The 230686-nt window shown below is 59.6% G+C and carries 205 protein-coding genes, 1 tRNA gene and 2 pseudogenes (1 of these 208 only partly in view); 109 read left to right on the top strand and 99 right to left on the bottom strand.

Going from position 1 to position 230686, the window contains the following annotated elements:
* The 3 genes from ACA065_RS14720 to ACA065_RS14710 form a co-directional block, all read left to right on the top strand.
* On the top strand, window positions 1-4415 hold the 3' portion of the coding sequence (locus ACA065_RS14720; protein ID WP_497695149.1) for a glycosyltransferase. The gene continues 589 nt to the left of window position 1, outside the view; the window shows 4415 of its 5004 coding nt (coding positions 590-5004); its start codon lies beyond the left edge, outside the window; it ends in the stop codon at window positions 4413-4415.
* A 71-nt stretch (window positions 4416-4486) separates the two neighbouring features.
* Window positions 4487-5824 carry a cation:proton antiporter gene (locus ACA065_RS14715; protein ID WP_497695148.1) on the top strand — a complete coding sequence of 446 codons (1338 nt, stop codon included), beginning with the start codon at window positions 4487-4489 and terminating at the stop codon, window positions 5822-5824.
* A gap of 164 nt (window positions 5825-5988) precedes the next feature.
* Entirely contained in the window at window positions 5989-9957 is a 3969-nt protein-coding gene (locus ACA065_RS14710) for a hypothetical protein (RefSeq protein ID WP_497695147.1), read from the top strand.
* 53 nt (window positions 9958-10010) lie between these two features.
* On the opposite strand, the gene ACA065_RS14705 is transcribed toward ACA065_RS14710, so the two are convergent.
* The 3 genes from ACA065_RS14705 to ACA065_RS14695 form a co-directional block, all read right to left on the bottom strand.
* Window positions 10011-10148: a hypothetical protein gene (locus ACA065_RS14705; protein WP_497695146.1), complete on the bottom strand. Its 138-nt coding sequence runs from the start codon at window positions 10146-10148 to the stop codon at window positions 10011-10013.
* Between the two features lie 11 nt (window positions 10149-10159).
* Entirely contained in the window at window positions 10160-10372 is a 213-nt protein-coding gene (locus ACA065_RS14700; RefSeq protein WP_497695145.1) for a hypothetical protein, read from the bottom strand.
* A gap of 80 nt (window positions 10373-10452) precedes the next feature.
* A complete protein-coding gene (locus tag ACA065_RS14695; protein WP_497695144.1) occupies window positions 10453-10998 on the bottom strand; it encodes a hypothetical protein in 546 nt (181 codons plus the stop codon).
* Window positions 10999-11426: 428 nt separating this feature from the next.
* Here ACA065_RS14695 and ACA065_RS14690 point away from each other — a divergent pair, with 428 nt between their 5' ends.
* The 3 genes from ACA065_RS14690 (at window position 11427) to ACA065_RS14680 (ending at window position 14322) form a co-directional block, all read left to right on the top strand.
* The gene (locus tag ACA065_RS14690) at window positions 11427-12836 is read left to right on the top strand and encodes a circularly permuted type 2 ATP-grasp protein (RefSeq protein WP_448651334.1); all 1410 of its coding nucleotides are present in this window, start codon (window positions 11427-11429) and stop codon (window positions 12834-12836) included.
* Window positions 12837-12838: 2 nt separating this feature from the next.
* On the top strand, window positions 12839-13789 hold the full coding sequence (locus ACA065_RS14685; protein ID WP_497695143.1) for an alpha-E domain-containing protein: 951 nt from the start codon (window positions 12839-12841) through the stop codon (window positions 13787-13789).
* A 104-nt stretch (window positions 13790-13893) separates the two neighbouring features.
* Window positions 13894-14322, top strand: a complete 429-nt coding sequence (locus ACA065_RS14680; protein ID WP_497695142.1) for a nuclear transport factor 2 family protein — start codon at window positions 13894-13896, stop codon at window positions 14320-14322.
* A gap of 130 nt (window positions 14323-14452) precedes the next feature.
* Here the strand turns inward: ACA065_RS14680 and msrA are convergent, their stop codons facing one another.
* The 3 genes from msrA to msrB all read right to left on the bottom strand — a co-directional run bounded on the left by msrA (window position 14453) and on the right by msrB (window position 17622).
* Window positions 14453-15148, bottom strand: a complete 696-nt coding sequence (msrA, locus tag ACA065_RS14675) for a peptide-methionine (S)-S-oxide reductase MsrA (RefSeq protein WP_497695141.1) — start codon at window positions 15146-15148, stop codon at window positions 14453-14455.
* 177 nt (window positions 15149-15325) lie between these two features.
* Entirely contained in the window at window positions 15326-17086 is a 1761-nt protein-coding gene (locus ACA065_RS14670) for a cytochrome c biogenesis protein DipZ (protein WP_497695140.1), read from the bottom strand.
* Between the two features lie 35 nt (window positions 17087-17121).
* Window positions 17122-17622, bottom strand: coding sequence for a peptide-methionine (R)-S-oxide reductase MsrB (gene msrB / locus ACA065_RS14665; RefSeq protein ID WP_497695139.1), 501 nt, complete (start codon window positions 17620-17622; stop codon window positions 17122-17124).
* A gap of 260 nt (window positions 17623-17882) precedes the next feature.
* On the opposite strand from msrB, the gene ACA065_RS14660 reads away from it, so the two are divergent.
* Together ACA065_RS14660 and ACA065_RS14655 are read left to right on the top strand one after the other, a co-directional pair.
* Entirely contained in the window at window positions 17883-18593 is a 711-nt protein-coding gene (locus ACA065_RS14660; protein WP_497695138.1) for a response regulator transcription factor, read from the top strand.
* Window positions 18590-20056, top strand: a complete 1467-nt coding sequence (locus tag ACA065_RS14655) for a sensor histidine kinase (protein WP_497695137.1) — start codon at window positions 18590-18592, stop codon at window positions 20054-20056. The genes ACA065_RS14660 and ACA065_RS14655 overlap by 4 nt, the downstream gene beginning before the upstream one ends.
* Here the strand turns inward: ACA065_RS14655 and ACA065_RS14650 are convergent.
* Window positions 20045-20992, bottom strand: coding sequence for an AraC family transcriptional regulator (locus tag ACA065_RS14650; RefSeq protein ID WP_497695136.1), 948 nt, complete (start codon window positions 20990-20992; stop codon window positions 20045-20047). The two genes, ACA065_RS14655 and ACA065_RS14650, sit on opposite strands and share 12 nt — an antisense overlap.
* Before the next feature lie 102 nt (window positions 20993-21094).
* Here ACA065_RS14650 and ACA065_RS14645 point away from each other — a divergent pair, with 102 nt between their 5' ends.
* Window positions 21095-21229 carry a hypothetical protein gene (locus tag ACA065_RS14645; RefSeq protein WP_497695451.1) on the top strand — a complete coding sequence of 45 codons (135 nt, stop codon included), beginning with the start codon at window positions 21095-21097 and terminating at the stop codon, window positions 21227-21229.
* Window positions 21230-21328: 99 nt separating this feature from the next.
* Here ACA065_RS14645 and ACA065_RS14640 read toward each other — a convergent pair.
* Window positions 21329-21439: pseudogene (locus ACA065_RS14640) on the bottom strand (AraC family transcriptional regulator); the annotation flags it as partial.
* 102 nt (window positions 21440-21541) lie between these two features.
* Between ACA065_RS14640 and ACA065_RS14635 the strand changes: the two are divergent.
* A complete protein-coding gene (locus ACA065_RS14635; RefSeq protein ID WP_497695135.1) occupies window positions 21542-21676 on the top strand; it encodes a hypothetical protein in 135 nt (44 codons plus the stop codon).
* On the opposite strand, the gene ACA065_RS14630 is transcribed toward ACA065_RS14635, so the two are convergent.
* Both ACA065_RS14630 and ACA065_RS14625 read right to left on the bottom strand, forming a co-directional pair.
* Entirely contained in the window at window positions 21663-23927 is a 2265-nt protein-coding gene (locus tag ACA065_RS14630; protein ID WP_497695134.1) for an ATP-dependent DNA helicase, read from the bottom strand. The two genes, ACA065_RS14635 and ACA065_RS14630, sit on opposite strands and share 14 nt — an antisense overlap.
* On the bottom strand, window positions 23924-25570 hold the full coding sequence (locus ACA065_RS14625) for a VRR-NUC domain-containing protein (protein WP_497695133.1): 1647 nt from the start codon (window positions 25568-25570) through the stop codon (window positions 23924-23926). The genes ACA065_RS14630 and ACA065_RS14625 overlap by 4 nt, the downstream gene beginning before the upstream one ends.
* Window positions 25571-25757: 187 nt before the next feature.
* On the opposite strand from ACA065_RS14625, the gene ACA065_RS14620 reads away from it, so the two are divergent.
* Entirely contained in the window at window positions 25758-25982 is a 225-nt protein-coding gene (locus ACA065_RS14620; protein WP_497695132.1) for a YgdI/YgdR family lipoprotein, read from the top strand.
* Window positions 25983-26115: 133 nt separating this feature from the next.
* Here ACA065_RS14620 and ACA065_RS14615 read toward each other — a convergent pair whose 3' ends face one another.
* From ACA065_RS14615 to ACA065_RS14570, 10 genes are all read right to left on the bottom strand, one after another.
* Window positions 26116-27546, bottom strand: coding sequence for a polyurethane esterase (locus ACA065_RS14615; RefSeq protein WP_497695131.1), 1431 nt, complete (start codon window positions 27544-27546; stop codon window positions 26116-26118).
* A gap of 235 nt (window positions 27547-27781) precedes the next feature.
* Window positions 27782-30892, bottom strand: a complete 3111-nt coding sequence (locus ACA065_RS14610; protein ID WP_497695130.1) for an autotransporter domain-containing protein — start codon at window positions 30890-30892, stop codon at window positions 27782-27784.
* A 163-nt stretch (window positions 30893-31055) separates the two neighbouring features.
* Window positions 31056-34013: an autotransporter serine peptidase EprS gene (gene eprS / locus ACA065_RS14605; protein WP_497695129.1), complete on the bottom strand. Its 2958-nt coding sequence runs from the start codon at window positions 34011-34013 to the stop codon at window positions 31056-31058.
* A gap of 30 nt (window positions 34014-34043) precedes the next feature.
* Complete coding sequence (locus ACA065_RS14600) at window positions 34044-35378, bottom strand: TolC family outer membrane protein (protein ID WP_497695128.1); 1335 nt, start codon at window positions 35376-35378, stop codon at window positions 34044-34046.
* A gap of 2 nt (window positions 35379-35380) precedes the next feature.
* The gene (locus ACA065_RS14595) at window positions 35381-36694 is read right to left on the bottom strand and encodes an HlyD family type I secretion periplasmic adaptor subunit (protein WP_497695127.1); all 1314 of its coding nucleotides are present in this window, start codon (window positions 36692-36694) and stop codon (window positions 35381-35383) included.
* Window positions 36691-38442: a type I secretion system permease/ATPase gene (locus ACA065_RS14590; protein WP_497695126.1), complete on the bottom strand. Its 1752-nt coding sequence runs from the start codon at window positions 38440-38442 to the stop codon at window positions 36691-36693. The genes ACA065_RS14595 and ACA065_RS14590 overlap by 4 nt, the downstream gene beginning before the upstream one ends.
* Window positions 38443-38545: 103 nt before the next feature.
* Complete coding sequence (locus ACA065_RS14585; protein WP_497695351.1) at window positions 38546-38914, bottom strand: protease inhibitor Inh/omp19 family protein; 369 nt, start codon at window positions 38912-38914, stop codon at window positions 38546-38548.
* 48 nt (window positions 38915-38962) lie between these two features.
* Window positions 38963-40396, bottom strand: coding sequence for a serralysin family metalloprotease (locus ACA065_RS14580; RefSeq protein ID WP_497695125.1), 1434 nt, complete (start codon window positions 40394-40396; stop codon window positions 38963-38965).
* A 367-nt stretch (window positions 40397-40763) separates the two neighbouring features.
* Window positions 40764-41867, bottom strand: a complete 1104-nt coding sequence (locus ACA065_RS14575; RefSeq protein ID WP_497695124.1) for a DmpA family aminopeptidase — start codon at window positions 41865-41867, stop codon at window positions 40764-40766.
* A gap of 9 nt (window positions 41868-41876) precedes the next feature.
* Window positions 41877-43241, bottom strand: coding sequence for an APC family permease (locus tag ACA065_RS14570; protein ID WP_497695123.1), 1365 nt, complete (start codon window positions 43239-43241; stop codon window positions 41877-41879).
* Window positions 43242-43440: 199 nt separating this feature from the next.
* On the opposite strand from ACA065_RS14570, the gene ACA065_RS14565 reads away from it, so the two are divergent.
* A complete protein-coding gene (locus ACA065_RS14565; protein ID WP_497695122.1) occupies window positions 43441-44226 on the top strand; it encodes a helix-turn-helix transcriptional regulator in 786 nt (261 codons plus the stop codon).
* Between the two features lie 63 nt (window positions 44227-44289).
* Window positions 44290-45021, top strand: a complete 732-nt coding sequence (locus tag ACA065_RS14560) for a PIG-L family deacetylase (RefSeq protein WP_497695121.1) — start codon at window positions 44290-44292, stop codon at window positions 45019-45021.
* Here ACA065_RS14560 and ACA065_RS14555 read toward each other — a convergent pair.
* From ACA065_RS14555 to ACA065_RS14460, 20 genes are all read right to left on the bottom strand, one after another.
* Window positions 45013-45930, bottom strand: a complete 918-nt coding sequence (locus ACA065_RS14555) for a GNAT family N-acetyltransferase (RefSeq protein ID WP_497695120.1) — start codon at window positions 45928-45930, stop codon at window positions 45013-45015. The genes ACA065_RS14560 and ACA065_RS14555 overlap by 9 nt on opposite strands.
* Window positions 45931-45950: 20 nt before the next feature.
* Window positions 45951-47105, bottom strand: a complete 1155-nt coding sequence (locus tag ACA065_RS14550; protein ID WP_497695119.1) for an aromatic ring-hydroxylating oxygenase subunit alpha — start codon at window positions 47103-47105, stop codon at window positions 45951-45953.
* 49 nt (window positions 47106-47154) lie between these two features.
* On the bottom strand, window positions 47155-47745 hold the full coding sequence (locus ACA065_RS14545; RefSeq protein ID WP_497695118.1) for a histidine phosphatase family protein: 591 nt from the start codon (window positions 47743-47745) through the stop codon (window positions 47155-47157).
* 10 nt (window positions 47746-47755) lie between these two features.
* Window positions 47756-49108, bottom strand: coding sequence for an MATE family efflux transporter (locus ACA065_RS14540; protein ID WP_497695117.1), 1353 nt, complete (start codon window positions 49106-49108; stop codon window positions 47756-47758).
* The gene (locus tag ACA065_RS14535) at window positions 49105-49959 is read right to left on the bottom strand and encodes a glycosyltransferase family 2 protein (RefSeq protein WP_497695116.1); all 855 of its coding nucleotides are present in this window, start codon (window positions 49957-49959) and stop codon (window positions 49105-49107) included. The genes ACA065_RS14540 and ACA065_RS14535 overlap by 4 nt, the downstream gene beginning before the upstream one ends.
* A 35-nt stretch (window positions 49960-49994) precedes the next feature.
* Entirely contained in the window at window positions 49995-51491 is a 1497-nt protein-coding gene (locus tag ACA065_RS14530; protein ID WP_497695115.1) for a class I adenylate-forming enzyme family protein, read from the bottom strand.
* Between the two features lie 67 nt (window positions 51492-51558).
* The gene (locus ACA065_RS14525; protein ID WP_497695114.1) at window positions 51559-52602 is read right to left on the bottom strand and encodes a nucleotidyltransferase family protein; all 1044 of its coding nucleotides are present in this window, start codon (window positions 52600-52602) and stop codon (window positions 51559-51561) included.
* Between the two features lie 30 nt (window positions 52603-52632).
* The gene (locus ACA065_RS14520; protein ID WP_497695113.1) at window positions 52633-53385 is read right to left on the bottom strand and encodes an SDR family NAD(P)-dependent oxidoreductase; all 753 of its coding nucleotides are present in this window, start codon (window positions 53383-53385) and stop codon (window positions 52633-52635) included.
* 3 nt (window positions 53386-53388) lie between these two features.
* Window positions 53389-54204 carry an SDR family NAD(P)-dependent oxidoreductase gene (locus ACA065_RS14515; protein WP_497695112.1) on the bottom strand — a complete coding sequence of 272 codons (816 nt, stop codon included), beginning with the start codon at window positions 54202-54204 and terminating at the stop codon, window positions 53389-53391.
* A gap of 10 nt (window positions 54205-54214) precedes the next feature.
* On the bottom strand, window positions 54215-55435 hold the full coding sequence (locus ACA065_RS14510; RefSeq protein ID WP_497695111.1) for a methionine adenosyltransferase: 1221 nt from the start codon (window positions 55433-55435) through the stop codon (window positions 54215-54217).
* A gap of 16 nt (window positions 55436-55451) precedes the next feature.
* Complete coding sequence (locus ACA065_RS14505; protein WP_497695110.1) at window positions 55452-56465, bottom strand: inositol-3-phosphate synthase; 1014 nt, start codon at window positions 56463-56465, stop codon at window positions 55452-55454.
* Window positions 56466-56581: 116 nt separating this feature from the next.
* Window positions 56582-58204 carry a condensation domain-containing protein gene (locus ACA065_RS14500; protein WP_497695109.1) on the bottom strand — a complete coding sequence of 541 codons (1623 nt, stop codon included), beginning with the start codon at window positions 58202-58204 and terminating at the stop codon, window positions 56582-56584.
* Window positions 58205-58231: 27 nt separating this feature from the next.
* Entirely contained in the window at window positions 58232-59038 is an 807-nt protein-coding gene (locus ACA065_RS14495) for a hypothetical protein (protein WP_497695108.1), read from the bottom strand.
* 56 nt (window positions 59039-59094) lie between these two features.
* Window positions 59095-59643 (bottom strand): P-loop NTPase family protein, encoded by a 549-nt coding sequence (locus ACA065_RS14490; RefSeq protein WP_497695107.1) that lies wholly within the window; start codon window positions 59641-59643, stop codon window positions 59095-59097.
* Window positions 59644-59693: 50 nt separating this feature from the next.
* On the bottom strand, window positions 59694-60845 hold the full coding sequence (locus tag ACA065_RS14485) for an acyl-CoA dehydrogenase family protein (protein WP_497695106.1): 1152 nt from the start codon (window positions 60843-60845) through the stop codon (window positions 59694-59696).
* Window positions 60846-60847: 2 nt separating this feature from the next.
* The gene (locus ACA065_RS14480) at window positions 60848-61105 is read right to left on the bottom strand and encodes a phosphopantetheine-binding protein (RefSeq protein ID WP_497695105.1); all 258 of its coding nucleotides are present in this window, start codon (window positions 61103-61105) and stop codon (window positions 60848-60850) included.
* Complete coding sequence (locus ACA065_RS14475; RefSeq protein WP_497695104.1) at window positions 61092-62315, bottom strand: type III PLP-dependent enzyme domain-containing protein; 1224 nt, start codon at window positions 62313-62315, stop codon at window positions 61092-61094. The genes ACA065_RS14480 and ACA065_RS14475 overlap by 14 nt, the downstream gene beginning before the upstream one ends.
* 84 nt (window positions 62316-62399) lie before the next feature.
* Complete coding sequence (locus tag ACA065_RS14470; protein WP_497695103.1) at window positions 62400-63428, bottom strand: DEAD/DEAH box helicase family protein; 1029 nt, start codon at window positions 63426-63428, stop codon at window positions 62400-62402.
* Complete coding sequence (locus ACA065_RS14465) at window positions 63421-64149, bottom strand: HAD family hydrolase (RefSeq protein ID WP_497695102.1); 729 nt, start codon at window positions 64147-64149, stop codon at window positions 63421-63423. The genes ACA065_RS14470 and ACA065_RS14465 overlap by 8 nt, the downstream gene beginning before the upstream one ends.
* A 37-nt stretch (window positions 64150-64186) precedes the next feature.
* Window positions 64187-65254: a hypothetical protein gene (locus ACA065_RS14460; protein ID WP_497695101.1), complete on the bottom strand. Its 1068-nt coding sequence runs from the start codon at window positions 65252-65254 to the stop codon at window positions 64187-64189.
* 784 nt (window positions 65255-66038) lie between these two features.
* Between ACA065_RS14460 and ACA065_RS14455 the strand changes: the two genes are divergently transcribed.
* Genes ACA065_RS14455 through ACA065_RS14430 form a run of 6 tightly spaced genes read left to right on the top strand, consistent with a single transcriptional unit; the run spans window position 66039 to window position 71625 of the window.
* Complete coding sequence (locus tag ACA065_RS14455; RefSeq protein WP_497695100.1) at window positions 66039-67148, top strand: aminoglycoside phosphotransferase family protein; 1110 nt, start codon at window positions 66039-66041, stop codon at window positions 67146-67148.
* Window positions 67135-67632, top strand: a complete 498-nt coding sequence (locus ACA065_RS14450; protein WP_497695099.1) for an NUDIX hydrolase — start codon at window positions 67135-67137, stop codon at window positions 67630-67632. Before ACA065_RS14455 ends, ACA065_RS14450 begins: the two co-directional genes overlap by 14 nt.
* Window positions 67629-68462: a transketolase gene (locus ACA065_RS14445; RefSeq protein ID WP_497695098.1), complete on the top strand. Its 834-nt coding sequence runs from the start codon at window positions 67629-67631 to the stop codon at window positions 68460-68462. The genes ACA065_RS14450 and ACA065_RS14445 overlap by 4 nt, the downstream gene beginning before the upstream one ends.
* Window positions 68443-69369 (top strand): transketolase family protein, encoded by a 927-nt coding sequence (locus ACA065_RS14440; RefSeq protein WP_497695097.1) that lies wholly within the window; start codon window positions 68443-68445, stop codon window positions 69367-69369. The genes ACA065_RS14445 and ACA065_RS14440 overlap by 20 nt, the downstream gene beginning before the upstream one ends.
* Before the next feature lie 16 nt (window positions 69370-69385).
* The gene (locus tag ACA065_RS14435) at window positions 69386-70876 is read left to right on the top strand and encodes a GMC family oxidoreductase (protein ID WP_497695096.1); all 1491 of its coding nucleotides are present in this window, start codon (window positions 69386-69388) and stop codon (window positions 70874-70876) included.
* A 2-nt stretch (window positions 70877-70878) separates the two neighbouring features.
* Window positions 70879-71625 (top strand): SDR family NAD(P)-dependent oxidoreductase, encoded by a 747-nt coding sequence (locus ACA065_RS14430; protein WP_497695095.1) that lies wholly within the window; start codon window positions 70879-70881, stop codon window positions 71623-71625.
* Between the two features lie 322 nt (window positions 71626-71947).
* On the opposite strand, the gene ACA065_RS14425 is transcribed toward ACA065_RS14430, so the two are convergent.
* The 4 genes from ACA065_RS14425 to ACA065_RS14410 are packed head-to-tail and all read right to left on the bottom strand — an operon-like array spanning window position 71948 to window position 75721.
* Window positions 71948-73027: a polyamine ABC transporter substrate-binding protein gene (locus tag ACA065_RS14425; protein WP_497695094.1), complete on the bottom strand. Its 1080-nt coding sequence runs from the start codon at window positions 73025-73027 to the stop codon at window positions 71948-71950.
* Window positions 73028-73087: 60 nt separating this feature from the next.
* Entirely contained in the window at window positions 73088-73429 is a 342-nt protein-coding gene (locus ACA065_RS14420) for a cupin domain-containing protein (RefSeq protein WP_497695093.1), read from the bottom strand.
* Between the two features lie 26 nt (window positions 73430-73455).
* Window positions 73456-74862 carry an NAD(P)/FAD-dependent oxidoreductase gene (locus ACA065_RS14415; RefSeq protein WP_497695092.1) on the bottom strand — a complete coding sequence of 469 codons (1407 nt, stop codon included), beginning with the start codon at window positions 74860-74862 and terminating at the stop codon, window positions 73456-73458.
* Between the two features lie 49 nt (window positions 74863-74911).
* On the bottom strand, window positions 74912-75721 hold the full coding sequence (locus tag ACA065_RS14410; RefSeq protein WP_497695091.1) for a helix-turn-helix transcriptional regulator: 810 nt from the start codon (window positions 75719-75721) through the stop codon (window positions 74912-74914).
* A gap of 258 nt (window positions 75722-75979) precedes the next feature.
* Here ACA065_RS14410 and ACA065_RS14405 point away from each other — a divergent pair, with 258 nt between their 5' ends.
* The gene (locus tag ACA065_RS14405) at window positions 75980-76252 is read left to right on the top strand and encodes a DUF1652 domain-containing protein (protein ID WP_026013572.1); all 273 of its coding nucleotides are present in this window, start codon (window positions 75980-75982) and stop codon (window positions 76250-76252) included.
* 1080 nt (window positions 76253-77332) lie between these two features.
* On the opposite strand, the gene ACA065_RS14400 is transcribed toward ACA065_RS14405, so the two are convergent.
* Complete coding sequence (locus tag ACA065_RS14400; protein WP_497695090.1) at window positions 77333-79780, bottom strand: UvrD-helicase domain-containing protein; 2448 nt, start codon at window positions 79778-79780, stop codon at window positions 77333-77335.
* A gap of 219 nt (window positions 79781-79999) precedes the next feature.
* Between ACA065_RS14400 and ACA065_RS14395 the strand changes: the two genes are divergently transcribed.
* Window positions 80000-80695 carry a pirin family protein gene (locus ACA065_RS14395; RefSeq protein WP_497695089.1) on the top strand — a complete coding sequence of 232 codons (696 nt, stop codon included), beginning with the start codon at window positions 80000-80002 and terminating at the stop codon, window positions 80693-80695.
* A 129-nt stretch (window positions 80696-80824) separates the two neighbouring features.
* On the opposite strand, the gene pgm is transcribed toward ACA065_RS14395, so the two are convergent.
* The 4 genes from pgm to ACA065_RS14375 all read right to left on the bottom strand — a co-directional run bounded on the left by pgm (window position 80825) and on the right by ACA065_RS14375 (window position 87149).
* Window positions 80825-82468, bottom strand: coding sequence for a phosphoglucomutase (alpha-D-glucose-1,6-bisphosphate-dependent) (gene pgm / locus ACA065_RS14390; RefSeq protein ID WP_497695088.1), 1644 nt, complete (start codon window positions 82466-82468; stop codon window positions 80825-80827).
* Window positions 82469-82575: 107 nt separating this feature from the next.
* Window positions 82576-83982 carry an aminotransferase-like domain-containing protein gene (locus ACA065_RS14385; protein WP_497695087.1) on the bottom strand — a complete coding sequence of 469 codons (1407 nt, stop codon included), beginning with the start codon at window positions 83980-83982 and terminating at the stop codon, window positions 82576-82578.
* Window positions 83979-85412, bottom strand: coding sequence for a hypothetical protein (locus ACA065_RS14380; protein ID WP_497695086.1), 1434 nt, complete (start codon window positions 85410-85412; stop codon window positions 83979-83981). The genes ACA065_RS14385 and ACA065_RS14380 overlap by 4 nt, the downstream gene beginning before the upstream one ends.
* Before the next feature lie 714 nt (window positions 85413-86126).
* Window positions 86127-87149, bottom strand: coding sequence for a zinc-dependent alcohol dehydrogenase family protein (locus tag ACA065_RS14375; protein ID WP_497695085.1), 1023 nt, complete (start codon window positions 87147-87149; stop codon window positions 86127-86129).
* Window positions 87150-87436: 287 nt separating this feature from the next.
* Between ACA065_RS14375 and ACA065_RS14370 the strand changes: the two genes are divergently transcribed.
* Window positions 87437-88351, top strand: a complete 915-nt coding sequence (locus ACA065_RS14370; RefSeq protein ID WP_028616088.1) for a LysR family transcriptional regulator — start codon at window positions 87437-87439, stop codon at window positions 88349-88351.
* A 124-nt stretch (window positions 88352-88475) separates the two neighbouring features.
* On the opposite strand, the gene ACA065_RS14365 is transcribed toward ACA065_RS14370, so the two are convergent.
* The 3 genes from ACA065_RS14365 to ACA065_RS14355 all read right to left on the bottom strand — a co-directional run bounded on the left by ACA065_RS14365 (window position 88476) and on the right by ACA065_RS14355 (window position 91737).
* On the bottom strand, window positions 88476-88883 hold the full coding sequence (locus tag ACA065_RS14365; RefSeq protein WP_497695084.1) for a hypothetical protein: 408 nt from the start codon (window positions 88881-88883) through the stop codon (window positions 88476-88478).
* Between the two features lie 125 nt (window positions 88884-89008).
* Window positions 89009-90727, bottom strand: coding sequence for a hydrogenase maturation protein (locus ACA065_RS14360; RefSeq protein ID WP_497695083.1), 1719 nt, complete (start codon window positions 90725-90727; stop codon window positions 89009-89011).
* Window positions 90728-90897: 170 nt separating this feature from the next.
* Window positions 90898-91737: an SDR family oxidoreductase gene (locus tag ACA065_RS14355; protein WP_497695082.1), complete on the bottom strand. Its 840-nt coding sequence runs from the start codon at window positions 91735-91737 to the stop codon at window positions 90898-90900.
* Between the two features lie 210 nt (window positions 91738-91947).
* Between ACA065_RS14355 and ACA065_RS14350 the strand changes: the two genes are divergently transcribed.
* Complete coding sequence (locus ACA065_RS14350; protein ID WP_497695081.1) at window positions 91948-92184, top strand: hypothetical protein; 237 nt, start codon at window positions 91948-91950, stop codon at window positions 92182-92184.
* A gap of 9 nt (window positions 92185-92193) precedes the next feature.
* Here ACA065_RS14350 and ACA065_RS14345 read toward each other — a convergent pair whose 3' ends face one another.
* Entirely contained in the window at window positions 92194-92439 is a 246-nt protein-coding gene (locus ACA065_RS14345; protein ID WP_497695080.1) for a hypothetical protein, read from the bottom strand.
* Window positions 92440-92442: 3 nt separating this feature from the next.
* Window positions 92443-93153 (bottom strand): glycosyltransferase family 2 protein, encoded by a 711-nt coding sequence (locus tag ACA065_RS14340; protein ID WP_497695079.1) that lies wholly within the window; start codon window positions 93151-93153, stop codon window positions 92443-92445.
* Between the two features lie 312 nt (window positions 93154-93465).
* On the opposite strand from ACA065_RS14340, the gene ACA065_RS14335 reads away from it, so the two are divergent.
* The 5 genes from ACA065_RS14335 to ACA065_RS14315 all read left to right on the top strand — a co-directional run bounded on the left by ACA065_RS14335 (window position 93466) and on the right by ACA065_RS14315 (window position 95974).
* The gene (locus ACA065_RS14335) at window positions 93466-93747 is read left to right on the top strand and encodes a hypothetical protein (RefSeq protein ID WP_497695078.1); all 282 of its coding nucleotides are present in this window, start codon (window positions 93466-93468) and stop codon (window positions 93745-93747) included.
* Between the two features lie 152 nt (window positions 93748-93899).
* Window positions 93900-94163 (top strand): hypothetical protein, encoded by a 264-nt coding sequence (locus ACA065_RS14330; RefSeq protein ID WP_497695077.1) that lies wholly within the window; start codon window positions 93900-93902, stop codon window positions 94161-94163.
* Window positions 94153-94416, top strand: coding sequence for an Ada metal-binding domain-containing protein (locus ACA065_RS14325; protein WP_497695076.1), 264 nt, complete (start codon window positions 94153-94155; stop codon window positions 94414-94416). The genes ACA065_RS14330 and ACA065_RS14325 overlap by 11 nt, the downstream gene beginning before the upstream one ends.
* Entirely contained in the window at window positions 94413-95120 is a 708-nt protein-coding gene (locus tag ACA065_RS14320; RefSeq protein ID WP_497695075.1) for a 2OG-Fe(II) oxygenase, read from the top strand. The genes ACA065_RS14325 and ACA065_RS14320 overlap by 4 nt, the downstream gene beginning before the upstream one ends.
* A 248-nt stretch (window positions 95121-95368) precedes the next feature.
* Window positions 95369-95974, top strand: coding sequence for a cysteine hydrolase family protein (locus ACA065_RS14315; RefSeq protein WP_497695074.1), 606 nt, complete (start codon window positions 95369-95371; stop codon window positions 95972-95974).
* 110 nt (window positions 95975-96084) lie between these two features.
* Here ACA065_RS14315 and ACA065_RS14310 read toward each other — a convergent pair whose 3' ends face one another.
* Window positions 96085-96762 carry a nitroreductase gene (locus ACA065_RS14310; protein WP_497695073.1) on the bottom strand — a complete coding sequence of 226 codons (678 nt, stop codon included), beginning with the start codon at window positions 96760-96762 and terminating at the stop codon, window positions 96085-96087.
* Between the two features lie 95 nt (window positions 96763-96857).
* On the opposite strand from ACA065_RS14310, the gene ACA065_RS14305 reads away from it, so the two are divergent.
* A complete protein-coding gene (locus ACA065_RS14305; protein WP_497695072.1) occupies window positions 96858-97757 on the top strand; it encodes a LysR family transcriptional regulator in 900 nt (299 codons plus the stop codon).
* Here ACA065_RS14305 and treS read toward each other — a convergent pair.
* Both treS and ACA065_RS14295 read right to left on the bottom strand, forming a co-directional pair.
* Window positions 97754-99820 carry a maltose alpha-D-glucosyltransferase gene (gene treS / locus ACA065_RS14300; RefSeq protein WP_497695071.1) on the bottom strand — a complete coding sequence of 689 codons (2067 nt, stop codon included), beginning with the start codon at window positions 99818-99820 and terminating at the stop codon, window positions 97754-97756. The genes ACA065_RS14305 and treS overlap by 4 nt on opposite strands.
* Window positions 99821-99906: 86 nt before the next feature.
* Window positions 99907-100665, bottom strand: a complete 759-nt coding sequence (locus tag ACA065_RS14295) for a PAS domain-containing protein (protein WP_497695070.1) — start codon at window positions 100663-100665, stop codon at window positions 99907-99909.
* Window positions 100666-100841: 176 nt separating this feature from the next.
* Here ACA065_RS14295 and ACA065_RS14290 point away from each other — a divergent pair, with 176 nt between their 5' ends.
* The 12 genes from ACA065_RS14290 to ACA065_RS14235 all read left to right on the top strand — a co-directional run bounded on the left by ACA065_RS14290 (window position 100842) and on the right by ACA065_RS14235 (window position 119588).
* Complete coding sequence (locus tag ACA065_RS14290) at window positions 100842-102467, top strand: APC family permease (protein ID WP_497695069.1); 1626 nt, start codon at window positions 100842-100844, stop codon at window positions 102465-102467.
* 12 nt (window positions 102468-102479) lie between these two features.
* On the top strand, window positions 102480-103406 hold the full coding sequence (locus tag ACA065_RS14285; protein ID WP_497695068.1) for a 4-hydroxyproline epimerase: 927 nt from the start codon (window positions 102480-102482) through the stop codon (window positions 103404-103406).
* 38 nt (window positions 103407-103444) lie between these two features.
* A complete protein-coding gene (locus tag ACA065_RS14280) occupies window positions 103445-104392 on the top strand; it encodes a dihydrodipicolinate synthase family protein (protein WP_497695067.1) in 948 nt (315 codons plus the stop codon).
* Between the two features lie 58 nt (window positions 104393-104450).
* Complete coding sequence (locus ACA065_RS14275) at window positions 104451-106022, top strand: aldehyde dehydrogenase (NADP(+)) (protein ID WP_497695066.1); 1572 nt, start codon at window positions 104451-104453, stop codon at window positions 106020-106022.
* 3 nt (window positions 106023-106025) lie between these two features.
* Window positions 106026-107285: an NAD(P)/FAD-dependent oxidoreductase gene (locus ACA065_RS14270; RefSeq protein ID WP_497695065.1), complete on the top strand. Its 1260-nt coding sequence runs from the start codon at window positions 106026-106028 to the stop codon at window positions 107283-107285.
* Window positions 107286-107752: 467 nt separating this feature from the next.
* Window positions 107753-110380: a winged helix-turn-helix domain-containing protein gene (locus tag ACA065_RS14265; RefSeq protein ID WP_497695064.1), complete on the top strand. Its 2628-nt coding sequence runs from the start codon at window positions 107753-107755 to the stop codon at window positions 110378-110380.
* A gap of 162 nt (window positions 110381-110542) precedes the next feature.
* On the top strand, window positions 110543-112627 hold the full coding sequence (locus ACA065_RS14260) for a hydantoinase/oxoprolinase family protein (protein WP_497695063.1): 2085 nt from the start codon (window positions 110543-110545) through the stop codon (window positions 112625-112627).
* Window positions 112628-112639: 12 nt separating this feature from the next.
* On the top strand, window positions 112640-114298 hold the full coding sequence (locus ACA065_RS14255) for a hydantoinase B/oxoprolinase family protein (RefSeq protein WP_497695062.1): 1659 nt from the start codon (window positions 112640-112642) through the stop codon (window positions 114296-114298).
* 66 nt (window positions 114299-114364) lie between these two features.
* Window positions 114365-115255, top strand: coding sequence for a hypothetical protein (locus ACA065_RS14250; protein WP_497695061.1), 891 nt, complete (start codon window positions 114365-114367; stop codon window positions 115253-115255).
* A gap of 31 nt (window positions 115256-115286) precedes the next feature.
* Entirely contained in the window at window positions 115287-116108 is an 822-nt protein-coding gene (locus ACA065_RS14245; RefSeq protein ID WP_497695060.1) for an aspartate/glutamate racemase family protein, read from the top strand.
* Between the two features lie 20 nt (window positions 116109-116128).
* Window positions 116129-117469, top strand: a complete 1341-nt coding sequence (locus ACA065_RS14240) for an MFS transporter (RefSeq protein WP_497695059.1) — start codon at window positions 116129-116131, stop codon at window positions 117467-117469.
* Window positions 117470-117614: 145 nt separating this feature from the next.
* Window positions 117615-119588, top strand: coding sequence for a pepsin-like aspartyl protease (locus ACA065_RS14235; protein WP_497695058.1), 1974 nt, complete (start codon window positions 117615-117617; stop codon window positions 119586-119588).
* Here ACA065_RS14235 and ACA065_RS14230 read toward each other — a convergent pair.
* The 4 genes from ACA065_RS14230 to ACA065_RS14215 all read right to left on the bottom strand — a co-directional run bounded on the left by ACA065_RS14230 (window position 119524) and on the right by ACA065_RS14215 (window position 122517).
* The gene (locus ACA065_RS14230) at window positions 119524-120507 is read right to left on the bottom strand and encodes a GlxA family transcriptional regulator (RefSeq protein ID WP_497695350.1); all 984 of its coding nucleotides are present in this window, start codon (window positions 120505-120507) and stop codon (window positions 119524-119526) included. The genes ACA065_RS14235 and ACA065_RS14230 overlap by 65 nt on opposite strands.
* 70 nt (window positions 120508-120577) lie before the next feature.
* Window positions 120578-121246, bottom strand: a complete 669-nt coding sequence (gene lepB / locus ACA065_RS14225; protein ID WP_497695057.1) for a signal peptidase I — start codon at window positions 121244-121246, stop codon at window positions 120578-120580.
* Window positions 121247-121670: 424 nt separating this feature from the next.
* Window positions 121671-122279 carry a LysE family translocator gene (locus tag ACA065_RS14220; RefSeq protein ID WP_497695056.1) on the bottom strand — a complete coding sequence of 203 codons (609 nt, stop codon included), beginning with the start codon at window positions 122277-122279 and terminating at the stop codon, window positions 121671-121673.
* 70 nt (window positions 122280-122349) lie between these two features.
* Entirely contained in the window at window positions 122350-122517 is a 168-nt protein-coding gene (locus ACA065_RS14215; protein WP_497695055.1) for a hypothetical protein, read from the bottom strand.
* Window positions 122518-122614: 97 nt separating this feature from the next.
* Between ACA065_RS14215 and ACA065_RS14210 the strand changes: the two genes are divergently transcribed.
* Window positions 122615-122782, top strand: a complete 168-nt coding sequence (locus tag ACA065_RS14210) for a hypothetical protein (protein ID WP_497695054.1) — start codon at window positions 122615-122617, stop codon at window positions 122780-122782.
* A gap of 74 nt (window positions 122783-122856) precedes the next feature.
* Here ACA065_RS14210 and ACA065_RS14205 read toward each other — a convergent pair whose 3' ends face one another.
* The 4 genes from ACA065_RS14205 to ACA065_RS14190 form a co-directional block, all read right to left on the bottom strand.
* On the bottom strand, window positions 122857-123321 hold the full coding sequence (locus ACA065_RS14205) for a hypothetical protein (protein WP_448654331.1): 465 nt from the start codon (window positions 123319-123321) through the stop codon (window positions 122857-122859).
* Window positions 123322-123612: 291 nt separating this feature from the next.
* A complete protein-coding gene (locus ACA065_RS14200) occupies window positions 123613-124221 on the bottom strand; it encodes a DUF6338 family protein (RefSeq protein ID WP_497695053.1) in 609 nt (202 codons plus the stop codon).
* A gap of 167 nt (window positions 124222-124388) precedes the next feature.
* On the bottom strand, window positions 124389-124910 hold the full coding sequence (locus ACA065_RS14195; RefSeq protein ID WP_497695052.1) for a DUF1993 domain-containing protein: 522 nt from the start codon (window positions 124908-124910) through the stop codon (window positions 124389-124391).
* Window positions 124911-124943: 33 nt separating this feature from the next.
* Window positions 124944-125654: a CerR family C-terminal domain-containing protein gene (locus ACA065_RS14190; RefSeq protein WP_497695051.1), complete on the bottom strand. Its 711-nt coding sequence runs from the start codon at window positions 125652-125654 to the stop codon at window positions 124944-124946.
* Between the two features lie 98 nt (window positions 125655-125752).
* Here ACA065_RS14190 and ACA065_RS14185 point away from each other — a divergent pair, with 98 nt between their 5' ends.
* From ACA065_RS14185 to ACA065_RS14155, 7 genes are all read left to right on the top strand, one after another.
* Window positions 125753-126862, top strand: coding sequence for an HlyD family secretion protein (locus ACA065_RS14185; protein ID WP_497695050.1), 1110 nt, complete (start codon window positions 125753-125755; stop codon window positions 126860-126862).
* Complete coding sequence (locus tag ACA065_RS14180) at window positions 126855-128423, top strand: DHA2 family efflux MFS transporter permease subunit (RefSeq protein ID WP_497695049.1); 1569 nt, start codon at window positions 126855-126857, stop codon at window positions 128421-128423. The genes ACA065_RS14185 and ACA065_RS14180 overlap by 8 nt, the downstream gene beginning before the upstream one ends.
* Complete coding sequence (locus ACA065_RS14175) at window positions 128420-129841, top strand: efflux transporter outer membrane subunit (RefSeq protein WP_497695048.1); 1422 nt, start codon at window positions 128420-128422, stop codon at window positions 129839-129841. Before ACA065_RS14180 ends, ACA065_RS14175 begins: the two co-directional genes overlap by 4 nt.
* 88 nt (window positions 129842-129929) lie before the next feature.
* Window positions 129930-130679 carry a glucose 1-dehydrogenase gene (locus ACA065_RS14170; protein WP_497695047.1) on the top strand — a complete coding sequence of 250 codons (750 nt, stop codon included), beginning with the start codon at window positions 129930-129932 and terminating at the stop codon, window positions 130677-130679.
* A gap of 15 nt (window positions 130680-130694) precedes the next feature.
* Entirely contained in the window at window positions 130695-131231 is a 537-nt protein-coding gene (locus tag ACA065_RS14165; protein ID WP_497695046.1) for a GNAT family N-acetyltransferase, read from the top strand.
* Window positions 131232-131522, top strand: a complete 291-nt coding sequence (locus ACA065_RS14160) for a hypothetical protein (protein ID WP_497695045.1) — start codon at window positions 131232-131234, stop codon at window positions 131520-131522.
* A gap of 745 nt (window positions 131523-132267) precedes the next feature.
* A complete protein-coding gene (locus tag ACA065_RS14155; RefSeq protein ID WP_159956263.1) occupies window positions 132268-132516 on the top strand; it encodes a DUF6124 family protein in 249 nt (82 codons plus the stop codon).
* Between the two features lie 105 nt (window positions 132517-132621).
* Here the strand turns inward: ACA065_RS14155 and ACA065_RS14150 are convergent.
* Window positions 132622-132695, bottom strand: a tRNA-Cys gene (locus tag ACA065_RS14150).
* A 212-nt stretch (window positions 132696-132907) separates the two neighbouring features.
* A complete protein-coding gene (gene pvdQ, locus ACA065_RS14145) occupies window positions 132908-135187 on the bottom strand; it encodes a bifunctional acylase PvdQ (protein WP_497695044.1) in 2280 nt (759 codons plus the stop codon).
* A 238-nt stretch (window positions 135188-135425) separates the two neighbouring features.
* Here pvdQ and ACA065_RS14140 point away from each other — a divergent pair, with 238 nt between their 5' ends.
* Window positions 135426-135806 (top strand): fe2+ zn2+ uptake regulation protein, encoded by a 381-nt coding sequence (locus ACA065_RS14140; protein WP_497695043.1) that lies wholly within the window; start codon window positions 135426-135428, stop codon window positions 135804-135806.
* Between the two features lie 7 nt (window positions 135807-135813).
* Here the strand turns inward: ACA065_RS14140 and ACA065_RS14135 are convergent, their stop codons facing one another.
* Window positions 135814-136008: a hypothetical protein gene (locus ACA065_RS14135; RefSeq protein WP_192300440.1), complete on the bottom strand. Its 195-nt coding sequence runs from the start codon at window positions 136006-136008 to the stop codon at window positions 135814-135816.
* A gap of 172 nt (window positions 136009-136180) precedes the next feature.
* Between ACA065_RS14135 and ACA065_RS14130 the strand changes: the two genes are divergently transcribed.
* Window positions 136181-136318: a hypothetical protein gene (locus ACA065_RS14130; protein WP_165447632.1), complete on the top strand. Its 138-nt coding sequence runs from the start codon at window positions 136181-136183 to the stop codon at window positions 136316-136318.
* A gap of 283 nt (window positions 136319-136601) precedes the next feature.
* Window positions 136602-140150 carry a membrane-targeted effector domain-containing toxin gene (locus ACA065_RS14125; protein WP_497695042.1) on the top strand — a complete coding sequence of 1183 codons (3549 nt, stop codon included), beginning with the start codon at window positions 136602-136604 and terminating at the stop codon, window positions 140148-140150.
* Window positions 140151-140200: 50 nt separating this feature from the next.
* Here the strand turns inward: ACA065_RS14125 and ACA065_RS14120 are convergent, their stop codons facing one another.
* Genes ACA065_RS14120 through ACA065_RS14100 form a run of 5 tightly spaced genes read right to left on the bottom strand, consistent with a single transcriptional unit; the run spans window position 140201 to window position 144605 of the window.
* Window positions 140201-140947 (bottom strand): ABC transporter permease, encoded by a 747-nt coding sequence (locus tag ACA065_RS14120; protein ID WP_497695349.1) that lies wholly within the window; start codon window positions 140945-140947, stop codon window positions 140201-140203.
* 11 nt (window positions 140948-140958) lie between these two features.
* Window positions 140959-142158 carry an ABC transporter substrate-binding protein gene (locus tag ACA065_RS14115; RefSeq protein WP_497695041.1) on the bottom strand — a complete coding sequence of 400 codons (1200 nt, stop codon included), beginning with the start codon at window positions 142156-142158 and terminating at the stop codon, window positions 140959-140961.
* Window positions 142145-142948 (bottom strand): ABC transporter ATP-binding protein, encoded by an 804-nt coding sequence (locus ACA065_RS14110; protein ID WP_497695040.1) that lies wholly within the window; start codon window positions 142946-142948, stop codon window positions 142145-142147. The genes ACA065_RS14115 and ACA065_RS14110 overlap by 14 nt, the downstream gene beginning before the upstream one ends.
* Window positions 142945-144006 carry an acyl-CoA dehydrogenase family protein gene (locus ACA065_RS14105; RefSeq protein WP_497695039.1) on the bottom strand — a complete coding sequence of 354 codons (1062 nt, stop codon included), beginning with the start codon at window positions 144004-144006 and terminating at the stop codon, window positions 142945-142947. The genes ACA065_RS14110 and ACA065_RS14105 overlap by 4 nt, the downstream gene beginning before the upstream one ends.
* 38 nt (window positions 144007-144044) lie before the next feature.
* Entirely contained in the window at window positions 144045-144605 is a 561-nt protein-coding gene (locus tag ACA065_RS14100) for a carboxymuconolactone decarboxylase family protein (protein ID WP_497695038.1), read from the bottom strand.
* Window positions 144606-144707: 102 nt separating this feature from the next.
* Between ACA065_RS14100 and ACA065_RS14095 the strand changes: the two genes are divergently transcribed.
* On the top strand, window positions 144708-145613 hold the full coding sequence (locus tag ACA065_RS14095) for an AraC family transcriptional regulator (RefSeq protein ID WP_497695037.1): 906 nt from the start codon (window positions 144708-144710) through the stop codon (window positions 145611-145613).
* Between the two features lie 204 nt (window positions 145614-145817).
* On the top strand, window positions 145818-147350 hold the full coding sequence (locus ACA065_RS14090; RefSeq protein ID WP_497695036.1) for a M91 family zinc metallopeptidase: 1533 nt from the start codon (window positions 145818-145820) through the stop codon (window positions 147348-147350).
* 14 nt (window positions 147351-147364) lie between these two features.
* Here the strand turns inward: ACA065_RS14090 and ACA065_RS14085 are convergent, their stop codons facing one another.
* On the bottom strand, window positions 147365-148282 hold the full coding sequence (locus tag ACA065_RS14085; RefSeq protein WP_497695035.1) for a LysR family transcriptional regulator: 918 nt from the start codon (window positions 148280-148282) through the stop codon (window positions 147365-147367).
* 118 nt (window positions 148283-148400) lie between these two features.
* Between ACA065_RS14085 and ACA065_RS14080 the strand changes: the two genes are divergently transcribed.
* The 22 genes from ACA065_RS14080 (at window position 148401) to ACA065_RS13975 (ending at window position 176255) form a co-directional block, all read left to right on the top strand.
* Window positions 148401-149396: an aldo/keto reductase gene (locus ACA065_RS14080; protein WP_497695034.1), complete on the top strand. Its 996-nt coding sequence runs from the start codon at window positions 148401-148403 to the stop codon at window positions 149394-149396.
* 199 nt (window positions 149397-149595) lie between these two features.
* Window positions 149596-151140 carry a M91 family zinc metallopeptidase gene (locus ACA065_RS14075; RefSeq protein ID WP_497695033.1) on the top strand — a complete coding sequence of 515 codons (1545 nt, stop codon included), beginning with the start codon at window positions 149596-149598 and terminating at the stop codon, window positions 151138-151140.
* 229 nt (window positions 151141-151369) lie between these two features.
* Window positions 151370-152908, top strand: a complete 1539-nt coding sequence (locus ACA065_RS14070; protein ID WP_497695032.1) for a M91 family zinc metallopeptidase — start codon at window positions 151370-151372, stop codon at window positions 152906-152908.
* A 190-nt stretch (window positions 152909-153098) separates the two neighbouring features.
* Window positions 153099-155093 carry a methyl-accepting chemotaxis protein gene (locus ACA065_RS14065; RefSeq protein ID WP_497695031.1) on the top strand — a complete coding sequence of 665 codons (1995 nt, stop codon included), beginning with the start codon at window positions 153099-153101 and terminating at the stop codon, window positions 155091-155093.
* A gap of 90 nt (window positions 155094-155183) precedes the next feature.
* Entirely contained in the window at window positions 155184-155642 is a 459-nt protein-coding gene (locus ACA065_RS14060) for an SRPBCC family protein (protein WP_497695030.1), read from the top strand.
* Window positions 155643-155752: 110 nt separating this feature from the next.
* Window positions 155753-156199, top strand: a complete 447-nt coding sequence (locus tag ACA065_RS14055; RefSeq protein ID WP_497695029.1) for a DUF411 domain-containing protein — start codon at window positions 155753-155755, stop codon at window positions 156197-156199.
* Window positions 156200-156202: 3 nt separating this feature from the next.
* Window positions 156203-156643 (top strand): YqaA family protein, encoded by a 441-nt coding sequence (locus ACA065_RS14050; protein ID WP_497695028.1) that lies wholly within the window; start codon window positions 156203-156205, stop codon window positions 156641-156643.
* Window positions 156644-156858: 215 nt separating this feature from the next.
* Complete coding sequence (locus ACA065_RS14045; protein WP_497695027.1) at window positions 156859-157872, top strand: alpha/beta fold hydrolase; 1014 nt, start codon at window positions 156859-156861, stop codon at window positions 157870-157872.
* A gap of 104 nt (window positions 157873-157976) precedes the next feature.
* A complete protein-coding gene (locus ACA065_RS14040) occupies window positions 157977-158990 on the top strand; it encodes an alpha/beta fold hydrolase (RefSeq protein WP_497695026.1) in 1014 nt (337 codons plus the stop codon).
* Between the two features lie 26 nt (window positions 158991-159016).
* Window positions 159017-159970: a D-2-hydroxyacid dehydrogenase family protein gene (locus ACA065_RS14035; RefSeq protein WP_497695025.1), complete on the top strand. Its 954-nt coding sequence runs from the start codon at window positions 159017-159019 to the stop codon at window positions 159968-159970.
* A 432-nt stretch (window positions 159971-160402) separates the two neighbouring features.
* The gene (gene glgA / locus ACA065_RS14030) at window positions 160403-161959 is read left to right on the top strand and encodes a glycogen synthase GlgA (RefSeq protein ID WP_497695024.1); all 1557 of its coding nucleotides are present in this window, start codon (window positions 160403-160405) and stop codon (window positions 161957-161959) included.
* 19 nt (window positions 161960-161978) lie between these two features.
* Window positions 161979-163724, top strand: a complete 1746-nt coding sequence (gene treZ, locus ACA065_RS14025; RefSeq protein ID WP_497695023.1) for a malto-oligosyltrehalose trehalohydrolase — start codon at window positions 161979-161981, stop codon at window positions 163722-163724.
* Complete coding sequence (malQ, locus tag ACA065_RS14020) at window positions 163721-165805, top strand: 4-alpha-glucanotransferase (protein ID WP_497695022.1); 2085 nt, start codon at window positions 163721-163723, stop codon at window positions 165803-165805. The genes treZ and malQ overlap by 4 nt, the downstream gene beginning before the upstream one ends.
* Window positions 165802-168558 (top strand): malto-oligosyltrehalose synthase, encoded by a 2757-nt coding sequence (locus ACA065_RS14015; RefSeq protein WP_497695021.1) that lies wholly within the window; start codon window positions 165802-165804, stop codon window positions 168556-168558. The genes malQ and ACA065_RS14015 overlap by 4 nt, the downstream gene beginning before the upstream one ends.
* Before the next feature lie 23 nt (window positions 168559-168581).
* Window positions 168582-168851 (top strand): DUF2934 domain-containing protein, encoded by a 270-nt coding sequence (locus ACA065_RS14010; protein ID WP_497695020.1) that lies wholly within the window; start codon window positions 168582-168584, stop codon window positions 168849-168851.
* 129 nt (window positions 168852-168980) lie between these two features.
* Entirely contained in the window at window positions 168981-171137 is a 2157-nt protein-coding gene (gene glgX, locus ACA065_RS14005) for a glycogen debranching protein GlgX (protein ID WP_497695019.1), read from the top strand.
* Between the two features lies 1 nt (window position 171138).
* Window positions 171139-172137 carry an acyl-CoA dehydrogenase family protein gene (locus ACA065_RS14000; RefSeq protein WP_497695018.1) on the top strand — a complete coding sequence of 333 codons (999 nt, stop codon included), beginning with the start codon at window positions 171139-171141 and terminating at the stop codon, window positions 172135-172137.
* Window positions 172134-172892 (top strand): PIG-L deacetylase family protein, encoded by a 759-nt coding sequence (locus ACA065_RS13995; RefSeq protein ID WP_497695017.1) that lies wholly within the window; start codon window positions 172134-172136, stop codon window positions 172890-172892. The genes ACA065_RS14000 and ACA065_RS13995 overlap by 4 nt, the downstream gene beginning before the upstream one ends.
* Window positions 172889-173488 (top strand): SAM-dependent methyltransferase, encoded by a 600-nt coding sequence (locus ACA065_RS13990; protein WP_497695016.1) that lies wholly within the window; start codon window positions 172889-172891, stop codon window positions 173486-173488. The genes ACA065_RS13995 and ACA065_RS13990 overlap by 4 nt, the downstream gene beginning before the upstream one ends.
* A complete protein-coding gene (locus ACA065_RS13985; RefSeq protein WP_497695015.1) occupies window positions 173485-174144 on the top strand; it encodes a glycosyltransferase family 2 protein in 660 nt (219 codons plus the stop codon). The genes ACA065_RS13990 and ACA065_RS13985 overlap by 4 nt, the downstream gene beginning before the upstream one ends.
* Before the next feature lie 176 nt (window positions 174145-174320).
* Window positions 174321-175082, top strand: coding sequence for a PIG-L deacetylase family protein (locus ACA065_RS13980; protein WP_497695014.1), 762 nt, complete (start codon window positions 174321-174323; stop codon window positions 175080-175082).
* A gap of 141 nt (window positions 175083-175223) precedes the next feature.
* Complete coding sequence (locus ACA065_RS13975; RefSeq protein ID WP_497695013.1) at window positions 175224-176255, top strand: alpha/beta fold hydrolase; 1032 nt, start codon at window positions 175224-175226, stop codon at window positions 176253-176255.
* A 32-nt stretch (window positions 176256-176287) separates the two neighbouring features.
* Here the strand turns inward: ACA065_RS13975 and ACA065_RS13970 are convergent, their stop codons facing one another.
* The gene (locus ACA065_RS13970; protein WP_497695450.1) at window positions 176288-176473 is read right to left on the bottom strand and encodes a hypothetical protein; all 186 of its coding nucleotides are present in this window, start codon (window positions 176471-176473) and stop codon (window positions 176288-176290) included.
* A 52-nt stretch (window positions 176474-176525) separates the two neighbouring features.
* Between ACA065_RS13970 and ACA065_RS13965 the strand changes: the two genes are divergently transcribed.
* From ACA065_RS13965 to ACA065_RS13950, 4 genes are all read left to right on the top strand, one after another.
* Window positions 176526-176900 (top strand): CPBP family intramembrane glutamic endopeptidase, encoded by a 375-nt coding sequence (locus ACA065_RS13965; RefSeq protein WP_497695012.1) that lies wholly within the window; start codon window positions 176526-176528, stop codon window positions 176898-176900.
* A 207-nt stretch (window positions 176901-177107) separates the two neighbouring features.
* The gene (locus ACA065_RS13960) at window positions 177108-179267 is read left to right on the top strand and encodes a TonB-dependent siderophore receptor (protein ID WP_497695011.1); all 2160 of its coding nucleotides are present in this window, start codon (window positions 177108-177110) and stop codon (window positions 179265-179267) included.
* Between the two features lie 184 nt (window positions 179268-179451).
* Window positions 179452-180945 carry a methyl-accepting chemotaxis protein gene (locus ACA065_RS13955; RefSeq protein WP_497695010.1) on the top strand — a complete coding sequence of 498 codons (1494 nt, stop codon included), beginning with the start codon at window positions 179452-179454 and terminating at the stop codon, window positions 180943-180945.
* 153 nt (window positions 180946-181098) lie between these two features.
* Complete coding sequence (locus tag ACA065_RS13950) at window positions 181099-182286, top strand: hypothetical protein (protein WP_497695009.1); 1188 nt, start codon at window positions 181099-181101, stop codon at window positions 182284-182286.
* Window positions 182287-182460: 174 nt separating this feature from the next.
* On the opposite strand, the gene ACA065_RS13945 is transcribed toward ACA065_RS13950, so the two are convergent.
* Window positions 182461-182937, bottom strand: coding sequence for a DUF2867 domain-containing protein (locus ACA065_RS13945; RefSeq protein ID WP_497695008.1), 477 nt, complete (start codon window positions 182935-182937; stop codon window positions 182461-182463).
* A gap of 122 nt (window positions 182938-183059) precedes the next feature.
* Between ACA065_RS13945 and ACA065_RS13940 the strand changes: the two genes are divergently transcribed.
* Entirely contained in the window at window positions 183060-183656 is a 597-nt protein-coding gene (locus ACA065_RS13940) for a class I SAM-dependent methyltransferase (RefSeq protein ID WP_497695007.1), read from the top strand.
* A gap of 206 nt (window positions 183657-183862) precedes the next feature.
* Here ACA065_RS13940 and ACA065_RS13935 read toward each other — a convergent pair whose 3' ends face one another.
* Both ACA065_RS13935 and ACA065_RS13930 read right to left on the bottom strand, forming a co-directional pair.
* A complete protein-coding gene (locus tag ACA065_RS13935) occupies window positions 183863-184804 on the bottom strand; it encodes a hypothetical protein (protein ID WP_497695006.1) in 942 nt (313 codons plus the stop codon).
* A gap of 391 nt (window positions 184805-185195) precedes the next feature.
* Entirely contained in the window at window positions 185196-186167 is a 972-nt protein-coding gene (locus ACA065_RS13930; protein WP_497695005.1) for a LysR family transcriptional regulator, read from the bottom strand.
* Between the two features lie 102 nt (window positions 186168-186269).
* Here ACA065_RS13930 and ACA065_RS13925 point away from each other — a divergent pair, with 102 nt between their 5' ends.
* The 4 genes from ACA065_RS13925 to ACA065_RS13910 all read left to right on the top strand — a co-directional run bounded on the left by ACA065_RS13925 (window position 186270) and on the right by ACA065_RS13910 (window position 189783).
* Entirely contained in the window at window positions 186270-187373 is a 1104-nt protein-coding gene (locus ACA065_RS13925; RefSeq protein ID WP_497695004.1) for an alkene reductase, read from the top strand.
* 128 nt (window positions 187374-187501) lie between these two features.
* Window positions 187502-187885, top strand: a complete 384-nt coding sequence (locus tag ACA065_RS13920) for a nuclear transport factor 2 family protein (RefSeq protein ID WP_497695003.1) — start codon at window positions 187502-187504, stop codon at window positions 187883-187885.
* 207 nt (window positions 187886-188092) lie between these two features.
* Entirely contained in the window at window positions 188093-189127 is a 1035-nt protein-coding gene (locus tag ACA065_RS13915) for an alpha/beta hydrolase (protein WP_497695002.1), read from the top strand.
* Window positions 189128-189399: 272 nt separating this feature from the next.
* Window positions 189400-189783: a nuclear transport factor 2 family protein gene (locus ACA065_RS13910; RefSeq protein ID WP_497695348.1), complete on the top strand. Its 384-nt coding sequence runs from the start codon at window positions 189400-189402 to the stop codon at window positions 189781-189783.
* A gap of 336 nt (window positions 189784-190119) precedes the next feature.
* Here ACA065_RS13910 and ACA065_RS13905 read toward each other — a convergent pair whose 3' ends face one another.
* Complete coding sequence (locus ACA065_RS13905) at window positions 190120-190575, bottom strand: methyltransferase family protein (RefSeq protein WP_497695001.1); 456 nt, start codon at window positions 190573-190575, stop codon at window positions 190120-190122.
* A gap of 409 nt (window positions 190576-190984) precedes the next feature.
* Between ACA065_RS13905 and ACA065_RS13900 the strand changes: the two genes are divergently transcribed.
* The 6 genes from ACA065_RS13900 (at window position 190985) to ACA065_RS13875 (ending at window position 196781) form a co-directional block, all read left to right on the top strand.
* A complete protein-coding gene (locus ACA065_RS13900; protein ID WP_497695000.1) occupies window positions 190985-191371 on the top strand; it encodes an ester cyclase in 387 nt (128 codons plus the stop codon).
* 25 nt (window positions 191372-191396) lie between these two features.
* Window positions 191397-191879 carry a VOC family protein gene (locus ACA065_RS13895; protein WP_497694999.1) on the top strand — a complete coding sequence of 161 codons (483 nt, stop codon included), beginning with the start codon at window positions 191397-191399 and terminating at the stop codon, window positions 191877-191879.
* 100 nt (window positions 191880-191979) lie between these two features.
* Entirely contained in the window at window positions 191980-192951 is a 972-nt protein-coding gene (locus tag ACA065_RS13890; RefSeq protein ID WP_497694998.1) for an alpha/beta hydrolase, read from the top strand.
* Between the two features lie 283 nt (window positions 192952-193234).
* Entirely contained in the window at window positions 193235-194098 is an 864-nt protein-coding gene (dapA, locus tag ACA065_RS13885; protein ID WP_497694997.1) for a 4-hydroxy-tetrahydrodipicolinate synthase, read from the top strand.
* A 143-nt stretch (window positions 194099-194241) separates the two neighbouring features.
* Window positions 194242-195618, top strand: a complete 1377-nt coding sequence (locus ACA065_RS13880) for a pyridoxal-phosphate dependent enzyme (RefSeq protein ID WP_497694996.1) — start codon at window positions 194242-194244, stop codon at window positions 195616-195618.
* Entirely contained in the window at window positions 195615-196781 is a 1167-nt protein-coding gene (locus ACA065_RS13875) for a cystathionine gamma-synthase (RefSeq protein ID WP_497694995.1), read from the top strand. The genes ACA065_RS13880 and ACA065_RS13875 overlap by 4 nt, the downstream gene beginning before the upstream one ends.
* Before the next feature lie 990 nt (window positions 196782-197771).
* On the opposite strand, the gene ACA065_RS13870 is transcribed toward ACA065_RS13875, so the two are convergent.
* Window positions 197772-199970, bottom strand: a complete 2199-nt coding sequence (locus ACA065_RS13870) for an OsmC domain/YcaO domain-containing protein (protein ID WP_497694994.1) — start codon at window positions 199968-199970, stop codon at window positions 197772-197774.
* Window positions 199971-200107: 137 nt separating this feature from the next.
* Here ACA065_RS13870 and ACA065_RS13865 point away from each other — a divergent pair, with 137 nt between their 5' ends.
* Complete coding sequence (locus ACA065_RS13865; RefSeq protein ID WP_497694993.1) at window positions 200108-200728, top strand: LysE family translocator; 621 nt, start codon at window positions 200108-200110, stop codon at window positions 200726-200728.
* Here the strand turns inward: ACA065_RS13865 and ACA065_RS13860 are convergent.
* Genes ACA065_RS13860 through ACA065_RS13850 form a run of 3 tightly spaced genes read right to left on the bottom strand, consistent with a single transcriptional unit; the run spans window position 200715 to window position 202729 of the window.
* Window positions 200715-201887 carry an arabinose transporter gene (locus ACA065_RS13860; RefSeq protein ID WP_497694992.1) on the bottom strand — a complete coding sequence of 391 codons (1173 nt, stop codon included), beginning with the start codon at window positions 201885-201887 and terminating at the stop codon, window positions 200715-200717. The two genes, ACA065_RS13865 and ACA065_RS13860, sit on opposite strands and share 14 nt — an antisense overlap.
* Before the next feature lie 12 nt (window positions 201888-201899).
* A complete protein-coding gene (locus tag ACA065_RS13855) occupies window positions 201900-202058 on the bottom strand; it encodes a hypothetical protein (RefSeq protein WP_497694991.1) in 159 nt (52 codons plus the stop codon).
* A 14-nt stretch (window positions 202059-202072) separates the two neighbouring features.
* Window positions 202073-202729 carry an O-methyltransferase gene (locus ACA065_RS13850; protein ID WP_497694990.1) on the bottom strand — a complete coding sequence of 219 codons (657 nt, stop codon included), beginning with the start codon at window positions 202727-202729 and terminating at the stop codon, window positions 202073-202075.
* Window positions 202730-202840: 111 nt separating this feature from the next.
* Here ACA065_RS13850 and ACA065_RS13845 point away from each other — a divergent pair, with 111 nt between their 5' ends.
* The 5 genes from ACA065_RS13845 (at window position 202841) to ACA065_RS13825 (ending at window position 207598) form a co-directional block, all read left to right on the top strand.
* Window positions 202841-203473 (top strand): TetR/AcrR family transcriptional regulator, encoded by a 633-nt coding sequence (locus ACA065_RS13845; protein WP_497694989.1) that lies wholly within the window; start codon window positions 202841-202843, stop codon window positions 203471-203473.
* Window positions 203474-203550: 77 nt separating this feature from the next.
* Window positions 203551-203706, top strand: coding sequence for a hypothetical protein (locus ACA065_RS13840; RefSeq protein WP_497694988.1), 156 nt, complete (start codon window positions 203551-203553; stop codon window positions 203704-203706).
* A gap of 49 nt (window positions 203707-203755) precedes the next feature.
* Window positions 203756-205069 (top strand): NAD(P)/FAD-dependent oxidoreductase, encoded by a 1314-nt coding sequence (locus ACA065_RS13835; RefSeq protein WP_497694987.1) that lies wholly within the window; start codon window positions 203756-203758, stop codon window positions 205067-205069.
* 193 nt (window positions 205070-205262) lie between these two features.
* Window positions 205263-206726, top strand: coding sequence for a hypothetical protein (locus ACA065_RS13830; protein WP_497694986.1), 1464 nt, complete (start codon window positions 205263-205265; stop codon window positions 206724-206726).
* Window positions 206726-207598, top strand: coding sequence for a serine protease (locus ACA065_RS13825; protein WP_497694985.1), 873 nt, complete (start codon window positions 206726-206728; stop codon window positions 207596-207598). The genes ACA065_RS13830 and ACA065_RS13825 overlap by 1 nt, the downstream gene beginning before the upstream one ends.
* On the opposite strand, the gene ACA065_RS13820 is transcribed toward ACA065_RS13825, so the two are convergent.
* Together ACA065_RS13820 and ACA065_RS13815 are read right to left on the bottom strand one after the other, a co-directional pair.
* A complete protein-coding gene (locus tag ACA065_RS13820) occupies window positions 207554-207820 on the bottom strand; it encodes a hypothetical protein (protein ID WP_497694984.1) in 267 nt (88 codons plus the stop codon). The genes ACA065_RS13825 and ACA065_RS13820 overlap by 45 nt on opposite strands.
* Entirely contained in the window at window positions 207817-207984 is a 168-nt protein-coding gene (locus ACA065_RS13815) for a hypothetical protein (RefSeq protein ID WP_497694983.1), read from the bottom strand. Before ACA065_RS13815 ends, ACA065_RS13820 begins: the two co-directional genes overlap by 4 nt.
* Window positions 207985-208126: 142 nt before the next feature.
* Here ACA065_RS13815 and ACA065_RS13810 point away from each other — a divergent pair, with 142 nt between their 5' ends.
* Complete coding sequence (locus ACA065_RS13810; RefSeq protein ID WP_497694982.1) at window positions 208127-208687, top strand: cysteine hydrolase family protein; 561 nt, start codon at window positions 208127-208129, stop codon at window positions 208685-208687.
* On the opposite strand, the gene ACA065_RS13805 is transcribed toward ACA065_RS13810, so the two are convergent.
* Both ACA065_RS13805 and ACA065_RS13800 read right to left on the bottom strand, forming a co-directional pair.
* Complete coding sequence (locus ACA065_RS13805) at window positions 208684-209139, bottom strand: NUDIX hydrolase (protein WP_497694981.1); 456 nt, start codon at window positions 209137-209139, stop codon at window positions 208684-208686. The two genes, ACA065_RS13810 and ACA065_RS13805, sit on opposite strands and share 4 nt — an antisense overlap.
* A gap of 5 nt (window positions 209140-209144) precedes the next feature.
* Window positions 209145-209777 (bottom strand): TetR/AcrR family transcriptional regulator, encoded by a 633-nt coding sequence (locus tag ACA065_RS13800; protein ID WP_497694980.1) that lies wholly within the window; start codon window positions 209775-209777, stop codon window positions 209145-209147.
* A 72-nt stretch (window positions 209778-209849) separates the two neighbouring features.
* Here ACA065_RS13800 and ACA065_RS13795 point away from each other — a divergent pair, with 72 nt between their 5' ends.
* Window positions 209850-210716, top strand: a complete 867-nt coding sequence (locus ACA065_RS13795; protein WP_497694979.1) for an aldo/keto reductase family oxidoreductase — start codon at window positions 209850-209852, stop codon at window positions 210714-210716.
* A gap of 8 nt (window positions 210717-210724) precedes the next feature.
* Here ACA065_RS13795 and ACA065_RS13790 read toward each other — a convergent pair whose 3' ends face one another.
* Both ACA065_RS13790 and ACA065_RS13785 read right to left on the bottom strand, forming a co-directional pair.
* Entirely contained in the window at window positions 210725-211171 is a 447-nt protein-coding gene (locus ACA065_RS13790; RefSeq protein WP_497694978.1) for a bleomycin resistance protein, read from the bottom strand.
* A complete protein-coding gene (locus tag ACA065_RS13785; RefSeq protein WP_497694977.1) occupies window positions 211168-211614 on the bottom strand; it encodes an HIT family protein in 447 nt (148 codons plus the stop codon). Before ACA065_RS13785 ends, ACA065_RS13790 begins: the two co-directional genes overlap by 4 nt.
* 109 nt (window positions 211615-211723) lie before the next feature.
* On the opposite strand from ACA065_RS13785, the gene ACA065_RS13780 reads away from it, so the two are divergent.
* Window positions 211724-212359, top strand: coding sequence for an aspartate/glutamate racemase family protein (locus tag ACA065_RS13780; RefSeq protein WP_497694976.1), 636 nt, complete (start codon window positions 211724-211726; stop codon window positions 212357-212359).
* A gap of 198 nt (window positions 212360-212557) precedes the next feature.
* Here ACA065_RS13780 and ACA065_RS13775 read toward each other — a convergent pair.
* Window positions 212558-212716: pseudogene (locus tag ACA065_RS13775) on the bottom strand (glutathione S-transferase); the annotation flags it as partial.
* A 17-nt stretch (window positions 212717-212733) separates the two neighbouring features.
* Entirely contained in the window at window positions 212734-214248 is a 1515-nt protein-coding gene (locus ACA065_RS13770; RefSeq protein WP_497694975.1) for an FAD-dependent oxidoreductase, read from the bottom strand.
* A 50-nt stretch (window positions 214249-214298) separates the two neighbouring features.
* On the opposite strand from ACA065_RS13770, the gene ACA065_RS13765 reads away from it, so the two are divergent.
* Window positions 214299-214796 (top strand): MarR family winged helix-turn-helix transcriptional regulator, encoded by a 498-nt coding sequence (locus ACA065_RS13765; protein ID WP_497694974.1) that lies wholly within the window; start codon window positions 214299-214301, stop codon window positions 214794-214796.
* An 85-nt stretch (window positions 214797-214881) separates the two neighbouring features.
* On the opposite strand, the gene ACA065_RS13760 is transcribed toward ACA065_RS13765, so the two are convergent.
* The 4 genes from ACA065_RS13760 to ACA065_RS13745 all read right to left on the bottom strand — a co-directional run bounded on the left by ACA065_RS13760 (window position 214882) and on the right by ACA065_RS13745 (window position 217967).
* Complete coding sequence (locus tag ACA065_RS13760) at window positions 214882-215418, bottom strand: LysR family transcriptional regulator (protein WP_497695347.1); 537 nt, start codon at window positions 215416-215418, stop codon at window positions 214882-214884.
* Between the two features lie 77 nt (window positions 215419-215495).
* Window positions 215496-216266 carry a nucleotidyltransferase domain-containing protein gene (locus ACA065_RS13755; protein ID WP_497694973.1) on the bottom strand — a complete coding sequence of 257 codons (771 nt, stop codon included), beginning with the start codon at window positions 216264-216266 and terminating at the stop codon, window positions 215496-215498.
* Window positions 216263-216742, bottom strand: coding sequence for a P-loop nucleotide/nucleoside kinase family protein (locus ACA065_RS13750; RefSeq protein ID WP_497694972.1), 480 nt, complete (start codon window positions 216740-216742; stop codon window positions 216263-216265). The genes ACA065_RS13755 and ACA065_RS13750 overlap by 4 nt, the downstream gene beginning before the upstream one ends.
* A 196-nt stretch (window positions 216743-216938) precedes the next feature.
* A complete protein-coding gene (locus tag ACA065_RS13745; RefSeq protein WP_497694971.1) occupies window positions 216939-217967 on the bottom strand; it encodes a UV damage endonuclease UvsE in 1029 nt (342 codons plus the stop codon).
* A 169-nt stretch (window positions 217968-218136) separates the two neighbouring features.
* Between ACA065_RS13745 and ACA065_RS13740 the strand changes: the two genes are divergently transcribed.
* From ACA065_RS13740 to ACA065_RS13730, 3 genes are all read left to right on the top strand, one after another.
* Window positions 218137-218559 (top strand): DUF2231 domain-containing protein, encoded by a 423-nt coding sequence (locus ACA065_RS13740; protein WP_497695346.1) that lies wholly within the window; start codon window positions 218137-218139, stop codon window positions 218557-218559.
* The gene (locus ACA065_RS13735; protein WP_497694970.1) at window positions 218556-219848 is read left to right on the top strand and encodes a PQQ-dependent sugar dehydrogenase; all 1293 of its coding nucleotides are present in this window, start codon (window positions 218556-218558) and stop codon (window positions 219846-219848) included. Before ACA065_RS13740 ends, ACA065_RS13735 begins: the two co-directional genes overlap by 4 nt.
* Window positions 219849-219916: 68 nt before the next feature.
* Window positions 219917-220834, top strand: coding sequence for a bifunctional helix-turn-helix transcriptional regulator/GNAT family N-acetyltransferase (locus ACA065_RS13730; protein WP_497694969.1), 918 nt, complete (start codon window positions 219917-219919; stop codon window positions 220832-220834).
* A gap of 130 nt (window positions 220835-220964) precedes the next feature.
* On the opposite strand, the gene ACA065_RS13725 is transcribed toward ACA065_RS13730, so the two are convergent.
* Both ACA065_RS13725 and ACA065_RS13720 read right to left on the bottom strand, forming a co-directional pair.
* A complete protein-coding gene (locus ACA065_RS13725; RefSeq protein ID WP_263273165.1) occupies window positions 220965-222368 on the bottom strand; it encodes an MFS transporter in 1404 nt (467 codons plus the stop codon).
* Between the two features lie 143 nt (window positions 222369-222511).
* A complete protein-coding gene (locus tag ACA065_RS13720) occupies window positions 222512-223042 on the bottom strand; it encodes a GNAT family N-acetyltransferase (protein WP_497694968.1) in 531 nt (176 codons plus the stop codon).
* 153 nt (window positions 223043-223195) lie between these two features.
* Here ACA065_RS13720 and proP point away from each other — a divergent pair, with 153 nt between their 5' ends.
* Together proP and ACA065_RS13710 are read left to right on the top strand one after the other, a co-directional pair.
* The gene (proP, locus tag ACA065_RS13715; protein ID WP_497694967.1) at window positions 223196-224698 is read left to right on the top strand and encodes a glycine betaine/L-proline transporter ProP; all 1503 of its coding nucleotides are present in this window, start codon (window positions 223196-223198) and stop codon (window positions 224696-224698) included.
* A gap of 52 nt (window positions 224699-224750) precedes the next feature.
* Complete coding sequence (locus ACA065_RS13710; RefSeq protein WP_497694966.1) at window positions 224751-225257, top strand: GAF domain-containing protein; 507 nt, start codon at window positions 224751-224753, stop codon at window positions 225255-225257.
* Here the strand turns inward: ACA065_RS13710 and ACA065_RS13705 are convergent.
* A complete protein-coding gene (locus ACA065_RS13705; protein WP_497694965.1) occupies window positions 225232-226164 on the bottom strand; it encodes an AraC family transcriptional regulator in 933 nt (310 codons plus the stop codon). The two genes, ACA065_RS13710 and ACA065_RS13705, sit on opposite strands and share 26 nt — an antisense overlap.
* A gap of 165 nt (window positions 226165-226329) precedes the next feature.
* Here ACA065_RS13705 and ACA065_RS13700 point away from each other — a divergent pair, with 165 nt between their 5' ends.
* Together ACA065_RS13700 and ACA065_RS13695 are read left to right on the top strand one after the other, a co-directional pair.
* Entirely contained in the window at window positions 226330-227352 is a 1023-nt protein-coding gene (locus ACA065_RS13700) for an alpha/beta hydrolase (protein ID WP_497694964.1), read from the top strand.
* Window positions 227352-228539 carry an MFS transporter gene (locus ACA065_RS13695; RefSeq protein ID WP_497694963.1) on the top strand — a complete coding sequence of 396 codons (1188 nt, stop codon included), beginning with the start codon at window positions 227352-227354 and terminating at the stop codon, window positions 228537-228539. The genes ACA065_RS13700 and ACA065_RS13695 overlap by 1 nt, the downstream gene beginning before the upstream one ends.
* Here ACA065_RS13695 and ACA065_RS13690 read toward each other — a convergent pair.
* On the bottom strand, window positions 228532-229353 hold the full coding sequence (locus tag ACA065_RS13690) for an AraC family transcriptional regulator (protein ID WP_497694962.1): 822 nt from the start codon (window positions 229351-229353) through the stop codon (window positions 228532-228534). The two genes, ACA065_RS13695 and ACA065_RS13690, sit on opposite strands and share 8 nt — an antisense overlap.
* A gap of 97 nt (window positions 229354-229450) precedes the next feature.
* On the opposite strand from ACA065_RS13690, the gene ACA065_RS13685 reads away from it, so the two are divergent.
* Window positions 229451-230662: an MFS transporter gene (locus tag ACA065_RS13685; protein ID WP_497694961.1), complete on the top strand. Its 1212-nt coding sequence runs from the start codon at window positions 229451-229453 to the stop codon at window positions 230660-230662.
* Window positions 230663-230686: the final 24 nt, after the last annotated feature.

Genomic DNA, 230686 nt, shown 5'->3' with positions numbered 1-230686 from the left:
GCGCTGACGAGCTTAGCCAGGGCCAGCACTTTAAAAGCCTTGATCCAACCCGCTTTGCCGGCTTGATCAAATCGCGCAGTGAGGACGCACTCCAAGACCAAAAAGCGCTTCTGGGTGACATTCGCAACCGGCACCTGGCTGGCGAAACGCTGGGGCGTCTCGCGAAGGCTTTGAACACTGGCAGCAAACAGGCCGGGCAAATCCAGTCCGAACTGCAGAACACCGTCCCGCTATCCGCCGACGGCACCTATTGGCCAACAGGTCCTGACACCCCCAACGAAGTCAGCCTGCAGCAACTGCTCCAGGATCATGGCTGGGACATCCCCACCACCCACGAACAGGTGGTGAACCTGGCAAACGCCCTGACCACCACGCCCCCCAAGGCTGCCACCCACGGCGACCTGGGTGGCGCGCTGAGTTGGCCTGTTCCGCTTGACCAGCAAAGCCAGGAACAACTGAGGGCAGACATACGCACGGGTACGCTCGGCGCAATCGCGTTGAGCCCCTTTAAAAACGTGCTCGATTACCTGCTCAACGGCAGGCCAATCTCTGCGCAGGAGCAAAACAACCCGCGACTGTTAATCGATGACTTGGTCAAATCGCCCAGAGGCAGTGCACTGGGCAAGGCCCTTGAGGCCACATTCGCGGCCCGCTCGGTTAAAGGCACCGCCACCGACTGGCTGCTGGCGGCCTTGAGCGTGGGAAGCAAAGGCGGCTCGGGTGGCGCAACCGAAATCGAGGGCTATAGGCTGGTGTCAGTTGCCAACCACAACAAATCTGCGTCGGCGGTCGTGGAGGCGTTGGCGGCTCATCTGGTGTCCAACAACAAGGCCTCCTCCGCGCAAACAGCACGGGTACAAGCTCACCTTATGCTCGCCAGCCGAGCGCCGGAATTCCTGGTCCAGGACATCCCCAAAGAGGTAGGTGCAGGCACCCACAGTTGGGTCAGTTTCACCACGGCGGTCGCGCGCATAGAAGCAAAAGCGCCCGGCGCGACAGCCGGTATGAGCTATGCGCACATCATGCTCGCCGCCAGCACTGCCCCGATCACCGATGAAGAACGCCAGGCTGAATATGCCGCTCAGAACCAGGCGATCAAGGAATGGGCGGCCCCCAATGGCATGGACTACCCGACGACCGATACCGCCTTGGCCGCTGTGCGCAAGGAGTTCGATACGCAGCTGCGTGAGCTGAGCGAGGCCGCTGCCACGCCAGACTTAGAGATGCCGACGACCGTCGCCATAGCGACCGAACACTTGAAAATAGCCTTGCCGGGCATGGACCCAAAGCTGTTCGAGAAAAAATGTATTACCTCAAAGCCCTCCAACCGCCACTTCCCCGGCCCTTACTCACTGTTGGACCTGTATATCGACGGCAGAGCGCTGGTAGGCGCACCACCCGACTCGAACAGTGACTGGGGCAGCACGGGGCGTACTATTTTCAAAATCCTGACGGGAGGCGGTATCAGCATTGCAGCTGACGGGACGCCTGGCGTGTGGGTCTCATCATCAGATGAGTTGAAGATCAACGAGGTGCTGCCAAAACTCAAAGACCTGCCACGCCCGACGGAGCAGTTTGATGAGGACTATTCGAAATATGCCAACGCCGTCAAAAAGACCACGTCGGCGCAGCTCAAATACCTGATTTCCAAAATGCCGCTTGAAGACAAGCAGAATCTGGAGTTCGGCAAAATAACCGTGCGCAGAGAGGTTGACTACGACAGGCCGGATTATCCCCTGCGTACTGAAGACGGCGTGCTGCTGGTCGAGACTGAACGCAACGTTAACGGCAACCTGCACGTGATGACGTATGCAATCGACCGGCTGAAGGGCACCGTCACCCGGCGGCCGGGCAAGACGTATGCTGAAAAAGCGCCAACCGAGGGTTGGTACCCGTCCAAAGGTAAAAGATACGACCGGATAAAGCCTGCGGGCCAGTACTCACCTGGGATCACGGACGAAAGCCAAAGTGCGCACGGTGTGCCCAAGAGCTTCACCAGTGCCCGAACCCAATACCTCGTTGATGCAGTGCTCGAGGATATGGATCTGCCTGCGGTACGCCGATACGCCAAGGGGGCAACAACCTATGAGACTGAAGTCCCAACCTACAAAATCGTTCAAGAGATTGCCCTGAACCTGATCCCGTTCAGGTCCGCCATTAACAATTTCAAAGAGGGCAAGGTTACCGACGGCCTTGTCGATCTGGCCTTCGATATCTTTGGTTTCGCGGTCGGCCTCGGCGCCGCCGCCAAGGGCGCGAAAGGCGTATTGGCCGGCGCGTCCGCGCTCTCCAAAGTCGGCCACGTGTCCAGGATTATCGGCCGGGCAGCGGTTGGCGCACTTAACCCCGTGGGCGGTATTGATGATCTGGCGCGGGGTGTTTTCAAGGCCGGGCGCTTTGTGGCCAATAAAACCTATAAGGGTGTCAAACAACTGCGCGCCTCGTATTCGGGTGTCAATCTGCTTGAGTTGGCAAAAAGAGGCGATGTTGCGCAGGGAACACTCCAAGCGGCCAATAGTGCGGGCAGCACTAAAGCCCTGGCCCAACTCGATGAGGCGACCCATCAGTGGTACGCCTTCGATCCACGCACGAAGCAAGCCTTCGGCAAACCGCGGGCGAACTTCATCCCCGACCCGCCCATGCGCGCCGACCCCAACAGTTTGCGCGCAATCGCAAGTGAAGACGCCGTGCAAAACGCCAGCCGGCATCACGGCCTGGTGGCAACCGGCAGGTTCAAGGTCGGACAAGAAACGGTCGAGGGACAGGCCGTGATGTTCCAGGGTAACTGGCATCAATACGATGCCTTGAACAAACGCGCCTTTGGCCCACCGCTGCGCGATTTCACCCCCAGCCGCGTTGCAGCCAATGGTGACGTCAGAACACTGGACCGCACTCTATTGGGCTATGAAGCCAAATACCTCGCCTCGCACGCATTATCGACCCAAGGTTTACAGAGCAACGTGTATGTGGGGCTGAGTAAAAAAGAATATATACGGGTCGATGGGTTGCTGTATGAATCGCGGTTAAAGGACGGCCAGCGCGTCATCCTCCACCCCAAAGGCGCGGGCCCGGATATACCGGTCAAAGACCTGGGCGCATCCGGATGGGTGCCCGCCGCAAGAGCCGAGCAGCTGCTGGGGGGCGCGGGCAGCGCCCCTGTACGCTGGAATTTGGGCAACGGTATTTTTGCGGTGCCGATGGATGATATTAAACTCACGAAACATTCCGCCTCGCCCTTCTCGCTCAACTATCAGGGGGTTGATCGTGACGTCACCTTCAACAGTACAGCCGGCGCCTGGACAGAAAGCCGACTCATTGAAGGGACCGATAAAATACACACTCACTATTACTGGAGAACGGGCAAAGGCAAATGGCAGCGCGGAACGATTGATGAGTTTTCAAACGCCAAGAAGCTGGAATCGAAAACGTACAAGCTGGCTGATATTGCGACGCCGCTGGTTGTAAACATTCCGAAAAACGTAAAACCTGTGCCGGCCCAGCTGCACTACTTTTGGGCAGGCCAGGAGATGCCTTCGCACTTGATCGACAACCTGGCCAAGAATGCCAATCAGGCCCCGGGGTACAAATCCATTCTTCATGTTGATGCCGACAGCCCGGCTATTTTCCAACAGATAAAGGCCAAACTGCAGAGCAAGGTCCCCGGCGTGACCGTCGTGAATCTGCATGAGGATGAGGCCTTCAAACAGGTGAAGAATAGCGAGATGTACACCTACTTCCGGCAAGGGCAAGGGAAAAACCTGGCCGCTGCTTCGGACGTGGCACGCTATCCGATCATGCATAAACATGGCGGGGTGTACCTCGATACCGATGATGTCATTCAAGGCAAGATCAGTGCCGATTCGCTGGTGGCCGGCGCGGACGACGTGCTGCTTGGCGCGCCGAGTGTGCATAGGGTCACCGACTATAAAACCTTCTACAACACGAGCAATTTTGCTACACGTTCGGGTAATCCTGTGCTTGAAAACATGATCACTGAGATGAACAAACGGTTCGCCGCGAACAAAGCCTACTTCGCGGCCAGTCGACCGACTGTTTCCCGAGGGGCTGATGGCGCGGTTATCTACACCCCTGAGTTCCTCGATTATGAGAAAAAAATCTTCGATACCGTGGGGCCTAATACGTTTAACGACGTCCTGAAGTCGAAAAGACCCGATATGTACGACCTGGGAATTGATGGACTCACCAAGGAAGCCGAGGTAACCGATCGAGTGCTCGTGGCGAAGGGCCCGATTGTCGACGTCACAACGGACGTACGTGAGGCCTACAACAGAAATGGTATTGCGCCTCCAGACCTTCTGCATAACCAGATACAGAAGATGAAGGAACATTACTTTCCGCTTCGCTATCAGTTCAACATCAAGGTGGGTGCCGAGCACTCCTGGATCGGAACCTGATCGAAGTACATTGAACCAGCACCCGGCCGTCGTCCTCCAACCTGGACAGACCACGGCCCGGTGCACGCTCGATGACATTTATTCTATGGTTGGCCGTACTGGGTGCGGTATTGCTGACCCTCGCCCTCACCTCCTCCTACCTGCGCTGGATGCCGGTGACCACCTCGGCGGTGTGCCTGTTGCTGGGCGTCGCCATCGGCCCGCTCGGCGTCGACCTGTTGCACCTTGATATCAAAGGCTCCGCACGCTGGATGGAGCACCTGACAGAAGTCGCGGTGCTGTTTTCCCTGTTTGTCAGCGGCTTGAAACTGCGGTTGCCACTGCGGCATCGCACCTGGCGCGTTGCGTATGGCATGGCAGGGCCGGTGATGCTGCTGACCATCCTCGGTGTATGCCTGGCGCTGCATTACCTGTTTGCGTTGCCATGGGGTGTTTCGCTGTTGGTCGGCGCCATTCTTGCGCCCACCGATCCGGTGCTGGCTGGGCTGGTTCAGGTCAACAATGCTCAAGACTATGACGCGCTGCGGTTTGGCTTGTCCGGCGAAGCCGGGTTGAACGATGGCACTGCGTTTCCCTTTGTGATCTTTGCACTGCTGTTCATGCAACACGGCGGGTTTGACGGCGACTGGCTCGGTGGCTGGGTGTTGAAAAACCTGCTGTGGGCCGTGCCGGTCGGGCTGTTGACCGGCTACTGGATGGGCCGCGGTATCGGTCGTATGACGTTGTGGATGCGCATTACCAATGAAGACAGCACCTTGTCGCCCAACGATTACCTGACCCTGGCATTGATTGCCCTGGCGTACGTGGTGGCTGAAGCGCTGGGCGGCTATGGCTTTCTGTCGGTATTTGCCGCCGGGCTGGGCCTGCGCCAGGCCGAATTCAAATCCACCGGCAACTCGCAAACCCCCTCGGAGCATTTGGCGCTGCCGGTGGTCGGCCACCTGGAGGTGGAGCCGGATAGAGCGTTAAAGGGGGATGTGAGTGAGCTGGCGGATACGCAAATCGCCGCCGGGGTGATGATGGGCGACATGCTGTCGTTCGGGAGCCTGGTGGAACGTTCGATGGAGGTATTTCTGGTCACCGTGCTGGGCATCGTGCTGATCAGCCATTGGGATTGGCGAGCACTGCCAGTGGCGGCGCTGCTGTTCTGCGTGATTCGACCCGTCAGTGTGCTGGCGATGCCGTGGGGCAAGTTGATCGATTACCGCCAGCGCGGCTTGATTGGCTGGTTCGGCATTCGCGGCATCGGCAGCATCTACTACCTGTTCTACGCGCTCAACCACGGGCTGATCGGCACCAGCAGCGCAGTGGCGGTGAACCTTACCGTGTCAGTGATCGCCTTGAGCATCGTCGTGCATGGCCTCAGTACCCAGCCGATGCTGGCGTGGTATGAGCGACGTGCCAAGTAACGCCACCATCACCCGGACATCAAGCCAGGACAGTGAGGCAATATGCGGTAAATGATTGACGGACACTTTCAGGGAATGACTTGGGAAGTTTCAGACACATAGAGGGGGTATTCAACAGATTAACCCTACCGATGCCCGTCTGATTTTCCCATACTGAGACCCGAATGATATCAGCCTCCTCCAGTGTTTCCACGTTGCAAAACGGCCCCAACCCTACGGCCAGTGCGCCAGCAGCAGCCAATGAACAGCCCGCCCCCACGCACCACGTTGGCCTGTCTTCCCCTCCGGTGTTACCCGCCGATGCTCACACCGAGGGCGATAACGAACTGGCGCCGCTCTACCGTGCGGCACTGCTTGAGATCAACGGCGATGCGACGCATGACGCCGCCATCCACGTCTATCCCATTCCCTCAACCTCAACGTTCGGGCAGTGGTGGTCGCAGATGGGCCTCGCGATGCAATCCCAGGAAATTCGCCAATGGATGACTGAAGTTGGCGTGGACCCTACAACAGTCGTGCTCAAACCCGGCTCGGGTGAGATTTCATTCAGACTCAAGCGTGAACGTGACCCGCAACGTGTGCTGCACACATTGAACCAGAGTGATGCACGCTGGGCAGCGATAAGCGGGCCGGTGCTGGCGGCAGCGGAGATTGTCGTGGTGGGCGATGACGCGGCCAGCGTAAACCCTCCCCAGAGTGCTGACAGCGAGCGCGCTCCGCTCGAAACAATCAGACAGTTTTATCAAGAACCCGCAACACCCACACGCGCTGCTGCCCAGGCGCGCGCCGTGGAGCTTCTGCGGGATAAGTCATTTGTTCAACTGCCCCCGGAGCAGGATCGGGCATTGAGTAAAAGCCGCAGTCAAACCGTGCTTGAGCGCCATAGGTCCGCTTTGGGCGATATCGATAGCCGATACCAGGCCAGCTACAACCTGCAGGATCTGTCCAGGCGTGTTCAGAACGGTGATGAAGACGAAGTCGGGATTGACGATGAACTGATCAAGCTGAAGGTCTATGTACCCCAAGACAGCAGTTACAAGCCGGCCAAGGCGGACAAGTCCAACGGCATAAGCCTCAGGCAGTATCTCGATGACCACGGGATGAACATCCCCAGCACCCTCGAACAATTGGACAACCTCGCTAAAGCGCTGATGACGCCCGAACCTCACGCGCCCGTGCACGGCGATTACTCGGGAGCCTTGGGGTGGCCTCAGCCTGTCGACCCCACGATTTACCAGGACTTGAAGGTCATGATCGCTCAAGGCAAGCCGGGGGGTATTGACCTGGGCGCCTTCAAGAACGTGCTGGAGTACCTGTTGGATAAATGGCCGATTTCCGCGCCTGAGGCACGTAACCCACGGCTTTTGATCGACAACCTGGTGGGGTCGCCCAAGGGCAAGGCGCTGGGTGCTGCCCTTCAAGCCGAGTTCGACGCGAAGTCAGTCAAAGGTAGCGCAGATGACTGGCTGCTGGCCGCTTTGAGCGTGGACAAGCACGCTGAGACGGCCGTTGAAAACGACGATTCCCCCCTGAATATCGAAGGGTATCGGTTGATGACAGCCGGCAACGCAGGCAAGACCGCCGCAACGGTCTTAAATGAGTTGCACGTGTCACTGGTGACGGGTGGCAAGGTGACGAGTCTTCAAACCGCCGGCCTTTACTCGACCTTGAGGCTCTCCACGCGAGCGCCGGAGTTTCTCGTAAAACAAATACCGGACGCGATCGTGCTGGGCTCGCATTCCTGGGTCAGTTTTGTGACCGCGGTGGGTCGTATCGAAGCAAAATCTCCCGGTGCGACAGCGGCGATGACGTATTGGGAGGTCATGCACTACGCAAGCATTGCCCCCGTCACCGTTGAAGAGCAGCGCCATGAATACCTCGCTCAAAGCCAAGCGCTCAAGGACTGGGCGGTGGCCCACGGGCTGGGATTCCCCCAGACCAGTGAAGCGATGGAAGCGGTACGTACGGCTTTCAATGCTCAGATCGGCGAGCTTAAAGCTGCCGCACTGACCTCTATTGAAACCGTCCCCACGATGAGCGACACGGCACTCCCCTTGCTGAAAAAGGCACTGCCGGGCATGAGTACCGAGCAGCTTGAAAAAAAGTGCATCACCCTGCAGCCCTCCAACAGGCATTTTCCTGGCCCTTACTCAGTGCTGGACCTGTGCAGGGATGGGCGCGCAGCGGTCTCTGCGCCCCCTGGTCCGAACGACGACCTTGGAGCGTTCGGCCGGCAAGCCCTGGCCCTACAACCAGGGGTGGGTTTAGCCATAGATCATGGCGCGGTAAAGCACCCGCCAACAGGCACATGGGTTTCTTCATCACCCGACGTTGATATTCAGAAGGCGCTCAATGCGATCAAGTCGATTGGGGACATTAGCCCGACATTCGATGCGGCATTCTCGAATTTCGCCACTGACCTGGAAAAAACCACAAAGGCCCAGATCAAGCACATGATTTCGGCACTGCCGCTGGAGGACCGTCAGAATCTGGAGTACGGAAAAATAACCGTCGTCAAACAAATGAACCTTTCCAGGAAAAATACCGGGCAGCCCAGACGCAAACGTGCCACTGAAGGCAGCGTGTTGGTCAAGACGGAACGCAACGGCAAGTTCAAGACGTATGATATCAATCGTTTGAAAAGCGAGATTATCCCGCGTCGTGACCTGGGAGACTTTGAGACGGGCGACCGTACGAACGTAGGTATCCGCCCTTACACACTGTTTGAAGTCATCACGCCCAGCGGTGAATACGCACCGGGGTTGACCGATGAGGCTACTGGCACCCCAGGTGTTCCACGCAGTTTCAGCAGTGACAGGACCGCTTATATAGTCGACGCTGTGCTCAAGGACATTGACCTGCCTGCTGCCAGGCAATCAGCCAAGGGCTTGACCACCTTCGACACCGAAGTACCCACACATGAAAGTGTTGGGGAGTTTGCCCTGAACCTGATCCCGTTTCGCTCGGCGATCGTCAACTTTCAAAAGGGCAACTTTAATGAGGCTGCCAACGATCTGATCGTGGATATCTTTGGTTTCGTGATAGGCGCAGGTGTCGCGGCCAGAGGTGCTAAAGCCCTGGCCGCCGGGGCTTCGGCCTTGGGCAAGGTCGCCCAGGTCGTGAAGATTGTCGGGCGAGCGGCCGTGGGCAGCCTCAATCCCTTGAGCGGTATTGATGATCTGGCCCGTAGCGCCTGGGCCGGAACGCGCAGGACATTAGCGGCGACGCAAAAGGGCATCAATTATTTACGTGGGACCACGCGCAGTGTGGACCTGCTGGATGTGATCAAACACCCAGACATCGCCCAGGGCACCTACAAGTCGGCGCAGGGTATCAATGAAGGCACGGCCCTGGCCAAGCTGGATGAACCAACCAGCACCTGGTACGCCTATGATCCACGCAAAAAGCACGTGTATGGAAAACCCCTGAAAGGCTTTATCGCCCAAAGGTCCGCACCCATCGACGGCAGCGTCGCAGGCAAGATCGATGACAGCCTGCTCAGCCGGGGTTTGAGGAGTGACAATGTCGTGCGCATGGGTGGCCCCATGCACAATCTGAAATTTATCGGCAGCCAGATGCACACCTTTGAGGACACCTACAAAGGCACTACGCGCCTGAACATCTCCGCCCATGGTGTCGCACCCGGGCCCTCTGATCCACTGCTGTTCAACGGCACCAAAGTCGTGGTTGACGGCGTCGCGTATGACGCAGAAGGCCTGCTGGAGTTATTGAAAAGTAAGAATGTTAACCCGATGCATTACGATAATGTGCGCTTGCTGGTCTGCCACGGCGCGGACGGTATCAGTACATCCTTCGCGCATGAGTTTCAAACCCTTATCGAACGTCCCGTCAAAGCCTTTGAAGGGCCAGTAACCATGAATTACGGCGCCACCGGTGTGACCGCTGACCGTAATCAACTGGCGGTGAAACTCAATCAACGGTATCGGGGGCTTACACCCGAGAAGGCCAAGGCGATGGCGAGCATTCTAATTCGAGATGAGGCCGCAAAAGGGACGGCGCATGAAGTCTTTAAACGCCACGGGCAAAAGATCATCGTCGACACCACGCCCCTGGACGGCTTGCCTTCGAGCCAAGAAACCTTCATCAACTACCGCCCACGTCATTTTTCTTGAGCACACGGCCGTGGCTACGCCGACGGGCGAGCCACGGCCGAGCACTGGCCAGGTTAGTCAGGCTGGTTCTCGGTGTGGCCGACATCCGCTGCGTCATCCAGATCGTTCAGCGGCACTTGCGCATCATCCATCAATGAGCCCGGGTCTTCGTTGCCCGGGTCATTGAGTTCTTCTTCGTCGACTTTTGACATGACCGTCTCCTCTAACCGCCTTGGGTGTCGATATCAGCATCGGTTTCAGGCTTGGGCTCAGGCGTTGGCTTGAAATCCGGGCTGTAGTCGTTGTCCTTGGCTTTGGGGTCTTTCGCCGGCGTTGGGTCTTTAGGCGCATCGGCGGCGGTGCCGGGGGCCGGTTCGCCGCCGTCGATAGCCGGGTCGTTGCGGTTGCTGACTTGCGGATCGTTACTTGTGGTCATGGGTCACCTCTTCGCAGTTTTGGAAAACACAGGCTGCGTCAAGGTAAGGTCCTGCATGGGGCGATGAAGTTCCAATTGTCTTATGAGACCGGGTTATCGACCTGAATATAAAACGCGTAAGCGCCCAGCAATACCCAGAACACCATGAACAGCCACGGCGCACGCATCGAGAACAGCAGCGACTTGCGATAGCCCTTGTGAGACGACTCGGTCTCACAGAACAGTGGCGAATCGTCATAAGCCAAGCCCATCACCGGCTCGCTGCGCAGCAGTTCGCTCTGCTTGTAATGCCAATGGTCGATGATTTCGTACGCAGCACGGATACCCGGCCAGGCGTTGAGGGAGCTGAGCACACCAAGGGAGGCCAGGAACACCGGCACTATCAAGGTGAAAAACTTGCCCCATTCCGGGTTCAGGTTGCCCATGCCGGAGACAAAGGCGATGACCAAAAATGACTGCGCGGTGAGGTAGGCGTCGGTACGGTTGGCCAGGATGGTGGTTTCGTACTGGATCTCGCGCCGATAAAAGTCGAGTCGGTCCTTGGGTGAACCGAAGATCTTGGCGTTGTGTTCACTGTGTTCGTTCACGACCGCTTCGGGGGTGCTTGGAGAGATGATTCTGGGCACGACGGTGCTCCACACTGTTTCGAGTCTTGTTAGAAGAATCGGGGCTGCGCGAAGTTCAAGTTTGTTCATGCACCATTTTGGAACACGGCATGCACTCTTGTGGCGAGCGGGCCGTTGTAGTGAGTGAGCTTGCTCGCGCCGGGCTGCGCAGCAGCCCCAAAAAAAGCGGGAGCGCTGCGCACTCCAGCGGGAGCAAGCTCCCCCGCCACAAGGTAAATCACTGTTGCGCCCAGTTTCGGCACAAGCATTGCTTTATCCATTCATCTGCCCGGATACAGGAGCATTCGTTACCCCCCGACCCAGAGCCGACCCCATAAGAAAGTAAGGACCAGGCCTGTTGGCACCCTGCGCCACGGGTTCATAAAAAAATGCGTTTTTTAAAGCGGCAGTGCCACTCAAGCTTCCTTAGGCACTGACAAGGTACTGGAATGGCTCGATCTTTCTTTGATGAAATGAATGACGCAGACGGCGTGTGCCGTGCGCATTATCAGGATTTCTCCCGCTGGCTGGCCAATACGCCGCCGGAACTGCTGGCCCAGAGGCGCCGCGAAGCCGACTTATTGTTCCACCGCGCCGGGATCACCTTCACCCTCTACGGCGACGAGCAGGACACCGAGCGCCTGATCCCCTTCGACATCATCCCGCGCAGCATTCCCGCCAGTGAATGGAGCGTGATCGAACGCGGCTGTATCCAGCGGGTCAATGCGCTGAACATGTTCCTTGCCGACATCTACCACGACCAGCGCATCATCAAGGCCGGGATCATTCCGGCGGACCAGGTGCTGGGCAACGAGGGTTATCAGAAGGCAATGGTCGGGCTGGACCTGCACCGTGGCATCTATTCGCATATTTCCGGGGTCGACCTGGTGCGCGACGGCGACGGCACCTACTACGTGCTCGAAGACAACCTGCGCACCCCCAGCGGCGTGAGCTACATGCTCGAAGACCGCAAGATGATGATGCGCCTGTTCCCCGAAGTGTTCGCCAAACAGCGCATTGCGCCGGTGGACCACTACCCCAACCTGCTGCTCAAGACCCTGAAAAGCTCCAGCCGCCTGGACAACCCCAATGTGGTGGTATTGACGCCCGGGCGCTTCAACAGCGCATTCTTTGAACACGCGTTCCTCGCCCGGGAAATGGGCGTGGAGCTGGTCGAAGGTGCCGACCTGTTCGTGCATGACCTCAAGGTGTTCATGCGCACCACCGACGGCCCCAAGCCGGTGGACGTGATTTACCGGCGAATCGACGACGCTTTCCTCGACCCCAAAGCCTTCAACCCTGACTCGATGCTCGGCGTACCCGGCCTGGTGGCTGCCTACTGCGCCGGCAACGTGGTGCTCGCCAACGCCATCGGCACCGGCGTGGCTGACGACAAATCCATCTACCCGTATGTGCCGGAGATGATCCGCTTCTACCTGGATGAAGAGCCGATCCTGCAAAACGTGCCGACCTTCCAGTGCCGTAAACCGGATGAGCTGTCCCATGTTCTGGCGCACCTGCCGGAACTGGTGGTCAAGGAAACCCAGGGCTCCGGCGGCTACGGCATGCTGGTCGGCCCTGCGTCAACGGCCGCCGAGATCGAAGACTTCCGCCAACGCATCAAGGCGCGCCCGCACGCGTATATCGCCCAACCGACCCTGAGCCTGTCCACCTGCCCCACCTTTGTCGAAAACGGCATCGCGCCACGGCATATCGACCTGCGCCCGTTCGTGCTCTCGGGCAAGGAAACTCGCCTGGTGCCCGGCGGCCTGACCCGCGTGGCACTCAAGGAAGGCTCGTTGATCGTCAACTCGTCGCAAGGCGGCGGAACCAAGGACACCTGGGTGGTGGAGGGCTGAGTATGTTGAGTAGAACCGCCGCAGATCTGTACTGGATGTCCCGTTACCTGGAGCGCGCCGAAAACCTGGCGCGCATGCTCGAAGTCAGTTATTCGCTGTCGCTGATGCCCCAGGCCGGGCACAGCGATGGCCTGGACGAACTGGCCATGTCGTTGCTCAGCAGCGGCACACTCGAGAGTTACCTGGAGCGTCACAAACAACTGGACGCGATGCGCATGCTGCACTTCTTCGCGCTCGACGAAGAAAACCCCGCCAGTATCTACAACTGCCTGCGCGCTGCCAGGGGCAATGCCCATGCGGTACGCGGGCGCATTACCGCCGACATGTGGGAAAACCTCAACGCCACCTGGCTGGAAATGCGCAGCATCGCTGCCGGTGGCCTGGCACGCCACGGCATCAGCCACTTCTGTGACTGGGTCAAGCAGCGCTCGCACCTGTTTCGGGGCGCTACGTCCGGCACCATCATGCGTAACGATGCGTATCGGTTTATTCGCCTGGGCACCTTTGTCGAGCGCGCAGACAACACCTTGCGCTTGCTGGATGCGCGCTATGAGATGTTTGGCGAGGAGTCGGAGGAAGTCAGCGATTTGTCGGCGCGCGGTTATTACCAGTGGAGCGCCCTGCTCCGCGCGTTGTCGTCATTCGAGGCGTATACCGAGCTTTACCCGAATGCGTTGAATGCGCGCTCGGTGTCGGAGTTGCTGTTGTTGCGCAGTGATGTGCCGCGTTCGTTGCATGCGTGTATTGAGGAGTTGAGCCATATCCTGGCGGACTTGCCCGGCAGTTATGGGCGCACGGCGCAGCGCCTGGCGGCTGAGTTTGAGGCGCGGCTGCGCTATACCGGGATCGATGAAATCCTCGAAGACGGCCTGCACAGCCGGCTCACGGACTTTATTGACACGGTACGCGAGCTGGCGCGCGCGATTCATAGCTCGTATCTGGAAGTGGTGTGAGTTGCAGTCACTTAACTGTCAGTTCGGGTGATTGACCCTGCTTCTGTGCCGCTCTTATGTTGGGCAGGTGAAAGGCCTTCCCACCCTAAGAACAGGTACAGAGCATGTCCGAACTGACACTGACACCCGCCGCCGCCCAAACCTTGCAACGCTGGCACACCATGCTGGCGGGTCGCGATCTTCAATCGCTGCCTGAACTGCTGGCGCCTGATGCCGTCTTCCGCTCGCCCATGGCGCACACGCCCTACCCTGGCGCGCCCGTGGTGTCGATGATTCTCAACACGGTGATCAAGGTGTTTGAAGACTTCAAATATCATCGCGAACTGGCTACGGGCGATGGGCTCAGTGTGGTGTTGGAGTTCAGCGCGCGGGTGGGTGACAAGCAGCTTAAGGGCATTGATCTGATTCGCTTTAATGAGCTGGGGCAGATCGTTGAGTTTGAAGTGATGGTGCGGCCGTTGAGTGGGCTGCAGGCGTTGGGTGAGGAAATGGGGCGGCGGTTGGCGCCATATCTGGCGAAAGCCAAGGGATGATTGTTCCCACGTTCTGCGTGGGAATACCGACTGTGACGTTGCGCGTCACGCCTTTAAAAGCGGACGCGGAGCGTCGATTGCGCAATTCCCACGCGCAGCGTGGGAACTATCGCTCTATCGCTGGTAGGGGTTATTGGTTTTTGACCAGCACCGGTTCTGCTCGGTATTGGTCCGGGAACAGCTTTTTCAGCTGCGCCACTTTCGGCAGGTCATTGATCACGATGTACGGGTAAGACGGGTTCTCGGTCAGGAAGTCCTGGTGATAGGACTCGGCCGGGTAAAACGCCTTGCCCATCTCCACTTTGGTCACGATGGGTTTATCGAAGGCCTTGGCCGCGTCCAACTGCGCGATATAGGCCTGGGCGACTTTTTGCTGCTCGGCAGTCTGCGCAAAAATTTCCGAACGGTATTGGGTGCCGCTGTCCGGGCCCTGGCGGTTCAGTTCGGTGGGGTTGTGGGCCACCGAGAAGTAGATCTGCAACAGCTTGCCATAGCTGACCTTGGTCGGGTCGTACGTCACCGATACAGACTCGGCGTGGCCGGTATCGCCGCCGCTGACTGACTCGTACTGCGCGGTGTTCGCCGCACCACCGTCATAGCCGGACACCGCGTTTTTCACGCCTTGCACATGCTGGAACACGCCTTGGACGCCCCAGAAGCAGCCACCGGCAAACACGGCGGTTTGCAGGTTGCCGGACTCGGCGGGCAGGTCCAGTGCGGGCGGCGCGATCATCACGGCATCGTCGGAGGCGCCGAAGGAGAAGGCTGAGCTTTGGCCGACGAAAGCAGCGAAGGCCAACACCGGAAAAAATTTGAGCAGTTTCATCACGGTCACTCCAGTGCAGCTGAATAGACGGGGTCGAAATGTGGGAGCGGGCTTGCTCGCGAATGCGCAGTATCAGAGACAGGTGTGCCGACTGACACACCGCATTCGGGAGCAAGCCCCCTCCCACATTGATTGGGTTAGCCACTCAGAGGTTGAGTGCTCAGGTCAAGAAATCGGTTAACCGAAGGTGAAGGCATACGCCGACACGTGCGGGTCGAGGAATTCGATGCTGAAGGTGCGATCCTTCACGCCGCTTGGCTGGCGCACCAGCTGATACAAACGCTGCTCGGTCACCGTGCCGCTGCCGTCCGGGCCCACATCGGTGCCGTGGGCATCGCCGGGGGCCTGGCCGTCAATCGTCACCTTGAAACGCACCGGCTTGCCATCGGCGCCCGGTCCCAGCACCAGGTGCAGGTCACGAGCGTGGAAGCGGTAGACGATGCGCCCACCCGCCTGATCGAGGCTGGCTTGTTGGCCGCCGACGTTCCACTGGCCTTGCAGGGTCCAGTTGTTCAACGCCAGGTTGCCGGCGGCCGGGTAATTCACCACCTTGTCAGTGCCCAAGGTGGCGGTGCTGACGAAGTTTTCCGCCCGCTGAAAGCCCAGGTAGGTTTCCGGCGATTGCACCTCGTTCATGTCCGGTGCTTGCTCCACGCCCTTGGCGTCTGCCTCGATCAGGCCCCCGGCGACATTTGGCGCGCCGGCTTCACGCAACAGTTGCTGAATCACGCGCTCAGACTCGGCGTAGTCGCCTTCGCCAAAGTGGTGATAACGGATCTGGCCCTTGGCATCGGCAAAATAATGCGCCGGCCAGTATTGGTTATTGAAGGCGCGCCAGATCTTGTAGTTGTTGTCGATAGCCACCGGGTAAGTAATGCCAAGGTCGTTCATGGCCTTGGTGACATTGTTCACGTCACGCTCAAAGGCAAATTCCGGGGCGTGTACGCCGATCACCACCAACCCCTGGTCTTTGTATTTCTCGGCCCAGGCTTTGACATACGGCAAGGTGCGCAGGCAGTTGATGCAGGAGTAGGTCCAGAAATCCACCAGCACTACTTTGCCTTTCAGCGCTTGCGCGGTCAGTGGCGGGCTGTTGAGCCACTGCACGGCGCCCTCCAGCGGCGCCAGCGTGCCTTCGATCGGCAAGGCGTCGCTGTGGCTGGCAGCGGCCATCATCGCGCCACCGGCCATCATCGCCCCGCTCTTCTGTTCTGGCTTGGCACTGAGTTTGTCCACCAGGCTTTGCTCCAGGCCACCGGTGGAGGCCGTCGACAACCGCGACAGCACGCCGGTGTCCAGGCCCAGGGCGATGGCAGCCACACCGGCCAGCATCAGCGCGCCAAGGCCACGGCGCAGCCACTCCCCGGCACCCAGGGACTTTTTCATGAAGCCAAAGACTTTACCGCCGACCAGCAGCGCCAACGCCAGGGAAGTCGCAGCACCGGCTGCGTAGGCCAGCAAGAGCAAGGTAGTGCCGATGCTGGCACCCTGCAGCGCGGCGCCCGTAAGCACCAGCCCGAGGATCGGCCCGGCGCACGGCGCCCACAGCAAACCGGTGGCCACGCCGATCAGGAACGAGGCGCCCGGACGCGGCTTGGCATCGGCCCCAGCGGCTTCGGACAAGCGACTGCCGGCGGCCACCAACGGGCGCGTCAGACGCTCCGACAGTTGCGGCAACAGCAGCGTGAGACCGAACAGGGCAACGCACAGCAACGCGAGCCAACGCCCGTATTGATTGACTTGCACCACCCAGCCGCCGCCCACTGCCGCCAGCGAGGCCACCAGGGCGAATGTCACCGCCATCCCCGCTAACAGCGGCAAGCCACTGCGCATAAACGGCTGCCCGGTGCGAGCGAAGACAAAAGGCAGAACAGGCAGGATGCACGGGCTGACAATTGTGAGCACGCCGCCCAAATACGCGAGAACCAGAAGCCACATGGGATCTTCCCTTATAAGTATTGATAAACATCGGCTTAAGCCGCCGTGAAGGTCATGGCCGCGCCATTCATGCAATAACGCAGGCCGGTAGGTGCCGGGCCGTCGTCGAACACGTGTCCTTGGTGACCGCCGCAACGGCGGCAATGGATTTCCTTGCGCACCACGCCGTAGGAGGTGTCGACGTGGCTGGCGACGGCGTTGTCCAGCGGCTGCCAGAGGCTGGGCCAACCGGTGTGGCTGTCGAATTTGGTCGTCGAGGAGAACAGCGCCAACGCGCAACCCGCGCAGGCGAAGGTGCCGGTGCGGTGCTCATCGTTGAGCGCGCTGGTGTAAGGGCGTTCGGTGCCCTCCTCGCGCAGGATGTCGAACTGTTCGGCGCTGAGCAGGCTGCGCCATTGGGCCTCGGTGTGGTTGACCTCGAAGGTTTCGGCGGCCTCGACTTCGGTGATCATGTTGATTTGTTTGAGCAGGCCACCGGCCAGGACGGCGACACCCAGGCCGCCTGTGGCCAGCAGTATTTGTCGGCGTGAGTACATATGTTGCTCCTCAACCTGTAAGCATTCGTGGCTGGCGTGGAAGATGTGGCTCGCGCTGGGCTGCGTAGGGGACCCAGAAAAATCGGGAGCGCTGCGCACTCCAGCGCGAGCAAGCTCGCTCGCCACAACAGCGGGTTTGCATTGGGGTGATCGTGGGGCTTGGGCGGTCGCGAAATCCTCACGCAGAGTTAAACAATTCGTGATAACTACAGGGTTGCAAAACCCGCACAATGCGCGAACTACAAGTGAAGGTTTATTAAATGGAACAGCCCAAACGCGTCCTGGTGGTCGAGGACGATGCGCACATTGCCGACTTGATTTGCCTGCACCTGCGCGATGAGCAATTTGAGGTGGTGCACAGCGCCGATGGCAACGAAGGCCTGCGCCTGCTCGAACAAGGCGGCTGGGACGCGCTGATCCTCGACTTGATGCTGCCCGGCGTCGACGGTCTGGAAATCTGCCGCCGTGCCCGTGCCATGACGCGCTACACACCGATCATCATCACCAGCGCGCGCTCCAGCGAATTGCACCGCATCCTTGGCCTGGAACTGGGCGCCGATGACTACCTGGCCAAGCCGTTTTCAATGCCGGAGCTGGTGGCGCGGGTCAAGGCGCTGCTGCGCCGGGTCGATGCCATGGCGCGCAACCTGAAGATGGACGCCGGCAGCCTCGACCTTGGCCAACTGTTCATCAACCCGTTGACCCGCGACGCCACCCTGCAAGGCCAGCGCCTGGACCTCACGCCGCGCGAATTCGACCTGCTGTATTTCTTCGCCCGCCAGCCGGGCAAAGTCTTCTCGCGAATGGACCTGCTCAACGCCGTGTGGGGCTACAGCCACGAAGGTTATGAACACACCGTCAACACCCATATCAACCGACTGCGCGCCAAGGTCGAGGCCGACCCGGCCAACCCGGCGCTCATCCTCACGGTGTGGGGCCGTGGCTATAAGTTCGCCGAGAATTCACCATGAAACTGACCCTGACCCAGCGCCTGTCGGTGGTGTTCGCCGTATTGCTGGTGATCTGCAGCGGCACCTCGGCCTGGCTGCAGGTGCGTTCCAACCGCATGCACGAACTGGAAGTGGTGCAAGGCCTGTCCCGTGACCTGGCCGCGCATATCGCCCGCGACACCCAACTGATGGACGCCGACGGCCTCAAGCCCGAGGCGGTGCGCACCCTCTTCAGCCAGTTGATGCTGGTCAACCCGAGCGTCGAAGTGTACTTGCTCGATATCGACGGGCGCGTGGTCGGGAATGCCGCCCCGAGCGGGCATTTGCTGCGTGATCACGTTGACCTGGCGCCCGTTCGGCGCTTCCTCAGCGGCGCGATGCTGCCGATCCTCGGCGACGACCCGCGCAGCGTCGATGGGCGCAAGGTGTTCAGCGCAGCGCCACTCAAAGCCAACGGTCAGCAAACCGGCTTTCTGTATGTAGTGCTGCTGGGTGAAGCTCACGATGTGTACGACGCCAAAGACGCGACGGGCATGGCGCTGAAGATCGCCTTGTGGTCTATCGGTCTGGTCGCCCTGCTCTGCCTGTTGGCAGGCCTGATCGCGTTCGCCTGGATCACCCGACCGCTGCGCCAATTGACCGACAAGGTTGGCCAATTCGATATCAACGGCGCGCCAAAACCTGCGCAAATCAATGCCGCCGAACTCGACAGCGGCGATGAAATCGCCGTGCTCGACCACGCCTTTGTACAAATGGAAAACCGCCTCGGTGAGCAATGGCGCGCCATCACCCACCAGGACCAGGAACGCCGGGAAATGGTCGCGAACATTTCCCACGACCTGCGCACACCGCTGGCGTCGCTGCATGGCTACCTGGAAACGCTGTCGCTCAAGGATGCCAGCCTGAGCCCTGAAGAACGCCGCCGTTACCTGGGCATCGCGCTGGACCAGAGCCGCAAGGTCGGCGGCCTGGCCCAGTCATTGCTGGAACTGGTGCGCCTGGAACATGGTTTCGTGCAACCGGTGATCGAAGGCTTTTCATTGCCGGACCTGGTGCAAGACATCTTCCAGAAGTTCGAACTTACCGCCGAAGCCCGATCCATCACCCTCACCGCCACCTTGCCACCAAAGGTGCCGACGGTGCTGGCCGACCTGGGCCTGATCGAACGCGTGCTGACCAACCTGCTCGACAACGCCCTGCGTCATACACCGGTTAACGGTGAAGTCGAAGTGATTCTGGCGCCTGAAGCCAATGGCGTGGCCGTCACCGTTACCGACAGCGGCCCTGGCATCGATGCCGAGCTGCGCGAGGGCTTGTTTCTACGCGCCTTTACCATCGGCGGTGCACGCCGCGATGGCGGCCTGGGCCTGCGCATCGTGCACCGCATCCTGCAATTGCACGGGCGCAGCATCCAGTTGGTGGAACGCCCGGGGCACGGTGCGACCTTTACGTTCTCTCTAGAAACACGAGCATCAGCGCGTTGACCGCTGCGCTTGCTCGTTCTGGATCCAGTGACCGCAGGAACGCTCGCGGTATTCACGTGGCGAGCAATTCATCTCACGCTTGAATGCGCTGCTGAAAGCGCTGTCCGACTGATAACCCAACGCCTGGCCGATACTGGACACACTGCTGCCAGAGGTGTTCAAGGCCTTTATCGCCAAGTGCATACGCCAGCGGGTCAGGTACTCCTGAGGGGCCATCCCGACCCGCTGCTTGAAGTGCAAGGCAAACGTGGAACGCGACTGATTGGCCACACCGGCCATTTCGCTCAAGGTCCAACGCCGCGCCGGGGCGGCGTGCACTTGCGCAAGTACCGGTGCCAGCCGTGGGTCGGTCAATGCCGCCAGCCAGCCTTGGGTACTGGCGCCCAAAGAAGACTGATAGAGGCGCAGGATTTGCACCAGCATCATTTGCGCCAAATGTTCGGTCATCAGCGCCGCGCCGGGCTTTGGGCCGGCGTATTCGAGGGCGAGACGCTCCAGGCACCAACGCAATACGCCGGCCTGCTCGGCGCTGGCGCTGATGCGCACCACCGGCGGCAACCCATCGAGCAACAAGCGAGCCTCGTCACCGTAGGTAAACAGCCCGCCAATCAGAAACAGATCCAGCGTGTCGCCCAGCCTGGCAATGCCGCCCACAGCGTCTCGATAGACCCTGCGCGCATCGATGCCCGCATGCACAAGGTTGCTCGACAATCGCCAGGGACGATTGTGTGTCAGCAAAAAACAATCGCCCTCGCTCAAGCGAATCGGCACCGGCTCGCCCTCCACATCCAGCCAACAATTACCTTGCACCACTGCATTGAACTTGATGCCATCCGGCGGCGGAAAATTCACCGCCCACGTGCCGCCAGCCTTCAAGCCCGCAAATAAAGTGCGGTGGCTTTTCAGCAAGGCCAACACCTCAGACAGGGTATCCATAATAAATATCACCGGACGATCGCGATAGAAATATGGACGTTAGGCCATTCCGCGTCCGGCTTCCAACGAAAAATATAAGCCTGCCCCAAACGGAGAAGCGCTATGACGCGTAAACAAGCCCCTATCAATGCAGATCACGCCCAGCGCTCTGGCGTGCATGCCTGGGCCATCGGCCCGGAGCAGGCCGAAAAACTCTGGGCGCTGAGCCAACAACTCTGCGGCATCACGCTTGAGTGACGGGCGCCCACCAGCGCGGCAACAATTGGCGCACCCGCGCCTCACCGGCTCGCCCTCCACCTCCAGCCAACAATTGCCTTGCACCACTGCATTGAACTTGATGCCATCCGGCGGCGGAAAATTCACTGCCCACGTGCCGCCAGCCTTCAAGCCCGCAAATAAAGTGCGGTGGCTTTTCAGCAAGGCCAACACCTCAGACAGGGTATCCATAATAAATATCACCGGACGATCGCGATAGAAATATGGACGTTAGGCCATTCCGCGTCCGGCTTCCAACGAAGAATATAAGCCTACCCCAAACGGAGAAGCGCTATGACGCGTAAACAAGCCCCTATCAATACAGATCACGCCCAGCGCTCTGGCGTGCATGCCTGGGCCATCGACCCGGAGCAGGCCGAAAAACTCTGGGCGCTGAGCCAACAACTCTGCGGCATCACGCTTGAGTGACGGGCGCCCACCAGCGCGGCAACAATTGGCGCACCCGCGCCTCGCCAAAGCGGTCGTCAATCAACATCACCACGCCCTCATCCTGTTGGCTGCGGATCACCCGGCCCGCCGCCTGCACCACTTTCTGGATGCCGGGATACAGATAGGTGTAGTCGTAGCCGGAACCGAAGATCGAGCCCATGCGCGCCTTCATTTGCTCGTTGATCGGGTTCAGTTGCGGTAGGCCGAGGGTTGCAATGAACGCCCCGATCAGGCGCGTACCGGGTAAATCAATGCCTTCACCAAACGCGCCGCCGAGCACGGCAAAGCCGATGCCCCGGCTGTGCTGGGTGAACTGATCCAGAAAGCCTTGGCGCTCGGCCTCGGCCATGCCGCGTGACTGCAACCACAGCGCAATCTGCGGGTGTCGCTCGGCCATCAACTGCGCCACCTGTTGCAGGTAATCGAAGCTGCTGAAGAATGCCAGGTAGTTGCCCGGCCTCTGCACAAATTGCCCGGCGATCAGCTCGACTATCGGCGCCAGGGAGGCCTGGCGATGCACAAAGCGCGTGGAGATTTCATCGACGATGCGCACCTGCAGTTGCTCGGCCTTGAACGGCGACTCCACATCGACCCACGCGGTATCCGCCGGCAGGCCGAGCAAGTCTGCGTAGTAGTGCCGCGGGCTCAAGGTCGCAGAAAACAGCACGCTGCTGCGCGCGGCAGTCAGCCTGGGGCGGATGAACTCGGCGGGCACCACGTTGCGCAGGCACAGGGTTGACGCGCTGCGCTTGCCGCCGAACTGGCGCTTGCTGATATCAAAGATGAAGTGTTCGTTGAACAGCTCGGCGACCTTGGCAAATTGCAGCGCCTCGAAATACAACGCTTGCAGGTCGCCGCTGAGGGCTTCGGGGTGGTCGTTGAAGTAGTCGCCCATGGCACGGGTGCACAGGCTCAGAGCCTGGAGCAGTTTGTCGGGTTTGGTGGCATAGGCCTGGTACGGCGCGAGCTGGTCCTTATGCAGGGCGTTCCATTCGCGATTGAGGCGTTGCAAGGGTTTCTTCAACGGCTCGGGCGCAATGTCGCGCACGGTCTTGAGGCTGTATTGGTCGAGGCTGGCGCTGTACATCGAACGGGCGCGCTCCACCAGGTTATGGGCTTCGTCCACCAACACGGCAGCGCGCCATTGGTTCAACTGGGCCAGGCCGAACAGCATCGCGCCGAAGTCAAAATAGTAGTTGTAGTCAGCAACCACCAAGTCGGTCCAGCGTGCCATTTCCTGGCTCAGGTAATACGGGCAGACCGCGTGAGCCAAGGCCACGTCGCGCAAGTTGCGTTGGTCCAGCAGGCGCACCTTGGACGCGGCCGCGCGTGCGGCAGGCAGGCGATCGTAAAAGCCCCTGGCCAACGGGCAGGAATCGCCGTGACAGGCTTTGTCCAGGTGCTCGCAAGCCTTGTCCCGCGCGACCAGTTCGAGCACGCGCAGCGGCAAGTCGGGGCTGCTGTCATAGAGGACTTGGGCGGCATCCAGGGCCAACTTGCGGCCGGGTGTCTTGGCGGTAAGGAAAAACACTTTGTCCAATTGCTGCGGCGCCAGGGCCTTGAGCAGCGGGAAGATCGTGCCGACGGTCTTGCCGATGCCGGTGGGCGCCTGGGCCATCAGGCAACGGCCGGTGCTGACCGCCTTGTACACCGATTCGGCCAACGAGCGCTGGCCGGGGCGAAACTCGGCGTGGGGAAACGCCAGGGCTTGTGCAGCCCTGTTGCGCGCGTCGCGGTGCTGCATCTCCAGGCGAGCCCAGCCCAGGAACAGCGCGCATTGCTGGTTGAAGAAGACTTCGAGGTCGCAGGCCTGAAAGCGCTGGTTGAGCAGGGTTTCGCCTTCGCCGACGATGTCAAAGTACACCAGCGCCAGGTCGATCTCGCTGAGACCAAGCTTCTGGCACATCAACCAGCCATACACCTTGACCTGCGCCCAATGCAGTTGCCGGTGGTTGGCGGGCTGGGCGTCGAGGTCGCCGCGATAGGTCTTCACCTCTTCCAGGCGATTGCTGTCCGGGTCGTAACCGTCTGCCCTGCCCCGTACCTTGAGCTGCTGGTATTCACCTTCCAGCGCTACCTCATTCTGATAGTGCGCACTGCGCCGCGAGGCCACCGTGCGATGCCCGACGATGCCTTCCTGGGCGCTGGGCGACGGGGTGAAACGCAGGTCGAGGTCGCCGACCTTGGCCGTGAACTCACACAGGGCCCGCACCGCCACGCTATAGCTCAAGCGGGCTCTGCCCAGCGCACATAACAGACGGTGACCGGCATCTGGTATTCGCCACAGAACTCCAGCCAGCGCAGCTGGTTGTCTTGCAGTCGATCGCCCGGACCTTTGACCTCGATCATGCGGTAGGTTTTTTGCGCGGGCCAGAACTGGATCAAATCGGGCATGCCGGTGCGGTTGGCGCGGATGTCCAACAGCAGCCGTTCAAACCAGTAGCGCAGGTGTTCGGCGGGCAAACAGGCCAAGGCTTGCTCGAGCAGCTCTTCGCTGAGCAGGTTCCAGAATACGAAAGGCGACTGGATGCCCCCTTTCTCCACGTAGCGTTGGCGGATAGTCGCCTTGTAACGCTCATCCCCAAGCTGTTCAAAGCACGCCGCGAACAACGGTGCGCGGCGCTGATGGAAGTCCTCGCTGTGCAGGTCCACCGGCCCACGCTGGAACGGGTGGAAAAACGAACCCGGTAACGGCGCGAAAATCGCTTCCCAGCACAACAGCCCGAACAACGAATTGATCAGGCCGTTCTCGACGTAATGCACCGGCGCATCGGGCTCGCTCAGGTGGGCCTGCACGCAATACTCCACCGACATCAGCGGCTCAGGAGTCGCCAGCGCCAGATCCAGCCGCGTGACGGGGCGCGGCTTGGTTTTGGGCAGCGCCGGCTCGCCTAGCTTGCGCCGCAGGCGTGGCAGCACGCGCAACACATGCTGCTGCTCGGCGGCGCTTTCTGGGGTGTGTTGCGCGGCGCACGCCAGGGCCATGGCTTGCGGGTAATCCTCCTGACGTTCCAGCACGCGGATCAGGCGTGAACGCGCACCGGGATAGGTGCAATCACGGTAGATCTGTGCGGCCATCGCCAATTCGGCGCTGCGTTCACAATACTGGCCGACCTGGAACAACAGCTTGGCGCGACGCTTTTCCAGCCACGGGTTGTCAGTCGCAAGCGTTGCGACCTGTGCCAGCACCTCGTCCAACGCCTCTCCCGCCTCAAAGGCCTGCTGGCACTGGTGCAGGAACACAAACCCGTGCACATCGTCGCGTGTGCGCAGGCCACGGGACTCGGCGCAGAACGCGACCTTTTCGTAGGTGTAGATACCCAGGTCAGCCAGCACGAACTCCGACCAGTCCTGGTGCAGATTGCCGAAGAACATCAGGCGCAGGCGGTCACACAGGTCCATCACGCTGAGGCTGTAGAGCACATCGCCGAGGTCCGGGCACCACTGGGCAAAGCTGCGCGGCTGCGTGAACTGCGCCGCCAGTGGTTCCAGCCAGTCGGCCTTCTTGCCCTTTGGCTGGTCGATCCACGGTTTGAAGGCCGCGAGGATTTCACTTTTTTGCAGCACCGCAAACAACGCCTCAAAACCCAACGGGCCTTGGTCGTCAACCCAACCCTGCGCCACCAGTGCCAGCGCGGCCGTACGGGTGCAACCGATCTCGAGGTAATTGAGCTTGCTCGCACGAAAGTGCACGCCCTTGCGCATCACCATGCGCACCAACAGGGCCTGGGACGCTTGCGGCAACCTGTCAAATTGCTGAATGAAATGCTGTTCGTCCGCGTCGAGCAGGTCAGCATAGCGTTGCCCCAGCCAGTGCAGCACTTGGCGGAAGTTATGCAGGTAATACAAGGGGTCGTCGAGGGGGTTGGCCATGTCGCACGCCGATCAAATACTGGTTATGCATACAGAGTGCCGTCGCAAATCACTTGTTGCAATCGGTAATAGATAAATGGCGCACGCAACTTTTCTTATAAAAGTGATCAGATAGCTCTGTTGATGGCGTAACATTTACGGCCCGCAGCGCCTGGCGCGGGACTTTTCAGGGTTAAAGGTAAGGGTTATGAACATGAAGAATTTGGGGCTGCCACTGGTTGCACTCACTTTTCTGCTATTGACCGGTTGCTCGACGCAAACCGTGGTGACATTGCAAAATGGCACGCAGTACTTGACCAAGGACACCCCAAACACCAAAACAACCGACGGCTTCTATGAGTTTACAGACATTGCCGGCAAGCACGTTCGCGTGAAAGCCGCCGATGTTGCGACGGTACGCAAAGAAAAGTGATAACAAAAAGCCCCGCAATGCGGGGCTTTTTGTTGCAGACCGACACTGTCCGCACCGCGTCTATGGTTACGGTTATGGCTCCCCCCACCGGCCGTATTGGGGCGGTGGCTGGCGGGGGCAGCACTGGCATTGATCAGCCGATGCTGACGCCATCCGTCCATAGGCCGCCGTGCCCGACGCCGACCAGCGTCACCGAGTCGGCGCCAAACGTGAGCACTGTATCGGCGCCGACCACTTTCGCGTGGTCACGCAGGTCGGTGCTCCCCTCCACGTCCTTGAACACCAGTTTGTCGGTCGGCTGGTAGCCGATCACGCGATCATTGCCAAAGTGGCCGCTGAACAGAAAGGTGTTATGCCCGCTGTTATCGCGGAGGGTGTCATTACCTTTACCGCCCTCGATAAAGTCCGCGCCCTTGCCGCCCTGGATCAGATCGTTGCCGTCACTGCCGATAATGAACGTGTTGCCTTTGTGTGGCTCGGCATTGCGGTTGAGGTCTTGCACCCAGGTGTTGGCTCGCGCCGGGTCGGACAGGTTGGCGACGATCACCGTGGAGTCGCGGGTCATCTGCTCGTAGAAGCCGGACTCGAGGATGCGGGTCATGCCATCGCCATACGCCGTGGGCAAATGCGAGACCCAGGTCGGCAGGTTGACGATGGAAAACGGCAGCACATTCCACAACGTCGAGGCGTACTGGTCGTTGAAGCTGACGATATTGTCGGTGGTCGACTCATGGGGTTTGTCGTGCACGCCCAAAGACGACAGGTTGACGGATGAGCCGTCCAATGCGCGGAACACCGGGTCGTTTTCATAGCCGATATTGAGCACCTTGTCGCCGGCGCTCTGGGTGGGCGAGGCATAGGCCACGTAGTTGGAATCCTTATAGAACCCCGACCATTTGTTAGCGCTCAAATCCGCCATGCTGTTGACCGCCAAGCCGCCCAGGCTGTGGCCGCTGACCACCACATCCTTGCCGGTCAGGCCATGGGCGCCAGCGTAGTCGGCGACATTCTTGAGCAGGCCGCCAAAGGCTTCGCCAGCGTAATTTTTTGCGTAATCCTTAGGCCCCAAGGCCGCGAGCAAATCGCTGATCAGGTCGCCGATGGAGTCGCTGATCAAGGTTTCCCGTGGCCCTGACGTTCCGCGAAAACCGATGCCGATTTCGAGCAACTTGCCCGCGTCATCGTACTTGCCCTGCACCTCGACCTGGGCTGTGGTGTAGCCGGCTTTTTCGCCAAAGAACGTGCCGCGTGCGTCGACCTTGCCGGCGTAGCCCAGGGCGCTGGCGCTGATGGGCGTCCACCCGGCTTTTTGCACCGCTTCAAGGGCGGCTTTTTCCGAGTCGGGGTTCCAGGGAATGCCAGGGATCACGCCCTGGGAGTCCGTGCTGCCGAGCAGCGCCCCCACCAATGTGGCCGGCAAACCCAAGCCCAGCCCGTTGTGCTGATAACCCACGGCAAAGCCGTTATCGAGGTTGTGATAGGAATACAACGTGATCGCCATGGCATCGGCGAACAACGCTTTGGAGCCCTCGGAACCGAGGTTTTTATAGTCAAAGATACCCATGGTTGGTACTGCCTCTCTGTTGTTGAATTTGTCGAGAAAGCGAAAACACCCGTATCCACAGTGGCAACCGGCTTTATGTGAAAGCGGGCTTATGTGGAGGCCGAGCTTATGTGGGAGCGGGCTTGCTCGCGAATGCGGTGCACCAGCCAATAAATCCGTTAACTGACACACCGCTTTCGCGAGCAAGCCCGCTCCCACATGAAACCCAGCTCTACATTAAGCCGGTCGTGCGTGTTTAGAACGCCCAGTCGAGGCTCAACCCCACCCCGTGCACTTTGTCCTTGCTGGCCAGCAAACCGTTGTAATCAAAGTTCACCCGCGCCTCCTTGCTCAGCGCCAGGCTCACCCGCGCACCGACCAGCGCCGCATCCCGCACCATCGGCGCACTTTCCACCGCAAACGAAGGCCCGCCCGAGGCAAACGCCAGGTGCCGCTCGGCATCAGTGCTGCTCAAATTGTGCTGCCAACCCAAGGTGCCAGACACCTCCAACTGCTGGTGATCATTCACATTGAACGTCTTCAACGCACGCACGCCCAAGGTGCTCAACACCACATCGCGGCTGTCGTCATGACCTTTCAACGCGGCCGCATCGCCCTTCTCGGTAAAACCATCGGTGTCCAGGTGCACATAGGCCAAGCTGGCGAACGGCTCCAGGGCCAGCGGCTGCAGGTTGACGCGGTACGCCGCCTCACCGAACACCTGCGTGCTGTTCGCATCGACTTTGACTTTCTGCTTGCCGGCCACCTCACCGTATTGCAGGTCACGCTTCACATCCGCGCGATGCCAGCTGTAGGTCGCGCCGCCACTCAAGCGCCAGGCGCCGATCTCATGCCCGGCGTACGCGCCAAAGTGGTAACTGTCCACCGAAGCACGGCTGTGGGTGCCATCGCCCATGTTCAACGAGGTGTCGCTGTAGCCGGCGACCAAGCCGATACGGGTTGCTTCGTCCAGCGCGCCATCCACGCCGGCGAGCATGCCGCCGACGGACGTGGTGTAGCCCGCCGTGTCACTGCGGCTGTCGGTCTTGCCCCACGCGCCCAACGCCTTGACCCACACGTTGCCACGGCTGTCGACGGTTTGGCTGCTCGCGCCCATCTCGCCATTGCGCAGGCGTTCGCCCACCGCTTCACGCACATAACGGCTGTCATTGACCAGCGCGGTTTCCAACGCCGGGTAGATTTCGCCGGACAATTGCTGGAACGCGCCCTGTGCCGCGGCCGCGTTCGGCGCCAACAGCACGCTTTCATACACCGCGTTGCCCGCGCCCAATTGCTCAGTCGCCGCCGCCACCGCGCGCTGGTTTGGCGTCGCCGCCGCACTCGCGAAGCTGTTGGCTGTGCGCGCGACGTCCAACTGCACGCCGTTGGCCGCATAGTTCAGCGTGCCACCGATGAACAGGTAATCAGGCAGCACCGAACCGAAGCTGCCGGTAATGCCACCCGCCGCTTGCAGGATGTTGTACTGGCGACCGATCAAGCTTTGCGCTTGTGCGCTGCTCAGCAGTGTCGGGCTGTTTTCCAGCGCCAAGGTCACGGTGCCGCCATTGAGCGTGGCCGTGCCGCCTGCGACGATTCGGTCGCTGCTGGTCGGCGACAGCTCTACCGCGTAGGTGGAGCCAGCGTCGAAGGTCACGTTGCCTGCCACATTCAGTGTGCCGATGGAATTGCCCGGCGCCACGGTGCCGCCGTTTTTTGCGGTCAGCGAACCGATGCGCCCGGAGCCACCCACCTTGCCGCTCTGGCTGACGGTGACGTCGGAGGTGACCGAGCCATTGATCGCCAGCAAGCCCTGATTGACCAAAGTCGGGCCGCTGTAGGTGTTGGTGCCGGTCAGCACCAGCGCGCCGATGCCCTGCTTGGTCAGGCCGCCGTGGCCGGAAATGTCATTGCTCCACACATCCAGCCCACAGTGCACGTCGTTGCAGATGCGTTGCGTGGGTTTGCCGGCATCCACCACGGCGCCAATGCCTGGCAGGTCCGCCACGAATTGCCCGCTGCCATACGCGCCGTCGATACGAAACTCAGCCGGAATGTCCTCGGCGGTGATGAACATGCCAGGGCCATTGACGGCCTTGCCCAGGTTGATCATGCCCCAGCCGTACAGCGAGTCGATGCCCGGCGCGCCGAGGTCGGTGGCGGTGGTTTTGAGCAGCGTGGAGACCTGCTCACCGTTCATGTACGGGAAGCGCTCCATCAGCACCGCCGCACTGCCGGCCACATGCGGCGCGGCCATCGAAGTGCCGTTGAAGTTGGCGTAGTCGTTGGTGAGGTTTTCCAGGCTCGTGCCGTTGATGATCGAGCTGTAGATCTTGGTGCCGGGCGCCGACACACAAAAGCTCGCCGCATAACCACAGCGCGAAGAGAAGGTGCTGATCACATACGGATCAGGGCTCGCGGTGTTCGGATTCTGCTGCAACGCCGCTACCGACAGCCAGTTTGGCGCGATCTCCGGCACAAAATACGCCAGGCCCGAGATCGCATCCGGGTTGTTACGGTTGTAGTCGTTACCGGCAGCAAAAATCGTCAGCACGCCGCTGCGGGCCGCGTCGATTGCGCCCTGGTAAGCGCCACCGGCAATCGTGCCGAGGATCGGCCGGATGTTATTGAACTGCGCTTGCGCTTCATTGACCGTGAAGTTGGGGAACGCCGGATCGCGGCCGCCGTTGGCGTACTGGTCACCGATGCCGATACCCCAGCTGTTATTGATGATTCGCGCGCCGCTGGCGACCAGTGCATCCCAACCGGCTTTGTACACCGCGCCGTCGTTGCCAAGGATGATCCCGTCTTCCGGGCCGGGGTCACCGTTTTCGGCGCTGATGATCTGGGCGTTGAACGCCACGCCGTGCATCGGCCCACCGTCGCGGTTACCGGCAGCAATACCGCCGACGTGCGTGCCGTGGTTACCCAGCTTGCCGTTGGAGCCCAGGGACGGCGTGCCGTCGTAGCGAAACGCATCACCGGCCTTCACCGGGATATACGGGTCGGTGTACTGGCGGATGCCCTCGGTGACAATCGTCACCACTTTGCCGGGGCTGGCGAATTCCGGGTGCTGGGCGTACACCGGCTGGTCGAAGATCCCCAGCTTGACGCCCTTGCCCGTATAGCCCGCGGCATAGGCCGCATCTGCATGCACAGCGCCCAGGCCCCAATCGGCCTTGAACTCATCGCTGCGCCAACTGGCGGCGTCGCCCAGCTTGCCGGTTTCCACATAGGGTGCGGCCTGGGCGGTCCCCAGGCTTGCCAGGCAGCACAGCAACGCGCCGTATGGCACGCAGCTCAGGGCCTTGAGCGGGTAGCCCGGGCCTGTGTGAGTGGCGGTAGTTAACCCTGACTTACGTTTGTTCACGGTGACCTTCCTTAGTTTTCTTATTGCACTTTTTTGGAAATCCAAACCGATCGTTCCCACGCTTCCCGTGGAAACGCCTCATGTGACGCTCTGCGTCATGCTTTGGACGCAGAGCGTCCCGGGCTGCATTCCCACGCAGAGCGTGTGAACGATCTTGTTAAACTCAGAACTGCCAGTTCAGGCTCAACCCCACGCCCTGGGTTTTCTCGCGCCCGCCCAACTGCCCGTTGTAATCGAGGTTGACTCGCGTGGCCTTGCTCAACGCCAGGCTGGCCTGCACGCCAACCAACGCCGCATCGCGCAGCAATGGCGAACTGCGCACCGCAAATGAAGGCCCGCCTGCGACAAACGCCAAGTGTTCTTCGGATTCAACAGCGGTAAGGCTGTGCTGCCAGCCCAGCGAGCCGGACAGTTCCAACTGCTGGTGATCATTCAGAGGCAGCGTTTTCAAGGCGCGCACACCCAGGGTGCTGAGCACCGCATCACGCCGATCACTGCTGCGCTCCAGGGCGGCCGCGTCGCCTTTTTCGTGGAATGAATCACTGTCCAAATGCACATACGCCAGGTTGGCGAACGGTTCCAGCGCCAGCGGTTGCAGGTGAATGCGGTAAGCCGCCTCGGTGAACAACTGGGCCGTGCGCGCCTCCAGTTTGGCCTTTTGCTTGCCGCTGACTTCACCGTATTGCAGCTCGCGTTTCACATCACCGCGATGCCAGCTGTAGGCGCCGCCGACGCTCACACGCCAGTCGCCCAGCTCACGCCCGGCATAGGCGCCGAAGTGGTAACTGTCGATGGACGCCGAGGAATGTGTGCCGCTGCCCATGCTCAATGAGCTGTCGCTGTAACCGGCGACCACGCCCACGCGGGTCTGCTCATCCAGCGCCCCGTCGACACCGGCCAGCAGCCCGCCAATGGAGGTTGTGGCCCCCGCCGTTTCACTGCGGCTGTCGCTCTTGCCCCAGGCGCCGAGCGCCTTGAGCCACAGGTTGCTTTCGCCGTTTACCGGCACATGGCGCAGGCGTTCGCCCACGGCATCGCGCAGTTGCAGGCTGTCGTTGATCAACATCGCGCCAATCGCCGGGTAGATTTCGCCGGACAATTGCTGCAAGCCTTGTTGGGCCGCGGCAAGGGAGTCGGACTGCAACACGCTTTCGTACACAGGGTTACCCGCGCCCAGTTGCTCGGCGGCGACGGCCACATTGCGCTGGTTGCGCGTGGCGGCGACGCTGGCGAATGTGGCGTCGTTGCGTACCACGTCCAACTGCACGCCGTTGGCGGCGTAGTCGAGGGTGCCGCCGACGAACAGATAGTTGGGCAATACCTGACCAAACTGACCCTGGATGCCACCGGCTGCCTGGAGGATGCTGTACTGGCGGCCAATCAAGCTTTGCGCCTGGCTTTGGCTGAGCAGCGTGGGGCTGTTTTCCAGCGCCAGGGTGATGGTGCCGCCGCCCAGTATGGCCTTGCCACCGGCGACAATGCGGTCGCTGCTGGTTGGCGTCAGCTCCACGGCATAGGTGGAACCCGCGCCCAGGTTCACATCGCCGGCAACCTGCAACGTGCCGACGGAATTGCCCGGCGCGACGCGGCCGCCGCTGTTCACTGACAACGCGGCAATCCGCCCGGAACCGCCAAGGGTGCCGCTGTCATTCACGGTCACTGCCGAGGCCAACGAGCCGTTTACCGCCAGCAAACCGCCGTTGACGGTGGTCGCGCCGCGATAGGTGCTGTCACCGCTGAGCAGCAAGCTACCGGCGCCGGACTTGATCAGGCTGCCTTCATACACACGGTTCGCGGCGGCTTGGTCGCGCGCGCTGCCGACCGCGTAATCGGTTTGGTCTTGCTGGCTGGCGTTCGCGCCCACGCCGTTTTGCCACCCCTTGTCGATCAGGGTTTGCTGCCAGGCCGTGTGCTCGGCGCGGTCTTCGGCCTGGCGCTGGAGCAACGCCTGGTCGGAAATGCCATTGCTCCACACATCGCCCTGCCCGGCTGCCAGGCTTACAGTCATCGCCCCCAGCAATTGCCCCGGCCCGTGCATCGCCCGGCCCAGGTCCGGCACGCCCCAGCCGACGATGGTATTGGGCGCCTGGGTGATCGAGCCGTCGAGTTGCGTGGCCGTGGTCAACAGCACCTGCAACGCTTGCTCGTTGTTCATGTACGGGTAGCGTTCCATCACCAGCGCCAACGCGCCCGTGGCATGTGGCGCCGACATCGAGGTGCCGGATTTCACGCCATAACCGCCGCCCGGCACGGTACTGTTGATCAGCGCGCCGGGGGTGGAAATGCACCAGTACTTGGCGATGCCGCACTTGTTGTATTTCTGGTTATTTGCCTTGTCCAGGCCCGACACCGCCAACCAGTGGCCTTCCAGTTCCGGCTGGAAATACGGCAAGGCCGAGCGCACGCTGGCATTCGCGTAACCGCTGTTGCCGGCGCTGAACACATTGATAACGCCGGCCTTGGCCACGTCCGCCGCCGCATCCAGCCAGGTGCCCTGGTTGTAATGCTGGGCGTAGGCGGCATGCAGGTCGCCGAGGGTCTGGTAGCTGACATTCGGCGGCTGGCTGCCCCAGCTGTTGTTGATGGCGCGCACGCCGGAATCCACCAACGCGCTGTACACCGCCTTGAAGTACTTGGGGTCCGGGGTGGGGCCGAACAGGAAGCTGTCGTTGGCGTTGGTATTGCCCACGTAGACTTGCGCGTTGTACGCCACGCCGTGCATGCCCACACCGTCGCGCGCGGCGCCCATAGTGCCGGTGACGTGGGTGCCATGGGAGTCGTTGTTGGGGTTGAGCGCCCCGGTGGTGCTGAACGGGCTGCCATTGACGTAAGTGCCGGTGGCCGTGACCGGGTGGAATCGGTCTTTGGCGGCTTCCGGGTGATCAGCATCGAACCCGGAGTCCAGCGCGCCGATTTTCACGCCACTGCCGCTGATCCCGGCGGCGTAGGCTTCATCGGCCTTCATGCGGCCCAGGCCCCAATCGCTCTGGTACTCGGCGGAACGCCAGCTGGCGGGGTTACCCGGTAAACCTGTCTCGGTGTACTGCGCCTGTGCCGCAACGGACAGCAGGAGCAAGGACCCGGCGGTAAACGGTCTGAAGCGAGGTGAATCGGTGATCATCTAAACCCTCCTTATTGTTTTTATACGTGCTCATTTCATCGGGCCAAAGGCCTCGTCGACTTTCGCCAGCTCGGTGTCGCGCAAGTTGCCCGCGTAGTAGTGCAATTTGGTCCAGGCCATCAAATAGTCGTAACGCGCCTGGGCCAGGTCGCGGCGGGTGGTGTACAGCTGCTGCTCGGCGTTCAGCGCGTCGAGGTTGACCCGCTCGCCGCCGAGGATGCTTTGCTGGGTCGACACCACCAGCGCCTCGGCCGACGTCAGGGCCTTTTGATACGCGCGCAATTTGCTCACCCCCGACAGGCACGCACTGAATTGGCGGCGCAGCTCGATCAGGGTTTCGCGGGTCTTGCCTTCCAGCTCGTACTCGGCCTGTTCCATGCTGCGGCTGGCCTGGCGGGTGGACGCGGAGATGCCGCCACCGGCATACAACGGCAGGCTGACTTCAACGCCGATGGTGTTGGTGTCATAGCGCTGGTTGTAGGTGTTGCCGCTGTCGGATTCCTGTTTGCGCGCACTGGCATACGCGGTGACCTTCGGCAAATGCCCGGCGCGGTTGCGCTCCACTTCATAACGCGCCACTTCCACCGCTTGGCGTTGGGAGGCGAGCGTGGGGTTGTTGCTGATCGCCAGCTCATGCCAGGTGGCGTAGTTGGCCGGGGTCAGGGTGAAGGCGGCGAAGCTTTGGTTCAGCGGCGCCAAGTCGTTGATGTTGACGCTCTGCACGCCGATCAACGCGCCCAGTTCCCGTAAAGACGCGTCCTGCTCATCGAGCGCCTGGATCTCTTCGGCGGTGGCCAACTCGTAACGTGATTCGGCCTCCAGAATATCGGTGCGCGTGCCCTCGCCCTGCTGGAACAGGTGCTGGTTTTGCTGGAACTGCTGCTCGAAGGCCTTCTTTTTTGCGCGGGCGATGTCGATCTGGTCCTGGGCGAACAACGCCTGGGTGTAGTAACTCAGTACGCGCACCAGCAACGCCTGGCTCTTGTCGCGAAAGCTTTCATCGGCAAACAACGACTGGGCCACGCCCTTGCGGTAGTTGGCATAGGCTTCGTAGTCGAACAACGGCTGTTGCAGGCTGAAGGTCGAGCCGTAACTGTTGTAGTTGCGGTCGTCGCGATAGGTGCCGCCGCGCCCGTCTGGCAGGTGCGCTTCGGAGTTGTTGCGGCCCTTGTTGTAGTTGTACGACAGCTTGGGCAACAGCCCGGCGCGGCCGATGGTGCGGTTTTCCAGGCCGGCGTCGCGCTCCTTGATCGCGCCGAGAAACACCGGATCGTTACGCAATGCCTGCTCGTAGACATCGAACGGGCCCATGGCCGCCTGGGCAGAGCCGCACACCAGAAACAGGGAAATGAACAGCGACTTCATGCTCATTCCTCGGTCAATGCAGAGCCGGCGCGATCCAGCAGCGGCTTGAACAGGTAATTGAGCAACGAGCGCTCGCCGGTGCGCACGAACATCTCGGCGGGCATGCCTGGCTTGATCACCAGGCCATGCAGTTTCTCCAACGCGGCTTCACTCACGGTGGTGCGCAGCACGTAGTACGGCTGGCCGGTTTTTTCATCGAGCATCTGGTCGGCGGAAATCAGGCTGACTTCGCCCGGTACGCGCGGAGTGCGGCTCTGGTTGAAGGCGGTGAAAAGGATATCCACCGGCAAGTGCGTGCCGACCTTGTCCACCAAGTGCACCGGCAAATGCCCTTCGACCTCCAGGCGCGTGCCCTGGGGCACGATCTCCAGCAGGGTTTCACCGGCACGCACCACCGCGCCTTCGGTGTGCACGCTGAGGTTGACCGCAATGCCATCGGCCGGCGCGTTGATTTCGCTGTGCTGCAGGTCGAACCCGGCTGAGGTGAGTTGCTGTTCCAGGGTCAGGCTGCGCAGTTGAGCGTCGGCCAGTTGGCTGCGCACCTCCTTCTGATATTCCTCGCTGTGCTGCTGCAACTTGAGGCGTGACTCAAGGATGCCCTGCTCCACCCGGCCGCTTTCGCCGGTGTTCTGCGCCAGGTCCTGCTGCACTTGGGACAGTTGGCGCTGGTAATCGAGCAAGCGATTGCGCGGGATATAGCCGTTGTCGGCCAAAGGCTGCAAGTTAGCCAGTTGATCGCGCAGGGATTGAGCCTGGGCGGACAAGTCGCTGCGCGCGCGGCGCATGCCGTTGAGTTGCGAAGTGGCGCCGTCGATATTCGCGCGAATCCCGGCTTGTTCACGGGAAAACGCCTCGCGGCGGCTGCTGAACAATTGGCGCTGGCCTTCCATTACCAATGCCAGGGCCGGGTCGGGGTTGGTGCTCAGCTCGGTGGGAAAGGTGATGCTGGAACGGTTGTCGCGTTCGCTCTGCCAGCGCGCCGCGCTGGCCCAGGCCATGCGGTACTGAGCTTGCAGGGATTGCACGTCGGCCTGGTTCTGGGTCTGGTCGAGGCGAAACAGCGGCTGGCCTTGCTTGACCAGCTCGCCCTCCTTCACCAGGATCCGGCTGACCACGCCGGGGCTGAAGGTTTGCACGGCTTTGCGCTTGCCCGACACCACCACCGTGCCTTGCACCGGGATACCTTGGTCAAGTGGGGCCAGGCTGGCCCAGAGGAAGAAGCCGCCGGCGCAAACGATGGTCAGCAGCCAACCCATTTTTACGAAAAAACCGGCGTCGCGTTCTTTGAAGCGCTGTTCAAATGTAAGGCTGCTCATGCGCCTGGATTCCTTCCGGCTTGGTACTGACGACTGAAACTCACCCCAGTCTTTTCTTTGGGTGCTTCCTGCTGGCCGGACAACGCGCGCAGCACTTCCTGGCTAGGGCCAAACGCCTGCAAACGGCCTTCGTTGAGCACCAGCAACTTGTCGGCCTGGGCCAGCGCCGAGGACCGGTGTGTCACCAGCACTACGCTGCTGCCTTGGGCTTTCATCTGCACGATGGCGCTGGCCAGCGCGGCTTCGCCGACGGTGTCGAGGTTGGAGTTGGGTTCATCCAGCACAATCAGGCGCGGCCCGCCGTACAGCGCGCGGGCCAGGGCCACGCGTTGTTTCTGGCCACCGGACAGGCCGCCGCCGTTGTCGCCCAGCACGGTGTCGTAGCCCTGCGGCAGGCGCAGGATCAGTTCATGCACACCGGCCTGCTGCGCCGCCTGCACCACGAGTTCCGGGTCGGCCTCGCGAAACCGCGCGATGTTGTCGGCGATGCTGCCGCTGAACAGTTCGATGTCCTGGGGCAAGTAGCCGATATGCGGGCCGAGGTCATTGCGGTCCCAGCGGTGAATGTCTGCGCCGTCCAGGCGCACGGTGCCGGCCAGGGTCGGCCACACACCCACCAGCACGCGGGCCAGGGTGGATTTACCCGAGCCCGACGCGCCAAGCACGCCGAGCACTTCGCCGGCACCGAGGTTGAAGCTGACTTGCTGCAAGGTCGCCATGCGCCGCGCGGGCGGGCCCGCGCTGACTTGCTCGAAACTCACCTGGCCCTTGGGCGCCGGCAAGGCCATGTGTTCGACTTCCGGCGGGAACTCACGCAGCAACTCGTCGAGCCGCTGGTAGGCCAACTTGGCCGAACTCCACTGCTTCCACACCGCAATCAGCTGGTCGATGGGGCTGAGCACGCGGCCCATCAGGATGGAACCGGCGATCATCATCCCAGCGGTCATATCGCCCTTGATCACCAGCAAGGCGCCCAGGCCCAGCACCAAGGATTGCAGGCACAGGCGCAAGGATTTACTGAGCGAGGTGATCACCGACCCGGTGTCACTGGCCTTGTTCTGATAGCCGAGAAATTGCGAATGCACCGCGAACCAGCGGGTGCGCAACGCGCCGAGCATGCCCATGGCCTGGATCGTTTCGGCGTTGTGCAAATGGCTGGTGGCCAACTGAGTCGACTGCTGGGAAAACGCGCCCGCCTCGCCCAGCGGTTTTTTGGTCAGGTATTCATTCAGGCAGGCCAGTGCGATCAGCAGCACCGCGCCCGCCGTGGCCAGCACGCCGAGCCACACATTGAAGAGGAAAATCACGAACAGATAGATGGGAAACCACGGCGCATCAAAGAACGCAAACAGCGCCGGGCCGGTGATGAATTGGCGGATCGCAGTCAGGTCACCGAGCGATTGCCCGGCGTGCCCCTGGCCGCGTTGCAGGTTGCGTTCAAACGCGGCTTTGTACACGCGCAAGTTGAAACGCCGCTCCAGTTGGCTGCCGATGCGGATCACGATAAAACTGCGAATGACTTCCAGCGTGCCGATAAACGCGAAGAAGCCCACCACCATCAACGTCAACATCACCAGGGTGGTTTCGTTCTGGGAGGACAACACACGGTCATACACTTGCAGCATGTAAATCGACGGCACCAGCATCAACAGGTTAATTAATGCCGTGAAGAAGCCGATGCTGATCAAAATACTCTTGTATTCACCCAACGCCCTGAACAAGGGCGCAACCGCATGGGACTTCGCCATATCTTCTGATCTTCCCTGAAGCGAATTACGCGCAATAGTTGCCCAGGCCCTGAATAAGGACGGCCAACTATTAAAATCGAGTTATATGCTTATAACTTTTTAATTAAGGTGTTCGTTGCAGTACAAGTTCCGGTATGGAAGCTGTGCGGCCTTTATATTCACCGTCTTTTTCACGGTTCAAATGGATAATACCGCTGCCTTCGGCGTTCATCAGCCAGATACCGTCCGGGGTCGGCGTCCAGGTCAGGGGCTTCTCGCCCAGCCATTGCGTGACACACGCGACATCACCCGCCAAGGCGTTCGCCTGTTCCAGCAAGTCCAACGCGCACACCTGATCCTGCTGGTGCAACTGCCAGTGCCCGGCCAATTGGGCGGGGCTGGGTAAAACTTGACTGCTAGCCATTGCGTGGGCTCCTGCCGAGATGAACAACACCTGTGAAGCACAGGCGATCAAATGAGAAAAACGCGGCATCTTCTGCTCCATCATAGAGCGCGGCGCCGGAGCGCCGCGCGCTTTACATCACGCTACGATGTCGCTGGCAACCGCCTGGCCAACGGTGGTGACGAGGAAATCCGCCACGCCGTGCCCGGAGAAGTCCACGGCCAAGGTGCCAAGGTTTGTGCCCGAGGCATAGCTCAGTACAGCATCGTTGGCATGGCCGGTAAACGCACTGACGAAGTTCAGGCCTGCACCTTTGGTGATACCGGACAGGTCGATCTTGTCCGAACCCGAGGTGAAGTCAAAGATCTTGTCCGCCGCACCTGGCTTGGAATCGGAGCTGGCACCGAACACAAAGGTGTCGTTGCCGGCGCCGCCCCACAGTTGGTCCGCACCGCCACCGCCGTAGATGATGTCGTTGCCGGCACCGCCTTTGATGGTGTTGGCGGCGTTGTTACCAATGATCAGGTCGTTGCCCGAACCACCGAACGCGTTCTCGACGGTAACGCCCTTGGCGATGGACACGTTGCCCACCAAGCCGCCAACGTCGGAGAACGAGGCCTCATTGAGGTTGATCTTCTGGTTCTGGGTGAAGCCGGAGAAGTCCAGGGTGTCGTTGCCGCCACCGTCCCATACCGAGAACACCAGCTTGTCGGCATTGGAGGCGGCGCTGTAGAAATCACGCCCGGTGTTGGAGTTGAAACCGTAGGTGGTGTCACCGGCACGGGTGCTGTAGTTGGCGCCGTAGAGCTCTTGGATCGCGGCGATGTCGTCGATCAGCGGGCCCGAGGCGTACGCTTCGACGCCGCCTTTGGTGAAGTTCTGGTTGGTGTTGCTCTCGCTCCAGTAACTCATGACGCTGTAGCCACGCGTGTCCTGTCCATAGTCCGCGTCTTTGTAGGTCGGGTTGCCAGTCCCGGCGTTGTAGTCGCCAGGGTGAGCCAGGCCCAGGGTGTGGCCGATTTCGTGGGTCAGGGTCTGCCGGCCGTAGTTGTTCAAGTCCGGGGTCTTGTTCGGCGTGTAGCTGCTGTTGGTCAGGTACCACGAAGTGCCGTCGTAGCCTGCGCCGGTGCCGGGCAGGTAAGCGAAGGCTGCCGCGCCGTCCTGGCCGCCGCTGTAGTTGCCGAAGGTCATGTGCGTGTCGCCGCCCGAGGCGCTTTCGGTAAAGCTCACGTTGGCGACATCCGCCCAGGATTGCATGGCCAGTACGGCCTGTGCTTTCTGCTGGGTGTTGAACTGGCTGAACCCGGAGATGCCATGTTTGTTCATGGTCGCCGAGGAAGCCGAGGTGAGGAAGGTGTAGGTCAGATCGATCTTGCCGTTGTGGTTCACATCTTTGTACGCGGCGCCATCACGCAGCAGGTGGTCAGCTGCCTGGTCCACCGTCCAGGACGGTTTGCCATTGACCGTGAGGTTGCCGCCACGGTCATACAGATGGCTGAAGCTATCGATTTGCGAGTAAGCGGTGCTGGCTTGCGCTGCAGAAACAATAGCTTTGTCTTTTACTTTTGACATAAACGTACTTCCTTGTTTGCAAGTGCATCAGTCTTTGGTCGATAGGAACCCCGCGGGCGAGATCGTCCTATCACTCGCCTCTTTTGAAGGCGTATCGAAACTGACACAACTTGAAATCTTTCGTCTACAAATATTTCCGCAGTGAAAATGTGACGTGGATTCAACTTGAGGAAGTCGCAGGCAGTGTTTATTGGGGACAATTGCGTTTGCGCAACAGCGCCGGCCCGAGTGATATTTAAATATTAAATAGCAGTAAAGCCGCTCAACTTGAGCGGCGCACTTGGATAATGGATCCAATATATTGTCACGGTGTCATTGGCGACATTAAAGAGCCACTACTTACTGTATTAATTAGAGTTGCCCCCTATTACCGGGACACACGCCAACCCGACTTACGTAATGCGTTCAATAATGTGTCGTCGGCCAACCCTGGCACCGTGACGCCGTCTTCGGTGGTCATGTCCTCGCCGGCCAGCATGGCGTTGATGATCGCCTCCTCGACCGCCTCTGCCGCCGCGCTGAACAACGGCGAAATATGGTCGTTATTGACCATCTGCAACGCGGTGCTCAGCGGTAGGTTTTTACGCCCATAATCCGCCGGCGGCAGCTCCCGGTTGCCGGTGGCGAACGCCAGGAACAGGTCGCCGCTGGAATCCTCGGTGCCGCCACCGGTACGTGCAATACCAATGGAGGCGCGTTGCGCCAGGCGCTGACATTGGTGTGGCAGCAAGGGCGCGTCGGTGGCGATGATCACCACAATCGAGCCCATGCCCGGTGTGCCGCGCGCGGCGAACGGCGAAGGAATGTCCATCAGTTGGCGGCCTACCGGGTAACCATCCACCCGCAGCTCCTGGCGTTTGCCGTGGTTGGCCTGCACCAGTACGCCGACGGTCCAGCCGCCCTGCTCTGCCGGCAAGCACCGCGACGCCGTGCCAATGCCGCCCTTGAATTCGTGGCAGATCATCCCGGTGCCGCCGCCCACCGCGCCCTCCTGCACTGCGCCGCTGTCAGCGTTATCCAGCGCCTGGCGCACATGCTCAGGCTGCACATGCTGGCCCCAGATATCGTTGAGCAGGCCGTCATAGGTTTCCATCACCACCGGCATGCACCAGTACACCGCCGGGTCCGCCAGGCGCTCACGTTCCAGGGCGATCAAGGTGTCACGCACAATGCCAAGGCTGTGGGTATTGGTGATGGCCAGCGGCGTGGTCAGCAGCCCCGACTCGCTGATCCACTCAAGGCCGGTAGCGTCGCCATTACCGTTGAGTACGTGATACCCGGCGAAACACGGCTGGTGTCGCGCCTCGCCCTCGCGCGGCTGCACCACGGTGACGCCGGTGCGCACCTGTTTGCCGCCGATACGCGTCTTGAGCGTACTGTGGCCGACCCGGACACCCGGAACATCGGTGATGGCATTCAATTCGCCGGGCGTGCCCAGCCCCAACGTGATGCCCATTTGACGTGCACGCATAGCCACTCCTTACAATTTTTGATACGCCGGACTCAACCGGCCACTGATGCAATACAAAATCACCGACAGCGCCAGCAAGCCGATGATGATCATGATGTCGCGCACTGACGCCGCGTAGATCAAGGTCACCAGCAGATAACCCGCGCCCAGCACGGCCAACACTGCCGGCAGGGGCCACAACGGCATGCGATAGGGATGCTCGCGATCACGCAGCAACACCCGGCTCATCAGCGCGCACAAGGCTACCGCCAGGTACACCAGCATGATCAGCAAGACGCTGAACGAGGTGAGGTCCGCCAGGTTGGAGCTGAAACTCAGCAACGCCGACGGGATGGCAAGGAACAGCGTCGCCAGCCACGGTGAATCCCAGCGCGGGTGAATGCGCGTGAACAGTGTGTTGATGCTCGGCGTCCACAGCGCATCGCGACCGCTGCTGAACACCACGCGGCCAATCTGGATGACGATGGCGACAATCGCGTTGAACACTGATAGGAAAATCCCCGCGCTGACCAGCCGCGACAAGGTTTCATTGCCATGGCTGGTGAGCAGGTAGCCGATGGGGTCCGGGCTGCTGATCATCGCACTCAACGACGGCGCGCCGATCAACAGCGCGGTGATGGGCACCAGTTCGATCACCACCACCAGCCCCAACGACCACAACACCGCTTTGTGTACGCCTTTGCCGCCGCACTTCATGTCTTCGGCCAGCAACACGGCCGGGCCATACCCGTTGTACGAGAACAACCCAATACCGACCGCACCGATCACCAAGCCCCACGGCGCCAGGTGCAGCACGCCGTTTTCGGCGATTTGCGGCGCAAACAACACGCTGGCCGGCTGCACCGGGTTACCAAAACCGATACACACAATGACCAGCAATGCCGCGATTTCCAGCAACAAGCAGGTGCCCGTGATCCAGGCGTTGAGCTTGATATTGAGGATGCCCAAGGCGTAGCTGCACACCACGATGACCAGGGCGACGGTTTGCGAATCGAATGTCGTGCCCAAGGCATTGTTCAAGTAGGTCGCCGCGCCAGTGGCCAGCACCGGCGGGATAAACAGCAACATCACCAGCACGGTCAGGAAGGTCGCATAACCGGCCATGCCGCCAAATACCCGCTTGGCGTACACGTACTCGCCACCGGCGCTGTTGTGCGCACGGCCCAGTTCGGCGTAACAGAAGGCGAACATCAGGGCGAGTAAACCGGCCATGACAAATGCCAGGAATACGCCACTGCCCGCTTGCTGGATGGCAAACGGTGCAATCACAAACACGGAACTGGCCGGCGTGACTGCCGAAACGGTAATGGCCACCACATCGAACACGCTCAGGGTGGGTTTGAGCACGCCGTCTGGCGCGGGGGAAGCACTCATGTCGTTATCCTCTGTCGTTGTTTTTGGTCTGAGGCAGAAACGAAAAGTCGGGCTTTTGCGGGTTATGTTTCCCACTGGATGGATGAGAAAGTAAACGCTGCGTTTATGTCAGCCAATTCCCCTATTGGCGTACTCCCCTTGACGGTACTCGCTAAAAGCCGAACCCTTGGCCGATCTTTTGATGGCCGGAGCCTGTGATATGAGCCTGTTCAGAGAGGTCGGCATGCACGCAGGCCTGGGCCGCACCGTCGCGCACATCGGCACCGAGCGGTTCTGGAAGCAGTTGGTGCTGTTGCTGCACCAATGCCTGCCGTTCGATAACGCGCTGGCGATTTTCTATCCTGCCGACGGCCCACCCCAGGCCCTGGAGGAATACGACGCCCAGCCCAGCAGCAAACCGGCGTCGATGCTGGCGTACCTCAACGGCCTGTATTTGCTCGACCCGTTTTACCAGGCCTGCCGCGAAGGCTATGCCAGTGGTGTGTATCGACTGGAGGAAGTCGCGCCGGACCATTTTCGCCAGAGTGAATACTTCCTCAACTACTTCCACGACAACGTGCTCGAGGACGAGGTGCAGTTCATCCTGCAAGTGCCGGGTACAGGGACATTGTCGTTGTCGCTGGGCATGCACAGGCGGTTCAGCGTTGAGGAAACCGGGCTGATGACCCTGCTGGCGGCCTGGGTGCTGCCGTTGATGCAGCAGCATTGGCAGCAAAGCACTCAGCGCGCGCCGGCCATGGACAGCCAGATCAGGGATGCGCTGAGCCATTTCGGCAGTGGCGTGCTCTCGGACCGCGAACTCGAAGTGGCCCGCCTGATACTGCGCGGGTTCTCATCCAAAGCCATGGCCGAGCGCCTGAAGATCTCGCCGGACACCGTGAAGGTGCACCGGCGACACCTGTACGCGAAGCTGGATATTGCCTCACAGCCGGAGCTGTTTTCGCTGTTTATCCAGTCGTTGGGGCATGACCTGGAAAATCCGTAGCCATAGCGCTGCTCTGATTCGCGGGGCATTGAACCTAACCAAAGTGTCAGGTATACCTCGTGCATGAGCCAACTCACTATAAACGTCGTTTCACCTCACTCCGACGATGCAGCCCTTTCAATGTCGCAAAGTTTATCGACATTGATTGGCCAAGGCGCGTTGGTCCGCGTGATCAGTTGCTTCACGACATCGACATGGGCCCCTCGGCTTGAGGCGTCAACGCCCCTAAATGCCATCACGTCAATCCGCTATCAGGAAGACCTCACGTTTGTGCGCCAACTGGGGTCTCAAGCCACCCTGCACCACTTGGGTATGGTCGACGAACCTCTGCGCCCGCCCAGCGAGCCACTGTCTCACTCGGCCCATGGACCCGATAGCCCCTTGGTACAGGTGCTGGCCGATGCGCTGAGGCAGACGGGTTTCCCACAAGGTGTCTGGATGGTTCCCATGGCGGTCAGACATCCAGACCACCTTATTGCACTGTGGGCAGGCCTTGCCGCAGCCGGGAGTGGCCCGCTGGTGATTTACGAAGATATGCCCTACGCATTAGCGTTCACGCCCGATGAAATCGCTCGTCAGACACGCCACTTCAGCCAGCTCATCCAACGCCCTCTCCTGCCGGGGACGCTGGGGCAATTTGATGCACGGCGGTGGAGCGATTTGATCGCCTGCTATGCCTCGCAATTCTGCGCGACAGAAGTTGCGCAATGGGCTGCTCAAATCGAGTCCAGAGGCGGTGAGCGACTGTGGCTGACCGCACCGGCAGCCGCATTGCTCCTCCCACCCTCAGGTTAAATCCTTGGCATAAATGACGAACTCTCCACACACGAACCCATCGAAATACCTGCGGTAGAAGGTGGGTGAACGTGGGTCGGACCATTGCATGCGTGCAAAGGTGTGGCCACGACGTTGAAGGTCTGTCATACACGATTCGAGCAAACAACGGAATGCGTTTGCGCTGCGGTGACCGGGGTGAATACCGGCAGGGCCGATGACACCCAAAGGCGCATTATTGGCGCCTGCTACGCAGAATCCCATTACCTGCCCTGCGCGCGCAACGACATAGGCGATGGGCTCGGCGCGTCCTAATGCCATCCGCACTTCTGCCAGAAATGCCGGGAAATGCTCACCGCAAAATGCCATTAATTGCTGCGCTTGAACCTGCGTCGTGATCGCACAAATTTCCCCATCGGAACACGGTGTGCTGAACGACTGGTGCTGAAGATCGACCCCCATATCATAGGTATTGACGACGCCACTGTAGCCCATCGCCTGTGCGAACTTGGCGATAGCCAAGTCATTGAGAGGCGCCCCGGGGTATAGATAGTTAGGCAGCGAGCAGTACAGCCAGAGACGGGAAGCCTCATCACTGCTGGCTTGTGACTCAGCAGCGCGTATCAGCCTGGAAGCGACTGCGCGACGTCGAAAAGCAGGGTCCACCAGCAATGTCCGTACGCCCGCAACCCGGCGCCCTGCCGGCCCATGTACAGCCATCGAAACCGCGCCCACCAGGACCCCGGACACATGACAGAGAATAAGGCGTTCCACCGGCAGTTCGGACTTCGGGTATAGCTTCTCTTCAATGAGCGCCTGATGCTGGCGGAACTCCGGCATGCACCTGCGCGCAAGGCGTCCAATCGATGCGGCCTGGGCCACCCGCTCGCTGTAGGTGAGCAGGGTTTGTACAGAAAATGACTTATCCATGGCGCAATACCCCCGGCCGCTCATGTAAGGACGTTCTCGTTGAGAGAGCGTTTGAGATTTGCGTGAAAGTACTGCAGTGCATCTTCGTTACGGCCAAAGACAAAATGCTCGATTGCGCCTGACTCAATCGAATGCTGCACCAAGGCGGCGGTGGAAAAATCCTCGTCGTACACTGACTCGCACAAAAACGCCCAGTTTTTATCCCACAGGGTTTGTGCCCGGTCCGCCAGTTTCCCATCAGGTCTTAGCAATGCTGTGCGCACCACGCAATTGCCGGCGCTGGTGCCGGGGTAAAAGCTGTAGACCTCGACATGATGGCGCTGAAGCAAATAGACCGTATTGGGGTACAGAAAATAAATCAGCAAAATATGCTCGCCAATATCGTCGGCCCCGACCTCTGTTTCCGCTCGAGCCAGAGAGGGACGAGCGGCGGCGATGCGCGAATGACGCTCAAGGCGGTCATGCACCATGACCGCTCGGTAAAAGTGGGGGGCGATAGTTTCCTTGTGAAGCGTGGCGACATGGAAAATTTCTAAAAAAGTCTCCACCCCCAACTTCCAGTTGAACGGCAACCTGTCTTCACGCTGGTGCGCAATCTTTTGCATGCGCGGTAAGTATTCGGCCAGGTCTTGATCCATCTCGCGCCCCAGAAAAGCAGACAAATCACAGGGTTCAGCGCCAGGTAACTGAACCCAGATAAGACCATGCCTGACCTGCACACAAAGCGCCTTGAGCCCGACATCTTGGCGATCAAGACCCTGGAAAGCGGCGGTATTGGCCACGGACAGGCACGCCCCCGAATTGTCATAAGCCCAGCCATGGTATTGACAGACAAACGTCTTCTGTTTGCCATGTGCCTCGCGGCACAACCTATTCCCACGATGCCGGCAGATGTTGACGAGCGCACGGATTTCCCCGTGCTCATCCTTAGTCAGTAACACCGGCACACCAACCAGTTCCCGTGTGATGAAAGACCCGATGTCGGGCAGTTCTGCTTCATAGCCTGCGATAAACGGATATTGCGTAAAAAGCACCGACTGCTCTGCCTGAAACACCGCGTGATTTTTATAACCGTCAACAGGATGAAACTGATAGGTCTCGGCAAGCGATGAGGTACTGCTGCCAAGCAACACCTTGAGTTGTTCTGCAATCTCTCTTTTCCTCTGAGCGCGCATGGCGTAACTCCTGTTATTGGATCGTGAACTCCCATTGCCTTTCAGGAAGTCAGCCCTGCTCCGGGTAGAGCGTCGCGTCGGGCCTCCAGATAATCGGGGTCGTTCGACCATCCTCGTATAACCAGGGGCGCCGTCGGTCCCAGTCGATCTCTACGACTTCGCAATTCTCCAATTCGACCCCCAACATGGTTTTGAAGAAACCGCGGTGACCGATAACCGCAACTGATTCGCAAGGCGTCGCTTTGAGCATCTCCCAGGTACGGCCGACCCGTTCAGCGAGCGGTTCTTCCCCGCTCCACCAAGCCTGCTCGACACCGGACAAGTCGAACTCTGGAAAGGTACTGGCCAGGTGCCCTGGCGCCGAGCCGACATCGCACTCATGCACAACGTCCTCCCGCAAATGTGTCGATACCTGAATGATCGAGCTCAACCCACATAAGCGGGCGGTCTGCAGTGCTCGTGAATAAGGGGATGTAAAAGCAGCGTCATATACGCGTCCCTTGAGCCAGTTCTTCAGTTGCCGGGCCTGGTGCTCGCCAATTAATGTCAGCTCGGGGTCCGGCATCGTCGGACGCGCGGCGCCCGCCAGCCAGGCAGCATTGAACGGCGTCTGACCATGGCGGATAAAAGTAATGTGCATCCGTACCTCCTTACTGTCGTTTTTTTTGGGGCGCAATGCCGGTTTTAAAATAAATCAGTGCTACCACTAACGGCAGCACATAACTGATCGGTATGCTGATCCACACTGCATCCACACCCAGTCTCGAACGAAATAAATAAATAAAGGGCAAGCAAATCAAGAACTGCGTAATCGAAAACGTCAGCAAGGGCACGACGTAAACTTTATTGGCACGCAGTACGCCAAATAACACAACCGAAGAACTGAACAGCACAATGAAACCCGCAGCGAGGGTGTTGAGATGACTGCCAATCCTGCGTGCCTCCGGGTCGTGGGGTAATAACCAATCAAAAATCAGTTCTATCGAAAAAATACTAATGATCACCAAGACCGACGTAATTAATACATTGCACGAGACCGCCGCTTTGGTGAGCTCCCCAACTTCTTTACGGTCACCGCGGCCCAACTGCTGCGCCACCAAGGCCGAAGTGCCCGAGGCCAGCGCCAAGGCGGGCATCTGAATGTAATTCCATACTTGCGTGACGACCACGTAAGCCGCTGTGCTGGTTGAGCCGAAACCATTCACCAAGGCGAACAACATCAACGAATACACTGAGCCGAGAAAAATTTGCAGGCACAAAGGTGCCCCCTCTTTTATCATCTCTGCTGTTGTTTTGATTGAATAGCCCTTCATAAGGAGATAGTGAATACCTCCTTTTAGAATCGGGTGGCGACGGTGCATGTGCAACAGTAAACCTGACAGTGCCAGTGTTTGGGAAAGAAATGCTGACCAGCCCGCCCCCCGAATCCCCAGGGCTGGCAACCCTCCCCAGCCGAGTATCAATAGCGGCGTCAACCCCGCGTCCAATAACACGGCGACAGCGATCCAGGCGAAAGGGCTCTTTGTTTCGCCCACGCCTCTGAGTGCCAGCATGACAAATAAGAATAACAGCATGGAGAACATAGACAGGCACATGACGCGTAAATAACTGACGGCCATCGCCCGTGAGTCAACAGGCACGTTGATCAATGAGATAATCTGCGGGGTAAACACCCAGACAGCCACACTCAGAAACACAGCCAGGACACTAAAACCAAGCATTGTCTCGTAAAATGTTTTTCTAATCGTATTGATATGGGCCGCGCCAGCAGCACGGCCAACTTGCAGCATGACTGCATTCGGCAACCCCGACAGTACACCAATGATCAAAAAGACAACCATATTGGCATTTGAGGACGCTGCCAGCGCAGACGGCCCCAACAATCGGCTGATATAGGCGACATTGATAGATCCAGTAAGCGACTGCAAAAAACTGATGGCGAGCACGGGCATACTGAACATAAGAAGTGCAGCAACACGGCTTATAAAGGGCTGTGCTCTCACGTTCGATCCCGCGGCGGTGCGTCAAGGCGTTGATCCGTCGGGAGTAATTGCTTCTGCAAGTTAGCAATCTGCCAATGCAACTGGCTTCTCAATACCGGGTTGACCGCCAGGAACGTTTCATAGCGTTCAAGCAACCAGCGGCATTCCTCAATGCGCCGTTCGTGATTGGCGACACCCGTGAGCCTGGACTGGTGATGATTGTGCAATCGAAGGTGCGCACCAGGAACAATGCCCGCTTGAAAATCGGCAAGTACCAGGCGGAAAAAAAGATCCGTGTCCTCTACGGTACGCAAACGCTCATTAAAACCGCCGACTTTCTTTAAACAATCCGCCTTTACTGTTACCCCGAAGCCTATCCCAATTGAAAAAAGGTCCTCAAGCGCGCTGGCGTTTGGCGCGTGTGATACAGAGAACGTGCGAGTGGTGGTCGTAAATTCGGTGGTGTTCCGTGCAGAATAATTGAGCAGTTCGGCACCACACCACGTAAAGAAGACACGCCCTTGCGCACCGATTAGCGTCGCATGGGTTTCTTCCAGAAATGACGCCAAGTATTCGTCATCATCGTCAAGAAAAGTAATGTACCGCCCTCGACTGGCTTCGATGCCGGTGTTTCGCGCGCTGGCAGCGCCCTGATTGCTATTCTGATAAATTAATCGCAACGGTAAATCAGCGAATTCCTCGACAGCCGGAGCACATGACGGTGTTGAACCGTCATCGACAACAATCACTTCAAAATCCCTGAATCGTTGCGCACGCACGCTGAGCAACGCCCGTTTTAAAAGCGTGGGGCGATTGTAAGTCGGAATAACGATTGAAAAGTACGGCGCGGATCCATTCTGCAAAGCCTGCATGTGATACTCCATTCTTCAGGTGGTTGTTCGCGGCTTCATGGGGTTCGCGTCAACCACAACGCTTTCAAGGCCGTGCGATTGACTTTCCCATTGGGGGTGAGCGGTAAAGACTCAAGTGCAATGTATTGATCCGGTAACTTATGCGCTTCAAGTACGCTGCTTAAATGTTCATGTAGGTGTTCGACGCGCGTATCGTGCAACGGGTGCAATACGACGAAAGCCACTAACCTGTCGTGCTCGGCATCCCATATCACCGCAGCGGCTTTAATAAAAGGGCAGGCATACAGACAACTTTCTATTTCACTCAGTGATATCCGATAAGCCCGTCGCTTGATCAACATATCCTGTCGACCGACCAAGAAGATAAAACCGTCCGAATCAAGGTAACCGTAGTCGCCTGTGTGCAGGCGCTGCTGCCTATTCACAGTACGAAACACGTCGTTATTGTTAACGGTTTTACCACCGGTCCAGTAGCTGGCGACATGCTCCCCGGCAACCACTAATTCACCGACCTCCCCAGGCATTAGAGATGCGCCGTGCTCATCACATACCCATACGTGAGTACCCGCCAATGGGCGTCCCACGGAACCCTTTTTGGACAGATACTCTTCGGGAAGCAATATAGACACCCGTTTGCACTCGGTCAGGCCATACATAGGGAACACTTCAACGTGGGGAAGGAAACCTTGCATCTCGTCAATCAGCTGCGTTTGCAGGGTTTGTCCGGTGCTGGTGATGGACCTCAGTGCCAAACCATCACACCCATGAGGACGCATCCTGAATTGATAAACCATGACCTCCCATAAACTGGGCACCAACGGCAAAAGGGTGATGTGATCCTGCTTGATAGCGCTTACCAGCAGCGCCGACGTCGGCGCAGGGGAGCGTAAGACGACATGCGCGCGCGCCTGGCAAGCAAGAAATATCTGATAAAGGCCATAGTCAAATGACAGGGGCAAATAGCAGGCAATCACGTCATCATCGCGGTAACTGAGTCTCTGCTGAATGGCTGCAAGTACGAACTGCAAGCCACTGTCGCTGATGGCGACACCCTTGGGCTGTCCGGTGGAGCCGGACGTGTACAAAATGCAAACTGTACCGTTCTGGACATAGGGCGAATCTCGTCGGGTATCCAACCACCCTGCCGTACTCAGGGGGTGAATATTTACTGCCTGATAGCGAGGATCAGCGACCCTGTCCCCGATGATTAACGCCGGGCAACAATCGCGCAAAATGTAGTCCATTGTCACTGCAGATGTACCAGGGTCGACAATGACAAATACGCACTTCAACTTCGCACACGCAAAGGCAAGAAGGGCCGTTTGCATCGCAGTGCTATTCACTATCAGTACCCGTTCACCTGCCTGAAGACCCAGGGCATTTAGTTGCGTTGAATAAGCAATGACTGCTGAGTTGAACGCTCGGTAGGTCAGCGTAGTGGTGCCCATCGAGACAAATGGCCGGGCACCCGCCAGTGCCACCGCAACGTTCAGTAATTCAGTCAAACATACGCGATCAGTCTCCACTGTCATAAGATCACTCCCTGCTGGTCGCCTGATGGACGCTGCGCAGCACCGGCGTGTGGTCTCACAACCGGGTTCACTTGATCAGCCCCGTCGGGCCGCTGATCCAAGCGGCATATTCCTGATGGGACAGCATGGCCATGCGCTCGATAATCGATAAACCTAAACGTACGTCCACGCCGTCCCGATTCATGGAGTACAACAATTTCTCATCGGAAAATGTTCTGGGGCTATTCAGCATGTTTACGCCAAATACGACACCCACCACTTCAATGACCTGCCTCAGAATGTTTCGAAGTGCCTCATTGTGTACCGATGACCACAGCGCTTCAGGCTGTTGCAAAGCGTTGAAGTGTAAAAAAACATCCAAGTACGAGCGCAAAGAAGGTGCACTGCGAAGTACAGTGCCCGGTAAATAAGACTCTCGATAGAGGTGCAACGCCAGATTGATGAAGCCGTCCTGTTCATTGAGTACATAAAATCCGTCACCGCGTACCACGCGATCCAGCTCTGCCTGCGTCACACAATGAAACTGATCCCCGTGCCATCCCGACGTAAAGGCGACGTCCACCATAAAAGCCTTCAGCTGCTTGCCCGGTGCCAGCTTATGCAGGTGCGGAAGGTGATCGGGGCTCAAACGATACTGAAGTTGGACCGCTCGGCTGAGAGGTTTAATGGTCTCGGTGTGCCTGCTGTAGGCGCCAGGCAGGTAGCCATCCTCCGCCAGCACTGTTTGTATCGCCTTGGCATTTTCAGGGGCGACCAACAGATCAATGTCCTCATAAGGACGATGAAAGTGTTTTTTATATAAATTGGCCAGGGCCGGGCCCTTGCGTATTGCGTAAGGAATGCCTGAATGTTCCAGTAAGCCACCCAGTCGCTGAGCTTCCTGGCGATGTTCTTGTGCGCGAAGTTCTTCATGGCGCACCAACACGTGCATCGCTTCGGCCAGGCGAGCTGGAAACTCAAACGCGTTTTCGGTCAATACACTGTTGACGACAGGTAGCAATTTATTACGAATACTGTACTCAAAAACATTAGGCAATAACGTGGGAACATCAACGCACGCTGGACTACTTTCGCCCATGTAACATCTTATAACTTCAATTAATTGTTGCATGTTCGTTCTCCCTTTTCCCCTTTGAGGTCGCTAACTGCAGCCCAGCCGCTCACCGTCGCGCAGAAGCTGCCCGGAGTAACCATCATCCGGTAATGAAGCGGCAATCAAGACACCTGATGCGCCCATGGCCACAGAACGCGGTGCTGCCTCGCCCCCCATTTCAGTCCGTATCCATCCCGGGCACACCGAATTGATCTTGATGTTGTACTGGCTTTCCCTGGCCGCGAGGATCTTAGTCAGTGTATTAACCGCTGCCTTTGAGGTGCGATATGCAACCGCTGTCCCTTCCAGCTCAACACATCGGCCCATGCCACTTGAGACATTTACTATCCGTCCATAGTTGTTTAGGCGCATGCCCTCAATAAATGCATCCGTCACGGCGTAAGTACCAATAAGGTTGACCGTTAACGTGTCGGCAAACTGCGCCGCGTTACAGGCATGAACATCCCTTCTTGGGTCATCCAGGAACACGCCTGCGTTATTGACCAGTATGTCCAGCCGGCCAAATTTCCCGATGATGAACGCCCTGCAACGCTTGATGGACAGCCCATCGCTGACATCGAGAGGGAAAACCTCAACACCGGGCATGGTTGCCACCGCATGCTGTTCCGCCCCCGTGATGCCCGTCACATCTCGAGCGCAGAGCACAACCCGAGCGCCGTACGCCGCCAACTGGCGGCATATCTCAAGACCCAGTCCGCGCGCACCTCCCGTCACCAGCGCCACTTTGCCGTGGAGCGCTTGAGGGGTTGCACGGGTGTAAATCCGATCAGCTCTTTGCATAAGTCACACTGCGGTGTAGCCGCCGTCGATCATCAGGTTCGTGCCGGTGATAAATCCCGCCAGCGGCGATAACAAAAAGGCGATAGCGTTTGCCACTTCCATCGGCTCTCCCATTCTCTTCAAAAGATGCAGCCCGCCGAGATCAGGTGCGCTATCGGCGCCTGCTCGATCAAGCCCACGGTGCTCCTTGATGTAACGCTCATTGGATTCAGTCCAGATCGACCCGGGGCTCACGGAGTTCGCACGTATGCCTTTTGCCGCAAGGTCCAGCGCCATGCATTTCGTCATCGTCAGCAACGCGCCTTTGGAGGCGTTGTAAGTTGCGAAACCCGGCTGAGCAACCAGTGCAGAAATAGAGCACACGTTCACAATAGCCCCTCCTCCCCCGACGCTCATTTGCTCGACCGCAAGTCGGCTGCACAGGGCTGGGGAAACCACGTTAGTGTGTAAAACGGCATGCCATTCCTCGGGCTCAGCCTCCAAACCCTTCATCAAAAATTGGGCGGCATTGTTCACTAACCCCCAAAGCGGTTTATCAAGGGTGCGTGAAATGGTCGCGAATAATTCATGGACCTGGCCCACAGAATCCAAGTCGGCCACCAACGGAATAACGCCGGCTAACCCTTCGGTAGTTTCACGCAGCAAGGCCTCATCTCGGTCAACCGCGATAACGCAGGCCCCGCAGCGAGACAGTAGCGACACCACAGCGCGTCCGATGCCCGATGCGCCGCCGGTTACGACGATCCCTCGCCCTTTCAGGGCAAAATCGAGAGGGTTCTCGCCTTGTTCATCCGCAGCGCGGTTATAAACCTGACTCATGCTTTTGCTCCTAGCACACGCGGATGACGCCGCCGCGAATGAAGTCCGTTGAGATCTCATGGACACGCGCCAATTGAGCCTCGACGATCGTTTTCACTCGAGGCTCCAGCTCTTTCAACTTGTCGGTGGGCGCGCTTATTACAACGTTCACATCAACGGGCGATTTCAAAGGCGCCCCCTTGACCGTGGAAATACCTACCCTGCATGGATACCCAGCCGCCTCGTAAACGGTCTTGGCAATATTGCTGGCCAAAGCGTTGTAAAGCTTGCCGGTATGGTCCAGCGGGTTCTTGCCGGCCACCGCTTCAATGCTCATCTCGCGCCCAGGGGTGATCAACCCGTTCATGCGGTTTCCCCTTCCGGTAACGCCAACATCACCGGTGTCAGCTACCGTACCGGTGACGGTGAGGTAGGCTCGTTTCCAGCGACGCTCGGGGTTGATCACAAGCTCGGTAGGCTGGTCCCATCGGCTTAGCAGCCATGCCCCCAAATGCTCTTCAAGCGCATCGCATTTCTCCATGTAGTCTTCATAGGACGCCACGCAATCGGCAATAAATGGCACGTTGACCACTAACGAAAAAAGCGCACCCTTCCTCCAGCCCACGGTTTTGATATCTGAACCCAGGTAATCAAAATGCTCAGCGCCCTCTCCATGCAGCAGATACTCATCGACGTTGAGGACCATCTCCTCAAGTATCGAAAGAGGGAAATAAGCCGAGCACACGTTACAGTCGTTGGACACGAGCTCGGCATCGCTGACCCCATTCAAGTCGTTCGCATTAGCCGGCCGATAACGAGATGGCGCCTGCCCAGGGCCTCGGCCTGAACGAACTCTATTAGTGACGAGCAAATCTTTGTCCGGTGAAAAGTTGCGCAGTGTCGTCGAGAGCACACTGATGGCGGCCTGCTTGAAAATAGCCGTGACAGGAATCTCGATGTCGCCCACCCAGGTCGCGGCTTTGCCGGCCAGAATGACCTCGTAAGGGGTGAGCAAGCGGCCCTCATTGAAGCCTATGTCGGCTTCTCCTCCGATCAACATCACCTTATCGAACCAGTGATGTGCGACGCGTCCAAAGTGTTTTATGCAGAACTGGCAGTACAGAACCGACGTCAATTCCGATATTTGATCGCACAAGGTATCCGGGTGCCCGTAACCTTTGCGCTCGACTGTTTCCGTGCCTGGCCAATCTGCTTGATTGCTTGAATCCGTGACGATCGATACGTTGCTCATACTCAACCTCTCCTTGTTAAGAAACCCACTTTTGCGGGGCTTTGAACAGTCGCTGACATACATAGGAAAGGTCTATCTTCTCAGCACCCGCGTTGCGTGCTTTAACACTTAATAGCGCATCAAGTCCGATCGGCGCCGCATTAGGACTGTCTTCCACTTCGAGCTTCACTTCCAGCCGAATTTCCATGCCGAGAAACCCTTCTGTGACGATATTGATATAGCCAACCTTTCTATCTTTTAAAGAGGGAACGTAGTCACTTGGGCCAATGCCCAACATTGACTTATCTATATCCAGCAAGTCTGAAAGCGCCGCAGCTTTGGTATGTCGCTTTGCCGCGCTTCTGTCCCCGTCACGCATATTCAGGAAGTCACAGTTGCCGCCAATGTTCAGCTGGTAGGTATTTTTTACCTTCAGCCCGCGCTCTTTGAATAGTTCAAGCAACACTTGATGGACCGTTGTGGAGCCGACATGACTGCGCATGTCGTCACCCAGCAACACCAGGCCCGCCTCTTTGAACGCCATCGCAAATGCATTCGAGTTGGCGAGCACTGCGGGCGTGCAGTTAATTAGGTTACAACCTGCATCCAGTGCTGCCTTTGCATAGAGCTCTGCGGCCTGTTGAGAACCGACCGGCAAATACATAATAAGCGTTTCAACTTTATATTCTTTCAAGGCTTTTACAACGTGCGCCTGATCGCAGGACCTGGATTTCGGATCCACCTCAATGCAGGCTTCCAGTGCCGGGCAGAGACCATCCAAGAGCGGGCCAGCAATGACCGGCGCATTGAGAGGGGGCAAATCAATATAAGATGTCGTGCAATTTGGCGCCTGGCTGACCGCGTCAGATATATCTTTACCGGTCTTTGCCACGTTAACATCGAACCCCAGCACAGTGCGCAGTCCGGCAATGTCCTCCCGTGTTCTTGGCGCAATTAATGAGGTGAAACTTAATGTTCCAAGACGCGCTGCCTCAATACTCTGCAGCAAACTCCACGCGCAGTTACCCACTCCAACGATTGCAATATTCATCGTTATTCCCCTTGATTAAACGTGCAAAATTCTGCACTTGACGTAACAGGCGCACTGCGACAACCGCTAGAACATCAACACCACGCCCAGCTTCTTTGATACTCATCAGACGCTATTTATCGTGCGCCCTCAGAGCCTTGCTCTCCCGCCGCTTCCATTGGCAACTCTACCCCCCCCCATTGACTGGCCAAACGCCTGAACCATCGAGCAAATAACGCGGACAGTTCATTACCTGACTCGCGACTCATGAGTCCACGCGAATAGTCCCAGGAAAAAATAAGCCGATTGGCCGTGAAATAGACCCCGCCACTCATGGGGTATACGCGCGTTGCGTCTTGCGTGAATCGGGCGGTGTTAAAGGTACGCTGGCTTTTTTCTACTCCGAACACGGAGCGGTCCTGATTCGGCTGCAACTTTATATTGAGTGAAATTTGCGGAAGGGGCAGTTCGCGCATACTGTTGCGCACCGAGGTGTCGGCACCGATCTCTCTTAATACTCCATAACTTTTCCCCGTGCGAAGCGTGTTCAAAAGCGCGTGCCGGCCCTTGATCGCGGTTTCGCCCTTGGCAAATGCCGGGAGGATGACGGGGACAACTTCGCTCAACCAGCCGACTGTTCGCCGGGTATCCGCGCCCAGTACACTTTCCCGACCATGGGTGACCAACCCCAGGTTGACCGATGGCACGCCAAACCAATCACACAGCGCGTACCCGACGGCCATTAACACCAATTGAGCAGGGGTTAAGCCTCGCTGGGACAAGACTAAAAAGAACAGCTCTTTATTCTCGATGAAGATGCTGGAAATACTGTAATCGGAGCAGCATTCCTGATGCTTCACCCTGTCATCAGATGCCCGCGCAAACAGCTTGGAAGTCAGCTCCCACGGCTGCCGTTGCCAGTATTGCAACTGTTGTTCTGCTCGCTGGTTCCAATAACCGATGCAGCGTGCTGAGTAATCCGACAATGTGATTGAAACGGGAGCAAGTGTTAAAAGTTGCTGGCGGCGGTGTGCCTGATAAAGATCGAGCAATTCATCATTAACGAGCCGAAAAGAGAGGTCATCCACTATCAAGTGATGGGCAATGACACACAGGAATCCGCGTTCAGATTTTTTCAATCCTCCTGCCAGCACGCGGACTAGCGCACCTGAAAAATCCAGTGCGGTAACGACGTCCTCCAGCACATCGTTTACTTCTGCACCGGCTTGCGCTTCGTCTTGCACATCCGAGTCAATCCACGTGATAGGCAACTCATCCAGATTCGGCTTGATTGCCTCGCACCACCCAAGTGGCGTCATGCTCCCTTGCAAGCGCAAACCCTCGTGGCGATCACACAGAGCACGTACAGCGTGTTCCAGCGCATCTCGATCAAGCGGACCATCAAGCACCCACAATGGGCTGCAGACCGTCCATGCACGCAGCTGCTGCTCCCTTTTGAAAAAGTAGGAAAAGCGATTGGCGGGCGGGAACATTGCAGGATCATGATGGGTGACGATAGGTGGCCCCTTATCGTTTTGAGCGCGCAACACATTCATCAAATCGCCGACAGAAGCACAGCCCTGCAGCAGGGCGAATGGGTGCGTTGTGCCAAATGTCAGCGCAAGGGCACTGGCATATCCACTTAACGAGGCAACACCGTTCGGCAAATCGGTAATTAACCGTTCAGGGTAGACGTCGCGGCTGCCCGTCATACGCCATAGTAAGCAGGTAATTCGGGCTTCAATATCAATGCTTTCCATAGCATGTACCTTGCGCTGTTAATCGTTTTAAAAAGGTACGGCATACCCAGAAAAATCACGCAGGTACTGTTGTACGGGAGTACCGAATTCATCCGCCGTAACTTTTCCGTCTCGCAAGTGTGCCGCCACACCGTAAGGTCCAGAAAGATGCGCAGCAGCAAGCACACCTGACAGCGTCACCTTCTCAGGCAACGGAATAGCCCCCTCGAACTGCTCCATTAGAATATGGAAGTTGTGCTGCAGCAGTTCACGAATAATAAGTTCCTGCTTATCACCGTTTAACACATCCGCCAATGCCGTAACGCCCGACTTCCCTGTGAACACACCCTGCCATTCGTTGACATCAGTTGCAATAACCGCCGGCACTTCGGTCTGAATAAGTGTTCGCGTTTTTCCGTCCAGCCAAGTGTCCTGCGGGACATCGCCTCGATATATTATTTCAAGCCCCGGTAAAAATGGCGAGCTGCTACTATCACTCCGTGCGGGCTGATAATAACCAAGTGCCTGTAGCGCAGCCTCGCCAAATTGATAACCCACAAACCCGAGAGCATTGATCGAGTGATATTGCATGTTATTAATACACGCGGGATCAGCAGGATCAAATAAATGAATCACGCCTAACGTTTGGAAATACTCATTGACCGTCATCTGCGCCTGCACAACCTGGCCTGTGGCTGGGTTGCGCAGACAACGCCCTGGCTGAGTAACTTTTACATAGGCAATGACCGGAACATCCACGTTTTCGACGTACCAATCAAACCGTGATGGCGATAGCCCAGACTCCACTGCCAGCAGTGTCATAAGGAACATGTCGAACGTTTTATGTGATTGCACGTCGCCGTCTCCATTTAATAAGGTGCCCACGCACAGTACGGTGTTACTTGAACCGCTCAGCTCAGCGCTTCCACTGCCTCAATCACCAAGGCCACTTGCAGTGTCAGCTCGAGATCTCCCTCCAGCCTTAACACTTTGCCACTGCACTGGCCCAGCCAGGCTTCATGTGATGCACGCGACCGTCCTGGCCGGCCGCCCTGCTCGTATTGAGCTGCCCAATCGATAAAAGCAGGATCAATATCCGTATATAAACGCCGCTCCCGCTCTATCAATCGCTGCACACGTATTGATGTATCCAGCACCCTGAATACCACTAGGTCAAACGCGTTTTCCAACGCGCTTCCCCAATTGACAATCGAACCGGAGACAACACTATTCTGCTCACCGCCCAAGGCATCGAGCATATTTAACAAGCGTGTTGTTTCATCTACCTTTCGTGTAAAGGGCGGCGTCTTGTCCAACCATTGAAAGTCGTCCGTTTCAAGGTGACGCCATGCTAGTTGTACAGCCAACGCGGCCGACAACGTCGACGTGCCGGAACCTGGTCCACCCATGACCAATACGCGCAGGGGCCTTATTTTAATTGCCGAAGCTGCAGTGCTCATCTTTATTCGTCACACATTAAATATAGAAACAACTTACAGGTTCGTGACACTTAACGAAACCCCTTAATCGCATCAATTCCGATAGAACGTCGTAAACTGTCATTACTGTACATCAGTTTGGCAGAGAGCAAATCTCTATATAGCCGCTCAACCCCCAACGGTGCATCGGCGCGATACCCTTTGCCCAGACCGGACAACTCCAATATTTTATCAACAATAACGACCACTTGCTCCGAGACATACACCTTCAACCCATTGACCCGTGTAATCAAATCAAAGTCAACGCCGTCAGTCGAGTGGCATAGAAATCTCTTATAACATTCGACGGTATGATCCAGCATGCCTTCGATAGCCAGTAATTTGACCTTCACGTCTGCAATTCTTGACACGTAAAGATCAGACTTTAATTTAACGCCTAATACTTGCTTATTGGCAGCATCTTGCTCAAGCATTCTGTCAAACAGACCTTGCACCGCTCCCAGCCAACTGGCGGCCCAGAGAATCTGCCCACTCGGTACAAAGTGCCTTAAAGCCATCAAGCGGTAGTTTTCGGGAAGAATATTCTCGGAGCTTGTCTTTATCTGAAACGTCATAGGGATGCTTTGCGTGCCGCGCACCCCCATAGCGTCCCATTCACCGGTGGATTCAACACGCCCATCCTGTCGGCTGACGAGCACAAACCTCACATCCGTGTCAGGCGCCTGCTCATCTGCCCTCATGGTGACCAGATAGTAGAGCGATTGAAGGCCGTAACTGACCGTTGGTGCGGTTCGCTCGAATGCGATCCGACCGTCCTTCTGCGTCATTATCGGTGCGAGCGCTCGAAAGATGTCGCCCCCCTTCCCGACTTCGGAGGTGACCGAGGCAATCAATACCCCCTCCTCGACCACTTGCTCAAGTGCCTGGACCGCAGCCCGACTTAGGCTCTGGGCTAACACTGCGACTTGCTGGGAGTGCATGCTCCAGATCAACGCTGTGGAAAGACACCCTTTACCTATCACCCGCGCGACGGATGCCAACTGTTCAATTTCCAACCCCAGTCCGCCGGTCGCTTTCGGCACGGCCGCACCCATCAGGCCGTGGCGACGGATAAGCGCAAGATTTTCTACCGGAAACTGATTCAATTTATCGGCGCTTACTGCTCCCTCCAACAGCTGCGAACGGCTGGCTTCTTCCAGCGAGGTCAACATTGAGTCAAACATGCTCATGGTCCCCGGCACTCGATTGCACTCCACAGGGTGTGCACCGTATCGAACATTTCGGCGCTGAGTTCCTCGTCAGCAATAACAATGCCCAATTGCGTCTCCAGCTCTACGAGCAGACTGATCGTATCCAGGGAATCGATGCCTATTTCAGTGAGGTAAGTTTCTGGAAGCAATTGACTGCCATGCTTGTTGAAACCCTGCAGGACGCTGAGGAACTTTTCGTAGGCGTCCTGTGATACGTAATCATGCTCTTGCATCTGCACACTGCTCCCAAACTAATTTTAGCGCGAGGGCGCGCTTGACTTTGCCCTTGACGATTAACACTTCGACGGGTATTGGCTTGCCCAGAAAAGCAACGAGGCTGGCGGTAAGCCCATAAGCCCCGACATTTTCAATGGTGAGCAACTCACCCTCTTGAACAGGCCGTAGTGATACATCTCGCGCCACAATATCCAGGGGCGTGCAAAGCGGCCCTACAACGGTGGCCAAGTGCGCCGCCTGGTGCTGAACGTGCGTGCACTGCAACGGTACGATGTCTACCTTTTGGCGCAGTGTTCTACTCAAACCAGACATCCCGCCCAGACAATGCACGCCCGCATCGGTCAAGATGAAATCACGACCTTTACTTGACTTGTTTTCCAGCACCCGAAAAATAAGGGTGCCCGATGAGGCCGCCAGAAAACGCCCCGACTCGAACCAGCACTCAATGCCCCGATCCGAAGCTTGCAACACTAGGTCGTTGATCCGTTGCTCAATACTGCCTAAGCAAACCTCACCTTTTTGCGCATAAGGCCAAGGAAATCCTCCACCGAAATTGATCACGGACAGTGGGCAACCCAGCACTTGAGCCACCTCGTCCAAGACGGCGAGGGACGTCTCGCAGGCGTCGACGATGTTCTGCAATGGTTCTATCTGAGTGCCCAGGTAGGTGTGGACCCCCATAAGCCGCAGGTGTGTCAGCCCTTTGATGGTGATTTTGTTTGATTGGATATGCTCGATATCCATTCCAAACTGCGAAGCGACGCCGGTCATCGACAGTCTTGCACTGGCACGAATATGGGGGTTTACCCGAATGATCACGTCCGGTTTCAGGCCTGACAGCTCCGCCTGCTGGTCCAGTAATACCAACTGAGAAACCGACTCTACGGAAAACTGTCGGACGCCATGCGCCAAGGCATATCTCATCTCTTGCGGTGTCTGAGCAGGGCCGCCGTATAACACATGACCACGCGCCTCAGGGCTGACGGCATTCAACTCGGCAGTCGAGGTGACTTCTACCCCCACTCCCTCGGCGGAGAGCTCATTGGCCAATAACGGATTTGCCTTGGCTGAGTAAAACAGCTTGGCCTTCGACGTTACAGTTCGGCGTAGTTCGGATAACCGCAATTGGACGGTATCCAAGTTATAAACGTACAAAGGGCTGCCGTAGCTGGCTACCAGTGTCCGAAACAGATTGGCGTTATCCACGACCAGCTCCTTCATGTCCATGGGCACTCTGAAATCGGCTCAAATCATCAGCACGAGGCGTGGCCGCGAGTGAGCGTGGAACGGTCATGCGATAAATAACCGGGTCAACAAATCACACGCGCTCGACGTATGGTTCAGCCCATTACTCATCAAATAAGAGGGAACGGTGTGTGCCGGGACATTCGCCGGCGGTAGCCCGTCGTTCGGGATCAAATGCTTCAAAAACGGTGCGTGGCTGATGCCTGGAATTTCTATTTGTGGAAATGAGTGCCTACGATAAAGTGCCACGCCCTCTTCGCTGGGCAGTAACGTGAGCGCGGGCTCATCCCTACTGTCGGTCGCATCCAGATAGATAATCGCGCACAACGGTTGGCGGGCGACAATCCGAATGTCATACATAGCCTGCAACTCGAACGGAAAAACATGCACCACCGGCGGCAGTATTTGATCCTTACTACACGGCAATACAATGCCTTTGCTTAACGGATGACTAAGCGCCACCGACGGTGCATTGTCCTTATCCAGATTCAGCTTGAGTACGCCGAGCATGTCGGTTCTGATGCGCAAGGACCTTGGCCAGCCCTGGCAGCTCCAGTGACCACTCTCGTATTTCACGGAGACATTGTCGTTACTGATAAAGCCGACGCCAAAACGACGCATCATTGCCATAGCCAGCGTAGTCTTGCCGCTCTTTTTATCGCCGGCCAAAATGACCGAACCTGCACGTGTTGAAATCGCGGCAGCATGCAAAAATTGATGCCCGGCGGCCAAATTTTCAATTCTTAGCAAATGGGAAACTATTCTGGCGACCAGCAACGGCGCGAAGGCTTCCTCATCACAGGTGAGGCAGATTTTTTTAGTGTGATGATCCACCGATACCTGCTGCCTGGGTTCACCCTCACCGCTGAATATTTGATATTCACCACTTGCGTCTGCAAGAGCAGGGGTGACCCATTGCAAGGTCCAACCTGCAGGGGGAGACTCACGAGCCTCAATGCTGACAAAAGGATCTAACAATATCCCCAGGCGCTCAACCAGGTCCGCCGGCATAAGGAGTGCCAGATGGGCCGAGTCTACAGTTGCCACCCACGACGCCACTTCAATCCTAGACATTTGCTTTGTCCTTGAGTGAGTCGTGCAAACAGCGCTGGGCAACATCACGCTCGACGTGAGCTTGAGCCATCCATAACGACAACATCTCGCGCGCACTTACGGCCGATGTGGCAACGGCAGTAGTGGAGGAAAATTCAGATAAAGCAGTGCCCGTGCGATAATCGACACGGGCACCGATGAAAGCAATCGATGCCGCATTCGCGCACTGCTCGTCTGCTTGACTATCCCCGACAAACATACAGTCTTGAGGCTTGGCGTTAAGCACCCGCATGATGTGCAGTAAGCAATCAGCGTCAGGTTTAGCCTTTCCTTCAGCCGCGCACACCGTCACAGCGAACACACCCTGGAGCTTGAGTTTTTTAAGATCAGCCTCAAATCGTTGACGGGACCTTCCCGTCGCCACGCACATCACGACACCCTCGCGGTGAAGAGAGTCAAGTATCTGCGGCATGCCTGCCTTCAAACCCGCGGCGCGCTCAAGTAAAGCAAAAGCGATAGGTGCCCGCGCACGAAAAGACTCAGCCTGAAGGGCTGGTAAATTGCTCGCGACCGCCTCAATGAGGTTGCCTCCCTCAAACGGGCGCGTCAGTAGTGCGGCGATGGGTTCACTTAACGGGATACCAAGGGCGTTGAGTACTTGGCCAGCGGCAACTTCCAATAAGCCTTCAGAATCATATAACGTGCCGTCCCAGTCAAAAATAACCACTTTCCTGGCAGTCATTTCCTGAACCTCCTTGCAGTGAGCGTTAATGAGTGTTTTATCCTTCGCTCAAAATTGTGTGTATCCCTTTAACTGTGGGTCCTACCGTCAACTGATATTCGCTCATGACATCAAGGCACTCACGATAATTAAGATCTTCACACTGTGTATGCAGTATTAGCTGTAGGGTCGACACTGTGTCAGTCGGGGCGGTATAGCGATTGAGCACCGGCAATAACGAAGGTTGATGTAACCCGATATATTGACGAAACAGTTCACGGGTCTCATACGTTTTATCAAAACGACTTAGAAACCCCACGCCCAGAAGCGAATCGAGTGCATTGGGGGCAATATGCAAGGCATTTCTTGATATGGCGATATTGCCGAAGCCCACTTGTTCCCGAGCCCGATAGAGTTGGTGCCGAATCGAGCCATGACAGGCAGACTCAGGGGCGACGCTACCAATCACTTGCTCACGAACTTGAGAGAGTGGCAGCGACGTTTTGAGTCGAAAACACAGCAACTGCCCTCCGGATTGACAGAGCCAAGACTCCTGAGCAGGGTAAAAGCCATTCATCACCGCGAAGGTGTGAGCGCCCTTGGTCAAGCGGCAGGCGTATAAGCCTGGGCCTACCTTCACCGCTGCGCCCTTGTCCCAATCCTCAGACAACCAGGCGGCGTCGCCTTCCCAGAACGTTTCGAGCGCCTCGAATGCGGTGTAAACCTGTGTAGGCGGGTCGTGTTTCATACACTCATGCACGGCTTGAACAGCCCAGGGGGTGGGCTCGGTGGCCAGCGAGCGCAAGATTCGATACTGCCCCCGCACCATACCGCGAGCCTCTGCCGAATCTGCTGTCAGCAGGACAGCCTGGTCAACTTCGCCTATTTCCATCAGGGGCAAAAAGACTGTCTTCAGGGCGTGCAAAAGTTGATCTTTGTGTTGGATCGACAGCAGTTCAGGCTTCAAAAAGAGGAAGTGCTCTTCAATACCGCCTTCGTGCAAACCGGTGCAGACGGCGCTGGCAACATCGACAATCTGGCCAACGGCTATACACCTATCAGTTAGGGGCCGCGACGTGCCACCTAGAATCAAATCACTGAGTTGCTCAAGCGTTACTTTTTTCATCTCACTTCCCTTTGAGATCCATCTTCCTGAACCGCTTAGAGCAACTGCCGGAGAGGCATTCATGATCTTCAGCGAACGCTGGATCAAAAGGCTCTAATTTCAAAAGCCACTCATTTGTCTCTTTTTAATATTGAAAAAAAAATCCTTCAACGCAAGCGGTTTTTATACTTTTAATAAGATTTCGCCCTCTACCGAGGGGCGACCCTAGTGATTTTCACCTTTCTAATCATGACGTTATAGACAATAACCCGACTAACAAATTGGACCGACACGCCCGGTCACGGCCATGCGCCCCAAGTGATGGCTAGTTGATAGCTCCGCTGCGTATTTTTTAGTTATTTGGTAATTAGCCAAAAAAAGATATTGCCCTTCATCCGCCGCCACACAAGCGTCTCAGTGGATATTCGAGCATAACAAGATGTTTTCATTTGGCTTAGCGCCTTGACACCTGAATGCATCATTGCTAAACAAAAAAAGGCGTTTTTTCTTCACCGAGAAAATTACGCCATGGACTCAAGTTCGCGGCAGGCGCACTAGGAAGACCTACTTCCCGCCACTTGCTGAATCAGGGACGATCACTGTTCACTTGGAACAAACCGAAAGGAATCGGGCATGCCGATATTTGTGCTACGCAACAAAACTTGTCAGCCCACCCGCCATAGTTCCCTGAGCAATTTGACTAAAAGGCATGTAAATCGCCCTTTCGGTTTCTGTACCGGCGAGCCCGGTGCTCGCCCATGAAGGGCTTGATAGGCGCCTGCGTTTCACTGGCCGTGGAGGCACTGTGAACGGCTCTGATTTACTGCGCAACATCGATCATGAGAGCAAGATCCAGCAGGTCGCTGGGGCTTTTCTCGGCGCTCCCGTTCGGCTCTTGTCGGCGGTCCGCCAAGGCAGGAAAACGCTACACCAGGCGTTCAGCTCGGGCATTTCCAATAAATTTTTCCTGGAAGCCGAGACGCTCGAACGATTTGTCCTGAAAGAAGCCCCCCATTACGCCAACTCATTACCCTTTTGTCGCGCATCTCTACAATTTCAACAGCACTTGAGCAGAAGTGGGTTGTTAATTCCGCAATACCATTGCCTGTCAGACGACCACACAATATTTCACTTTGTGCTGCTGGAAGATGGTCGCCACAGGATATTCACGCTTCAACGATTGGCCGACGCCAGCGAATTTCCTTCCATGCCTATGATCATCAAGGGCGCGGTAGACGCCTTGTATTCATTACACACGGCAGCGCTGTCCCTGCCCAGCAACAACTTGCCGCACCACAATGTGTTCGATTGCGTCAGTGATTTGCTCACGCAAGGACGAATCGAACTTGAACCCAAACTGAACGGCCAGTGGTTGCAACACAAAACCGAGGTAGTGGAGCTGATCAAAGCGTTCTCATGGCAGGTTAACCACTATAAAGCCCAGGCAGAATCAGTTGGCTATTTCGAGGCTATCCAGCCGGTACACGGCGATTTTCATCTGAACAATTTATTATTCAGTAGCACGGGCGCCGTGTCGGCAATCCTGGATTTTGACGACGCCAAAAACGATAACCCGATTCAGGATTTCGCACGCCTGGCAGTCAGCCTTTGCATTTTCAGGTTCCAGGCTGATCCTCAGCGGCCACTTGCACTACTGCCCACTTCGATCGACCTGCCGCTACTGGTTGAACTGCTTACTTACGCACAAGGCGTTGAGCGCGATTGGATAACTAAGGCGCCCTTTGTTCCGACGCTAAAGTGCATAGCATTACAGATGGCTTTCATCGGGCTTCTTTCCGGAATGTACGGTACTGCCCAATTACAAGCGCTCCGACTTTTTCCGGAAATGTTGGACGCCGGATGCCAAGAACTGGATGCCCTGATCACAAAGGATCAAACACATGGAATATCGTGACCTGCCCTGCCGAAAGAATGTTCGAACCCTTCTTCTTAATCCGCATAATCAAATCCTATTGATGAAGGTTGCACTGCCCGACCGGACGTTCTGGTGCACGTTAGGTGGAGGAATCCATCCAGACGAGAGTCTTGAGCACGCTGCGCAACGTGAGCTTTTTGAAGAAGCAGGGTACCGTCCGGAAGAGCTTTGCGAAGGACATCTGGTGTGGAAGGGCCAACATATATTAATGCGCAACAGCACGCTTTATCTGCTGGATGAGTCTTTCTTGCTATACCGAGTAACGCGCGTCGACTTCACAACCTTGCATCAAACCGACGAAGAAAAAGCGGTCGTTAAAGAGCTGCGCTGGTGGACCCTAGAAGAGATCAACAATACCCGACAACATATTGTGCCACCACGCCTCGGAGAGCATTTGCAACGTCTCCTCGACCAAGGTCCTCCATCCTCTCCAGAACTCATTCAGCTAGCAGATGAGTCATGACGGCCCTCGATGAACGTTCGTTTCACTTGCGCCGACTCATCGCGCAGGCACTTATCGGTGCCGACATGGGGCATGTCGGGCCATCGTTATCATTGGTTGAGATTTTGCGCGTGCTGTATGACTCAGTCCTGAGTTTTCAGTGCCAGCGACCCGACTGGCCAGACCGCGACCGGTTGATTCTCAGCAAAGGCCATGGCTGCGCGGCGCTCTACGCCATTCTTGCAGACAAGGGCTTCTTCCCATTGGCGGCGCTTTCCACTTTTTGCTCTCAGGAATCGATGTTGGGAGGTCACCCGGAAAAGTTGAAGATCCCAGGCGTGGAGGCATCTGCCGGCTCACTTGGACACGGGCTCTCAATAGGCGTGGGTATGGCCGTGGCAGCCCGCCTGCGTCGACAGACCTATCGCACATTTGTCATCACAGGCGACGGCGAACTCAACGAAGGTTCGATTTGGGAGGCTGCCATGCATGCCAGCAAACATCGATTAGCCAATCTGACAGTGATTGTCGACTGTAACGACCTGCAGTGTTATGGGCGAACGGACCATGTGCTTGACATGAAGCCTCTAGCCGAGAAATGGCGCAGCTTTGGCTTTAATGCGATGACCGTTGATGGTCACGACCTGACGGCACTGAGAGACGCATTCAGCAGGCCGCCCTCGTCAGGGGGGTCGCCCTTGGCGGTCATCTGCAAAACACTCAAAGGCAAGGGTCTACCCATCGCCGAGGGTAACCCCCATTGGCACCATAAGGCTAACTTCAGCACAGAGGACGTGCTGATGATCAAGCGCGCGTTTCAGGGAGAACTCAGTGAGAAAAGCTTGTTCTGAAAAAATTGTCGAGATGGCTCTGGATGACCCTAGGATCGTGTTCATCGGCTCCGATCTGGGCGCAGGCGCTATGGCCAGATTTCAAGAACTAAGGCCGGAGCGTTTTTTCATGGAGGGCATTTCCGAACAACACATTGTCGGATTCGCCGCAGGCTTGGCGATGGAGGGGTTCGTGCCGGTGGTCAACACCATCGCTACATTCCTGACTCGTCGTGCATTTGAACAGATTGCGATGGATATCTGTCTGCAAAAACTTCCCGTCATTCTCATGGGTAACGGTGCAGGATTAGTCTATGCCCACCTGGGCCCAAGCCATTTGGCTGTTGACGATATAGCACTGCTTCGCTTGATGCCTGACATGACCGTGTTATGCCCTGGAGATGCGACGGAAGCGCGCATGCTCCTTGAGCAGGCCATCGAGAATCAAACGCCTGCGTACATCAGGATCGGCCCCGCGAATACACCAGATTTACCTGATACCGGCGGGTCGCCCCTGATCGGTGTACCGGTGAGTCTTCTCAATGCGGACGAGGTGATTATTTTTTCCACAGGGTCTGTAACGCATCAGGCGCTGGCCGCTGCCCGCTTATTAAGGGCGTGGGGCATTGAGGCTGGGGTGATCCATGTGCACACCGTAAAACCGCTCTGCCTGGATCAGGTCATTGACGGCCTGCGAAAAGCGAAACTGATCGTTACCGTCGAGGAACACAATCGTACAGGCGGCCTCGCAAGTGCACTGCTTGAAGGGCTTTGCGACGCCAAGTTCCCATGCCCTGTCTTCTTGCGCCTGGGCATTCCTGACTGTTATCCGGATGGCTACGGAGACCAAGCCTATTTGCTTGAAAAGTATGGATTGAGCGCCGATAAAATTGCGCACTCCGTACGCTTGACCTACCTGTCGCTCTGAGAACGGAGTCTGCCTCATGATAATAAATGCCGCAGAATTGCCCCGTACGCTGGAGTACGACATTTGCGTGATCGGCTCAGGCCCTGCGGCACTGACGTTCGCCGGCCAGTTTCTAGAAGGTAGAAGCAACCTTAAAGTGCTGCTGGTCGAGAGTGGTGAAACGCTGGACCCCGCCTATGCCAATGAACACGATGAGTCATTGTCGCGGCGCTACAGCGGCCTGCAAACATCTGCCCAGTCCCTTTATGGGGGCCGGCTATCCGGCTGGCTCGAAACGAACAAGCCGGATTATCTAAGCGAGAGCCGCTTACGGGCGTTTGGCGGTACTGGCAACGTATGGAGCGGCTGGTTATGCGCACTGGAACGCCTCGACCTGGAGCGCGGTAAATGGCCCATTCCGTATGGGCAAATGATGAGGTTTTACGAAAAAGTCTGCGCGTATTATCAAATCCCGCCACGCTGGTGCCTGGATGCCCAAGTGGAGGACACGGGTGGCGCCTGGAAGTCTCTGCCGTTACCTTCCCAGATGTTTCGCACACGACCGCTGCTTGCGCGGCGCATTAATTTCGGCCAGCTTTTCAGGGAAAGGCTGGTTCACTCTGAGAATGTAGATCTGCTCCTGGGAGCCAATGCGGCACGTATCGATACGCGCGGCGTCACCCCGTCAAAGTCGGCACACCAGTTGACCATCGTGCCTACACAGGCGCCCTCTTCCGCCATTGAACATAGCGTGTCAGCTTCCACCTTTGTCATAGCCGCCGGCTGTATCGAAAGCACGCGACTGCTGGAGGCCTCCGAGTTAGGAGCGGCTTCAGGCGCATTGGGTCAATATTTTCAAGAGCACTTTTACATTTGGAACGCCGGTACTTTCCAGATGACCGAAAATTGTGCTCCTTATCGGCCCCTGTATTTTCAGGAAAAGACACTCAGCGTTTCACCAAGAGACTCCGTTGTAGGAATGATCGTGCCAACCACTCGCTACCTTACCGAAAAGGGAGGAGGTACCTTTCGTGCCATCCTGGGCGGTGGGCCGGGCATTCCTGGAACGTTGAACCTCTGCTGCGAACAACTCCCGGAACACTCAAACCATATCGTCATTGATAACGTGGCGCCCCACACTCGCACAGCGGCACAAGGAAGGGTCCATGTGCATAATGAACTGAGCGCTGCTGACACTAAAACCATTGAAAACGCTGTCATGAGTTTGGGCGAAAGCCTGCTAAGCAGTGGCCTGATCACGCACTTCAATCCTGCACCGTTCGACATTGCTCCTACTCAGTGGCAAGCCCCGCACCGACTCGCGCCCGGCAATCACCCAAGTGGCACTACCCGCATGTCCTCAGACCCAAGCCAAGGGGTGGTAAACAGCGATTGTAAAGTCCACGGAGTCGACAACGTCTATGTCGCAAGCGCCAGCGTGTTTCCCACTGGAGGCTATGCCAACCCCACCCTTACGCTAATGGCCCTGGCCCTGCGACTGGCCGAAACACTACAGGAGCGCGGATAAAAATGGACTTGGGTCTCAGAGGCAAACGCATCCTGATTGCTGGAGCCAGCAAAGGCATAGGCCGTAGCCTGGTCGAAACTTTTTATACCGAAGGTTGCCGAGTGGCCTATTGCGCTCGTGACGAAGCACGCTTGAATCAGGTGATGCAAAGCCTGAATGCGACTGAAGACAATATGCTGCCCTACGCGCTAGATGTACAAGACACTGCAGCGTTCGAGCTTATGATTAAACAAACCGTGTCCCGATGGGGAGGAATCGACTGCTTTATCTGGAACATCAGCGCTCAAAGCAGTAGCTGGTCGACTGGGTTCAAAGTTGACATTGAGTCATGCGTCAACTGCATGGATTTGATCATTCCGTTTCTCAAGGCCGCACAGGGTGGGTCAGTTGTTGCGGTTGCTTCGCGCGTCGCTTCTATAGGTATTCCCAATAATAAGCCTTACGCCGCACTGAAAGCTGCGTTGGTCCATTACATGGCTTCGTTGAGTCAAGAGCTCGTGGGGGAAGGCATCAGAGTCAATTGCGTTTCTCCCAGCGAGGTGATGTCTGAGGGCAGCGTGTGGGCCAGATTACGAGAGGATGAGCCTGAAAAATATCAACGGGCCTTGAACAGAAGCCCGCTTGGTCGGATGGCCACTCCCACAGAGGTCGCTCAAGCCGTGGCGTTTCTCGCCAGCCCGGCAGCAAGTTATATATCCGGCATCAATTTGCAGGTGGACGCAGGCGGCCATCAAGCCGTCAATTACTAAACATAAACGCGACGCAGCGCCTATGGACCTGGATAAATGCTGTCTAAACCAGCGACTTTTGACTGTAATGGTCAAAAGCCTCCAGCAAATCGTGCAGGCTCATCTTCCCGAGATCTACAGCTTCAGCGCCGCTGGCGGCGACGCATATACGAAATCGCGCGTTAGGCAAAGCAGGCCGATGGTTTTTGAATGATTTGTCCCATCGGCTGTGCATGTAATGGTACGAAGACGAAAAGCGTCAGCGGTTTGGTTATCCGAGGCCAAGGGGCTGACGCTGTTAATCGAACCGGCTATGCAGGGCTTGCCCAGTGCACCAATCGCCTCAACGCCCGGTACGAATGGTGTTCCACACCCGCGTACGAATCCGGTCGATGTTCAGCGGCATCGCCTCCAGTGCAAACAACTTGCCCATCATTTCCGGGCTCGGGTACACCTTGGTGTCGGCTTTGATCGCCGGGTCCACCAGGCTGTCGGCCGCGGCGTTACCGTTGGCGTAGTGCACGTAGTTGGTGATGCTGGCCATCACTTCCGGGCGCAGCAGGTAGTTCATGAACGCGTAACCGGCCTTTTCGTCAGGCGCATCGGCAGGCATGGCGACCATGTCGAACCAGATGGCGGCGCCTTCCTTGGGAATGTTGTAGCCGATGTTCACGCCGTTCTTGGCTTCCTTGGCGCGGCTTTCGGCCTGCAGGATGTCGCCGGAGAAACCGACCGCCACGCAAATATCGCCATTGGCCAGGTCAGCGGTGTATTTCGAGGAGTGGAAGTACGCTACGTACGGCCGCACTTTCATCAGCAGGTCTTCAGCCTTCTTGTAGTCCTCGGCCTTTTTGCTGTGGTGCGGCAGGCCCAGGTAGTTAAGCGCTGCGGGCAGCAGTTCCGGGCCGTTGTCGAGGATCGCCACGCCGCACTTTTGCAGCTTGGCCATGTTCTCCGGCTTGAAGATCAGGTCCCAGGAGTCCACCGGCGCGTTGTCGCCCAGCACCGCCTTGACCTTGTCGATGTTGTAGCCGATGCCGGTGCTGCCCCACAGGTACGGGAAGCCGTGCGCGTTGCCCGGGTCGTTGTTTTCCAGGGCCTTGAGCAGCACCGGGTTGAGGTTTTTCCAGTTCGGCAACTGGCGCTTGTCGAGCTTCTTCAGGGCACCGCCCTGGATCTGCCGGGCCATGAAGTGGTTGGACGGGAACACCACGTCGTAGCCGGATTTGCCGGTCATCAACTTGCCGTCGAGGGTTTCATTGCTGTCGTACACGTCGTAGGTGAAACCGATGCCGGTTTCTTTCTGGAAGTTCTTGGTGGTGTCCGGCGCAATGTAGTCCGACCAGTTGTAGATCTTCACCGTCTCGGCGGCCTGGCTGATAGAGGCCACCAACATCAAGGGCAACAGGGCAATGGCTTTCATGGTTCGATTTCCTGGCGGTTTTAGGGCTGTTTTTATGGCAGGCGATCAAGGATCAAAGCGTTACAGAATCAATACGTAGGTCTTGCGCACGGTTTCCTGGATATCCCAGATACCGGTGCTGTTGGCCGGCAACATCAGTGCATCGCCGGCTTGTATGTGGACGGTTTCACCGTTGTCGGGAGTGAAGGTGCAACGGCCCTGGATAAAGTGGCAAAACTCCTGGGATTTGATCTGCCGACGCCAGCGGCCCGGGGTGCAGGCCCAGATGCCGGTTTCGACGCCGTCGTTGCGTTCCACACTCAAGGTGGAGGCCACGGCGATGGGTTCGCCCAAGGGCACGGCCACCGGTGACGAATCCGGCAAGTGGGCATTCAGCGTGTCTTTGAATTGAGTGATGCTCATGGGTTTTCCCGTGTGAGTGAAACGGTTTAGTGCATGAAACCTTCCATGAACCCGGCCACGCCGGTCGCCAGCTTGCGGCGCCAAGGCGCGGTGTTGGGGTTGGCCAACACCTGGTCTTCATGGACAAAGCTGCGAATGATCGCGTTGTAGCCCAACCAGCGGCACGGCTCGGGCTCCCAGGCTTTCAACGCGTCCACGCCACGCTCGCGGATCACCCAGGGCTGGGTGGTCAGCGGCGTGTCGAGGCCCAGAATCAGGTCGGCCAAGGTGCGGCCACCCAGGTTGGTGGCGCCTACGCCCTCCCCGCCGTAGCCGCCGGACAGCGCGATGCCGGTCTTGTGGTCGCAGAGCATGTGCGGGCGGAAGTTGCGCGACATGCCGAGGTTGCCGCCCCATGAGTGGGTAATCCGCGCGTTCTTGAGCTGCGGGAAGAGTTCGCCGAACAGGTAGCGACGCAGCTCCACTTCGCTGTCGGTGAGGTCGAAGTTGTGGCGCAACTTACCGGCGAACTGGTAGCCGCCACGCGCGCCGAACACCAGGCGGTTGTCGGCTGAGCGCTGGCCGTAAGTGACCTGGCGGCTGCTTTCGCCGAACGCCTGGCCATGCTCCAGGCCGATTTCGGCCCAGGTGCTGGCGGGCAGCGGTTCGGTGGCGACAATCAGGCTTTGCACCGGTAACTGATAGCGACCCAACGGCGGCAACGTAGTCGCATACCCCTCGACCGCCGGCACCACCCAAGCGGCACGCACGCTGGCCTTGGCCGTGCGCAGGCTGCCGGACTGCCAATGGGTGACCGGGCTGTTTTCGTAGATCGTGACGCCCATGCTCTCCACCGCCCGCGCCAGGCCGCGCACTAACTTGGCCGGGTTGATGGTCGCGACATGGGGTGCATAGATACCGCCATAGGGCCTGGCGATGCGGACCTGTTCGGCCAGCTGTTGCGGGCCAAGCCAACGGTAATCGTCTTGCGTCAGGCCCTGGGCGTAGAGTTTGTCGAGGTAGCGGCGCAGGCTGCCTTCCTGCTCGGGGTAACGCGCGGCGCAGTACAGGGCACCGCCCTTGCGGTAGTCGCAATCGATGCCTTCACGGGCCAGCACCTGGGCGACTTCATCGGGAATGCCGTGCAGCAGGTCAAACGAGGCGCGGCGCTGTTGTGGGGAAAGCCCGGCCAGCAGGCGGTCTTCGCCGAGCAAATTGCCCATCAGCCAGCCGCCGTTGCGACCAGAAGCGCCGAAACCTGCGGTCTGCGCTTCGATAATCGCAATTTTCAGCTCCGGCGCCTGGCGCTTCAGGTAATAGGCAGTCCACAGGCCGGTGTAACCGGCACCGATAATGGCCACATTGACGTCCAGGTCATGCTCCAAGGATGGCCGCGCCACCAGCGGGTCATCCAACTGGTCCATCCATAAACTGATAGTGCGCCATGCCGGCATGCCAAGCTCCCCAACCTTATTTCGATAGGCTGGATCCTAGAGCGCAGCGTTATGGGCTGTCTTGCGCGCGTGCACGCAGGGAAATTTGTTTGACGTAAGCCTTGGGCGATTGGCCGGTATGCTGGCGAAACGCACTGTAGAACGCCGACAGCGAATTGAAACCGGCGGCGAACGCCAGGTCATCGACCTTTATCGGCGGCAGGGCTTTATCCAGGGCGGCCAGCAAATGCTGGAGCCGGGCCTGGTTAACGTAACGGTAGAAGCTCTGCCCCAGCACCTGGTTCAACAGGTACGAAATCTGATTGCGGCTGTAGCCACACTCCTTGGCCACCCGCTGCAGGTCCAGTTCCGGGTCCAGGTAAGGTTGTTTGAGCTGGAAGTACTGCTGCAGGTCATTGGCCATATGCCCCAATTGCTGGGGCGACAGGCCCAGGCGGCTGACCGTGGGGCGCAGGGCTTGGGTTGGCTGCTCATGCACCAGCGAGGCGTATTCGTTGACCCGCCAGATCAGCCCATCGCGCACGGTGATGGCCTCGCTGGTGCGAAACGAAACCAGCCCCTGGCCGCCGCGCAAGGTAATGCGGTACTGGATGAACGCGGTGTCGCCATCGGCGCGGATGCGGTCGGTGTGTTCGATGGCCTCATCGGCGCCGCGCGGCATGCTGGCTTGCAGGTACTCACGCAGCTCGGCATAACCGATGACGCGGTTCTGGAAGAAGTCGTGGTACTGGATGTCGGGGTGGTAGTAGGCCATCACGCCATCCAGGTCACGATGGCGCCAGCACAGGTGGTGACGCAAGACCAGCTCGCCGGTGGCTTGGGTGTTCTGGCAATCATCGGCTGGGGCGATGCTGGGCATGTAGGGCTCTACGACGGATAAACGGCTGAGAGTGCCGAACTTTAGCGGTGCCTTCAAGGGTTAAAGGACGCTTATCGGTAGTGGCGTTTCGCCTAGTTTGTAGTAGGACATGACGCACATCAATTTAATCGAAAACAACCGCCGAACGGGACCAAAAAAGTCACCTTGAACATGCGAACGAGTGCTATTTTTGAAGTTCTTCGATGCCAAGACCAGTGAAGGTCATGGCCCCCTGCCGCGAGCTAAAGGAAGCGCTCAATGAACAAGGTGGGCAACATGAATAAAGTGACGTTCCCCAACGCCTGCCAGCTGATGCGCTGGCATTTTCATCCAATGGGCTTCGAGGGCAGCATGGACGCCCCGGGCAGCATGGTCGCCCGCCTGTTTGACCGAGCGAGCGGCGAGACGCTGATAGCCATTGCCGGCATCCCCTGCGCAACCGTGATGAATGCGGCCGATGTAGAGCGCATTATCGAGGCGGTGGAGGATGAACTGGAGTGTTTTGTGCCGCCGCTGTCGTTGCGGGCCTGACGCCCGATCTGACGGGCACTACAGCACTAATGTGGGGGGCGGGCTTGCTCGCGATGGCAGCACCTCGGTTTATCAGTGGAACCGAGGTGATGCCATCGCATGCATTGGTATCTACACATCTTTTTACGAATTGAATTCTGCGGTTGTCGTGTGGGGGGGCTGGGTACATATCCGTTATTTGGGTGATGGCTGAAATTGGTTTCGCCCTTACGGCGAGTCACTTTGGAAAAGCACCAAAGTAACCAAAGTGCTCTTGCCCCACCACTCGGCACCTCGCCTCCGGCTCGGTGTGCCCTCTCTCCGGCATTACTCCGCGGGCCGCCGCGACGGGCCGTCCCTGCCCCGTCGCGGCTAAACCGGCGTCCTGCCGGTTTACCCGCTCCGTAATACCTGCGTTCGGCCAGCGTGGTTTAACGGGGCGCCTAAGATCAAAATCAAGATCAAGATCTACAGCACGGCGGCCTAGTAGCCGACCTGAGTGGTTAGATCAAAAGCAAAGTCGAGGCGGCCTGACAGCCGACCTGCTTACTGAAGCTGTTCTCGGTCTAATTGTGGGAGCTGGCTTGCCTGCGAAGGCATCAACTGGGTATGCCTGATGTACCGAGGTGTCTGCATCGCAGGCAAGCCAGCTCCCACAGAAAAGCAGCTCTGTTTCTGATCTGTTCTTGCTCTGCTTTTGCCCTGCTTTTGCTTCAACCACTCAGGTCGGCTACTAGGCCGCCGTGCTGTAGATTTTGATCTTGATCTGACAGGCCCCGTTAACCACGATGGCCGAACGCAGGCTTGAATCCGTGGGTAACCCGGCAGGACGCCGGGTTAGCCGCGCTGGGCCAAGGATGGCCCATCGCGGCGGCCCACGGATTCAAGCCGGAGTGAGGGCATGCCGAGCCTAGGCGAGGCACCGAGTGGTGGGGCAAAGACCTTTTGGTTACTTTTGGGGCGTTTGCCAAAAGTGACTCGCTGTAAGAGCGAAACCATAAGCGGCCGTTACCGCAGCAACGGATATGTACTCAATCTACCTAACCCCATCGCAGGCAAGCCAGCCCCCACACAAGCCCGCTCCCACTTTTAAGGCATGCGCTAGCCGCGCTGATCGTCGAAAAACGCTTTTTTCCCATCGACCCGCTCTGAAGCCCTGGGCACGTTCACGCCCTGGCCTTCGGGCTTCTCCACATACCAATAGCAATGGCTAACGGCTCGCGTAATACCGACATACGCCAGGCGCAGCACTTCGTCTTTTTGCGCAGTGTCATACGGCTCGCTGTCACCGTCCTTGCCCAGACCTGCCATGCGGTAAACCTGGTTCTTGTAAGGCGAACTGGTCATATGCTGGCAATCCCCAAGCAGAAATACTGCATCCGCTTGCAGGCCTTTGGCACTGTGATAGGTCAGCTGCTTGAGTCGACGAGCTGGCGGCGGCAAGCTGGAATCCACATTAACAACAGACTGTATATGCTCTTGAATCAATAACTTATCGCTGCTTTTTCGATAAAGCATCAACACAGATTCGCCTCTTTGGTAGTGCTCCAACAACTGCCGACCCAACTCAGCGTCGTCTCGCTCACGTACCGTTACGGGCACCAAAACCTTGGGTTCACCACTGGCCTTGGCCTTCTTGCCGGGAATCGCTGGCGCAGCCCGCACGATATGCTCGGCAGCGTCGATGACGTGCTGGTGGCTACGGTAGTTCTCACTCAGCATCACGCGGGTGGTGGTCGGTGACGGGAATTCCTTGTTGAAGTCCATGAAGTACTTGGGCGAACTGCCGCGCCAACCGTAGATGGACTGCCAGTCATCGCCCACGCACAGTAGGGACGAGCGCTGCGCGCCACGGCCCACGTGCATTGCCGGGCCACGGCTGCGGATTTCACGCAGGCTGGCGCGAATCCACGAAACGATCTGCGGCGATACGTCCTGGAACTCGTCAATCATCAGGTGCGACATCGGCCGCAACAGCGGATCACTGAGCAGCTTGAGGTTTTCCGGGGAGTTCTCGCCGAACAGCGAGAACATGCGGTTGTAGGTCATGACGGGCGGCGATTGGTCGAGCAGATGGTCTTCCAGGGCTTTCCAGAAAATGCTCAGGGCTTCAAAGAAGCACCGGTCCGGGTCGTCCTTGGCGAAGCTCATCTGGCCGACGGCGGTCGGCACGTCCAACCCGAGGTTCTCGATAAACCCGGCGGCCATGACAAAACTGTCCAGCAGCGGCGCGGACGCCAACTCGCCTTTTACCTTGTAGTCAAAACCCGGCCCGGCGCTGGCGTCACCGGCCAAGCTACTTAAAAGGCGCTTTGACGACTCATAGCTATCCAACCATATCAAAGGCTTACGACAGAAAGCTTGAAACAAGGTGCGCTTTACCGCCCACTCGGCGCGCACCGAAAGCTTCGAGTTGGGCCGACTGATCTGGGCGTTTTCCCGTGAATCGAAGCCCAGCACCACCCAGGCATCCAGCTCAGGAATGTAGCCGTGGCAATGAAACTGCGCACCATTGATTTCGAAGGTCTGCCGGCTCGGCTCGATACCCTTGATCGGCCAGGCACCGGCACGAAACCAGAGGTCTTCGATCACATCGCAGAGTTCTTCATCACGCTTGGCGGCCAGCTCGGTCACGGCCACGCGCTTCTGCACATCCGGGTGGTCACGCTCCAGCTCCTTGAGCTGCAAGCCATGGCGCGCCAACGGCGCAATCAACTCACGGAAGCGTTCATGGCGCCCGTGCAGTCGGTGATAGCAGGCATTCATCTGTTGGCGCTGGGCGTCACTGATGCGCAGGTCGAACGGGTTACTGTCAACGTCCTCGAAACCGCTGCTGAGGTTTTCAAACGCCTGCAACCGCTCAAAGCCCGGCAAGCTGCGCACCATCGGCAGAATGCGCGAGTGGAAGGTACGCACCACGGCCTGGGCTTCTTTGCTGCCAAGGGGTTGGCCCCACAGGCTGAGAATTTCCATGAGCTTGTGGATGAAGTCCTTGCGCGACTCGCGGGTGAACGTCACCACGGTCATCGAGCTGAGTTCAAAGCCCAGGTAATGGGTGAGCAGCAGGATGCGCAGCACCAGCGAGGTCGACTTACCCGCCCCGGCGCCGGCAATCACCGAGGTCGACGGGGTGTCGCTGAAGATCATTTTCCATTGCGCGGCACTCGGCTGCGCATGGGCCGCCAGCAAGCGCGCGACATCCGCCTTCATGCGCTTTTTCACGTCAGCGGTAAGCGGTAGCCGCCAGTCGTCGAACAGGCTGTCATCCACGCCCGGCGCGCGGTGTTCATCCGGGCGAAAGTCACGGATGAGCAACACCTGCCGGCCTTCTTCAATACCCTCAGCCTTGCCCTCGCGATAGCCATACTCCACACCGGCCTCGTGCCCGCTGCGGAAACCGTCGGCCTGGCCGTGCAGCCAGGAAAACCGATGCTGCGCACGCAAACGCGTCAGGCCGTGGCCGAATAAACGCGCAGCCAGCCGTTTTAACAAAGGCATTTCGGCCAGTGGGCGTAGGTCAGGGGGCAGATCAGGCGTTTGTTGCGGCACGCGGACTCCAGCAATGAGGTTGGTTTTAGCGAAGGCGCCATGGTCGCCGGAATCGGCGCCGAGTTCCAGCCAATTGCTTTATTGTCATGCAGTTAGACGACGAAGTGAAAGTCAAAACGCCAGCAACCAATCGAATTGTTAGATCGGAATCAGGCATTTTTTACGCTTTTTATCGATCAAGCGCTGTTGGATCATGGGCGCCATCAACAGGAGACTCTCATGCTTGAACTTCGACCTTTCAATACCCTGGGTGGCGCCCACCATGGCTGGCTTGACGCCCATCACCACTTTTCGTTTGCCGAGTACCACGACCCCAAACGTATGCACTGGGGCAACCTGCGGGTGTGGAACGACGACATCATCGCACCGGGCACCGGTTTCCCACAGCACCCGCACCGCGACATGGAAATCATCACCTATGTGCGTGAAGGCGCGATCAGCCACGCCGACAACCTCGGCAACAAGGGCCGCACCGAGGCTGGCGATGTGCAGGTGATGAGTGCAGGCACCGGCATTGCCCACAGTGAATACAACCTGGAAGCGGCGCCGACCAAGATCTTCCAAGTCTGGATTATTCCGAATGAAGCCGGTCTGCCGCCTTCTTGGGGCGCCAAACCTTTTCCCAAGGGTGATCGCGAAGGTTTTGTGACGCTGGCCAGCGGTAAGGCTGGCGATAACGAAAGCCTGCGCATTCGCGCCGATGCACGCCTGGTGGCGGCCAACCTGAAAGCGGGGGAAAGTGCTGAATATCAACTGGACAGCGGGCGCCGTGCGTATCTGGTCCCGGCGACCGGAGTGATTGAAGTCAATGGCTTGCGGGCGCAAGCTCGAGACGGTGTCGCGGTTGAGGATGAGCAGGTGCTGCGGGTGACGGCGATTGAGGACAGCGAGATCGTGCTGGTCGATTTGGCCTGATCTAAGCCCCCCAACCCAAAACGACTGTGGGAGCTGGCTTGCCTGCGATTGCATCACTGCGGTGTGACGATACACCGAGGTATCCGCATCGCAGGCAAGCCAGCTCCCACCTTTACTGCAGCGTGTCAGTTATTGGGAAATGGCGCCGTCCACCAACACTTGGGCCTCTTCCACCAACTGCTTAAGGTGGTCTTCGCCAATAAAGCTCTCGGCGTAGATCTTGTAGATGTCCTCGGTGCCCGATGGCCGCGCGGCAAACCAGCCGTTCTCGGTCATCACTTTCAAGCCGCCGATGGCCTGGTTGTTACCCGGCGCGTGGCTGAGGATCTGCTGGATGCTTTCCCCGGCCAATTGCGTGGAAGTCACCTGCTCCGGCGACAATTTGCCCAGCAAGGCTTTCTGCGCCGGGGTGGCTTTGGCGTCAACGCGAATCGCAAACGGCTCGCCCAGGGCGTCAGTCAGGCCACGGTAGATCTGGCTTGGGTCTTGGCCTTTGCGCGAGGTCATTTCGGCCGCCAGCAAGGCCGGGATCAGGCCGTCCTTGTCGGTGCTCCACACGGTGCCGTCCTTGCGCAGGAAGGACGCGCCGGCGCTTTCTTCACCGCCAAAGCCCAGTGAGCCTTCGAACAAACCCTCGGCAAACCATTTGAAGCCCACCGGCACTTCGTACAGACGACGGCCGATACGCGCGGCGACGCGGTCGATCAAGCCACTGCTGACCACGGTCTTGCCCACGGCCGCATCGGCGCGCCACTGCGGACGGTTCTGGAACAGGTAGTCGATGGACACGGCCAGGTAATTGTTCGGCGCGAGCAGGCCGCCGGACGGCGTGACGATGCCGTGGCGGTCGTGGTCCGGGTCGCAGGCGAAGGCCACGTCGAAACGCTCCTTCAGGCCGATCAGGCCTTGCATCGCGTAGCTGGAGGACGGGTCCATGCGAATCTGGCCGTCCCAGTCGACGCTCATGAAGCGGAAGGTGGAATCGACTTCGGTGTTGACCACCTCCAGGTTCAAACGATAGTGCTCGGCAATCGCCGACCAGTAGCGCACCCCCGCTCCACCCAAAGGATCAACGCCCAGGCGCAGGTCAGCGCTGCGGATGGCGTCCATGTCGATCACATTGACCAGGTCGGCCACGTAGCTGTTGAGGTAATCGTGGCGGTGTGTGGTATCAACCTTGAGCGCCTGGGCGTGGGTGATGCGCTTGACCCCGGCCAGCTTATTGGCCAGCAGCTCATTGGCCTTGGCTTCGATCCACTTGGTGACGTGGGTATCGGCCGGACCGCCGTTGGGTGGGTTGTACTTGTAGCCGCCGCTTTGTGGCGGGTTGTGCGACGGCGTGATGACGATGCCGTCGGCCAAACCGCTGGTGCGGCCACGGTTGTAGCAAATGATCGCGTGGGAAATCGCCGGGGTCGGCGTGTATTCATCGCCTTCGGCCAGCATCACGTGAACGCCGTTGGCAGCCAGCACTTCCAGCGCACTGGCACCGGCCGGCGTCGACAGCGCATGGGTGTCCAGGCCGACAAACAAAGGCCCGTTGATGCCTTGGGCTTCACGGTACAGGCAAATAGCCTGGCTGATGGCAAGTACATGCCATTCGTTAAAGCTCAGCTCGAAGGAGCTGCCACGGTGCCCGGAAGTACCAAAGGCCACGCGCTGGGTGGAGATCGCTGCATCAGGCTGGCCGGTGTAATAGGCCGTGACCAGTCGCGGGATATCCACCAGCAACTGAGCTGGCGCCGGTTTGCCCGCAAAAGGACTGATTGTCATGCATAAACCTCGAAAAGAAGGATTTGGAGAAAAAATGACAGTTTACTGGGAGTTGGACTACTGCGCGACGGTATCGATCCTACGCCCGCAAGAGAAATTTAATGCATTCAACCCAGTTGCGCCTGCCGCAGTGCTTCGCCCAGTGCAGCCAGGGCAATCTCCAGGTTCGGCTGCCCGTGAAAGGTGTGGCTCACACGCACATGCTGGTGGTGCAGACCACTGAGGCTGAATAGCTCCCCAGGCGCCACCACCACCTGGCGGGCCAGCAGCTGCTGGAACACTTGGCACATGTCCACGGCATGGGCAGAGCCTAGCCAGAACGTGGCACCGCCGGCGGGCATCCGATAGGTCACTTGATCACCCAGATGGTGGTCCAGGCGCAGGCTCATTTCGCCCGCTTGCTCGCGCAATAACTGGCGCAACGTAGTCAAGTGCTGGTCGATTTGCCCACTCTGATAGAGCCGGGCAATGGCGCGTTGGCGAATCGCGGATAATCGAAACGAGCGCAACAGAAACTGGCGCTGCAATTCGCCGCTCATGTGCCGGGACAGCACATAGCCATACGGCGCCTCTGGCCCGAGTGTTTTCTCGAAGGATGAAAACACCACCAGTCGGTCTGGGTTGACCAGGTCGCGCAGCACAGCCTGCTGAGGCTGAAAACCCAGCTCACTGCAGGTGTCATTCTCCAGCAACCAACACCCGTACCGATCAAGCAACCGCGCCACTTCCAGACGTTCGCGTGGCCGCATGGCAATGCCCGATGGCAGGCTGACCGCCGATGAAAGCAACACCAGATTCACTGTTTCCTCGCGCAGTATCGCTTCGAGCGCAGTCAGCTCCAGGCTGCCATCGGGCGCCCATGGCAACTCGATAATGCGCACCCCGGCATCCTGCAGCACGCGCAGGATCAGCCAGTCACAGGGAGACTCGACAATCACCGTGGAGCCCCGTAGCCCCAGCACCTCGATGAGAATGTCGAGCACGCCTCGCAGGTCGGCGCCGATGTACACGTCGTCGGCGTGCCAACAGCGGCTCGGCGAAGAGGTGTACCGCGCCGCCAACGCCGCGCGCAGCTCCCAGACCCCGCAAGGCTGGGACCAGGACTGCAAGTGCCGTGGATGCTGGCGCACGAGCTCGCGCTCGAGTCGTAGCAACGTAGTGTCCAGCGACGCCAGCAGCGCGGGCTCATCGGCGCTGAGCACCATCATGCCAGGGCGTCGAGCAGCGACGTAGAGGCGCTCGAGTAAATCCCCACTGGGCAATGTCGAGGGGCTGCTGGCGAGGGGCCAGGCGTAATAGCCTGACTTGGCCACTGAATACACCCGGCCTTCTTTTTCCAACAGTGAGTACGCGTACTGAATGGTAGAGATCGATACATTCAGGCGCTGGGATAACTGGCGCAGAGAGGGCAGTTTCACCCGGGTATCGGTACTGACCTCGTTGATCAGGTTGATCATGTAGCGATAGACCGCCTGATAGGCAAAATCCGCCTGCCGCACACCGCGCAGCGTCATCGCCCGGACAGCTGGAAGGCCAGGTCGCCGTCGGCCATACACCGCTCATGACGACCGCTGTGCGCACGCCCGCCTGGCACCAGTGTTACCGGCCGTTTGCGGTACAGGTGCTGGAGCAAAGGCAGCGGCACCCCACTGGTGTCGGCAACCCAGTGTTGCAGCATCTCGGCAGCAGGTTTGCCCTGCAGCACTTTGTGCAGTTCAGGCAGTGCCACCAGCATGCCGGGGTGGCATTGGCGCAAATAACCTTCCAACCGTTCACCGTGATGGATGAACGGTGAGAACAGCAGGCAGATCAGTTGGTTTTCATCGAGGCCAAAGAACTGCTGGGCAAGGTTGCTCGACAAGGCGCGCCCTTCGCGGCTGACGGCTTGGGTTATCAGCTCGTCGGGGATCTGCCGACGACGCAGGTACTCCGACGCCTGCAGCAAGAAACCTTCCACGCCCTCCTCGTAATCCAACGCCCGCAGGCATTCGGCCTGCAAGCCTCGCAGGTGCGCCATCAACAGCGGATTGGCGAAGGTGGGGTGGCTGAAATGAAAACCCAGCGGGTCCGGCGTATAAGCCATGAACTCAGTGAGCACAGGCGCGCGTGCGCGGTCAGTGCCCTCGAACAGGTCGGCAACACCGATGTACGCCAAGTGGCGGTGCCCACCGGGGCTGACGTCCGCTTTGGGTACATAGTGCTCGCCAAACAGGTCACGGTAGAAGTCGTCGCTCCATTCGTCCATACGGCTGAACAACCCGGTGAGCGAGGTGGGCTTGCCCGTTGGAGGCGTGACTTCCTTGGCCTGAGCGGATTTTTTCAGCCAGGCGAGCAACTGGCCCTGCTTGCGTGCGGAATCGCCGCTGACCAACGCATGCACCCCGCCGCTCCAGGCAGTGACACGCTGATAGAAATCCCCCAACGCCAGGTAGGTGTCATTGCACAGCGTCGCGCGAACGTCACCGGAGGTCAGGTGCCCGATCATTACCCGTTGGCGCTGGCTGGATTCACGCCCCGGGGTCGACGCCGGGCGCTGGTAGTTGAACGGCAGCACCTGTTCATTTTCCACCATCAGTAGCTCAACCCGGTCGTCGTCATGGAAAAACAGTCGACTGTATCCGCGATGGATCGTATCAAGGGTTTCCTGAGTCATGCCCACGTGGCGCAGCGTAGCGACCCGCAACTGGAACGTCCTGGGCGCTCGCCCGGCGATGCTCAATTGCGCGGCACGCAACAGTGCCAGCGTGTAACTGCTGACTTCACCGCCGCCGTGGGCCACCAGCACCTTGTAATCGCCTATCTGCTCCATGCCACCCGCCGCCACGACAATACGCTGGATCAACAATTGAAGTGCGGTGCGTTCGGCACGCGTGAAGTACCCAATCAACCGCTGCTGAACTTGTTGATAAACATAATTCATGGCCTGTTCGTGAATAGCGCTCATAGTTCTACTACCTGAGTTGAAATATCAGTTTCAAACAACTACCGAGCGTAGTTGCTCGATCCAGTGCATCTGTAAAAGTGTCGCCCGCCTACCGTGCTCGCAAAACACAAACACTAGCACCCGGTAACAAATCGACATGGGCTGCGTACTTGGTCATCCATGGGGTATTCCTGCGGCCTGACGCCTTTGCGCCAGTGGTCCGGTGCCGATAGCGACACCCTTAGGAAGCTTCCGACAGCCTCCTACACCCCATTAACCTGAAATTAAAAGATTTGCCTGACAAATATAATCCGTCAAACGTTGAGCCTCGCTTGCGCGTTGTTTGAAAGCCGTCTTCAAAGTATCCGCGCCCTCGGGCAGGGGCAGAGGCTGCACTCTTAGTTGCAGAAAGTGCCTGCAGGAATTTCTGTACATCAATCATTACTCAATCCTTGAGTTGAAAGTGAAGACGCAATTATCAGGGCTGGAATTATGATTAACAGATACAGAACTTAGGCAAAAACCAGTTCAGATGATCATCCGGCGAAAGGCGGATAACGCAGACACAACGACGCCGCACTGAATTTCAGGGCGGCGCCAGGGAGAAAGGTATCGTTTACAGGACCGAGCGGTTATTTACCGCGTCGGGCAACCCGCAGGTTAAGCCCTGTCAAATGGCGCATTTGCCCCATACGCCCAGGGCTTGGAATACTCCTTTGCGAATATTCCTACACATCAAACAGCTTCAACCTGCAGTGCTACGCGCTCACGGCACGGGCATTCGTCCATATAACGGTGCGCTTCCACGAACTGGTTGAATGGAAACACCGTGGTTTTCAGCGGCACCAGCACGCGATCGGCCGTCAGTTGGTTGATATCACGCAAGGCACGCTGCAACGCAACCTGATCCTGAATGATGCCCAGCTCCGGCTTACCGGTGAAGTTGCCGATGCAGTGCACAAAGAACTGAATGTTCTTCTGGAACGCTGCACAGGCCGGGAATGGCGTCTGGTTGCCCCCTTGCAGGCCGTAGAGCACCAGGCTGCCACGCGGCGCCAGCACATCACCGAGCAATGACATCTGCGGGCCACCCAAGCCATCGAACACCACGTCAACGCCGCGGTTATCGGTGAACTTGTTGATCTGCATGAGCAAATCCTGTTCTTCGGTGACAATCACCTTTTCTGCCCCGAGGGACAGCAGGTACTCACGCTCCGAACTGTCCTTGGTCGCGGCAATCACCCGCACACCCAGGGCCTTGCCCAGCTGTACAAACGAGGGGCCGGCACAATGGCTGGCGTCGGTAACCAAGGCAAATTGACCGGGTTTGACCCGCGCCAGGTCCACATACGCAAAGTAGGCAATCAGCAACGGCGTGTAGTGCACGCTGGCTTCAATCGGGCTCAAGACATCCGGGTAACGGGTCAAGGCCGAACGGGGCAAGACGATCTGTTCGCCATACACCGGGTAATCATTGGGGCTCTCGGCCGGAAAACTGGCCACTTTATCGCCCACTGCCAAGTCATCCACGCCGTCGCCGAGGGCTACAACCACCCCGGCCATCTCATGGCCAAGGCCGGACGGCAGACGTGCATGGGAAGACGCCAGGTTCTGGCGCCACAAAATGTCATACCAACTGATGCCAATCGCGTCGACACGCACCTGCACTTCGCCCGGTGCGGGCTGCGCGGCTACATGCTCTTCGCACTTGAGCACCTCGGCCGGACCAAACTTGTGAAAACGAATCGTGCGGGACATCGCAAACCTCGTCAAAGTAACCTCTAATGCCATGAACTCTATCTGGGCTTTCCGGGTAAGACCACCGGTCGCCGTTAATAGTCGACATGCCTGTCATTGATTCCGCAACTGAGGAATTGACCTCAGCGCGTGTAGAAAAACTCAATTGGGCTGTAGGAAAACTCAATTAGCCGGTGCAGAGTACCAGCCTTTGCCCGTAAGATTCATGCCGGTCATGCTTCTAAATGAACCCAAGGGTTCTTGTATGGCCGCTCTCGTCAAGCATGCTGACTCTTCCAGGACACAAGATGAACCGTAACGACCTGCGTCGTGTCGACCTGAACCTCTTGATCGTATTCGAAACCCTGATGCATGAGCGCAGCGTGACCCGCGCCGCCGAGAAGCTGTTTCTCGGCCAGCCGGCCATCAGCGCGGCCTTGTCGCGCCTGCGTGGTCTGTTCGATGACCCGCTGTTTGTGCGCACCGGGCGCAGCATGGAGCCTTCGGCACGCGCCGTGGAAATCTTCGCCCTGCTCTCCCCGGCCCTGGACTCGATTTCCACCGCCGTCAGCCGCGCCGCCGAATTCGACCCGGCCACCAGCACAGCCGTGTTCCGTATCGGCCTGTCCGACGACGTCGAATTCGCCCTGCTGCCGCAACTGCTCAAACGCCTGCGTGCCGAAGCCCCAGGCATCGTGCTGGTGGTGCGCCGCGTCAATTACATCCTGATGCCGGGCCTGTTGGCCTCCGGTGAAATCTCCATCGGCGTCAGCTACACCGCCGACCTGCCCGCCAACGCCAAACGCAAGGTACTGCGCCGCAGCCTGCCGAAACTGCTGCGCGCCGACAGCGTGCCCGGCTCGCTGAGCCTGGATGACTTCTGCGCCCGCCCCCACGCGCTGGTGTCGTTCGCCGGCGACCTGAGCGGGTTTATTGATGAAGAGCTGGAAAAACTCGACCGCAAACGCCACGTGGTCTTGGCCGTGCCGCAATTCAACGGGCTGGGGACTTTGCTGGCGGGCACTGACATCCTGGCGACCGTGCCGGATTATGCGGCTGAGGCGCTGACGTCTGCAGGTGGCTTGCGCGCTGAAGACCCGCCGTTGCCGGTGCGCTCGTTTGAATTGCACATGGCGTGGCGTGGGTCGCAGGATAATGATCCGGGGGAGCGTTGGTTGCGGTCGCGGATTCAGATGTTTTTTGGGGATCCCGACAGTCTTTAGTCGTCATTGCCATCGCTCCAGCGCGGGAACGATGGCAATGACGCTCTGCGTCAAAAGAAGCCGACGCAGAGCGCCCGGTGCAACACTCCCACCCGAAGCACCGCGCCTCAACAGATAAACAGGCTCAAGGGAATTGCACCTTACAACCTGACAGGGCAATCGAGCGCCCATCGGACACAACAAACTGATCACCGTCAATTCGGGCAAGGAGCAATCCACGGGCCTTTGCTCCAGCCTCAACGGCCTCCCGCCAGCCCTCTATATCACCATGGTAAGAGAGAGCATGGAACTGAAGACCATCCGGCAGATGAATCTTGCAACTGTCAGAAACAACCCCACCGCTGGTGGCCCTTATCACACCTGCCGAGTCCAGGAGAGCGTTGAACTGCTTCTTTGCCTTACTCTTGCCATCATCCTCGTAGTAAACAAACTCCACGCCCTCAACAGGACTTAAGCCGGGTACGGCACGCTGCCCTCGCTGCTCAATGGCGCCGCCTAGAATTTTCTCCAACGCCTCCCGATCACTGCTCATTACATACCTCACTTAGCTGCCGGGGTAATTACAAACTTGATGTTTTTTATTCCCGCATCGGTAAATATTTTTGAGTAATAACTGGCCAACTCTGGGCTGTTCGTAGGTCACAACCTGCGAGCCTATCAATCAACCAACGCCGCCCGACGCACCACTGCCCATGGCGCCATCAAGCGCTGCGGGGTCTGGCAGGCTTTACGCTTGAGCACGAAGTGGCGGCACTTCTCGGCGAATTGCTGGCGGTTGTGCACCATGTCCAACTGCATCTGTTCCAGCTCGGCTTCACGGCAGCGTTCAACCTGTGCAACCTCCATCGCGGCTTTACGTGCGCGGGCCATGGCGTATTGCTCATCGGTCAACGCGCTACCGGCCTGCTGCAAAAGCCAGCGGCTGAATGCGTGCGGGCAACGTGGGCCGATGCCCTGGATCATTCCGTATTGCTTTGCGTGCAACGCACTGATCGGCAGGCAGGCTTCGGTGAGCTGGTGGGCGACCTCACTGCCCACGGCGCGTGGCAGGCTGTAGGTCCAGTATTCGGAGCCGTATAAGCCCATGGTTTTGTAGTGTGGGTTGAGGACGACACCCTCGCGGGCCAATACGATGTCGGCGGCCAGCGCCAGCATTACGCCGCCGGCGCCGGCGCTGCCGGTCAGGCCGCTGATCACCAGTTGCCGGGCCGTGAGCAGTTCGTGGCAAACATCGTCGATCGCTTGAATGTTGGCCCAGGCTTCCAGGCCCGGCACGTCGGCAGCCTGGATGACGTTGAGGTGCACGCCATTGGAGAAACTGCCGCGCCCGCCCTTGATCAACAGCACTTTGGTGTCTCGCGCCTTGGCCCAGCGCAGCGCCGCTACCAGTCGCCGGCATTGCTCGGTGCTCATGGCGCCGTTGTAGAACTCAAACGTCAGCTCGCCGACATGGCCGGACTCTCGATAGCGAATCGGTTGATAGGCCTGCTCATTGAACATTGGGTTGGCGATGGAGCCATCCAGAACCGGAATATCGGCCAGCGCCTCAGCCAATAAGTGGCGGGCCGGCAGCTTGAAGGTTTCCTCCCCTGGCTGGGCTTTGCGTTTAAGCGAGCCGATCCACAGGCTCTGGTCACCGGCCGCCACCAGCACCGCGTCGTCCTGTACCGCTAGGATCTGACCCGGCGTGCCTTGGCGTGAATCCAGGTGCGCGTCGAAGAGGTAATACTGCCCGCCCTGAAGGCTTGCCAGCACACCAGGCTGGCCATCGGCGGCGTCGATGCTAAGTTTGATGAAGCGTGCGCAATCGAACCAACTGAAGGTGCGATCAGCCTGTGTCATGTTCGGCTGCAAACGCCCGATGACGTTGGCTTGGGTGTAATCGAGCGGCACCGGGACGAACCCCTTGGCGAATTTTGCCACCACGTCGCGGATGCAAGAGAGGGCGGCGTCACTCACCGCGCCGTTGTACAGCTCGGATTTGCGCACATCGGCGGGCATGTCGAATTCACAGGTCGACCAGACCGGCCCGGCGTCCATTTCCTCCACCGCCTGCAAGGCCGTCACGCCCCAGCGGCTGACCTGCTGGCTGATGGCCCAGTCCAGCGCACTGGCGCCACGGTCGCCGACGATACCCGGATGGATAATCACCACCGGGCGATCCAGATTGCTCCAAAGCTGCTGCGGCACTCGATCTTTCAGAAAGGGGCAGATCACCAGGTCGGCACCTGATTCCTCGATCTGCTGGCACACCGAGGCCGCATCGGTGAACAGTACAACGCTGGGCACATGACCCGACTGGCGCAAATCCAGCCAGGCCCGCTGGGTCAAGCCGTTGAACGCCGACGCTAATAACATGATCTTCAATGACCGCATGGCTGACTCATCCTTGAGAATGCGCGGCCAGAGACACTCACTGAGCCCTCCCTGGCCTTTGATGGAAGCACAAGGTTAGAGGGCGTGCGAGGCAGGCCACCTGATCGAGATCAATCTTGTGTCAGCGAGTCATTCATGAGCGATCAGTGGCGCAGGCGGTTCAGCCTGTGTCAGACCGGTGTGCCAGGCTCAATGTCGTACGCCTTCTGAACCAGCTCAGCGCGCTTGCCCAGGCCCTCGCTGCTCTTACGCGTCCAGGCGGCGTCCATCTGCTTGCGCTGCGGGTCAATAATTTCCTTGGGCTCGACATTCCGATAGCTGTCGATAGTGCCGGTAATCACGCCGATGGTCGTTTCAAAGACCGGCTCCGGGTCGTACTGCTCATGCGCAAAGGCCAGCTTGCTGTAGTCGAAAAGACGCGTGGCCGGGTCGTCTTGCCAGGTCTTCCAGGACTCGAACATCCGGTCGTTGAACCCGGTCAGAAACGGCCCTGGGTTGACCGTTGCCACTTCAATGCCGAACTCCTTGAGTTCGAGGCTCATTGACTCTGCAATGGCTTCCACCGCGTGCTTGGAGGACGAATAGGCACCGGCAAAAGGGTCGGCCGTGAGGCCTGCAACCGACGACATGAAGACGATCTTGCCCTTTTTCCTGTTGGCCATTTTCTTGGCGATGAGCTGAGTCAGCATCAATGGGCCGATCACATTCACCTCATACTGACGGCGCAGGTTTTCGGCAGGAATATCGACGGTCGCCCCGCCTTCCGAAATGCCGGCGTTATTGAGCAGTACGTCGACATCCCATTGCGCCGCCTTCAGCCGGTCGCCTTCGTGCGTCACGTCAAGCTTCTCGATACGAAGGCTGACGCCACGGCGCTTGGCTTCCTGTTCAAGGGCATGCACCTGCGCGACGATTTCGACGCCGGCGATAACGTCCTGGCCTTGCTTGGCCAGCCTGAGGGCAACTTCAAAGCCGAATCCCGTACCTGCGCCAGTAATTAGAACAGCCATGATTTTCTCCTGGTGTGTGGTAACAAAGAGGGGGTTGGACGAGGTGCTTTTCGTCCGCACATGAGGTATCTGGCTAGGGCTAAGCATGCGCGTTCAACTAATAGGCACATGGGCTGACGAGTGGTTACGCAGGCTATCCTGAAAAAAATCTGAATCATTGGGCCACATCCGCCTCTGTCTTTTATGCACTTAGAGAGTGAAGGAGTTAGCTTGAACGATCTGGATTGGGTGCAGTGGCCCGCCATGCTGGTGACGGTGATGGCGGCGTGGCTGATCGGTTCTCAGCGCCCGGCGCGAAGGATGACCGGGTTTTTCTGCTTTATCGTCAGCAATATCTTGTGGGTTATCTGGGGCGTGTACGCCGGGGCCTATGCATTGATCGTGCTGCAGGTGTGCCTCTGCTTGATGAACCTGCGCGGGTGCAAAAAGAACTTTCGCACTCACTAGGCGCGCGCTTCAAGAGCTCCCGTTGGCGCGCAGGTTCTTTGTGAACCCACGCGCGTTCATGCCCAGCAACACGCATTCGAGGGTGATCAGTGCGTACGCATTCGCGTACAGCCCCCACGCGACCCACAAGACATTGCTGATGATGAAACCCCAAAAGGCGAGCATGCGCCGCCGGGGTCGCTGAGAGCCGATAAACCACGCCGAGACCACGGTCACGACCATCGCCGGCCACTGCACCCAGTCAATAAGGCCCACGCCTCACCCGGCCCCAAGCGTAACGTTGGCGCTGGCGCAAGGCTCGCCGCCAACATGCCCCGTGCCCGTCACAAGGGAAGCCAGGTACTCGCCAAACCCACCGCGACACTTGTAGTCCCGACGCGCACTGGTGACCACAGGATTGGTCGCCGTCCAGACAATCCGCGCGCCAATTCTTTCCAGGTCGGCCACCAACCGCACGTCCTCGTGCGCCGCCAAATGCTGGAACCCGCCCGCGTTCCGATAGGCATCGGCGCTCAGGCCCAGGTTGGCCCCGTGGATATGGCGGTGGTTCTCGGTGAACTGGTACAACTCAAGGTAGCGTGAACGAACCGATTCACCGTACTCGCTCCAGCTGTCGACCTCGACGGTCCCACACACTGCATCGGCGCCAAACTCAATCTGACGCACTAGCCAATCTTCAGGCACGACTGTGTCAGCGTCGGTGAATGCAAGCCATTGGGCGCCCGCTTCGAGCAGTTGCTCTGCGCCTGATGCCCTGGCCTTGCCCACGTTTCGAACGCTCACGTGGAGCGTGGCAATGCCCATGGCCGACACCCGTGCGGCCGTGTCGTCGGAACACGCGTCCAACACCACCAACAGCGTAACCGGTTGATGTTCAAGGGCCGGATGCTCAATGGCGCGTTGAACGGACGCGAGGCAGGCACTGATGTGCCTCTCTTCGTTATGGGCAGGTATCACTATCCCTATCATTGACGTTCCCTCCACCAGGCAAAGTGTCTACAGCTATCGACAGGGCCCTGATGCAGAAGGTTTAAAGAATCTGCAGGCGCAGCCAAACAACGGCTTCAGACAAGGTCACGGTGATTAAACGGAACGTCGGTCGCGCCACAGGCTCACATACTTCAGGTGTTTGATGCACCTGAGCTCAGGGACTTCTCGCCATGAAAAACGCCCACGCGATGCCAACGCCTGTGGAAGCACTGAGCCTCACCGTGCCCGCGCTGCGTTCGCCCAAAAAGCCACGCGACTGAACACCCCATCCACTCAAACAGGTCAACCATCATGCCTTACGATTATCACGGTATCGCCAGTGTCATCACTGCCTCGCGTCACATGGGAACACACTCGGATGAACACCTTAATGAGTCAGTAAGTATTCAATTGACCTGCAGCGACAAGCCAACGATTGCGCGCTTGAGTTTCGCCACGCCACTCCAATGGCCCGGCCACCCCAACTGTGTCGTGATCAACCTGCCGGACGGTTCATCGGTAGGCGGTGTGATTGTCGAAATCGAAAAGTCGGCCGATGACCCTGGCTGGGTAACGTTTACAGTGGATGACTAAGGCGTTTTAAACGGCCTCAATTCGCACAGCCGTATCAGCCATTAACACCGCAAGAACCGGAGTGTTTGCCACGTAGCGACGCCGTACATTGGCCTGCCTGAGCGCTGGCGCTGTCTATTGCTGACGCCAGCGCCTGATTGCCCGAGGCCGCCATGAACCGTATCGCTTGTGCCACTCAACGTTTGGAATGGCAAAATCTGCGCCTGCAACTCGACCAGGAAGGCTTTGCAGTACTGCCCGGTTTTCTTGGCCATTGCGCGCGCTCTGAGGCTGACTGGCGTGAGAAATCCTCAGGCTTATTGAGTAGTCTCGAACACGGTTTTTATCCTGCGCTCGCGCAGGTTGCAAACCAGTGGAACGAACTGGGGTTTACGCTCAGTTTTCACCTGGCTCCGGGGCCAGGGCATGACGGATAAGCCCGTCTGGCTGCTGATGGGCAGCGATGGCAAACCCTACTTCAGCCTGCAGGCCGGAAGGCTGGGCGGCCACCGTCGCGGCAAACACTACGGCACGCTGGATTGTCGCGCTGCGCTGCAGGCTATCGCGCGCGGAGGGTATGTGAAAAACCGCGTGTTTTTTCTCAATCGAGCCTGCGCCATCGCGGCAGGCTATCGCCCGTGTGCCGTCTGTATGCCCGCCGACTATCGTCAATGGAAAAACGCCCTATGAACATTCAAACCGACGTGGAGAACATCAACTGGCCAGCGGTCGACGCGGCGTTGATGAGCCAAGGTTTTGCCTTACTCCCGCCGTTGCTGACTCGGCAAACCTGCCAACAATTGGCTGCGCTCTACACGGATGAAAAACGCTTTCGCAGTCGTATTGTCATGGAGCGCTACGCGTTTGGCCGGGGGGAATACCAGTACTTCAGCTATCCCCTGCCGCCAATCGTTGAAGACCTTCGAACGCGCCTGTACCAACAGCTTGCACCGGTCGCCAACCGCTGGCACGCGGCATTGAAGATCAGTGAGCGATTCCCGCACACCCACAGCGAGTTCAAACAGCGCTGTCATCAAGCAGGCCAATGCAGACCCACACCTTTGATGCTGCGCTATCGGGAAAATGACTACACCTGCCTGCATCAAGACCTGTACGGCGCGCAGGTGTTTCCTTTCCAGGTGGTGTTCCTTCTAGACCAGCCAGGGCTGGACTTCGAAGGCGGCGAGTTCGTCCTCACCCACACCGGCGCCAACAGGCCCGGCCGGGCAGAGGTCATCACCCTGGAACAGGGCCAGGCACTCATTTTTGCGGTCAACAGCCGCCCGGTGCGCTCCGCGCGAGGGTTCTGCCGAGTCAGTGTGCGCCACGGGGTGAGCCGCCTTCATCGGGGTGAGCGCAGGACACTCGGCATCATCTTCCACGACGCCCAATGAACCCGCTACGCTGCGCCCCTTCCCCGATCCCCGGTGAAGCCCTTCTCCCGCACGGCGTTACTCGCTCGCTTGGGAAATTCATCCACCAAACACGACCCATCAGCCGTGATTGGCCTACGATTAAAGGCCTGACGCGCAGAGGTGATGCAATGAGCTTAAAAAACAAGATTACCCAGCAACTGTGCGAGCTACAGCGTCGCCCTGATTGAAGGCAGCAACGAATAAACCCTATTGATCGGAGAGCTACCATGCACCCGCAAAAAACCGCGATAGTTTTGATTGAATACCAGAACGACTTCACCACCCCCGGCGGCGTGTTCCATGACGCGGTGAAAGACGTCATGCAAAAGACCAACATGCTGGCAAACACCGCCACCACGATTGAACAGGCACGCAAGCTGGGCGTGAAGATCATTCACTTACCCATCCACTTTGCCGACGGCTACCCTGAGCTGACCACGCGCTCCTACGGCATCCTCAAAGGCGTGGCCGATGGCAACGCGTTTCGCGCCGGCAGTTGGGGCGCCGAGATCACCGACGCGCTGAAACGCGAACCCACCGATATTGTGATCGAGGGCAAACGCGGGCTGGATGCTTTCGCCACGACGGGGCTGGACCTGGTGCTGCGTAACAACGGCATCCAGAACCTGGTCGTCGCCGGCTTCCTGACTAACTGCTGCGTCGAAGGCACCGTTCGTTCAGGCTATGAAAAAGGTTATGACGTGGTGACCTTGACCGATTGCACCGCCACGTTCAGTGAAGAGCAACAGCACGCAGCCGAGCAGTTTACCTTGCCGATGTTTTCGCAAACCCTGGCACACACAGCGTTTCTGCAAGCGCTGAGCGCCAAATAAAAAAGGGGCGACTCAGACTGAGTCGCCCACCGCGCAGCCATGCAGATGCGCAGGGTTGCAGGCGGTTTGCGCCTGGGCGCTTATGCCAGAAAAACGCTTACAAAGCAGCGCTAGCGGTGCCTGACCACGCTGTCCTCCAGCGCCACGCGCCCCACCTCCACGCCATTCGACGCCGATTGCGGGTCAGCATGCCCGAAGGAAATCCCGAACATCAGCTTCAGCTGCGCACTCACGCCCAGCACTTCTCGTACCGTATCGGCATACATCCCCAACAATGTCTGAGGAATCCCGCCCAGACCGCGCGCCTGCAACGAGAGCAGGAAGGTCTGCGCATACATGCCGATATCCCCCGCCGAACGCACGTAATCGCTGATCTGCGGCATGAACAAAAAGGCCACATGCGGCGCGTCGAAAAACTTCAGGTTGTGCCGCAGGCAGGCTGCGCGGGCTGCGTGGTCATCGCGGCCAATATCAATCGCCTCATAGCGCGCGCGGCCGCTGGCCTGGGCACGTTCGGCAAACACACCGGTGTAGGCCGCCATGTCGAACTCAAAATCCGCGGTGAAATGCTGACGGTCGTCGGCAGCCAGCAACGCAGCTGACAGCCGGTCGCGGGTCTCGCCGCTGACCAGGTGCACCTGCCAGGGTTGGGTGTTGCAGTTCGACGGGCTGTGCTGGGCATCGAGCAGCACGCCGTTGATTTGGTGTTCCGGCAACGGCGTCGGCAAAAACTGGCGCGTGACACGGCGGCTACGGGCGATGTCTTGGAAGATGTCTGGCGGGTTCATCGGAGTTCTCCTGGAAAAGGTGCTAGCTTATTCACCACCCTAATCAGGATAAATGCACTGATGATTGGCACATTAACAACTATAAGTGAGGGCTGATGGACAAGTTTCGCGCCATGCAGGTGTTTGTCACCGCCACCGATGCAGGCTCTTTTGCCGCCGCCGCCAACACACTGGACCTCTCGCCGCAGATGATCGCGCGCTACATCGAACACTTGGAGCAACACCTGCAGGTGCGCCTGCTCAACCGCACCACCCGGCGCCAGCAACTGACCGAGTTCGGCCGTGCCTACTACGCGCGATGTGTGCGTGTGCTGGCCGACGTCGAAGCGGCTGATGCATTAGCCCTGGAGACCCACGCCCAGCCCATGGGCGCACTGAAGATCAGCGCGCCGCAAAACTTCGGCGCGCAGAGCTTGATGCCGGTGATCAACCAATTTTTGGCGCAGCATCCGCGAGTAGAAATCGACCTGGACCTCACCGATCGCTACGTCGACCTGATTGCAGAGAGCGTTGAAGTGGCCTTTCGCATCGGCGAACCCGGCATCGCCGACAGCACCAGCCTGGTGGTGCGCCCGCTACGTCCTTACCAACTGCTGGTGTGCGCCGCCCCGGCGTACTTGCAGGCGCACGGCACGCCGCTGCAGCCCAGTGAACTGGCCAGCCACGCGTGCCTGGGCTATGTGTTCAGCGACCGGGTGATGGACAAACAATGGGTGTTCACCCGCCACGGCAAAGCCTATCCGGTGCAGGTCGGCAGTCGCTTGCGGGTCAACAGCGCCGACGCGCAGCTCAAGGCCGCCATCGCCGGTTTCGGCATCGTGATGGCGGCGCTCGACCTGCTCGCCCCCGCACTGGCCAGCGGCCAATTGGTGCGTGTCCTGCCCACTTACGAAGGCCCGTCAAAACCCATGAGCCTGATTTACCCGGCTGACCGCCAGCGCACCGCAAAACTGCGGCATTTTATCGATGCGTCGATCAGCGCCTTCGGCCCCTAAAGCATCGGCGAATGGCTGACCACCCGCAGCGCCAGGCCCTCGTAAGCATCCAGCGTGATGGTGAATTCACCTTCGGCAGTCAGATCGCCCTCAACCCGTTCATTGATGATGTCCACCACCGGGCCCGGCGCGATATTGGGCAAGTGCAGGGTCTCGGTGATCGCGGTGGCGCCGAAGTTGAGCGCGGTAATCTGCGTGCCCTTCCCGGCCGGTAATTCGTGAACCATGATCAGCAAGCCCGGATGCTCGACATCCGGCACCAGAATCTGCCGGCTGGCGGCGATGCCGTAGGCACCGCGCACCGCGAGGATTTTTTGCAGCTGCGAGGCGAACGACTGCGGGTCCTGTAACTGGCTGTTGAGGCTGCCATACAAGGTTTTCGAGCGCGGCATCTGCCCCGCCGACAGTTCGGCCTCGGGGTTCAGGTCCACCAGGTCGTAGGCGCCGCGATGCACCCAACGGGTATCGCCATCGGCCATCAAATGCGCGACTTCATCGGCCGCCAACGGCAGTGCACCGACCAGGTCCCAGCCCGACAAGGCAAACACCCCGGGCTGCATGGCGTTGTACATCACCAACAACAAATGGATCTGCCGGATCTGCTCGATATCGGCCGGCGTAATCGCATCCAGGTCACGAATACCCAAGGCTGCGGTGATGATGCTGGCGGTGGTACAAGACACGCCGTTGGTGACGAACTTGAGGTTATACGGCGCATGCTCGCCAGCCAGGCGCTCATACATCTGTTCGCGGATATGCTCGCGCAAAATGTTGCCGGGGAACGTCTGGCCCTGAAAGAGGTAGCTGTCGTGGGCGTGCAAGGTCCAGAAGTGCACCAGTTCCAGGGTCAGCTCATCGTGGTTCTGCAACGCATGGATCAACGAACCGGGGTCGATGCCCTGGCTGTGCATCTCGCGCAGCATCAGGCGCAGAAACTCGGTGTCGCCCATCAGCAACGCATGCTGGTACGCCGGGCGCGTGATGAAGTCATAGGAAAGGTCGGCGCCGCCATGGGACATGGCGGCGATGTCGTCGACGGTGAGGTTCAACTCCTGAAAGCTGAACCCACCGGCCTTGCGAATCGCGCCGCCCAGCAGCTGATTGCCGGTGATCGACAGCGGATGGCTTTCCGACCACGCACCGCCCTCCAGCTTGCGCTCCACACCCAGGAAGCCGTTGGCGTCCAGGCGCAGGATTTTGGCCCCCATCACGTCAATTGCATGCAAGGCGTCGCCAATGATCATCTGCTGCGCCGCGAACGAAGGGTCCAGCCAGTTCAGCGACGGTTGGCCTTCCTTGAAGTAATGCAGGTAGACCCAGCGCCGAGGCTTGCCGTCCACGCCGACCACCACTGGGGTTGCGCTCCAGTCGGTTTCCTTCACCCCAGGCTCGAAAAAGATCACCCGCTGCAGCTGGCCGACGATGTAATGCTTGTCACGCAGCGCATCCACCTGCAAGGGGCTGAGGTTCTGCGCGTCACGGCCTTCGGCGACGTCGGGCAACATCGGCCAGTCTTCTTCGCGGATTTCCACCATGTGATAGAGGCCGGGATAGTCCTCGTACGCCATTTCGGCCAGGCGAAAATCCGCGCCTTTGCCGGTGTGCGACGGGATCACGTCGTCGATGATCACCGCATTGTGCGCGGCGGCCATGCGCGTCAGGGCTTGCAACTGCGCCTCGGTGCCCAGCTGCGGGTCGATTTCAAAACTGATGCGGTCAAAATTGCCGTCGATGGTCGGCGTATGCCGCGTACCGGACAGCCCACCGGACTTCTTCAGCGGGCCGTTGTGAATGCCCTGGATGCCAATTTTCGACAGCGCGTGCCACAGGCTTTCATCCCCCAACGCCTCGAGTACCGTGCCGTTTTCACGGGTCACAATCGAGGCCGGGTACGCGGTAAACCACACCGACGACAAGGCGGTAGCATCACGCGGCCGGGTATGCGCGTACGGCTGCTGCCACAAGCGGCCCTGGCCCGAATAGAGCTTGGCGCGCTGGCGCGCCGCGTGCAGCATCGATTGCTCAACCAGCCAGTTCACATGATCGTTGTCCGCCGCCGTCATAAGCCCATTACCTGTATGCGTGAAAAGGTTACTCGTAAGCATAGGAGCGGCGACGGGGGCGATTCGTTGCATTGCAACGCCGGTAACTACTCCAACTGTCGATATTGCCTCGGCGTAAACCCGGTCAATGCCTTGAACTGGCGAGTAAACGCGCTGTGGTCGGTGTAGCCGCATTGCAGCGCGACGTCGGTGATCGGCAGATCGGTATGCAGCAACCGGTGCGCATGTTCCAGGCGTACTTTCTGGATCATCTGCCGCGGCGTCAGGTGGAACACGCGCTTGCAGTAGCGTTCCAGCTGCGCCACGGAAATCCCCGCGATGCGCGTCAGTTCACCGAGGCTGACGCGCCGGTTGAAATGCGTTCGAATGTATTCATCCACGGCGGCCAGGCGCTGGTACGCCGGGTGGGTTTCGCTGGCGGTTTGCAGGTCGACCGAAATACCCGCCAGGCCGATGATCTGGCCGTCATCACTGTACAGGGGCCATTTGTGCGTCAGGCACCAGCCGGGTTCGCGGGTGCCATAGAGGTGCAGTTCCAGCTGGTCCTCAAGCACAAAACCCTGCTCCAGCACACGCCGGTCCTGCTCGGTATAACCCGGCCCAAGTTGCGCCGGGAACACTTCGGCGCTGGTCTTGCCCAGCAGCGGTTGCAGCTGCTTGAGGCCGCAGCGTTGCACCAGCGTGCGGTTGGCGAGCACGTAGCGCGCCTCAATATCCTTGATAAAAATCGCGGCGTTGGGGATCACATCCAGCATCGGCAACAGCTGCGCCACGCCTGCCAACAGCTGCTGCATGTTGTGGGGGCGATTCGCCTGAAAAAGGCTCGCAAACGCGCTTGGCAACATGAACTGGTCTCCCCGTTTTTTGAGCAGATTGCCGCATGCCGATGTGACTGTCGAGCGCGGCAAACTGTGCCGAATTCGTCATCCACACACACGCAAAACATCAATCGCCACGCCCTTGATGCGTTCAGGATAGGGCCACTACCTGCCTATCCAATAACTCACAACAAGGCGCCGCCATGTCTGCTCAAGGCAAGTTCAAGAAACAACTTTCACTGATGGACCTCACCTTTATCGGGCTGGGCGCCATCTTTGGTTCGGGCTGGCTGTTTGCGGCCAGCCACGTCTCGGCCATCGCCGGGCCTGCGGGGATTATTTCCTGGCTGATCGGCGGTTTCGCCGTGCTGCTGTTGGGCATTGTGTACTGCGAACTGGGCGCCGCCCTGCCCCGCGCCGGTGGCGTGGTGCGTTACCCGGTGTATTCCCATGGCCCGTTGCTGGGCTACCTGATGGGGTTTATCACGCTGATTGCGTTTTCAAGCCTGGTGGCGATTGAAGTGGTCGCCTCGCGCCAATACGCCGCCGCCTGGTTTCCCGAGCTGACCAAGGCCGGTTCCAGCGACCCGACTACCCTCGGCTGGCTGATGCAATTCGCTTTGCTGTGCCTGTTCTTTATCCTCAACTACCGCAGCGTGAAAACCTTCGCCATCGCCAATAACCTGGTGAGCGTGTTCAAGTTCATCGTGCCGCTGCTGGTGATTGGCGTGCTGTTCACCTTCTTCAAGCCGGCGAATTTTCAGGTGCAGGGGTTTGCGCCGTTCGGGCTGTCGGGCATTGAGATGGCCGTGTCGGCCGGCGGGGTGATCTTTGCGTACTTGGGCCTCACGCCGATCATCTCGGTGGCCAGTGAAGTGAAGAACCCGCAACGTACTATTCCGATTGCGTTGATCCTCTCCGTACTGCTGTCGACGGCGATTTATGTGCTGTTGCAAACCGCGTTCCTTGGCGGCGTCCCGACCGAGATGCTTGCCAACGGTTGGGCCGGAATCAGCAAGGAACTGGCGCTGCCATATCGTGATATCGCCCTCGCGCTGGGCGTGGGCTGGTTGGCCTACCTGGTGGTGGCCGACGCGGTGATCTCGCCCAGCGGCTGCGGCAATATCTACATGAACGCCACCCCGCGCGTGGTGTATGGCTGGGCGCAGACCGGCACGTTCTTCAAGGTCTTCACGCGTATCGATGAAAAATCCGGTATTCCGCGCCCGGCACTGTGGCTGACCTTTGGGCTGTCGGTGTTCTGGACCCTGCCGTTTCCGTCCTGGGAAGCGCTGATCAATGTGGTGTCGGCGGCGTTGATCTTAAGCTACGCCGTTGCCCCGGTGACCGTCGCCGCGCTGCGCCGCAATGCACCGCAGATGGCGCGGCCGTTCCGGGTCAAGGGCATGGCGGTGCTCGGCCCGCTGTCATTCATCATTGCCGCGCTGATCGTGTACTGGTCAGGCTGGAGCACGGTGTCGTGGCTGCTCGGCCTGCAAATCCTGATGTTTGTGGTGTACCTGCTGTGCGCCCGCTGGGTGCCGACGGCGCACCTGAATATCAAGCAGCAAGTGCGTTCCTCGGCGTGGCTGATCGGCTTCTACGCGGTGACCATTCTGCTCTCCAAGCTCGGCAGCTTCGGTGGCATCGGCGTGCTCAGCCACCCGTTCGACACGCTGGTGGTCGCGGCCTGCGCCTTGGGCATCTATTACTGGGGGGCTGCCACCGGCGTGCCGGCGCACCTGGTGCGCCTGGAAAGTGAAGACGACGAAAGCGAAGCCGTCAGCACGCCTCGCCACGCTGCGCCCTTGGCCCCGGCCACTTACTGAATGGAGCGTTTTATGAAGCGCCTGAATGTCATCGACTCCCACACCGGCGGCGAACCGACACGGCTGGTAATGAGCGGTTTTCCTGCGCTCACCGGCACCAGCATTGCCGACCAACTCGACAACCTGCGCACCGAGCACGACCAATGGCGCCGCGCCTGCCTGCTGGAGCCGCGTGGCAATGACGTACTGGTCGGCGCGCTGTACTGCGAACCGGTCACGCCCGGCGCCACCTGCGGGGTGATCTTCTTCAACAACGCCGGCTACCTGGGCATGTGCGGCCACGGCACCATCGGGTTGGTCGCCTCGTTGCACCACCTGGGCCGTATCCAGCCCGGCGTGCACACCCTCGACACGCCGGTCGGCCCCGTCGCGGCCACCTTGCACGAAGACGGCAGCGTGACCCTGCGCAACGTGCCCGCCTACCGCCATCGTCATCAGGTGGCGGTGGACGTGCCTGGCACTGGCGTGGTTTACGGCGACATTGCCTGGGGCGGCAACTGGTTTTTCCTGGTGTCGCAGCATGGGCAAACGCTTGAAATGGACAATGTCGACGCCCTCACCGACTACACCTGGGCGATGCTCAAGGCCCTGGAAAATCAAGGTGTCCACGGTGCAGACGGTGCGCTGATCGACCATATCGAACTGTTCGCAGACGACCCAAACGCCAACAGCCGCAACTTCGTGATGTGCCCCGGCAAAGCCTACGACCGCTCGCCGTGCGGCACCGGCACCAGCGCCAAGCTCGCGTGCCTGGCCGCCGACGGCAAACTCGCGCCCGGCGCCACCTGGGTACAAGCCAGCATCACCGGCAGCCAATTCGAAGGCCGTTATGAATGGGACGGCGAACGCGTGCGCCCCTTCATCACCGGCCGCGCCTACATGACCGCCGACAGCACCTTGCTGATCGACGAGCAGGACCCTTTCGCCTGGGGCATCTGAGCCCAGGCCTTATTTAACTGAACGCTGGAGTTAGAACAATGAGCGACAACATCTTCACCGGCTGCATCCCCGCCTTGATGACCCCGTGCACGCGTGAGCGCAAGCCGGACTTCGATGCCCTGGTGGCCAAGGGCCGCGAACTGATCGATATCGGCATGAGCGCCGTGGTGTACTGCGGCTCCATGGGTGATTGGCCGTTGCTCACCGAAGCCGAGCGCCAGGAAGGCGTGGCACGCCTGGTGGGCGCCGGTGTGCCGACCATCGTCGGCACTGGCGCCGTGAACAGCCGTGAGGCGGTGGCTCACGCCGCGCATGCGGCCAACGTCGGCGCGCATGGCTTGATGGTGATCCCGCGCGTGCTGTCGCGTGGCGCTTCGGCCACCGCGCAAAAGGCGCACTTCTCGGCCATCCTCAAGGCCGCGCCAAACCTGCCCGCGGTGATCTACAACAGCCCGTATTACGGCTTTGCCACCCGCGCCGACCTGTTCTTTGAACTGCGCAGCGAACACCCGAACCTGATCGGCTTCAAGGAATTCGGCGGCGCTGCCGACCTGCGCTACGCGGCGGAAAATATCACCTCCCAGGACGATAACGTGACCCTGATGGTCGGCGTCGACACCCAGGTGGTGCACGGTTTCGTCAACTGCAACGCTACCGGCGCGATCACCGGCATCGGTAATGCCCTGCCACGCGAAGTGCTGCAACTGGTGGCCCTGAGCAAACAAGCCGCCAAAGGCGACGCCAAGGCGCGGCGCCTGGCCCGCGAGTTGGAAGCGGCGCTGGCCGTGCTGTCGTCTTTCGACGAAGGCTGCGACCTGGTGCTGTATTACAAACACCTGATGGTGCTCAACGGTGACAACGGCTACGCACTGCACTTCAACCAAACCGACGTGCTCAGCGATGCCCAGCGTCGTTACGCCGAGCACCAGTACGCGCTGTTCCGCCAGTGGTACGCGAACTGGTCGGCGGAACAGAACCTCGCCTGACCTTGCGCGCCGCTGTGGTGCTCACAGCGGCTAACCCCCTTTTTTCCAGGACGATGCCATGACTCTGACGGGCAAGATGCTGATCGGTCAGCAAAGTATCGGCGGCCATCGCGAAGCGATCCGGGCCATCAACCCCACCACCGACACCCCCTTGGAACCCGCCTATGCCGGTGGCAATGGCGAGCATGTCGAACAGGCGTGCGCCTTGGCGTGGGCTGCGTTCGACACTTATCGCGAGACCGCGTTGGCTGATCGCGCCACGTTTCTTGAGGCGATTGCCGACAACATTGAAGCCTTGGGCGATGCATTGATCGACCGCGCGGTGGCCGAAACCGGCCTGCCGCGCGCGCGTATTCACGGCGAACGCGGCCGCACCTGCGGGCAGTTGCGCACCTTCGCCCGCACCGTGCGCGCCGGTGAATGGCTGGATGTGCGCGTGGACACCGCGCAACCTGAACGCCAGCCGCTGCCGCGTGCAGACCTGCGTCAACGCCATGTGCCTCTCGGGCCGGTGGCGGTGTTTGGCGCGAGTAATTTCCCGTTGGCGTTCTCGGTGGCGGGCGGCGATAGCGCCTCGGCACTGGCGGCCGGTTGCCCGGTGATCGTCAAGGCCCACAGCGCCCATCCCGGCACCAGCGAGCTGGTCGGTCGCGCAGTGGCCAAGGCCGTTAATGACGCTGGTTTACCGCAAGGCGTGTTTTCGTTGTTGTACGGTTCCGGTCGCGAGGTGGGCATTGCGCTGGTCACCGACCCGCGTATCAAGGCCGTCGGGTTTACCGGCTCGCGCAGCGGTGGCGTGGCCCTGACCCGGGCGGCGCAGGCGCGGCCGGAGCCGATTGCGGTGTATGCCGAGATGAGTTCGATCAACCCGGTGTATCTGTTTCCCGCCGCGCTGCAGGCGCGGGCCGACGGGCTGGCGCAGGGGTTTGTGGCGTCGTTGACCCAGGGCGCCGGGCAGTTCTGCACCAACCCGGGCTTGGTCATTGCCGTCGCCAGCAGCACACTTGAGCGCTTTATCGCCACAGCGAGCCAGCTGCTGCCAGGTTGTGCGGCGCAGACCATGCTGACGCCGGGTATTTTCAGTGCTTACCAAACCGGTGTGGGCGCGCTGGCAGACCATGCCCAGGTGGTCGCAACAGGCGCAGCGGCCGCAGGCCCTAACCAGTGCCAGGCGCACCTGTTCGTCACCCAGGCCAAGGCGTTTTTGGCCGATGAACACCTGCAAGCGGAGGTGTTCGGCGCCGCTTCGTTGGTGGTTGTGTGCGCCAACGACGAAGAAGTACGCCAGGTCTCGGAACATTTGGAAGGCCAACTGACTGCCACTCTGCACGTGGATGAGAATGACCTGGCACGCGCCAAGGCGTTGCTCCCGGTGCTTGAGCGCAAAGCCGGGCGCTTGCTGGTCAACGGCTGGCCGACCGGCGTGGAAGTGTGTGACGCCATGGTCCACGGCGGCCCTTTCCCCGCCACCTCGGATTCGCGCAGCACTTCGGTCGGCACGGCGGCGATCCTGCGTTTCCTGCGCCCGGTGTGCTATCAGGACTTCCCGGACAGCCTGCTGCCTGGCGCGCTGCAACACGACAACCCGCTGCGGTTACGGCGTTTGCTCGACGGCCAGAGAGAGGCTTAGGCCATGCCAGATTCCAACACTGGCGATATCGCCGTGGTCGGCGCCGGCATTATCGGCGTTGCCTGCGCCCTGCAATTGGCGCGACACGGCCAGTGCGTGGTGGTCATCGACCCGCAGGAGCCCGGCATGGGCGCCTCGTACGGCAATGCCGGGCACCTGGCGACCGAGCAGGTGTTTCCCATCGCCGATGTGTCGATCCTGAAGCGCCTGCCCGCAATGCTGATGGACCCGATGGGCCCGCTGCGCCTGGACTGGAGATACCTGCCCCGCGCCCTGCCCTGGTTTGTACGCCTGCTGCTGAACCTGCGCCCGGCCAACTATGGGCGCACCGTGGCGGGTATTCGTGCGCTGAATGAAAGCAGCCTGGGCGCCTGGCAACGCTTGCTGCAGGTGATTGACCGCCCACACCTGTTGCGTGAAGACGGCTCGTTACTGGTGTTTGAACGCGCCGAATCGCGCGAGGCCATCGATGCATTGCAACAGCGCATGCAGCAACAAAACGTGCCGGTGGAGTTCTGGTCGAGCACTGCGGTGCGCAAGGCCGCGCCGCAGTTGAGCGAGGCAGTACAAGGCGGCTTGTTTTTCCCCAGTACCGGGCATTTTCTCGACCCGCACAAAGTGGTCTGCGAATTGGTCGCAGCAGCCAAGGCCGAAGGGGTGCGGTTTCTCAAGCAGCGCGTTTTGGATGGGCGCCTGACACTGGATGGCGTGTCGTTGATCACCGATCAAGGCCCGCTCACCACGCGCCAGGTGCTGATTGCCTGCGGCGCACATTCGGCCAAACTGACTGCCGCACTCACCGGCAAAACCGTGCCGCTGGACACCGAGCGCGGCTACCACTTGATGCTGCCCCAGGAGCAACAACGCCTGCCCTTTGCCGTCACCTCATGGGAGCGCAAATTCATCATGACGCCCATGGCCGATGGCCTGCGCCTGGCCGGCACCGTCGAATTCGCCGGCCTCAAGCGCCCGCCGAACATGCAACGCGCCTGGCAACTGCACCGGCTGAGCCAGGGGTTGTTTCGCCACGACCTCAGCGCGCAAGGTGCCACGCCGTGGATGGGGTTTCGCCCTTCCCTGCCCGACTCGCTGCCGATCATTGATCGGGTGTGCGACGGCAAAGTGCTGCTTGCGTTTGGGCATCAGCATCTGGGGCTGACGCAAGCGGCGGTGACGGCGGAGATGGTGGTGCAGTTGGCTGCTGCCAACACCACACTTTCCGGCCTACCGGCGCTTGCGCCGTATCGCTTGGATCGATTTTGAGAAGACCTAAGGCCAAGGTGGGAGCTGGCTTGCCTGCGATGGCATCACTTCGGTGTAACTCAAAGACCGAGTCGTCTGCATCGCAGCGGTGCGGCGATCCAACAAGCCAGCTCCCACATCCAACCTGCTTCGGTTGGCAGGCTGTATGCCTTGGCTGAAAGTTGAGCCACAAAACAGAGGGTTCTCCCATTCAATCAGTCACTGCTCCAAGGCACGGTGCATGGCGCACGCAAAAATCAGAAATGTCCGGCGATGTGAGTAGGAACGCTTTCACAGGTCCCCGCCTGTTCGCCACAACCCAGCTGGAACACAGGTTTAGCGCGATAGCATTGTGCCAAATACGTGGTGCTTCTGGCGGTGCGCCGCCCACATTCGCCCTGCGTAAACATCAGGTCACGATTCATCCGGTCCAAGGCAAAAAGTAGCTGATAAAACCAACGCAACTCTTTGCGTGCGAGACCGCTGCCATGAAAAAAAAGCCCTCATCCGCCGCCTCCAATGCCTGGTGTTGGGTTGGCAAGCTGACGCCACCGTTGACACTGCTGACAGCGTTGCCTCGTTCGGCCTTGCTGGCCTCGTTCAGCCAGCGTGCAAGGAGCCCTGTGGTGCTGGTGATCGCGCCTGCCGGCTTCGGCAAAACGACGCTAATGATGCAGTGGCGCCAAGCCCTGCTGTCAGCCACACCCCCTGCGACCATCGCCTGGCTGTCACTGGATGAGGCCGACGGCGACCCCAATCGCTTCTTGTCTTACCTGATCCTGACGCTGGAACATGCAGGCCTTGATCTTGGGCACCTTTCAAGCCTGGCGCACGCGCAATCACTGGATATGCAGCCGGAGCGCACGATCACTGCCTTGCTCCAGGCAATGGCGCGTGAAAACCGAAGAGTCACCCTGTTTCTTGACGACTATCACACGGCGTCAAACCCTAAACTCGACCCCATCGTTCAATCGCTGCTGGAACAGGCCACGCCATGGCTCGATTGGGTGGTCAGTGCCCGGCAACGGCCTGGCTGGCCCCTCGCGCAATGGAAAGCCAACGGTTGGGTGCACGAAATATCCGCCCAGGCATTGACGTTAACACCCGCCGAGACCGCGACCATCCTGGGCCCCGAAATACCGACCGCAGAGCTGCATGAGCTGCACGAAAGAACAGAAGGCTGGGCGGTGGCCGTGCAACTGGCCAGGCTATGGCGCGGCAGTGGCGAGACATCGCTGTATGGCTTGAATGCGTTCTCCGGTCGTGTCACCGACATGGCCGATTACCTGACCGGGCAAGTAGTGCAGCGTCTGTCCGTTGAATGCCAGGCGTTTGTGCGGGACATGGCATTGCTGCAGCGCTTCAACGCCGAGCTGGCCGACGCAGTACGTGGCCGTAGCGACAGTGCGCAATTGCTAGCGCAGCTGACGCATCTGGACGCCCTGCTCGTACCTCTGGATGCCGACCGTCAGTGGTTTCGTCACCACCGGCTTTTCCAGGATTTTCTCAATCAGAACATTGACGCCAAAACCGCCCACAACATCCTTCAGGCGGCAGCTCGATGGCTGGCACAGGAACGGGACTGGTTGCAAGCGATCAGCTATGCATTGCGCGCACACGACATCCGACTGGCCGTGGACCTGCTGATACAAGCCGGCGGTTGGGAGCTGGTACTGCACAACGGTATCCGCTACTCAGAAAGCCTGCTGCGCCAATTCGACAAAAAAACCCTCGGCACCGAACCCGACCTTTTGCTGCTTCAGGTGTATTTACACGCCAAGCTCGGTGAACACGCGCTTGCCAGCCAATTGCTCGATTTGGCAAGGGACCGCGTCCAGGCAGACCGACGACTGGCGCGAGGTTTTCATGTGATCCAGGCGTTGGCGAATGTCTACGTCGATCGCTTCGAGCTGCTCCATTGCGAAAAAGAGCCAGACGACAACCTGCTCACCGCTGCGACGCTGGAGTGCATTTATGCCATTCAGGCCATGAAGCAGGGGCAACTGCCCGAGGCCCTGCAACGGGTCCGCTCGGCACATGTCAAGATGCGTGCGGCCGCCAACCCACGGGGTGAGAATTACTGTCGAATCCATGAGACGCAAATCCTCGCCTTGGCAGGTGATATCCATCTGTCGGCGCAGTTGGTCGACGCCACGGTGACCATTGCCGACACCCAATTCGGCAGCGAGAGTTCCGTGAGAGCTGTGGCGGGCTGCCTCAAGGCGCAGCACCTGTATTGGCGAGGCGCCTGGGCCGAGGCAACACCTTGGCTGCGCGACGGTTGGGCTTCTCTCAAGCACACCGAAGGCTGGCTGGATGTCGCCGCCGTGACCGCCGAAGTGGCATGGCGCACCTCACTGCGCAACCTTGGCCTGCAGCCGACCTTACTGGAACTTGCCCAAGTGGGCCAACTCGCCACCGCGCGCAACTGGCAGCGCTTGACCGGCTTGGTCAACGCGTGGCGAGTCGATCTGCTGGTGCAAGCCGGCGCCTTGACGCAAGCGCGTCAGGAGGCCGTCGCGAATCATCTGGAAAGCGCCGCGAAAAACCTTGATGACTGGCGCAACCATGAGGCCGCCACCTTGGCACTGGCCAGGCTGCAGTTCGCAACGGGGGCATCCGCTGACGCACTCAATCGCCTGCAACAGGCGGCCAGAAGCTTTCAGGAGCGCGGCTTGCTGCTGCCAGCCTGGCGCCTGCAACTGCTCGCCTTGGCGGCCCACGGCAAAGGCCATCGCGCTGAGCAAAGCGGGATTTTTGCAGCGATCCCGGCCCAGGCATTGCCCGGCCTGCTACTGGAAGCCGGGCCTTGCATACTGCCCGCGCTGGAAGCCTGCGCCGACACCGCACACCGCCAACACGCGATCATCACCCGCCTGCGCGGGTGGCGCGCCCACCCTGTGCGCTCACGTATGTCTTTCAGTGCCAAGGAGACACAGATCCTTACCTTGCTCGTTGAAGGCCAGTCGAACAAAGCCATTGCGCTGGCGATGGATATTTCCGAAAACACCGTGAAATTTCATCTCAAGCACGTGTTTACCAAGCTCCGTGTCGACAGCCGCACCGCCGCCACGGCCGCCGCGTTGCGTCTGGGCCTGCTCGACGCGCCGCATTGACCCACCAACCTACCCATACGGGTAGTCGACTCGCCCAAATCTCCATCACCTACCCGCCCTGCTCGTAGCCTGCGCCGAGCAGCGCGCCCTAGCATCCGTCAACGCCAGCGAGAGACTCTCGCCTGGCTCCCATGACAACGTAAGTACAGCAGGAGATGCCCTGTGGGACAGGACGGCAAAACAGTGCGCGTGGCCACCGATGTCGGCGGGACCTTTACCGACCTCGTGTATTTCGAACATGACCCGGCCACCGGCGAACAGACGATTCGTACGGCCAAGGTCGACACCACCCCACCGAACTTCGCCCAGGGCGTGCTCAATGTCATCCGCAAGGCCGACGTGGATTTGGCTACGGTAGACTTCCTGGCCCACGGCACCACCGTGGTGATTAATGCGTTGACCGAGCGCCGTGGCGTCAAGACCGGGCTGATAACCACCCAGGGTTTTCGCGATGTGCTGGAAATCGCCCGCGCCAATCGCCCGGACTACTTCAACCTCAAATGGGTGAAGCCAGCCCCGTTTGTGACACGCTATTTGCGTCGCGAAATAACCGGGCGCCTGCACACCAACGGCCAGGAGCGCCAACCCCTGGACCTTGCCCAAGTCGCACCGATCATCGAAGCCTTTCGCGCCGACAACGTGCAAGCCATTGCGATCTGCTTGCTGCACGCCTATGCCAACCCGGCCCATGAACAGGCCGTGCTGGAGGAAGTACGCAGGCTCTGGCCGCAGGTCTCAGTGGTGGCTTCCCACCAGATCACCCGTGAATGGCGTGAGTACGAGCGCACCAGCACGACGGTACTGTCAGCCTATGTGCAGCCCATTGCCGCACGCTACCTCGATGACCTGGCCAGCGGTTTGCGCGACGGCGGCTACAAGGCACCGCTCTACATCATGCAATCGAACTGTGGCATCGACAGTGTGGAGCATGCGCGGGAAACACCGATCACCATGGTCGAATCCGGCCCGGCCAGTGGGTTTTGGGCGGCTGCCGAACTGGGGCGGCTGATCGACGAGCCGAACGTGCTGGGCCTGGACATCGGCGGCACCACCGCCAAGTGCGCGCTGATTCGCAAAGGCCAAGTGTCGATCAAAACCGACTACTGGATTGAGCGTAACCGGATCAACGCGGGTTACCCGATCATGGTGCCCGTGGTAGACCTGGTGGAAATCGGCAACGGCGGCGGCTCCATCGCCTGGGTCGATGACTTTGACAAACTGCACGTCGGCCCGCACTCCGCCGGCGCGGTGCCGGGCCCCGCCGCTTATGGCAATGGCGGCACGCTGATCACTACCACCGATGCCAACCTGATGCTGGGGCGGATCAACCCGGAATACTTTTGCGGCGGCAATGTGACGGCCGACCTGCCAGCCGTCGTACGCGGGCTGAACACCCTGGGCCAGCGCCTGCAGTTGCCGCCTGATGAGGTTGCGCGCGGCATCGTGCGCCTGGCCAACGACAATATGGTCAACGCGTTGAAGCTGGTGTCGTTGAGCCGCGGCCACGACCCACGAGAGTTGACCTTGATGGCCTTCGGCGGCGGTGGCGCCATGCATGCCGTTGCACTCGCCCAGGAATTGGGTGTGCAAAAGGTCATCGTCCCGCGCAGCGCCTCGGTGTTCTCGGCCTGGGGCATGACGCTCTCGGATTTGCGCCGCGACCTGTTTATCAACCGATTTGTGCAGGCCGCCTACTCCATTGAGCTGGAGCAGGCCCAAGTGTTTCTGGATTCGTTGACGGCGGCCGCCCGCGAACAGTTCGTCGAGCAGGCCATCGCGCCGGCGCACGTTAACGTTGAGGTGTATTGCAAGCTGCGTTACCAGAACCAGGAGCATTCAGTAGAAGTGCTGCTCGGCCCGCACGAACGCCTCGACGCTGGGTGGGCCGTGATCGAACAACGCTTCCACCACCTCTACGAGCAGCACTACACCTATTGCCTGCAAGCGCCCGTGGAGATCATCGGTTTCCACTTGGTGGCCATCGCCCAGATCGGCAAGCTGGCTCCGCAGGCGCTGCCGATGACCGGCCGCTTGGTGAGTGAGGCCTGCAAGGGTCGGCGACGCGTCGACTATGCCCAGGAAGGCATTCACGAAGCGAGTCTCTACGACTATGCATTGCTCGAACCCATGATGACCTTTTCCGGCCCGGCCATTGTCGAGGACGCAGGCACCACCGTGGTCGTACACCCCGGCAACCGCGTGCAGGTGGATCGCCTGGGCAACCTGCACATCCTGATCAACGGCTGAAGGAGTAGCGCCATGAGTACCCTCGATATCTTTACACGCGACATCATCCAGAATTCGCTCCAGGCCATCGCCGACGAAATGTTCACCGCCATGCGCAAAGCCGCCATGAGCCCGGTGATCTACGAAGTGCTGGACATGGGCACGGGCATCACCGATGCCCAGGGCGAAATCGCCAGCTCCGGCGCAGGTATTCCGGCCTTTGTCGGCGTGCTGGACAAAGCCGTGAAAAAAATACGCCAGCATCATCCGTTGCCGAGTGACATCCAGGAAGGCGATGTTTTTATCAGCAATGACCCCCATGACGGTGCAGTGACGCATCTGAACGACGTCGTGTTGGCCATGCCGGTGTTCGCCGACGGCCATCTGGTGGCCTGGACCGCCAACATTGCGCACTGGAATGATGTGGGCGGCCGAGTACCGGGTTCGTTGTCGACCGACGCCACGGATATTTTCCAGGAAGGGTTGCGCCTGGCCTCGGTCAAGTTGATCAGCCAGGGCCAACCGATCCGTTCGGTCTTGCAGATTTTGCGTGCCAACACGCGTATGCCGGACTTTATGGAAGGTGACTTGTGGGCGGGCGTTGCCGCCGTTCGCGGTGGCGCAGTGCGCTTGCGCGAACTCACGGAGAAATACGGCACGGACCTGTTCTTGCTGGCGATGAAAGACTTCATGGATTTGGGCGAGAAAGTCTCGCTGAAGGCGCTGGCCGCATTGCCTGCCGGGCAGCTTAACCTTGAGGAGCTGCAAGATGACGGCAGCGTGTTCAAGGTACGCATTGATATTCGCCACAGCGAACTGGTCATCGACCTGCGGGAAAACCCCGACCAGTGCCAGGGGCCGACCAACCTCAGCCGCGACGGTGCGGTGGTGGCGGCGCAAATGGCGTTCAAGGCGTTGACGGCGCCGCAAGGCATTACCAATGGCGGCACGTTTCGCCCGCTGCGGGTGCTGACACGCCCGGGCTCGTTGTTTGACGCGCTGCCGCCGGCCGCCGAGGGTTTTTATTTCGAGAACCTGATTCGGGTGCATGACCTGATCTTGTGCTGCCTCGCCCAGCAATTTCCCGAGCGCTTGCCCGCGGGCAATTTCGCCTCGGTGTGCGCCACGATCATTGGCGGCGTGCACCCGGACACCGGCCGCCCCTTCACGCTGGTCGAGCCGGAAATCGGCGGATGGGGCGCCGAGCCCGGGCGCGACGGCAACAACGCCGTGTACTCCGGGCTGCATGGCGAGACCTATAACTGCCCGGCCGAAATCTGCGAGGCCCGCTATGGGCTGTATGTGGAGCGCCTGGCACTGAACGACGAGCCCGGTGGGCACGGCCAGTTCCGAGGTGGTCGCGGCGTGTGCATCGACTACCGGATTCGCGCCGATGACAGCTTCATGACCTGCGGCTACACCCGCTCGGTCATCCCGCCCTGGGGCCTGGAGCAAGGCGGCGAAGGCACGCCCAACTACGTCGAAGTGATCCGCACAGACGGTCAGCACGAGCGCTACTGCATGGCCAGCGGCGTTGCCCTGAAGGCCGGTGACCTGGTCAGGGTGCGCACCGGCGCGGGCGGAGGCTATGGCCCTGCACGCCTGCGCGACCCAAACGCTGTTCGCGAGGACCTGAAAAATAGCTACATCGACGCCGATACAGCGCGCTCGGTTTACGGCCTCACGCTTTAGCCCTGGGGCGCGTTGTGCGCCCTGACGCTCGGCCTACCAGAACAACAACAAAAAGAGAGCACCACTATGAAGCTGCAACACTCGTCGCGCTTAAGCGTAGCGCCCGCGCTTGCCCTGATTTTGGCTTTCACCCCCACCGCACAGGCTGATCAGTTCATCGGTTTCGCCCAACCGGGCCTCCCCGGAAAGTGGGCGCTGGAATCTTTCCCGGTGTTCAACCGCACGCAGAATGGCGACGTGCGAGCGGGCAGCAATACCGTCCTGACGTACTTCTCCGAAACCGGTTTTACCGGCACGCAGCGTGATCAGTTGCAAATATGGGTGGGCGCCGATGCGGGTTACATCGGCCGCAGCGGCACACGCAACAATGGCGACTGGGGTATCGCCTCGCCCAACCTGGGCCTGGCTTACTACTACAACGTGGTGCAGCCCACCAGCGAGTACGGAGCCGATGATTTCACCACGTTCTGGGTCAACCCCACGCTCTCGCTGGAGTTTCCCAATGGCAACGATGAAGGAACCGGTTACGGTGCATTTGCCAACCGTTATGGTGCCAGCTTCAGCGTCGCCAATTATCTGCGCGTAGGGCGCTACGCCGCCACGTTTACGCCGGTTGGCATTCATTACGCCTCGCGTAATCGTCACTCAACCGACCTTGGCAACGGCGACCCCACACGGCTGCAAGGCGGTGTCAGCCTGTGGTTTGCCAACATCGCCGCCGGGTATTTGGTCACCGATGACTTATGGCTCGGTGTGCACCACGCCTATCACATCAACAACCGCACGGCCTCGGACTTCAAGGAGTCGCGTCAAGGCAAGATTGGCCCGGCAATGACCTACACGGGTTTCAGCAAACAGGGGCTCTATCTGTCGAGCAACCTGAACGTTGACTACTACCACAGCGACAACCTGCCCCGTTCCAATAGCTTGACCATGGCGCTGGTGAAGTTTTTCTAGCCCCCCTCAAATCCACTATGAGGAATACCCTATGGACAGCACTACCCGTCTGCTCGAACCCCATGACATGCCGGTTATCGTGCGTTGGCTCAACCCGATTGGTTGCCCGACCTTCGACGCGCCTATCGCCGAGTTATTGCACGCTATCAAACAACCTTCCACCGAAGTTGAAGTGGTGTCGTTCGACCTGAACCCAAGCCCCACCCACCTGGAATACCGCGCCTACGAGGCACTCACCTATGAGCGCAGCGTGCGCATCGCCCGCGATTGCGCGCAGTCGGGTGTGGATGCGTTGGTGCTCGGCTGTTTTTACGACCCGGCCTTGGCGGATGCCCGTGAAATCTCCGGTAAAACCCTGGTCGTCGGGCCTTGCCAGGCGAGCCTGCAGGTGGCTGCACACTTGGCCAATCGTTTCTCGATCATTGTCGGGCGCACCAAGTGGATCGAGCAGATGCGACGCCTGGTGCAGAGCTACGGTGCCGGCGACCGGTTGGCGTCCATGCGACCGTTGGGCATGGGCGTGGACGAGTTCCAGCTAGACCACGCGCTGACCCGCCGCAAGATCATCGAGCAGGCCCGGCGTGCCGTCGACGAGGACGGCGCCGAGGCGATCATCCTCGGCTGCACGATTGAATTCGGCTTCTTCGAGGAAGTGCAACGGGAGGTCGGCGTGCCGGTGATCGACCCGGTGGTCGCGGCCTTCAAAGTGGCCGAAGCCATGGCCGGGATGAAGCGCAGGTTCGGCTGGCGGCCGAGCCGAGTGGGCAGTTGTGAGCCGCCACCGGAAGCCGAAATCGAACGCTTCGGTTTGTTCCAGGGCCCCGCCCCCATCGGCAATCGCGTCAGAGCCTAAGCCTAAAAAGGATAGCCACCATGAGTGATATGCCCTCCACGCTTGAAAACACTGCGCCACTCGATCGCAACGTCGGTGACGTGTTCAGAGACGTGCCACTGACGCGCAGCCATTTGCGCTGCTGCCTGGTGTTGTTCTGTGTGTTTGCGATTGAAGCCTGGGAGATGATGATCATCGTCTACACGGCGCCGCTGATTGCTGCGGATTTTGCCCTGGATGCACTCGCGGTCGGCCATCTGATCGGCGCGATGTTCATCGGTATGCTGCTGGGCGCCTTGGCCTGGGGCAAAGTAGCCGAACGGATTGGGCGCAAGCGCGCCATTATCTGGAGCCTTGGCACCTATGGCGTGATCTCCCTGGGCAGCGCGTTTGCACCGGATTATTCAACCCTGTATGCCCTGCGGTTACTGTCCGGGGTGGCAGCCGTGGGCATGATAGTGGTGACCTTTGCGCATTTTCAGGAACTGCTGCCGGTACGCCAGCGCGGAGCGTTGACGGTGTATCTCGCCTCGGGGTGGCCAATCGGCATGCTGCTCGCGCTGGGTGCCACGGTGTGGCTGCTGCCGTACGGTTGGCGCGCGATTATCGTGCTGAGTTCACTTGGCGGGTTATGGGCGATTGCCGTAGCGCGTTGGGTGCCGGAGTCGCCTTACTGGCTGGCGTCCGTGGGGCGTCAGGCAGAAGCAAAAGCCGCCATCTTTAGCTTGAGTCGGGGCGCGGTGCTGATTCCGCAAGCGTGTGAACTGCAGGTTGATCGCACGACGTCCGGCCACCAGCGCGAGCTGTTCAGTGGCGCCCTGCTCAAGGTCAGCCTGCTGCAAATCACCGTCAACTTCACGTTTTCGTGGGGTTATTGGGGCTTGCAAACCTGGCTGCCGACCTTGCTCCAGCAGCGTGGCTTGAGCCTGCCGCAAAGCTACGGTTTTATTGCCTTGTCGGCGCTGTGCATGATTCCGGGATACATGGCCGCGTCGTATTTGACGGGGCGCCTGGGGCGTAAAAAAGTCGTCGTGGGCTTTATTGGCGCCTCGGCGCTCGCCGGTTACGGCTTCGCCAATGCCCAGAGCTTGGAGATGCTTTACCTGAGCAACTTCGCCCTGGCTTTTTTCAGCCTCGGCGCCTGGGGCGTATGGGGCACCTGGGTCAGCGAGTTGTACCCGACGGCCCTGCGCACCGTGGGCTATGGCTGGGCCATATTCGCCCAGCGCCTGGCGAACGTGGCGGCGCCGTCGCTGATCGGTGCGCTGATCGCCTATGGCTCCTCGTTCAACCTGACCACCACCCTCATCAATGGGTTTCTGCTGATCTCGATGCTGCTCGCCGCCTTCATCCCCGAAACGGAAGGCGAGGCATTGCGCTGAAGCCGCACGGTTTCAGCGTCGAATCCGACTCGCCCAACGGCGCGCGGCTGGCAGCCAACGCCAGCAGATCCGGATTGAATACCGACCCTGGACGGCTCCCGATACCTCTCGGGAACCCCACATTCATCTTGGAAACGGAGTTCCCATGCCTAACCCACCCTCGCCAAGCAGTTTGGTTTTTGCCATGCAGCGCGGACCTTTTCAAAATAACGGCGCGTCGCCGTGGTATTGCATGCTCAACCTCGGCACACCGGGGCAATCGTTGAAGTTCTGCATTGATTCAGGCACCAACATCAACTGGATCACCTCCACGCTCTGCCCGGACGATCAATGCGTGCATTTCGCTGATGGCCGGTTTGACATTCAAGCGTCCAGCACCTTCAGCTTTACCGATTGCCTGAGCCGGCCTTACAGCTTTGGCCCGTGGGGCACGATGCAAGTCGAGTCGGCCGCAGACGTGTTGACGACGCCTGCAGATGCTCACTTGCACACCCAGTTGTTGTTGGCCACCGCCTATGACGGTGAGCAATTCCAGCAGCTCGACTGGGACGGCGCGCTTGGCCTGCCGAGCAGCAGCGCGTATGTGGACGGTCGCAATTCGTTTGTGCTGCAGACGTTGATGCGCGAGGGCCAACTCGACCCTGCCTACCCTTTTGTGGCCTTTGACTGGAACAGCCATGAGCGCAGGGGCAGCTGCCGAATGGGCGCCGTCGACCCATCGAAAACCCAAGGCCCGCAGCTGTTTCTACCGTGGTCGGCCTACACCGCCTTGCCGGGCGTGGAATACATCTGGTCAACCGACCTCAAGTCATATTCGGTAGGCACGGAACAACTGGCGTACGACATCAAGTTCGCTATCGACTCCGGCTCTTCGCGGTTCAAGGGCGATGACACGCTGATGCGCCAGACCCTGGCCCGCATTGCCCTGGGCGATCAGCCCGAGGTTGTACTGGGGTTCGCCGACGGTGAAATAACATTGGGGGCCGACCTCTACAATTGCCTGATCGAAGAAGGTCCGCAAAAAGGCCAGGTGTTGCCGCAGTTCAATCCACTGGGTCTGCACGACTTGGTGCTGGTGGGCTCGGTGGTGATGGAGTACTGCTACACGGTGTATGAGTACCACGTGGTGAAATGCTCCAACACGGTTTATTCGCTGGCCCCGGTGGGCGTCTGGCTATTCAATCGCGCCGATGGCCCGCAGATCATCACGCGGTCTTCATCCAGGCGCTTCGTGCCCGGCAAACGTACTGTGCTCAACAATGAAGTCATGCCAACGCGCACCGCCTCGGTCGCAGGTACGTGGAAGAACGACTATGGCTCGGTAATGACCCTGCACATGTCAGGGCAACACGTGCAGGGCATTTATCAATCGTCGACAGGTTCCAGCGGGCGTTACCAGGTGATCGGGAGCTCACCAGGGCCAGGCGCCACGCCCGCGCTGAACCAACCCTTGGCGTTAGCCATTGAGTGGCACGACGTTGACGAACACACGCAGGATCCCAGTTGGCACTGGGTCTCCGGCTTAAGTGGCCAGCTGAGTGTTACCGACACAGGCGATGTGCTGAGCCTCTCGCACCTGTTGGTCGCGTCGAGTGATTTTCCTGACTTGGCCAGCCGAGGAAACTACCTCGACAAGCTGGTTTATCGCCGAGTGGCGCCGCAACCGCACGTCAGTCCCGATGCTTGCATTGCATCAATGCCGCTCGAAAACGATTTGGCGGGCGAGTGGGTCGCGGGTGACAAAACCACCCTGGCACTGACGGTTGAGTCTGACAGCCAGCATCGTTTCGGGCGTGTGAACGGGCTCTGCATGTCGGGCGGTGTCGTCGCCGAAGTCGCCGGTTTTACCGATATCAACGCCGTCGCGAGCGAGCTTGCAGTTCAATCGGTGAGTTTAACGGTAACCGATACGCAGGCCGGCACGGTTTCGGCACTCTGCGGGGTATTGGATCGGGCGGCGAAAACCCTGAATCTGTTGGTGCTCGCAAGTTCGCCTGTGGCCCCCGCACAGGCTTACCTGGCGACGAAAATTTCGTCGTTAAGCTTCACCCGCGCTACTTCACCAACCGTTTTTCCTTCGACGGGCGATATCCGAAATACGCGCTGTAGCATTTACTGAAATGGCTCGGCGACACAAACCCGCACGCCACCAGCACATCCACTTGCGACAGCTCGGTGTGCTGCAACAAACGCCGCGCCTCGGTGACGCGCAGCTCCATGTAATAGCGTTGCGGTGTAGTGCCCAGTTGCTCCTTGAACAGCCGCTCCAGCTGGCGCCGGGAGCGGCCGGCATAGACGGCGAGTTGGTCCAGCTCCAGGGGTTCTTCGAGGTTGGCGTCCATCAGCTTGACCACTTCGCGCAGCGGCGCGCTGACGCAGACGTTTTCCGTGGGTTTTATGCGCCGGTAGCGCGACTCTTCGAACGACAGGATGTCTTCAATACCTTCGACCAAGGCTTTGCCATGCAGGTCTTTGATCCAGTTCAGGGCCATGTGAAAAGAGCCCGAGGGGCTGGAGGCCGTCAGCCGGTCGCGGTCGATCACATAAGGTTCACTGGTGGCCTGGGCGGCCTTGGCGACTTCCGCCAACGCCGGGCGATGTTCCGGGTGAATGGCGCAGCGGTAGCCCTGCAACAGCCCGGCGCGACCGAGGAACCACGCGCCATTCCACAAGCCAGCGAGGCTGACACCCTGTTCGGCGGCGGTGCGCAACAGCTGGATGAGTTCTTCGCCGGCTTTGAGCTCGGTGCGAAAGCCTCCGCAGATAACCAGCAATTGCAGGTCGGGCAGCGCTGAGAGTTGCAGGCGTGCGTCGGGGCGGATCACCAGGCCCAGGTCGCTGATGACCTCGCCCTCGCCGCAACCGAAGGTCCGTGTGGCAAACAATTCGGGACGCAGCAGATTGGCGGTGATGAGGGTGTCGAGGGTCTGGGTGAATGCGGGCAGGGAGAAGTGTTCAAGCAGCAGGAACCCGACACGCGTGGCCGCCGCCGTCTGCTGGGGGGGTTCATTCAGGTAGCGCAGGTTCTTGCCCTTCATGCCACCGCTGAACTGGCGTCTTTCCATCGAGGCTTAGCCCACTCTTATTATTGATGCCGTGGGCGCCATCTTAGAGGATTGCGGCGCCAAATCGACGAAAACGTGGCATCCAGTTATCCAGGATCTGCGCCGAAGCCAGCACATGATGCGCACGGCCGATCAGCAGCCGACGCGGCACAAACCCGATGTAGCGTGAATCTGCGCTGTTATCGCGGTTATCACCCAACATGAAGTAGCTGTCGGCCGGCACCACGACGGGACCAAAATCGCGCAGTGCACGCACCGCCGGCATAAATTGCACGGTGCGCTGGCTGGTGTTCGCCCGCTCGGTCAGCTTGATACCCGGCACAGATTGGCCAGGTAGAAGAGGCTCGTTGATGGCCTGCTCATCCGAGTAGCTGGCCGGCACACCGTTGATCCACAGCACCTCGTTCTTCATTTGCAGGGTGTCGCCAGGGATGCCGACGATACGCTTGATCAAGCGCACACCGTCTTTGGGCGAGGTGAACGTCACCACGTCACCCCGCTGCGGGTTATCCAGCTTGAGCAGCGAAATATCCGTGAGCGGCACCTTGAGGTCATACGCGACGCGGTTCACCAGCACTACATCGCCTTCTACCAGGGTGGGACGCATGGAGCCGGAGGGGATCGGGTTCCAGTCGGCCAGCGAGGTGCGGAACACCCCAAAACACAGCCAGAAAATGATGGCGTAACGGTATTTGCTCAATAGACTTCGCATACATCCTCGCACAGCAAAAGCGGCGCAGAGCAGGCTCCACCCAGGCCACGGTCATTTTTTGAAACATTCATGCTTGCCGGTGAAGATTACATTAAGGCACGCCCCTATACCCTCACGCACAGGCATTGAGGGCTGATCTTCATAAACCTGCCCGCGTCTCAAGCCCGCAGTTAAGCCGTCACGGCCCCATCTGATACGGTTTTTTCTTTGCTATCTGCGTCTGTATCGAAAACTGCCTGGGGCGGAGAATAGGCCCATTCCCGACACCCTTGAGCGCGGCAGGAATGTTCTTGCCGCCCCCTTCCCTTCGGAGGCCTTATGACCAAGATGGCACTTTTCCTGTTCGGCTTTTTAGTGCTGACCATCGGCATTGGTTTGCTGGCGACTATCTCGCCGGTCTAAGTTGCCAACGGTGCTGGCTATTTCAATGAGTAACCAGCATCGGGTACAGCGACAGCACCAACAACCCCGCCATCGACCCATTGAACACTCTCACCCAACGCGGCTCGCGCAACACATTGCGCAAGCCGGTGCCACACCCCACCCAGACACACACGCTGGGCAAATTGACCAGCGCAAACACCAGAGCGATCACCAGCACATTGGTCACATAACCCTCGGCTGGCGTATAGGTGGTAATCGCGCCCAACGCCATTATCCACGCCTTGGGGTTGACCCACTGGAACGCTGCCGCGCCAAGGAAAGTCATCGGCTTGCCGTGCTCATCGCTACTGTCGGACATGCCGCCCGCGGTCGCGATTTTCCACGCCAGGTACAGCAAATAGGTCGCGCCCACATAACGCAGCACCGTGTAGGCCCACGGGAACACCTTGAACACTTCACCCAAGCCCAGGCCGACCGAAATCACCAACAGCATGAAGCCAACGCTGATCCCCAGCGCATGGGGCATCGAGCGGCGAAACCCGAAGTTCACCCCCGAGGCCAGCAACATGGTGTTGTTGGGCCCTGGGGTGATCGAGGACACAAAGGCGAACAGCACAAAGGCCGACAGCAGGCTGGTAGACATGAACATGACGCAGTATCCGAGCGGCGAAGGTATACCTGCGACAGTAGTGGGTTCTGGGCCCACTCGCCCCGTACAGCTAAGGGCGGATAGAGGAATACACTTTGGCCTTGTCGAGCAGTTCGCGACAGTGTTCGGCGGTTTGTTGCGTAGCCTCCACCATCGGCAGCTGCCCTATTCCGTCAAGAATGACCGGGCACGCATGGGGAATGCCCGCAAGCCAGGTTTGCGCACTGGCGAGGATCACGGTTTCTCCGACAGTGGCGATGAGATTGCTTTCACTGATCGGTATACTTGGTCACGTTGCTTGAATGTGCTCTGAACACATCACAAAAGGAGCAGGGATGAATGTGATCAGGTTCTTACTGATTATGCTGTTGGTGCCATTCGGTAGCGATTTGGGTTTCACCTATGAAAAGCCGCGCCGGGTGTTCACACGCAAGTTTGTAGCACTCTGTGTGATGGTGGCGGTGCTTGAGTTGCTGATCCTGAACGACATCTACACCAAATAACCCCGCCTCCCCGGTTTAAAACAGTTCCCGATAACACGCCGGGAACCGTTTATCCGGCTGACAACCTGCGTCACTCAGTTTTGTGGGCGTTGCTTGGTGGAGTCCAGTTCGGCTTTTTTGGCCGTGGAAATTTCTGTGATCTGCGCAGACTTGGCGATCGCCAGGTCGAACGTGTCCTGCATTTTCGCAATGGCGTCGGTCGCCGTGCCCTTGAGCCCACCGTTGGCAGCCCAATCAAAGTTCCACACCCCGGACAGGTTGTCGGCGCCGGCTACGTCGTGGGTTTCGATGGCGGTAAACACGTCAGGGTGTTTTTCCATGTACTTGGCAGCGTCGGAAACGTCGGTGGGCACCTTACCTGAGGCATTGTTGGCCAACTGCGTCAGCTCCTGCTTGGTGATGGCCGACTTGCCCGACTGGCGCATGTAATCGGCGATAACCTTACTGGACTTGGCAATGTTCAACTTGTCGTCGAACGTAGAAGGCGAGGACTTTGGCGTGTTCGACCCGCCGGACGCGGGCGTTACGGTAGTAGACATCGGCGCTGCTCCCTCAATGGAACGAATGAAATCGTCGTGCTGACGATACCCCGACGCGGACGTTAGCATGGGCAAAGGGCCATTCCCCATGCTTCACAACATTTCACAACGGCAGGCCGATTTTCGCAGCGTTTTCCGGGCCTTCCCAGCCGCTGTCAGTCGTACTTCGGTGGCGGCGGCGGTGGTGTCGGCGCCCTGGTCGGTCGCACGTTTCGGCTCTTGCCTGAATTGACGTTGATCGCATCACGCAAATACTTGCGGTCTATGACAGGGGCCTGAGTTGGCTGTTGATCATTCATTGTCTGCCTCCGATTTTGACTTCAAAAACTCTACCCATTGCACGTCTGCATTAGCGACAAGCAATCGAGCGGTATCCTGTACCTCAATAATCTCGCCCTCCACCAGCCACGCCGGAAAGCCCATCAAAAAATGCCCCACTTGAGGGTCGACGGGCCAAACATCGGGATAACCCATCAAGCGCCGACCGTCCTTCATATGCAGCACAACCCATTGATCAAGGTTTCGCGAAAATGCGAGCGTCCATTCGCTGACCGAGGCTTTTGACGTAAACCCCAAGCGCCTGGCCACTCGGTAAAGCGCGTCGTGCTGAGATAGAAACGCAAGCGTCAAACCCATCATCACCGCCAAGGTCACTGACCAGGCGGTGCCTGTCCGGGTGGTCCAGTGCCCAAACGAATACCAGCGGCCGAAGAACAGGCATAACGCCTCAAGACTTTCCACCAACACCTGGATCACACCCGTACAGATCAACGCCTGGAGGACTCTTTCAAAGTGACTGGGTTTTATGACGTCAGCCAGCCAGTAAAAAATAGCCGTGGCCACAAAGCCTGATATCAAAGACTGCACAATCGGCAGCACTTCGTTGACGATCTCGTTCATTCCATTGCCCGATCAATCTCCAAGTCAGCTCACAGGGTAAGCAACGAACCGGCGTCTGAGTGCAGGCCATCAGCGGAAAAACGCAGTTAGGGACATTTCGTACGACACTTCGCGAACTTACCCGGGATAACAACCACGCACGCACCTGAAGTCACCGGCTGCTGAACTCACCCCTTACGCAGGTAAGCAAACATATGTGGCACATAATCCGCCTTGCCCAACGGCACACCGTTATGGCGCAGGATGCTGTACGCCGTCATCAGGTGAAAATAGAACTGCGGCGTGGCCCAATTAACCGCGTATTCGTCGCCGGTCATCTCAAAGGCGATGCCGCCGGGCAGCTCGATGGCGATTGATGCCTGCGCTCGGCGTTCAATCAAGGCGCGATCAGCGCCTGCGAGGTTTTCCAGTGTGTGGTCGATCAGCGCAACCGCCGCGCTCATTGTTGCCGGTGTCTCCAGCGTAATCACCGCATGCCCACTCAGTCGGTCGACCGCCTCCCGCGCCTGGGTGCAGGCGTAGCGAACCTGGGTCGCCAGGGTGTGCATGTCCGGTGCCAGGCGTGAATCGAGCAGGTTTTGCGGGTCGAAGGCCAGCGCCGCAGCGTGCGCCTGGCCCTTGGCAAGCAGGCCTTTAAGCGAGGTCAGCATCTGCGCGAAGCAGGGAACCGTGGTGGTATAGACCGACATCGTGACTTCCTTGCAGGGGGTTAAAAAATGCCATCAACTGGCGTGCACGCCTCGCTGGCTCACCAGCCCTTCCAGTGTAAACCGTGCCTGCATCAGCACCACGTCCCGCACCAGCTCCATTTCCTTCTGGCTCACCTCGGCCCACTTCAGCGCTTCGAGCAACTTGGGCTTCTGCACCCGGAACGCCAGGCCTTGGGTGAACAACGCCATCGAGTGAATCACCGTGCGCTCGTCCTCTACGGCAAAACCGGCCAAGCGCGCGATCAGTTGGCGGATAACCCGGCCAATCCGCGCCTTGAAACGGTCTTCAAACGCCGTCGTCGCGCTTTCCGGGCATAGACCGGCTTGGTGGCGATCAAGAAACGCGCGCCACGCCGTGGTCTGCGGGCTGTCCTGGATGGTCGACACAACCGTGCCGAGGATACCCAACGACACCTCGATCAAGGTTTTATCCTCAGCCTCAAGATCGGCCAACGCGCACTCTGCGGCTTCCACGCAAGGCCTCATCTTGCGCCATAGCAGCGCGATCAAGTGCTCGACGCACTCCAGGTACACGCCTTCCTTGCCATCGAAGTAGTACTGGATCGCCGGTGCATTGACCCCGGCCGCCGTGGCGATGTCGCGGGTGGACGCGCCGTCGTAGCCGCGCTCGCCAAACACCACGACCGCCGCCTCGACAATACGCGCGCGGGTTTCTTCGCCACGCTGATAACCACCTTCGGCGGCAGGTTTATGTCGTGCCATGTGCAGCTCCTTTCGAATACCGGATCAAAATATACCAGTTGACAAAAATTCGCGAAAAATAGAATTTATTCCACCCGTTATAAATCTGGAGTGACCCGATGTCCGCTGCACTGCCCTCCCCTCAGGTCATTCCTGAAGACACCGTCAACGGCCAACGCGGCAAGGCGCGACGCATACTCCTCACGATTGCCACCGTCGCGCTGTTGATCGGCCTGGGCTGGGGCGCCTGGTGGTGGCTGACCGGGCGCTTTATCGAAACCACCGACGACGCCTATCTGCAAGCTGACAGCATCAGCGTGGCGCCAAAAATCAATGGCTATGTCGCCGACGTGCTGGTGGGCGACAACCAGACCGTAAAACGCGGCGACGTGCTGGTGCGCCTGGATGCGCGCAAATACCAGGCCGTCAGCGACGAAGCCTCGGCGACGATTGCCGCGCGCACCGCCGACTACGCCAAAGCCCAGGCCGACCTGGTGCAGCAGGACTCGACCATTGCCGAAGCCCGCGCCCAGCTGCAAGGCGCCGAAGCCGATGCAAAACACGCGCAGACCGAAGTCGCCCGCTACGCACCGTTGGCACGCTCCGGCGCCGAGCCGCAAGAACGCCTGGCACAACTGGATAACCAACTGGCCCAAGCGCGCAGCAGCGTGGCGGCCAAACAGGCCGCCTTGCGCTCCAGCCAGACCCGCTACGGCACGCTTGAGGCGCAGCTCAAACAGGCCCAGGCGCAACTCGGCGTGGCCAAGGCCAGCGAAGCGCAGAGCCAATTGGACGTGGATGACGCCGTGATCCGCAGCCCACTTGACGGCCGTGTGGCGGATCGCGGCGCGCGTGTCGGCCAGTACGTACAACCCGGCACGCGCTTGCTGACGGTGGTGCCGATCAGCGCGATTTACCTCACCGCCAACTACAAGGAAACCCAAATCGGCGAAATGCGCCCCGGCCAGTCAGTCATCGTGCATGTGGACGCGCTGCCCGGTCGCGACCTGCAGGGCTATATCGACAGCCTCTCTCCCGGCACCGGTGCGCAGTTCGCGTTGCTGCCACCGTCGAATGCCACCGGCAACTTCACCAAAATCGTGCAGCGCGTACCGGTGCGTATCGCCCTGGATGTGCCGGATGACGTGCGGATGGCCTTGATGCCTGGCCTGTCGGCGACCGTTGAAGTGGACACCCGCACCCACGCTGCGGATGCCAACCATGGCTGAGGCGCTGATGAGCGAGGGGGCCGCACAGAAACCGCGCAACGCCTCGCTGACCGACTGGATCGCCGTCGCTGCCGGTGCACTCGGCGCCTTGCTGGCGACGCTGGACGTGTCGATCACCAACTCGGCACTGCCGCAGATCCAGGGGCAAATCGGCGCGACCGGCACGGAAGGCACGTGGATCGCCACCGGCTACCTGATGTCGGAAATCGTCATGATCCCCCTCGCCGCCTGGCTGACGCGCGTATTCGGTTTACGCCGATTCCTGATCGGCACGGCGCTGATGTTCAGCGCCTTTTCGATGTTCTGCGGTCTGTCGGCCAGCCTCGGTGCGATGATCGCCGGGCGCATCGGCCAGGGCTTTGCCGGCGGCGCAATGATCCCCACCGCACAAACCATCGTGCGCACGCGCCTGCCGCCGCACCAACTGGCGATTGGCACGACGCTGTTCGGCATGACCGTGATCCTCGGCCCCTTGCTCGGCCCGGTCATCGGCGGCTGGCTCACGGAAAATATCAACTGGCGCTGGTGCTTCTTTCTCAACCTGCCCATCAGCATCGCGCTGATCACCCTGCTGATCACCGGCCTGCCAACTGAACGCATGAACCTGCAACGCTTCATCAGCGCCGACTGGCTGGGCATCCTCGGCCTTGCCATGGGCCTCAGTTCACTTACGGTGGTGCTTGAAGAAGGCCAGCGCGAACACTGGTTCGACTCCCTGCTGATCTGCTGGCTGAGCATCGCCACGGTCACCGGTTTCTTCCTGATTGCGGTCGGGCAATTTCGGTCAAGTACGCCAATCCTGCGCCTGCAACTGGTGCTCAACAAAAGCTTCGGCAGCGTGCTGTTGATCGGCACCGCCGTTGGCGCGGGGATCTATGGCACGGCGTACCTGGTGCCGCAGTTCCTCGGCATCCTGTCCGGCTACAACGCCCAACAGTCCGGCTCGATTATGTTGCTGTCGGGTATTCCAGCCTTCCTGCTCATGCCGATTCTGCCGCGCATGCTTGGCCGCTACGACCTGCGCTGGATGGTCGGCGCCGGGCTGTTGCTGTATTGGGCCAGCTGCTTTGTCGACACCCAACTGACGGCCGACAGCGTCGGGCACGACTTCGTCTGGTCGCAGCTGCTGCGCGGTTTCGGGCAGATCCTGGTGATGATGCCGCTGAGCCAATTGTCCATGCGCTCGGTGGAAACCCGCGACGCCGGGGACGCTGCCGGGCTTTACAACATGTCGCGCAACTTGGGCGGCACCCTCGGCCTGGCCTTGCTCGGCGTGCTGATGGACCGGCGCAGCCACTTTCATGACGACAGGCTGCGCGAAGGCATCCTGGCCAACAGCCAATTGGCTCAGGACCACATGGCCAGCAGCACCGCCAGCTACCTGGCGCAAACCGGCGACGCCTCCACGTCATCGTTGCAGGCGTTGGCCCAACTCGCCAACGACATCGCCCGACAGGCCTCGGTGATGGCCTACAACGACTCGTTTTATGTCCTGGGACTCGCGATGCTGGCGTGCCTGCCCCTGATCTTCATCCTGAAAAAGCGCACGGTACAACGATGACTCTTCGCACCTTTCCCCTCCTCCTCAGCGTTGCGCTGCTGTCTGCCTGCACCGTCGGCCCGGACTACCACGGCGCGCCCGATGTCGCGCCAAAAACCCTGGCGGCCGGGCACTTGCCACACGCCCAAAGCAGCGCGCAAAACAGCCCTGCTGTCGCGCAATGGTGGCGGACCCTGGGCGATGCGCAACTCAACGCGTTGGTCGAGCAAGCCCTGCAGAACAGCCCGGACATCGCCACCGCCCAGGCACGCCTGAGGCAATCGCGTGCCAGCCTCAGCGGCGCGCAGGCCAACGCGATGCCCAAGGTCACCGGTGACGCGGCGATGCTCAAACTGCGCTCACCCGACACCTCGGCACTGGGTGGCAACAGTGGCGGCGGCCGAGGCCCGTTGAGCCTGTACCTTGCCGGCTTCGATGCCAGCTGGGAAGCCGACCTGTTCGGCGGCACCCGCCGCGCCGTCGAAGCCGCACAAGCAGAAGCCGACGCCTCTCAAGCACAACTGGCCGATGCCCAGGTGCAATTGGCTGCCGAAATCGTCCAGGCCTACACCGACCTGCGCGACCAGCAAGCGCGCCTGGCGCTGGTGGAGGCCAGCGTCGACATCGAAAACCAGGCCCTGAACCTGACCCAGCAACGCCGTGACCGTGGCGTGGCCTCCCAGTTGCAACTGGAACAGGTGCTCACCCAGGCCGAAAACACCCAGGCCCAACGCCTGCCGCTGCAAGCCGCCATCGTCGAATCCCTTGACCAACTCGGCCTGCTCTGTGGCCTGGAACCTGGCGAACTGGATGGCCAACTCGCCACCGCGCGTGCCCTTCCCGCCATTCCCGACTCTGTGCCGGTTGCCGACCCAGCCGCGCTGTTGAAGGCACGCCCTGACATCCGCACGGCCGAGCGAAAACTGGCCTCGAGCAATGCGCAGATCGGCGAGAAAACCGCCGATTGGTTCCCCAAGCTGAGCCTGATGGGCGACCTGTCATTCTCGGCCGGCGACCCTGGGCACTTGGCGCGCAAGGACAACGGCACGTGGCTGATCCTGCCCCGTATCACCTGGAACGCATTGGATTTCGGCCGCGTTGCCGCCAGCGTCAAGGGCGCCGAGGCCGGGCGTGACGAGGCGCTGGCGCAGTACAAGAGTGTGGTGCTGAGTGCGTTGCGGGATGCGGACGTGGCGTTGGCGCGGTACGGCTATCAGCGCCAAAATGTGCTGCTGCTACGCAATGTCGAATCTTCGGCGGTGCGTGCGGCCGACCTGACACGCCAGCGCTATCGCGCAGGCACCGCAAGCACGCTGGATTGGCTGGATGCGGAACGCACACGGTATCAGGCTCAGGAGAGCCGGCTATCGGCAGATGCAGAGTTACTGAAGGATTTTGCCTCGCTGCACAAGGCGCTTGGGCTTGGCTGGACGCTGTGAGCCGACGACTGCCAGGAAATCAACTACCCTGAGCCTGCATTTTGTCGGCTGAGGTCGCCCATTTTCGTCTCCTGCAGAGGTTCATACCATGAATGCCCCAGTCATCCTGATCACCGGCGGAAGTCGCGGCGTAGGCGCAGCCACTGCGCGGCTGGCCGCTGAGCGCGGCTACGATGTAGCGATCAGCTTCGTGTCCGACGAAGCAGCAGCCCTCGCCGTGGCCAATGATGTAAAAGCCGCCGGGCGTCGCGCCCTGGCGATACGCGCCGACAGCGCAGACCCGGCGCACGTCGCCGCATTGTTCGCCGAGATTGACCGTGAGTTCGGGCGCATCGACGTACTGGTCAACAACGCCGCCATACTTGGGCGGCAATCGCGCCTGGAAGACCTCGACTTCGCAAGGATGCAACGTGTCTTCGCGGTCAACGCCATCGGCCCGATGCTGTGTTCGCAGCACGCCATCAAGCGCATGTCCCATCGCTACAACGGCCGTGGTGGCGCGGTGATCAACATCTCCTCAGGCGCGGCCCGCCTCGGCAGCCCGAACGAATACGTCGACTACGCCGCCTCAAAAGGCGCCCTGGAGTCCTTCACCATCGGCTTCGCCAAAGAAGTCGCACGGGACGGCATCCGCGTAAACTGCGTGCGCCCGGGGCACATCTACACCGACATGCACGCCAGTGGCGGAGAGCCGGGCCGGGTGGACCGGGTCAGGGACACAATCCCCATGGGCCGCGGCGGACAACCCGAAGAAGTGGCACGGGCAATATTGTGGCTGGCGAGCGATGAAGCTTCGTTTATTACCGGGACGTTTCTTGACGTGACTGGGGGCAAGTGAGAGGAAAGGATGCCGATGATCAAGATTCACCAAGCGACAAAAGCCGATATCGATGTGCTGCGTGAAATTGGATGCGAAACATACCGGGAGCATTTTTCGACGATTTGGTCGCCTGCCGGTATGCAGGCTTTTCTTGATCAAGACTTTTCAGTCGATGCGCTGAGCCAATCCATTGAAGCATCTGACCGGCATGTGTGGCTTATAGCCTCAGACAGTGACGGTAAAACGGTAGGGTTTGCCAAAGTTAACGGGTCAACACCCGCGCCTGTTAATGGGGCCGTGGGGACTGAACTGCAAAAAATCTACTTCCTCAAATCTGCCGCCGGGCACGGTTATGGGAAGCAACTGTTGCAGTTCATTCATGATCAGGCGGTGCAGCGTGGGCAAGATTTGCTGTGGCTGGACGTGCTCAAAACCAATTCAAATGCGCGGGGCTTTTATGAGGCGTTTGGCTTCAAGCAAATCGGTGAAATCCCGTTCAACACAGACCTGGCCGAAATCGGCATGATGGTGATGGGATTGGCGCTGAAGCAACCGCAGGCGGGGAAATAGATGGACGAATTGATACAAGGGCTCGACGGGCCGAGGACGGCTCAGCAGGAGCTGTTTTATGACCTTGAGGATGCAGCGGCGGTGATTGGGTGGTCGGTGGTTGAGCTGACAGCCATGGCCGCCGATGCCAGAACCCCTGCCGAGGCGGTAGCGCTGATGAAAATGTGTGCGTTGCTGGCAGCTCAGCAGGAAAAGATCGGCGGGTATGCGGGGGAAGTTAAAGAGCAACGCATCAGCAGGGCTGAGCAGGACCTGCGTTCATCGCACCCGCTCAATAAAGATAATGAATAGCCCCATGGTTATGAAACCAAAGCCATAAAACGCCTTGAACCATTTTTGCCAGGACTGCGGCACTGCCGGTCTAAAGAGAAAGCGTCACCTGCCGGAATATGCTCTTTCGCGGGTCAAGTAAATCACGACACCTGTCGCGACGAGCGCCAATCCAACGATCATGATCATGTGCGACCTCTCGAAGTAAACCTGACAGCGCAAAGACTTGGGCTCGCTGCTCATTGGATGAATAGAGCTTTTGCAATCGAGCGCAGACCACTGCTTTCAAGGGCTTGGCCAAATCTTTTCCGATACAGCACAAATTTTGAATGTGGTGGCGCCGCACAGTCTAGCTTCGGACATTTCCCACAGCCTGCCGAGGTTGAGCCATAGGAAGCTATTTGGCTAGGATTCGCCGTCGCAGTAAATCCTGTGGCCGGGTGTCGCAACCTGAAGTAATCTGAGGCGCGGTAGCGCCATAGCTCTGTAGCAGGCGCTTTTTTTGTGCCTGCTCACCGCATCTATGGTGGACCGTGTGAGGCGGGCTTTTGCCCGGCCGGTTTCCTCAGAGACTGGTTTGCGACCCTCGCACGGTCCACCACCCACCCGTGTCGCAACGGCGGTGGTGGCCTCTTAATTTTCTGAGGATAAAGAGGATGTTTTCTACACATCGAAACTACCGAGTTATTGAAGCAAAAATCAGTGCTGCGCAGTGGCATTCGGCTGTGAATGCACACTCAATTAATCGCACATTGGAATCTCACTCATGAAAACACGCACAGCTGATGAAGACCTTCCGACCAGTGTATTCAAAGTGAGGCCAGACTTGAGTTCAGAAGAAGCATTAGTGAATGCTTGTGAGCTTCTGATATCGGCGTCGGTAATGGCTAATGAACAAGCGATCACCGCGAGTGGTTCGCAGCGTTTCCAAACATTCGGATTGGCCCACTTGATTGAAAGTGCGCAGCTTCTAGTGAATGACGCGCTGGAGAAAACGAGCCCGATAAATCCCTGATTATCGGCTCAAATGTTGAGCAATACATCCCAAATGCTGGGAATACGTATTAAATTCCAGCCAATAAAAAACCCCGTAGACATTAATCTACGGGGCTTTTAAGAGTGGAGGCCGAGGTCGGAATCGAACCGGCGTAGGCGGATTTGCAATCCGCTGCATAACCATTTTGCTACTCGGCCTCAAACGATCAATGCCCTTACCACTGACATTCACCGCATAAAAACGTGAGTGGGCTATAGAACCCTGCCTCTACTCTAACTCATTGAATACAATGAAGTTTTAAATGCTTCGTTGCGTTCGATGGGCGCCATTATGTACGCATTTGCTTTTGCCTGCAACCCCTTGATTTCAAAAATATTTCGTATTGGCATCAAGGGGTTGCACGCCTGCCCTACTCCTTGATGAGCTGCTGCTGATACTGCGGGTCGGCCTTGATCTGGGCTTCGGTGAAGGGCAGCGGGCGCAGTTTTTTCTCGGAGAAGGCTTGGGTTTGGTCCTTTGCGTATTTCGATTGAGGGTTGCTGGATTCGGAGAATGCCAGTACACCAAGTGCTTGAGGGCCTTTGTCGTCGAAGGTGACGATTTGCAGGTAGCTGCTGCCGCTGACGACTTCGCGTTTGCCGTCGGCGCGGGGCACGGTTTGCATGGCGTTGTAGATGCCCAACTCTTGCGGCCCGCCGTGGATGGGAATTTGGCCCGAGACTTGGATGTCGCCCCAGCGGGTCAGGCCGAGTTTGGCGACGTCTGCTGTGGAAGCCAGCATGGCTTCGCGCAGGGCTTTGGCGACGGGTTCACGGTCGATGGCCAGGCCGCGTGGCGTGGTCAGGGGTTGCGCGGGGTCGAAGGCGATGCGCCAGGCGTCGGGGAGTTGCTGCAGGTGCTCGAACAGGTTGATGAAGTGCACCAGGCCGACGCCGCTGTCGAGGTTGGCGCGCTGGTCCCAGGCTTTCAGGCTGGCACACAGCGGTTGCAAGGCCGCAGCGTCGGCGCCGAGCTGTTTGGCGCAAAACGCCAACAAGTCGGGCATGACTTGGCCGGCGAGATAGACCTCGTTGTCCATGACCATGTTTTGCAGGTCGGCCACGCTGATCGGCTGTTTTTCCAGGGATTGCAGGCGTTGCACGGCGAAGCGCGCGCGTGGGCCGAGGCCGATGTGGTCTTGGCTGATCACTGGCGAGAAGCCGGTGAGCGGCGCCTTGGGGTTGGCCAGCCAGGCCGAGTCGTTGGAGTGTTGCACGTAGTCGGTGCGCTGCAGTTGCGGCAGTTGGTCGGCGGCGAAGATGCCGGGCTGTGCGGCACGTGGGTCTACATCCCAGGCGCAGGCGCTGTGGGCGCCATCGAGCATGATCATTTGCAGGCCGGCCCGTGGGTCGCTGCACTGCGCGAGTTTGGCCGCGCTGACGTTGGGCACCACCGACAGGTTCATGTACAGGCTCTGGCCCTGGTCGTCGGCGGCCACCGTGTTGACCCACGGGATGCCTTGCAGGGTGTGCACCGAGGTTTGCAGTGCCTTGACGCTGGTGGCGCGATTCATCGCGTACCACTGCTGTAATACGCGGTCATTGCCCAGGTTGGCGTCGCGCAGGCTGAAGGCGTAGTGGTTGTCCCAATCCAGCTTGCCGGGCCATTGCACCACGGGGCCGAATTGCGAGCTGTACACCGTATGCGGCTGGGCCTTGAGGCTGCCGTCGGCTTGCCTGACCTGCACCGTCACCGAGGTTTTCTGCAGGGCAATGGATTTGCCGTCGAGCAGGTAGCGCGTGGCGTCCTTGGGGTCGAGGGTCAAGCGGTACAGGGTGAAATGCTTGGAGGTGTCGACGGTGTGGGTCCAGGCCACATGCTGGTTGAAGCCGATATTGATCACCGGTAAGCCCGGCAATGCGGCGCCCATCACGTCGAGTTGGCCGGGAATGGTCAGGTGCATCTCATAAAAGCGCATGCCGCCGACCCATGGGAAATGCGGGTTGGCCAACAGCATGCCACGGCCATTAAACGAACGATCACGGCCTACCGCCACGGCGTTACTGCCACGGTCGAGGTTGAAGCGTTGCTGATTGGCAGCGGCCAACTCAAAGGCTTTCACGCTGGGTTGCACACTGGCAGTGGCTTGAGGCGGTGTGGCGCCGACCAACGCTTCGGCGAATTGGCCGACTCCGCCTTCCACCAGCAGCCTGCGCGTCAGCTTGACCAAATCCCCGGTCACAAGCGGCCGTACCCACGCTGCCTGACACTGCGCCGGCACGCCCTGCTCTTTCAGGTAACGGTTATAGCCTGCGACGTAACCTTCAATGCGCTGCTGGATCTGCGGGGTTTGTGCTTTCCAGAAGGCGGCAACCGCCTCGGGTGTATTCAGCCAAGTGAAAAACACGTCACTGGCGAGGTTGTTGCGCTCTTCCAGGGTCGCCTGTTCAGGGCCGAAAAACCTGGCGCGCTCGCCATTCACCGTGACCACTTCATTGGCCAGCAGGCACAGGTTGTCCTGGGCATACGCGTAGCCGATGCCATAGCCCAGGCCACGCTCGTCATTGGCGCGAATATGCGGCACGCCGTAGGTGGTGCGACGAATCTCCGCCGATGTCTGTGCCACTTGCTCACGCGCCGATGCGGCGAGACTCAAGCCCAGCAACACCCCGGCCACGCACACTTTGGACAACCCGTTGGACATAATCACGCCAGCTCCACTGTCAAATTGAACACCCTCACAAGGGGCAGTTACCCCTGCGTAAGGACGCAATCAACCGGGAATAATTTAGCCGTAGCGCGCGTTTATTTAGGACGCGCGCGCTGTGACAAATTCGATACCGACAAAATTTCTACATCCGGCACTTCATGATTTTGCTCGCTCGTTCGTCTTATTAGATAAGAGCGCCATCATTTTCCTGATCAGGCTCTGATAAGGAGTTTTTTGCATGTACAACTCGCAACTGCCCACGGACGGACCAACACCTGCCGCCGACGCCAATTTTGGCGGCGGCACCCGCGCGTTCGGCAAAGCGGCCGAACAGCAAGGCAACCAGCGTATTCGCCATTTGCTTAAGTGTTTCGGCTTGCGCACCAGCCTGATTCGGCTGAAGGTCATCGACGCCCTGCTCACCGCTGCCGACAACCAGCGCACCCTTGGCGTACGCGGCGTGCACAGCCATTTGCTGGAGCTGGGCATTCCGTTGTCGTTTCTCAGCGTGCGTGAGGTGCTCAAGCGCCTGTGCAGCGAGGGCGTGATCACCCTCAATGCCGATAAAAGCTACAGCCTCCACGAAGAGGCTGCCAAAGTGCTCGACGGCCGCGCCTGAGTCACACTCAGAAGTTAGGCTTGACCTTGCGACGCATGATGCCGTTGATCACCACCACGGTCACCGCCACGCCAATGGCGATGTACTGGAACGTTTTCTCGCTGATAACCCCGGTGTTCTGCAGGTAGGACAGGCCAAACATCGTCCCCAGCACCACAAGGGAAATCAGAATCGAATATTTCAAACGTTGCTTTTGGGTCATGACGGGTTCCTGAACCTGATAGATGTATCCACTTTGTATCGTCGAGCATGCCAAACACATACCCAGTGACGGGGATGGATGCGGGTCGACAGGGTCGTATGTTACAGGCGATGAAAAGCTTTGGCTTGTTCCACGCCAGATTGACCCTGTAAGTACCCTAGAGGATGTTGAAATGCTTCGTCGAATCACACTGCTGATTCCATTGCTGATCATGCTGAGCATGAGCGGCTGCTTCTTTTTCCCACACGGTGGCGGTGGCGGCTGGCACGACCACCGCTATGACGGCGGCCGAGGCTACGAGCACCGCTGACCGTGCTTTTGTCTCGCTTTCCAGGCCGGAAAGCGAGACACGTGGCGCCCTCCTCCGCCCTGCCCCATTGCGGGTGCAACCTGCGTAAAACCGAACTGCCCTGCCCCCATTGATTCCGCCGCCGTGGCAACGTCACGCGCAGACATTGTTTTCTTTGCTTACGCTTTACGAGCCTGTTCACCCGGAACGCTTGTCGCCGATTCGCACACCCAGTAGCGCGTTTTAGGCAGCATCACGCTGCTCTTTCTGCGCGCCAATGTGCATATCAGCCAGGTGAACAAAGATGATTTCGACCCGTAGTTCGCAGTCCACCGTCTACCTCCCTCCAGCCCTTGCTTCGGCAGATGTTGCGCAACCTCCCGCGCAAACCCATGCTGACCCAGCCCTTACAGTCTCGCTGCCAGACGGCCGTCAGGCGCTCAAAACCGCTATAGGGGACTGGCGTGACCTGCAAACCCTCGTACAGACGCTGAATACAGCCATCGCAACACTCCCAGAGGGCGCCGAGCCGGCACAGGTGGCTACAACCTTGAAATCGACCTGGATGCCCATCGACGCACAGTCTTCATTTCGCCAGGAGCAGCAACTGACACGCCCGACCGTCAGCCTTGAAACATTCATCAAGGACCTGGATGTTTTGATGCCTCTTTCGGTGGCGGACCTCAAAGAGTTGGCGCAGCAATTGACTGAAAACCCGGTAAGTCACCCACTGGGCAATTTAGCGGGCGCCTTGTCATGGTCACGGCCACTGAGCGTTGAGCAACAACGAGCAGTGGTCAAAGTCGTCACAGCTAACAGCGCGAGCCTGGAAGGTTTGCCCTTGCGAAATTCCGGCTGGAGCGCGCTGGATTATCTGGCCGACGCGGTATCGCTCTCGCCCGCCGACTGGCAAGACCCGGCTAAAGCCTTGGGAAAACTGCTCGACTCACCCAGGTCGCAGGCGTTGGGTGAAGCGATCCAAACCCAGCTCAATGGCATTGCCACGGACACCAGCGTCAACGATTACGTATTAGCCGCCATCCAGCTGGGGCTTGACCACGAATCCATTGACCAACCTTCCCGCAGCCGTATTGCAGGCTTCAATATGAATGCCCAAGCCTTCTGGAACCGACCGCCCGCGCTCGTTATCAGCCACCTGACAGAACAACTGATCGTCAGCGGCAAGGCGTCCATGCAAACGGCTGCGTTGGGCGCCCGCCTGCTGTTGGCACGGGCCGCTCCCCAGTTTCTGGTCAAGGACCTCCCCGCCAGCGTGACCATTGGCAGCATGGCGTGGGCGAACCTGTGCCTGGCCGTGGCGCGCATCGAAGCCCAGACCCCAGGCAAGACGGCGTTGATGAGTTTCGGTGAGGTCATGCTGGCTGCGCAAGACACTCCGCCCGCCAGCGAATTGGCACAAAAAACCGTGCTGATGGAATGGGCCGTTGCCAATCAGGTGCCCTATCAGACATTAGAAGGCTTGAAGGTCGTCGATGATGTCGAGAGCGCCCGCACAGCGTTCAACCAGCAGCAAAGTGATTTGAAAGCGGCCTCCAAACCGCTTGAAACGCCTATGCCCAATCGAAAAGCGATGGCATTGGCCTTGCTGGAAAAGAACTACGACAAAAACATCGACTTTGAAGCCAAAAGCCTGCGTATTCACAATGGCACCGGGGTCCCACACGCCCGCTTCCTTTATCGGTATTCGATGCTGGACGTCACCATGCAGGGGATGAAACTCGACGACACTTGGCGCACGCAGGACGACAACATTAACCTCGCGGCATTTATTCAACTCACCAACAGCCCTGCATACAATATTCCTACCGCCTTTGACGAGGCATTCAAGAATGTCACCACTGCCTACAAAGACATCAAACAGAAACTGATGATGAACGCCATTATCCAGCTGCCTTTTGAGGATCGATTCCAGTTCAACTTCGGCGACATCAAGTTCTTCAAGGAAAACTCTTACAGGATCTCAAGTGTTCCTTTTGTCGGTGAACGTCTGTTCCATTCGAGCACGACGATACTGATACAAACCGAGTACAACGCAAAAAAACAGTCATATTCTTACGACGCCGAAAAGGGCACCCTTAAAAAAATCCTGACCCATCCGACAGACCGCGAGCCCGAATATGTCTCCGACGAAGTCACCCGGATCGAGGAGTATACCCCCGACAAACCCGATCACCTGCGTGAGGAAAAGCCCCATTGGGCGCAAAACCCCAACACCTTCAGTAACAGCCGAATTCAGAACGTGGCAGCAGCGGTGGTCAAGGGGCTGGGGATTGATAGTGAAGCCGTCAAACGCTTGGCCCAAGGCAGAACAGCGGCAGAACAGCAAAGGGACACGCTCTCCTCGATAGGCGAGTTTTTGCTCGACCTTATCCCTCTCAGATCAGCCATCGTCAATTTCAAGAACGGCAACTATAAGGACGGCGCAACCGACCTGGTGTTTGATGTGTTCGGTCTACTCACCGCAGGTGTGGGTATGGTGGGGAAGTTGGCAAACGTGGCTGGCAAGGCCGGCACCGCCGTCTCTAAATTAGCCCACAGCGGCCGAATCATCGGGGCGAGTGCCTTCAGCGCATTCAACCCGCTCGGTGGCCTGGGTGACCTGACGGTAGGCGCCGGCAAGCTCGCCATACAAACCAAGGATTCCGTGGGTGCCGGCATTCAAAAACTGCGGGGCACAGCCACAGGCGCTGAGCTGGTCGAAGCGAGCAAACACTTTGACTCCGCCGCAACAGGCACTTTCAAAGCGGGCGAGCGCACCGTCGAGGCCAGTGCGGTCAAGCAGCATGGCCATTGGTATGCGTACGATGCACCGACACAGGCCGCTTATGGTACGCCAATCACTAATTTCAACCCGGTGCATACGTTGATGCCCCCCTCGCCTGTCACCCATTTCCAGCAGGGGCAAGTGAATGCTCACCGTAGCAACCGATTTAACCCCTATAAAAAAACCAGCCAACCGAAGACAGCAGCGGTCGTCACTAAAACCGACCACCTGGACGCCGTCACCGACGAATACGTAAGGCACATCAAGGGGGCCCCTACCGAAGCGCATTTCACGCCAAGCCGGCAGCAGGCGACAAAAGCACGTTTCGAACAGGAGATGAATGCCTCTTATAAAAAAATGGACCCGCTGAACCCAACGAATCGCCCCACGATGCCGGTAACAAAACCCTACGAAACAGTGCCCGATTTGATCGAAAAAGCCTTGGACAACTCGAATATCGTGGTATTTGGCGAGAACCACTCGAGCCTGGCCACCTTCCGCACGCTGGACGAGAACATTGCGTTGTTCAAGCGTAAGAACGTCAAGGTAATCGGTATTGAGGGCGTCGTTTATGACAATAAGGGGCTGCTCAAGGATGACGGAATGGGCCATACCGGCCTCGGCCTTAGAGCTAACGACCCGGATTTGAATTTGCAAACGCTGATCAAAAAATTCCAGGATAACGGCATCGAGGTCGTGCCACTCGACCACTTTTATCTAACGCGCCACCGGCATGACCGCAGTTTCTATACGGGCCAAAGCACCGCCGACCGAAACCTGCAGCGGCTCAAGGAATTCAACTACTACGCCGCGCGCGAGCTTGAACAGCACACACACAAGGGCAAAGTGATTGCCTTGGTGGGGCGCCAACACATCAACACCACTCAAGGTGTGACGGGCCTGGCGGAGGCAACCGGAGGCATCGGCATCGGCGTGTACGAACGAGCGGGTATGAAGGTGGGCTATGGCACACAATCGGTGGGCAATCGTCCTGACCCGATGGGCGCTATCGATGATGCAGTGGACATGGCGGGGGACCTGCAAATCTTTATGCCAGAGCGGCCCTGACGTAGCCTTGAGCAAGTGCCTGCGCAGCCGGCAGGCACGTGCTGACTCAATCAGCCCGCGTGCACCCAGCGCTGATGCAACCAGCGTGCAAACGCATCGAGGGCAAAGCCCAGCAGCCCGATCAACAGCACCATCGCCATCAACTCTGAATACGCCAGCCGGTCACGCGTGTCGAGGATGTAGTAGCCCAGCCCCGCACTGACCCCGAGCATTTCGCACGGCACCAGCACAATCCACACAATCCCGATGGCCAGTCGCACGCCGGTCAGCACATGCCCCACGACACCGGGAATAATCACCCGACGCAAGGTTTCCCAGCGTGTCGCACTCAGGCTCTTACTCAACTGCAACCAGCGCGGGTCCAGCTGACGCACGCCGGCGGCAGTGTTGAGCATGATCGGCCACACGGCGGCAAAGGCCAGCAGGAAGTAGATCGGCTGATCGCCCACACCCATCAACATCACCACGATGGGCATCCAGGACAGCGGTGAAATCATTCGCAAAAACTGGAAGGCCGGCGTCGTCGCCGCCTCAAGGTTGCGCGAACTGCCCACCAGCAACCCCAGCGGCACGCCCACCAGCAACGCCAGGAACAACCCGACGAAGATACGTTTCAGGCTCACCGCGATGTGCAGATACAGTTCGCCGCGCCCGAGTAATTCCCACAGGCTGCTGCAGGTCGCCGCCAGTGAGAAGCGCGCCGACAAGCCGTCGGCGTCGCCGAGTATCTTCACGCCCAGCCACCACACACACAGCAAACCCGCCAAGCCACTCAGCCCCAGCAACCAGCCCGGGATTCTGCCGGTTTTCAAACGCCAATCTCCTCGTGCCGTTCATAGCCATCCGGCAGGCCGAAGGTTTTCATACCGCCCACCGACTCGATTGCGTTGCGCACAAACCGGTCATCCACCAGGTCTTTGGCGACGAAGGTCGGGTCGAGGTCGGCGAGGAACTTCTTGTCGCCTTCGATCAACGTGTCCTTCAAGCGCCGTACCAGTTCTTCGGTGTAGCTGGGGAATGGGTAAGGCTGGAAGTCGATGCGGTGCTCGTCCCAATTGGCGTGCTGGATCGCGCCATCGGCCAGGTAAGCGGCGCGGTCGCCGGCAGCCGGGGCCAATACTTTGCTCAACACCGGCTCTGCATGTGGCGTGTAGCGGTTCGGGCCGTCCTTGGACAACAGCTTCACCGCCTCTTCGCGGTTGTCGCGCGTCCACACCTGCGCCTTGACGATGGCATTCACCACCTTTTGCGACCATTGCGGGCGATTGGTCAGGTCGTGCTCGTGCATAAACACCACGCAGCACGCGTGGTTGCGCCACACGTCGCCGGTAAAGCGCTGCACGCGACCGACCTTGAGGTTTTCCGCCAGGGCGTTGAACGGCTCGGCGACGATGTAGCCGTCGATACGGCTGCTGGCCAAGGCCGGGGGCATGTCGGAGGGCGGCAACACGATCAGGTTGACTTCATTGGCGGCAATGGCAGAGCCGGCAGCGCGTGCCACGGGTGTCAGGCCGTTATCGCGAAACAGTTGCTGCACCACCACGTTGTGGATCGAGTACCAGAACGGAATCGCCACCGATTTGCCGCCCAGTTGTTTCACATCAGTAATGCCTGGCGAGACCGTCAAGCCTGAGCCGCCGACGTGGTTCCAGGCCACCACTTTGGCTGGCACTTGGCTGCCATAGCGCGCCCACACCGTCATCGGCGACAACAGGTGAATCACGTTGACCTGCCCGGAAATAAACGCCTCGATCACCTGCGCCCAACTGCGTAACAGCACCGGGCGCTCGGCCTTGATGCCTTCGGCTTCGAACAGGCCATTGTTATGCGCAACCAACAGCGGCGTGGCGTCGGTGATCGGCAAGTAGCCGATGCGTACCGGCGCGTCCGGCTCGCTGGCGGCGCGGGCTTGCAAGCTGCTCAGCAGCGGTAAGGCACCGGCGGCGCTGAGCACCGCCGAGAGTTTGAGAAAGTCGCGGCGCGAGTGGGTCAGGTCATCCAGACACATAGCTGGGCTCCAGTTGTTCAAGAGGGTTGGGTTGAGGGCGGCTCGCCTGCCGTAAGGTTTTCAAGATGTCGATACGCAGCGCGCCGATAGCCTCTACCTGCTCTTCGCGCGGTTGCGCCAGGTCGATGTGCCATTCGCCCAGCGTGCGTGCCGGGCGGTTGCCCAGCAGCAGGATACGGTCGGACAGCAGCAGCGCTTCATCAATATCGTGAGTAATCAATACCGCCGCCGAGCCTTGCTCGCGGTTGACCTTGAGCAGCAGGTGCTGCATGTCGGTGCGGGTGACTTCATCCAATGCGCCGAACGGCTCATCCAGCAATAACACTTGCGGCTGCCGCGCCAGGCAGCGGGCCAACGCCGTGCGCTGCGCCATCCCGCCGGACAACTGCGCCGGGAACTGCTGACGCGCATGTTCCAGCCCCACCGCGGCGATGGCGTGGTCAACACGGCGGCGCCGTTCTTCAGGGCTCAAATGCGGTTGGCGGGCAAAATCCAAACCAAAGGCAACGTTTTTTTCCAGGTTCAGCCAGGGCAACAGGCTGGGGTCTTGAAAGGCCACCGCCACGCGTGGATGCGGGCCGTCCAGCGGCTCGCCCAGCACCTGCACGCCACCGCCCTGGGGCGTCTGCAAACCGGCGAGCACGCGCAACAGGCTGGACTTGCCGACGCCGCTGGGACCAAGGATCGACACCACTTCACCCGCCTGCAAGTGCAAGTCAAACCCTTGCAGCACCGGGCCACTGGCATACCCCAGGCAAATCCCCTGGGCACTCAATACCGCCTGGCTCATAGCGCAGCCTGGCGTTGCAGCTCGGTGCGCAGTTGCACCAGGCTCGGCGTGACGATGGGCACGAAGGCCGACTCGCGCCAGCGCCGTGCAAAACCGCTGCCGTGGGCAGTGAGGTAAGCCTTGCCGCCGCTGGCCTGAAGCTCAAGCTGCACGGCACTCGCAGCGGTTTCCGCCAGGGCGATACGCAGCTTGAACAAGGGCACTGGCTCGGCGGTAAATCGCCCTGCCAGCAGGCCTTTTTTCAGGTCGTCTACCAAATGGTCCAGGGTCACGCGCAGCGCTTCCAACTCATCGCGCAACACCGTGCGGCTCGACCCCAAATGGTTGGCCACTTCCGCCAGCGAACGCCGGGCCAGGCCGATCGACATACCGCATTGCAAGCCCAGAAACGCCGGGCGTACCGCCGGGAGGAACTTGCGCGCATCCTCATGCAACAACCAGTCACGGCTCAGCTCAACGCCTTCCAAACCAAGGGCTGCCGTGTTGCTTGATTGCAACCCCAGCAGTTCCAGGTCGCGCGAGCGCTGCAAGCCCGCCACCGAATCCGGAATCGCCAGGATAAACGGCGCGCCGCCCCCGGCATGCTCGATGGCCGCCGCGGCCACAAAGCCGTTCTTGCGCAGGTTGGTCACCCAATGCAGACGACCGTTGAGGGTCCAGCCGTCCTCGGTCGGCTCGGCGCTGATTTGCAGGGTCTCGATGCCTGACAAAAACTTCATCGCGTTCGACAGCCCGGTGGCCCCGGCCAGTTTGCCGCTGAGCAAGTCCGGCAACAGTTGCTCGCGCAGCCGCTCATTGGGGCTCTGCAACAAATACTCGATAAAAGACCGCTGGCCCCAGCACACAAACGCCGCCGCCAGGGAATGGCTGGCAACATTGGCGATGGCCTCCACCGCACCGGTCACATCGCCGCCCAGGCCGCCGAGGGCTTTTGGCACGCCGATACGTAATACATTGGCTTCTGCCAGCCGTGGCAGCACTTCCTGTGGATCGCAACTGCCCACGTCCAGGGCCTGCGCTTGAACGTCGAGCCAACGGCTCAAGATTGGGTCAAGCATTCGTTTCTCCTTATTACAGCAGGTAGACCATCGCCCATTCAGCTTGCCGGTTTTTCCCAACGGTATTGCGTCAGCTCCGGGTTCAGCGGCGTACGGGCAAACACGTTAGCGAAGTTGCACAGGGTTGCCAGGCTTACGCCCAAAATAACTTCCAGGGCCTGGCCTTCGGAATAGCCGGCAGCACGGAACGCCTCGAAACCTGCGTCGCTGACGTCACCGCGTGTGGCGATCACTTCACGGGTGAAGGCGGCGAGTGTCTCATAGCGGGCATTGGGCAATTCACCTTGCTGGCGCAGCGCATCAATCACCGCCTCCGGCAGCTTGGCCTTGTGGCGCGCGACGGCGGTGTGGCCGGCCACGCAGAAGTCGCAGCCGTGGGTAGTGGCGGCAATCAATTGCACCACTTCGCGGTCGGCCAGGCTCAGCTCAGCCTTGGCGTTGAGGCCGGAGACGGTGATATAGGTTTCCAGAGCTGCCGGTGCGTTGGCCAATACGGCGAGCAGATTCGGAATGAAGCCCGAGCCTTTCAGGGCGTTTTCCAGGAAGGGTTTGGCAGCTTCTGGTGCGGTTTCCGGCGTCAACAACGGTACACGGGACATGGAGTGGTCTCCTGATGGGTTCGTGTACCCAGTCTGTTGGTTATAAAAAATCGTCTCAATAGGCTAAAGTAGCGATTACTTGCTCTAGAGTCTTTCGCTTAGATGAATTCGTCCAGTGCACTTGTCGATTGGTTATTAGACAGCCTCGAACTCAACACCAGTTTGTTCCACGTGGGGCGTTACTGCGGCGATTGGCACGCGAGCACCCATGGCCTGGCCAGGGCGAGTTTCCACCTGATCGTGCAAGGCCAGTGCTGGCTGCATATCGACGGTGAACCTGGCCCGCACCACTTGAACAATGGCGACGCGGTATTTCTACTGCGCGACTTGGTTTATCAGCTGTCTGGCGAAGCGACGGCGGCCGCCGCGCAGGAATGCCCGCGCCGCCCGATGCTACCGCTGGACAGCGCCGCCAATGATGGCGTGGGCCTGGTCTGCGGCTTTTTTCACTTCCATTCCGGCTTATCGGCGCTGATCGTCGACACCCTGCCCGCCTGGATCATCCTGCGTGCCGGCGACCCTTCGCTGACCGCCGCGCGCAACCTGTTCGAGTTGATCCTGCAAGAGTGCGAACGCACCCCGGCGCCTTCTTCCGCGCTGCTCGAACGCCTTTGCCACCTGTTGTTTCTGTACGTGCTGCGCCAGCAAGTACTCGACAACACCGAACTTGGCGGCCTCGCTGCCCTGGGCCGGCAGCCGGCGTTCGCCAAGCTGTTGGAACAACTGATCGCTCGCCCCGCCGATGCCTGGACGTTGGAAAGCATGGCGGCCTGCACCGGGCTGTCGCGCTCGGCGTTTTTCAAACGGTTTAACGAGCTGTGTGGCCAATCACCCGGGCAGGTGCTGCTGATGATGCGCATGCGCCATGCGTGTCGGCTGTTCAAGGAAGACCAGACGGTGGCGGATGTGGCGCTGGCAGTCGGTTACCAATCGGTGGCGGCGTTTACCCGGGCGTTTCACAAGGTCACCGGGCAGCAGCCCGGCGCCTACCGCAAGGCTCAGGCCTAGCGTCGCAAACCCTGCCAGGGCAGGCGCGCGGTAAACCGTTACGCCAACGTTACAAATTCGACCGCAGCCCTCAAGGGAAGGGAATCTACTGCAGCGCCGACACGCCGATAGCGGATGTACGTGCCGGCTGAAAGAGCAAGGAACTGTCTTGTTCGCGGGGCCCACACAATGGTCCCTACCTGACAGACAACGGAACACCGGACGATGACCCCAACTCGGCCTAGCTACGCCGCGCAGCCCGACAACCGCCTGCACAAGCGCGACACAACGGAGCCGGCGCCCCACGTGTCGATTTACACCGTCCCCAGCTTTTCCGCACCCGGCACAGGACGCACTCGAACCCACAGCGAGAGCGTGCACAACGACGGTTACGTAAAAATCACGCAGGAGGCCAAGTGGGATCTGTCAGTTCGCCCGCCCAAGATTGAGCGCATCACCCTGGTGGTGGAAACCGGTAGTGCTGCCGACACGGTTCATGTCAGCAAACACCCCGACGGCAGTCTGCAAATTCAGATCAATGGCAGGTCGTACGCGTTTGACGCCAAGGGCAAAAACGGCGAGCCCCTCGAGCTGCATATCAAGACTCACGCCGGGAATGACCTTGTCTCCATCAGCCCAAGCGTCAGCAACTCTGTCACTGTCGAAGGGGGTGATGGGCATGACACCCTCATTGCCGGTGCAGGTATTACCAGGCTGCTGGGCGGTGCAGGCGACGACAAGCTTTGGCTGGGCGCGGGCACCGGTTACGCCGAAGGCAATGACGGCAATGATTTGATCGTTGGCGGAACGGGCAATGCGGTCATCTACGGCAACAACGGTGATGATCGCCTCTATGCCGGCAGAGGTTGCGCCAGCAAACAAAGCTATGTAGACGGCGGAAATGGCAACGACCAGCTGTATGCCGGCAACGGGCATACGATCCTTCACGGCGGTATGGGAAACGATCATTTGCTGGGGCACGACCGCACCACGTTCTACACCGGCAAAGGTCAGGACCAGATCTGGCACAACCGGCGCGGTGATCTTATTTACGCCCAAGCTGGCGATACCTACGAGCGTTCCCAAGGCTCTATGTTTACCGAGGTCAAGGGCAGCGTCGCCGGCAATGGCGGCTTCAAGGTCAATGGTCGCGCCGAATTCATACAACGGGTAACCGACGATTTCGAGTTCCTGCGCAGCTCGCCCACTGGGCAAAAGATACTGGCGGACATGGACAAAGAAGCCCTGAAAGCCGGGGGCCACGTCCAGATTCAGGAATCCACCGAGGGCAGCCATTATCGGTTTCGCAGCCGTGAACTGAGCAGCGCGCAACGTGCAGGTAAACGCACCCTAGCGCCTGAAGACTCCAGAAATGGGATGGTCACTCACAACACGCCCGGCTCACGCGCCGATGCAGGGTTGCTGGGTTACGACCCAAAGGTTGTGGGCGACCCAAGAGGCCTGCTGTTCATCCCGCCGGTGGTAGGCCTGGTGCATGAAATCGGGCATGCCTACAACGGTGCGACGGGTACAACCCTACCCGGCAAAACCTGGGACCGTTCGGCGTACGACCGCAACTTCTCAGGTTTTGTCAGGAACCTTGAACTCCAGGTCGTCGGCCTGCCCAGTACCGCACAGCCTTTTGACTTCGATAACGCCGCCGCTACCCCACCCACCACGACCAACCCCGAGCACTTCACGGAAAATGGCATGCACCGTGAAATGGGCAGGCCTTTGCGTAACAGCTACCTTGTCTGACCTATGGGCCGCACTCAGGCCTGGCGTTGCAACCCCGTGCCGGGTCGGGCACACAGCTCAACCAACCAATCCACAAATACCCGCACCCGCTGCGACAATTGGCGGTGCGGCGGGTATAGCGCGGTCAGCGCCATGGCGGGCACCGGCAGCTGTGGCAGCACGTGCACCAGCGTGCCCTTGGCCAGTTGCTGCATGGCGTGATAGTGCGGCGCCTGGATCAGCCCGTAGCCGGCTTCGCAGGCGGCGAAATACGCATCGGAACTGTTCACCGCGACGACCTTCGGCAAGTTGACCGCGCGTAACTCGGGGCCAATCTGGAACTCCAGGCCAAAACGTTTGCCGCTGGCGCTGGAGAGGTACTCGACCATCTGGTGACCTGCCAGATCGTCCAGGCTCGCGGGCACACCCATGCGCGCAAGGTACGCGGGGCTGGCCAACGTCAGTTGATCCATCACGGCCAGCGGCCGCGCCACCAGCGATTCGTCCAGGGCCAGGCCACCGCGCAGCACGCAGTCCACGCCTTCGCGGATCAAGTCCACGGGGCGGTCGTTAAGGCCGATTTCCAGCTCGATCAGCGGGTAGCGTGCGGTAAAGCTTGGCAACGCGGGAATCACGATCAACCGGCCAATGCCCGAGGGCATATCGATGCTTAACGTGCCGCGAGGGTTTTGGCGACTCACGGAAAACACCGCCTCGGTTTCTTCCAGGTCCGTCAATAACTGCACACAACGCTGGTAGTAGGCAGCGCCGTCCAGGGTCGGGCTGACCTGGCGCGTAGTCCGTTGCAACAGCTGCACGCCCAAGTGTGCTTCCAGCTGTTTGATCAGGACAGTCACCGATGCTCGGGGCAGTTGCAGGCTATCGGCCGCTTTGGCAAACCCGCCCAACTCAACAATCCGTGTGAACACGCGCATCGCGTTGAATCGGTCCACGTGACGACTCCTTCAGCCACTGTTTAGAAATTACGAATAGTGATAGTGCTTTTAGCCGGTTTATCTGAGTTTTGTCGAGGATAACAATAGCGACCTTCCCAACCCAGGCGCTAAACCTATGCACACTCGTCAACTCGGCAAGAACGGCCCTCACGTCTCCACCATCGGCCTCGGCTGCATGGGCATGACCGATTTCTACACCACCGGCACCGATACCCAGGAAGCCATCGCGACCCTGCACCGCGCGCTGGAGTTGGGCGTGACGCTGCTCGACACCGCCGACATGTACGGCCCCCACACCAATGAAGCACTGATCGGCAAAGCCATCGCCGGCAAGCGTGACCAGGTGTTCCTGGCCAGCAAATTCGGGTTTGTGCGCGACCCGGCGAACCCGACGGTGCGCGGCGTGAATGGCCGCCCTGAATACATCCGCGAGGCCATTGACGGCACCCTGAAACGCCTGGGCGTCGAAACCCTGGACCTCTACTACCAGCACCGTGTCGACCCCGAAGTGGCCATCGAAGAGACCGTCGGCGCCATGGCCGAGCTGGTCAAGCAAGGCAAGGTGCGTTACCTGGGCTTGAGCGAAGCGTCCGCCGCCAGCCTGGAACGTGCGCACAAGGTGCATCCGATCAGTGCCCTGCAAAGCGAATATTCGCTATGGAGCCGCGACCAGGAAGACAACGGTTGCCTGGCAGCCTGCCAACGCCTTGGCATCGCCTTTGTGCCCTACAGCCCATTGGGGCGCGGCTTTCTCACCGGCGCGCTGAAAAGCCCGGATGACTTCGCCGCCGACGACTACCGCCGCTCCAGCCCGCGCTTCCAAGGCGAAAACTTTGCTAAAAACCTGCGGTTGGTGGATCAGGTCAAGGCGCTGGCCGCTGAAAAAAGCATCACTGCCGGGCAATTGGCATTGGCCTGGGTACTCGCACAAGGCGATTACCTGATCCCGATTCCCGGGACCAAGCAGCGCAAGTACCTGGAAGAAAACGTGGCGGCAGTCGATATCACGCTCAGCCCTGCCGAATTGGCCGCCCTGGCATCGATCTTCCCGGCGGGCGCTACGGCGGGTGCGCGCTACCCCGAAGCCTCGATGGGGTTGGTGAACCAATAGCAACCGTGGGCGGAACATGCTGTGCGGCGCTGACAGCGTTTGCCTGCGGGTTCACACGGCAACGGTGCAGCGCCTGCACGACATATTTCGCAGAAAGATCCCGCGCAGTCAGCTGGAACGGTTTCGGCAGCAGCTCCACGTAATGGGTAGCCCTGATAAGCAATCAGGCCTATAACAATTCAATGTGAAGGATTCACAAATGCTGCTTCCCCTGGCTTATTCGGCCGCCCCTCCCAAACCTCCCACTGCCCCTGCCCCGTTCGTCAAGCCTCAGCCGTCGCCCTACGACCCACCCGCCGACTTGACGCCCGGCCCCGTTAACCGCAGGACGCACCCAGTGCTGGTCGACGGGGATATCAAAATCAGCCGACTCATAGACTGGGATACGTCGGACCCTAAAAACCCGCAGATTGTGCAGAATTGGCTTCTGGTGGAAACCGGTGACCACTCCGACCATATCCATGTACGCAGTTGGCCGGGCAACCGGCTGAAAATTTTAATCAACGGCACCTCGCATCTACTCGACATCAACGAAAAGCCTGACCTGGAACAGAGCCTCTGGATCAAAGCCAAGGGCGGCGATGACACGGTCATTATCGACGCTGATGTCACACTGCGTGTCGACATTGAAGGCGGCGATGGCGCCGACTACCTCCAGGCGGGAGGCGGCAGGAGCAGGCTCTTTGGAGGGCGCGGCAGCGACTTCCTGCGACTGGGCAGCGGCCTGGGTTACGCCGAAGGCAATGAAGACGACGATGCGATCATCGGTGGCACAGGCTCTGTCGTGATGTACGGCAACCAAGGTGATGACCGGCTTTATGCCGGGTCAGGCCCCGCGACCAAACAGAGTTACCTGGACGGTGGCGATGGCCGGGATTTTCTTCATGCAGGTAGCGGGCACAGCGTTCTGCATGGTGGCAACGACGATGATCGTTTGGCCGGGTATGACCGCACGACCTTCTACACGGGCAAAGGCCGCGACCAGATCTGGAATAATCAGCGCGAAGATCGCATTTACGCCGACGCCAATGACCGGTACGACAAAACCCAAGGTTCGGCGTTCACCGAGGTGAAACCGAGCAACGTCGGGGAACAGGGTTTCACCGTGCAGGGAGACGCACGGTTCCAGCAACGCGTAACCGACGACTTTGAATTTTTGCGCAGTTCGCCCTTAGGCCAGCTGGCCCTGGCGAAAATGGATGAACTCGCAGGAGTGAATGGCGGCAAGGTAACGATCACGCCGGCGCCCCCCGGCGTTAACGCCTACGAGTTTGTGAGCACCGCACTGGACACAATGACACCTGAGGCAAAAAATAAGGCTACCGCCACCGACTATGGCACCATCACCGACGGCGCCCCTGGCGCCCGTGCGGATCGCGGCTCAATTTTCTATGACGCCCAGTCGATCCTCGAAAGTGCCGACCAAACCAACACGACCGTCCCTGTCACTGCCCTCTTTCATGAGATTGCCCATGCCTACAATGGCGCCACCGGCACATTCCTGGCCGGTCAGAGCAGCGAGCAACTGGAGTCCGGGGAATCGGAACCGGTCAATAATGATGAGCTCCAAGCCGTCGGCCTACCCAACAGCGCTAAACCGTTTGACTTGGATCTCGACCCCCTGACGCCGCCCGGCACGTTCAATCCAAAACAGTTCACCGAGAACGCCCTGAACGCAGAGATGGACAAGCCCTTGAGGAAACTCTACGCGTTTGAGACCAGCGATCAGGGTAACGGCACCTGATACCCCGCGCTGCGCATTGGTCGCCAGTGAAATGGCCAGGCCTGAACGCAGGCGCTAAATGATCTGGAGGCTGCACCGGCGACCTGGCAGGTCGCCGGTGCAGGCGCGCCATGAAATGCCTGGTCGAAAACCCTTCGCCGTCCACAGGAACCCTTTTGATTGGATTCCCACGCAAGAGTATTCCTGACGCCCCGTCAGGTCTTTCACGATCAGCCTGAAGGACATACCGATGCAGTTACCCCTCGCCCATTCTCCCGCAACCCGTTCTCGCTACACGGCGTCTACCGAGCCGGACAAGCCCAAACCGTCACCCTATGACCCACCGTCCGACCTCACGCCAGGAATGAACGTGAGAACCCATACACTGCTTGAAAAGGATGATGTGAAGTTCAGTCGGGAAATCGCGTGGGCCAACGACGACCCCAAAAAAAATCCGAAAATCGTATCGAACCGGATCGTGGTGGAAACCGGCGACGGCGCAGACCAGATCCACGTGCGCAATTGGCCGGGCGACAAGCTGCAGTTCACCGTCAATGGCAAGTCGTACCTGCTCGATGCCAAAGAAAAACAAGGGCCGGCACAGGGCCTCTGGTTCAAGACCAATGGCGGCAATGACTCGGTCATCATCGACGACGACGTCAAGATTCGCGTGGACATTGACGGCGGCGAGGGTGACGACTACATGCAGGCCGGTGGTGGCAGGACCCGATTCTATGGAGGACGCGGCAACGACTTCATGCGGCTGGGCAGCGGTCTTGGTTACGCCGAAGGCAATGAGGACGACGACACAATCATTGGGGGAACCGGCCATGCCGTGATGTACGGCAACAAAGGCCGCGACCGTCTGTTCGGTGGTTTGGGCCCCGCGACCAAGCAGAGCCACTTGGACGGCGGTGACGACGAGGACGAACTGTATTCAGGCAACGGACATAGCGTTCTACATGGCGGCAAGGGTGATGATCTATTGGTGGGACACGACCGCACGACGTTCTATACCGGGAAGGGCAACGACCGCATCTGGAATAATCGGCTCAAGGATCGCATTTACGCCGGTGCCAATGATGTGTTCGACCGCACTCAAGGCTCGGCGTTTACCGAGGTGAAACCGAGCAATGCCGGCGAGAAGGGTTTCGAGGTGCAAGGCGCGGAAGACTTCAAACAACACGTCGCCGACGATCTTGAGTTTTTCCGCAGTTCGCCTCTCGGTCAACAGACGCTCACCGAGATGGACAAGCTCGCCGTGGCAAATGGCGGCAAGGTCACTATCGATGAAACCAGCTTTGGCTCAAAGTATCAGTTTTTCAGTAACGAACTGGGTAATTGGACGCCTGAGTCAGGCAAACTCGGCGACTCGACATTCGGCAGTATTGTTAATGGCGCCCCCGGCTCTCCAGCAGACCTCGCCTGGATCGGTTATAACCCGGCAGCTATCCTCGAAAGCGCTGACGGCAACTACATGATAACGCCGGCAATCGCCCTATTTCATGAGATTGGCCACGCCTACAATGGCGCTACCGGCACCCACCTGTTGGGTGAGACCGTCGAACATCCAGCACCCGACAAACCGTTGCCCGTCAACAATCTTGAACGCCAAGTCGTGGGCTTACCCAGCGATGCAGAACCCTTTGACTTTGATAACGACCCCTCGACGCCTCCGAGTACGATCAACCCGAAACCGTTCACGGAGAACGGCTTGAACGAAGAAATGGGTAAATCGTCAAGACCCGCTTACCTATTCAAAAAAAGCGCCCAGGGACGCGGTATCTAATACACCGCAATACCTAAGCAACCGCGCCACCAACGGTTGATATACGTAGCGAGGCAGGCAACTGACCTCGCTACATGAAATTAAACAACGTTGCACCCTCGTACCTAAAGCTCTTCCTTCCCAGGCCGATAGCCCGATGAAGCTCTAACACAGCCGCGTCGATAATAAACGCTTCGTAAGGACGACCCCCATGCCCCCATTACGCTCCATCCAAACCCGCTACACCGTGTTTCTGGTGCTGTTCGTCCTGGTGCTATTTGTGTTGACCGTCGTGGGCATCGGCCAGTTGGTCGCCCCCACGCTAAAACACACCGAAGAACAAGTGGTGCTCAACCGCATCGCTGAAGTGGCCGTGCAGATCCAAGGCGAACTGAATAAGGTTCAGGCCCAGCAACGCAGCATCACCCAAACCATTCCCCTGCTCGACAGCGATGCCATCGACAAGGTGCTGCCCGGCCTGGTGGACCAGTATGGCGAGCTGAAGGTCTTCGGCGGCGGCATCTGGCCACTGCCCAACCAGCGCACCCCGGGGCGTAACAAACACAGCACGTTCTGGCACCGTGATGCCTCGGGCAAGCTGGCGGTCAACACCTTCTGGAACAGTGACGCCGCGCCCAACTATTACGACCAGAGCTGGTACAAAGGCGGCCTGGCCTCGCCACGCGGCCAGTGCGCCTGGGCAGCTGCCTACAAGGATGATGCCAGCCAGGAGCCGCGCACCAACTGCGCCATGGCGATCCAGCGTGACGGAGCGGCGTACGGCGTCGCCACCATCGACGTGACCCTGGGGTTCTTCAATGACCTGGTGGCCAGCAAGGAGAAAGACATCGGCGGGCAGATGCTGATCGTCGAGGGCGACGGCAAGATCATCAGCAACAGCACACGCCTCAGCGGCCCGGTGGTGTTGAAGAACATCAGCGAACTGGCCGGTACGTCAGCCTTTGCCGCCCAGGTCAGCAAGGCGCTTGCCCATCGCGACCAGGCGCTGCAGCGCAGTGAATTCGACAACCAGGGTGTGGCCAGCACCTTCTACATGCGCCCGATCGAGGGCACGCCCTGGTTCCTCGCCACCGCCCTGCCCACTTCGCTGATCACCGCCCAGCGCGATGACGTGCTCGGCACCCTGGCGATGCTGCAAGTTCCCATGGTGTTGCTGCTGGTGCTGTTGGCGTTCTACGCGATCCGCCAGTTGGTACAGCGCATGAAGTCGCTGAGAACCAATATCGACGCACTGTCCGCCGGCGATGCCGACCTGACGCGGCGCATCACCATCCGTGCCGAGGATGAAATGGGCGCAATCGGCCATTCGGTCAACCGCTTTATCATCTACCTGCAAAACATGATCGGTGAAGTGACCCAAGCTACAGGCGCGATGGCCTCGGGGCTTGAGCAATTGCAGCAAACCTCGGCGCAGACCAATCGGATTCTGGTGCGGCATGCCTCAGAGACAGACCAGACGGTCACCGCCATTACTGAGATGAGCTCCACCGCCGACACCGTTGCGCAAAACGCGGCTGAGACGGCGTCGTTCACCCAGCGCGCCAACGAACACGCCGACCGCTCCCGCGTCGTGGTGGGTGAAGCCTCCAGCAGTGTCAGCGCCTTGATCGGCGAAGTGGCCAGCGCCACCCACACCGTGGAAAACATGCGCCAGGACGCCGCGCGCATCACTGAAACCCTGGGCGTGATCGGCGCAATTGCCGGCCAGACCAACCTGTTGGCACTCAACGCCGCGATTGAAGCGGCACGTGCCGGTGAGCAAGGCCGTGGTTTTGCGGTGGTGGCCGACGAAGTTCGGGCACTGGCCGCACGCACCCAGGCCAGTACCTCGCAGATCAATGAGATGCTCGCGCGCCTCACCACGGGCGTGAGCTCGTCGGTGACGGCCATGGAAAACACCCAGGCCAGCTGCCAGTCGGCGGCGGATGCCACAGCACGGGTGAATACAGGCCTGGACGAAATGGCCGGCTCGGTCAGCCATATCAACAACCTCAGCACCCAGATCGCCACGGCCGCCGAGCAGCAAAGCGCGGTGACCGAGGAGATCAACCGCAGCATGGTGCAGATCCGCCATATGGTTGAAGAACTGGTGGAAAGCGGCCATGCCACTGAAACCAATACGCAAAGCCTGCTGGATGCCAATGGCCGGGTGATTGCGTTGATGAGCCGCTTCAAAGTGCGCTGATAAATGAGTGAAACACTCCCGTGCAAAACACGGGAGTGGGACTAATCTGACATCTCCTAGTGCAAAGTCTCGCCACACAGGAGGTGTGTCATGCACGCTGTAGAGCATTCAAGCCGCTTGGAGCGGATCAGCCAGGAACGCTTTATCGACGCCCCCATCGAGGTCGTTTACGACTACGTGACCCAGCCCGACCGCTGGCACGAGTGGCACCCCACCTCCCTCAGTGCCGACACCGGCACCACTGGCTCACTCCCGGTCGGCACCCGTTTCACCGAAGTCATCGACCTGCTGGGCGTGCGCGTACCCATGAGTTATCGCGTGCAGATTGCCCGCCGGCCAACCGAATTCAAGACCGTGTTCACCTCCCTGGCCGTAGATGGCTCCCTTCACTATTTCTTGCAGGCCCATCGCGGCGGCACGCTGTTCAAACGCGTATTGACCTACGAAACCGAACTGCAACTCGCCACCTTGCAGGCGCGCATGGTCGAACTGTCGGCCATTGCACTGGATCAGCTCAAGCATCGGCTGGAAAACCCTGCCTTCGTATAATTTGGAAACATTACTGAAACGGTGACTCACCTGTGGGCGCTGGCTTGCCTGCGATGACACCGTCATGATCGCCGCCATCTATTGGCTCCCTCCTACTCCCGAGACACTCCATGAAAACCACCGTGCGACTGGCCCTGCTTTCAGCCCTGCTCACCTCCAGCCTGGCCCAGGCTGCCGACCTGATCCCTATCGACGTGCATCGTGACGCCAACTGCGGCTGCTGCAAAAAGTGGATCAGCCACTTGGAAAGCAACGGTTTCAAGGTCGACGACCATGTTGAAGCCGACATGCGCGCCGTCAAGCAGCGCCTGGGCGTGGCGCCGCGTCTGGCCTCGTGCCACACCGCCGTCATCGACGGCAAGTTCGTCGAAGGCCATGTACCCGCCGAACACGTGATGGCCCTGCGCAAACGCACCGACTTGCTCGGCATCGCGGCACCGGGGATGCCGATGGGTTCACCGGGCATGGAAATGGACGGGAAGAGCGATGCGTATCAAGTCATCGGCCTGACCCGTGAAGGTCAAGACGTGGTAGTGGCCGACTACCCGGCCCATTAATCAATGCTCGCCGGTTACCTGGGGCTATTTTTCGCCGCCTTCGGCGCCGCCACGCTGTTGCCGATGCAATCGGAGGCGCTGCTGGTGGGCTTGTTGATCAGCGGGCATTACAACCTGGGCTGGCTGCTCACGCTCGCCACCCTGGGTAACGTGTTGGGCTCGGTGGTCAATTGGTGGCTGGGGCGCTCGGTGGAGCGCTTCAAGGACCGGCGCTGGTTTCCGGTCAGCCCCCGGCACCTGGAAAAGGCCCGCACGCACTACCAGCGCTGGGGGCATTGGTCGTTGTTGCTCAGTTGGGTGCCGATTATCGGCGACCCGCTGACCTTGGTGGCGGGCGTCATGCGCGAGCCATTCTGGCGGTTCCTGCTCATGGTCACGCTGGCCAAAGGTGCTCGATATGCAGTGCTGGCAGTGTTGACCCTGAGCCAGCTGGCGAACGCATAGGTGACGACCGTTGGTCGCAACTGTCATTTTTGACAGCTATACGCGTCAACCGCTGACACCTTAATTTCCTACTCGTACGCCTGGCGATATGGACATTTTCCAGTAGGAAATTTCTGTTTTGGTCCGTCTTTGAGCTGTGTCTATCGGCCGCCTCAAACGGTTAATCCTCGATTAATCGGTCGCCAACAGCATCCGATTTTTCACTGGAGAAACCTATGCAACCGAAGCACGCGCTCTACCTCGCGGGCCTGTTACTTGCCGCCACCCTCACCGGCTGTGCCACCAGCCAGAAAGACACCTACGGCCCCGAGCTGCAGGGTTTCAAGTACCCGTATCCGGTCGAGCGGTTCAAATTCTCATCCCAGGGCCAATCGTTGCAAATGGGTTACATGGACGTGAAGCCCAAGGGCACACCGAATGGCCGCAGCATCGTGCTGATGCACGGCAAGAACTTTTGCAGTGCCACCTGGGAAGGCTCGATCAAGGCGCTGAGCGACGCCGGTTACCGCGTAGTGGCGCCGGACCAGATCGGCTTCTGTACCTCCAGCAAGCCGGACCACTACCAGTACAGCTTCCAGCAACTGGCAATCAACACTCATCAACTGCTGGAAAAACTCGGGATTAAAAAGGCCACGCTCCTGGGGCATTCCACCGGCGGTATGCTCGCCACTCGCTACGCCTTGATGTATCCGGCGCAAACCGAACAACTGGCGATGGTCAACCCCATTGGCCTGGAAGACTGGCAAGCCATCGGCGTGCCCTACCGCACCGTCGACCAATGGGCGCAAGCCGACAGCAAACTGACCTACGAAGGCGTGCGTAGCTATCAACAGACCAACTACTACCTGGGACGCTGGGAACCTGCGTACGACCGCTGGGTAGACATGCTGGTGGGGCTCTACAACGGGCCCGGCAAGCAGGAGGTGGTGTGGAACTCAGCGCTGATCTGGGACATGATCTTCACCCAGCCGGTGTACTACGAGTTCAAGAACTTGCAGATGCCGACCCTGCTGCTCATTGGCACCTCCGACACCACAGCCCTCAACCGCGACCTGGCATCACCGCCAGTCAGGGCGAAAATCGGCAACTACCATGTACTGGGCAAGCAAGTCGCCAAGTTGATTCCCCGCGCAACGCTGGTGGAATTCGCCGACCGGGGCCATTCGCCGCAAATCGAAGACCCTGACCAGTTTCACGCGGCACTGCTCAAAGGCTTGAAAGCGCTGTAACCCAGCGGGGCGCCAGCGATGTCGCGGCGCCCCGTTAATCCGCGCTTAATCCCCGCTTAATCCTCCCGCCACAGCATCCGGGCACTGTTTCCGGAGACTGCCCCATGCCACTGATCCGTTCACTGTGCGCCGCCAGCCTGCTGGCCAGCTGCACCCTTCCCGCCTTCGCCGCCCCTGAAGGCCCGGCCTACGGCCCCGAGCTGCAAGGCTTCCAGTACCCCTATCCGGTCGAACATTTCAATTTTCAGTCCCAAGGCAAAACCCTGCAAATGGGCTATATGGACGTGCCCGCCCAAGGCAAGGCTAACGGGCGCAGCGTGGTGCTGATGCACGGCAAGAACTTCTGCGGCGCCACCTGGGATGAATCGATAAAAGCCCTGAGCAATGCCGGTTACCGCGTGATCGCGCCGGACCAGATCGGCTTCTGTACCTCCAGCAAGCCGGACCACTACCAGTACAGCTTCCAGCAACTGGCGCTCAACACCCACCAACTGCTGGATAAACTCGGCATTCAAAAAGCCACCCTCGTTGGCCACTCCACCGGCGGCATGCTCGCCACCCGTTATGCCCTGCTGTATCCGGCGCAAACCGAGCAGCTGGCGCTGGTCAACCCGATTGGCCTGGAAGATTGGAAAGCCCTGGGCGTGCCTTATCGCAGCGTCGACCAATGGTATGAACGCGAGCTGAAACTCAGCGCCGAAGGCATTCGCCAATACGAACTCAACACCTATTACGTGGGGCGTTGGAAGCCTGAGTACGACCGTTGGGTCGACATGCTCGCGGGGTTGAATAAAGGGCCTGGGCATACCCAGGTTGCCTGGAACTCGGCGCTGCTTTACGACATGATCTTCACCCAGCCGGTGTACTACGAGTTCAAGAATCTGCAGATGCCCACCCTGCTGCTGATCGGCACGTCCGACACTACCGCCATCGGCAGCGATATCGCGCCGCCTGCGGTCAAGGCCAAACTCGGCCATTACGACGTGCTGGGCAAGCAAGCGGCCAAGTTGATCCCGCATGCAACCCTGGTGGAATTCCCCGGCCTTGGGCATGCGCCGCAAATGGAAGAACCGGCCCAGTTTAATAAAACGCTGTTGCAGGGTTTGAATGCCCTTTAATCCAACCTTTTTCGAGGCACTCGTGAATGTCGGTACAGATCGCAGTCATTGATGATTGGCAGAATGTGGCCAGTGGCGTGGTGGACTGGTCGGTCTTGAACGCGGTGGGCCACGTGCACTTCCTGCACGATTACCCCGCGGATACGGCGGTGATGATCGAGCGTTTGCAGGGTTTCGAGGTGATTTGCGTGATGCGCGAACGCACCACCTTCGACAAAGCCCTGCTGCAAGACCTGCCCAACCTCAAGCTGCTGGTGACCGGCGGCATGCGCAACGCGGCCATCGACATTCCGGCCGCCAAGGCCCTGGGCATCCAGGTGTGCGGCACCGACAGCTATAAACAGGCGGCGCCGGAGCTGACGTGGGCGTTGATCATGGCGTGCACCCGTAACTTGTTGGTCGAAGCCAACGCCCTGCGGGACGGCGGCTGGCAGGTTGGCTTGGGCGGCGACCTGTACGGCAAGACATTGGGCATTCTCGGGCTGGGCAGCATTGGCCAGAAAGTCGCGCAGTTTGCCCAGGTGTTCGGCATGCGCGTGATTGCCTGGAGTGAAAACCTTACGCCTGAGCGGGCAGCCGAATCGGGCGTCACCTGGGTCAGCAAACGCGAGTTGTTTGAACAGGCCGATATCCTCAGCGTGCACCTGGTGCTCAGCGAGCGCAGCCGCGGCCTGGTGGATGCCGAGGCGTTGGGCTGGATGAAACCGACTGCGCGGTTGGTGAACACCGCGCGCGGGCCGATTGTGGATGAACAGGCGCTGGTCGCGGCACTGTCCGCCGGGCGCTTGGCGGGAGCGGCGCTGGACGTTTATAGCGAAGAGCCACTACCCAGTGATCATCCGTTCCGGCGTTTGCCCAACGTGTTAGCCACGCCCCATGTAGGGTATGTGAGCGAGCAGAATTACCGGCAGTTTTATCAGCAGATAATTGAGGATGTTCAAGCCTGGGCTGGCGGCGCGCCCATTCGCGGGCTGGGCTGACGCACCAATCAAGGGCGTACGCACTACTGTGGCAAGGGAGCTTGCTCCCTCGCCCCAACAACCCCACCGATCCCCGTGGATCACCACGTTTTCAACCTTGCATAACGTTACAAGTTTTTTGTCCTACAAAAATATCCTAGAAACCCTACAGGCTCTGGGATCTGTCCTAGACTCATGACCGATGGGTCCGTTCCAAAACAAAAACCCCGCAAAAAATCGAAACTTTCCAACTCTGCCATAGGTCCAGTTTTTAAGGGAGGCGAGTGCACGCGGTTCACACCAAATGCCCGTCCATCCAATCTTTTTGACCAATTCGTGCAACTGGCATACGCCTTGCCAGTTTGTACAGTGCTTGTGCGCCTGGCCGCAGGATGCGGTCATCGGAGCTAATGGCAGCGGGCCATTAGCCGACCAGATATGTGGGAGAGAACTATGATCAGTGCTGCAGTAGATACTCAGGGAGAGCGTTTTAGTCAGCCGGCAGGGGGACCGACATCGTTGGCCGACCTGCCCAACACTGTGCGGCCGATCGTGAGTCAGAACCCCAATCGAAAAAAAGTCTTGTTTGTGACCTCCGAATTCGCCGACCTGGTGAAAACCGGCGGCCTGGGCGACGTGTCCGCTGCCCTGCCCCGCGCCATGGCGCACTTGCATGATGTGCGCGTGCTGATCCCCGGCTACCCGCAGGTGATGGAGAGCGATAACCCGATCCACATCATCGGCGAGCTGGGTGGCCACGCGGCGCTGCCGCCTTGCAAGATCGGGCGCATGGACCTCAAGGATGGCTTGGTCATCTATGTATTGATCTGCCCTGAGCTCTACGAGCGCGAAGGCACGCCCTACGGTGCCAACAACGGCCGCGACTGGCCCGACAACCATATTCGTTTTGCCCGCCTGGGCCTGGCCGCCGCCGACATGGCCGCCAACCTGGCGCAGATCCACTGGTGCCCGGACCTGGTGCACGCCCACGACTGGCCCGCTGGCCTGGCCCCGGCGTATATGCACTGGCGTGGTTCACGCACGCCCACCCTGTTCACCATTCATAACCTCGCCTATCAAGGTGTGGTCAGCCTGGCCTCAACGCCTGAGCTGGGCATTCCGCCGCATGCCTTGCAACAAGAGGGCATGGAGTTCTACGGCAAAATGTCGTTCCTCAAGGCCGGCATGGCCTATTCCAGCCATATCACCACGGTGAGCGCCACGTACGCCCAGGAAATCACCACCCCGGAATTCGGCTGCGGCCTCGATGGTTTCCTCGCCGCCAAGACCCAGCAAGGCCTGCTCAGTGGCATTCCCAACGGCATCGACGAAAGCTGGGAAACCTCCACCGACACGCACCTGACCCACAACTTCAATATCGGTGACTGGGAAGGCAAGGCGGTTAATGCCGCCCATGTGCGCGAACTGTTCGGCCTGCACGATTCCACCGGCCCACTGTTCGCGGTGGTGTCGCGCCTGGTCTATCAAAAAGGCCTGGACCTCACCGAAGCGGTCAGCAGCTTTATCGTCGAAAACGGCGGCCAGATCGCGATTATCGGTCGCGGCGAGCCGGAAGAAGAACACGCCATGCGTGAATTGGCCCTGCGTTTTCCCGGCCAGGTTGGCGTGCGCATCGGCTTCAATGAAACCGACGCCCGCCGCATGTTTGCCGGCAGCGACTTCCTGCTGATGCCTTCGCGTTACGAACCCTGCGGCCTGAGCCAGATGTATGCGCAGCGCTTCGGTTCATTGCCGGTGGCGCGCAATACCGGCGGCCTTGCCGACACCATTGAAAATGGCGTCACCGGGTTCCTGTTCAATGAGTCCACGGTAGACAGCTACGAAGAGGCGCTTAGCCGCGCGTTTCGCGTGTTTGCCAATAAAGGCTTGCTCAACGCCATGCGCAGCCGCGCCATGACTCAACCCTTCAACTGGTGCCAGGCGGTGGAACCCTACGCCGAGCTGTACGAACAACTGGTGGCTAAAGCACTGGGGAAATCCGCTAAATAATCAAGGGAGGGCTTCATAGATGCCGTCACGGACTCTGGAAACCTGGCCCCACGGCGCAATCATGCTGGACGCGCAACACACGCGTTTTGCCCTGTGGGCGCCAGACGCGTTTTATGTCAGCGTTGAATTGGAAGACGGCAAATCAATCGCCATGCTGCCTCAGGCAGAAGGCTGGTTTGAGGTAGAGATGAAGTGCCCGGCGGGCACTCGCTACCGCTACAACATCGACGGCGAAATGGATGTACCCGACCCCGCGTCCAGGGCCCAGGCCTTGGATGTGCACGGTTGGAGCGTGGTCGTCGACCCGCTCGCCTATCAATGGCGCCACTGCAACTGGCAAGGCCGCCCGTGGCATGAGGCCGTGATCTACGAGCTGCATGTCGGCGCACTGGGCGGCTACGCTGCGGTTGAACAGCAACTGCCTCGCCTGGCCGAGCTGGGCATTACCGCCATTGAACTGATGCCGTTGGCGCAATTTCCCGGCGAGCGCAATTGGGGTTACGACGGGGTCCTGCCCTACGCGCCCCAAGCCTCGTACGGCACGCCCGAACAACTCAAGCAACTGATCGACAGTGCCCACGAACACGGCCTCGCGGTGATGCTCGACGTGGTCTACAACCACTTTGGCCCCGACGGCAATTACCTGGGCCAATACGCCAAGCGCTTCTTTCAAGAAGACGTGCACACGCCCTGGGGCGCCGGCATCGATTTTGATCGCCGCGAAGTACGCGACTTCTTCCTCGATAACGCGCTGATGTGGCTGCTGGAATACCGCTTCGATGGCCTGCGCCTGGACGCGGTGCACGCCATCGACAATCCGGGTTTCCTCAAGGAACTGGCCCACCGCGTACGCCAACAGGTGGATACCGGCCGTCACGTGTGGCTGGTGCTGGAAAACGAGCTCAACCAGGCCAGCCTGCTGACGCATGATTTCGATGCGCAGTGGAACGATGACTTCCATAACGTCTTGCATGTGTTGCTGACCGGCGAAACCGACGCCTACTACAGCGACTTCGCCGAAAACCCTACGGACAAACTGGCGCGCTGCCTGGGCGAAGGCTTCATCTATCAAGGCCACACCACCCGCCATGGCCATGCGCGCGGCGAACCCAGTGCTGACTTGCCACCCAGCGCCTTCGTGGCGTTTTTGCAGAACCACGACCAGATCGGCAACCGCGCCCTGGGCGAACGCCTGCATCAGCTGTGCTCACCCCAGGCGCTCAAGGCGGCCACCACATTATTGCTGATGTCGCCGATGATCCCGCTGATGTTCATGGGCGACGAAGTCAACGCCGACGCGCCATTCCTGTTTTTCACCGACCATCATGGCGAACTGGCCGAAGCCGTGCGCGAAGGCCGGCGCAACGAGTTCGCCGACTTTGCGGCCTTCAAGGACCCCGAGCGGCGCGAACACATCCCCGACCCGAATGCCCTGCCGACCTTTATGCAATCGGCGCCCGGCTTTGCCGAGAACGCACACAGCCAGCTTTACCGGCACCTGCTGAGCTTGCGTCACCTGCATATCGTGCCGCACCTGCCCGGCAGTATCGCGCTGGGCGCACAGGTACTGGCTGATGGCGCCGTCACCGCGCGCTGGCGCCTGGGCAACGGCAGCGTGTTGCAGATTGACCTGAACCTCGGCGCCACGCCGTTGGCTTACCCCGCGCCGCCGCACCTGCTATTCGAGACGCCTGCCACGGATGAGGCGCACTTGGCGCCGTTCAGCGCACGCGTCGCCTTATTCCCTGTTGGAGAGCACCTTTGAGCGAAGCGAACCTGGAAATACTCGCCAGCCGCGCGGGCCTGGCCGTCGATTGGATCGACGCAAACGGCCGCCCGCAACATGTGAAACCCGACGCCCTGCGCGCCGTTCTCAAAGGCCTGGGCCACCCGGCCGATACCGACGCCGAGATCGATGCCAGCTTGCTCGAACTGGAGCAGGTGCAAAAAGACAAACACCTGCCGCCGTTGATGACCGTCGACAGCGGCGAAGGCCTGGACCTGGCGCGCTACTTCGCTGCGGACACGCCATGCCGGGTCAGCCTGGAAGACGGCGAAACCCTGGAATTGCGCCTCGATGGCGATGGGGTGCTGCCCGGCGTCATTGCGCTGGGCTACCACCAAGTGCATATCAATGACCAAACGTTCACCCTGGCCGTGGCGCCCACGCACTGCTACAGCGTGGCCGAAGCCGTCGACAGCCAACCGGCCCGCGCCTGGGGCATCAGCGCCCAACTGTATGCACTGCGCCGTCTGGGCGACGGTGGTTTTGGCGACACCCAGGCCTTGGAGCACCTGGCGCGCTCCGCCGCCGAACGCGGCGCCGATGCCCTGGCAATCAGCCCGATGCACGCGATGTTCAGTGCCGACACCGAGCGCTACAGCCCCTACTCGCCTTCCAGCCGCTTGTTTCTCAATAGCCTGTACGCCTCGCCCGCCTGCATCCTTGGCGAGCGTGAAGTGCGCAGCGCCATTGACGCCCTCGGGCTGGCGGATGAGTTACACACCCTTGAGCAACACACCCTGATCGACTGGCCCGCCGCCGCCAAGGCCAAGCAGCGCCTGTTGCGCGCCTTGTATGAAGATTTCCGCCATGGCGGGCATCCACTGCACGCCGATTTCCTGAGCTTTCGCCAAGCCGGTGGCGAAGCCCTGGAAAACCACTGCCGTTTCGAAGCTGTGCAAGCCGTGCGCGCCGCCGCGGGTGAAGCACTCGACTGGCGGCACTGGCCCGAGGCCTGGCGCACCCCGCAGAGCCCGGCGCTGGCGCAGTTCGCCGATGAAAATCGCGATGAGATCGGCTACTTCGCCTTCAGCCAGTGGTTAATCGCGCGTTGCCTGGAGCGTGCGCAACAAGCCGCGCGGGGCAGCGGCATGGGCGTCGGCCTGATTGCCGACCTGGCCGTGGGCGCCGACGGCGGTGGCAGCCAGGCCTGGAGCCGCCAGGATGAATTGCTGGCCAACCTCACGGTGGGCGCGCCGCCCGATATCCTCAACCGCGCCGGCCAAGGCTGGGGCATCTCGGCGTTTTCCCCGGAAGGCCTCAAACGTCATGGTTTCCGCGCCTTTATCGAGATGCTGCGCGCCAACTTCGCCCACGCCGGCGGCCTGCGCATCGACCACGTGATGGGCCTGCAGCGCCTGTGGGTGATCCCCATGGACGCCTCGCCGCGCGAAGGCGCCTATCTGTATTACCCGGTCGACGATATGTTGCGGCTGTTGGCACTGGAATCTCAGCGCCACCAGGCGATTGTGCTGGGTGAAGACCTGGGCACCGTGCCCGACGGCCTGCGCGAAAAACTCATCGGCCGTTCGATCCTGGGCATGCGCGTGTTGCTGTTCGAACAAGGCCACGATGGCCAGTTCAAACCGATCCTCGACTGGCCGGACAACGCCTTGGCGACCACCAGCACCCACGACTTGCCAACCCTCAATGGCTGGTGGCACAGCCGCGACATCGAGTGGAACATTCAGCTTGGCCTGATCGACGCGCCGACCGTGGAGCAATGGAGTGAGCACCGCCTGCGCGAACGCCAGGCGCTGCGCCAGGCCTTGAGCCAGGACCCGCAAAACTTCGTCGATGAGATCCGCAACGACACCGACCATATGATCGACGCCAGCGTGCGCTACCTGGGCCACACCCGTGCGCCGCTGGTGTTGCTGCCGCTGGAAGATGCGCTGGGCATCGAGGAACAAGCCAACCTGCCCGGCACCACCGACACCCATCCCAATTGGCGTCGCCGCCTGCCGGGCGAGGCCGCCAGCCTGCTCGACAACGCCGGAGCCGCACGCCGCCTCGAACTGCTGGCCGTCGCGCGCAACCAAGCCCATGAGCGTGACCGATGAAAGATTTGCCCCTGCGCGCGACCCAGCGCCTGCAATTCCATAAAGGTTTTACCCTGGATGACGCGGTACCGCTGGTGCCGTACTTTGCCCAATTGGGCATCAGCCACCTGTACGCCTCGCCGCTGCTCAGCGCCCGCGCCGGGTCAATGCACGGCTACGACGTGGTCGACCCGACCACAGTCAACCCGGAACTGGGCGGCGAAGCGGCCTTGCGCCGCCTGGTTGCGGCGTTGCGTGAACACGATATGGGGCTGATCCTCGATATCGTCTCCAACCACATGGCCGTGGGCGGCGCGGATAACCCGTGGTGGCTGGACCTGCTGGAGTGGGGCCGCTTGAGCGCCTACAGCGAGTTCTTCGACATCCAATGGCACTCGCCCGACCCGTTGCTCAAGGGCCAGCTGCTGATGCCGTTTCTGGGCAGCGACTACGGTGAAGCCCTGCAAACCGGCACCCTGGCGCTGCATTTCGACGCCGAACACGGCGCTTTTTACGTCGGACATTACGAGCACCGCTTCCCGATCTGCCCGCGCGATTACGCGCTGATCCTGGGCAGCGATGAGCTGCTCAAGCCTTTGGCCGACCGCTTCAGCGCCCTTGCCTACCAAGACGACGCCTACCACGAAGCGGCTTGGCTCAAGCAGGCGCTGGCCGAACGCGCCACTGAAGGCGAGGTACTGCACGCCATTGAACAGCGCCTGACCCAGTTCGACGGGCGCCAACCCGATGGCTTTGACCGCCTGCACTCATTGCTCGAGCAACAAGCTTACCGCCTCGCCAGCTGGCGAACCGCTGCGGACGATATCAACTGGCGGCGCTTCTTCGACGTCAACGAGCTGGGCGGCCTGCGTGTGGAACGCAGCGCCGTGTTTGAAGCCACCCATGGCAAGATCTTCGAATTGATCAGCGAAGGCCTGGTGGATGGCCTGCGCATCGACCATATCGACGGGCTCGCCGACCCACGCGGTTACTGCCGCAAGCTGCGCCGTCGGGTGGATTCGCTGGCGCCCGAGCGGCACCTGCCAATCTTTGTCGAGAAAATCCTCGGCGAAGGCGAAAGCCTGCGCGAAGACTGGAAAGTCGACGGCACCACCGGCTACGAATTCATGAATCAGCTGTCGCTGCTGCAACATGATCCGCAAGGCTTTGCGCCGCTCGCCGAGCTGTGGACCCGCCACAGCGAACGGCCCGCGGCGTTTATCGAAGAGGCTTGGCTGGCCCGCCAGCAGATCCTCAACGGTTCCCTGGCCGGCGACTTTGAAAGCGTGGCCCAAGCCCTGCTGCAAGTGGCCCGTGATGATGTGATGACCCGCGACCTGACCCTGGGCGCGATCCGCCGTGCCTTGCAGGCATTGATCGTGCACTTCCCGGTGTACCGCACCTATATCAGCGCGCGCGGGCGCAGCGAACGCGATGATGTGTTTTTCCTGCAAGCCCTGGCCGGTGCCCGCAGCACCTTGAGCGAAGGTGACTGGCCGGTGCTCGATCACCTCGAAAAATGGCTCGGCGGGCAACCCTGGCGTAATCGCCCGGTAGGCCGTGAGCGCAAGATACTCAAGCATGCCTGCGTGCGGTTCCAGCAACTGACGTCGCCGGCCGCCGCCAAGGCCGTGGAAGACACCGCGTTCTATCGCTCGGCGGTGCTGCTGTCGCGTAACGACGTGGGCTTCAGCACTGAGCAGTTCAGTGCGCCCGTGGCCGAGTTTCACGCGGTCAATCAACAACGTTTGCAGACCTTTCCCGACAACCTGCTGGCCACCGCCACCCACGACCACAAACGCGGCGAAGACACCCGCGCGCGCTTGGCCGTACTCAGCGAATGCGCGCCGTGGTACGCCGAGCAGGTCGAACACTGGCGCACCCTCGCGGCACCGTTGCGCGACGATGCCAGCAGCCCTTCTGCCGGTGACGAGCTGATCCTTTATCAAGTGCTGCTGGGCAGTTGGCCGCTGGACGCGAACCCGGACATGCAGGGCTATGAACAGCGTCTGTGGCAATGGCAGCAAAAAGCCCTGCGCGAAGCCAAGCTACAAAGCAGCTGGAGCGCGCCCAACGAGGCCTACGAACACAGTGTAGAAGCCTTCCTCACGCGCCTGCTGCTCAGCGAAGAAGGCAACGCATTGCGCAGCGCCCTCGGCAACGCCGCCCACGCCATCGCTGCGGCTGGCGCGATAAACGGCCTGGCGCAAACCTTGCTTCGTCTCACCGTGCCGGGTGTGCCGGACCTGTACCAGGGCGATGAGTTCTGGGACTTCAGCCTGGTGGACCCGGACAACCGCCGCCCAGTGGATTTCAACGCACGGCAACGCGCGCTGGATGCACCACCGGGCACTGGCGAATTGTTGTCCCACTGGCGCGACGGGCGTATCAAACAGGCGCTGATTGCCGAAGTTTTGGCCTTGCGCAAGGCTGATTCCGAGATCTTCCACAGCGGCCGCTACACACCGCTGCAGGTCATTGGCGAACACGCTGAGCACGTCGTCGCATTCTGCCGCGAGTCTCAAGGCAAACACCTGCTGGTGGTGGTGCCACGCTGGCCCCATCGCCTGCTGAAAAACGGTGAATTGCCCCACATCAATGCGCAGGTTTGGGGCGATACGCGGGTGAAATTACCGTTCGCCGTGACAACACAAAACTGGAAGGGACTTTTTCATACAGGCGCAGTCACACCAAACAAGGAGCTGTTGATCAGCGCTGCCCTGGGGGATTTCCCGGTCAATGTCTTTATCAATCCTGATGATCAAGAAAGCTGAAACTTTTCTGTGAGGAGCTTGTGATGAGTACTGAAGACAAACGCATTCGCGAACTGGCGCACCAGATCTGGGAGTCCGAAGGCAAACCCCACGGGGAGGACGCGCGCCACTGGGAGATGGCCCGCAAGCTGGCCGAAGCCGAAGCGCTGACGCCGAGCAAACCCAAGGCCGCCGCCAAGCCCAAGACGGCCCCCAAGCCTGCGGCAAAAGCCAAGCCACCGGCGCCAGCCGCCAGCAAGCCGGCGCCGCCTGCCGCGAAAAAGCCGGCAGCAGCGAAAAAGCCCAAGCCGTAAGGCTTTCGACCTCACGGGCCGCCTGCCGACACTGTCGGCGGCGGTCACTTCATTTTCCACTGCGTCAGCTGAACGATCGCCAGCACGGTCGCGCTCGGCCCGAAAAAAGACCCTTGCAGGAGCAACTCAATGAGCAAACCCGAAAAAAGCCAACCGACGCCGGAAAACGAGCCGTCGCGGATTCGTGAAGGTTTGCCCTTCCCCCTCGGCGCCACCTGGGACGGCCTGGGCGTCAACTTCGCGCTGTTCTCGGCCAACGCCACGAAAGTCGAGCTGTGTTTATTCGACGATACCGGCGAAATCGAGCTGGAACGTATCGAACTGCCCGAATACACCGATGAAACCTTCCACGGCTACCTGCCCGACGCCCACCCTGGGCTGATTTACGGCTACCGCGTGTATGGGGCGTATGACCCGGCCAACGGCCACCGTTTCAACCACAACAAATTGCTGATCGACCCCTACGCCAAACAGCTGGTGGGCGAACTCAAATGGTCCGAAGCGCTGTTCGGCTACACCATCGGCCACCCCGATGACGACCTCAGTTTCGACGAACGTGACAGCGCGCCTTTCGTGCCCAAGTGCAAGGTCATCGACCCGGCGCACACCTGGGGCAACGACCAGCCGGTGCGCGTGCCGTGGGACCGCACGATCATCTATGAAACCCACCTGCGCGGCATCAGCATGCGCCACCCTTCGGTGGGCGAGTCGGTGCGTGGCACCTGCGCCGGGCTGATGGAAGATGACGTGCTCAAGCACATCCGCCAGCTGGGCGTATCGTCGGTCGAACTGCTGCCGGTGCATGCGTTCGTCAATGACCAGCACCTGCTGCAAAAAGGCATGACCAACTATTGGGGCTACAACAGCATCGCCTTCTTCGCGCCAGACCCGCGTTACCTGGCCAGCGGCAAGATCGCCGAGTTCAAGGAAATGGTCGCGCACCTGCACGAAGCCAAGCTGGAAGTGATCCTCGACGTGGTCTACAACCACACCGCCGAAGGCAACGAGCGTGGCCCGACGCTGTCCATGCGCGGTATCGACAACGCCTCGTACTACCGCTTGATGCCCGACGACAAGCGCTTCTACATCAACGATTCCGGCACTGGTAACACCCTGGACCTGAGCCACCCGTGCGTGCTGCAAATGGTCACCGACTCCCTGCGCTACTGGGCCACCGAGATGCACGTGGACGGTTTTCGCTTTGACTTGGCGACCATTCTGGGCCGCTACCGCGATGGCTTCGACGAGCGCCACAGCTTCCTCGTGGCCTGCCGCCAGGACCCCGTGCTGCGCCAGCTGAAAATGATCGCCGAACCCTGGGACTGTGGCCCCGGCGGCTATCAAGTGGGTAAATTCCCGCCGGGCTGGGTGGAATGGAACGACCGTTTCCGCGACACCGTGCGCGCGTTCTGGAAAGGCGACGACGGCCAGCTGGCGGACTTCGCTGCGCGCATGACCGCGTCCGGTGAGATGTTCAACCAACGCGGTCGGCGCCCCTACAGCTCGGTGAACTTCATCACCGCCCACGACGGTTTTACCTTGCACGACCTGGTGTCGTACAACGACAAACACAACGAGGCCAACGACGAGAACAACCAGGACGGCAGCAATAACAACCTGTCCTGGAACCATGGCGTCGAAGGCCCCACCGAAGACCCGGAAATCAACGCGCTGCGCCTGCGCCAGATGCGCAACTTCTTCGCCACCCTGCTGCTGGCCCAAGGCACGCCCATGCTGGTGGCCGGTGACGAATTCGCCCGCACCCAGCACGGCAACAACAATGCCTACTGCCAAGACAGTGAGATCGGCTGGGTCAACTGGGACCTGGACGACGACGGCAAGGCGCTGCTCAAGTTTGTGAAACGCTTGATCAAGCTGCGCCTGGCGTACCCGATCCTGCGCCGTGGGCGCTTCCTGGTCGGGGATTACAACGAAGACATCGGCGTCAAAGATGTCACCTGGCTGGCGCCGGACGGCAGCGAGATGAGCAACGAGCAGTGGCAAGACAGCCATGGCCGCTGCCTGGGCATGCTGATGGACGGCCGCGCCCAGGAAACCGGGATTCGTCGACCAGGTGGCGATGCGACCTTGCTGCTGGTGGTCAACGCCCACCACGACATGGTGAATTTCCGCCTGCCGCCCGTGCCGGAAGGCGAGTTCTGGACCTGCATGCTCGACACCAACGAGCCGGCGGTGCGTGGCCAGGAACGCTTTGACTTCGAGCACGAGTACGCCGTGACCGGCCGCTCGCTGTTACTGTTTGAACTGCAGCACGACGAGGTGTGAGATGGCCCTGCATGGATTCCTTCAAGGCTACCGCAGCTATGCGGATACGCAGGCGCTGGGGAATGCTCTGAAGGCGCTTCAGGAAGAAGGCCTGGACCAACTGCCGTTGCCCGGCAGCGGCGAGACGTTAGAGCGCTTCAGCCGCCTGGCCCAGGTGGCGGGGCATGATTTGCGCCTGTGCAAGCTGTTCGAAGGGCACACCGACGCCTTGGCAATCATTGCCGAGCTGGACAGCCCGTTACCGCCTCTGGGCAGCCTCTGGGGCATGTGGGCTGCCGAACCGCCGACGGCCAAGGTGCGCGTGCGTCGCGACGGCCATCGGTTGATTGTCGACGGGCGCAAGGCCTGGTGTTCCGGGGCGGCAGTGGTCAGCCACGGGTTGTTGACCGCCTGGGACGAAGAAGATCGCCAGCAATTGGTCGCCGTGGACATGCACCAGCCCGGCATCACCGTAACAAATGAGGGCTGGAACGCCGTAGGCATGGCGGCCACGGGCAGCGTCGAGATTACCTTTGACGACGCCAAGGGGATCGCGGTCGGCAGGCCGGGTGATTACTTGGCCCGTCCAGGCTTTTGGCAAGGCGGCGTCGGCATCGCAGCCTGCTGGTATGGCGGCGCACAACGCCTGGGCGAAGTGCTGCGCGCGCACTGCGCCAAGCGCCCTGAACCGCATGCCCTGGCCCACTTGGGCGCGGTGGACAGTGTGCTGAACAGTGCCGCGTGTGTACTGCGTGACAGTGCCGCACAGATCGACCGTGAACCTCGCGCCGATGCCCGACAGTTGGCCCAGCAGGCACGCGCATGCATCGAAGATACCGTCGAACAGGTCATCCAGCATGTCGGCCGCGCGGTCGGCGCGGGGCCTTATTGCAAGGACCCGCATTTTGCGCAATTGATGGCGGATTTGCCGGTGTACGTGCGGCAAAGCCATGCCGAACGTGACCTGGAGGCGTTGGGCGAGCTGGTCGCCGGCGATTCCACACGGAGGTGGCATTTATGAAAGCTAACCCGATTGTCGGCCAAGGCACCCCGTTGCATCAGTGGCAAGCGTCATCCCATATGGCCCAATTGCCGCACATCAGCATCGAGCAGTTGGTGCCCGAGGGCTATCGTGCAGTCATCGTCGCCCCGCATCCGGATGACGAAGTGCTCGGCTGTGGCGGCCTGTTGCAAGGCTTGGCGCTGCTCGGCAGGCCGATTCAGTTGATTTCCGTGACCGACGGCAGCGCCAGCCATCCAGGCTCCAGGCGTTGGCCGGTGGAACGCCTGGGTGTGGTGCGCCCGCAAGAGTCGGCCCAAGCCCTGCACCGTCTCGGCTTGCCACTGCACAGCCTGAAATGGCTGCGCGCAGGCTTTGCCGACAGCCAGGTGGCAGCACGTGAAGAGCACCTTTGCACGTTTATCCAACGCTATCTCAAGCCCACCGATGTGGTGTTCACTACGTGGCGCGAAGACGGTCATTGCGACCATGAAGCCGTCGGCCGCGCCAGTGCCAAGGCCGCCCAAGCGGTGGGCGCCGTTCTCTACGAACTACCGGTCTGGACCTGGCACTGGGCGACTCCCGAAGACAGCCAGGTGCCCTGGCATCGCGCCCGCAAGATCCTGCTGACACCCGCGGCGGTCGCGCGCAAACGCCACGCGATTCATGCCTTTGCCAGCCAGTTGGAAGGCGACCCGCAGATCGGCCTGCCACCCGTGCTCGCGCCCTACGTGGTGGAACGCTTGCTGCAACCTTTTGAAGTGGTATTTGTATGAGCATCGCCACGCCCTATTTTGATCAACTGTTCGCCGGCAATGACGACCCTTGGGCGTTTCGCCAGCGCTGGTACGAGCGGCGCAAACGTGCCCTGACGCTGGCGGTGCTGACCCGATCCCGCTACACCTCGATATTCGAGCCCGGCTGCGCCAACGGTGAGCTGAGTGCCGACCTGGCGCCACGCTGTGATCGCCTGGTGTGTTGTGACACGGCCGCTGCCGCCGTGGCACTGGCGAAAAACCGCTTACTGGGATTCCCCCACGCGCAAGTGCAACAAAGCCGCCTGCCCGAACAATGGCCAACAGGGCCCTTTGAACTGATCGTGTTGAGCGAACTGTGCTACTACCTCGACGCCGATGATTTGCATCGCTTGATTGACTGCGCCCTCGCCTCCTTGACCGAGAACGGGCAGCTGCTTGCCTGCCACTGGCGCCCAGTCATCGAAGGCTGCCCACAGACCGCCGAACAGGTACACGACCTGCTGCAACAACGCCTGGGCATGGCGCGTATCGTGCAGCATCACGAGAGCGATTTCCTACTCGACCTGTGGAGCCGCGACGGCACCTCGGTTGCTTCCCACGAGGGCTTGCGATGATCGGCATTCTGATCCCGGTGCACAACGAAGAAGCACTATTGGGCGAGTGCCTGAGCGCCGCGATGATCGCCGCGAGCCATCCCGAGTTGCAGGGCGAAGCGGTACAGATACTCGCGGTGCTCGACAGCTGCAGCGATGGCAGTGCCGACATCGCCCAGGCCTATCCAGTGCAGAGCCTGCACGTACAAGCACGCAACGTTGGCCATGTGCGCGGAGTGGGCGCGCGCCATCTGCTTAATCAAGGCGCGCGCTGGATTTCCTGCACCGACGCCGACAGCCGGGTCGCCCCCGACTGGCTGGTGGCGCAGTTGGCGCTCGGCGTCGACGCGGTGTGCGGCACGGTGACCCTCGACGCCTGGAGTGAAGGCTTCGACCCGGCCGCACAAATTCGCTACACCCAAGCGTATGAGGCGCGCGACGGCCACCGGCATATACACGGCGCCAACCTGGGCGTGAGTGCGGGCGCCTATGTGCAGGCCGGTGGTTTTGAGCCGCTGGCGTGTCACGAAGATGTGCAGTTGGTGCGCAACCTGGAACGTTGCGGTGCGTCAATCGCCTGGAGCCACATCCCGCAAGTCATCACCAGCGCCCGCCTCGACAGCCGCGCTCAAGGTGGTTTTGGCGACTACTTGAAAAGCCTGATGCAAGCCACCTGAAAAAAATCGACATTACAAGCTGCAAAAGCGACCAATCCTTGACTATGCTGAAGACGCCTTGCTGGTACTCCAAGGTTGGAGTGCCGCAATAGCGCAGCGGAGCTTGCGCTGACAAAAAGAGCGTCGTCCCGTCAACGGGGTACGACCCAGCCGCCATAGACAAGGATGTGACACCCATGAAGCCTAGCGCTTTAAGCGAGGGCCGCCGCGGCCCCGCACAAATCTGGAACAGCGCCCCGCAGTTGGCGCAAATCCCTGCAATTACCCCCTGCGCTCTGGTGCCACCCGGTGCACGCGTGGTGGTCATCGCCCCCCATCCGGGCGATGAGGTCTTGGCGTGTGGGGGTTTGCTGCAGCTGCTCAGCACCTTGGAGCACCCGCTCCTGCTGATTTCGATCACCGACGGCAGCGCCAGCCACCCAGGCTCTAACGCCTGGCCGGCGAGCCGCCTGAGTGTGATTCGCCCCCAGGAAAGCGCCGAAGCGCTGCGCCGCCTGGGCATGCCGTTGCACAGTTTGAAGTGGATTCGTGGCGGTTTTTGCGACGATGCGCTGGCCGCCCGTGAGCAGCCGATGAGCCAATTTATCGCGCGTTACCTGCAACCCGGCGATGTGGTGTTCACCACCTGGCGCAACGACGGCAATGACGACCATGATGCCGTTGGCCGTGCCAGCGCCAAGGCCTGCAGCCTGGTGGGCGCGCGGCTCTATGAACTGCCCATCTGGGCCTGGCATTGGCCGGTGCGCGAAGGCGCGCTCATCCCTTGGCAGCGAGCACGTAAGGTGCGCCTGGATACCTGGCGCATTGCACGCAAGCTTCACGCGGCCCACGCGTATGCGAGCCAACTGGTCGGCGACCCGGCCATCGGTTTGGCGCCGATGCTCGCCCAGGAGCTGCTGGAGCGGATGCGCGAGCCGTATGAAATCGTGTTCGCATAGGGCGCGAGGCTTATGTATCACACTGTGTACAGCACGGCCGGTGATACACAGCGTTTAACCCGGGGCACTTCCTGAAACATGCCCGATACAGCACAACGGTCAACTGAGCACCAGGCACACATCAGCCGCAGGAGGCTCGCCATGCGCACTCAGTTGACTCACCGTTTCAAACACCGCCCGCTCTTCCTGGCGTTTGCACTGTTGCAGTTGGGCGCCATGGGCCTGGCCCACGCCGAGATGCCCGAGCCGCAAACGCCGGCCAGCCATAGCCAAACGGCGTTCGGCGGGCTTAAACACATCAAGGCCGGCCTGCTCGATGTGGCCTACGCCGAGGTCGGCCCGGCCAACGGCCACGTGGTGATCCTGCTGCACGGCTGGCCCTACGACATCGACAGTTACGCCAACGTCGCGCCGCTGCTGGCAGCCAAAGGCTACCGAGTACTGATCCCGTACGCCCGCGGCTATGGCGACACGCATTTTCTGTCGGATAAAACCCTGCGCAACGGCGAGCCTGCGGCGCTGGCGCAGGATGTGATCGACTTCATGGACGCGCTGAAGATCAAGCAAGCGGTGCTGGGCGGCTACGACTGGGGCGCGCGCTCGGCGGATATCGTCTCGGCGCTGTGGCCGGAACGCGTGAAAGCGTTGGTCTCGGTAAGCGGCTATTTAATCGGCAATCAGGCCGCCGGCAAGAACCCTCTGCCCCCCAAAGCTGAATCGCAGTGGTGGTATCAGTTTTACTTTGCCACCGAGCGCGGCGCCGCCGGCTACCAGAAAAACACCCACGATTTTGCCAAGCTGATCTGGCAAACCGCCTCGCCGAAATGGGCATTTGACGACGCCACCTTCGAGCGCAGTGCCAAAGGCCTGGAAAACCCCAACCACGTTGCGATCACGGTCTTCAACTACCGCTGGCGCCTGGGCCTGGTGCAGGGCGAGGCACGCTACGACGCACTGGAACAAAAGCTCGCCCAGTCGCCCACCATCGGCGTACCGACCATCACCCTGGAAGGTGACGCCAACGGCGCCCCGCACCCTCAACCTGAGGACTACGCCAAGCGTTTCACCGGCAAGTATGAATTCCGCCTGATCAACGGCGGCATTGGCCACAACCTGCCGCAGGAAGCACCGGCGGCGTTCGCCAAGGCGATCGTCGATGCGGATCACCTGTAAGGTTTTCGCTACCGTCTTTACTCCATAGCGAGTCAGTGCGTGGCCTCCACGTCGTGCGCAGTGACGTTCATGGCTGCCTGCGCAGTGAACCGTTTACGAACGCGCGACAACGGGTAGGCAACTCCCAGCCAGATAAACCAGGCGGGCATCACACACAACGCCAGTCGCGTGTCCGGACGCAATGCGAGCAGGCACAACACAAAGCAATAAATGCCCATGTATTCGCGGGCGGCGTGGTGACCCGGTGGCCGGCACAGGGCGAAGGCGCTGTTGTGGCCTTCGCTGTACAGCGGCCTGACCCAGTGGCAAACCCTGATCAAATTGGCTTCGCTGATTATTCTTCCACCGATTGCCGAAGAGCTGATGATGCGCCACTACCTGCTGCGCCTGTTTCCCTACGAGCGCAGTGTGGCCTGGAAGTGGACGGCGGTGATTGTCACGTCCGCGCTGTTCGCCAGCGTGCATACCCAATATGACAGCTGGGACACTCTGGTCTTGATCTTCGTGGTCGGTTGCCTGTTCGCCTGGGCGAGGATCGCCAGTGGCGGTTTGCTGGTGCCTATCTTGCTGCACATGCTGGCCGAAGTGGTGGGGTCGAGCCTGGACTGGACTTGGACGTGGGCCGGGCTTTACGGCTCAGCCTAGCGACTATTCGGAGTGGGCGTAACACCCGATGTTCACGCCTGCTCCCCGCAATAAATGGCAAACACGCCCTCCCTTCGAATGTGAAAAATTCGTTAACAAATTCTCTCCCAAGGCTTTTTCCTACAGGCTCAATCTGCCAAACTGATGCGAATAATTATCAACATCTTTATTATTCGCCATGGACGGCGCTCGGGGAGAGTCCGTTCCATGGCTGTGCAAACACAATTCGGCAAGCGTTTTTCACCCAATCTGATCGCGATGGCGGTGTGTATCGCCACCTCACACACAGCCTTCGCCGCTGATGCGGAACAACCGCCAGCGGTGGTTGAGCTGGGCGCGACGCAAATCAACACCGAGCAACAACTTGGCACGACCACCGAGGGCAGCCAGTCCTACACCACCGGTTCGATGGCCACAGCGACCAAACTGCCCCTCACCCTGCGTGAAACCCCACAAGCTGTCACCGTGATTACGCGTCAGCGCATGGACGACCAGGCGATGACCAGCATCAACGACGTGGTCAGAGCGACGCCTGGCTTGTTTCTCAACTTCTCCGACGGCCCCGGTCGGCAGGGGTACACCGCGCGCGGTTTCAACATCGACAACCTGATGTATGACGGCATCCCAACCGGCTACAACGGTGTTGATGTGGGCGCCCAGCCGAACCTGGCGATGTTCGACCGCGTCGAGATCGTGCGCGGCGCCACGGGCCTGGTCACCGGTGCCGGCAACCCTTCGGCGGCCATCAACCTGATCCGCAAACGGCCACTGGATGAGCAGAAAGTCACCCTGACCGGCGCCGCCGGCAGCTGGGACGACTACCGTGGCGAGCTGGATGCCTCCAGCCCACTCAACGACAGTGGCACCTGGCGCGGCCGGGTCGTCACCTCCTACCGTGACGCGAACAGCTTCATCGACAAAGCCAAGGAAGATCACGGCCTGTTCTACGCTGTCACCGAAGCTGACCTGAGTGAAGACACGACGCTGACGCTCGGTTTTTCCAACCAGAAGGACAAGACCAATTACTTCTGGGGTGCTTCGATGGTCGGCCAGGATGGCCATCACCTGGACCTGCCGCGCGCCTACAACCCTGGCACGCGCTGGGAGAACAAGGACCAGGAGATCAACACCGTATTCGCCGAACTGCGCCAACGCCTGGCCAACGACTGGAGCCTGCAGGTCAACGCCAACTACGCCGAACAGAACGCGTTGTTCTCGGGCTCCTACCAGTCGCGCTGGGTCAACAACACACCGGCGCGCACGGTCTACCAGGCCGCCTACGATGAAAATCAGGCGGGCGTCGATGCCTTCGCCAGCGGCCCGTTCCAGGCGTTCGGGCGCACCCACGAACTGGTGGTAGGCGCCAGCAAGCGCATCTACGACATGACCACCCACAATTACAGCCCGTACGACATGAACTGGCCCCTCACGGCGGGCAAACCGGATTTCGTCCACACCAACAACCAGCGCGAAGTCACCACTCAAGAAGGCGTCTACGTGACCACCCGCCTGAGCCTGGCCGACCCGCTGAAGCTGATTCTCGGCGGGCGCCTGGACTGGTACGACTACGACAACCGGGATGGCGACGGCGACTACCATGTCACCCGCAACCTCACCCGCTACGCCGGCCTGATCTACGAACTGGACGAGCATCACTCGGTGTACGTCAGCTACAGCGACATTTTCACACCGCAGAGTGCAAAGGATGCGTCCGCCACCCCGCTCAAACCGATTGTCGGCAAAAACTATGAGGTTGGCATCAAGGGTGAATACCTCGGCGGCGCGCTGAATGCGAGCGTGGCGCTGTTCCGCGTCGACCAGGAAAACCGCGCCGTGAACGTGGTCGTGCCAAACTGCCCGCAAGCCTCGTGCAATGAAGCCTCCGGCGAGATTCGCAGCCAGGGTATCGACTTCGAACTGCAAGGCGCGCTCACCGAAAACTGGCAGGTCGGCGGTGGCTACACCTATGCGCGTACGCACACCATCAAGGATGACGCCAACCCGCAGTTGGTCAACAAACAGTTCGACACCGACACACCCGAGCATCTGTTCAAGTTGACCACCCGCTATAACTTCCAAGGCCCACTGGAAAAGCTCCGCGTTGGCGGCAACATTTCCTGGCAGAGCCGCCTGTACAACGACCTAAAAGTGGCGGATGGCAGCACGTACCGGCTACAACAGGGCAGCTACGCCGTCACCGACCTGATGGCCGGCTACCGGGTCAGCCAGCACCTGGACCTGCAGCTCAACGCCAACAATATCTTCGACCGTCGCTATTACTCGACCATCGCCAACTCGGTCAGCTACGGCGGCGATGCCTACGGCAACCCACGCAACATGATGCTCACCGCCAAGTACAGCTTCTGATCAACCTTGCAGCCTCGGCTATCCATTCGGATAGCCGTTCTTAAAGTCCCGCTCAGGAATGCCGATAACGCTATGGCGTCCCTGAATCTGAAAAAAATCGAACACCTGCTTCACTCCACGGGCGGCCCGCGTGGCACGCCGCATGCTTAGCAGTTACCGGATCGACCACATGGAGTAAGAGTGAATGCCGACCCGCACGCGTTTTTTCGAGCATTACCGCAAGGCTGACCGCATCATGTTGGCGCTGGTCTGGCTGATGTTTCTGTTCTCCGTAGGCCTGGCGTTCTGGCACGACACATTGCTGCAGGCCGTGATCATCGGCGGCGGCACCAGTGTGGTGCTGACGGCACTCTATCGCGCTCTCGGCGGCACCCGCCTGATGCGCTGCTTATTAGGTGCCGGCTTGATGGTGATGGCAGCCCTGCACATCAACCAGGCGCAGGGCGTGATCGAATCACACTTCGGCATTTTTGCGCTGCTGGCGGTGTTGACGTTCTACCGCGACTGGCTGCCGATCCTGGTTGCGGCAGCAACGATCGCCGTGCACCACGTGGTCTTCCATGCGCTACAACATCAAGGCTTCCCAGTGTTTGTGATGGCACACCACGGCGGCTGGAGCATGGTATTCGTCCACGCCTTCTACGTGGTGATGGAAACCATCGCCCTGCTCTACCTGGCCATTCACAGCCAGCGCGAAGCGGTCGAGAGCCAGGAAATGCTCGAGAAGATGCTCGCCGTGACCACCCAGCTCACCGTCGAAACCGCCCAAGGTGAAGGCAAGGTGCACGTGTCCCTGGCCAAGCGTTTTGACCACTTCCTGCAGCAAATCACCCACCTGATCGACGGCGTCGCCCGCGACTCCCACGGCCTCGGCCAACTCGGCCAGGAACTGGCCAGCGCCAGCGGCACCCTGGAAAAAGGGGCACGCCATCAGTTGGCCGAAATCACCCAAATGACCGGCTCGATGCAGCGCATGGAAGACGCCATGGGCCACATCACCGTGCACGTCGAACAGGCCGTCGAGCACGCAGGCCAGGCCAGTAAACAAATCGTGCGCGGCCAGGAAAGCGTCGGCCGCGCCCAGCATGAAATCAGCCAATTGGCCTCACGCATCAACGGCACTAACGAAACCGTGCAAGGCCTGGCGGTGCAGGCGGAACAGATCGGTTCGGTACTCGAAGTGATCAGCAGCATCGCCAACCAGACCAACCTGCTCGCCCTCAACGCCGCCATCGAAGCCGCCCGCGCCGGCGAACAAGGCCGAGGCTTTGCCGTGGTCGCCGACGAAGTGCGCAGCCTGGCCCAGCGTACGGCGGTCTCCACCCAGGAAATCAAACAAATCATCGAAGGCTTGCAGCACGGCAGCCGTCAAGCCGTCGAGGCCATGCACGACAGCCAGCAAGGCGTGGAGCGTTGCGTGCAAGACAGCCAAGTGGCAGTGGAAATGCTGCAGGCGGTGGGCGCCGATATTGCGCACATCGACGCGTTGAATGGGCGGATTGTGACGACCACCCGCGAGCAATCCACGGCGAACCTGGAGATCGTCGGGCGGTTGCAGTCAGTACAGAGCATTGCGCAAAGCACGGCAGATGATGTGGAGACGCTGGCGCGCAGCAGCGAGCGGTTACCGCCGATTGCAGTGCGGTTGGATGCGTTGGGGAGGCGGTTTCATCAGTGAGCCCTAAGTCGGAGAGTTCTGCGATCCCACTACTTTCCTACTCGTGGTTTTGTGCTGGTGCAGTCTTCCAAATGAAGTCATATGCCAACATAGACAGCCTTCACATGTACACGCAGCACTGGATTGAACGACTTAAACACTAGGAAGAAAGGCATGTCAGAATTAGCTAAACGAGAAGAAAATGGCAAAAAGGGTGAACGAAGAACGGACGCAATTTTATTAGATAGATTTTGGGTATTACAGCGGTCGGTTGACGTCGACGGCGCCGATTTTCTTGTTCAAACGCAGTCAAACACACTGCAGGAATTACGCAAAAATTCGAGACAAATTCAAGTCCTAGGAATTATACAAGCAAAATTTTTTGAAGGCAGCAACGAAGTAAAAATCCACAAGAGATATGTATTAGACAATGCCGAACCTAGATCAGATTTTTTCTGCCTAATTCACACAGATGACGCCGAAGGTGAAAGTGTCCATTTTTTCCTTTCCGCACACGACATTTTAAGCACGTTAAAAGAAACTGACTGCGGAAACTACTATTCTTTCAGAGTGACAAAAAACCTGCCATTCATACAATATAAAAATTTAAAAAAATCTGCTATTTTAGATAAAATCGAAAGCGGGATCGCAAATGCAGAGGCCCAGCGCAATAGGGATTTTACGCAACGTTTATTCTCAGCCCACTTTAACGCAACCCTCCATTTCGATGACGCGCCAGACTTTAAATATTACTTAAAATACCTAGACGGTGTAAAAGTAGTGCTATGTGAAAATCAGAAAACCCATCAAAAATATTTATTAGATACACGCCGGGATCTTTTCGAAAACCAAGGCTCCTATGACTGGGGAAGCGGGGGCACTGGCAGTAAGTTCCTGACTGCTTGCATTGTCGCGCATCATCTAAATGGCGCGCCTCCCTCTCCCGTTCAAACAAGGTCCGCACTTGAAAATTTAATTTCAACGCTTACACCCGGCGCCGAACACACCATTACAACAAAGACGCTAGAGGCTGCGCTAGCGAAAGGCGTCAACGCCACAAAAGGACTTCTTGAAAAGGCAAAATTCCACCTGCCTAAACACAACTTATACAACCGCGAAATGTTCATCATCATCAGAAGAACAAATGAAAAACTAGAGGTGCAAGAACCCTTCGGAGAAAAACTTACCATCACATTAAAAGATCAAGAAATCATCTCAGCTCTGGATATTTTTCTACCGCTCTCACGCAACAGTATTGATGTATTTAAGCCCGACTTACTGATCGGCGCTTACGTCACGAGAGACACTAACAACGCCATCATTAAAATACACTCGTTAGGCCCACTTTTATATGACAACTAACTGGCAAGGCAGTTAGAAACTGCGGGCGCGAAGTTCTTGCTGACAACATTACGTTCATCGCGCCAACTTCTTCGTATAAAGACGGCATGTCTCCCCTGGTCGTGATCTGTAACAGCGAGACTAATAGTTATTCTCGCGAAGCGACAACGGCGATTCCACCAAGCGTTGCTCTTCCTATTTCAGCTTTCGTTTCAATCGCCGCAGATTATTGTTAACGATTAACTTGTGCACCTGGCCGACCGGCACCATGTAGGCGCGGCCAAACGCGTTATGGGTGACCACCGATGAAGTGACCGTGAACACACGCTCGCTGATCGACAGGCAAATCATCACATCCAGGTGCCGGTCGCGCTCGGTCAGCACCAGCCTGTCGGGGGCGCTGTGTTCTACCAGAAAGAAGTCCAGGTGCTCGCCCACTTGCACGCTGTCTCGGCGGGTGCCGGAAAACCCGCCGATGCGCTTTATGCCAAACAATGCGGAAATCGCGTCCCGAATTCGGAACGCCAGCTGCAACAACGGCCCCGGTTCGGCGGTCATGATGTTCCAGGCTTCAAGCGCGGTGACTTCAGACGGCAGCAGGGTTGACCGGCAGTCGTAGTAATCCAGTTCAGACGGTGCGCGCAGGGTGTGAGCAATAGGGGTGGTCACCAAACATTCTCTCCTTGGCCAGATGCCTTACAAATGATTTCGACGGCTAACAATCAGCTACTCTCCTGCGCAGGTATTTCCCACCTCGCAACTCATAATTTCTTACGCACGATAGGGCTTTATCCATGACTGGCTGGGACGCTTTTTATGCTGATGCCGAACGTCGAGGCCCCTCGCCACTTTTATCCCGGGCCATAAAACTCATGGCAAACCACACCGACAACCGCCAAGCCATTGACCTGGGATGCGGCGCGGGAATGGAAGCGCAGCAACTGATGCAGTCGGGCTGGGATGTGCTGGCTGTCGATAACGCGCCTGAGGCCATTACCCGAACCCGTGCGAACTGTTCAGGGCCATCTGTGGGCGTGCTGACAACCTGCCTATCCGATTTCGAACACTTGCCTGATTTACCCCGAGCTGGCCTGATCCATGCCGGCCTGGCCCTGCCCTTTTGCCGCCCAACACATTTCAAGCAGCTTTGGGATCAAGTGCTGCAGGCTCTGGAACCGGGCGGAGTATTTGTCGGGCATTTTTTTGGTCTCCAGCATAGCTGGGCAACGCGTACGCACATGACTTTCCACACCGAGCAGGCCGTACGCGATATGTGCGACGGTTTGGAGGTTGCGCTGCTTCGTGAGTCGCAGACATCAACCCAAACCCCTTGCGGATCACTGGACTGGCACCGCTTCGATTTGATCGCTCGCAAGCCCTCTCACCCTTAGAAACAGGCGAGCATTATTATTGTGGCGAGCGGGCTTTGCTGACTCACTCCAGTTCCCGCATCAGGCCACGCCCCCTTGCACCGTCCGATTTGCTCGCCGCCTTCCTGCAACATCGACACGATGCTGCAGCTGTACCGCCAAGAACCTTGCTGAACAGGGTCCGCAAACTCGGGCAAGGGCTGAGGGTTCCGGCTAGCCGGATAGAATCACTTGAAATGGTCGTAGGCATCAACAATGTAAGCCAACTCTCTGCCGGGCGCTTTCAATTCGGCTTCACGTACGGCCAAGTGAGCCTCACTGATCTTGAATGGCATTTCTGCGAGCGCTTTGAATTTGAGTTTGGTCAACGACTCGAGTACCTCCGCAGCGCCAGTAACAATGGTTCTCAGGTTGCTGGTCGAGAATTTCGTTTTCTGGATTTTCATGTATTGCTGGTACTCATCCAGAAGGCACAGAACCTCATCCTTAAGGTGATCGGGGTTCATGTCCTTGCGTTCGGAGGTTTTGTTCATCCAGTGTTTCAGACGCCTGAATTTGATCTTCGCTTCCTCATCATTTCGCCAATCGACTATCGCTTCCCATGGAGTGTCGAGGCCGGGTTGAGGAACATTGGCAAGCAGCAGATCAAGAACTAGATTTTGGTTGCCTTGGGACGCAGCCTTGGATTGCTGTTGTTTCAGGGATCTGCTGTCAAGGATGATGGGGATGTTATGCAACGAGTTGCGGATTCCGGAGATTCCCAATTCAGGCGTCGCTTCCATGAACAATTCGCGACGGGTCATTTCCGAGAGCGTTTCTTCGAACGAACCTTTCCCCGGCTGAAAGTAATGCGTGCTATGTGCTGTCCTGATGACCCATACCGGGAGGTTGCGGTCAAAATCTTCCATCTCGAACCCTGACGATATTGGTTCTTGCGCTGGAGCATCCAGAACACCATTTTTGAACAGGTAGTCGAGATCGACTGAGACGCGGCGAATTTGATCTTCGTTGTAGTAGGCGACTGACAAGGGAAAGCGCGCACGTTTCGCACGGGGAATGCTGGTCAGGAACACTAGGGCTATCTTGTCGACCATCAAGGCGGATTTCTTCAGGCTTTCCAGCGAGGCCTCTCCAACAAAGGGCAGCAAAGCGGTTCCAGCGTTGTCCATGAGCACATTCCAAGCAAGTAATGGAGCAGGATGTAAACCCGACATCCCGTCAGGTCCGTGAGTCGCCAGGCAGAATGCCAATACTGCCACACCTATTCAACCCGCCCCGCCTGCCTCGCCGGCACCACATTCGCGTTCGAGGTCGCTGCCAGATCCTCCTGCTGAAACCGCGATGTGGGCGCACGATCACTCTTTAGAGCATCATCGGTGCCCGTCCGGGCAACGCTTGGCTGATTAGCGCCAACATCGATAGACGGCGATCGAACATCCACCCAATGATCAAGATAATCAGCAAGGACGTCGCACTGAAAACCGACAGCCTGGGGCCACTTGCCTTTAACGAGCACTAATCTCCTGCACCCTCCCCATCGCATGCATCGGGAAAGTTAAATCAGCACTCTCCCACCTTATTAGCACTGCGCATGAAATCAACAAACGCACGCAGCTTGCCGGGCATGTGTTTACGATGGGGGTAGTAAAGATGAAACGCATCGTCCATGCCGCTGTGCTGCTTCAATATCTGACTAAGCGTACCGTTTTCTAACGCTTGCTTCGCGAAGTCCTCGAAAACGAAACCAATGCCTTGGCCTTGTATTGCCGCATCAAGGACGGATCTCATTTCGTCAAAAATAAAACGCCCTTGAACATCGATTTGAACCATTTGCCCGCCATCGTCGAACTTCCATTCAAAGAATCTTCCGCCAACTGAATACCGCTGACGAATGCAGTTGTGCTTCAGCAGTTGCTCCAGCGTCTGTGGCTCAACCCGCGTGCTGAAGTAATCAGGCGCAGCCACCACAATTCTTTTTTGTGCCGCTCCCAGTTGTACCGCGACCATGTCGTTTTGCACTCTTTTGCCCATGCGCATGCCGATATCGAAACCGGCATTAACGATATCGCCAAGTTGGTTATCCAGTGATACCTCGACATTAATCAGCGGGAATTTTTCCATAAAGGCGGTTAGATGCGGTTCGATCAAGATGCGGTATGCAACGTACGAAGAGTTGAGGCGCACTGTGCCCGATGGTTGATCAGTCGCGAGCAAGACTTGTGACAAGGAGTCTCTAATCAAAGCAAGCGCAGGTGCTAATGCTGCGTTCAATGACGCGCCGGCCTCGGTCAGGCTGACACTGCGTGTTGTTCGATTGAATAGCCGCACATTGAGTTGCGCTTCTACACTTTTGATCGTGCGTGATACCGCCGTTGGCGTGACACCGATTTCTGCGGCGGCGCGAGCGAAGTTCAAATGTCTGGCGGCAGCCTCGAAGGTTAAAAGACCGGGGAAATGCACCGGCGGCAAAGGAAGTGAACCCTCTATGCCCTCAGCGCGCGTCGGGCTCTGCATTATGACTTTTTTGATCATACTGTATCCACGCCTATGACTATTTACGTCATTATTATTGACCTCCATAGTTGATACAGCAAGGCGTTTCCTCCGGCAGAACAGTTATCACTAGGAATCACAATGGCACTCAACAACCCATCAACGGATCTTTTCACTCCAATAACTTTAGGCGCCTTATCTCTGGCTAACCGTATTGTCATGGCCCCGTTAACGCGCAGCCGCATGGGGCCAGAAGGCGTACCCAACGAAATGCACGCCCGCTACTACGCACAACGTGCCAGCGCCGGTCTGATCATTAGTGAAGCGACCAATATTTCCGAGCAAGCGCGGGGGTATGCATTGACGCCAGGCATCTGGACTGAAGCGCACGTAGCAGGCTGGAAACGGGTAACAGATGCGGTGCATGCCGCGGGTGGACTTATTGTTTGCCAACTGTGGCATGTGGGGCGCTTCTCGCATGTGGACCTGCAGCCCGATGGCACGGCACCGGTAGCGCCCTCGGCGATTAAAGCCGAAGGCCAGACCTTCACGGAAAAGGGAATGATGGACGTCTCCATGCCGCGAGCGCTGGAAACATCCGAGATCCCAGACATTATCGAGCAGTACCGACACGCCGCCGCATGCGCAAAACGCGCCGGCTTTGATGGTGTTGAAGTGCACTCTGCCAATAGCTATTTGCTCGATCAGTTCCTGCGCGACTCTACCAATCAGCGAACCGACCACTATGGGGGTTCGATTGAGAATCGCACACGACTCACGCTGGAAGTAACCGCCGCAGTCGTCGAGATCTGGGGTCATGACCGCGTTGGCATTCGCCTCTCTCCCGTGACGCCAGATGCCGGCAACACGCCCTTGGACAGCCAGGTAATGCACACTTATGGCTATCTGATTGAGCAACTGAATCGCTTCCAGCTCGCCTATATGCATTTTGTCGAGGGCGCTACCGCTACGTCACGCACTGTTCCCGAGAACGTAGATCTCGATGCGTTACGTGCACGGTTCAAAGGCCCCTACATCGGCAACAACAATTACGACATCGAACTGGCCGTTACCCGCCGTGCTGAAGACAAGGTCGATGCAGTGGCTTTTGGTCGCCCGTTTATTGCCAATCCGGATTTGGTGCGTCGATTAAAAGAAGGTGCAGAACTCGCTGTTGCGCCACGCGAAACCTATTACGGTAACGGCGCAAAGGGTTACACCGATTGGCCTACGCTCGCTGGATAAGCCAACTGGGTAACACTTCAAAAGTGAGACCTTGGGCCCCAGCGGATGGACGCCGGGGTTGATCTTAGTGCCAGCCAAAAGTGGCCGTTTTTTTAACATGACTCGAATTAACAACCAGGAATACAAACATGAACAAACCTACTTATGTGCCGGAATATCAAGCCATCGTCGAGGTACTGAACAAATATAACGAAGGCTGCAAGCAGGCCAAAAGCAGCATCATGAAGCCAGCTTTCAGTGAGCAAGCAACGATGTTTAGCGTCGATGGCGACGGTAAGTTGACCGGTGGCCCGATTCAGACATTGTTCGATGGTATTGACAGCGCGTTCCGCCCTTCTCCTGAAGCTCAAGGTGTAATCGTCAAAATCGACATCGTAGGCACCGCTGCCAGCGCGCGCATCGACACCAATGACGTATCGGGCTTTTGCTTTACAGATTTCTTCAACCTGCTGAAAGTCGATGGCAAGTGGACAGTCGTCAACAAGATCTTCCACACCCACGTCGCACCTTGAATATCTGCCTTCCTTGAGCACACGGCAGATGAGGCTTTCAACCTCATCTGTCGGGCTTTTTTTTGCAGCCGAGCGGCGCTGCAACTGTGCGTCCGGCACACCGTCTGAAATCCGCTGACGTCGATCGCCTGACGGCAGGCGTAGCAAAGTAATAGAACAGGCCGCTATTTAATGACGCACACACTCAGGCGATAAAAAGGAAACAGCATGAAACCTCTCACCTCCGCTTTCGCCCTTTCCGTCGTGGCCCTGTCGCTTGGTAGCGCCGCTGCAGCCGAACGGCCCGGCGTCGAGCACAACGTAGCAAAATTCTTGCAGTCCCTTGAGGGCGGCCAGACGCTCGACAGCATGTCGCCGACCGATGCCCGCGCCGCGCTGGCGGGTGCCCAGGCCGCCTCCAACGTGGCCTTGCCGGCAGCTGAGGTCAGCGAAAAGACGATTCGTGTCAATGACAGCGACCTGAAACTGACCATCGTGCGCCCGGCCGGCAGCCAACAGAAGACCCTGCCCGCGTTCATGTACTTCCACGGTGGCGGCTGGGTGCTGGGCGACTTCCCAACACACGAACGGCTGGTGCGTGACCTGGTGGCGGGCTCTGGCGCGGTGGCGGTGTTCGTTAACTACAGCCTGTCGCCTGAGGCGGGATACGGCGTTGCCATCGAGCAAGCCTATGCCGCAACCAAATGGGTGGCCGAGCATGGCCATGAGCTCAACGTCGACGGCAAGCGCCTGGCCGTAGCGGGTAACAGCGCAGGTGGCAACCTGGCCGCAGCTGTTGCCCTGATGGCGAACGAGAAAGGCTCACCTGCACTGCGTTCGCAACTATTGCTGTGCCCGGTAACCGATGCAAACTTCGACACGCCGTCGTACCAGGAGTTTGCCAACGGCTACTTCCTGACCAAAGACCTCATGGTGTGGTTCTGGGACAACTACACAACCGACGTCGAGGCACGCAAGCAGATTTACGCATCGCCGCTGCAGGCGACGCCCGAGCAGTTGAAAGGCTTGCCGCCGACGTTGATCCAGACTGCTGAATTCGATGTCCTGCGCGATGAAGCCGAAGCTTACGGCCGCAAGCTCGACGCTGCGGGTGTGCAGGTGAAGTCGGTGCGCTACAACGGCATGATTCACGATTTTGGGCTATCGAACGCGTTCAACCATCTGCCGGCAGTGCAAAGCGCGATCGCGCAAGCATCGCAAGAACTCAAGACGAACCTAAGCCAGTCATTGCAAAAACAATGAGCCCGCAGGTCACGGCAACGCTGCGGCATTCATGACAAAAAACACGCCACTCATTTCATCGCGAGGCTACAGCGGCACAAAGTGTCTCGCGATGTCACTGCGTTTTTTTGCAGCTGAACATTAATCAGCACATGCAACCCTTAATTAGGAACAACTAAATGAAAACGACTGTTCTCAGGGCGTTAGTTTTCGTGGCAATGGTGACGGGCCTAAGCGTGACTGCTCAAGCAGAAGAACTACCGCGCGATCAACACGCTGTCAGTAGTAAAGCCATGAACAACCCTGCCTATGTACAAGAATACCAAGCCATCACCGAAGTGCTAAGCACGTACATCGAGGGCTGCAAGCAAGCCAAGAGCAGCATCATGAAGCCCGCATTCAGCAAGAATGCAACGATGTACGGCGTCGGCGCCGATGGCCAGTTGGTAGGCGGCCCGATTCAAAGCCTCTTCGATGGGGTCGACAAGGATTTCCGACCCTCTCCTAACGCACAGGCCGCTATCACCAGCATCGAGATCGTGGGTACCGCGGCGAGTGCTCGCATCGACGCCAACGACATGTCTGGTATTTCCTTCACAGACTTCTTTCATCTGCTGAAGGTCGATGGCAAGTGGACTGTGGTCAGCAAGATTTACTACACACATCCAAATCATTAAATCCTCAATCAGCGCGCTCAATGCACAAGCACATCTAAAAGATCACATCAGGTTCCCACCGTAGCGCAGCTTAAACTGACGCATGAATTGGGAACCCATAGCCTCGCCAGCGAACCCAGATAAGCTGACGCGTGCAGGGGCGGAGTTATTCGAGATTGATGAATACGACCAGCCGTTCGTAGCGGGATGCTCAGCATGGCTGGCCTGCAAACTGATTACTGAGGCGCATGGTCAGATACCCGTGTATTCAAGAATGGGCATTGGCAACTCGAAAACTGGCTTTGTAAATGGGTGTGGTTAATCTCCGTTTTTGGCCAAAAGCGGACGTTTGCCTCGCTAAAGCCAACGTCTGACCTGGCTGCAGTATCGCGTGAATTCTCTCCCGAAAAGACTGGCAAGGGCCCGCTCCTCCGGCCCGATCTGAAAGATGTTCATGTACATCACGAAGCCCAGCACACCTAGGAGTGCCGGTGGCCAGGCGAGAAAGATTGACCAGGCTATCAGGACTGTGGCGAAGCCTAAGTACATGGGGTTGCGTGTATATCTGTAGACGCCCGAGCTGACCAGAGCCGAAGCCGTTTCCGGCTTCAGCGGGTTGACCGTGGTGCGAGCCCTGCGAAAGGACAGCACGCCGGCTAGACAAATAGCTACGCCTGCTAGCAACACCACCAGCGCCAGGCGAGTGCGCCACTCGATAGTCAGCTCCATGGCACCCGGTAAGTATCGAGCAGCGAACCCCATCAATAAGCCGAAAAGGGTAGCAACCAGCGGCGGAGGGATGCGGTTGTCCATCATGAATTCCTATTAAATACGGGCGTGCTACCAGAGTGAGGGTTATAGCCACTATAGGGTCAAGCACCAGGAGCACGATGGAGACTGCGGGGCAGCTAGCCCGTATCACCCAGATCAAGGCCGCGATCAACCGCTACTACAATCAGTGAATCGCTGCGGATAGTGAGCGACCGCCTCTGGCCGACTGCTGCCTCTCACGAAGGTCTGCAATCGGCCAAAAAAGGAAAAACAGCTTTCCCCCCAAGAGTTAGCCGTAGTGGCGGTGCTGGAAAAGATCTATTCACTTGCGGAGGGGCCTGAGGAGTTGCTGGGCGACATAACCGGTGAGCCGTGAACAGACACCAGGATTAAGTCGATGAGAACCATGGTGATAGGCGCAAGCAAAGGCTGGAACACAGAGGAACACGGCATGACCCGAAACGAACTCGCCGACCTTTACCGAGGCTATATCGACTGCCTCAACCATCAGGATTGGCAACACCTCGGCGACTTCGTCCACCCGCAGGTGACCTATAACGGCACCCGCGTCGGCCTGGCAGGCTACCGCGCGATGCTGGAACGGGACTTTCGCGAAATTCCCGACCTGGTGTTCCGCATCCAACTGCTGGTCGCCGACCCGCCCACGGTAGCCAGCCGGTTGAATTTCAACGTGAGCCCACGAGGGGAATTCTTCGGGCTGCCGATCAACGGCAGGAGGGTTTCCTTCGATGAAAACGTATTCTATGAAGTCGTCGACGGGAAAATCGCGCACGTCTGGTCGGTGATTGATAAGGCGGCGATTGAACAACAGCTTTGATTGATAAAAACCGTGGAGAGCCGAGATGAACAACAAAAACACTCTATGCCTCTGGTACAACGGCACCGCCCTGGAAGCCGCGACGTTCTATGCCAAGACCTTCCCGGACAGCGCCGTGAAAGCCGTACACCACGCGCCGGGCGACTACCCGGCCGGTAAACAGGGCGACGTGTTGACCGTCGAGTTCACTGTTCTGGGCATCCCCTGCCTGGGCCTCAACGGTGGGCCTGCATTCGCGCACACTGAAGCGTTTTCCTTCCAGGTGGCAACGGACGATCAGGCCGAAACCGACCGTTATTGGCACGCCATCATCGACAACGGTGGCCAGGCCAGTGCGTGTGGCTGGTGCAAGGACAAGTGGGGGTTATCGTGGCAGATCTCTCCGCGCGTGCTGACCGAGGCGGTAACCCACCCCGACCCGGTCATCGCCAAGCGCGCCTTTGACGCGATGATGACCATGACCAAAATCGACGTGGCCGCCATCGAAGCCGCCGTGGCCGGGGACTGACTTGTGTGGCGAGCGGCTTGGTGTGGCGAGCCAACTCCCACACCCGACCGCGTTCTGGCATCCTGACACCCCAAAGTCGTCGAACGCGAGCTGTCAGCCCATGAACCACGGCATCAAACTTGAACCTCGCACGATCTCCGTGCCGCAATCGATCAGCCCCCAAGCCCAGGCGACTCTCCATCGCCTGGTCGGCGCCGACGGCGTGCCTCTCAACGCGCTGCACGCGATGCCTCCCCCTGCGGACCATGACGGCTGGCGCGTTCTGCAAACCGCCGTCGCCCAGAACTACGCCAACGCCGGGCAAGCCGCGGCCCTGCGGGCCAGCCTGCACACCCTCAACGTCGAAAACGCCACCGTGCACGTCGCCACCCCCGCAACTGCCACATCCTTCGCCTATATCGACCTGCACGGTGGTGCGCTGGTGTTCGGTGGCGGCGAGAACTGCCGCATCGCTGCTGGCAAACAAGCCGACCTGCACGACGTGATCTGCTACGGCGTGGACTACCGCATGCCACCCGACCATCCCTACCCCGCAGCGCTGGATGACTGCCTGGCCACCTACCGCCACGTGCTCAAGCATCACGCGCCGGAACATATCGTGATCGGCGGGCGTTCGGCGGGCGGCAACCTCGCGGCGGCCATGGTATTGCGCGCCCGTGACGAAGGCTTGCCGTTGCCAGCGGCGCTGGTGCTGCTGTCGCCTGAAGTCGACCTCACCGAGTCCGGCGACAGTTTCCAGGTAAACCGCACCGTTGACGTGGTGCTGCCCAACCCACTGATGAACGTGAATCTGCTGTATGCCAACGGCGCGGACTTGTCCCACCCGTACCTGTCGCCGCTGTTCGGCGATTTTACGCAGGGCTTCCCGCCGACGTTCCTGCAAAGCGGCACGCGGGATCTGTTCCTGTCCAACACCGTGCGCCTGCACCGCGCCTTGCGCCAGGCGCGGGTGCCGGCGCAGCTGCATGTGTTCGAGGCCATGCCCCATGGCGGTTTCATGGGCGCGCCGGAAGATGCGGAGCTGGCCGCCGAGATCGCCGATTTTGTGCGCGAGCAACTCCGGCGGGGTTGACACATCCCGTCACATCCGCTGAAGATGAAAGCCTTATTCAGGGTGTTCCCGCGCATGTCTGCATCGTCTTTCGTTAACCTTTGCGTTATTGGCTTGATGGCCAAGGCGCAAGGTTGCGTGGCGCACGCCCTCAAATCGAAGAAACAGTCGCTCATGTGACCGGGGCGCGCTGTCCCGTCAGATGAGCTGACAGGACATTGAGCGCGACGGACCTCCCTCCCTTTGCACAATCCCTCTGCCCTTCTGACGGTGACTTAAGCGGTCAACCATCAGGAGAAAGTGCATGTCATCGTTTCAAGGTATCTGGGTTCCCGTGGTCACGCCGTTTCATGACGGCGCCATCGACTTTATCGGCCTGCGCCGGCTGGTCAGCCACCTGCTGGAAAAGCACGTGGCCGGGATCATGGTGTGCACCACCACCGGCGAAGCCGCTTCGCTCAGCCGCCAAGAACAGTTGGCCGTGCTCGATGCGGTGTTACAGCTGGCGCCCGCGCACCGCGTGGTGATGGGCCTGGCGGGCAACAACCAGATTGAACTGCTGCAGTTCCAGGGCGAAATCCTCAAGCGCCCGCTGGCCGGTTTGCTGGTGCCGGCACCGAGCTACATCCGCCCTTCCCAGGCTGGCCTTGAAGCGTTTTTCCGCACGGTGGCCGATGCCTCCAGCGTGCCGATTGTGCTGTATGACATTCCTTACCGTACCGGCGTGACCTTTGAACAAGCCACGCTGCTGAACATCGTCAAGCATCAACGCATCGTCGCGATCAAGGACTGCGGCGGTAACCTGGCGACCACCTTGGCGCTGCTCGCCAGTGGCGAGGTGGATGTGCTGTGTGGCGAGGACATGCAGATGTTCAACGCGCTGTGCCTGGGCGCCAGTGGCGCGATTGCGGCCTCGGCGCATGTACGTACCGAGGACTTTGTGGCGCTGTGCCAGCAAGTGCGGGATAACCAACTGAGCGAAGCCCGGGCAACGTTTTTCAACTTGATACCACTGATCAGCACGCTGTTTATGGAGCCCAACCCGGCGCCGGTGAAGGCTGCGTTGGCGCTGGAAGGGTTGATCAGCAGTGAGTTGCGCGCACCGATGCAAACGGCCAGCACTGCGGTGATAGAGCGCTTGCAGCAGGTTTCAAGGCGCGGCGAATAACCGTCAACACCCGCTCATGCGCCAAAAAAAGACATCCAACGGACCGCCCGGTTGCGACCGGCGCGATCCCGGCCTATGTTCCAAGCCATGCTTTACATTTTTGCTGTCCCCCTTCCTACGCCTATACGTACCCAGGTGACAACATGCCCACGCTTTCCCGTCCCGCCGTACTCGAACTGATCGGCAATACGCCGCTGGTCAAGGTCAGCCGTTTTGATACCGGCCTGTGCACGCTGTTTCTCAAGCTTGAATCGCAAAACCCCGGTGGTTCGATCAAGGACCGCATCGGCCTGGCGATGATCGACGCCGCCGAGCGCGACGGCCGCCTGCGCCCCGGCGGCACCATCATCGAAGCCACCGCCGGCAACACCGGCTTGGGCCTGGCGCTGGTCGGCCGGGCCAAAGGCTACCGCGTGGTGCTGGTGGTGCCCGACAAAATGTCCACCGAAAAGGTGCTGCACTTGAAGGCCATGGGCGCCGAGGTGCATATCACCCGCTCCGACGTCGGCAAGGGCCACCCCGAGTATTACCAGGATATGGCCGCGCGTTTGGCCAAGGACATTCCCGATTCCTTCTTCGCCGACCAATTCAACAACCCGGCCAACCCGCTGGCCCACGAAACCAGTACCGCGCCGGAGATCTGGGCGCAAACCCAGCATGATGTGGACGCGATTGTGGTGGGCGTCGGTTCGGCCGGCACCCTCACCGGCCTGACCCGCTTCTTCAAACGGGTGCAACCGGACTTGGCCATGGTATTGGCCGACCCGGTGGGCTCGGTGATGGCTGAATACAGCCGCAGTGGCAAGATGCAAACCCCAGGCTCGTGGGCCGTAGAGGGCATCGGCGAGGACTTCATTCCCTCGATTGCCGACCTGTCCAGCGTGCGCCACGCCTATTCCATCAGCGATGAAGAAAGCTTCGACCACGCCCGCCAATTGCTCAAGGCCGAAGGCATTCTGGGCGGTTCGTCCACCGGTACCCTGCTCGCCGCCGCCTTGCGTTATTGCCGCGAGCAGACCGAGCCCAAACGCGTGGTCACCTTCGTCTGCGACACCGGCACGCGCTACCTGTCCAAGGTCTACAACGACCAGTGGATGAACGACGCGGGCCTGCTGCACTACAAACACTACGGCGACCTGCGCGACTTGATCTCCCGCCGCTTCGAGGATGGCCGCGTAATCAGCGTCGGCCCCGATGACACCTTGCTTACAGCCTTCCAGCGCATGCGCCTGGCCGACGTGTCGCAACTGCCGGTGCTGGTGGATGGCCAGAAGCTGGTCGGCGTAATCGATGAGTCCGACATTCTGTTGGGGTTGCATCACGACGCCGCAGACTTTTCCATGCTTGTCGCCAGCGCCATGTCCGACACCTTGCAAACCCTGGCCCCGAGTGCCAGCCTCGCAGAGCTGCAGGCGGAACTCGATCGCGGCCTGGTCGCCATCATTGCTGACGACTCAGGCTTCCATGGCCTGATCACTCGCGTCGACCTGCTTAATCACCTACGGAGATCCCTTGCATGAGTCAGCCTGATAAAAGCGCCTTTGCCACCCGCGTGATCCACGCCGGGCAATCACCCGACCCGACCACGGGAGCGCTGATGCCGCCGATCTATGCCAACTCCACCTATTTGCAAGACAGCCCCGGCGTGCACAAGGGCTTTGACTACGGTCGCTCGCATAACCCGACGCGTTTCGCCCTGGAGCGTTGCGTGGCCGACCTTGAAGGCGGCAGCCAGGCATTTGCCTTTGCCTCGGGGCTGGCGGCGATTTCCACCGTGCTGGAACTGCTCGATGCCGGCGCGCATATCGTCTCCGGCAATGACCTGTACGGGGGCACCTTCCGCCTGTTCGACAAGGTGCGCCAACGCAGCGCCGGGCACCGCTTCAGCTTTGTCGACTTAAGCGACCTGTCGGCGTTTGAAGCGTCGCTGCAAGACGACACGCGCATGGTCTGGGTCGAGACCCCGAGCAACCCGCTGCTGAGCCTCACGGACCTGAGCGCCATCGCACGCATCTGCCGCGACCGCGGCATCCTCTGCGTGGCCGACAACACCTTCGCCAGCCCGTGGATCCAGCGTCCGCTCGAGCTGGGTTTCGACATCGTGGTGCACTCCACCACCAAATACCTTAACGGCCACTCCGACGTGATCGGCGGCATCGCCATCGTCGGCCACAACCCTGAGCTGGCCGAGCGCCTGGGTTTCCTGCAAAACTCGGTGGGTGCGATTGCCGGCCCGTTCGATGCCTTCCTGACCCTGCGCGGCGTGAAAACCCTGGCGCTGCGCATGGAGCGCCATTGCAGCAATGCCCTGGATTTGGCCACCTGGCTGGAACAGCAGCCGCAAGTCTCGCGCGTTTACTACCCAGGCCTGCCGTCCCACCCGCAACATGAGCTGGCACGCAAGCAAATGCGCGGTTTTGGCGGGATGATTTCAGTCGACCTGAACAGTGATCTGGCGGGCGCAACACGCTTCCTGGAAAACGTGAAGATCTTTGCGTTGGCCGAGAGCCTCGGCGGCGTCGAAAGCCTGATCGAACACCCGGCGATCATGACCCATGCCAGCATTCCAGCGGCGACGCGGGCGCAGCTGGGCATTGGCGATGGCTTGGTGCGGCTGTCGGTGGGTGTTGAAGATGTGGAAGACCTGCGGGCCGACTTGGCGCAGGCGTTGGCGCTGATCTAACCCAAACCGCCCTGACAACGAAGATCCAAATGTGGGAGCTGGCTTGCCTACGAAGGCGGCGTATCAGTCACTGGATATATAGACTGACCCACCGCTTTCGCGAGCAAGCCCGCTCCCACATTAGGTGTAGCGTCACCCTTTAAATAATGTTGCCACCCGCAGGTTTGGCAGTGGCGCTGACCTAAAGCCAGGTCTCGGTCAAATGTGGGAGCTGGCTTGCCTGCGAAGGCGGCGTATCAGTCACTGGATATATAGACTGAACCACCGCTTTCGCGAGCAAGCCCGCTCCCACATTAGGTCTAGCGTAACCCTGAATAATCTTGGCACCCGCAGGTTTGGCACTGGCGCTGACCTAAAGCCAGGTCTCGGTCAAATGTGGGAGCTGGCTTGCCTGCGAAGGCGGCGTATCAGTCACTGGATATATAGACTGAACCACCGCTTTCGCGAGCAAGCCCGCTCCCACATTAGGTGTAGCGTCACCCTTTAAATAATGTTGCCACCCGCAGGTTTGGCAGTGGCGCTGACCTAAAGCCAGGTCTCGGCCAAAGGTGGGAGCTGGCTTGCCTGCGAAGGCGGCGTATCAGTCACCGGATATATAGACTGACCCACCGCTTTCGCGAGCAAGCCCGCTTCCACATTAGGTCTAGCGTCACCCTGAATAATCTTGGCACCCGCAGGTTTGGCAGTGGCGCTGACCTAAAGCCAGGTCTCGGTCAAAGGTGGGAGCGGGCTTGCCTGCGAAGGCGGCGTATCAGTCACCGGATACATAGACTGACCCACCGCTTTCGCGAGCAAGCCCGCTCCCACATTAGGTCTAGCGTAACCCTTTAAATAATGTTGCCACCCGCAGGTTTGGCAGTGGCGCTGACCTAAAGGCAGGTTTCGGTCAAATGTGGGAGCTGGCTTGCCTGCGATGCAGGCACCTTGGTGTTTCAGATGTACCGAGGTGATGCTATCGCAGGCAAGCCAGCTCCCACAGGGTTTTACGCGTCAGGCTGAGGTGATGTTGGCGCGTGCCGAGTGCAGCTTTTTATAGCTGTCGATCAAGCGCAAATGCCGGTCCAGGCCTTCCAACTTCATGCTGGTCGGCGTCAAGCCATAGAAACGCACCGTGCCGTTGACCGAGCCGATCACCGCGTCCATGCGCTCGTTACCAAACATGCGACGGAAGTTGGCCTCGTAATCCTCGAGTTCCAAGTCCTCGTCCAACTGCATCTCCAGCACCGCATTCACCGCCTGGTAGAACAGGCCACGCTCAGCGGTGTTGTCGTTGTACTGCAGGAACATCTCCACGCACTCTTTAGCCTCTTCGTATTGCTGCAAGGCGAGGTAGATCAGCAGTTTCAACTCGAGGATGGTCAGCTGACCCCATGCGGTGTTGTCGTCGAATTCGATGCCGATCAAGGTGGTGATGTCGGTGTAGTCGTCCAGCTCGCTCTCCACCAGGCGCTCAGCCAGTGCCTTGAGCTCGTCTTCACTGAGGCTGTGCAGGTTGAGGATATCGGCACGGAAAAACAGCGCCTTGTTGGTGTTGTCCCAGATCAGATCGTCCACCGGATAGATTTCCGAGTAGTCCGGCACCAGGATGCGGCAGGCCGTTGCGCCGAGGTGCTCGTACACCGCCATGTAGGACTCTTTGCCCATACCTTCGAGAATGCCGAACAAGGTCGCGGCTTCCTGGGCGTTGGAGTCTTCACCGTGGCCCGAGAAATCCCACTCGACGAATTCGTAATCCGACTGGGCGCTGAAGAAGCGCCACGAGACCACACCGCTGGAATCGATAAAGTGTTCGACGAAGTTGTTCGGCTCGGTCACTGCGTGGCCTTCGAAGGTCGGCTGCGGCAAATCGTTCAAGCCTTCGAAGCTGCGGCCCTGGAGCAGTTCAGTGAGGCTGCGCTCCAGCGCCACTTCCAGGCTTGGGTGAGCGCCGAACGAGGCAAATACGCCGCCGGTGCGCGGGTTCATCAAGGTCACGCACATCACCGGGAATTCACCGCCCAGCGACGCATCCTTGACCAGCACCGGGAAGCCTTGGGCTTCCAGGCCTTGAATACCGGCGAGAATCCCCGGGTATTTGGCGATCACTTCAGCGGGTACGTCCGGCAGCGCGAATTCGCCTTCGATGATTTCGCGTTTCACCGCGCGCTCGAAAATCTCCGACAGGCACTGCACCTGGGCTTCAGCCAGGGTATTGCCCGCGCTCATGCCGTTGCTGAGGTAGAGGTTTTCGATCAGGTTGGACGGGAAGTACACCACCTCGCCATCGGACTGGCGCACGAATGGCAAAGAAACAATGCCGCGTTCTTCATTACCCGAGTTGGTGTCGTACAGGTGCGAGCCGCGCAGCTCGCCATCGCGGTTGTAGATTTTCAGGCAGTAGGCGTCGAGGATTTCAGGCGGCAGCTCATCGTTGCGGCCCGGCTGGAACCAACGCTCATCCGGGTAATGCACGAACGGCGCGTTGGCCAGTTCCTCACCCCAGAACTGGTCGTTGTAGAAGAAGTTGCAGTTGAGCCGCTCGATAAACTCGCCCAATGCCGACGCCAGCGCGCCTTCCTTGGTTGCGCCCTTGCCGTTGGTGAAGCACATCGGCGAGTGTGCATCGCGGATATGCAGCGACCACACGTTGGGCACGATATTGCGCCACGAGGCGATTTCAATCTTCATGCCCAGGCCGGCGAGGATGCCCGACATGTTGGCGATGGTCTGCTCCAGCGGCAGGTCTTTGCCCGCGATGTAAGTGCCTGCCTCTGAAGTAGAATCAGGCATCAGCAACGCCTGGGCATCGGCGTCGAGGTTTTCCACCTCTTCAATCACGAATTCCGGTCCGGCCTGCACGACTTTCTTCACGGTGCAACGGTCGATGGAACGCAGGATGCCCTGGCGGTCTTTGTCGGAGATGTCCGCCGGCAACTCGACCTGGATCTTGAAGATCTGGTTGTAGCGGTTTTCCGGGTCGACGATGTTGTTCTGCGACAGGCGAATATTGTCCGTGGGGATATTGCGCGTTTCGCAGTACAGCTTCACAAAGTACGCCGCACACAACGCCGACGAAGCCAGGAAGTAATCGAACGGCCCCGGTGCCGAACCATCGCCTTTGTAGCGAATCGGTTGGTCGGCAATTACCGTGAAGTCATCGAACTTGGCTTCAAGCCGAAGGTTGTCGAGAAAGTTGACCTTAATTTCCATGCGGGCACACCAGAATAACGAGCTAAACAAATTGGCCGCCATTATGAAGATTTTCGCCGGGAAGTCTCAGGGTTTTCCGAATGGCCTGCCGATCGGTGCTAACGTTTCCCTCAACCTAACGCCGAAGCCATGCGCCCATGTCCATCACCGATAACCTCCTCGCCTTCACCTTCGCCGCCACCCTGCTGACCCTCACGCCTGGGCTCGACACCGCCTTGGTGCTGCGCACTGCCACGGTCGAAGGCAAGCGCCAGGCGCTGCATGCCACACTGGGCATCAACGCCGGCTGCCTGTTGTGGGGCGCGGCCGTGGCCTTTGGGCTGGGCGCGTTGATTGCAGTGTCGGAGGTGGCGTTCAACCTGCTCAAGTATTGCGGTGCGGCTTACCTGGCCTGGCTGGGTATGAACATGCTGTTGCGGCCGCGCCGCTCACTGTCGTCGGTTGAGGCCGATGGCAAGCCCAGCGGCAACTGGTTCCTCAAGGGCATGCTGGGCAATGTGCTGAACCCCAAGGTGGGGATTTTCTACGTGTCGTTCCTGCCGCAGTTTATCCCCCAAGGCCATTCATTGATCGCCTGGACCTTCGGCCTGGTGAGCATTCATGTGGTGCTCGGCCTGGTCTGGTCGCTGCTGTTGATCGGCGCCACCCGGCCGCTGTCCGGGTTCCTGCGCCGGGAACAGGTGATCCAGTGGATGGACCGCACCACCGGCCTGATCTTTGTGTTGTTTGCCGCGCGCCTGGCGTTCAGCAGGCGCTGAGTGCAGGCTGTTTAGCCAACAGCACCCACGCCACCACCAACGACATCGCCACCGCGACGGCACCCGCCAGGTACACCGACGCCACGCCCGCAGCACCGGCCAAGGCGCCGGCCAGCGGGCTGCTGATGCCCAGCGCAATATCGAGGAACGCCACGTACGCGCCCATGGCCAGCCCACGGGTTTGTGGCGGCGCGCGCTTGATCGCCTCCACGCCAAAACCCGGGAATGCCAGCGAATAACCGAAGCCGGTCAACGCCGCGCCCAGATAGGCCATCTCCGGTGAACCTGCGCGCCAGATCAGCAACTGCCCCGCCGCTTCGATCACCACGCACACCAGCGCAACCCTGGCACCGCCGAGTTTGTCCGGCAAGTGCCCGAAGAAGATCCGCGCGCCAATAAACGCCAGGCCAAATGCCGTGAAGGCGAACGACGCATTGCCCCAGTCCTTGGACGCAAACAACAGCGCGATAAACGCGGTGATCACCCCAAACCCGATACTCGAAAACGCCAGCCCCAGGCCCGGCAACCACACCGCACCGAGCACCGTATAAAAGGAGGTGCGCCGCAGACTGGTGGGCGCGACGCCCTTGGCCCCCGCCACAATGGCAAACGCGAACAGTGGCAACAGCATCGTCGCGACACAGATGCCACTGAAGCCCCACTGGCTATTGATCGCCACGCCCAAGGGCGCACCCAGCGCAAATGCGGCATAGATCGCAATGCCGATCCAGGCCATGACCTTGCCGGCATTTTGCGGCCCGACCAGGCCCATGCCCCAGCCCATGGAACCGGTGACAATCAGGCTTTCGCCCAGCGCCAGCACCACACGCCCGGCGAGCAGGACCCACACCGACAACGCCGGGGTGTCGACAAAGGCCAGCGACGCCAGGTACAGCACCCCGGAGCTGGCCGCCACCAGCATGCCGATCAACAGGGCAAGCTTGGGCCCACGCATGTCGGCAAAATTGCCGGCCCAGGCCCGCGACAGCAATGCTGCGGCGAACTGCGCACCGACCAAGCCGCCGACCACGACCGTGCTCATGCCCAGCGTGTGGTTCAGGTGCAACGGCAGCACCGGCAACTGCAGGCCGATGATCAGGAAACCGACGAACACCGCCAGGGTGATCGGCAGCAGTTTCAGCACGACATTTTGATTCATGAAAACCGCCTGTCAGAGGGTGAAGTAATCAGTTTGATCGAGGTCTGTCAGCAAGTCCGGCCCGCTGGGCGCCCAACCGAGCAGGTCGCGGGTTTGCGCGCTGGGGGCGGCCATGTCGGCCCCGGCCATCATCGCGAACCAGCCGGTGGCTCCCGTGACAAATACGTGCATAAAGGTCGCTCCTGTCAGCGCAGGCGAATCGAAAGTTCGATGTCATCGGCAAACGGCACGGACAGATAGCCGTTCGCAGGCTCGCGCACGTGCGCCAGGTATTGCGGGCAATAGTCAGTGTTGTCGGCCACCACCAGCGCGCCGGGCCGCAGGTGTTTTTCAACCAGGTTCAGCACGTCGCCATATAAAGCCTTGGCGCCGTCCAGCAGCAACAGGTCGACGGCCTCAGGCAAGTCGCTGGCCAGCGTCACGAGTGCATCGCCTTCACGGATGTCGATCAGCTCGCTCACGCCGCCTTCGATGAAATGCTCGCGCGCCAGGGCGATTTTTGACGGCTCGAACTCGCTGCCAATCAGCACACCGCCGCCGTTGTCGCGCAGTGCGGCGGCCAGGAACAAAGTGGACAGGCCAAACGAAGTACCAAACTCAACAATAGCCCGCGCTTTGCTGCTGCGTGCCAGCATGTAGAGCAAGTTGCCGGTGTCGCGGGAGACCGGCAGCCACAGGTCTTTGAGCAGCGTGTAGAGCTCAAGGTAGTCGGTTTTGCTGTGCATCAGGCGGTCACGCTCTTCGCCCGATACGCTGTTGATGATCGGGCTGGTGGCCGCATTGGCTTGTGCGTAGAGGCGTTCGATCAGGGGCGCCAGTGGCGCAGTGGTCAGGGTCGTCATGATTGATTTCCGTCAAGGTGGGGCTAACATGCGACTAATCCGTCGCATTAAAAGTATGCGAGTGATTCGTCGCATTCGCTATTCGCGTTAGCCCCGCCGCTGGAGCCCCAGATGACAACCCGCCAGACCGCCCGTATTTCCTCACGCAAACAGCCACAACAGGCGCGTTCCACCGAACTGGTGGCGGCGATCCTGGAGGCGGCTATTCAGGTTTTGGCCAAGGAAGGCGCCACGCGTTTCACCACCGCGCGGGTGGCGGAAAAAGCCGGCGTGAGTGTAGGGTCGGTGTATCAATACTTCCCCAACAAGGCGGCGATCCTGTTTCGCTTGCAGAGCGATGAGTGGCAGCAGACCACGCAGATGTTGCGCCGCATCCTGGAACAAACCGACATCGCGCCGCTTGAACGTCTACGCACCTTAGTGCATGCGTTTATCCATTCCGAATGCGAAGAAGCGCAGATGCGTGTAGCCCTCAACGACGCCGCGCCGTTGTACCGCGATGCGCCCGAAGCCGTGGAAGTACGCGCGGCAGGCCAGCAAGCATTTGAGACGTTCATGCTTGAATTACTGCCCCACGTGCCTGAACAGACGCGCGCACTGGCCTGCGATTTGATCCTGACCACGCTCAGTTCGGTGGGCAAGGATTTTTCCGGCAGCCCGCGAACAACCCGCGAGATCGAGGCGTACGCCGATGGCATGGCGGACATGTTTCGCGCCTACGTGACTGCGCTCAATCAACCCTGATTGTTTAACAAAGCCATAACTGAAGGTACACAAACGGCGATTGAACGCGACCGCGCGCGATGGGAGCATCGGCAACCATGATTTCGCTATTGCGTGTGTTCCGTCGCCACCTGCAACCTTCCTTCCCGAAGGTGCAGGCGCGTCCCTGCGAAAATCCACTGTTCAATATCATCCTGGCCTTCTGGGCGCTGTGGCATTGCCGTCATGCGCGTCCGCCCGATGCACACCTCTGATTAATCCGAAACGGCCTCGCCGACATTCATTTATCAGAAGGATCACACCATGACCGCAGCCATGCGCCCGGCCATCGGTGCTGCCCAGCGCAGCGCCTCGTATTACACCGCCAGCCTCAATGACGCCACCCACTACCCGACGCTGCACGGCCAGGTCAGTGTTGACGTGGTGATTATCGGCGGCGGCTTTACCGGCGTCGCCAGCGCCGTCGAGCTGGCCGAACGCGGGCTCAAGGTCGCGATTGTCGAGAGCAATCGCATCGGCTGGGGCGCCAGCGGGCGCAATGGTGGGCAAGTCACCGGCAGCCTGTCGGGCGACGAGGCTATGCGTGAGCAAATGCGCAGCCGCCTGGGCGCTGAGGTCGACGATTTCATCTGGCACCTGCGCTGGCGCGGCCATGAAATCATCGAGCAACGGGTCCACAAGTACGCGATTTCCTGCGACCTCAAGCACGGCCACTTGCATGCCGCGATGAAACCCGCGCACCTGCACGAACTGCGCGCCTTTCACGACGAAGCGCAACGGCGTGGCATGGGCGATCAGGTCAGCCTGCTCGATCAGGCCGGTGTGCGTCAGCAGCTGGGCAGCGAGCTGTACCTGGGCGCACTGAAAAATACCCGCAACCTGCACCTGCACCCGCTCAATCTCTGCCTGGGCGAAGCGCGCGCGGCGCACAGTCTGGGCGCGTTGATTTACGAGAACTCCGAAGTGCTGGAAATCGTGCATGGCGACCGGCCGGCAGTGGTCACAGCCCTTGGCCGCATCGACGCGCGCCAAGTGCTGCTGGCCGGCGACGTGTACCACACGCTCGAACCCAAACAGCTCAAGGGCAAGATCTTCCCGGCCATGGGCGGCATCGTCACCACCGCGCCGCTGGGCGAGCTGGCGCAGCAAATTAACCCGCACGACCTGGCGGTGTACGACTGCCGGTTTGTGCTCGACTACTACCGCCTGACGGGGGACGGACGCTTGCTGTTCGGCGGCGGCGCCAACTATTCCGGGCGCGATTCACGCGACATCGCAGCCGAGCTGCGCCCGTGTATCGAGCGCACGTTCCCGGCGCTCAAAGGCGTGGACATCGAGTTCCAGTGGAGTTGTGCGATGGGCATTGTGATGAATCGCATCCCGCAGCTGGGCAAGCTGTCGGATAACGTCTGGTACTGCCAGGGCTACTCGGGGCACGGCATCGCCACCAGCCACATCATGGGCGAAATCATGGCTGAAGCACTGACCGGCACCCTGGAAAAGTTCGACACCTTTGCGGGGTGCAAGCACATCAAGGTGCCGCTGGGCGACGTGTTCGGCAACCCGATGCTGGCGGTGGGCATGTGGTACTACCAGATGCTCGAGAAGCTGCGCTGAGCGTTTTGTTTGCCAGTCAGGTTTCAATGGCTATTCACTCGCGCTTCTCAAGCCTGGTTTAAAATCGCAGCCTTGGTTGCGATCTACCAAAGTGACACTACGCTAAACATAGGTCTGCGGGCAGCCGTTCGGGAAAGTGCCGATTCGCCAGGGCGGATTTCAATAAGGAACCATTGAAATCGGGTGAACGACTGTGAAAAACATCACGTTAGTATCGAGCGTACTGTTCTGTGCCTTATTGACCAGCGGCTGTGCCGTGAATCGACAACTTGAAACTCGCGTAGTGTGGAGTTCGAGTTGTATTGGTGAAGTGCAGGGAACAGACACCAGTCGCAGTCTCTTCCTTGGGGCTGTCGCGGTAGCCCTTGTTCCCAAATTGGTCGAAGGCGCGGTTGACTCCGCGGCCACGGCGTTGAAAAAGGCGGGCGAACGTGCCGAGTTGGCACGCTCAAGTGGCCAGGTGCTGAGCCAACCTTATGCGGTAAGCGCAGATGCTGACCTCAATATCTCGCCAGAACACGGTTGCCTGATTGTCGCCAGGGGCCAATTTGCACCGCAGACGCCCTCTGACCAAAAAAAAGCTCCAACAGGCAGTCAAGCCGTAGCCGAACTGAAAAACTATGTGCTGATTTATCAGGCAACGGTTCAGGCATTGAAGGGTGAGCCCTACTTCCAGTTGGTCCCCTACCGTCTTAAAGTTGGCACCTTCGAAGGATCATCCTTCTGGTCACCCAAGCACCGCGATTTCAATATTGCCCTGTCTCTCACCACCCCCGGAGGTGACAAGCCGTTCGCGTCGACTGTCCTCACGTTCGAAAACATTCCGGAAAACCTGGATGAGGGCGCGAATAGTTGGGTGCTTGCAGACAAGACAACTGCGCCACTGCCACTGCCCCCATTGCCCGAATCAGGTAAGAAGGCGCAGGCCAAGCAAGAGGCGTTTGTGGCGCCGTATATCCTGGCCAACTCCGTGCAGGCCAGCCTGGCAAAACCTTCACCCTCACGGCCAGAGCTACCGTCGAACCCGCTGGCTTCAAAAGACATCCAGTTAAAGATCGATAGGTTGTGCAAGGACGTGCAGGCCTACAACAAGGTCTATCCGAAAAGCCCGATCTCCGACCCTCAGTGTGCCTACGCCAGCACGCTTGCACGCAGCGAAGTCGACAAAGCGATACTCGCCAAACAGTCCCCCAAAGCGCTGGAAGGGTGGGCAAACGCTGTTTGTCATTCCCCGGAATGCGGGAATCGGCCTGAACCCCCAGTTAAAGCGCAAGCCAGGTTCGGCTACATGCTGATGAATGCCTCGATTGTCGAATCGAGGCAAGGCAACAAGTTCGCGGCGTTTCTTGGCGATGCTTTAGGGGGTGCCAAAGGCGATATCGCGAAAGCCGCCACACAGCAGATCATTCCGTCCCAGAGGCAGGCGGTAGAGGATGCCGAGGACGCGGCCAAGCGGACGGCGCACCATACGACAATTCTTGCCGACCTTACGGTCACGCAATCTGAGCAGCAACTTGCCGAGCTGCTTGCTGAAGTCCCAGCGCCTGCGGGATCGGATGTCACGCAATCGCGAGCCTCACTGATCAAGGCCAAAATCGCGGCAAACGACGCGTATCGCACCGCGGACCTGCCGCTTCCCTATCCGGAGCTTCAGTAATGAACCGCCGCGCAGGGTTGGCAATCCTGATATTGCTGCTACTCATGGCGGGCTCCGACAGTTGGGCGGCGCCCCCGCTGCCCAATGGGCCGAGCCTGCTCTCCACCGCCAAACCGGATATCTACCAGGGCGATGAAGCCCAGGCCTACAACAGCCTTTGGCAGGTTGCCCTGGTGTATCGCTCACTGCCTCATGTGGAGGGGCTATTCTGTGGCGGCACGGTGATTGGCGGGCAATGGGTATTAACCGCCGCGCATTGCTTCTATAACCCGACCACCTGCGAACAGACCGTCAAAATCATCAATTTCTATGTGGCACATGGCAGTGTTTCCCTGGGTAAGCGGGTTCAACTGGAGTCTGCAGAAAAAGTGATATTTGCGCCAAACTGGGACTGCAGGACCAGGCGTGGGGATGTGGCGCTCGTCAAACTGAGCCAAATAATCGAATTGCAAACGGTGAAGCTGGCTGATTCAGCCGAGTCTGAGTTGATTCTGAAACCGAACGCACCCGCATTGATATCCGGTTGGGGCATCACTGAACTGGGTACGCGCTCAGTGGATTTGATGGAAGCACCTATTAAGATCGTCGACTTCACTACGTGCAGCAAAGCCTACAAAGAAGCACTTCCTGATAAAACGGTATGTGCAGGCGACGGTGTTCACGACAGCTGCACAGGCGACAGTGGAGGCCCCTTGTTTATCCGCTCAAAAAACGGCCAGGCCACTCAGTTGGGTGTCGTCGGCTTTGGCCGGGGTTGCGCGAAGAAGGAGTTTCCCGGGGTGTACGCGCGGGTCGCGGACTACAAAGAGTGGATAACGACGCAAACATCACCGAAATGCACCGCGGCCGATATAGAGGCCAGGCGGTGTTGAAGTTTCAAGGGTGTTTTTATCGCGCACGGTGATCAGTGCGGGGGCCCATTCGCCGGGGGCCTCGGGCACCTCCGGGAACAGCACTTCGACCAGGTACTGGCCGCTGGGGTCATTGACCGACACCGAGCGTGGTTCTAGGAAGGCGTGTGGCTGGGCATCGGCGTCAACAACCACCCAGCAGGTCGATAGCGCGATCAACTGGCGGTGACGTTCGACGCTCATCGTGGTGGTGTCGCCAGCCAGATCAAGCCGTCGATACGGCGGAACACTTGGGCGGCGCTCAGCTCAACGCGCCGCAGCAGCGACGCGTCATCGGGTAGAGCAAGACGAATGTGGGCGAGTATGGACTCGCTTAATAGATCGATGTTCTTCAACGTACGACTCACCCCAGAGACAACAACCCAAGCATTCTTGCTGATATCTGGCGCCGCAGTGTAAAGGCAAACGGCGCCCGCTTTCGAACAAATCCCTGTTTGCGCCCACGCATTCGCTGCTATGTTTAGCTCCTGATCAGCAAAAGGCCATGCCATGGAACCGTTAGCGACAGATGCAGCTTTGCTGATCATTGACATGCAGCAAGGCATGAACGACCCGAAGCTTGGGCGCCGCAACAACCCGGATGCCGAACGGCACATCCAGCAGCTTCTGGGCGCCTGGAGGCGATCTCAACGTCCCGTCATCCATGTGCGGCACATATCTCGCACCCCAGGCTCGGTATTCTGGCCGGGCCAGCCAGGCTGTGAATTCCAGCAGGCGCTGGCGCCGCTCAAACATGAACACGTGGTGGAAAAAAACGTCCCGGATGCGTTCACCGCCACTGGCCTGGAACGCTGGCTGCACCTGCGTTCGATCAAGCAGCTGGTAATCGTCGGGGTGATCACTAATAACTCCGTGGAGTCGACCGCACGCTCCGCCGGCAACCTGGGTTTTGATGTGATCGTGGCCGCAGACGCCTGCTATACGTTTGATCAAACCGATTTATCGGGGCGGCTCTGGCTTGCAGAGGAGGTGCATGCGCTGTCCTTGAGTAACCTGGCGATGGACTACGCTCGGGTGATCGAAACGGTCGACATTCTCGCCAGCGCTTAAGCTTTAAAAACGCCCGCCTTCACCAGCATTTCAATCAACCCCTCGGGCCATACCGTCTCCTCGGTCAAGCGCAGCGCCTGGGCGGACCACCAGTGATGGTCTGCCATCACCTGCGTCTCTTCCAACGTCCACTCGGCCCTGGACAGTGCCTCGCTGGCGGCGTGAACGATGAAGTAGTGCTCAATCGCCAACACCGTCTCGCCACTGGGCAGCATCAGCGCAAAACTGCGCTCGGCCACAGGCTCGCCCACGGCGCTGACCACAATGCCGGTTTCTTCGCGCAGTTCACGCAGGGCGGCCGCGTGGAAGGTTTCGCCCGCCTCGACGCCGCCGCCAGGCGTGGCCCAGTAATTCCTGCCGGCCAGTGCGCCATCTTTATGCACGAACCTGAACAGCAGGACTTCGCCCGTGGGGTTTATAACCAATAACCGTGACGCTTTGCGCTCGCGCATTGGCGCTACTCCTTGTTTGTATGGGTTTGCAAATAGGCTTTGAGCAGCAGCGTGGTCTGTTGCTCAAGCCCCGCTTCGAATGCAGGCGACGCGTTCCCTTCGAGCAGGGTCCGCACCGGGCCGACGATAGCGCTCAGGGCAATGCCCGCGGTCAGGATCGGCGCGTCGAACTGCGCATCCGGTGCTGTCTCCAGCATGGCGGCGATCACCGCCACCATGCGCGTGTTGATGCGCGCGACCAACTCGGCGCCGCCCCGCTCGCCCGCAATCGCATATAACGCCTTGGAAACGCCCTGGTCGCGCAACTTGGCGCTCACCAGCGCCGTCACCAGGCCGGACGCCATCTCGGCCACCGGCATGCCTTGATGACGGCTACAGGCCAACTCGACAGCCTCGGCCACCCACTCCAAATGTTTTTGCAGCACGGCGGCCAGCAGCGCATCGCGGTTCGGGTAGTACTGATAGAGACTGCCCACCGACATGCCTGCGCGCTCAGCCACACGGGTCGTGGTACAGCGGATCAGGCCCTGCTGGGTCAAAACCTGAAGGGTTGCCGTGTGCAATGCCTCGACGGTGGCGACCGAGCGCGCCTGAACCGCTGATTTTCTTGGTTTTAACGTGGTTTTGACGGTGCTCATGGAATGCGAATTCCAATATCTGAAGGATCCTTCATATTAAAGCCTTACTCAGATGACGCAAGGGTGACAGCAATGACGGGCTTGGCAAACAGCGGCACATTCACCTTGGGCGACCGCCAGGTCAACCGCATCGGTTACGGCGCGATGCAACTGGCCGGCCCCGGCGTATTCGGCCCGCCCAAGGATAGTGCGGGCGCATTGGCGGTGCTGCGCGAGGCTATCGCCGCCGGCGTGAACCATATCGACACCAGTGATTTCTACGGGCCGCATATCACCAATCAGCTGATTCGCGAGGCGCTGCACCCGTACCGGGACGACCTCACCCTCGTCACCAAGATCGGCGCGCGCCGTGACAACGAAGGCGGCTGGCATGCCGCGCCGTCCAAGCAAGAACTGACACAGGCCGTGCATGACAACCTGCGCAACCTCGGGCTGGACGTACTCGACGTGGTCAACTTCCGCGCGTCCCATAACCTGATGGGCCCCGGCGAAGGTTCCAACGAAGCGCCATTGACCGTGCTGGCCGAGCTGCAACAACAAGGGTTGGTGCGCCATATCGGCATCAGCAACGTGACCCCGACTCAGGTGGCCGAGGCGCGCAAAATCGTCCAGTTCGTGTGCGTGCAGAACCTCTACAACATCGCCCATCAGCACGATAACGCGCTGATCGACGAACTGGCCCGCGATGGCATCGCTTACGTGCCGTTCTTCCCGCTGGGCGGTTTCACTCCGGTTCAGTCATCGACGCTGACGAATGTCGGCCAACGACTGTGCGTGACACCCAAGCAATTGGCGCTGGCATGGCTGCTGCGACGCTCGCCGAACATTTTGCTGATTCCCGGCACCTCGTCGGTGGCGCATTTACATGAAAACCTGGCCGTCGGCGAACTGGAATTATCCGATGAGACATTCGCTGAGCTGAGTGCCATTGCGGGCTGAAACATACGTTACACGGGCGCCCCGGCTTCGACGCGGAGTGCCCTTTCACCCAGTCGCTCTACCAGCCTCACCAAATAGCCGTCCGGGTCCTGCACCAGAAACTCACGCTGCCCGACCTCGACCTCGCCAGCCCTGTACCACACCTCCTGGCTCGCCTTGAACAAGGGATACGCCGCCGCGTCCAGCCGTTGAATCACTGGCAGTACCGCCGCCACGTCAATCTGCAGATTCATGCCGCGCCCGAATGGCCGCGCAAGCGCGGCGGTCAGCCATTGGTTGGCGAGCGGGTCGACCTGCTCAAGCATCACCTGGGCGCCATCCAGGTCAAGGTAGGCAAAGCCGTCTTCCAGGCGTTGGTAAGCGACCTTGAAGCCTACCAACGTCACCCAGAATTCGAGGCTGTCACTCAGGTTGCTCACCATCAGTTCCGGGACCAGCTTGTTTCTGTGCATCATCCTGCGTTCCTTGTGGATGTCAGCAACTGCGCGATCTTCGTACGCAGCTCGCCGTGTTGTGCTTCTGCGTAAGGCGTGGCGGTCTTCCAGTCATAGAACCAGACGGGCATCTTGCGCTTGTCCTCCGGCTCCGTGGCGTAGCGAGGAAAGACATGGCAGTGCAACTCCGGCTCGGAGTTACCGAGGATCTCGTAGTTCATGCGCAACGCGCCAGTCGCCGCCAGCACTGCGTCACCAAGGCGGGCCATATCGAGCAGATAGATCGCGCGGGCTTCGGCATCCAGGTCATTCAAACTGGCAACCACCGGGTCGGGCAACAGCAGGCAGTAACCGGGCAGAAATTGCACATCGCCCATCACCGCCCAGCCCGAGGCCATGCGGCAAATGACCTTATCGTTGGCGCCGTTGCGGGCCAGTGCAACGCGTTGTGAAATCAGTGGCATGCAGTGTCCTTAATGATGATGTGCAACTCAGGCGAGCGAACATAACGTTGTTTCGGCAGGCTTAGCCATGTTTACTAACCTCACACGTTCCACCACAGGACATTGACCGATGCGAATCACCTGCCTGCACACGGCGCACAGCAACGTCGCGGTGTTTGACGCTGCTGCTCAAGCACTCGGCATAGGGCCCGATGTACTGCGCCATGCAGTGCGGCCCGACCTGCTCGCCGCCGCAGAACAGGCCGGTGGCCTGACCGTGGAGATTACCAACGCGACAATCTCGGCACTGCGCCTGCTGGCTGTTGAGGCCGATGCGGTGGTGCTCACCTGCTCAACCTTGGGGCCGGCGGTTGAAGAGCTTTCGACAAGCCTGAAGGTGCCCATTTTACGCACCGATGAAGCGCTGGCCGCAGCAGCAGTTCAGGCAGGTGGCAACATCGCCGTCTTGTGTGCTGTGGAGAGTACCTTGGCGCCTACCTCTCGCCTGTTCGAGCACGCCGCGTCGGTGAATGTGCAACTGGTGTCAGGCGCCTGGGCGCTGTTCAAGGCGGGCGACCTCGACGGCTACCTGAGTGCCATCGCCAACGCGGCAGACCGCGCCTATGTGGACGGCGCGTCTGTCGTGGCCCTGGCCCAGGCCTCCATGAGTGGCGCCGCCGCACGGGTCACCGCAGGCCCGCCGCCCCTCACCAGCGCAACTGCAGGCTTGAGTGCCGCCGTGCAAGCCCTCCACAATCGTCGATAACCCGCTGCAAATGAATCGCCACCGCCTTAGCAAACCGGCGCTTCGGCGTTTTCGTCTCAGGTTGATGCTGCCCAACAGGGCTGTATTTCGAGCTTCGAGCATCTTGTGTGCCATGCCCGTCGGGGGCGCACCGTCAGCGACAAGTGCCTGGCCCAGCGTGCGTTACGCGAAGAACAGGTGTCGCTCGCGGTAGGCGCTTCAGCTGTTCAGTCCACCTTGCGCCACCATGGCGCGCCATGCCTGAACGCTCGGCCGCAGGTCCATCCTGGCATGCCATGCATGCAGCGCCACGCATTCCTCGGGTATCGGCGAGGCGAATATCAACCCGCCCAGTACCGCAATGTCAGCCGTTGAAAACACGCTGATCACGCCCATCAGTTCGACCTCGGCGCGGCCAGCCCCAGGCCGACTTGCAGCAGGTAGCCTTCCAGCCGTTCGAGCGCGGCTGAGGACACGAACGCGCCGATGTAGCCGTCAGGGCGTACCAGCACCCAATCCCCAACGACCAGCTCATACGCGCGTTGCAACTGCCCATGCTCATCCACGAGCTCGCACTGCGGGCCGATGTGATGAATGTGCAACCCAGGCCGAGGTGCCACCGCGCCGGGTGTGACGCCATAGCCCAGCAGCGTCCAATGCGCGCCTTTGTACAGGTCGAACACGCGCAGCGCTTGGCCGCTGGCACCGCGCAGTTGCGCATCCGGCGCGCGGTCACCCGCCAGCAGGCGGCCGCTGCGCTCGGCGTGCTCCAGTGCCAGTGATGAGTGCGCGTAGCCGATGTCCAGTTGATGCACTTCCCTGCCCCGGCGCATGTCGCCACGCTGCAGGCCGTCGAGCAATTTGGTCGACAAGCCCAGCACCGCAGCGGCTATCGGGCGCCGCTCTTGCTCGTAACTGTCGAGCAGCGTTTCAGGTGCGCCGTTGGCCACGGCCGCCAGTTTCCAGCCCAGGTTGTAGGCGTCCTGCACGCTGGTGTTGAGGCCCTGGCCACCGGTTGGCGGATGGATATGCGCAGCGTCGCCGACCAGAAACACCTGGCCGACACGGTAGTGATCGGCCAACCGCGCATTCATGTTGTAGGCCGAGGCCCACGACACCGACTGCACTTGAATATCATCGCGCCCGGTGCGATCGGCCAGGATTGCCGTCAGCCCTTCGGCGCTGAGATCGACCGCAGCCTGCAGCGGGATCGGCGCCTGGATCTGGAACAGCTCGGTGCCGGCCAGCGGGCACACGGCGATCTGCCGGAGCATGTCGCCTTCGCCGAAACGGTGCCAGTAGTCTGCGCAAAGGCCGGACAACTGCACATCCGCGACCAGTGCACGCACGCCCAGGGTCTTGCCGGGGAAGCCGATATCCAGGGCGTGACGCACAAAACTGCGACCGCCATCGGCGCCTACCAGCCAGCTCACGCGCACAGATTGTGTGCCGGTGTTATCGGCCAGCTGCACGCTGACACCCTCGGCGTCCTGCTCGAACGCCACCAACTCGCACGCAAACTCCGGCGCGTGGCCCAGCTCAAGCAAGCGTTCGCGCAGCACGCGTTCGGTGAGAAATTGCGCCACCATCAACGGGTGTTGATACGGCTCGGCCGCCGTCGGCGCGTTGTGTTCAATGGAGTTGGTCTCGTTGTAGCTGCCGTCGTCGCGGTAGCGCCGCTCAGTCGGATAGACTCCACCCACAGCGAACAGGCGATCCAGAATCCCAAGGTCTTCGAACAGTTCCTGAGACCGCGGCTGAATGCCCTTGCCCCGCGAACCGTGAAAAGGCTCGGCGTTTTTCTCGACCAGGCGAAAGCTGATACCACGGCGTGCCAGGTCAATCGCCAGGGTCAAGCCGGCCGCACCGGCACCGCAAATCAGTACATCGACAGCGCATTGCTCGTTCATACTGGATCACCTATATGTGCAATACGCACATATTAAGATGGAGAAACACCGTGTCAAGAAAAAGCGTGCAAAACGCACATATAAGCGCGCAACTGCGTGACCTGCATGATTCGCTGGTGGAAATTGTCGGGGTGATGAACCGCCCCCAGCGTGACGAGGCGATGGTGCGCGAGGCCGGGATTTCCCTGGACCGTGCGCTGTTTCCGCTGCTGGTGCTGGTTGAGCGGCTCGGCCCGATTGGCGTGGTCGAACTGGCCGACCGCGTGGGCCGCGACTACACCACCGTCAGCCGCCAGGTGGCGAAACTCGAAAGCCTGGGCCTGATCCTGCGCCAGGAAAGCGCCGTGGACCGCCGCGTGCGCGAGTCGGTCATCACCGAAAAAGGCAAGGCCATGACCGACCGCGTGGATGACGCCCGTGAACGCATGGGCGTGTCGATCTTCTCGACCTGGGACGAAGGCGATGTCGAAAACCTGGTGCGCTTGATGCGCAAGTTCGCCGCGGACATCAAGGACGATTCGATACTGGCGACCCAAGATATACGCTGACCCACCTCAGATCAGCATATCGACACAGATATCGCGGCTTTCAGGGGTTCGCAAACTTCTGTAAATGACGCAGAGCCGAACACGTTCATACGCCAATCGTATGAGCCTGCAACTGCGCAACCAACTCCGTGACCAGCGGGTTGGGCCGCTCGCTGTTCCAGGCCACGGCGGTGGTGACCACATTGAGTTTTTGGGTCAATGCGCGCATCACCACATTGCTCGGCGCCAGTTTCTTCAACGACGCCGGCACCAGCGCAATGCCCTGGCCGCAGCTGACAAAGGCGATTTGCGAGGCCACCGAGCGCACCTCATGCAGGTCGATGTCGCCCGCCTCCAGGGCGGGCACGGCCTCGACACTGTCGATCTCGCGCACTGACACGGTGAGGTGCGGGTATTGCTGCTTAAGTGAGTTGATCAGGCCCGGCAGTACATCGAACATCGCCGTGGAGATCGCGCCGATAGTGAGCATGCCCGACTGCCCCGCCACCGCCTCTTCCACCGCCAGCTCCAGGCGTTCGAGCTGCTCGGCGAACGTGCGCACCGCCGGCAAAATGGCCGCGCCCACCGGCGTAAGCTTGGCGGCGCGGCCGAAGTTCTGTTCTTCGGCGACGGCGAGGAACAGTCAGAGGTGGCGAATCAGGCGGAAGTTAATCATAGGCTCGGCGTATGCATGATGAGTTTGAACGCCAATATACCTATCTATGCCTGCGGTAAAACCATCCAGCTCACAAAGGCCTGCAGCCGCGTGGAAAAGGCCGCGCGTTCGGCACTCGGGTTGCGCGCCTCAAACAGGAAGTAGGCGATCTGAATGCGCATCGTCGGGTAATGCTGCACGAACAACGCGACGTGCTCTTCAAGGCTGTGTGGCCAGCCTGAGGCATCTGCCGCCCTCAAGGTGTGCGTCGCCCGAATCAGCTTGCGCGCCGCTTCGCGTTGCAGGCGATGGCGTTGCTGTTCAGTGCTGGCATGCTCGATGCGCGCAAGATAGGCCGTAAGCACCTGTTCGAAGTCGCCATTGAGCGCCATGGCGATGTCTCGCGACGGCGCAAATCGCTCGAAGCGCAGTGAGAGGTCCTCGCCCCACACGCACCGGCAATGATGCTTGAGCCAAAAGCCCCAGCGGTTAATGTTCTCGGGCGCCAGCACCTCGGCGCGGTGGCCGATATCGAAGTCGATCTTGGTCACGCGCGCCTGCCGTTGCTCCAGCGCCTGGCGCAGCCGCTCCAACTGCTCAAGCACCTGCGCAGTGGGCGGGTCGCCGAGTACCAGCGTGAGATCAAGGTCGGAGTCGCCGGGGCTGGCATCGCCCCTGGCAACGCTGCCATACAGATAAAGGCTGTGCAGCCCCAAACCTGCCTGCGCAAGCGTCGCACATACATCGGCCAGCAACGGCTGGAACTCAGGCTGCAGGGGCGCATCGCCTACGGTGAGTACAAAACCGTGCGCATCAACACCTTGAACGGCGCTCATGGGCGATGCACTTCAATCACCAAACCTTCGGCCTCACTCGGCACACAGAAGTGCCGGGTGATCAGCTCAAATTCGGCATCGGTTGCGGCAAAATCATGCTCGCCCAGGGCATTGCGCGCATGCAGGCGCGCGCGGCAGGTGGCATCGTCCAACTCGAGGTAATGCAGGCAGTGCGGCACCTGAGCCGTCTGCGCCAGGCCGAGCAGCCATTCGCGATTGGCCAGTGTGTTGGCAGGGAAATCCAGCACCACGTTGACGCTCGATTGCAGCAGGTTGATCACCAGCGGCCCCACCACCCCGCGAACACGCTGGGCGCAGCGCAGGTAATCGGCAATCGACAGGATCTCGGCGGGATACAGCTGCGCGAGCCAATGGTCTTCGCTGAGCACGACGGCGGCGTGCTCAACGGCCAGGGTGTTAGCCAGGGTGGATTTGCCGGAGGCGATCTTGCCGCACAGCAGGTGCAGGGTTGGCATGGAGCGGGTCCTTTTGTAGAGCCATCGAGCATTAATGCCAGCCCACTAATAGAGCAGGCAACCATTAACCTGTGGCGAGGGAGCTTGCTCCCGCTGGACTGCGTAGCAGTCCCATTTTGCAGGGCCACTTCGCGGCCCAACGGGAGCAAGCGCCCTTGCCACAGTCATGGCATCAGCCGCCAAGCATGGCATTTTTTCAGGCCGAACGATGTTGCCAATACTCATAAAATGCCAGCGCCGCGACGTTCTTGTCCTTGGCCTCGAGCATGATGTCGAAACGGTCGAGAAACTGCAGCGCGTAATCGTTGGTCCAGCGGTTCCACATCTGCGCGCTGTGGGCATACAGGTCGCGCTTGGAGACTACTTTCAACAACGCGTCCATCTCCAGCTTGTGCTCGGCGTCGAAACCCAGTGCTTGCAGGCTTTCCTGGGGCTGGGAGTAATGCATCGTGGGGCGCACGCCGCGCCAGCTGTCGATCACGCGGGCGACGCGTGGCGAATCGGGGTCGATGTATTCGTCTTCGTTGATCCAGCAGTGGTGGATGTCCAGCACCACTGGCGCCAGGTCGGCCACTTGCAGGCAGTGGTCCAGGCCGTAAGTCTTTTCGTCGTTCTCGAAAGTGATGCAGTTGCGCGCCACCTCCGACAGGCGTGACCACACGGCACGCGTGCCTTCAACGCCCAAGCGGCCGGCAATGTGCACGTTGCACTTGAGGTCCTGGAAGCGTCGGCCGTAGCCCATCATGCGGATCATGTCGGCGTGGTATTCGAACTCGGCCACACTGTTTTCCACCACGCCGGGGTTTTCCGAGCCCAGCACGCAGTACTGCCCTGGGTGGAATGACAAGCGAATATCTGAGGCGCGCGCCAGCTCGCCGATGGCCGCAAACCCCTCGATCAACTGGCGTTGGATCGCGGGGTCTTTGTACACGCCAGCGACTTTCGGGTGGCTGTAGAACGGCAACAGGTCGCTGCTCAGGCGCAGCATGCGCAACGTCGGCGGCAGCTCGGCAACGTAGGCCAGCAGGCGCAATTGGGCCGCGAGGTTATGCGTGATGATCTCGACCAACTTGTCGCGGGCCACTGACGGCGCCACGCCTTCCAGCCAACGCAGCGTGGTGGTGCGCGGGTTGAACGGGCCCTCAATCAACTTCAAGGCGCTGGCCGAAAGCTGACGTTCGGAATGCTTGTACTGGCAGACGAAACCGATGCGCGGGTGAGTCATAACAATGCCTGGCAGGGACAAAGGGCTGGATGATACGCCGTTAGGCTCAGGCCTACCCAGCGGGTTCATAATATTTCGACACGAAATACCCTGAACTTTCTGACAAACGCTGTGCTCCTTTCCTATGCGCTGCCCCGACCCCAGGGGCGTTGTACAACAAGGAGCCGCCATCAACATGACTACCCTTCCCGTCTATAGAAGCTCAACGCCGGGGCCGCTGCATGCGACCTTATTGGCCGGCACCGTGCCGCTGTTTCTCGGCGCCTTGCTCAGTGACATCGCCTACACCCAGACCTACCAGATTCAATGGGCCAACTTCGCCTCCTGGCTGATCGCCGGTGCGCTGGTCTTCGCTGGGTTCGCCTTGTTGTTTGCGCTGGTCAATCTGCTGCGCGCCGAGCGCAAGGCGGGTCAGCCCGTTGTGTATGTCCTGCTGCTGTTGGCCACCTGGGTACTGGGCCTGATCAATGCGTTCCAGCATGCCAAGGATGCTTACGCTGCCATGCCCGCCGGGCTTGTGCTGTCGGTGATCGTCACCGTGCTGACGCTGGCCGCGACCTGGACCGGCCTGCGCACAGGAGGTGCCAAATGAAAACGTCCCATACACTGACCCTACTCAGCACGGCCCTGTTGCTGGCTGCCTGTGGTGGCGAAGGCGACAAAACCCAAGCCCGTGGCCCTGACCCCAAATTACCCGAGCAACAAAGCAGCCTGTTGCCGAGCATGAAAATTGCCGAGCCCACGCCTTGGGGCGAGCAAAAACCCAAGGTGCCGCAGGGCTACAGCGTCACCGCCATCGCCACCGACTTGGCCATCCCCCGGCAAACCCTGGTGCTGCCCAACGGCGACATCCTCGTTGCCGAAGGACGAGGCGGCAGCGCGGCCAAGCTCAAGCCCAAGGACGTAATTGCCAGCGTGATCAAGGCCAAGGGCAACACCCAGATCAAGGGCGGCAACCGCCTCACCCTGCTGCGCGATGCCGACGGTGACGGCACGTATGAACTGAAAACCGTGTTCGCCGACAACCTCAACGCGCCTTATGGCCTGGCCTTCGCCGACGGCAAACTCTATGTCGCCAACCAGGACGCACTGGTGCGCTTCGACTATGCCGACGGCCAGACCAAGGCCAGTGGCCCGCCGACCACAATCACCGACCTGCCGGCGCAGATCAACCACCACTGGACCAAGTCCCTGGCCGTAAGCGAGGACGGGCGCCAGCTCTACGTGGGGATCGGCTCCAACAGCAACATCACCGAGCGCGGCATGGAAGTGGAAATCGACCGAGCGATGGTTTGGCAGATCGATGCCGCCACCGGCGCGCACAAACCCTACGCCACCGGTATTCGCAACCCGACGGCGCTGACCATTCAACCGGGCTCCGGGCAACTGTGGGCAGTGGCCAACGAGCGCGATGAACTGGGCCCCGACCTGGTGCCGGACTACCTGACCTCGGTGCGTGAAGGCGCGTTCTACGGCTGGCCCTACAGCTATTGGGGCCAGAACGTCGACCCGCGTGCGCAACCGCAGAACCCGGCGAAAGTCGCCAGTGCGATCAAACCCGATTACAGCCTGGGCTCCCACGTTGCTGCGTTGGGCGTGGACTTTTCCATCCCTGCCATGGGTGAGACATTCGCCGACGGCGTATTTGTCGGCGAGCACGGCAGTTGGAACCGCGACAACCCGGTGGGCTACAAAGTGATCTTCGTGCCGTTCAGTAACGGTAAACCGGCCGGTGAGCCCATCGATTTCGCCACCGGCTTTCGCGGTGATGACGGCAAGACACGTGGGCGCCCGGTGGGCGTGACGGTGGACCCCAAAGGTGCGCTGATCATCGCCGATGATTTGGCCAACACGATTTGGCGGGTAACGCGAAACCGCTAAACAAAGTGTTTGACTTGGTTGCCTGAAGCAACAATATAATTGCCTCAGGCAACCATCCGAGCACCCTCATGTCTACGACTCTTGTCGAACGCGCCGCGATCATTCGTGGTTTCAACCGTTTCTACACTCACCAGATCGGCGTACTGCAGGAACACCTGCTGCAAAGCGACTTCTCCCTCACCGAAATCCGCGTGATGTACGAACTCTCCTCGCGTGGCGACCTGACCAGTGCCGACCTGTGCCAAATGCTCGGCCTCGATGCGGGTTACCTGAGCCGGCTGATCAGCGGGTTTGAAAAGAAAGGCCTGATCCAAAAAGTCCGCTCCGTCACCGATGCGCGCGCAGTGCAATTGCACCTCAGCGACCTCGGCCGCGCGGTGCTGGCGCCGCTGGAACACAAAACCCAGCAAGAGGTCATCGCCTTGCTTCAAGCCTTGCCCGAACCGCAGCAACAGCAACTGACTGGCGCCATGCAGCGGATCCAGACGCTGCTGCAAGGCCGCTCGCCAAGCTACCTGCTGCGCGACCCGCAACCGGGTGACATGGGTTTGGTGGTGCAACAGCAAGCGGCGCTGTATGCACGTGAGTACAACTGGAATTGGGAGTTTGAAGCGTTGGTGGCGGAGATCGTCGCCAAATACCTGCGCGAATTTGACCCAACGGGCGAGCGCTGCTGGATCGCGGAAAAGGATGGCGAAGTGGTGGGTTCAATCTTCTTGGTGCGCCATGACGAGACCACCGCCAAGCTGCGCATGCTCTACGTCGACGCCAGCGCGCGCGGCATGGGCATCGGCCAGCGCCTGGTGGACGAATGCCTGCGCTTTGCGCGCAATGCAGGTTACAAAAGCATGCTGCTGTGGACGGTGAACACGCTGACCGATGCACGCAAGCTGTATCTGAAAGCCGGGTTTAGCTTGGTTGAAGAAGAGGCCACGGTCAGTTTCGGCAAGGCGCTGGTGAGTGAAACCTGGACACGCGAGTTGTAATGCAGGCCCCATGTGGGAGCGGGCTTGCTCGCGAAGGCGGTGGATCAGGCACTCATAAGTCGACTGACACCCCGCCTTCGCGAGCAAGCCCGCTCCCACATTTGATCTTCGCTGCTTTGAGATAACTGAGTTACAGGTCAGTGATTTCCTTATGGCGCGGCACCAGCGCCTTCATCACGCTCCACGCCACCAGGTAGGCCAGTGCACAGATCGCGAACATGATCATGTAGCCGGTGTGAATATCGTTAATGGACTTGTAGTAGTCGAACACCCAACCACCAATCTTGGTCATCACCACCCCGCCCAAACCACCGGCCATGCCGCCGATGCCGACCACCGAGGCCACGGTTTTCTGCGGGAACATATCGGACACGGTGGTGAAGATGTTGCACGACCACGCCTGATGCGCCGAGGCGCCCACGCCGATCAACAGCACCGGCACCCAGAAGCTCAGGTAGCCGAACGGCTGCGCCAGCAACACCACCAGCGGGAACAGCGCGATCACCAGCATGGCTTTCATGCGGCCATCATAGGGGGCATCGCCGCGCGCCATGAAGTAACTGGGGAACCAGCCACCGCCGATACTGCCGACCATGGTCATGCTGTACAGCACGGCCAGCGGCATCACGATGTCGGCGCCTTTCATGCCGTATTGCGCCGACAGGTAGGTGGGCAGCCAGAACAGGAAGAACCACCACACGCCGTCGGTCATGAACTTGCCGAAGGCAAACGCCCAAGTCTGGCGATAGGTCAGCAGCTTGAACCACGAGACTTTTTTCGGGATTGTACCGGCGGGTTCAGGCGTGAACGGTTGTACTGTCTGGTCGCTGCGGATATAGGCCAGTTCTGCAGCCGACAGGCGTTTTTGCTGCTCCGGTTTTTCGTAAACCATCGCCCACACCGCGACCCACACAAAGCCCAACATGCCGATGACCATGAAGGCCGCTTCCCAGCCCCACATCCCGGCAATCAAGGGCACACAGATCGGCGCCAGAATAGCCCCCACGTTAGCCCCGGAGTTGAAGATACCGGTGGCAAACGAGCGTTCTTTTTTCGGGAAGTATTCGGCGGTGGCCTTGATCGCGATGGGGAAGTTACCCGCCTCGCCAATCGCCAGCACGGCGCGTGACAGCATGAAGCCGGCAATCGACACCGGAATCACCGCCAGGCCAATGGCACCGCTGACCGCCGCGATGCCCTCGCCCATTGGCACCGAGAACGCATGCATGATCGCGCCAGTCGACCAGATACAGATCGCCACCACATAAGCGGCCTTGGTGCCGATCTTGTCGACAAAGCGTCCGGCAAACAGCATGGAGATCGCATAGACAAACTGGAAGACCGCCGCAATGTTGGCGTAGTCCGTGTTGCTCCAGCCAAATTGCGTCGACAGCTGCGGCGCTAAAAGGCTGAGGACCTGGCGGTCGAGGTAATTGACGGTAGTGGCGAAGAACAACATCGCGCAGATGGTCCAGCGATAGTTGCCGACGGCCGTGCCGACGCGATGGGCGTTGAGGGGCTCATTCAAATTCATGGCATCACTTTTTATTTTTGTTAGGTAGGACATACGTAACGTCATATGTCGTCGTACAACTGTGACTTTTATAGCGGGCTCCCTGGGCGGTGTCAATCTCAAAGATTGCCGTTTATTGAGCTATCAGGCCGATATAGAAAGGTTCAATCAGCGGCAGTTGTAGGATGACAAATCCGTAATACCAGGCTTGGCGCCTGGCCCGGCACATCGTCAAGCTCGCCGAAAGGCTGCATGCCGAGCTTTTCCAGGACGCGAATTGACGCTGCGTGATCAGGTCGCACCAACCCGAACACGGCCGGCAGCCCAAGTGTTTCGAACGCCAGCGCCAGCGCATCACGGCCAAGCTGCGTGGCATAGCCCTGCCCCCAGGCTTCGACGGCAAAGCGATAACCCAGGTTGATGCGCCGCTCGGTCAGGTAGTTAAGCGGCGCCACACCGCCAAAGCCTATGACGTGCTCGGGTTGCTCGCTGCGCGCAATCGCCCACCAGCCGTAGCCTTCAGTGGCCCATTGTTCACGCCAGCGGTCCAGCAAGCGCTGGGCATCGGCCAGGCTGGCCATCGGGCCGCTTGGGTTGAACAGGTTGGTCTGCGGGTCGGCGAAGATCGCGAACAATCGCTGCACATCGCTGGGTTCGGGCTTACGGTAGATCAGGCGTGAGGTGGCGGCAGGCATCCGAGTAATTCCTTCTTGAAGCCATGAAGTTCAATTCATTTGCAAAAAAAGGTAAATAGCGGTGAATTATTTCATGTCCGCTTGTATCTGAACTGACAGAGCGGTGCCATTGCAACGATGGCACCTCCCCTGTTCTGTTTTAGAGTGGCCCGCATGAAATTACGTAAAAAAAGCGTCAAACCCATCGGATTGAAAGACATCACCATCGTCGACGACGCCAAGGTGCGCAAGGCAATCACCGCCGCCGCACTGGGTAACGCCATGGAATGGTTCGACTTCGGCGTCTACGGTTTTGTCGCCTATGTGCTCGGCAAGGTGTTCTTCCCCGATGCCTCGCCCAGCGTACAAATGATCGCCGCTTTGGGCACCTTCTCCGTGCCGTTCCTGATTCGCCCGCTGGGTGGCCTGTTCTTCGGCGCCCTGGGTGACAAATACGGACGGCAGAAAGTCCTCGCCGCCACCATCGTGATCATGTCCTTGAGCACCTTCGCCATCGGCCTGATTCCCGGGTATGCCTCGATTGGCATCTGGGCGCCGATCCTGCTGTTGCTGTGCAAAATGGCTCAAGGTTTCTCGGTGGGCGGTGAATACACCGGCGCGTCGATCTTTGTTGCCGAATATGCCCCGGACCGCAAACGCGGGTTCCTCGGCAGCTGGCTGGACTTCGGCTCCATCGCCGGCTTCGTGCTCGGCGCCGGTGTGGTGGTGCTGATCTCGACGATAGTGGGCGAAGCCGATTTCGAAGCCTGGGGCTGGCGCCTGCCGTTCTTCCTCGCCCTGCCCCTGGGCCTCATCGGCCTGTACCTGCGTCACGCGCTGGAAGAAACCCCAGCGTTCCAACAGCACATGGACAAACTCGAGCAAGGCGACCGTCAAGGCCTGACCCACGGCCCCAAAGTGTCGTTCAAAGAGGTCGCCACCCAGCACTGGCGCAGCCTGCTGACCTGCATCGGGATCGTCGCGGCCACGAACGTGACGTACTACATGCTGCTGACCTACATGCCCAGCTACCTGTCGCATAACCTGCATTACAAAGAAAACAGCGGCGTACTGATCATCATCGCGATCATGGTCGGCATGCTGTTCGTGCAGCCGTTCATTGGTTTTATCAGCGACAAGATCGGCCGTAAGCCCTTCATCATCGCCGGCAGCATCGGCCTGCTGTTTCTGTCCATCCCGGCGTTCATGCTGATCACCAGCGGCAAGATCGGCCTGATTTTCGCTGGCCTGCTGATTCTCGCGGTGATCCTGAACTTCTTTATTGGCGTAATGGCCTCGACACTGCCGGCGATGTTCCCCACGCACTTGCGCTACAGCGCGCTGGCCAGTGCGTTCAACGTCTCGGTATTGATCGCCGGCCTTACCCCTACAGCGGTCGCCTGGCTGGTGGAAAGCACCAATGACCTGTACATGCCCGCCTACTACCTGATGGTGTTTGCCGTGGTCGGCCTGGTCACCGGCCTGACCATGAAAGAAACCGCCAACAAGCCCCTGCGCGGCGCGGCACCGGCCGCCTCGGACATGGAAGAAGCCAAGGAAATCCTGCAAGAGCACCACGACAATATCGAGCAGAAAATCGAAGACATCGACGCCGAAATTGCCGCACTCGAAGCCAAGCGCCAGAACCTGGTGCAACAGCACCCACGCATTAACTAAGACCTGACCGTGCGTGGTGGCCCAGGCCGCCACGCCATTGGAGTGCTCAAGCATGCTTCCAAGCGTCACCGCAGCACATGCATTACTCAGCGCCGATGAGCGCGCCGCCATCGCCGAAATCGAAGCCACCACCAGCATCTTGCAATTGGTCACCCGCCTGACCGGCATGCGCTTTGCCGGTATCGCCAAATTCACTGACCAGGAATGGGTCGTGTGTTCGGCCTATGACCCGCTGGAAATGGGGATTAATGCCGGCGACGTACTCGACCTGGAAACCACCCTGTGCAGTGAGTTCTGCATCAATCCCCAGACCTTGTTCATCCCGCAAATCAGCCAGAACGGCCGTTTTGCCGCACGCCCGGTGGTCAAGCAATACGCCATCGAGAGTTATGCCGGCGCGCCGATCTTCCTGCCCGATGGCCGCCTGTTCGGCGCGCTGTGTGCGCTGGACTCACGCGCGATGCTGTTTGACGATCCCAACTTGCCGGAAACCCTGAGCCTGTTTGCGCGGCTGATTGGCTGTATTTTTTTCGCTAACCTGACAACGACTGATCAGTAACCGCCGCTCTGCCCCGCAGCGCAGCAATATCGCGCTTTGGCGGCACGCCGAACAATCGGCTGTACTCGCGACTGAACTGTGAAGGGCTTTCATAACCCACTTGGAACGCTGCACTGGACACGTCCTGATGCTCGTTCAACATCAAACGTCGCGCCTCGTTCAAGCGCAACCACTTCTGATACTGCAACGGGCTCATGGCCGTCAGCTGGCGAAAGTGATGGTGAAAAGTGGCCGCGCTCATTTGTACGCGCGCGGCCAACTCATCCACGCGCAGCGGTTCTCCGTAATTGAGTTTCAGCCAGTCGATCGCCTTGGCAATTCGATAGCCCGGCCCATCCACGGAACAGATCTGGCGCAATCGGCTGGACTGGTCGCTCTTCAACAACCGGTAATGAATCTCGCGCTGAATCAGGGGCGCGAGTACCGGTATCGCCTCAGGCTCATCCAGCAATGCAACCAGGCGCGCGAAAGACGCCAGTATGCCTTCGGTGACAGTGCCAATACCCACCCCCTTCAATACCGCCCGCTCACGCGTCGGCGGCGCATCACTCTGGGCAATCAGCTCGGCGAGGATGCGCAGATCCAGCTTGAAGGTAAGGCCCAGGCACGGCGCCAAGGGGCTGGCGGCCAGTACTTGCGAATTGGCCGGGATGTCCAGTGACGTGACCAGAAACCGCGAAGTGTCGTACGTATAGCCCTCGCCACCGACCCACAACTGCTTCTCGCCCTGGGCAACCAGGACGATGCTCGGCTCGACCATGCACACCACCGGCGCTGCGGGCTGCTCACGCCGATAAAAGCCCAGGCCCGGGATCGGCATGGGGTAGTCGCCGGGTGCCGCGACCCGCGCGGCAATCGACTGAACCAGGGTTTGCAGAGGCGATTGGGAGATGTGCTGTGTCTTCATGGCGGGCTCTTTCTTTTCTTCACTGGACTTTACCGCGCCAGCCCCTTGGCGTCCCAAGTGAGCACGCACACTCAGAGGATCAGGCAAGTATTCCAGTGGAACACACTACAGAACCTTCGAGCGCACCGGGAAAATGGGCCACCCCACTTCGCCAAGGATCAACCAATGAAACGCCTACTGCTCGGCCTGGGTTTGCTGGTGAGTTCTTTTTCTTCAATGGGAGCCGACATGTCCAACGGTGCTGACAACTTCTACAAAAGCGACACAGTGACGATGGAAAAGGTCACCTTCAATAATCAGTACGGCATGCAAGTCGCGGGCACTCTGTTCTTGCCCAAGCGTATTGCGCCAGGCTCAAAAAATTCGGCCATTATCGTCGGCCATCCGATGGGCGCCGTCAAAGAACAGAGCGCCAATCTCTACGCCACAAAAATGGCTGAACAAGGCTTTGTGAGCCTGTCCCTTGACCTGTCGTTCTGGGGCGCAAGCGCGGGCTCGCCGCGCAACGCGGTGCTGCCTGACCTCTACGCCGAGGACTTCAGCGCCGCCGTGGACTTCCTCGGCACTCAGCCGCTGGTCGACCGTGAGCGCATTGGCGTCATCGGCATTTGCGGCAGTGGCAGCTTCGCCATTGCCGCAGCGAAGATCGACCCACGCCTGAAGGCCATCGCCACGGTCAGCATGTACGATATGGGGGCGGCCAACCGCAACGGCCTCAAGCATGGCGTGACGCTGGAGCAACGCCAACAGCTGCTGCTGCAGGCGGCCAACCAACGCTACGTGGAGTTCCAGGGCGGCAACACGGCGTATACCGGCGGCACGCCACACACACTCACCGGTGATGCCGTAGGTGACGAGTTTTACGATTTTTACCGTAGCCCACGCGGCGAGTTCACCCCGGCGGGCGCGTCGGCGCAAACCACTACGCGGCCCACGCTGACCAGCAACGTGAAGTTCATGAACTTCTACCCGTTCAACGACATCGAGACGCTCTCCCCGCGCCCACTGCTGCTGATTGCCGGCGCCGACGCGCACTCCCGTGAGTTCAGCGAAGACGCCTACCAGCGTGCCGCCGAGCCCAAGGAGCTGCTGATTATCCCAGGCGCCGGCCATGTCGACCTTTACGACCGGGTCAACCTGATCCCGTTCGCCAAGCTCACCACTTTCTTCAAAGGCAACCTGCAGTAATGTCCAATCATACTCACACGCATCGCTGGGGCGCCGTGTTCGCCATGGCATTGGCCGCGTTCGCCCTGGTGGCCTCTGAATTCATGCCCGTCAGCCTGCTGACGCCGTTGGCGGCCGACCTGCACATCTCTGAAGGCCAGGCCGGCCAAGGCATTTCAGTGTCTGGGCTGTTCGCCTTGCTTACCAGCCTGGCCATTGCCGCAGTGGCCGCGCGGGTTGATCGCAAACGCTTGTTGTTGGCGCTGACCTTGCTGATGATCCTGTCCGGAACAGTGGTGGCGCTGGCGCCGAACTACCTGACGTTTATGCTCGGCCGTGCGTTGATCGGCGTGGCTATTGGCGGCTTCTGGGCGCTGTCCGCCGCTACCGCGATGCGCCTGGTGCCCGCCGCGCAAGTGCCGCGTGCCTTAGCGATCGTCAATGGCGGGAACGCCCTGGCGACGGTGATTGCGGCGCCGCTGGGCAGCTTCCTCGGTGGCCTGATCGGTTGGCGTGGCGCGTTCTTCTGCGTTGTACCGGTCGCTATTGTTGCCAGCGTATGGCTGCTGATAAGCCTGCCTTCGATCAAGGCGGACGCTGCAGCCAAGACCGGCAACGTATTTCGCCTGATGAAGAGCGCGCCCGTGGCCTTGGGCATGGCGGCCGCCAGTGTGTTCTTTATGGGCCAGTTCATGCTGTTCACTTACCTGCGCCCGTTCTTGGAAAACGTTACTCAGGTCAGTGTGGCTACGCTGTCACTCATGTTATTGGTGCTGGGGCTGGCTGGGCTTGCGGGGACGTTCCTGATTGAGCGCTTTGTGCGAAACAGCCTCTACCTGACGCTGATGGTCATCCCACTGTTGATGGCACTGATCGCCCTAGGGCTGGTTGCGTGGGGCAGTTCGCCAATGGCTACCACTGCTTTGCTGGGCCTGTGGGGGCTGGTGGCCACAGCGGCTCCGGTGGGCTGGTGGACCTGGCTTTCGAGAGTACTGCCGGACGATGCCGAGGCAGGAGGCGGCCTGATGGTCGCAATCATCCAATTGGCAATCGCCTCCGGTGCCACCCTAGGTGGCGCAGTGTTCGACCTGAGCGGCTACCGGGCGACGTTTGAACTCAGCGCAGCGTTGCTGGGTGTCGCCAGCCTGTTGGCTTACCTGACCTCGCGGCGCGCTACAGCGGCGTACGTGGCCACCCCAGCTACCTGAAAAACCGACTCGGCGTCTTGCCAAACTGTTTCTTGAACATGCTGGTAAAGGCGCTCGGGCTTTCATAGCCCAATTCGATGGCCACATCGATGATTTTCTCCCCCACCGCAATGCGCTCCAGTGCCAGCAGCAAGCGCGCCTGTTGGCGCCATTGGCCGAAGGTCAGGCCGGTTTCCTTGCGGAACAGCCGCTGGATGGTTTTCTGGTCAAGGTCCAGCCGTTCACTCCAATCCGCCACCGTCGACGCATCACCTGGCTCGTGTTGCAGCGCCTGGCAAATACGGTTGATGCGCAGGTCCGCCGGCTGGGGCAACGACAGCGGTAGCGCGGGCAGAATGGCCAGTTCATCGAGGATCAGGTGCATGATCCGGGCGTCGCGCGAGTCCTCCGCGTACGGCGGCTTCAGGCTGACCGACGCCTTGATCAGTTCGCTCAGCAGCGGCGAAACACTCACGGTCTTGGGCTCGCTCGGCAAGTTGGGAAAACTGTCCGGGCGCACAAACACACTGCGCATTTTCAACGTGCCGACGCAGCGCAGCGAATGCACTTGCCCGCAGGGCATCCAGAAACCGCGATTGGGCGGCACCGTCCACTGATTCAGCGCCGAGTACACCACCATCACGCCTTCGATGGCGTACAGCAGTTGATGCTTCTCGTGGCTGTGATCGGGGATCACCCAATTTTCGGGGTAATCGGTGGCGGAACTGATGACAGCCCAGTCGCCCTCGTCGATTTCCCGTAGAAATACATCCAATGGTTTGATGATTTCGCCCTTTTTGCGATGGTTGGCGCCCGAATTTCGCGAGACAGGCATTTACAGCGAATCTAGCATAAACACCGCAACATTTAGAAATGGGCAGCGAGCTCAAGTACTCGCCGCCTCTGTTCGCTGCCTTGTATGGAATGCCTGCATGTCGAGCCTCACCGCGTCACCCGCCGCTGCCACCGCTGCGCCGCAAGTAAGCCCGTTGGTTATGCGCGTCCTTGGCGCTTGCGCCCTGGCGCACATGATCAATGACCTGATCCAGGCCGTGCTGCCGTCGGTCTACCCGATGCTCAAAGCCAACTACGGGCTGAGCTTTACCCAGGTGGGCCTGATCACTCTGACTTTCCAACTGACCGCGTCCTTGCTGCAACCCTGGATCGGCTACCACACCGACCGTCATCCCAAGCCCTGGCTGCTGCCGGCCGGCATGGTGTGCACCTTGATCGGCATTCTGATGCTGGCGTTTGTCGGCACCTTCCCCGCTATCCTGCTCGCGGCGGCGCTGGTCGGCGTTGGCTCGTCGACCTTCCACCCGGAAACCTCGCGCGTGGCGCGCCTGGCCTCTGGTGGCCGCTACGGCCTGGCGCAATCGACCTTCCAGGTCGGCGGCAACACCGGCAGCGCCTTCGGCCCGTTGCTCGCGGCGGCGATCATCATTCCCTACGGCCAAACCCATATCGCCTGGTTCGGGCTGTTCGCGGTGTTCGCCATTTTGGTGCTGTACGGCCTGAGCCGCTGGTATCGCCACCACCTCAACCTGTTCAAGCTCAAGCAAGGCGGCAAAGCCACCCACGGCTTGTCCAAAGGCCGCGTGACGTTTGCGCTGGTGGTGCTGGCGCTGCTGGTGTTTTCCAAATACTTCTACATGACCAGCCTGACCAGCTACTTCACCTTCTACCTGATCGAGAAGTTTCAGCTGTCGGTGGCCAGCTCGCAGATGTACCTGTTCCTGTTCCTGGGTGCGGTGGCCGTGGGCACCTTCGCCGGAGGCCCGATTGGCGACAAGATCGGCCGCAAGAAGGTCATCTGGTTCTCGATCCTGGGCGCTGCGCCATTCACCTTGGCCCTGCCTTACGTCGACCTGTTCTGGACCGCCGTGCTCAGCGTGGTGATCGGCTTTATCATCGCCTCGGCCTTCTCGGCCATTGTGGTATTCGCCCAGGAACTGGTGCCGGGCAATGTGGGAATGATCGCCGGTATCTTCTTCGGCCTGATGTTCGGTTTCAGCGGGATAGGTGCCGCGCTGCTCGGCGTGCTCGCCGACAACCACGGCATCGAGTACGTCTACAAAATCTGCTCGTTCCTGCCACTGGCGGGCATCTTGACGATATTGCTGCCCTCGACCAAAGGCGTCTGACTGGCCAATCATCAGCCGGCCGTG

Source organism: Pseudomonas sp. LBUM1640 (assembly GCF_059716225.1).
The sequence above is the reverse complement of the archived record's forward strand: the minus strand, read 5'-3'. Positions and strand labels throughout refer to the sequence as shown.

Bases quoted from the DNA above. Each gene is read 5' to 3' on its own strand.
- ACA065_RS14715 (WP_497695148.1), top strand. From the start codon at position 4,487: ATGACATTTATTCTATGGTTGGCCGTACTGGGTGCGGTATTGCTGACC.
- ACA065_RS14710 (WP_497695147.1), top strand. From the start codon at position 5,989: ATGATATCAGCCTCCTCCAGTGTTTCCACGTTGCAAAACGGCCCCAAC.
- ACA065_RS14705 (WP_497695146.1), bottom strand. From the start codon at position 10,148: ATGTCAAAAGTCGACGAAGAAGAACTCAATGACCCGGGCAACGAAGAC.
- ACA065_RS14700 (WP_497695145.1), bottom strand. From the start codon at position 10,372: ATGACCACAAGTAACGATCCGCAAGTCAGCAACCGCAACGACCCGGCT.
- ACA065_RS14690 (WP_448651334.1), top strand. From the start codon at position 11,427: ATGGCTCGATCTTTCTTTGATGAAATGAATGACGCAGACGGCGTGTGC.
- ACA065_RS14685 (WP_497695143.1), top strand. From the start codon at position 12,839: ATGTTGAGTAGAACCGCCGCAGATCTGTACTGGATGTCCCGTTACCTG.
- ACA065_RS14680 (WP_497695142.1), top strand. From the start codon at position 13,894: ATGTCCGAACTGACACTGACACCCGCCGCCGCCCAAACCTTGCAACGC.
- msrA (WP_497695141.1), bottom strand. From the start codon at position 15,148: ATGAAACTGCTCAAATTTTTTCCGGTGTTGGCCTTCGCTGCTTTCGTC.
- ACA065_RS14670 (WP_497695140.1), bottom strand. From the start codon at position 17,086: ATGTGGCTTCTGGTTCTCGCGTATTTGGGCGGCGTGCTCACAATTGTC.
- msrB (WP_497695139.1), bottom strand. From the start codon at position 17,622: ATGTACTCACGCCGACAAATACTGCTGGCCACAGGCGGCCTGGGTGTC.
- ACA065_RS14660 (WP_497695138.1), top strand. From the start codon at position 17,883: ATGGAACAGCCCAAACGCGTCCTGGTGGTCGAGGACGATGCGCACATT.
- ACA065_RS14655 (WP_497695137.1), top strand. From the start codon at position 18,590: ATGAAACTGACCCTGACCCAGCGCCTGTCGGTGGTGTTCGCCGTATTG.
- ACA065_RS14650 (WP_497695136.1), bottom strand. From the start codon at position 20,992: ATGGATACCCTGTCTGAGGTGTTGGCCTTGCTGAAAAGCCACCGCACT.
- ACA065_RS14645 (WP_497695451.1), top strand. From the start codon at position 21,095: ATGACGCGTAAACAAGCCCCTATCAATGCAGATCACGCCCAGCGCTCT.
- ACA065_RS14635 (WP_497695135.1), top strand. From the start codon at position 21,542: ATGACGCGTAAACAAGCCCCTATCAATACAGATCACGCCCAGCGCTCT.
- ACA065_RS14625 (WP_497695133.1), bottom strand. From the start codon at position 25,570: ATGGCCAACCCCCTCGACGACCCCTTGTATTACCTGCATAACTTCCGC.
- ACA065_RS14620 (WP_497695132.1), top strand. From the start codon at position 25,758: ATGAACATGAAGAATTTGGGGCTGCCACTGGTTGCACTCACTTTTCTG.
- ACA065_RS14615 (WP_497695131.1), bottom strand. From the start codon at position 27,546: ATGGGTATCTTTGACTATAAAAACCTCGGTTCCGAGGGCTCCAAAGCG.
- eprS (WP_497695129.1), bottom strand. From the start codon at position 34,013: ATGATCACCGATTCACCTCGCTTCAGACCGTTTACCGCCGGGTCCTTG.
- ACA065_RS14600 (WP_497695128.1), bottom strand. From the start codon at position 35,378: ATGAAGTCGCTGTTCATTTCCCTGTTTCTGGTGTGCGGCTCTGCCCAG.
- ACA065_RS14595 (WP_497695127.1), bottom strand. From the start codon at position 36,694: ATGAGCAGCCTTACATTTGAACAGCGCTTCAAAGAACGCGACGCCGGT.
- ACA065_RS14590 (WP_497695126.1), bottom strand. From the start codon at position 38,442: ATGGCGAAGTCCCATGCGGTTGCGCCCTTGTTCAGGGCGTTGGGTGAA.
- ACA065_RS14585 (WP_497695351.1), bottom strand. From the start codon at position 38,914: ATGCCGCGTTTTTCTCATTTGATCGCCTGTGCTTCACAGGTGTTGTTC.
- ACA065_RS14580 (WP_497695125.1), bottom strand. From the start codon at position 40,396: ATGTCAAAAGTAAAAGACAAAGCTATTGTTTCTGCAGCGCAAGCCAGC.
- ACA065_RS14575 (WP_497695124.1), bottom strand. From the start codon at position 41,867: ATGCGTGCACGTCAAATGGGCATCACGTTGGGGCTGGGCACGCCCGGC.
- ACA065_RS14570 (WP_497695123.1), bottom strand. From the start codon at position 43,241: ATGAGTGCTTCCCCCGCGCCAGACGGCGTGCTCAAACCCACCCTGAGC.
- ACA065_RS14565 (WP_497695122.1), top strand. From the start codon at position 43,441: ATGAGCCTGTTCAGAGAGGTCGGCATGCACGCAGGCCTGGGCCGCACC.
- ACA065_RS14560 (WP_497695121.1), top strand. From the start codon at position 44,290: ATGAGCCAACTCACTATAAACGTCGTTTCACCTCACTCCGACGATGCA.
- ACA065_RS14555 (WP_497695120.1), bottom strand. From the start codon at position 45,930: ATGGATAAGTCATTTTCTGTACAAACCCTGCTCACCTACAGCGAGCGG.
- ACA065_RS14550 (WP_497695119.1), bottom strand. From the start codon at position 47,105: ATGCGCGCTCAGAGGAAAAGAGAGATTGCAGAACAACTCAAGGTGTTG.
- ACA065_RS14545 (WP_497695118.1), bottom strand. From the start codon at position 47,745: ATGCACATTACTTTTATCCGCCATGGTCAGACGCCGTTCAATGCTGCC.
- ACA065_RS14535 (WP_497695116.1), bottom strand. From the start codon at position 49,959: ATGCAGGCTTTGCAGAATGGATCCGCGCCGTACTTTTCAATCGTTATT.
- ACA065_RS14530 (WP_497695115.1), bottom strand. From the start codon at position 51,491: ATGACAGTGGAGACTGATCGCGTATGTTTGACTGAATTACTGAACGTT.
- ACA065_RS14525 (WP_497695114.1), bottom strand. From the start codon at position 52,602: ATGCAACAATTAATTGAAGTTATAAGATGTTACATGGGCGAAAGTAGT.
- ACA065_RS14520 (WP_497695113.1), bottom strand. From the start codon at position 53,385: ATGCAAAGAGCTGATCGGATTTACACCCGTGCAACCCCTCAAGCGCTC.
- ACA065_RS14515 (WP_497695112.1), bottom strand. From the start codon at position 54,204: ATGAGTCAGGTTTATAACCGCGCTGCGGATGAACAAGGCGAGAACCCT.
- ACA065_RS14510 (WP_497695111.1), bottom strand. From the start codon at position 55,435: ATGAGCAACGTATCGATCGTCACGGATTCAAGCAATCAAGCAGATTGG.
- ACA065_RS14505 (WP_497695110.1), bottom strand. From the start codon at position 56,465: ATGAATATTGCAATCGTTGGAGTGGGTAACTGCGCGTGGAGTTTGCTG.
- ACA065_RS14500 (WP_497695109.1), bottom strand. From the start codon at position 58,204: ATGGAAAGCATTGATATTGAAGCCCGAATTACCTGCTTACTATGGCGT.
- ACA065_RS14490 (WP_497695107.1), bottom strand. From the start codon at position 59,643: ATGAGCACTGCAGCTTCGGCAATTAAAATAAGGCCCCTGCGCGTATTG.
- ACA065_RS14485 (WP_497695106.1), bottom strand. From the start codon at position 60,845: ATGTTTGACTCAATGTTGACCTCGCTGGAAGAAGCCAGCCGTTCGCAG.
- ACA065_RS14480 (WP_497695105.1), bottom strand. From the start codon at position 61,105: ATGCAAGAGCATGATTACGTATCACAGGACGCCTACGAAAAGTTCCTC.
- ACA065_RS14470 (WP_497695103.1), bottom strand. From the start codon at position 63,428: ATGTCTAGGATTGAAGTGGCGTCGTGGGTGGCAACTGTAGACTCGGCC.
- ACA065_RS14465 (WP_497695102.1), bottom strand. From the start codon at position 64,149: ATGACTGCCAGGAAAGTGGTTATTTTTGACTGGGACGGCACGTTATAT.
- ACA065_RS14460 (WP_497695101.1), bottom strand. From the start codon at position 65,254: ATGAAAAAAGTAACGCTTGAGCAACTCAGTGATTTGATTCTAGGTGGC.
- ACA065_RS14450 (WP_497695099.1), top strand. From the start codon at position 67,135: ATGGAATATCGTGACCTGCCCTGCCGAAAGAATGTTCGAACCCTTCTT.
- ACA065_RS14445 (WP_497695098.1), top strand. From the start codon at position 67,629: ATGACGGCCCTCGATGAACGTTCGTTTCACTTGCGCCGACTCATCGCG.
- ACA065_RS14435 (WP_497695096.1), top strand. From the start codon at position 69,386: ATGATAATAAATGCCGCAGAATTGCCCCGTACGCTGGAGTACGACATT.
- ACA065_RS14430 (WP_497695095.1), top strand. From the start codon at position 70,879: ATGGACTTGGGTCTCAGAGGCAAACGCATCCTGATTGCTGGAGCCAGC.
- ACA065_RS14425 (WP_497695094.1), bottom strand. From the start codon at position 73,027: ATGAAAGCCATTGCCCTGTTGCCCTTGATGTTGGTGGCCTCTATCAGC.
- ACA065_RS14420 (WP_497695093.1), bottom strand. From the start codon at position 73,429: ATGAGCATCACTCAATTCAAAGACACGCTGAATGCCCACTTGCCGGAT.
- ACA065_RS14415 (WP_497695092.1), bottom strand. From the start codon at position 74,862: ATGCCGGCATGGCGCACTATCAGTTTATGGATGGACCAGTTGGATGAC.
- ACA065_RS14410 (WP_497695091.1), bottom strand. From the start codon at position 75,721: ATGCCCAGCATCGCCCCAGCCGATGATTGCCAGAACACCCAAGCCACC.
- ACA065_RS14405 (WP_026013572.1), top strand. From the start codon at position 75,980: ATGAACAAGGTGGGCAACATGAATAAAGTGACGTTCCCCAACGCCTGC.
- ACA065_RS14395 (WP_497695089.1), top strand. From the start codon at position 80,000: ATGCTTGAACTTCGACCTTTCAATACCCTGGGTGGCGCCCACCATGGC.
- pgm (WP_497695088.1), bottom strand. From the start codon at position 82,468: ATGACAATCAGTCCTTTTGCGGGCAAACCGGCGCCAGCTCAGTTGCTG.
- ACA065_RS14385 (WP_497695087.1), bottom strand. From the start codon at position 83,982: ATGACGCTGCGCGGTGTGCGGCAGGCGGATTTTGCCTATCAGGCGGTC.
- ACA065_RS14380 (WP_497695086.1), bottom strand. From the start codon at position 85,412: ATGAGCGCTATTCACGAACAGGCCATGAATTATGTTTATCAACAAGTT.
- ACA065_RS14375 (WP_497695085.1), bottom strand. From the start codon at position 87,149: ATGTCCCGCACGATTCGTTTTCACAAGTTTGGTCCGGCCGAGGTGCTC.
- ACA065_RS14370 (WP_028616088.1), top strand. From the start codon at position 87,437: ATGAACCGTAACGACCTGCGTCGTGTCGACCTGAACCTCTTGATCGTA.
- ACA065_RS14365 (WP_497695084.1), bottom strand. From the start codon at position 88,883: ATGAGCAGTGATCGGGAGGCGTTGGAGAAAATTCTAGGCGGCGCCATT.
- ACA065_RS14360 (WP_497695083.1), bottom strand. From the start codon at position 90,727: ATGCGGTCATTGAAGATCATGTTATTAGCGTCGGCGTTCAACGGCTTG.
- ACA065_RS14355 (WP_497695082.1), bottom strand. From the start codon at position 91,737: ATGGCTGTTCTAATTACTGGCGCAGGTACGGGATTCGGCTTTGAAGTT.
- ACA065_RS14340 (WP_497695079.1), bottom strand. From the start codon at position 93,153: ATGATAGGGATAGTGATACCTGCCCATAACGAAGAGAGGCACATCAGT.
- ACA065_RS14335 (WP_497695078.1), top strand. From the start codon at position 93,466: ATGCCTTACGATTATCACGGTATCGCCAGTGTCATCACTGCCTCGCGT.
- ACA065_RS14330 (WP_497695077.1), top strand. From the start codon at position 93,900: ATGAACCGTATCGCTTGTGCCACTCAACGTTTGGAATGGCAAAATCTG.
- ACA065_RS14325 (WP_497695076.1), top strand. From the start codon at position 94,153: ATGACGGATAAGCCCGTCTGGCTGCTGATGGGCAGCGATGGCAAACCC.
- ACA065_RS14320 (WP_497695075.1), top strand. From the start codon at position 94,413: ATGAACATTCAAACCGACGTGGAGAACATCAACTGGCCAGCGGTCGAC.
- ACA065_RS14315 (WP_497695074.1), top strand. From the start codon at position 95,369: ATGCACCCGCAAAAAACCGCGATAGTTTTGATTGAATACCAGAACGAC.
- ACA065_RS14310 (WP_497695073.1), bottom strand. From the start codon at position 96,762: ATGAACCCGCCAGACATCTTCCAAGACATCGCCCGTAGCCGCCGTGTC.
- ACA065_RS14305 (WP_497695072.1), top strand. From the start codon at position 96,858: ATGGACAAGTTTCGCGCCATGCAGGTGTTTGTCACCGCCACCGATGCA.
- treS (WP_497695071.1), bottom strand. From the start codon at position 99,820: ATGACGGCGGCGGACAACGATCATGTGAACTGGCTGGTTGAGCAATCG.
- ACA065_RS14295 (WP_497695070.1), bottom strand. From the start codon at position 100,665: ATGTTGCCAAGCGCGTTTGCGAGCCTTTTTCAGGCGAATCGCCCCCAC.
- ACA065_RS14290 (WP_497695069.1), top strand. From the start codon at position 100,842: ATGTCTGCTCAAGGCAAGTTCAAGAAACAACTTTCACTGATGGACCTC.
- ACA065_RS14285 (WP_497695068.1), top strand. From the start codon at position 102,480: ATGAAGCGCCTGAATGTCATCGACTCCCACACCGGCGGCGAACCGACA.
- ACA065_RS14280 (WP_497695067.1), top strand. From the start codon at position 103,445: ATGAGCGACAACATCTTCACCGGCTGCATCCCCGCCTTGATGACCCCG.
- ACA065_RS14275 (WP_497695066.1), top strand. From the start codon at position 104,451: ATGACTCTGACGGGCAAGATGCTGATCGGTCAGCAAAGTATCGGCGGC.
- ACA065_RS14270 (WP_497695065.1), top strand. From the start codon at position 106,026: ATGCCAGATTCCAACACTGGCGATATCGCCGTGGTCGGCGCCGGCATT.
- ACA065_RS14265 (WP_497695064.1), top strand. From the start codon at position 107,753: ATGAAAAAAAAGCCCTCATCCGCCGCCTCCAATGCCTGGTGTTGGGTT.
- ACA065_RS14255 (WP_497695062.1), top strand. From the start codon at position 112,640: ATGAGTACCCTCGATATCTTTACACGCGACATCATCCAGAATTCGCTC.
- ACA065_RS14250 (WP_497695061.1), top strand. From the start codon at position 114,365: ATGAAGCTGCAACACTCGTCGCGCTTAAGCGTAGCGCCCGCGCTTGCC.
- ACA065_RS14245 (WP_497695060.1), top strand. From the start codon at position 115,287: ATGGACAGCACTACCCGTCTGCTCGAACCCCATGACATGCCGGTTATC.
- ACA065_RS14240 (WP_497695059.1), top strand. From the start codon at position 116,129: ATGAGTGATATGCCCTCCACGCTTGAAAACACTGCGCCACTCGATCGC.
- ACA065_RS14235 (WP_497695058.1), top strand. From the start codon at position 117,615: ATGCCTAACCCACCCTCGCCAAGCAGTTTGGTTTTTGCCATGCAGCGC.
- ACA065_RS14230 (WP_497695350.1), bottom strand. From the start codon at position 120,507: ATGAAGGGCAAGAACCTGCGCTACCTGAATGAACCCCCCCAGCAGACG.
- lepB (WP_497695057.1), bottom strand. From the start codon at position 121,246: ATGCGAAGTCTATTGAGCAAATACCGTTACGCCATCATTTTCTGGCTG.
- ACA065_RS14220 (WP_497695056.1), bottom strand. From the start codon at position 122,279: ATGTTCATGTCTACCAGCCTGCTGTCGGCCTTTGTGCTGTTCGCCTTT.
- ACA065_RS14210 (WP_497695054.1), top strand. From the start codon at position 122,615: ATGAATGTGATCAGGTTCTTACTGATTATGCTGTTGGTGCCATTCGGT.
- ACA065_RS14205 (WP_448654331.1), bottom strand. From the start codon at position 123,321: ATGTCTACTACCGTAACGCCCGCGTCCGGCGGGTCGAACACGCCAAAG.
- ACA065_RS14200 (WP_497695053.1), bottom strand. From the start codon at position 124,221: ATGAACGAGATCGTCAACGAAGTGCTGCCGATTGTGCAGTCTTTGATA.
- ACA065_RS14195 (WP_497695052.1), bottom strand. From the start codon at position 124,910: ATGTCGGTCTATACCACCACGGTTCCCTGCTTCGCGCAGATGCTGACC.
- ACA065_RS14190 (WP_497695051.1), bottom strand. From the start codon at position 125,654: ATGGCACGACATAAACCTGCCGCCGAAGGTGGTTATCAGCGTGGCGAA.
- ACA065_RS14185 (WP_497695050.1), top strand. From the start codon at position 125,753: ATGTCCGCTGCACTGCCCTCCCCTCAGGTCATTCCTGAAGACACCGTC.
- ACA065_RS14180 (WP_497695049.1), top strand. From the start codon at position 126,855: ATGGCTGAGGCGCTGATGAGCGAGGGGGCCGCACAGAAACCGCGCAAC.
- ACA065_RS14175 (WP_497695048.1), top strand. From the start codon at position 128,420: ATGACTCTTCGCACCTTTCCCCTCCTCCTCAGCGTTGCGCTGCTGTCT.
- ACA065_RS14170 (WP_497695047.1), top strand. From the start codon at position 129,930: ATGAATGCCCCAGTCATCCTGATCACCGGCGGAAGTCGCGGCGTAGGC.
- ACA065_RS14165 (WP_497695046.1), top strand. From the start codon at position 130,695: ATGATCAAGATTCACCAAGCGACAAAAGCCGATATCGATGTGCTGCGT.
- ACA065_RS14160 (WP_497695045.1), top strand. From the start codon at position 131,232: ATGGACGAATTGATACAAGGGCTCGACGGGCCGAGGACGGCTCAGCAG.
- ACA065_RS14155 (WP_159956263.1), top strand. From the start codon at position 132,268: ATGAAAACACGCACAGCTGATGAAGACCTTCCGACCAGTGTATTCAAA.
- ACA065_RS14140 (WP_497695043.1), top strand. From the start codon at position 135,426: ATGTACAACTCGCAACTGCCCACGGACGGACCAACACCTGCCGCCGAC.
- ACA065_RS14135 (WP_192300440.1), bottom strand. From the start codon at position 136,008: ATGACCCAAAAGCAACGTTTGAAATATTCGATTCTGATTTCCCTTGTG.
- ACA065_RS14130 (WP_165447632.1), top strand. From the start codon at position 136,181: ATGCTTCGTCGAATCACACTGCTGATTCCATTGCTGATCATGCTGAGC.
- ACA065_RS14125 (WP_497695042.1), top strand. From the start codon at position 136,602: ATGATTTCGACCCGTAGTTCGCAGTCCACCGTCTACCTCCCTCCAGCC.
- ACA065_RS14115 (WP_497695041.1), bottom strand. From the start codon at position 142,158: ATGTGTCTGGATGACCTGACCCACTCGCGCCGCGACTTTCTCAAACTC.
- ACA065_RS14110 (WP_497695040.1), bottom strand. From the start codon at position 142,948: ATGAGCCAGGCGGTATTGAGTGCCCAGGGGATTTGCCTGGGGTATGCC.
- ACA065_RS14105 (WP_497695039.1), bottom strand. From the start codon at position 144,006: ATGCTTGACCCAATCTTGAGCCGTTGGCTCGACGTTCAAGCGCAGGCC.
- ACA065_RS14100 (WP_497695038.1), bottom strand. From the start codon at position 144,605: ATGTCCCGTGTACCGTTGTTGACGCCGGAAACCGCACCAGAAGCTGCC.
- ACA065_RS14095 (WP_497695037.1), top strand. From the start codon at position 144,708: ATGAATTCGTCCAGTGCACTTGTCGATTGGTTATTAGACAGCCTCGAA.
- ACA065_RS14090 (WP_497695036.1), top strand. From the start codon at position 145,818: ATGACCCCAACTCGGCCTAGCTACGCCGCGCAGCCCGACAACCGCCTG.
- ACA065_RS14080 (WP_497695034.1), top strand. From the start codon at position 148,401: ATGCACACTCGTCAACTCGGCAAGAACGGCCCTCACGTCTCCACCATC.
- ACA065_RS14075 (WP_497695033.1), top strand. From the start codon at position 149,596: ATGCTGCTTCCCCTGGCTTATTCGGCCGCCCCTCCCAAACCTCCCACT.
- ACA065_RS14070 (WP_497695032.1), top strand. From the start codon at position 151,370: ATGCAGTTACCCCTCGCCCATTCTCCCGCAACCCGTTCTCGCTACACG.
- ACA065_RS14065 (WP_497695031.1), top strand. From the start codon at position 153,099: ATGCCCCCATTACGCTCCATCCAAACCCGCTACACCGTGTTTCTGGTG.
- ACA065_RS14060 (WP_497695030.1), top strand. From the start codon at position 155,184: ATGCACGCTGTAGAGCATTCAAGCCGCTTGGAGCGGATCAGCCAGGAA.
- ACA065_RS14055 (WP_497695029.1), top strand. From the start codon at position 155,753: ATGAAAACCACCGTGCGACTGGCCCTGCTTTCAGCCCTGCTCACCTCC.
- ACA065_RS14050 (WP_497695028.1), top strand. From the start codon at position 156,203: ATGCTCGCCGGTTACCTGGGGCTATTTTTCGCCGCCTTCGGCGCCGCC.
- ACA065_RS14045 (WP_497695027.1), top strand. From the start codon at position 156,859: ATGCAACCGAAGCACGCGCTCTACCTCGCGGGCCTGTTACTTGCCGCC.
- ACA065_RS14040 (WP_497695026.1), top strand. From the start codon at position 157,977: ATGCCACTGATCCGTTCACTGTGCGCCGCCAGCCTGCTGGCCAGCTGC.
- ACA065_RS14035 (WP_497695025.1), top strand. From the start codon at position 159,017: ATGTCGGTACAGATCGCAGTCATTGATGATTGGCAGAATGTGGCCAGT.
- glgA (WP_497695024.1), top strand. From the start codon at position 160,403: ATGATCAGTGCTGCAGTAGATACTCAGGGAGAGCGTTTTAGTCAGCCG.
- treZ (WP_497695023.1), top strand. From the start codon at position 161,979: ATGCCGTCACGGACTCTGGAAACCTGGCCCCACGGCGCAATCATGCTG.
- ACA065_RS14015 (WP_497695021.1), top strand. From the start codon at position 165,802: ATGAAAGATTTGCCCCTGCGCGCGACCCAGCGCCTGCAATTCCATAAA.
- ACA065_RS14010 (WP_497695020.1), top strand. From the start codon at position 168,582: ATGAGTACTGAAGACAAACGCATTCGCGAACTGGCGCACCAGATCTGG.
- glgX (WP_497695019.1), top strand. From the start codon at position 168,981: ATGAGCAAACCCGAAAAAAGCCAACCGACGCCGGAAAACGAGCCGTCG.
- ACA065_RS14000 (WP_497695018.1), top strand. From the start codon at position 171,139: ATGGCCCTGCATGGATTCCTTCAAGGCTACCGCAGCTATGCGGATACG.
- ACA065_RS13995 (WP_497695017.1), top strand. From the start codon at position 172,134: ATGAAAGCTAACCCGATTGTCGGCCAAGGCACCCCGTTGCATCAGTGG.
- ACA065_RS13990 (WP_497695016.1), top strand. From the start codon at position 172,889: ATGAGCATCGCCACGCCCTATTTTGATCAACTGTTCGCCGGCAATGAC.
- ACA065_RS13985 (WP_497695015.1), top strand. From the start codon at position 173,485: ATGATCGGCATTCTGATCCCGGTGCACAACGAAGAAGCACTATTGGGC.
- ACA065_RS13980 (WP_497695014.1), top strand. From the start codon at position 174,321: ATGAAGCCTAGCGCTTTAAGCGAGGGCCGCCGCGGCCCCGCACAAATC.
- ACA065_RS13975 (WP_497695013.1), top strand. From the start codon at position 175,224: ATGCGCACTCAGTTGACTCACCGTTTCAAACACCGCCCGCTCTTCCTG.
- ACA065_RS13970 (WP_497695450.1), bottom strand. From the start codon at position 176,473: ATGGGCATTTATTGCTTTGTGTTGTGCCTGCTCGCATTGCGTCCGGAC.
- ACA065_RS13960 (WP_497695011.1), top strand. From the start codon at position 177,108: ATGGCTGTGCAAACACAATTCGGCAAGCGTTTTTCACCCAATCTGATC.
- ACA065_RS13955 (WP_497695010.1), top strand. From the start codon at position 179,452: ATGCCGACCCGCACGCGTTTTTTCGAGCATTACCGCAAGGCTGACCGC.
- ACA065_RS13950 (WP_497695009.1), top strand. From the start codon at position 181,099: ATGTCAGAATTAGCTAAACGAGAAGAAAATGGCAAAAAGGGTGAACGA.
- ACA065_RS13940 (WP_497695007.1), top strand. From the start codon at position 183,060: ATGACTGGCTGGGACGCTTTTTATGCTGATGCCGAACGTCGAGGCCCC.
- ACA065_RS13935 (WP_497695006.1), bottom strand. From the start codon at position 184,804: ATGGACAACGCTGGAACCGCTTTGCTGCCCTTTGTTGGAGAGGCCTCG.
- ACA065_RS13930 (WP_497695005.1), bottom strand. From the start codon at position 186,167: ATGATCAAAAAAGTCATAATGCAGAGCCCGACGCGCGCTGAGGGCATA.
- ACA065_RS13925 (WP_497695004.1), top strand. From the start codon at position 186,270: ATGGCACTCAACAACCCATCAACGGATCTTTTCACTCCAATAACTTTA.
- ACA065_RS13920 (WP_497695003.1), top strand. From the start codon at position 187,502: ATGAACAAACCTACTTATGTGCCGGAATATCAAGCCATCGTCGAGGTA.
- ACA065_RS13915 (WP_497695002.1), top strand. From the start codon at position 188,093: ATGAAACCTCTCACCTCCGCTTTCGCCCTTTCCGTCGTGGCCCTGTCG.
- ACA065_RS13910 (WP_497695348.1), top strand. From the start codon at position 189,400: ATGAACAACCCTGCCTATGTACAAGAATACCAAGCCATCACCGAAGTG.
- ACA065_RS13905 (WP_497695001.1), bottom strand. From the start codon at position 190,575: ATGGACAACCGCATCCCTCCGCCGCTGGTTGCTACCCTTTTCGGCTTA.
- ACA065_RS13900 (WP_497695000.1), top strand. From the start codon at position 190,985: ATGACCCGAAACGAACTCGCCGACCTTTACCGAGGCTATATCGACTGC.
- ACA065_RS13895 (WP_497694999.1), top strand. From the start codon at position 191,397: ATGAACAACAAAAACACTCTATGCCTCTGGTACAACGGCACCGCCCTG.
- ACA065_RS13890 (WP_497694998.1), top strand. From the start codon at position 191,980: ATGAACCACGGCATCAAACTTGAACCTCGCACGATCTCCGTGCCGCAA.
- dapA (WP_497694997.1), top strand. From the start codon at position 193,235: ATGTCATCGTTTCAAGGTATCTGGGTTCCCGTGGTCACGCCGTTTCAT.
- ACA065_RS13880 (WP_497694996.1), top strand. From the start codon at position 194,242: ATGCCCACGCTTTCCCGTCCCGCCGTACTCGAACTGATCGGCAATACG.
- ACA065_RS13875 (WP_497694995.1), top strand. From the start codon at position 195,615: ATGAGTCAGCCTGATAAAAGCGCCTTTGCCACCCGCGTGATCCACGCC.
- ACA065_RS13870 (WP_497694994.1), bottom strand. From the start codon at position 199,970: ATGGAAATTAAGGTCAACTTTCTCGACAACCTTCGGCTTGAAGCCAAG.
- ACA065_RS13865 (WP_497694993.1), top strand. From the start codon at position 200,108: ATGTCCATCACCGATAACCTCCTCGCCTTCACCTTCGCCGCCACCCTG.
- ACA065_RS13860 (WP_497694992.1), bottom strand. From the start codon at position 201,887: ATGAATCAAAATGTCGTGCTGAAACTGCTGCCGATCACCCTGGCGGTG.
- ACA065_RS13855 (WP_497694991.1), bottom strand. From the start codon at position 202,058: ATGCACGTATTTGTCACGGGAGCCACCGGCTGGTTCGCGATGATGGCC.
- ACA065_RS13850 (WP_497694990.1), bottom strand. From the start codon at position 202,729: ATGACGACCCTGACCACTGCGCCACTGGCGCCCCTGATCGAACGCCTC.
- ACA065_RS13845 (WP_497694989.1), top strand. From the start codon at position 202,841: ATGACAACCCGCCAGACCGCCCGTATTTCCTCACGCAAACAGCCACAA.
- ACA065_RS13840 (WP_497694988.1), top strand. From the start codon at position 203,551: ATGATTTCGCTATTGCGTGTGTTCCGTCGCCACCTGCAACCTTCCTTC.
- ACA065_RS13835 (WP_497694987.1), top strand. From the start codon at position 203,756: ATGACCGCAGCCATGCGCCCGGCCATCGGTGCTGCCCAGCGCAGCGCC.
- ACA065_RS13825 (WP_497694985.1), top strand. From the start codon at position 206,726: ATGAACCGCCGCGCAGGGTTGGCAATCCTGATATTGCTGCTACTCATG.
- ACA065_RS13820 (WP_497694984.1), bottom strand. From the start codon at position 207,820: ATGAGCGTCGAACGTCACCGCCAGTTGATCGCGCTATCGACCTGCTGG.
- ACA065_RS13810 (WP_497694982.1), top strand. From the start codon at position 208,127: ATGGAACCGTTAGCGACAGATGCAGCTTTGCTGATCATTGACATGCAG.
- ACA065_RS13805 (WP_497694981.1), bottom strand. From the start codon at position 209,139: ATGCGCGAGCGCAAAGCGTCACGGTTATTGGTTATAAACCCCACGGGC.
- ACA065_RS13800 (WP_497694980.1), bottom strand. From the start codon at position 209,777: ATGAGCACCGTCAAAACCACGTTAAAACCAAGAAAATCAGCGGTTCAG.
- ACA065_RS13795 (WP_497694979.1), top strand. From the start codon at position 209,850: ATGACGGGCTTGGCAAACAGCGGCACATTCACCTTGGGCGACCGCCAG.
- ACA065_RS13790 (WP_497694978.1), bottom strand. From the start codon at position 211,171: ATGATGCACAGAAACAAGCTGGTCCCGGAACTGATGGTGAGCAACCTG.
- ACA065_RS13785 (WP_497694977.1), bottom strand. From the start codon at position 211,614: ATGCCACTGATTTCACAACGCGTTGCACTGGCCCGCAACGGCGCCAAC.
- ACA065_RS13780 (WP_497694976.1), top strand. From the start codon at position 211,724: ATGCGAATCACCTGCCTGCACACGGCGCACAGCAACGTCGCGGTGTTT.
- ACA065_RS13770 (WP_497694975.1), bottom strand. From the start codon at position 214,248: ATGAACGAGCAATGCGCTGTCGATGTACTGATTTGCGGTGCCGGTGCG.
- ACA065_RS13755 (WP_497694973.1), bottom strand. From the start codon at position 216,266: ATGAGCGCCGTTCAAGGTGTTGATGCGCACGGTTTTGTACTCACCGTA.
- ACA065_RS13750 (WP_497694972.1), bottom strand. From the start codon at position 216,742: ATGCCAACCCTGCACCTGCTGTGCGGCAAGATCGCCTCCGGCAAATCC.
- ACA065_RS13745 (WP_497694971.1), bottom strand. From the start codon at position 217,967: ATGACTCACCCGCGCATCGGTTTCGTCTGCCAGTACAAGCATTCCGAA.
- ACA065_RS13735 (WP_497694970.1), top strand. From the start codon at position 218,556: ATGAAAACGTCCCATACACTGACCCTACTCAGCACGGCCCTGTTGCTG.
- ACA065_RS13730 (WP_497694969.1), top strand. From the start codon at position 219,917: ATGTCTACGACTCTTGTCGAACGCGCCGCGATCATTCGTGGTTTCAAC.
- ACA065_RS13725 (WP_263273165.1), bottom strand. From the start codon at position 222,368: ATGAATTTGAATGAGCCCCTCAACGCCCATCGCGTCGGCACGGCCGTC.
- ACA065_RS13720 (WP_497694968.1), bottom strand. From the start codon at position 223,042: ATGCCTGCCGCCACCTCACGCCTGATCTACCGTAAGCCCGAACCCAGC.
- proP (WP_497694967.1), top strand. From the start codon at position 223,196: ATGAAATTACGTAAAAAAAGCGTCAAACCCATCGGATTGAAAGACATC.
- ACA065_RS13710 (WP_497694966.1), top strand. From the start codon at position 224,751: ATGCTTCCAAGCGTCACCGCAGCACATGCATTACTCAGCGCCGATGAG.
- ACA065_RS13705 (WP_497694965.1), bottom strand. From the start codon at position 226,164: ATGAAGACACAGCACATCTCCCAATCGCCTCTGCAAACCCTGGTTCAG.
- ACA065_RS13700 (WP_497694964.1), top strand. From the start codon at position 226,330: ATGAAACGCCTACTGCTCGGCCTGGGTTTGCTGGTGAGTTCTTTTTCT.
- ACA065_RS13695 (WP_497694963.1), top strand. From the start codon at position 227,352: ATGTCCAATCATACTCACACGCATCGCTGGGGCGCCGTGTTCGCCATG.
- ACA065_RS13690 (WP_497694962.1), bottom strand. From the start codon at position 229,353: ATGCCTGTCTCGCGAAATTCGGGCGCCAACCATCGCAAAAAGGGCGAA.
- ACA065_RS13685 (WP_497694961.1), top strand. From the start codon at position 229,451: ATGTCGAGCCTCACCGCGTCACCCGCCGCTGCCACCGCTGCGCCGCAA.